The 230686-nt window shown below is 36.0% G+C and carries 242 protein-coding genes, 8 tRNA genes and 2 rRNA genes (2 of these 252 running past the window's edge); 142 read left to right on the top strand and 110 right to left on the bottom strand.

The annotated features are described in order from the left end of the window. The 4 genes from AC6EIY_RS09985 to AC6EIY_RS09970 all read right to left on the bottom strand — a co-directional run. Positions 1-2794, bottom strand: a 23S ribosomal RNA gene (locus AC6EIY_RS09985) (it extends 83 nt beyond the left edge of the window). A gap of 306 nt (positions 2795-3100) precedes the next feature. After that, positions 3101-3173, bottom strand: a tRNA-Ala gene (locus tag AC6EIY_RS09980). 9 nt (positions 3174-3182) lie between these two features. Then, positions 3183-3256: transfer RNA gene (locus tag AC6EIY_RS09975), tRNA-Ile, on the bottom strand. A 166-nt stretch (positions 3257-3422) separates the two neighbouring features. Beyond that, positions 3423-4907, bottom strand: a 16S ribosomal RNA gene (locus AC6EIY_RS09970). The 16S and 23S rRNA genes sit together here with 2 tRNA genes alongside, the layout of an rRNA operon. A 638-nt stretch (positions 4908-5545) precedes the next feature. Here AC6EIY_RS09970 and AC6EIY_RS09965 point away from each other — a divergent pair. Next, on the top strand, positions 5546-6988 hold the full coding sequence (locus AC6EIY_RS09965) for a glycoside hydrolase 100 family protein (protein WP_498506738.1): 1443 nt from the start codon (positions 5546-5548) through the stop codon (positions 6986-6988). A gap of 6 nt (positions 6989-6994) precedes the next feature. Here the strand turns inward: AC6EIY_RS09965 and petD are convergent, their stop codons facing one another. Both petD and petB read right to left on the bottom strand, forming a co-directional pair. Then, complete coding sequence (gene petD, locus AC6EIY_RS09960) at positions 6995-7477, bottom strand: cytochrome b6-f complex subunit IV (protein WP_413682969.1); 483 nt, start codon at positions 7475-7477, stop codon at positions 6995-6997. Between the two features lie 48 nt (positions 7478-7525). Next, positions 7526-8182, bottom strand: a complete 657-nt coding sequence (petB, locus tag AC6EIY_RS09955; protein ID WP_413389834.1) for a cytochrome b6 — start codon at positions 8180-8182, stop codon at positions 7526-7528. Between the two features lie 69 nt (positions 8183-8251). Here petB and ctpZ point away from each other — a divergent pair, with 69 nt between their 5' ends. The 6 genes from ctpZ to AC6EIY_RS09925 all read left to right on the top strand — a co-directional run bounded on the left by ctpZ (position 8252) and on the right by AC6EIY_RS09925 (position 13000). Next, positions 8252-9553 (top strand): carboxyl-terminal processing protease CtpZ, encoded by a 1302-nt coding sequence (gene ctpZ, locus AC6EIY_RS09950; RefSeq protein WP_498506737.1) that lies wholly within the window; start codon positions 8252-8254, stop codon positions 9551-9553. An 11-nt stretch (positions 9554-9564) separates the two neighbouring features. Then, positions 9565-10824 carry an HD domain-containing protein gene (locus AC6EIY_RS09945; RefSeq protein WP_498506736.1) on the top strand — a complete coding sequence of 420 codons (1260 nt, stop codon included), beginning with the start codon at positions 9565-9567 and terminating at the stop codon, positions 10822-10824. Between the two features lie 2 nt (positions 10825-10826). After that, positions 10827-11474, top strand: a complete 648-nt coding sequence (locus tag AC6EIY_RS09940; RefSeq protein ID WP_498506735.1) for a septum site-determining protein MinC — start codon at positions 10827-10829, stop codon at positions 11472-11474. Between the two features lie 164 nt (positions 11475-11638). Beyond that, positions 11639-12454 (top strand): septum site-determining protein MinD, encoded by an 816-nt coding sequence (minD, locus tag AC6EIY_RS09935; protein WP_498506734.1) that lies wholly within the window; start codon positions 11639-11641, stop codon positions 12452-12454. Positions 12455-12458: 4 nt separating this feature from the next. Further along, positions 12459-12797 carry a cell division topological specificity factor MinE gene (gene minE, locus AC6EIY_RS09930; RefSeq protein ID WP_498506733.1) on the top strand — a complete coding sequence of 113 codons (339 nt, stop codon included), beginning with the start codon at positions 12459-12461 and terminating at the stop codon, positions 12795-12797. Between the two features lie 131 nt (positions 12798-12928). Further along, a tRNA-Thr gene (locus AC6EIY_RS09925) sits at positions 12929-13000 on the top strand. A 185-nt stretch (positions 13001-13185) separates the two neighbouring features. Here the strand turns inward: AC6EIY_RS09925 and AC6EIY_RS09920 are convergent. From AC6EIY_RS09920 to psbM, 4 genes are all read right to left on the bottom strand, one after another. After that, positions 13186-13767 (bottom strand): L-threonylcarbamoyladenylate synthase, encoded by a 582-nt coding sequence (locus tag AC6EIY_RS09920; protein ID WP_498506732.1) that lies wholly within the window; start codon positions 13765-13767, stop codon positions 13186-13188. A gap of 2 nt (positions 13768-13769) precedes the next feature. Continuing rightward, positions 13770-14591 carry a peptide chain release factor N(5)-glutamine methyltransferase gene (gene prmC / locus AC6EIY_RS09915; protein WP_498508220.1) on the bottom strand — a complete coding sequence of 274 codons (822 nt, stop codon included), beginning with the start codon at positions 14589-14591 and terminating at the stop codon, positions 13770-13772. Between the two features lie 51 nt (positions 14592-14642). Next, on the bottom strand, positions 14643-15089 hold the full coding sequence (locus AC6EIY_RS09910; protein WP_498506731.1) for an acyl-CoA thioesterase: 447 nt from the start codon (positions 15087-15089) through the stop codon (positions 14643-14645). 131 nt (positions 15090-15220) lie between these two features. Then, positions 15221-15379: a photosystem II reaction center protein PsbM gene (psbM, locus tag AC6EIY_RS09905; protein WP_269609630.1), complete on the bottom strand. Its 159-nt coding sequence runs from the start codon at positions 15377-15379 to the stop codon at positions 15221-15223. A gap of 470 nt (positions 15380-15849) precedes the next feature. Between psbM and psbB the strand changes: the two genes are divergently transcribed. The 12 genes from psbB to AC6EIY_RS09845 all read left to right on the top strand — a co-directional run bounded on the left by psbB (position 15850) and on the right by AC6EIY_RS09845 (position 25158). After that, entirely contained in the window at positions 15850-17373 is a 1524-nt protein-coding gene (gene psbB / locus AC6EIY_RS09900; protein WP_498506730.1) for a photosystem II chlorophyll-binding protein CP47, read from the top strand. A 38-nt stretch (positions 17374-17411) separates the two neighbouring features. Then, positions 17412-17507 (top strand): photosystem II reaction center protein T, encoded by a 96-nt coding sequence (locus AC6EIY_RS09895; protein ID WP_011294325.1) that lies wholly within the window; start codon positions 17412-17414, stop codon positions 17505-17507. Between the two features lie 188 nt (positions 17508-17695). After that, positions 17696-18175: a transcriptional regulator NrdR gene (gene nrdR, locus AC6EIY_RS09890; RefSeq protein ID WP_498506729.1), complete on the top strand. Its 480-nt coding sequence runs from the start codon at positions 17696-17698 to the stop codon at positions 18173-18175. A gap of 103 nt (positions 18176-18278) precedes the next feature. Further along, complete coding sequence (locus AC6EIY_RS09885; protein ID WP_498506728.1) at positions 18279-19388, top strand: 30S ribosomal protein S1; 1110 nt, start codon at positions 18279-18281, stop codon at positions 19386-19388. A gap of 18 nt (positions 19389-19406) precedes the next feature. Beyond that, complete coding sequence (locus AC6EIY_RS09880) at positions 19407-20195, top strand: HAD family hydrolase (RefSeq protein ID WP_498506727.1); 789 nt, start codon at positions 19407-19409, stop codon at positions 20193-20195. A 23-nt stretch (positions 20196-20218) separates the two neighbouring features. After that, the gene (metK, locus tag AC6EIY_RS09875) at positions 20219-21448 is read left to right on the top strand and encodes a methionine adenosyltransferase (RefSeq protein WP_498506726.1); all 1230 of its coding nucleotides are present in this window, start codon (positions 20219-20221) and stop codon (positions 21446-21448) included. 22 nt (positions 21449-21470) lie between these two features. Then, positions 21471-22727: an FGGY-family carbohydrate kinase gene (locus AC6EIY_RS09870; RefSeq protein ID WP_498506725.1), complete on the top strand. Its 1257-nt coding sequence runs from the start codon at positions 21471-21473 to the stop codon at positions 22725-22727. Positions 22728-22799: 72 nt separating this feature from the next. Then, positions 22800-23066, top strand: coding sequence for a DUF2470 domain-containing protein (locus AC6EIY_RS09865; protein WP_498506724.1), 267 nt, complete (start codon positions 22800-22802; stop codon positions 23064-23066). Between the two features lie 140 nt (positions 23067-23206). Further along, positions 23207-23282 (top strand) — tRNA-Phe (locus AC6EIY_RS09860). Positions 23283-23934: 652 nt separating this feature from the next. Beyond that, positions 23935-24045, top strand: coding sequence for a hypothetical protein (locus tag AC6EIY_RS09855; RefSeq protein WP_498506723.1), 111 nt, complete (start codon positions 23935-23937; stop codon positions 24043-24045). A gap of 300 nt (positions 24046-24345) precedes the next feature. Beyond that, positions 24346-24534, top strand: a complete 189-nt coding sequence (locus AC6EIY_RS09850; protein ID WP_498462189.1) for a photosystem I reaction center subunit XII — start codon at positions 24346-24348, stop codon at positions 24532-24534. A 393-nt stretch (positions 24535-24927) separates the two neighbouring features. Further along, a complete protein-coding gene (locus AC6EIY_RS09845) occupies positions 24928-25158 on the top strand; it encodes a hypothetical protein (RefSeq protein WP_498506722.1) in 231 nt (76 codons plus the stop codon). Between the two features lie 65 nt (positions 25159-25223). Here the strand turns inward: AC6EIY_RS09845 and AC6EIY_RS09840 are convergent, their stop codons facing one another. Then, complete coding sequence (locus AC6EIY_RS09840) at positions 25224-26168, bottom strand: UDP-glucuronic acid decarboxylase family protein (protein ID WP_498506721.1); 945 nt, start codon at positions 26166-26168, stop codon at positions 25224-25226. Positions 26169-26369: 201 nt separating this feature from the next. Between AC6EIY_RS09840 and AC6EIY_RS09835 the strand changes: the two genes are divergently transcribed. The 4 genes from AC6EIY_RS09835 to AC6EIY_RS09820 all read left to right on the top strand — a co-directional run bounded on the left by AC6EIY_RS09835 (position 26370) and on the right by AC6EIY_RS09820 (position 29071). Next, positions 26370-26996, top strand: coding sequence for a TVP38/TMEM64 family protein (locus AC6EIY_RS09835; RefSeq protein ID WP_498508218.1), 627 nt, complete (start codon positions 26370-26372; stop codon positions 26994-26996). Positions 26997-27092: 96 nt separating this feature from the next. After that, positions 27093-27902: a phycobilisome rod-core linker polypeptide gene (locus AC6EIY_RS09830; protein ID WP_498506720.1), complete on the top strand. Its 810-nt coding sequence runs from the start codon at positions 27093-27095 to the stop codon at positions 27900-27902. A 20-nt stretch (positions 27903-27922) separates the two neighbouring features. Beyond that, the gene (locus AC6EIY_RS09825; protein WP_498506719.1) at positions 27923-28456 is read left to right on the top strand and encodes a phycobiliprotein lyase; all 534 of its coding nucleotides are present in this window, start codon (positions 27923-27925) and stop codon (positions 28454-28456) included. Between the two features lie 15 nt (positions 28457-28471). Beyond that, positions 28472-29071 carry a chromophore lyase CpcT/CpeT gene (locus tag AC6EIY_RS09820; RefSeq protein WP_498506718.1) on the top strand — a complete coding sequence of 200 codons (600 nt, stop codon included), beginning with the start codon at positions 28472-28474 and terminating at the stop codon, positions 29069-29071. A 33-nt stretch (positions 29072-29104) separates the two neighbouring features. Here AC6EIY_RS09820 and AC6EIY_RS09815 read toward each other — a convergent pair whose 3' ends face one another. Further along, positions 29105-30409: a HEAT repeat domain-containing protein gene (locus tag AC6EIY_RS09815; protein WP_498506717.1), complete on the bottom strand. Its 1305-nt coding sequence runs from the start codon at positions 30407-30409 to the stop codon at positions 29105-29107. A gap of 176 nt (positions 30410-30585) precedes the next feature. On the opposite strand from AC6EIY_RS09815, the gene AC6EIY_RS09810 reads away from it, so the two are divergent. Continuing rightward, positions 30586-31437, top strand: a complete 852-nt coding sequence (locus tag AC6EIY_RS09810; protein ID WP_498506716.1) for a HEAT repeat domain-containing protein — start codon at positions 30586-30588, stop codon at positions 31435-31437. A gap of 25 nt (positions 31438-31462) precedes the next feature. Here AC6EIY_RS09810 and AC6EIY_RS09805 read toward each other — a convergent pair whose 3' ends face one another. The 3 genes from AC6EIY_RS09805 to cpeB form a co-directional block, all read right to left on the bottom strand. Next, positions 31463-32059 (bottom strand): glycosyltransferase, encoded by a 597-nt coding sequence (locus AC6EIY_RS09805; protein ID WP_498506715.1) that lies wholly within the window; start codon positions 32057-32059, stop codon positions 31463-31465. Between the two features lie 59 nt (positions 32060-32118). Continuing rightward, positions 32119-32586, bottom strand: a complete 468-nt coding sequence (cpeA, locus tag AC6EIY_RS09800) for a C-phycoerythrin subunit alpha (RefSeq protein ID WP_498506714.1) — start codon at positions 32584-32586, stop codon at positions 32119-32121. A gap of 61 nt (positions 32587-32647) precedes the next feature. After that, a complete protein-coding gene (gene cpeB / locus AC6EIY_RS09795) occupies positions 32648-33196 on the bottom strand; it encodes a phycoerythrin subunit beta (protein ID WP_498506713.1) in 549 nt (182 codons plus the stop codon). A gap of 231 nt (positions 33197-33427) precedes the next feature. On the opposite strand from cpeB, the gene AC6EIY_RS09790 reads away from it, so the two are divergent. The 3 genes from AC6EIY_RS09790 (at position 33428) to AC6EIY_RS09780 (ending at position 37459) form a co-directional block, all read left to right on the top strand. Beyond that, positions 33428-33652 (top strand): DUF8630 family protein, encoded by a 225-nt coding sequence (locus tag AC6EIY_RS09790; RefSeq protein ID WP_498506712.1) that lies wholly within the window; start codon positions 33428-33430, stop codon positions 33650-33652. A gap of 89 nt (positions 33653-33741) precedes the next feature. Then, positions 33742-36159 (top strand): UvrD-helicase domain-containing protein, encoded by a 2418-nt coding sequence (locus tag AC6EIY_RS09785; RefSeq protein WP_498506711.1) that lies wholly within the window; start codon positions 33742-33744, stop codon positions 36157-36159. Between the two features lie 43 nt (positions 36160-36202). After that, positions 36203-37459 (top strand): tRNA nucleotidyltransferase/poly(A) polymerase family protein, encoded by a 1257-nt coding sequence (locus tag AC6EIY_RS09780; RefSeq protein WP_498506710.1) that lies wholly within the window; start codon positions 36203-36205, stop codon positions 37457-37459. Between the two features lie 15 nt (positions 37460-37474). Here AC6EIY_RS09780 and selD read toward each other — a convergent pair whose 3' ends face one another. Continuing rightward, positions 37475-39655, bottom strand: coding sequence for a selenide, water dikinase SelD (selD, locus tag AC6EIY_RS09775; protein WP_498506709.1), 2181 nt, complete (start codon positions 39653-39655; stop codon positions 37475-37477). Here selD and mtnP point away from each other — a divergent pair. Next, on the top strand, positions 39641-40573 hold the full coding sequence (mtnP, locus tag AC6EIY_RS09770; protein ID WP_498506708.1) for an S-methyl-5'-thioadenosine phosphorylase: 933 nt from the start codon (positions 39641-39643) through the stop codon (positions 40571-40573). The genes selD and mtnP overlap by 15 nt on opposite strands. A 70-nt stretch (positions 40574-40643) precedes the next feature. On the opposite strand, the gene AC6EIY_RS09765 is transcribed toward mtnP, so the two are convergent. The 5 genes from AC6EIY_RS09765 to AC6EIY_RS09745 all read right to left on the bottom strand — a co-directional run bounded on the left by AC6EIY_RS09765 (position 40644) and on the right by AC6EIY_RS09745 (position 42727). Continuing rightward, entirely contained in the window at positions 40644-40841 is a 198-nt protein-coding gene (locus AC6EIY_RS09765) for a photosystem II reaction center protein J (protein ID WP_498462173.1), read from the bottom strand. 11 nt (positions 40842-40852) lie between these two features. Next, on the bottom strand, positions 40853-40972 hold the full coding sequence (gene psbL / locus AC6EIY_RS09760; protein WP_011294297.1) for a photosystem II reaction center protein PsbL: 120 nt from the start codon (positions 40970-40972) through the stop codon (positions 40853-40855). A 29-nt stretch (positions 40973-41001) separates the two neighbouring features. Next, complete coding sequence (psbE, locus tag AC6EIY_RS09755; protein WP_011294296.1) at positions 41002-41250, bottom strand: cytochrome b559 subunit alpha; 249 nt, start codon at positions 41248-41250, stop codon at positions 41002-41004. Between the two features lie 107 nt (positions 41251-41357). Then, positions 41358-42374, bottom strand: a complete 1017-nt coding sequence (locus tag AC6EIY_RS09750; protein ID WP_498506707.1) for a photosynthesis system II assembly factor Ycf48 — start codon at positions 42372-42374, stop codon at positions 41358-41360. Beyond that, positions 42371-42727, bottom strand: a complete 357-nt coding sequence (locus tag AC6EIY_RS09745; RefSeq protein WP_498508216.1) for a rubredoxin — start codon at positions 42725-42727, stop codon at positions 42371-42373. The genes AC6EIY_RS09750 and AC6EIY_RS09745 overlap by 4 nt, the downstream gene beginning before the upstream one ends. A gap of 153 nt (positions 42728-42880) precedes the next feature. Here AC6EIY_RS09745 and AC6EIY_RS09740 point away from each other — a divergent pair, with 153 nt between their 5' ends. Genes AC6EIY_RS09740 through AC6EIY_RS09730 form a run of 3 tightly spaced genes read left to right on the top strand, consistent with a single transcriptional unit; the run spans position 42881 to position 44522 of the window. Beyond that, on the top strand, positions 42881-43243 hold the full coding sequence (locus tag AC6EIY_RS09740) for an NAD(P)H-quinone oxidoreductase subunit 3 (RefSeq protein WP_011294293.1): 363 nt from the start codon (positions 42881-42883) through the stop codon (positions 43241-43243). After that, complete coding sequence (gene nuoB, locus AC6EIY_RS09735; RefSeq protein ID WP_498506706.1) at positions 43234-43983, top strand: NADH-quinone oxidoreductase subunit NuoB; 750 nt, start codon at positions 43234-43236, stop codon at positions 43981-43983. Before AC6EIY_RS09740 ends, nuoB begins: the two co-directional genes overlap by 10 nt. Positions 43984-44000: 17 nt before the next feature. Then, on the top strand, positions 44001-44522 hold the full coding sequence (locus AC6EIY_RS09730; RefSeq protein ID WP_498506705.1) for an NAD(P)H-quinone oxidoreductase subunit J: 522 nt from the start codon (positions 44001-44003) through the stop codon (positions 44520-44522). A 1-nt stretch (position 44523) separates the two neighbouring features. Here the strand turns inward: AC6EIY_RS09730 and AC6EIY_RS09725 are convergent, their stop codons facing one another. Beyond that, on the bottom strand, positions 44524-45921 hold the full coding sequence (locus AC6EIY_RS09725) for a gluconeogenesis factor YvcK family protein (protein WP_498506704.1): 1398 nt from the start codon (positions 45919-45921) through the stop codon (positions 44524-44526). Positions 45922-46048: 127 nt separating this feature from the next. Between AC6EIY_RS09725 and AC6EIY_RS09720 the strand changes: the two genes are divergently transcribed. Further along, positions 46049-46834: an ABC transporter ATP-binding protein gene (locus tag AC6EIY_RS09720; protein ID WP_498506703.1), complete on the top strand. Its 786-nt coding sequence runs from the start codon at positions 46049-46051 to the stop codon at positions 46832-46834. A 4-nt stretch (positions 46835-46838) separates the two neighbouring features. Further along, a complete protein-coding gene (locus tag AC6EIY_RS09715) occupies positions 46839-47684 on the top strand; it encodes an MlaD family protein (RefSeq protein ID WP_498506702.1) in 846 nt (281 codons plus the stop codon). An 11-nt stretch (positions 47685-47695) separates the two neighbouring features. Here AC6EIY_RS09715 and bchD read toward each other — a convergent pair whose 3' ends face one another. Further along, positions 47696-49846 carry a magnesium chelatase ATPase subunit D gene (gene bchD / locus AC6EIY_RS09710; protein WP_498508214.1) on the bottom strand — a complete coding sequence of 717 codons (2151 nt, stop codon included), beginning with the start codon at positions 49844-49846 and terminating at the stop codon, positions 47696-47698. Positions 49847-49893: 47 nt separating this feature from the next. On the opposite strand from bchD, the gene folK reads away from it, so the two are divergent. From folK to AC6EIY_RS09695, 3 genes are all read left to right on the top strand, one after another. Continuing rightward, the gene (gene folK / locus AC6EIY_RS09705) at positions 49894-50475 is read left to right on the top strand and encodes a 2-amino-4-hydroxy-6-hydroxymethyldihydropteridine diphosphokinase (RefSeq protein WP_498506701.1); all 582 of its coding nucleotides are present in this window, start codon (positions 49894-49896) and stop codon (positions 50473-50475) included. A 68-nt stretch (positions 50476-50543) separates the two neighbouring features. Continuing rightward, positions 50544-51104: an NUDIX hydrolase gene (locus AC6EIY_RS09700; protein WP_498506700.1), complete on the top strand. Its 561-nt coding sequence runs from the start codon at positions 50544-50546 to the stop codon at positions 51102-51104. Further along, a complete protein-coding gene (locus AC6EIY_RS09695) occupies positions 51101-52582 on the top strand; it encodes a cryptochrome/photolyase family protein (protein WP_498506699.1) in 1482 nt (493 codons plus the stop codon). The genes AC6EIY_RS09700 and AC6EIY_RS09695 overlap by 4 nt, the downstream gene beginning before the upstream one ends. 1 nt (position 52583) lies before the next feature. Here the strand turns inward: AC6EIY_RS09695 and AC6EIY_RS09690 are convergent, their stop codons facing one another. Beyond that, positions 52584-53753 (bottom strand): DegT/DnrJ/EryC1/StrS family aminotransferase, encoded by a 1170-nt coding sequence (locus AC6EIY_RS09690; RefSeq protein WP_498506698.1) that lies wholly within the window; start codon positions 53751-53753, stop codon positions 52584-52586. A 52-nt stretch (positions 53754-53805) separates the two neighbouring features. Next, positions 53806-54426: a thioredoxin family protein gene (locus AC6EIY_RS09685; protein WP_498506697.1), complete on the bottom strand. Its 621-nt coding sequence runs from the start codon at positions 54424-54426 to the stop codon at positions 53806-53808. 119 nt (positions 54427-54545) lie between these two features. Between AC6EIY_RS09685 and fabI the strand changes: the two genes are divergently transcribed. The 3 genes from fabI (at position 54546) to AC6EIY_RS09670 (ending at position 57553) form a co-directional block, all read left to right on the top strand. After that, the gene (gene fabI, locus AC6EIY_RS09680) at positions 54546-55328 is read left to right on the top strand and encodes an enoyl-ACP reductase FabI (RefSeq protein WP_498506696.1); all 783 of its coding nucleotides are present in this window, start codon (positions 54546-54548) and stop codon (positions 55326-55328) included. A gap of 30 nt (positions 55329-55358) precedes the next feature. Then, positions 55359-55970: an imidazoleglycerol-phosphate dehydratase HisB gene (hisB, locus tag AC6EIY_RS09675; RefSeq protein ID WP_498506695.1), complete on the top strand. Its 612-nt coding sequence runs from the start codon at positions 55359-55361 to the stop codon at positions 55968-55970. Between the two features lie 89 nt (positions 55971-56059). After that, positions 56060-57553, top strand: a complete 1494-nt coding sequence (locus AC6EIY_RS09670; protein WP_498506694.1) for a carotenoid oxygenase family protein — start codon at positions 56060-56062, stop codon at positions 57551-57553. Between the two features lie 40 nt (positions 57554-57593). Here the strand turns inward: AC6EIY_RS09670 and rdgB are convergent, their stop codons facing one another. Next, positions 57594-58172, bottom strand: a complete 579-nt coding sequence (gene rdgB / locus AC6EIY_RS09665; protein ID WP_498506693.1) for an RdgB/HAM1 family non-canonical purine NTP pyrophosphatase — start codon at positions 58170-58172, stop codon at positions 57594-57596. Next, positions 58165-59625 (bottom strand): phosphoglucomutase/phosphomannomutase family protein, encoded by a 1461-nt coding sequence (locus AC6EIY_RS09660; RefSeq protein ID WP_498506692.1) that lies wholly within the window; start codon positions 59623-59625, stop codon positions 58165-58167. Before AC6EIY_RS09660 ends, rdgB begins: the two co-directional genes overlap by 8 nt. Before the next feature lie 51 nt (positions 59626-59676). Here AC6EIY_RS09660 and AC6EIY_RS09655 point away from each other — a divergent pair, with 51 nt between their 5' ends. Continuing rightward, the gene (locus AC6EIY_RS09655; RefSeq protein ID WP_498506691.1) at positions 59677-61131 is read left to right on the top strand and encodes a TM0106 family RecB-like putative nuclease; all 1455 of its coding nucleotides are present in this window, start codon (positions 59677-59679) and stop codon (positions 61129-61131) included. A 15-nt stretch (positions 61132-61146) separates the two neighbouring features. Here AC6EIY_RS09655 and ygfZ read toward each other — a convergent pair whose 3' ends face one another. Both ygfZ and pyrE read right to left on the bottom strand, forming a co-directional pair. Continuing rightward, positions 61147-61995, bottom strand: a complete 849-nt coding sequence (gene ygfZ, locus AC6EIY_RS09650) for a CAF17-like 4Fe-4S cluster assembly/insertion protein YgfZ (RefSeq protein ID WP_498506690.1) — start codon at positions 61993-61995, stop codon at positions 61147-61149. Continuing rightward, a complete protein-coding gene (gene pyrE / locus AC6EIY_RS09645) occupies positions 61995-62573 on the bottom strand; it encodes an orotate phosphoribosyltransferase (RefSeq protein WP_498508212.1) in 579 nt (192 codons plus the stop codon). The genes ygfZ and pyrE overlap by 1 nt, the downstream gene beginning before the upstream one ends. Before the next feature lie 110 nt (positions 62574-62683). Here pyrE and AC6EIY_RS09640 point away from each other — a divergent pair. The 3 genes from AC6EIY_RS09640 (at position 62684) to AC6EIY_RS09630 (ending at position 65081) form a co-directional block, all read left to right on the top strand. After that, positions 62684-62756 (top strand) — tRNA-Ile (locus tag AC6EIY_RS09640). A gap of 13 nt (positions 62757-62769) precedes the next feature. Next, positions 62770-64038 (top strand): hemolysin family protein, encoded by a 1269-nt coding sequence (locus AC6EIY_RS09635; protein WP_498506689.1) that lies wholly within the window; start codon positions 62770-62772, stop codon positions 64036-64038. Between the two features lie 20 nt (positions 64039-64058). Then, a complete protein-coding gene (locus AC6EIY_RS09630) occupies positions 64059-65081 on the top strand; it encodes a Gfo/Idh/MocA family oxidoreductase (protein ID WP_498506688.1) in 1023 nt (340 codons plus the stop codon). Between the two features lie 126 nt (positions 65082-65207). Here AC6EIY_RS09630 and AC6EIY_RS09625 read toward each other — a convergent pair whose 3' ends face one another. Together AC6EIY_RS09625 and tgt are read right to left on the bottom strand one after the other, a co-directional pair. Then, positions 65208-65351 (bottom strand): photosystem II reaction center protein K, encoded by a 144-nt coding sequence (locus tag AC6EIY_RS09625; protein WP_269604438.1) that lies wholly within the window; start codon positions 65349-65351, stop codon positions 65208-65210. A gap of 34 nt (positions 65352-65385) precedes the next feature. Then, on the bottom strand, positions 65386-66516 hold the full coding sequence (tgt, locus tag AC6EIY_RS09620) for a tRNA guanosine(34) transglycosylase Tgt (protein ID WP_498506687.1): 1131 nt from the start codon (positions 66514-66516) through the stop codon (positions 65386-65388). A gap of 133 nt (positions 66517-66649) precedes the next feature. On the opposite strand from tgt, the gene AC6EIY_RS09615 reads away from it, so the two are divergent. Beyond that, positions 66650-67372: an adenosylcobinamide-GDP ribazoletransferase gene (locus AC6EIY_RS09615; RefSeq protein WP_498506686.1), complete on the top strand. Its 723-nt coding sequence runs from the start codon at positions 66650-66652 to the stop codon at positions 67370-67372. On the opposite strand, the gene AC6EIY_RS09610 is transcribed toward AC6EIY_RS09615, so the two are convergent. Next, the gene (locus AC6EIY_RS09610) at positions 67353-68474 is read right to left on the bottom strand and encodes a sensor histidine kinase (protein ID WP_498506685.1); all 1122 of its coding nucleotides are present in this window, start codon (positions 68472-68474) and stop codon (positions 67353-67355) included. The genes AC6EIY_RS09615 and AC6EIY_RS09610 overlap by 20 nt on opposite strands. A 307-nt stretch (positions 68475-68781) precedes the next feature. On the opposite strand from AC6EIY_RS09610, the gene AC6EIY_RS09605 reads away from it, so the two are divergent. Continuing rightward, positions 68782-69150, top strand: coding sequence for a DUF3155 domain-containing protein (locus AC6EIY_RS09605; protein WP_498462148.1), 369 nt, complete (start codon positions 68782-68784; stop codon positions 69148-69150). On the opposite strand, the gene AC6EIY_RS09600 is transcribed toward AC6EIY_RS09605, so the two are convergent. Next, positions 69147-69752: an alpha/beta hydrolase gene (locus AC6EIY_RS09600; protein ID WP_498506684.1), complete on the bottom strand. Its 606-nt coding sequence runs from the start codon at positions 69750-69752 to the stop codon at positions 69147-69149. The genes AC6EIY_RS09605 and AC6EIY_RS09600 overlap by 4 nt on opposite strands. 64 nt (positions 69753-69816) lie before the next feature. Between AC6EIY_RS09600 and purH the strand changes: the two genes are divergently transcribed. Continuing rightward, positions 69817-71373: a bifunctional phosphoribosylaminoimidazolecarboxamide formyltransferase/IMP cyclohydrolase gene (gene purH / locus AC6EIY_RS09595; protein WP_498506683.1), complete on the top strand. Its 1557-nt coding sequence runs from the start codon at positions 69817-69819 to the stop codon at positions 71371-71373. A 61-nt stretch (positions 71374-71434) separates the two neighbouring features. Here purH and AC6EIY_RS09590 read toward each other — a convergent pair whose 3' ends face one another. The 4 genes from AC6EIY_RS09590 to sfsA form a co-directional block, all read right to left on the bottom strand. Continuing rightward, on the bottom strand, positions 71435-71968 hold the full coding sequence (locus tag AC6EIY_RS09590) for a DoxX family protein (protein WP_498506682.1): 534 nt from the start codon (positions 71966-71968) through the stop codon (positions 71435-71437). A 62-nt stretch (positions 71969-72030) separates the two neighbouring features. Beyond that, a complete protein-coding gene (locus AC6EIY_RS09585; protein ID WP_498506681.1) occupies positions 72031-73236 on the bottom strand; it encodes a 4-hydroxy-3-methylbut-2-enyl diphosphate reductase in 1206 nt (401 codons plus the stop codon). 119 nt (positions 73237-73355) lie between these two features. Continuing rightward, on the bottom strand, positions 73356-74852 hold the full coding sequence (locus tag AC6EIY_RS09580) for an ammonium transporter (RefSeq protein ID WP_498506680.1): 1497 nt from the start codon (positions 74850-74852) through the stop codon (positions 73356-73358). Positions 74853-75133: 281 nt separating this feature from the next. Further along, on the bottom strand, positions 75134-75895 hold the full coding sequence (gene sfsA, locus AC6EIY_RS09575; RefSeq protein ID WP_498506679.1) for a DNA/RNA nuclease SfsA: 762 nt from the start codon (positions 75893-75895) through the stop codon (positions 75134-75136). 72 nt (positions 75896-75967) lie between these two features. On the opposite strand from sfsA, the gene murJ reads away from it, so the two are divergent. After that, positions 75968-77575, top strand: a complete 1608-nt coding sequence (gene murJ / locus AC6EIY_RS09570; protein ID WP_498506678.1) for a murein biosynthesis integral membrane protein MurJ — start codon at positions 75968-75970, stop codon at positions 77573-77575. On the opposite strand, the gene AC6EIY_RS09565 is transcribed toward murJ, so the two are convergent. Beyond that, the gene (locus AC6EIY_RS09565) at positions 77562-77810 is read right to left on the bottom strand and encodes a cytochrome-c oxidase (protein WP_498506677.1); all 249 of its coding nucleotides are present in this window, start codon (positions 77808-77810) and stop codon (positions 77562-77564) included. The genes murJ and AC6EIY_RS09565 overlap by 14 nt on opposite strands. A gap of 40 nt (positions 77811-77850) precedes the next feature. After that, on the bottom strand, positions 77851-78147 hold the full coding sequence (locus AC6EIY_RS09560; protein ID WP_498506676.1) for a DUF3181 family protein: 297 nt from the start codon (positions 78145-78147) through the stop codon (positions 77851-77853). 184 nt (positions 78148-78331) lie between these two features. Between AC6EIY_RS09560 and AC6EIY_RS09555 the strand changes: the two genes are divergently transcribed. The 5 genes from AC6EIY_RS09555 to AC6EIY_RS09535 all read left to right on the top strand — a co-directional run bounded on the left by AC6EIY_RS09555 (position 78332) and on the right by AC6EIY_RS09535 (position 83121). After that, positions 78332-78405 (top strand) — tRNA-Arg (locus tag AC6EIY_RS09555). Positions 78406-78528: 123 nt separating this feature from the next. After that, entirely contained in the window at positions 78529-79764 is a 1236-nt protein-coding gene (gene glyA / locus AC6EIY_RS09550) for a serine hydroxymethyltransferase (RefSeq protein ID WP_498508210.1), read from the top strand. Beyond that, on the top strand, positions 79751-81043 hold the full coding sequence (locus AC6EIY_RS09545; protein WP_498506675.1) for a competence/damage-inducible protein A: 1293 nt from the start codon (positions 79751-79753) through the stop codon (positions 81041-81043). The genes glyA and AC6EIY_RS09545 overlap by 14 nt, the downstream gene beginning before the upstream one ends. Before the next feature lie 23 nt (positions 81044-81066). Beyond that, on the top strand, positions 81067-82470 hold the full coding sequence (leuC, locus tag AC6EIY_RS09540; protein ID WP_498506674.1) for a 3-isopropylmalate dehydratase large subunit: 1404 nt from the start codon (positions 81067-81069) through the stop codon (positions 82468-82470). Between the two features lie 30 nt (positions 82471-82500). Continuing rightward, positions 82501-83121 (top strand): 3-isopropylmalate dehydratase small subunit, encoded by a 621-nt coding sequence (locus AC6EIY_RS09535; RefSeq protein WP_498506673.1) that lies wholly within the window; start codon positions 82501-82503, stop codon positions 83119-83121. Here AC6EIY_RS09535 and AC6EIY_RS09530 read toward each other — a convergent pair. Both AC6EIY_RS09530 and AC6EIY_RS09525 read right to left on the bottom strand, forming a co-directional pair. Beyond that, positions 83118-85103 (bottom strand): DUF3769 domain-containing protein, encoded by a 1986-nt coding sequence (locus tag AC6EIY_RS09530; RefSeq protein ID WP_498506672.1) that lies wholly within the window; start codon positions 85101-85103, stop codon positions 83118-83120. The two genes, AC6EIY_RS09535 and AC6EIY_RS09530, sit on opposite strands and share 4 nt — an antisense overlap. An 81-nt stretch (positions 85104-85184) precedes the next feature. Further along, positions 85185-85313: a photosystem II reaction center protein I gene (locus AC6EIY_RS09525; protein WP_011294252.1), complete on the bottom strand. Its 129-nt coding sequence runs from the start codon at positions 85311-85313 to the stop codon at positions 85185-85187. A gap of 415 nt (positions 85314-85728) precedes the next feature. Here AC6EIY_RS09525 and psbH point away from each other — a divergent pair, with 415 nt between their 5' ends. The 4 genes from psbH (at position 85729) to AC6EIY_RS09505 (ending at position 87118) form a co-directional block, all read left to right on the top strand. Then, positions 85729-85926 (top strand): photosystem II reaction center phosphoprotein PsbH, encoded by a 198-nt coding sequence (gene psbH, locus AC6EIY_RS09520; RefSeq protein WP_110859863.1) that lies wholly within the window; start codon positions 85729-85731, stop codon positions 85924-85926. A 33-nt stretch (positions 85927-85959) separates the two neighbouring features. Beyond that, positions 85960-86175, top strand: coding sequence for a TatA/E family twin arginine-targeting protein translocase (locus tag AC6EIY_RS09515; protein WP_413389751.1), 216 nt, complete (start codon positions 85960-85962; stop codon positions 86173-86175). Between the two features lie 63 nt (positions 86176-86238). Then, positions 86239-86850 (top strand): aminoacyl-tRNA hydrolase, encoded by a 612-nt coding sequence (gene pth, locus AC6EIY_RS09510; protein ID WP_498506671.1) that lies wholly within the window; start codon positions 86239-86241, stop codon positions 86848-86850. A 10-nt stretch (positions 86851-86860) separates the two neighbouring features. Continuing rightward, positions 86861-87118 (top strand): DUF3146 family protein, encoded by a 258-nt coding sequence (locus AC6EIY_RS09505; protein WP_498506670.1) that lies wholly within the window; start codon positions 86861-86863, stop codon positions 87116-87118. Here the strand turns inward: AC6EIY_RS09505 and AC6EIY_RS09500 are convergent. Genes AC6EIY_RS09500 through ntcA form a run of 3 tightly spaced genes read right to left on the bottom strand, consistent with a single transcriptional unit; the run spans position 87102 to position 89205 of the window. Beyond that, positions 87102-87539, bottom strand: coding sequence for a RuvC family protein (locus tag AC6EIY_RS09500; protein ID WP_498506669.1), 438 nt, complete (start codon positions 87537-87539; stop codon positions 87102-87104). The genes AC6EIY_RS09505 and AC6EIY_RS09500 overlap by 17 nt on opposite strands. After that, positions 87540-88466 carry a DUF3084 domain-containing protein gene (locus AC6EIY_RS09495; protein ID WP_498506668.1) on the bottom strand — a complete coding sequence of 309 codons (927 nt, stop codon included), beginning with the start codon at positions 88464-88466 and terminating at the stop codon, positions 87540-87542. 58 nt (positions 88467-88524) lie between these two features. Beyond that, positions 88525-89205 carry a global nitrogen regulator NtcA gene (ntcA, locus tag AC6EIY_RS09490; protein WP_498508209.1) on the bottom strand — a complete coding sequence of 227 codons (681 nt, stop codon included), beginning with the start codon at positions 89203-89205 and terminating at the stop codon, positions 88525-88527. Positions 89206-89568: 363 nt separating this feature from the next. On the opposite strand from ntcA, the gene AC6EIY_RS09485 reads away from it, so the two are divergent. The 3 genes from AC6EIY_RS09485 to thyX are packed head-to-tail and all read left to right on the top strand — an operon-like array spanning position 89569 to position 91400. Then, positions 89569-90165, top strand: coding sequence for a cob(I)yrinic acid a,c-diamide adenosyltransferase (locus tag AC6EIY_RS09485; protein WP_498506667.1), 597 nt, complete (start codon positions 89569-89571; stop codon positions 90163-90165). Next, on the top strand, positions 90166-90759 hold the full coding sequence (gene dcd / locus AC6EIY_RS09480) for a dCTP deaminase (protein WP_498506666.1): 594 nt from the start codon (positions 90166-90168) through the stop codon (positions 90757-90759). It abuts the gene before it with no gap. 2 nt (positions 90760-90761) lie between these two features. Continuing rightward, positions 90762-91400 carry an FAD-dependent thymidylate synthase gene (thyX, locus tag AC6EIY_RS09475; protein WP_498506665.1) on the top strand — a complete coding sequence of 213 codons (639 nt, stop codon included), beginning with the start codon at positions 90762-90764 and terminating at the stop codon, positions 91398-91400. Here the strand turns inward: thyX and AC6EIY_RS09470 are convergent. Together AC6EIY_RS09470 and trmB are read right to left on the bottom strand one after the other, a co-directional pair. Then, entirely contained in the window at positions 91397-91972 is a 576-nt protein-coding gene (locus AC6EIY_RS09470; protein ID WP_498506664.1) for a thioredoxin domain-containing protein, read from the bottom strand. The two genes, thyX and AC6EIY_RS09470, sit on opposite strands and share 4 nt — an antisense overlap. 82 nt (positions 91973-92054) lie before the next feature. Then, a complete protein-coding gene (trmB, locus tag AC6EIY_RS09465) occupies positions 92055-92699 on the bottom strand; it encodes a tRNA (guanosine(46)-N7)-methyltransferase TrmB (protein ID WP_498506663.1) in 645 nt (214 codons plus the stop codon). 227 nt (positions 92700-92926) lie between these two features. On the opposite strand from trmB, the gene AC6EIY_RS09460 reads away from it, so the two are divergent. After that, the gene (locus tag AC6EIY_RS09460) at positions 92927-93556 is read left to right on the top strand and encodes a DUF3177 family protein (RefSeq protein ID WP_498506662.1); all 630 of its coding nucleotides are present in this window, start codon (positions 92927-92929) and stop codon (positions 93554-93556) included. 18 nt (positions 93557-93574) lie between these two features. Here the strand turns inward: AC6EIY_RS09460 and ileS are convergent, their stop codons facing one another. Both ileS and AC6EIY_RS09450 read right to left on the bottom strand, forming a co-directional pair. Then, positions 93575-96478, bottom strand: coding sequence for an isoleucine--tRNA ligase (gene ileS / locus AC6EIY_RS09455; RefSeq protein ID WP_498506661.1), 2904 nt, complete (start codon positions 96476-96478; stop codon positions 93575-93577). Positions 96479-96529: 51 nt separating this feature from the next. Beyond that, positions 96530-97048, bottom strand: coding sequence for a hypothetical protein (locus AC6EIY_RS09450; protein ID WP_498506660.1), 519 nt, complete (start codon positions 97046-97048; stop codon positions 96530-96532). Positions 97049-97250: 202 nt separating this feature from the next. Between AC6EIY_RS09450 and AC6EIY_RS09445 the strand changes: the two genes are divergently transcribed. Continuing rightward, a tRNA-Leu gene (locus AC6EIY_RS09445) sits at positions 97251-97332 on the top strand. A 48-nt stretch (positions 97333-97380) separates the two neighbouring features. Then, entirely contained in the window at positions 97381-98415 is a 1035-nt protein-coding gene (gene crtR, locus AC6EIY_RS09440; RefSeq protein WP_498506659.1) for a beta-carotene hydroxylase, read from the top strand. 9 nt (positions 98416-98424) lie between these two features. Here the strand turns inward: crtR and gatC are convergent, their stop codons facing one another. Beyond that, positions 98425-98712: an Asp-tRNA(Asn)/Glu-tRNA(Gln) amidotransferase subunit GatC gene (gatC, locus tag AC6EIY_RS09435; protein WP_498506658.1), complete on the bottom strand. Its 288-nt coding sequence runs from the start codon at positions 98710-98712 to the stop codon at positions 98425-98427. A gap of 252 nt (positions 98713-98964) precedes the next feature. On the opposite strand from gatC, the gene AC6EIY_RS09430 reads away from it, so the two are divergent. After that, the gene (locus AC6EIY_RS09430) at positions 98965-99534 is read left to right on the top strand and encodes a DNA-3-methyladenine glycosylase (protein WP_498506657.1); all 570 of its coding nucleotides are present in this window, start codon (positions 98965-98967) and stop codon (positions 99532-99534) included. Further along, on the top strand, positions 99531-100550 hold the full coding sequence (locus AC6EIY_RS09425) for an aspartate carbamoyltransferase catalytic subunit (protein WP_498506656.1): 1020 nt from the start codon (positions 99531-99533) through the stop codon (positions 100548-100550). Before AC6EIY_RS09430 ends, AC6EIY_RS09425 begins: the two co-directional genes overlap by 4 nt. Positions 100551-100556: 6 nt before the next feature. Here the strand turns inward: AC6EIY_RS09425 and AC6EIY_RS09420 are convergent, their stop codons facing one another. Next, positions 100557-100898, bottom strand: coding sequence for a DUF565 domain-containing protein (locus AC6EIY_RS09420; RefSeq protein WP_498506655.1), 342 nt, complete (start codon positions 100896-100898; stop codon positions 100557-100559). 203 nt (positions 100899-101101) lie between these two features. Here AC6EIY_RS09420 and coaBC point away from each other — a divergent pair, with 203 nt between their 5' ends. From coaBC to AC6EIY_RS09395, 5 genes are all read left to right on the top strand, one after another. After that, complete coding sequence (gene coaBC / locus AC6EIY_RS09415; protein WP_498506654.1) at positions 101102-102358, top strand: bifunctional phosphopantothenoylcysteine decarboxylase/phosphopantothenate--cysteine ligase CoaBC; 1257 nt, start codon at positions 101102-101104, stop codon at positions 102356-102358. Between the two features lie 226 nt (positions 102359-102584). Further along, positions 102585-103388, top strand: coding sequence for a photosystem II manganese-stabilizing polypeptide (locus AC6EIY_RS09410; protein WP_498506653.1), 804 nt, complete (start codon positions 102585-102587; stop codon positions 103386-103388). Positions 103389-103519: 131 nt separating this feature from the next. Beyond that, positions 103520-104692 (top strand): sulfate adenylyltransferase, encoded by a 1173-nt coding sequence (sat, locus tag AC6EIY_RS09405; protein WP_498506652.1) that lies wholly within the window; start codon positions 103520-103522, stop codon positions 104690-104692. Positions 104693-104735: 43 nt separating this feature from the next. Beyond that, entirely contained in the window at positions 104736-106583 is a 1848-nt protein-coding gene (ftsH, locus tag AC6EIY_RS09400) for an ATP-dependent zinc metalloprotease FtsH (RefSeq protein ID WP_498506651.1), read from the top strand. Positions 106584-106603: 20 nt separating this feature from the next. Next, positions 106604-107245, top strand: coding sequence for a bifunctional 4-hydroxy-2-oxoglutarate aldolase/2-dehydro-3-deoxy-phosphogluconate aldolase (locus tag AC6EIY_RS09395; protein WP_498506650.1), 642 nt, complete (start codon positions 106604-106606; stop codon positions 107243-107245). A gap of 17 nt (positions 107246-107262) precedes the next feature. On the opposite strand, the gene aroC is transcribed toward AC6EIY_RS09395, so the two are convergent. Continuing rightward, the gene (gene aroC, locus AC6EIY_RS09390; RefSeq protein ID WP_498506649.1) at positions 107263-108363 is read right to left on the bottom strand and encodes a chorismate synthase; all 1101 of its coding nucleotides are present in this window, start codon (positions 108361-108363) and stop codon (positions 107263-107265) included. Between the two features lie 129 nt (positions 108364-108492). Further along, on the bottom strand, positions 108493-109575 hold the full coding sequence (gene psbA / locus AC6EIY_RS09385) for a photosystem II q(b) protein (RefSeq protein WP_011294225.1): 1083 nt from the start codon (positions 109573-109575) through the stop codon (positions 108493-108495). 198 nt (positions 109576-109773) lie between these two features. Here psbA and AC6EIY_RS09380 point away from each other — a divergent pair, with 198 nt between their 5' ends. Beyond that, entirely contained in the window at positions 109774-109908 is a 135-nt protein-coding gene (locus AC6EIY_RS09380; RefSeq protein ID WP_498506648.1) for a YWSERL motif small protein, read from the top strand. Here AC6EIY_RS09380 and AC6EIY_RS09375 read toward each other — a convergent pair. Further along, a complete protein-coding gene (locus AC6EIY_RS09375) occupies positions 109899-110816 on the bottom strand; it encodes an aspartoacylase (protein ID WP_498508207.1) in 918 nt (305 codons plus the stop codon). The genes AC6EIY_RS09380 and AC6EIY_RS09375 overlap by 10 nt on opposite strands. Before the next feature lie 43 nt (positions 110817-110859). On the opposite strand from AC6EIY_RS09375, the gene AC6EIY_RS09370 reads away from it, so the two are divergent. The 3 genes from AC6EIY_RS09370 to AC6EIY_RS09360 all read left to right on the top strand — a co-directional run bounded on the left by AC6EIY_RS09370 (position 110860) and on the right by AC6EIY_RS09360 (position 112892). After that, positions 110860-111834, top strand: a complete 975-nt coding sequence (locus tag AC6EIY_RS09370) for a glutathione S-transferase family protein (protein ID WP_498506647.1) — start codon at positions 110860-110862, stop codon at positions 111832-111834. 9 nt (positions 111835-111843) lie between these two features. Continuing rightward, entirely contained in the window at positions 111844-112503 is a 660-nt protein-coding gene (locus AC6EIY_RS09365) for a DUF2301 domain-containing membrane protein (protein WP_498506646.1), read from the top strand. 170 nt (positions 112504-112673) lie between these two features. After that, positions 112674-112892, top strand: a complete 219-nt coding sequence (locus AC6EIY_RS09360) for a CP12 domain-containing protein (protein WP_498462105.1) — start codon at positions 112674-112676, stop codon at positions 112890-112892. Between the two features lie 63 nt (positions 112893-112955). Here AC6EIY_RS09360 and AC6EIY_RS09355 read toward each other — a convergent pair whose 3' ends face one another. The 6 genes from AC6EIY_RS09355 to AC6EIY_RS09330 form a co-directional block, all read right to left on the bottom strand. Beyond that, positions 112956-113138, bottom strand: a complete 183-nt coding sequence (locus AC6EIY_RS09355; protein WP_413389723.1) for a hypothetical protein — start codon at positions 113136-113138, stop codon at positions 112956-112958. Positions 113139-113215: 77 nt separating this feature from the next. Then, complete coding sequence (gene cgtA, locus AC6EIY_RS09350) at positions 113216-114205, bottom strand: Obg family GTPase CgtA (RefSeq protein WP_498506645.1); 990 nt, start codon at positions 114203-114205, stop codon at positions 113216-113218. A gap of 98 nt (positions 114206-114303) precedes the next feature. Then, positions 114304-116721, bottom strand: a complete 2418-nt coding sequence (locus AC6EIY_RS09345; protein WP_498506644.1) for an endonuclease MutS2 — start codon at positions 116719-116721, stop codon at positions 114304-114306. 12 nt (positions 116722-116733) lie between these two features. Further along, positions 116734-117138 (bottom strand): VOC family protein, encoded by a 405-nt coding sequence (locus AC6EIY_RS09340; protein WP_498506643.1) that lies wholly within the window; start codon positions 117136-117138, stop codon positions 116734-116736. Between the two features lie 47 nt (positions 117139-117185). Continuing rightward, positions 117186-118187: a porphobilinogen synthase gene (gene hemB, locus AC6EIY_RS09335; RefSeq protein ID WP_498506642.1), complete on the bottom strand. Its 1002-nt coding sequence runs from the start codon at positions 118185-118187 to the stop codon at positions 117186-117188. A gap of 49 nt (positions 118188-118236) precedes the next feature. Further along, the gene (locus AC6EIY_RS09330) at positions 118237-119172 is read right to left on the bottom strand and encodes a DnaJ C-terminal domain-containing protein (protein WP_498506641.1); all 936 of its coding nucleotides are present in this window, start codon (positions 119170-119172) and stop codon (positions 118237-118239) included. A 142-nt stretch (positions 119173-119314) separates the two neighbouring features. On the opposite strand from AC6EIY_RS09330, the gene AC6EIY_RS09325 reads away from it, so the two are divergent. Genes AC6EIY_RS09325 through AC6EIY_RS09315 form a run of 3 tightly spaced genes read left to right on the top strand, consistent with a single transcriptional unit; the run spans position 119315 to position 122318 of the window. Next, positions 119315-120982: a SulP family inorganic anion transporter gene (locus AC6EIY_RS09325; protein WP_498508205.1), complete on the top strand. Its 1668-nt coding sequence runs from the start codon at positions 119315-119317 to the stop codon at positions 120980-120982. Positions 120983-121031: 49 nt separating this feature from the next. Next, positions 121032-122027 carry a sodium-dependent bicarbonate transport family permease gene (locus tag AC6EIY_RS09320; protein WP_498506640.1) on the top strand — a complete coding sequence of 332 codons (996 nt, stop codon included), beginning with the start codon at positions 121032-121034 and terminating at the stop codon, positions 122025-122027. Between the two features lie 9 nt (positions 122028-122036). Continuing rightward, complete coding sequence (locus AC6EIY_RS09315) at positions 122037-122318, top strand: P-II family nitrogen regulator (protein ID WP_498506639.1); 282 nt, start codon at positions 122037-122039, stop codon at positions 122316-122318. A gap of 23 nt (positions 122319-122341) precedes the next feature. Here the strand turns inward: AC6EIY_RS09315 and AC6EIY_RS09310 are convergent, their stop codons facing one another. Further along, positions 122342-123298 (bottom strand): NAD(P)/FAD-dependent oxidoreductase, encoded by a 957-nt coding sequence (locus tag AC6EIY_RS09310; RefSeq protein ID WP_498506638.1) that lies wholly within the window; start codon positions 123296-123298, stop codon positions 122342-122344. A 267-nt stretch (positions 123299-123565) separates the two neighbouring features. Between AC6EIY_RS09310 and AC6EIY_RS09305 the strand changes: the two genes are divergently transcribed. Both AC6EIY_RS09305 and AC6EIY_RS09300 read left to right on the top strand, forming a co-directional pair. Further along, positions 123566-123877, top strand: coding sequence for a hypothetical protein (locus AC6EIY_RS09305; protein WP_498506637.1), 312 nt, complete (start codon positions 123566-123568; stop codon positions 123875-123877). Positions 123878-123927: 50 nt separating this feature from the next. Then, positions 123928-125553, top strand: coding sequence for an ABC1 kinase family protein (locus AC6EIY_RS09300; protein WP_498508203.1), 1626 nt, complete (start codon positions 123928-123930; stop codon positions 125551-125553). A 6-nt stretch (positions 125554-125559) separates the two neighbouring features. Here AC6EIY_RS09300 and eno read toward each other — a convergent pair whose 3' ends face one another. Then, positions 125560-126861 carry a phosphopyruvate hydratase gene (gene eno / locus AC6EIY_RS09295; RefSeq protein ID WP_498506636.1) on the bottom strand — a complete coding sequence of 434 codons (1302 nt, stop codon included), beginning with the start codon at positions 126859-126861 and terminating at the stop codon, positions 125560-125562. Positions 126862-127046: 185 nt separating this feature from the next. On the opposite strand from eno, the gene AC6EIY_RS09290 reads away from it, so the two are divergent. From AC6EIY_RS09290 to AC6EIY_RS09245, 10 genes are all read left to right on the top strand, one after another. Beyond that, the gene (locus AC6EIY_RS09290; protein WP_498506635.1) at positions 127047-129812 is read left to right on the top strand and encodes an ATP-dependent Clp protease ATP-binding subunit; all 2766 of its coding nucleotides are present in this window, start codon (positions 127047-127049) and stop codon (positions 129810-129812) included. 74 nt (positions 129813-129886) lie between these two features. Next, positions 129887-130129, top strand: a complete 243-nt coding sequence (gene secE / locus AC6EIY_RS09285; protein ID WP_498506634.1) for a preprotein translocase subunit SecE — start codon at positions 129887-129889, stop codon at positions 130127-130129. Between the two features lie 102 nt (positions 130130-130231). Beyond that, positions 130232-130840: a transcription termination/antitermination protein NusG gene (gene nusG, locus AC6EIY_RS09280; RefSeq protein WP_498508202.1), complete on the top strand. Its 609-nt coding sequence runs from the start codon at positions 130232-130234 to the stop codon at positions 130838-130840. 102 nt (positions 130841-130942) lie between these two features. Next, complete coding sequence (rplK, locus tag AC6EIY_RS09275) at positions 130943-131368, top strand: 50S ribosomal protein L11 (RefSeq protein WP_269604350.1); 426 nt, start codon at positions 130943-130945, stop codon at positions 131366-131368. Between the two features lie 69 nt (positions 131369-131437). Beyond that, on the top strand, positions 131438-132145 hold the full coding sequence (gene rplA / locus AC6EIY_RS09270) for a 50S ribosomal protein L1 (RefSeq protein ID WP_498506633.1): 708 nt from the start codon (positions 131438-131440) through the stop codon (positions 132143-132145). 221 nt (positions 132146-132366) lie between these two features. Then, complete coding sequence (rplJ, locus tag AC6EIY_RS09265; RefSeq protein ID WP_269609500.1) at positions 132367-132894, top strand: 50S ribosomal protein L10; 528 nt, start codon at positions 132367-132369, stop codon at positions 132892-132894. Between the two features lie 52 nt (positions 132895-132946). Next, positions 132947-133342, top strand: coding sequence for a 50S ribosomal protein L7/L12 (gene rplL / locus AC6EIY_RS09260; RefSeq protein ID WP_498506632.1), 396 nt, complete (start codon positions 132947-132949; stop codon positions 133340-133342). Positions 133343-133409: 67 nt separating this feature from the next. Further along, on the top strand, positions 133410-133895 hold the full coding sequence (gene rnhA / locus AC6EIY_RS09255; RefSeq protein WP_498506631.1) for a ribonuclease HI: 486 nt from the start codon (positions 133410-133412) through the stop codon (positions 133893-133895). After that, positions 133882-135039 (top strand): quinone-dependent dihydroorotate dehydrogenase, encoded by a 1158-nt coding sequence (locus AC6EIY_RS09250; RefSeq protein WP_498506630.1) that lies wholly within the window; start codon positions 133882-133884, stop codon positions 135037-135039. Before rnhA ends, AC6EIY_RS09250 begins: the two co-directional genes overlap by 14 nt. 63 nt (positions 135040-135102) lie before the next feature. Continuing rightward, positions 135103-136185: a pyridoxal phosphate-dependent aminotransferase gene (locus AC6EIY_RS09245; protein WP_498508201.1), complete on the top strand. Its 1083-nt coding sequence runs from the start codon at positions 135103-135105 to the stop codon at positions 136183-136185. Here AC6EIY_RS09245 and AC6EIY_RS09240 read toward each other — a convergent pair. Further along, entirely contained in the window at positions 136178-137236 is a 1059-nt protein-coding gene (locus tag AC6EIY_RS09240; RefSeq protein ID WP_498506629.1) for a UDP-N-acetylglucosamine--N-acetylmuramyl-(pentapeptide) pyrophosphoryl-undecaprenol N-acetylglucosamine transferase, read from the bottom strand. The genes AC6EIY_RS09245 and AC6EIY_RS09240 overlap by 8 nt on opposite strands. A gap of 109 nt (positions 137237-137345) precedes the next feature. Here AC6EIY_RS09240 and AC6EIY_RS09235 point away from each other — a divergent pair, with 109 nt between their 5' ends. After that, on the top strand, positions 137346-138011 hold the full coding sequence (locus AC6EIY_RS09235; RefSeq protein ID WP_498506628.1) for a DUF8623 domain-containing protein: 666 nt from the start codon (positions 137346-137348) through the stop codon (positions 138009-138011). A gap of 38 nt (positions 138012-138049) precedes the next feature. On the opposite strand, the gene AC6EIY_RS09230 is transcribed toward AC6EIY_RS09235, so the two are convergent. After that, positions 138050-139255: a phosphoglycerate kinase gene (locus AC6EIY_RS09230; protein ID WP_498506627.1), complete on the bottom strand. Its 1206-nt coding sequence runs from the start codon at positions 139253-139255 to the stop codon at positions 138050-138052. A gap of 476 nt (positions 139256-139731) precedes the next feature. Between AC6EIY_RS09230 and ylqF the strand changes: the two genes are divergently transcribed. Next, entirely contained in the window at positions 139732-140595 is an 864-nt protein-coding gene (ylqF, locus tag AC6EIY_RS09225) for a ribosome biogenesis GTPase YlqF (RefSeq protein ID WP_498506626.1), read from the top strand. Then, positions 140595-141575: an RluA family pseudouridine synthase gene (locus tag AC6EIY_RS09220; RefSeq protein WP_498506625.1), complete on the top strand. Its 981-nt coding sequence runs from the start codon at positions 140595-140597 to the stop codon at positions 141573-141575. Before ylqF ends, AC6EIY_RS09220 begins: the two co-directional genes overlap by 1 nt. Here the strand turns inward: AC6EIY_RS09220 and AC6EIY_RS09215 are convergent. After that, entirely contained in the window at positions 141559-143163 is a 1605-nt protein-coding gene (locus AC6EIY_RS09215) for an ABC transporter ATP-binding protein (RefSeq protein ID WP_498506624.1), read from the bottom strand. The two genes, AC6EIY_RS09220 and AC6EIY_RS09215, sit on opposite strands and share 17 nt — an antisense overlap. Positions 143164-143218: 55 nt before the next feature. On the opposite strand from AC6EIY_RS09215, the gene AC6EIY_RS09210 reads away from it, so the two are divergent. Further along, positions 143219-145555 carry a RelA/SpoT family protein gene (locus AC6EIY_RS09210; protein ID WP_498506623.1) on the top strand — a complete coding sequence of 779 codons (2337 nt, stop codon included), beginning with the start codon at positions 143219-143221 and terminating at the stop codon, positions 145553-145555. 53 nt (positions 145556-145608) lie between these two features. Here AC6EIY_RS09210 and AC6EIY_RS09205 read toward each other — a convergent pair whose 3' ends face one another. Continuing rightward, positions 145609-146064, bottom strand: coding sequence for a DUF2062 domain-containing protein (locus tag AC6EIY_RS09205; protein WP_498506622.1), 456 nt, complete (start codon positions 146062-146064; stop codon positions 145609-145611). 72 nt (positions 146065-146136) lie between these two features. On the opposite strand from AC6EIY_RS09205, the gene mnmE reads away from it, so the two are divergent. The 4 genes from mnmE (at position 146137) to AC6EIY_RS09185 (ending at position 151712) form a co-directional block, all read left to right on the top strand. Further along, on the top strand, positions 146137-147531 hold the full coding sequence (gene mnmE / locus AC6EIY_RS09200) for a tRNA uridine-5-carboxymethylaminomethyl(34) synthesis GTPase MnmE (RefSeq protein WP_498506621.1): 1395 nt from the start codon (positions 146137-146139) through the stop codon (positions 147529-147531). Between the two features lie 302 nt (positions 147532-147833). Then, positions 147834-148697, top strand: a complete 864-nt coding sequence (gene nadC / locus AC6EIY_RS09195) for a carboxylating nicotinate-nucleotide diphosphorylase (RefSeq protein ID WP_498506620.1) — start codon at positions 147834-147836, stop codon at positions 148695-148697. A 76-nt stretch (positions 148698-148773) separates the two neighbouring features. Next, positions 148774-150597 carry an arginine--tRNA ligase gene (argS, locus tag AC6EIY_RS09190; protein ID WP_498506619.1) on the top strand — a complete coding sequence of 608 codons (1824 nt, stop codon included), beginning with the start codon at positions 148774-148776 and terminating at the stop codon, positions 150595-150597. Beyond that, on the top strand, positions 150597-151712 hold the full coding sequence (locus tag AC6EIY_RS09185; protein ID WP_498506618.1) for a pyridoxal phosphate-dependent aminotransferase: 1116 nt from the start codon (positions 150597-150599) through the stop codon (positions 151710-151712). Before argS ends, AC6EIY_RS09185 begins: the two co-directional genes overlap by 1 nt. 39 nt (positions 151713-151751) lie before the next feature. Here AC6EIY_RS09185 and AC6EIY_RS09180 read toward each other — a convergent pair whose 3' ends face one another. The 5 genes from AC6EIY_RS09180 to prfB form a co-directional block, all read right to left on the bottom strand. Next, positions 151752-152348, bottom strand: a complete 597-nt coding sequence (locus AC6EIY_RS09180) for an anthranilate synthase component II (RefSeq protein WP_498506617.1) — start codon at positions 152346-152348, stop codon at positions 151752-151754. Positions 152349-152361: 13 nt separating this feature from the next. Continuing rightward, positions 152362-152820: a diacylglycerol kinase family protein gene (locus AC6EIY_RS09175; RefSeq protein WP_498506616.1), complete on the bottom strand. Its 459-nt coding sequence runs from the start codon at positions 152818-152820 to the stop codon at positions 152362-152364. A 68-nt stretch (positions 152821-152888) separates the two neighbouring features. After that, positions 152889-153440 carry an rRNA maturation RNase YbeY gene (gene ybeY / locus AC6EIY_RS09170; protein WP_498506615.1) on the bottom strand — a complete coding sequence of 184 codons (552 nt, stop codon included), beginning with the start codon at positions 153438-153440 and terminating at the stop codon, positions 152889-152891. Positions 153441-153444: 4 nt separating this feature from the next. Next, entirely contained in the window at positions 153445-153636 is a 192-nt protein-coding gene (locus AC6EIY_RS09165; RefSeq protein WP_011294182.1) for a DUF3285 domain-containing protein, read from the bottom strand. A gap of 11 nt (positions 153637-153647) precedes the next feature. Further along, a protein-coding gene (gene prfB / locus AC6EIY_RS09160; protein ID WP_498508200.1) for a peptide chain release factor 2 occupies positions 153648-154758 on the bottom strand; the annotation gives its coding sequence in 2 pieces (ribosomal slippage) (positions 153648-154682 and positions 154684-154758; 1110 coding nt in all). Positions 154759-154816: 58 nt separating this feature from the next. Here prfB and grxC point away from each other — a divergent pair. Together grxC and gshB are read left to right on the top strand one after the other, a co-directional pair. Further along, positions 154817-155107, top strand: a complete 291-nt coding sequence (gene grxC / locus AC6EIY_RS09155; RefSeq protein WP_498506614.1) for a glutaredoxin 3 — start codon at positions 154817-154819, stop codon at positions 155105-155107. Positions 155108-155110: 3 nt separating this feature from the next. Further along, entirely contained in the window at positions 155111-156040 is a 930-nt protein-coding gene (gene gshB, locus AC6EIY_RS09150) for a glutathione synthase (RefSeq protein ID WP_498506613.1), read from the top strand. On the opposite strand, the gene AC6EIY_RS09145 is transcribed toward gshB, so the two are convergent. Continuing rightward, positions 156018-157418 (bottom strand): isochorismate synthase, encoded by a 1401-nt coding sequence (locus tag AC6EIY_RS09145; protein WP_498506612.1) that lies wholly within the window; start codon positions 157416-157418, stop codon positions 156018-156020. The genes gshB and AC6EIY_RS09145 overlap by 23 nt on opposite strands. A 99-nt stretch (positions 157419-157517) precedes the next feature. Between AC6EIY_RS09145 and menA the strand changes: the two genes are divergently transcribed. From menA to AC6EIY_RS09130, 3 genes are read left to right on the top strand one after another with little or no spacing between them, the layout of a single operon-like run. Then, positions 157518-158441 (top strand): 2-carboxy-1,4-naphthoquinone phytyltransferase, encoded by a 924-nt coding sequence (gene menA, locus AC6EIY_RS09140; protein ID WP_498506611.1) that lies wholly within the window; start codon positions 157518-157520, stop codon positions 158439-158441. Between the two features lie 19 nt (positions 158442-158460). Beyond that, on the top strand, positions 158461-159432 hold the full coding sequence (locus AC6EIY_RS09135; RefSeq protein ID WP_498506610.1) for an o-succinylbenzoate synthase: 972 nt from the start codon (positions 158461-158463) through the stop codon (positions 159430-159432). After that, positions 159429-160664, top strand: coding sequence for an AMP-binding protein (locus AC6EIY_RS09130; RefSeq protein WP_498506609.1), 1236 nt, complete (start codon positions 159429-159431; stop codon positions 160662-160664). Before AC6EIY_RS09135 ends, AC6EIY_RS09130 begins: the two co-directional genes overlap by 4 nt. Here the strand turns inward: AC6EIY_RS09130 and AC6EIY_RS09125 are convergent. After that, positions 160661-161113: an acyl-CoA thioesterase gene (locus tag AC6EIY_RS09125; RefSeq protein ID WP_498506608.1), complete on the bottom strand. Its 453-nt coding sequence runs from the start codon at positions 161111-161113 to the stop codon at positions 160661-160663. The genes AC6EIY_RS09130 and AC6EIY_RS09125 overlap by 4 nt on opposite strands. Positions 161114-161118: 5 nt before the next feature. Continuing rightward, positions 161119-162303, bottom strand: a complete 1185-nt coding sequence (locus AC6EIY_RS09120) for an NAD(P)H-quinone oxidoreductase subunit H (protein ID WP_498506607.1) — start codon at positions 162301-162303, stop codon at positions 161119-161121. Between the two features lie 41 nt (positions 162304-162344). On the opposite strand from AC6EIY_RS09120, the gene rsmH reads away from it, so the two are divergent. Continuing rightward, positions 162345-163259 carry a 16S rRNA (cytosine(1402)-N(4))-methyltransferase RsmH gene (gene rsmH, locus AC6EIY_RS09115; RefSeq protein ID WP_498506606.1) on the top strand — a complete coding sequence of 305 codons (915 nt, stop codon included), beginning with the start codon at positions 162345-162347 and terminating at the stop codon, positions 163257-163259. Between the two features lie 7 nt (positions 163260-163266). On the opposite strand, the gene AC6EIY_RS09110 is transcribed toward rsmH, so the two are convergent. Beyond that, positions 163267-164415, bottom strand: a complete 1149-nt coding sequence (locus tag AC6EIY_RS09110) for a cysteine desulfurase family protein (protein WP_498506605.1) — start codon at positions 164413-164415, stop codon at positions 163267-163269. Positions 164416-164492: 77 nt separating this feature from the next. Here AC6EIY_RS09110 and AC6EIY_RS09105 point away from each other — a divergent pair, with 77 nt between their 5' ends. Next, complete coding sequence (locus AC6EIY_RS09105; protein ID WP_498506604.1) at positions 164493-165221, top strand: response regulator transcription factor; 729 nt, start codon at positions 164493-164495, stop codon at positions 165219-165221. A 28-nt stretch (positions 165222-165249) separates the two neighbouring features. Here AC6EIY_RS09105 and bchM read toward each other — a convergent pair whose 3' ends face one another. Then, positions 165250-165954 (bottom strand): magnesium protoporphyrin IX methyltransferase, encoded by a 705-nt coding sequence (gene bchM, locus AC6EIY_RS09100; protein WP_498506603.1) that lies wholly within the window; start codon positions 165952-165954, stop codon positions 165250-165252. Between the two features lie 349 nt (positions 165955-166303). On the opposite strand from bchM, the gene purE reads away from it, so the two are divergent. Beyond that, positions 166304-166840 carry a 5-(carboxyamino)imidazole ribonucleotide mutase gene (gene purE / locus AC6EIY_RS09095; RefSeq protein ID WP_498506602.1) on the top strand — a complete coding sequence of 179 codons (537 nt, stop codon included), beginning with the start codon at positions 166304-166306 and terminating at the stop codon, positions 166838-166840. A 23-nt stretch (positions 166841-166863) separates the two neighbouring features. Here purE and cysC read toward each other — a convergent pair whose 3' ends face one another. Both cysC and AC6EIY_RS09085 read right to left on the bottom strand, forming a co-directional pair. Further along, on the bottom strand, positions 166864-167502 hold the full coding sequence (gene cysC, locus AC6EIY_RS09090) for an adenylyl-sulfate kinase (RefSeq protein ID WP_498506601.1): 639 nt from the start codon (positions 167500-167502) through the stop codon (positions 166864-166866). A 52-nt stretch (positions 167503-167554) separates the two neighbouring features. Further along, positions 167555-167878: a translation initiation factor gene (locus AC6EIY_RS09085; RefSeq protein WP_498506600.1), complete on the bottom strand. Its 324-nt coding sequence runs from the start codon at positions 167876-167878 to the stop codon at positions 167555-167557. 39 nt (positions 167879-167917) lie between these two features. Here AC6EIY_RS09085 and trpB point away from each other — a divergent pair, with 39 nt between their 5' ends. Continuing rightward, positions 167918-169171 carry a tryptophan synthase subunit beta gene (trpB, locus tag AC6EIY_RS09080; protein WP_498506599.1) on the top strand — a complete coding sequence of 418 codons (1254 nt, stop codon included), beginning with the start codon at positions 167918-167920 and terminating at the stop codon, positions 169169-169171. A gap of 13 nt (positions 169172-169184) precedes the next feature. Here the strand turns inward: trpB and AC6EIY_RS09075 are convergent, their stop codons facing one another. Then, positions 169185-169541, bottom strand: coding sequence for a rhodanese-like domain-containing protein (locus tag AC6EIY_RS09075; protein WP_498506598.1), 357 nt, complete (start codon positions 169539-169541; stop codon positions 169185-169187). A gap of 77 nt (positions 169542-169618) precedes the next feature. Here AC6EIY_RS09075 and AC6EIY_RS09070 point away from each other — a divergent pair, with 77 nt between their 5' ends. The 9 genes from AC6EIY_RS09070 to AC6EIY_RS09030 all read left to right on the top strand — a co-directional run bounded on the left by AC6EIY_RS09070 (position 169619) and on the right by AC6EIY_RS09030 (position 177054). Further along, on the top strand, positions 169619-171205 hold the full coding sequence (locus tag AC6EIY_RS09070) for a DUF3352 domain-containing protein (RefSeq protein ID WP_498506597.1): 1587 nt from the start codon (positions 169619-169621) through the stop codon (positions 171203-171205). 144 nt (positions 171206-171349) lie between these two features. Beyond that, on the top strand, positions 171350-172477 hold the full coding sequence (locus tag AC6EIY_RS09065; protein ID WP_498506596.1) for a citrate synthase: 1128 nt from the start codon (positions 171350-171352) through the stop codon (positions 172475-172477). 74 nt (positions 172478-172551) lie between these two features. Then, entirely contained in the window at positions 172552-173670 is a 1119-nt protein-coding gene (gene nuoH, locus AC6EIY_RS09060; protein WP_498506595.1) for an NADH-quinone oxidoreductase subunit NuoH, read from the top strand. 109 nt (positions 173671-173779) lie between these two features. Beyond that, positions 173780-174433, top strand: coding sequence for an NAD(P)H-quinone oxidoreductase subunit I (gene ndhI, locus AC6EIY_RS09055; RefSeq protein ID WP_498506594.1), 654 nt, complete (start codon positions 173780-173782; stop codon positions 174431-174433). Continuing rightward, positions 174433-175035, top strand: coding sequence for an NADH-quinone oxidoreductase subunit J (locus AC6EIY_RS09050; RefSeq protein WP_498506593.1), 603 nt, complete (start codon positions 174433-174435; stop codon positions 175033-175035). Before ndhI ends, AC6EIY_RS09050 begins: the two co-directional genes overlap by 1 nt. 31 nt (positions 175036-175066) lie before the next feature. Next, entirely contained in the window at positions 175067-175396 is a 330-nt protein-coding gene (gene nuoK, locus AC6EIY_RS09045) for an NADH-quinone oxidoreductase subunit NuoK (protein ID WP_498462047.1), read from the top strand. A gap of 9 nt (positions 175397-175405) precedes the next feature. Beyond that, a complete protein-coding gene (locus AC6EIY_RS09040; RefSeq protein ID WP_498506592.1) occupies positions 175406-176311 on the top strand; it encodes an NAD(+) kinase in 906 nt (301 codons plus the stop codon). A 6-nt stretch (positions 176312-176317) separates the two neighbouring features. Then, positions 176318-176818 carry a CYTH domain-containing protein gene (locus tag AC6EIY_RS09035; protein ID WP_498506591.1) on the top strand — a complete coding sequence of 167 codons (501 nt, stop codon included), beginning with the start codon at positions 176318-176320 and terminating at the stop codon, positions 176816-176818. 86 nt (positions 176819-176904) lie between these two features. Then, the gene (locus AC6EIY_RS09030) at positions 176905-177054 is read left to right on the top strand and encodes a hypothetical protein (RefSeq protein ID WP_498506590.1); all 150 of its coding nucleotides are present in this window, start codon (positions 176905-176907) and stop codon (positions 177052-177054) included. A 5-nt stretch (positions 177055-177059) separates the two neighbouring features. Here AC6EIY_RS09030 and pedR read toward each other — a convergent pair whose 3' ends face one another. Further along, on the bottom strand, positions 177060-177332 hold the full coding sequence (gene pedR, locus AC6EIY_RS09025) for a photosynthetic electron transport-dependent transcriptional regulator PedR (RefSeq protein WP_498462044.1): 273 nt from the start codon (positions 177330-177332) through the stop codon (positions 177060-177062). Positions 177333-177416: 84 nt separating this feature from the next. Here pedR and AC6EIY_RS09020 point away from each other — a divergent pair, with 84 nt between their 5' ends. Continuing rightward, a complete protein-coding gene (locus AC6EIY_RS09020) occupies positions 177417-178298 on the top strand; it encodes a methylenetetrahydrofolate reductase (RefSeq protein WP_498506589.1) in 882 nt (293 codons plus the stop codon). Here AC6EIY_RS09020 and AC6EIY_RS09015 read toward each other — a convergent pair. The 5 genes from AC6EIY_RS09015 to AC6EIY_RS08995 all read right to left on the bottom strand — a co-directional run bounded on the left by AC6EIY_RS09015 (position 178291) and on the right by AC6EIY_RS08995 (position 185020). Then, positions 178291-179469, bottom strand: coding sequence for a sugar phosphate nucleotidyltransferase (locus AC6EIY_RS09015; RefSeq protein ID WP_498506588.1), 1179 nt, complete (start codon positions 179467-179469; stop codon positions 178291-178293). The genes AC6EIY_RS09020 and AC6EIY_RS09015 overlap by 8 nt on opposite strands. Positions 179470-179525: 56 nt before the next feature. Further along, a complete protein-coding gene (locus AC6EIY_RS09010) occupies positions 179526-180419 on the bottom strand; it encodes a segregation/condensation protein A (protein ID WP_498506587.1) in 894 nt (297 codons plus the stop codon). A 68-nt stretch (positions 180420-180487) separates the two neighbouring features. Then, positions 180488-182104 carry an NAD(P)H-quinone oxidoreductase subunit 4 gene (locus tag AC6EIY_RS09005; protein ID WP_498508198.1) on the bottom strand — a complete coding sequence of 539 codons (1617 nt, stop codon included), beginning with the start codon at positions 182102-182104 and terminating at the stop codon, positions 180488-180490. Positions 182105-182241: 137 nt separating this feature from the next. Next, on the bottom strand, positions 182242-184248 hold the full coding sequence (locus AC6EIY_RS09000) for an NAD(P)H-quinone oxidoreductase subunit 5 (RefSeq protein ID WP_498506586.1): 2007 nt from the start codon (positions 184246-184248) through the stop codon (positions 182242-182244). A gap of 25 nt (positions 184249-184273) precedes the next feature. Next, complete coding sequence (locus tag AC6EIY_RS08995; protein ID WP_498506585.1) at positions 184274-185020, bottom strand: NnrU family protein; 747 nt, start codon at positions 185018-185020, stop codon at positions 184274-184276. A gap of 109 nt (positions 185021-185129) precedes the next feature. On the opposite strand from AC6EIY_RS08995, the gene AC6EIY_RS08990 reads away from it, so the two are divergent. Further along, positions 185130-186080 (top strand): LysR family transcriptional regulator, encoded by a 951-nt coding sequence (locus tag AC6EIY_RS08990; protein WP_498506584.1) that lies wholly within the window; start codon positions 185130-185132, stop codon positions 186078-186080. On the opposite strand, the gene AC6EIY_RS08985 is transcribed toward AC6EIY_RS08990, so the two are convergent. Further along, a complete protein-coding gene (locus tag AC6EIY_RS08985; RefSeq protein WP_498506583.1) occupies positions 186077-186733 on the bottom strand; it encodes a DUF3172 domain-containing protein in 657 nt (218 codons plus the stop codon). The two genes, AC6EIY_RS08990 and AC6EIY_RS08985, sit on opposite strands and share 4 nt — an antisense overlap. After that, positions 186730-187077, bottom strand: coding sequence for an NAD(P)H-quinone oxidoreductase subunit M (gene ndhM, locus AC6EIY_RS08980; RefSeq protein WP_498506582.1), 348 nt, complete (start codon positions 187075-187077; stop codon positions 186730-186732). The genes AC6EIY_RS08985 and ndhM overlap by 4 nt, the downstream gene beginning before the upstream one ends. A gap of 104 nt (positions 187078-187181) precedes the next feature. Here ndhM and pds point away from each other — a divergent pair, with 104 nt between their 5' ends. Both pds and AC6EIY_RS08970 read left to right on the top strand, forming a co-directional pair. Continuing rightward, complete coding sequence (gene pds / locus AC6EIY_RS08975) at positions 187182-188558, top strand: 15-cis-phytoene desaturase (RefSeq protein WP_498506581.1); 1377 nt, start codon at positions 187182-187184, stop codon at positions 188556-188558. Positions 188559-188650: 92 nt separating this feature from the next. Continuing rightward, positions 188651-189589, top strand: coding sequence for a phytoene synthase (locus AC6EIY_RS08970; protein WP_498506580.1), 939 nt, complete (start codon positions 188651-188653; stop codon positions 189587-189589). Positions 189590-189593: 4 nt separating this feature from the next. Here AC6EIY_RS08970 and AC6EIY_RS08965 read toward each other — a convergent pair whose 3' ends face one another. Together AC6EIY_RS08965 and AC6EIY_RS08960 are read right to left on the bottom strand one after the other, a co-directional pair. After that, on the bottom strand, positions 189594-190025 hold the full coding sequence (locus AC6EIY_RS08965; protein WP_498506579.1) for an RNA recognition motif domain-containing protein: 432 nt from the start codon (positions 190023-190025) through the stop codon (positions 189594-189596). Positions 190026-190090: 65 nt separating this feature from the next. Then, positions 190091-191284 carry a tRNA nucleotidyltransferase/poly(A) polymerase-related protein gene (locus tag AC6EIY_RS08960; RefSeq protein WP_498506578.1) on the bottom strand — a complete coding sequence of 398 codons (1194 nt, stop codon included), beginning with the start codon at positions 191282-191284 and terminating at the stop codon, positions 190091-190093. A 29-nt stretch (positions 191285-191313) separates the two neighbouring features. Between AC6EIY_RS08960 and AC6EIY_RS08955 the strand changes: the two genes are divergently transcribed. Both AC6EIY_RS08955 and tsaB read left to right on the top strand, forming a co-directional pair. Further along, a complete protein-coding gene (locus AC6EIY_RS08955) occupies positions 191314-191565 on the top strand; it encodes a Ycf34 family protein (RefSeq protein WP_498506577.1) in 252 nt (83 codons plus the stop codon). A 17-nt stretch (positions 191566-191582) separates the two neighbouring features. Next, a complete protein-coding gene (gene tsaB / locus AC6EIY_RS08950) occupies positions 191583-192242 on the top strand; it encodes a tRNA (adenosine(37)-N6)-threonylcarbamoyltransferase complex dimerization subunit type 1 TsaB (protein ID WP_498506576.1) in 660 nt (219 codons plus the stop codon). Between the two features lie 48 nt (positions 192243-192290). Here the strand turns inward: tsaB and AC6EIY_RS08945 are convergent, their stop codons facing one another. From AC6EIY_RS08945 to rpaB, 5 genes are read right to left on the bottom strand one after another with little or no spacing between them, the layout of a single operon-like run. Next, positions 192291-192923, bottom strand: a complete 633-nt coding sequence (locus AC6EIY_RS08945; RefSeq protein ID WP_498508197.1) for a lysophospholipid acyltransferase family protein — start codon at positions 192921-192923, stop codon at positions 192291-192293. Between the two features lie 50 nt (positions 192924-192973). Further along, complete coding sequence (gene fabD, locus AC6EIY_RS08940; protein WP_498506575.1) at positions 192974-193870, bottom strand: ACP S-malonyltransferase; 897 nt, start codon at positions 193868-193870, stop codon at positions 192974-192976. 27 nt (positions 193871-193897) lie between these two features. Further along, positions 193898-194914, bottom strand: a complete 1017-nt coding sequence (locus AC6EIY_RS08935; RefSeq protein ID WP_498506574.1) for a beta-ketoacyl-ACP synthase III — start codon at positions 194912-194914, stop codon at positions 193898-193900. A gap of 53 nt (positions 194915-194967) precedes the next feature. Further along, a complete protein-coding gene (gene plsX / locus AC6EIY_RS08930) occupies positions 194968-196296 on the bottom strand; it encodes a phosphate acyltransferase PlsX (protein WP_498506573.1) in 1329 nt (442 codons plus the stop codon). Between the two features lie 4 nt (positions 196297-196300). Beyond that, positions 196301-197047, bottom strand: coding sequence for a response regulator transcription factor RpaB (gene rpaB / locus AC6EIY_RS08925; RefSeq protein ID WP_011294133.1), 747 nt, complete (start codon positions 197045-197047; stop codon positions 196301-196303). Positions 197048-197153: 106 nt separating this feature from the next. On the opposite strand from rpaB, the gene radA reads away from it, so the two are divergent. Beyond that, positions 197154-198533, top strand: a complete 1380-nt coding sequence (gene radA / locus AC6EIY_RS08920) for a DNA repair protein RadA (RefSeq protein WP_498506572.1) — start codon at positions 197154-197156, stop codon at positions 198531-198533. A 17-nt stretch (positions 198534-198550) separates the two neighbouring features. On the opposite strand, the gene AC6EIY_RS08915 is transcribed toward radA, so the two are convergent. Then, positions 198551-199072 (bottom strand): photosystem I assembly protein Ycf3, encoded by a 522-nt coding sequence (locus AC6EIY_RS08915; protein WP_498462024.1) that lies wholly within the window; start codon positions 199070-199072, stop codon positions 198551-198553. A gap of 160 nt (positions 199073-199232) precedes the next feature. On the opposite strand from AC6EIY_RS08915, the gene AC6EIY_RS08910 reads away from it, so the two are divergent. The 3 genes from AC6EIY_RS08910 to AC6EIY_RS08900 are packed head-to-tail and all read left to right on the top strand — an operon-like array spanning position 199233 to position 203156. Beyond that, entirely contained in the window at positions 199233-201563 is a 2331-nt protein-coding gene (locus tag AC6EIY_RS08910; RefSeq protein ID WP_498506571.1) for a heavy metal translocating P-type ATPase, read from the top strand. Further along, on the top strand, positions 201560-202195 hold the full coding sequence (gene tmk / locus AC6EIY_RS08905; RefSeq protein WP_498506570.1) for a dTMP kinase: 636 nt from the start codon (positions 201560-201562) through the stop codon (positions 202193-202195). Before AC6EIY_RS08910 ends, tmk begins: the two co-directional genes overlap by 4 nt. 1 nt (position 202196) lies before the next feature. Then, complete coding sequence (locus tag AC6EIY_RS08900) at positions 202197-203156, top strand: DNA polymerase III subunit delta' (protein WP_498506569.1); 960 nt, start codon at positions 202197-202199, stop codon at positions 203154-203156. Here the strand turns inward: AC6EIY_RS08900 and AC6EIY_RS08895 are convergent. From AC6EIY_RS08895 to AC6EIY_RS08875, 5 genes are all read right to left on the bottom strand, one after another. Beyond that, positions 203153-203950 carry a response regulator transcription factor gene (locus AC6EIY_RS08895; protein ID WP_498506568.1) on the bottom strand — a complete coding sequence of 266 codons (798 nt, stop codon included), beginning with the start codon at positions 203948-203950 and terminating at the stop codon, positions 203153-203155. The genes AC6EIY_RS08900 and AC6EIY_RS08895 overlap by 4 nt on opposite strands. Positions 203951-204315: 365 nt before the next feature. Continuing rightward, positions 204316-204387 (bottom strand) — tRNA-Asn (locus AC6EIY_RS08890). Between the two features lie 29 nt (positions 204388-204416). After that, positions 204417-205103 carry an ABC transporter ATP-binding protein gene (locus AC6EIY_RS08885; RefSeq protein ID WP_498508196.1) on the bottom strand — a complete coding sequence of 229 codons (687 nt, stop codon included), beginning with the start codon at positions 205101-205103 and terminating at the stop codon, positions 204417-204419. 18 nt (positions 205104-205121) lie between these two features. After that, positions 205122-205382: a UPF0367 protein family gene (locus AC6EIY_RS08880; RefSeq protein ID WP_498506567.1), complete on the bottom strand. Its 261-nt coding sequence runs from the start codon at positions 205380-205382 to the stop codon at positions 205122-205124. Between the two features lie 83 nt (positions 205383-205465). Further along, positions 205466-207031 carry an ArnT family glycosyltransferase gene (locus tag AC6EIY_RS08875; RefSeq protein WP_498506566.1) on the bottom strand — a complete coding sequence of 522 codons (1566 nt, stop codon included), beginning with the start codon at positions 207029-207031 and terminating at the stop codon, positions 205466-205468. A 143-nt stretch (positions 207032-207174) separates the two neighbouring features. On the opposite strand from AC6EIY_RS08875, the gene cysK reads away from it, so the two are divergent. Further along, a complete protein-coding gene (gene cysK, locus AC6EIY_RS08870; RefSeq protein ID WP_498506565.1) occupies positions 207175-208143 on the top strand; it encodes a cysteine synthase A in 969 nt (322 codons plus the stop codon). Then, positions 208130-208819, top strand: coding sequence for a J domain-containing protein (locus AC6EIY_RS08865; protein WP_498506564.1), 690 nt, complete (start codon positions 208130-208132; stop codon positions 208817-208819). The genes cysK and AC6EIY_RS08865 overlap by 14 nt, the downstream gene beginning before the upstream one ends. Before the next feature lie 17 nt (positions 208820-208836). On the opposite strand, the gene AC6EIY_RS08860 is transcribed toward AC6EIY_RS08865, so the two are convergent. Continuing rightward, positions 208837-209103: an NAD(P)H-quinone oxidoreductase subunit O gene (locus AC6EIY_RS08860; RefSeq protein ID WP_498506563.1), complete on the bottom strand. Its 267-nt coding sequence runs from the start codon at positions 209101-209103 to the stop codon at positions 208837-208839. Positions 209104-209291: 188 nt separating this feature from the next. Between AC6EIY_RS08860 and AC6EIY_RS08855 the strand changes: the two genes are divergently transcribed. Then, positions 209292-210221, top strand: a complete 930-nt coding sequence (locus AC6EIY_RS08855) for a TIGR01777 family oxidoreductase (protein ID WP_498506562.1) — start codon at positions 209292-209294, stop codon at positions 210219-210221. 28 nt (positions 210222-210249) lie between these two features. Here the strand turns inward: AC6EIY_RS08855 and AC6EIY_RS08850 are convergent, their stop codons facing one another. Next, a complete protein-coding gene (locus AC6EIY_RS08850; RefSeq protein WP_498506561.1) occupies positions 210250-210669 on the bottom strand; it encodes a tetratricopeptide repeat protein in 420 nt (139 codons plus the stop codon). A 29-nt stretch (positions 210670-210698) separates the two neighbouring features. Next, positions 210699-211088 carry a HesB/IscA family protein gene (locus AC6EIY_RS08845; protein ID WP_498506560.1) on the bottom strand — a complete coding sequence of 130 codons (390 nt, stop codon included), beginning with the start codon at positions 211086-211088 and terminating at the stop codon, positions 210699-210701. A gap of 105 nt (positions 211089-211193) precedes the next feature. On the opposite strand from AC6EIY_RS08845, the gene zds reads away from it, so the two are divergent. Further along, the gene (gene zds / locus AC6EIY_RS08840; protein WP_498506559.1) at positions 211194-212654 is read left to right on the top strand and encodes a 9,9'-di-cis-zeta-carotene desaturase; all 1461 of its coding nucleotides are present in this window, start codon (positions 211194-211196) and stop codon (positions 212652-212654) included. 3 nt (positions 212655-212657) lie between these two features. Further along, positions 212658-213110 (top strand): SRPBCC family protein, encoded by a 453-nt coding sequence (locus AC6EIY_RS08835; protein WP_498506558.1) that lies wholly within the window; start codon positions 212658-212660, stop codon positions 213108-213110. 2 nt (positions 213111-213112) lie between these two features. On the opposite strand, the gene AC6EIY_RS08830 is transcribed toward AC6EIY_RS08835, so the two are convergent. From AC6EIY_RS08830 to AC6EIY_RS08815, 4 genes are all read right to left on the bottom strand, one after another. Beyond that, positions 213113-213898 (bottom strand): uroporphyrinogen-III synthase, encoded by a 786-nt coding sequence (locus AC6EIY_RS08830; protein ID WP_498506557.1) that lies wholly within the window; start codon positions 213896-213898, stop codon positions 213113-213115. Between the two features lie 100 nt (positions 213899-213998). Beyond that, positions 213999-215633: a glycoside hydrolase family 3 N-terminal domain-containing protein gene (locus tag AC6EIY_RS08825; RefSeq protein ID WP_498506556.1), complete on the bottom strand. Its 1635-nt coding sequence runs from the start codon at positions 215631-215633 to the stop codon at positions 213999-214001. 17 nt (positions 215634-215650) lie between these two features. Beyond that, positions 215651-216034, bottom strand: a complete 384-nt coding sequence (rbfA, locus tag AC6EIY_RS08820) for a 30S ribosome-binding factor RbfA (protein ID WP_498506555.1) — start codon at positions 216032-216034, stop codon at positions 215651-215653. A gap of 2 nt (positions 216035-216036) precedes the next feature. Next, on the bottom strand, positions 216037-216243 hold the full coding sequence (locus tag AC6EIY_RS08815; protein ID WP_498506554.1) for a DUF751 family protein: 207 nt from the start codon (positions 216241-216243) through the stop codon (positions 216037-216039). Between the two features lie 61 nt (positions 216244-216304). Here AC6EIY_RS08815 and AC6EIY_RS08810 point away from each other — a divergent pair, with 61 nt between their 5' ends. Next, on the top strand, positions 216305-217024 hold the full coding sequence (locus AC6EIY_RS08810) for a glutathione S-transferase family protein (protein ID WP_498506553.1): 720 nt from the start codon (positions 216305-216307) through the stop codon (positions 217022-217024). On the opposite strand, the gene AC6EIY_RS08805 is transcribed toward AC6EIY_RS08810, so the two are convergent. Continuing rightward, positions 217011-217718 carry a DUF6816 family protein gene (locus AC6EIY_RS08805; protein ID WP_498506552.1) on the bottom strand — a complete coding sequence of 236 codons (708 nt, stop codon included), beginning with the start codon at positions 217716-217718 and terminating at the stop codon, positions 217011-217013. The genes AC6EIY_RS08810 and AC6EIY_RS08805 overlap by 14 nt on opposite strands. A gap of 22 nt (positions 217719-217740) precedes the next feature. Between AC6EIY_RS08805 and AC6EIY_RS08800 the strand changes: the two genes are divergently transcribed. Beyond that, on the top strand, positions 217741-218004 hold the full coding sequence (locus AC6EIY_RS08800; RefSeq protein ID WP_498506551.1) for a CRR7 family NDH-1 assembly protein: 264 nt from the start codon (positions 217741-217743) through the stop codon (positions 218002-218004). On the opposite strand, the gene AC6EIY_RS08795 is transcribed toward AC6EIY_RS08800, so the two are convergent. Next, the gene (locus AC6EIY_RS08795; protein ID WP_498506550.1) at positions 217958-218554 is read right to left on the bottom strand and encodes a shikimate kinase; all 597 of its coding nucleotides are present in this window, start codon (positions 218552-218554) and stop codon (positions 217958-217960) included. The two genes, AC6EIY_RS08800 and AC6EIY_RS08795, sit on opposite strands and share 47 nt — an antisense overlap. Positions 218555-218606: 52 nt before the next feature. Between AC6EIY_RS08795 and AC6EIY_RS08790 the strand changes: the two genes are divergently transcribed. The 7 genes from AC6EIY_RS08790 to AC6EIY_RS08760 all read left to right on the top strand — a co-directional run bounded on the left by AC6EIY_RS08790 (position 218607) and on the right by AC6EIY_RS08760 (position 223472). Continuing rightward, on the top strand, positions 218607-219533 hold the full coding sequence (locus AC6EIY_RS08790) for a 6-pyruvoyl trahydropterin synthase family protein (RefSeq protein WP_498506549.1): 927 nt from the start codon (positions 218607-218609) through the stop codon (positions 219531-219533). Beyond that, positions 219534-220211 carry a RibD family protein gene (locus tag AC6EIY_RS08785; RefSeq protein WP_498506548.1) on the top strand — a complete coding sequence of 226 codons (678 nt, stop codon included), beginning with the start codon at positions 219534-219536 and terminating at the stop codon, positions 220209-220211. 22 nt (positions 220212-220233) lie between these two features. After that, the gene (locus tag AC6EIY_RS08780) at positions 220234-221415 is read left to right on the top strand and encodes a GNAT family N-acetyltransferase (RefSeq protein ID WP_498508195.1); all 1182 of its coding nucleotides are present in this window, start codon (positions 220234-220236) and stop codon (positions 221413-221415) included. 31 nt (positions 221416-221446) lie between these two features. Continuing rightward, a complete protein-coding gene (locus AC6EIY_RS08775; RefSeq protein WP_498506547.1) occupies positions 221447-221713 on the top strand; it encodes a hypothetical protein in 267 nt (88 codons plus the stop codon). A 76-nt stretch (positions 221714-221789) separates the two neighbouring features. After that, positions 221790-222191 (top strand): DUF4346 domain-containing protein, encoded by a 402-nt coding sequence (locus AC6EIY_RS08770; RefSeq protein ID WP_498506546.1) that lies wholly within the window; start codon positions 221790-221792, stop codon positions 222189-222191. Between the two features lie 62 nt (positions 222192-222253). After that, positions 222254-222346: a cytochrome b6-f complex subunit PetL gene (gene petL, locus AC6EIY_RS08765; RefSeq protein ID WP_011294102.1), complete on the top strand. Its 93-nt coding sequence runs from the start codon at positions 222254-222256 to the stop codon at positions 222344-222346. A gap of 184 nt (positions 222347-222530) precedes the next feature. Continuing rightward, positions 222531-223472, top strand: coding sequence for a vitamin K epoxide reductase family protein (locus tag AC6EIY_RS08760; RefSeq protein ID WP_498506545.1), 942 nt, complete (start codon positions 222531-222533; stop codon positions 223470-223472). On the opposite strand, the gene nadB is transcribed toward AC6EIY_RS08760, so the two are convergent. Both nadB and AC6EIY_RS08750 read right to left on the bottom strand, forming a co-directional pair. Further along, positions 223459-225159, bottom strand: coding sequence for an L-aspartate oxidase (nadB, locus tag AC6EIY_RS08755; protein ID WP_498506544.1), 1701 nt, complete (start codon positions 225157-225159; stop codon positions 223459-223461). The two genes, AC6EIY_RS08760 and nadB, sit on opposite strands and share 14 nt — an antisense overlap. A gap of 13 nt (positions 225160-225172) precedes the next feature. Further along, positions 225173-225811 (bottom strand): DUF3120 domain-containing protein, encoded by a 639-nt coding sequence (locus AC6EIY_RS08750; protein ID WP_498506543.1) that lies wholly within the window; start codon positions 225809-225811, stop codon positions 225173-225175. Between the two features lie 411 nt (positions 225812-226222). Between AC6EIY_RS08750 and AC6EIY_RS08745 the strand changes: the two genes are divergently transcribed. The 4 genes from AC6EIY_RS08745 to AC6EIY_RS08730 form a co-directional block, all read left to right on the top strand. Next, positions 226223-227572 carry a TIGR03279 family radical SAM protein gene (locus AC6EIY_RS08745; protein WP_498506542.1) on the top strand — a complete coding sequence of 450 codons (1350 nt, stop codon included), beginning with the start codon at positions 226223-226225 and terminating at the stop codon, positions 227570-227572. A gap of 37 nt (positions 227573-227609) precedes the next feature. Continuing rightward, complete coding sequence (locus AC6EIY_RS08740) at positions 227610-229187, top strand: TolC family protein (RefSeq protein WP_498506541.1); 1578 nt, start codon at positions 227610-227612, stop codon at positions 229185-229187. 17 nt (positions 229188-229204) lie between these two features. Further along, complete coding sequence (locus tag AC6EIY_RS08735) at positions 229205-230023, top strand: inositol monophosphatase family protein (protein WP_498506540.1); 819 nt, start codon at positions 229205-229207, stop codon at positions 230021-230023. A 151-nt stretch (positions 230024-230174) separates the two neighbouring features. Then, on the top strand, positions 230175-230686 hold the 5' portion of the coding sequence (locus tag AC6EIY_RS08730; protein WP_498506539.1) for a YihY/virulence factor BrkB family protein. The gene runs 397 nt beyond the window's last position; 512 of the gene's 909 nt are visible here — the first part of the coding sequence; it begins with the start codon at positions 230175-230177; its stop codon lies beyond the right edge, outside the window.

The following is a 230686-nucleotide window of genomic DNA, read 5'->3' as shown; positions in this document are numbered from 1 at the left end:
CCCGTGATCTTACTGGTTTAAACCATGGGAATACTCATCTTGAGGTGGGCTTCCCACTTAGATGCTTTCAGCGGTTATCCACTCCGCACATGGCTACCCAGCGTTTACCGTTGGCACGATAACTGGTACACCAGAGGTGCGTTCCTCCCGGTCCTCTCGTACTAGGGAGAAATCCTCTCAATATTCCTGCGCATACACCGGATATGGACCGAACTGTCTCACGACGTTCTGAACCCAGCTCGCGTACCGCTTTAATGGGCGAACAGCCCAACCCTTGGGACCGACTTCAGCCCCAGGTTGCGATGAGCCGACATCGAGGTGCCAAACCTCCCCGTCGATGTGAACTCTTGGGGGAGATCAGCCTGTTATCCCTAGAGTAACTTTTATCCGTTGAGCGACGGCCCTTCCACTCAGAACCGTCGGATCACTAAAACCGACTTTCGTCCCTGTTCGACTTGTAGGTCTCACAGTCAAGCTTCCTTCTGCTTTTGCACTCGACGACTGATTTCCAACCAGCCTGAGGAAACCTTTGTGCGCCTCCGTTACCTTTTAGGAGGCGACCGCCCCAGTCAAACTGCCCAGCAGATACTGTCCGTTTCCCGGATAACGGGTAAACGTTAGATCTCTAGCTCTGAAAGAGTGGTATCTCACCGTTGACTCAGTAGCACCCAAAAGCACTACATCAATGTCTCCCACCTATCCTGCGCATTCAGAGCCCGAGAACAATACCAACCTGCAGTAAAGCTTCATAGGGTCTTTCTGTCCGGGTGTATGTAGTCCGCATCTTCACAGACAATTCTATTTCGCCGAGCCTCTCTCCGAGACAGCGCCCAGATCGTTACACCTTTCGTGCGGGTCGGAACTTACCCGACAAGGAATTTCGCTACCTTAGGACCGTTATAGTTACGGCCGCCGTTCACCGGGGCTTCAGTCACCAGCTTCGCTTACGCTAACCAGCTTCCTTAACCTTCCGGCACTGGGCAGGTGTCAGCCCCCATACATCGTCTTGCGACTTAGCGGAGACCTGTGTTTTTGGTAAACAGTCGCCTGGGCCTCTTCACTGCGACCAGCTTGCGCTGGCATCCCTTCTCCCGAAGTTACGGGACCATTTTGCCGAGTTCCTTAGAGAGAGTTATCTCGCGCCCCTCGGTATTCTCTACCACCCCACCTGTGTCGGTTTCGGGTACTGGCAGTTATGCCTTAACGGGTATAGGGATTTTCTTGGAAGCATGACATCACCAACTTCGCTGCCGTGGCAGCTCGTACTCACGCCTTAGCTCAGAACGTTTTCTCCGTTCCTCAAAGCCTCGAACGCTTGAACCAGTAACCAACATCTGGATTGGCTAGCCTTCTCCGTCCCCCTTCCCAAAACATAACTGGTACAGGAATGTTGACCTGTTATCCATCGACTACGCCTTTCGGCCTGACCTTAGGACCAGACTAACCCTCCGCGGACGAGCCTGCCGGAGGAACCCTTAGGGTTTCGGGGCATGGGATTCTCACCCATGTTTTCGCTACTCAAGCCGACATTCTCACTTCTATGCAGTCCACGCCCGCTTACGCTAACGCTTCACCCCACATAGAACGCTCCCCTACCATTTATAAATAAATCCGCAGCTTCGGTACAACACTTAGCCCCGTTCATTTTCGGCGCAGGATCGCTCGACCAGTGGGCTATTACGCACTCCTTTGAGGATGGCTGCTTCTAAGCAAACCTCCTGGTTGTCTGGGCAATCCCACCTCCTTTATCACTTAGTGTTGATTTTGGGACCTTAGCTGGCGGTCTGGGCTGTTTCCCTTTCGACTATGGAGCTTATCCCCCACAGTCTGACTGCCTAGTTACACACAGGGTATTCAGAGTTCATCACGATTTGGTACCGCTCTCGCAGCCCGCACCGAAATGGTCGCTTTACCCCCCTGCTGGAGCACTAGACGCTACGCCTCAACGTATTTCGGGGAGAACCAGCTAGCTCCTGGTTCGATTGGCATTTCACCCCTAACCACAGCTCATCCGGTGACTTTTCAACGTCAGTCGGTTGGGACCTCCACTTGGTATCACCCAAGCTTCATCCTGGCCATGGTTAGATCACCAGGGTTCGGGTCTATAAACACTGACAAAAACGCCCTATTCAGACTCGCTTTCGCTATGGCTCCACCATTTTCGGTTTAACCCGCCAGTGCCTATAAGTCGCCGGCTCATTCTTCAACAGGCACACGGTCACCCGATAAGTCGGGCTCCCATTGCTTGTAGGCTCATGGTTTCATGTTCTATTTCACTCCCCTCCCGGGGTTCTTTTCACCTTTCCCTCACGGTACTGTTTCACTATCGGTCACACAGGAGTACTTAGCCTTACGAGGTGGTCCTCGTAGATTCACACGGAATTCCACGTGCTCCGTGCTACTCGGGATACAGATAAGCCAACTCTCCTTTCGATTACGGGGCTTTCACCCTCTGTGGCACGCCATTCAAGCGTTTCTTCTAGGTTTGTTGGTCCACGTTTCTGTCCCACAACCCCGATGGTCGAAACCATCGGTTTGGGCTATTCCCCGTTCGCTCGCCGCTACTTAGGGAGTCGTTATTTACTTTCCTTTCCTCCAGCTACTAAGATGTTTCAGTTCGCTGGGTTGGCTCGTGCCAGCCTATATATTCAGCTGGCCGTTTTAAGGGTTGCCCCATTCGGAAATTCCCGGATCAAAGCGTGTATCCAGCTCCCCGAGACATATCGCAGGTAACCACGTCCTTCATCGCCTCTGTGTGCCAAGGTATCCGCCATGAGCCCTTTGTAGCTTGACCTTAATACAATCTTAAATCAATTGTGCTCAGCTATTACTCAAGAATTAAACATGTATTTTGAGAAATGATAATTCAGTTATTACACTAAAAAATCAACTCAAAATAATGCATCCATGAGATGCTTTATTCTTTCTTATCTATGCAGTTTTCAAGGTTCTACTGAATTCTCACGGAATAAATCCATGGGAGCCCAGCATATTATCAACTTTTAAATAGATGATAAGAAGCTAGGTTCTTTCAGTTAGACAATTCTAAGTCACATCTAAGAGTTCTCTCCGGAAATTTAGTTATCAGGATAGGTTTCAGTGGAGGTAAGCGGACTCGAACCGCTGACATCCTGCTTGCAAAGCAGGCGCTCTACCAACTGAGCTATACCCCCAACAACGAATGGGCCATCCTGGACTTGAACCAGGGACCTCACCCTTATCAGGGGTGCGCTCTAACCACCTGAGCTAATGGCCCAGGAGAAACCTTTGTTGGGTGTGACCTAGACAAGTTTAGGAACTGAAATCAAAGAATTAAATATAAAATAATCCAGTAATCTGAGGTACCGATCGACCTTAAGGTGACAGGATTGCGGCCTAAGAATAAATCACTTAGACATCACAATCTATTAATTGTCTCCCTGTTAGGAGGTGATCCAGCCGCACCTTCCGGTACGGCTACCTTGTTACGACTTCACCCCAGTCATCAGCCCCACCTTCGGCGTCCTTCTCCACAAGGGTTAAAGTAACGACTTCGGGCGTGGCCAACTTCCATGGTGTGACGGGCGGTGTGTACAAGGCCCGGGAACGTATTCACCGCAGTATGCTGACCTGCGATTACTAGCGATTCCTACTTCACGTAGGCGAGTTGCAGCCTACGATCTGAACTGAGCCACGGTTTATGGGATTTGCTAGCTCTCGCGAGTTTGCTGCCCTTTGTCCGTAGCATTGTAGTACGTGTGTAGCCCAGGACGTAAGGGGCATGATGACTTGACGTCATCCACACCTTCCTCCGGTTTATCACCGGCGGTCTTTCTAGAGTGCCCAACTAAATGCTGGCAACTAAAAACGTGGGTTGCGCTCGTTGCGGGACTTAACCCAACATCTCACGACACGAGCTGACGACAGCCATGCACCACCTGTCACTGCGTTCCCGAAGGCACCCTCTAATTTCTTAAAGGTTCGCAGGATGTCAAGCCCTGGTAAGGTTCTTCGCGTTGCATCGAATTAAACCACATACTCCACCGCTTGTGCGGGCCCCCGTCAATTCCTTTGAGTTTCACACTTGCGTGCGTACTCCCCAGGCGGAACACTTAACGCGTTAGCTACGACACCGAAGGGGTCGATTCCCCCGACACCTAGTGTTCATCGTTTACGGCCAGGACTACAGGGGTATCTAATCCCTTTCGCTCCCCTGGCTTTCGTCCATGAGCGTCAGTAATGGCCCAGCAGAGCGCCTTCGCCACTGGTGTTCTTCCCGATATCTACGCATTTCACCGCTACACCGGGAATTCCCTCTGCCCCTACCATACTCAAGCCAATCAGTTTCCACTGCCATGATGGAGTTAAGCTCCACGCTTTAACAGCAGACTTGAAAGGCCGCCTGCGGACGCTTTACGCCCAATAATTCCGGATAACGCTTGCCACTCCCGTATTACCGCGGCTGCTGGCACGGAATTAGCCGTGGCTTATTCCTCAAGTACCGTCATATCTTCTTCCTTGAGAAAAGAGGTTTACAGCCCAGAGGCCTTCGTCCCTCACGCGGCGTTGCTCCGTCAGGCTTTCGCCCATTGCGGAAAATTCCCCACTGCTGCCTCCCGTAGGAGTCTGGGCCGTGTCTCAGTCCCAGTGTGGCTGATCATCCTCTCAGACCAGCTACTGATCGAAGCCTTGGTGAGCCATTACCTCACCAACAAGCTAATCAGACGCGGGCTCATCCTCAGGCGAAATTCATTTCACCTCTCGGCATATGGGGTATTAGCGGTCGTTTCCAACCGTTATCCCCCTCCTGAGGGCAGATTCCCACGCGTTACTCACCCGTCCGCCACTAACCCGAAGGTTCGTTCGACTTGCATGTGTTAAGCACGCCGCCAGCGTTCATCCTGAGCCAGGATCAAACTCTCCGTTGTAGTCAGGCCCTATTGTAAAAATTAATTTTACTCAGTCTGATTTGCTTCTCCCACAAAAACAGCACTGGCGTACTATTTGTGATTGTTGCCACCTTATTTTCATAAGGGTTCTAAAGAGTGCACTTAGTTTTATCTTCGTGACTTTCCCGGATCTCAGATCCGTCGTTGCTTTCTCTTGTAGCCAAATAAATCGATTCGAGCCGTGAAACTCAAATTGAAAATTGCCACAAAATTATGCAACTAATTTCTTTTTGACGGGACCTCACACCTCTATCGCAATACATCCGATTCAATATGAACCAGACGCGATAAAAGCGTCAGTTCCTAAACTTTTTAAGTTGTCTAGGTTCTGTCTTGACCAAAATAGCCAAAACATTTTTCGATCTTTCGACCGTTTTTCAGCTTACAGCACAGAAGGGTTTAGTCTTCAAATGTTGTAAAACTCCCACTTAACTAAAAAACTTTCGTAATTCTTGCCAAATGAGTACGCTCAAGATTAACTTTTGCGCAGAAAAATATTGTAGACCCTAGAAGTACTTACATGCAACAAAGTTGCAAATGAAATGTTTTACCTCTTACTATGAATTACAAATGAGTAAGCCATAACTAGCTTTTAGCGATGGCAAGAGATTATCTTAATGCCCGCACGTTTTAGCCAACAGCATAAAAGGGTACGTCCCAATTCAAATGAAGATAAAGTTGTTGCAAGAGCTAAGGAACATTTTGAAAAAACTTTAATTGAAATTTCTGGAGATATTGCAGGAAGTGTTGCGGCCTTGGAGCATCCAACAAAAAATGATGCCCTCAATTACGGAGAGATCTTTTTAAGGGATAACGTCCCCGTCATGATCTATCTTTTAACGCAAAAACGATTCGACATAGTCAAGAAGTTCTTGACAGTAAGTCTAAATTTGCAAAGTACTACTTATCAAACTCGAGGCGTTTTCCCAACAAGCTTTGTTGAAGAAAAAGGGAAATTAATAGCAGATTATGGGCAGAGATCAATAGGAAGAATCACCTCTGCAGATGCCAGCTTATGGTGGCCAATACTTTGCTGGCTATATGTAAGAAAAAGTGGCGATCAAAGTTTCGGGACAAGTCAACAGGTTCAAAGAGGTATTCAACTTCTTCTTGATTTAGTTCTTCATCCAACTTTTGAAGGCAATCCAGTTTTATTCGTCCCAGATTGCTCATTCATGATCGATCGACCTATGGATGTTTGGGGAGCTCCTCTTGAAGTGGAGGTTTTGTTGCATGCATGTCTAAAAAGTTGCATTCAACTAATGGAATTAAGTAGGAAACATCAAAAAAGTCGATTACTTGATCAAAGACTTGTTTTAACAAATCAATGGGTTCATGATCTTCGCCAATTTCTTTTGAAGCATTATTGGGTTACAAGCAAAACAATGCAAGTCCTAAGGAGAAGACCAACCGAGCAATATGGCGAAGATCAACATCAAAATGAATTTAATGTACAGCCACAAGTAGTCCCTTCATGGCTTCAAGATTGGCTTGAGAATAGGGGTGGATACCTTATTGGGAATATAAGAACTGGTAGACCAGATTTTCGTTTTTACAGCTTGGGGAATTCCTTAGCATGTATGTTCGGAGTATTAACTGCACCACAGCAGAGAGCATTATTTCGTCTGGTATTACACAACCGTGAACACCTTATGGCACAAATGCCAATGAGGATTTGTCATCCACCAATGGACATAGAGGAATGGCAAAACAAAACCGGTTCAGACCCCAAAAACTGGCCATGGAGTTATCACAATGGAGGCCATTGGCCTAGCCTCCTATGGTTTTTTGGCGCCTCCATATTGCTTCATGAAAAACGTTACCCAAAAGCAGATGTTTTACTCATGGGACAAATGAGAGCTCTTGTCGAGGAATGTTATTGGAGTCAATTAAATCAACTACCTAGACAAAAATGGGCGGAGTATTTCGATGGGCCAACAGGCACATGGGTTGGCCAGCAATCAAGGACTTATCAAACTTGGACTATTGTTGGATTTTTGTTAATGCATCATTTATTGAGAGCTGAACCCGATGACGTATTGATGCTTGATTTAGATTAAAAAATTCTAAAACAAACCTAGAGTCAAAGATTTATCAATAGGTAAACATGCTCCTATGCCTAGATACATTGTCAAAACTGTCCCAAATAGAAACAATGACATTGCAACTGGTCTTCTAAAAGGATTGGCAAATTTATTGATATTTTCAATAAAAGGCAGAATCATCAAGCCCAAAGGTATTAATGTTTGAAGGGCGATACCAAGTAATTTATTAGGGACTACTCGTAGAATTTGAAAGACTGGATACAAGTACCACTCAGGGAGAATCTCTAATGGAGTTGCAAAAGGATTAGCTTTGTCTCCTAGAAATGCAGGATCAAGAACTGCCAAGCCAACTACACAAGCTATGGTTCCAAGTATAACTACTGGAAAAATGTACAAAAGATCATTGGGCCAAGCTGGTTCTCCGTAATAATTATGACCCATCCCTTTAGCAAGCTTCGCTCTTAACTTCGTATCTGATAAGTCAGGCTTTTTAAGAGTTGACATGATTTAGGAAAATTTTGATTTAGAGATTAAAAATTATTATTTTTTTTACTATAAAGGACCGGAAATACCCTGTTTCCTAATCATAAGAAAATGCATGAGCATAAAAACTGCTAGTAGCCAGGGCATAACAAAGGTATGAAGGCTATAAAACCTTGTCAAAGTCGTCTGACCAACACTTTCACCACCTCTTAGCAGTTCAACCATGAAGTCCCCAATAACAGGTATGGCGGCTGGAACACCAGAAACAATTTTCACAGCCCAATAACCAACTTGATCCCAAGGCAATGAATATCCAGTAACACCAAAAGCAACTGTTATAACTGCCATAACCACACCAGTAATCCATGTCAGTTCTCTTGGCCTTTTGAAACCTCCAGTCAAATAAACACGAAAAACATGCAGAATAAGCATCAGTACCATCATTGAGGCACTCCAGCGATGCACTGATCTAATCAACCAACCAAAACTTACGTCTGTCATCAAATAGCTCACTGAGCTATAAGCTTCAGTTACTGTGGGTTTGTAATAAAAGGTCATCGCGAATCCAGTCGCGAACTGAATCAAAAAACAAACCAGTGTTATCCCACCAAGGCAATAAAAAATGTTGACATGTGGAGGTACGTATTTTGAAGTGACATCATCAGCTATGTCCTGAATCTCAAGACGTTCCTGAAACCAGTCATAAACCGGTGAAGAATTCGCCATCCAATTATGATTAGTGTTTCCAAATATCTTACTCGATGTGCTCCTTGGTCGCCGCAAAAGATCAATCCAATGTTTTCATCTGTTAAATCTTTGACTAAATCACTGCAAAGAATTTTTGCATTTTTAATTAGTTTCGGAATTTTTTTTCAAGTTTTAATAAAACCAGCTTTTGCTCTGAATGATGGACAACTGCTTGTTATTGAAGCCTGGAATTTAGTAAATGAGGGTTATCTAGCACCTAATAAATTTGATGAAATTAAATGGAAGAAACTTCGTCAAAAAGCCCTTGAAAAACCAATAAACAATTCTCAGCAAGCCTATGCAGCAATAGAAGCAATGCTTCTTCCTCTTGGTGACCCTTACACGCGCCTATTGAGGCCTGATGATTACGAAGCAATGAAAAAAAGCAACATAGGTAGTGAAATCAATGGTGTTGGGCTTCAATTAGGAGCGAGAAAAGAGGATGGTGAAATAGTTGTCATTTCTCCGCTTGAAGGCTCTCCCTCCGCGGACGCAGGCATTACGAGTGGAACAATCTTAAAAAAAGTTAATGGGCAATCTCCAAAGCAACTGGGACTTGAAGCAACGGCAGCAAAATTGCGAGGGCAAACCGGAACTCAAGTAATTGTTGAATTAGAGCAACCTGACAATGAAATCAAAGAGATTTCTTTAGAAAGAAGAAGTGTTGATTTAAGACCAGTTAGAACCAAAAGGATAAGAAATGAATCTCATACATTTGGTTACTTAAGAATTACACAATTTAGCGAGGGAGTGCCTGAGCAAGTCAAAGAAGCACTGGAGGAGCTGACATTTAAAGAAATAGACGGACTAATTTTGGATTTGAGAAACAACTCCGGAGGTCTTGTAAGTTCTGGTCTTGCCGTTGCAGATGATTTCCTCAGCGATATGCCTATTGTTGAAACAAAGAAGAGAGATGCAATAAACGATCCGATCGGCTCTGGGATAGAAACCCTTTATGACGGACCTATGGTTACGCTTGTAAATGAGGGTACAGCAAGTGCTAGTGAAATTCTCGCTGGAGCCTTACAAGATAATAAGAGATCTGAGCTTATAGGCAGTAAAACTTTTGGCAAAGGCCTAATACAATCTTTGAGTAATCTCAGTGATGGTAGTGGTTTGGCGGTAACAGTTGCCAGCTATTTAACTCCAAGCGGAAGAGACATACAAAATCTTGGAATAGATCCTGATCGACTCTTGGAGATGCCTGAGCCCCTTAACCCGGGCTCTGATGAAGACAGGTGGCTTTCAGATGCTGAGCTGATCATGCAAGCTGCTTTGGACAAAGAAGAAGTCTCAGAGAAATTATCAAAAGAAATTCAAGAAAAAGAAGAACAAATAACTAGCGAATAAATCTAGCAAGCATGCCAATAAGAACTTATTACGATCCTCTACATCAATCCATTTCATTAAACAGCTCAATCCCTGAAGAAAAAATGGTGATGGAATTAATAGATTCCTCCCCCTTTCAAAGGTTGAGAAGAATTAAACAACTAGGTCCTGCTTATTTAACATTTCATGGTGCAGAATCAAGCAGGTTCACTCATTCTATTGGAGTATTTCACATAGCAAGAAGAGCAATAAATCATTTGTCTGAATTTAATTCTAAACTAAAAGAGCACAAATTCATTCTCTACGGTGCAGCTCTTTTACATGATCTAGGTCACGGACCACTAAGTCATACAAGTGAGGAAATATTTAAAATCAAGCATGAAACATGGACGGCAAAATTAATAAATTCAAATCAAGAAATTGCCATGATACTTAATAAATATGGGAAAGGAAATGCAAAAGCAATTTCAGATTTAATCCAATCAAGAAAAGGATCAGAAAAATCAATAATTGCCTTAATAAGTAGTCAGCTTGATTGTGATAGGCTCGACTACCTAATGAGAGACAGTTATACAACAGGAGCCAGATATGGTCAGATAGATATTGATCGAATAATCTCAGCAATGATAATTGCACCAGATGGAGATTTAGCAATTCAGCCTAAAGGTTTAATGGCAGTTGAGCATTATTTAGTAATAAGAAATCTAATGTACAGGAGCGTATATAATCATAGATTAAACGAGGTTTGCAATTGGTTACTGGAACAAATCATAAAAACAGCAAAAAAGATTGGTCCTAAAAAACTATGGGCTGATGAAAACATGTCTGAATGGTTATGGAATCATGAAAAAATGAGTCTAGAATGTTTTTTATCTAATGATGACATAGTCACTGGTTATCATATCAATAAATGGCAAGAATCTGATTCGGATAATCTATCTAATCTCTGCAAACGTTTTATAAATAGAAATTTATTAAAAGCATTAAATATATCCTCTTTCTCTTTAGAGACAAGGCTAGAAGCTCTTGCAAAAGCTAGAACATTAACAGAAAAATATTGTATTGAACCAGATATTTCATGTGGATTACGAGAGCAAATAGTTAAAAGCTATCATCCTTATAAACATGGTCTTCGTCTATGGGATGGAGAGAACCTACAGGCACTAGAGAAAGCATCACCATTAGTTGAAAGATTAATTGAGCCTAACCAATCTTCATGGTTAATTTATCCAAAGGAAATAGAAAGTGACTTAAAAATAGAAATAGAAAAGCTCAAAATCAAACATAATTAAAAATGAACTCAAAACCTCAAAAAATTATTATCGATATCAAAGATAGTAAATATTCAGATTGGATAATATGTTTAAAAAATAAATTAAAAATCCTGAATTCAAGAACGATCGAGATCGATTGTAAAAGTCTAGATCTTTCATGTAAAAATATAATGGAAGTAAACGCAATTGCTAATTACTTTAATTGTAAGATAATTGGTTTTTGTTCAACATCACCAAAAACAATAGTAAGCTCTCAATCACTTGGTTACAATTCTCAATTCATTCTTGACAATAATTCAAATTTACCCTTAGAGAAAAATAAAAAAATTTTAACTTTTTCAAAAACAACCTTTCATCAAGGAACTGTCAGGTCAGGGGAATATATTGAAAGCCCTGGGGATTTATTAATACTTGGAGATGTTAATCCGGGGGCAAAAGTTAGTGCAGAGGGAAATATTATTATTTGGGGAAGGCTTCTTGGAATTGCCCATGCAGGCAGCGAAGGGAACTCTAAAGCAACTATTTCCGCACTTCACCTCAGACCTGTTCAACTAAGAATAGCTAAAAAAGTTGCTAGAGGGCCCAAGGGAAAGCCTCAAATTGGTCTCGCAGAACAAGCAAGAATATATGCAGAAGAAATTATAATCACCCCTCTCGAGACAACATAGTTCAATAAATCAAAGTAACTAAAACTTTCAAGCAAAAACAAGAGAAAATCCCTACTTAAAACCTAAGAGATGTCTTCAAAAGCAAACCCAATGCTCCCGATCTCACAATAAAGCTTTTTTCTTCATCAAAATCGAACTAAAGTTTGACGAATTCAAGGAGGTCCGTGGCGACAGATACGCGCGTCATTCTTATTTGCTCAGGTAAAGGTGGGGTCGGCAAGACAACCCTTACAGCGAATCTCGGAATTTCACTAGCAAGGCAGGGTCTAAGAACTGCTGTTTTAGATGCAGACTTTGGTCTGAGAAATTTGGATTTATTATTAGGTCTTGAGAATCGAATTGTTTATACCGCACAAGAAGTTTTAGAGGAGGAATGCAGACTTGATCAGGCCTTAGTGAAGCACAAACAAGAATCAAACCTATCTTTACTGCCAGCAGGAAATCCAAGAATGCTTGATTGGTTAAAACCCGAAGATATGAAGCGCATAGTCGAGATGCTAAAGGAACAGTTCAACTACGTTTTAATAGACTGCCCGGCAGGAGTTGAAGATGGATTTAAAAATGCCATGGCTGCTTCTCAAGAAGCAATTATAGTTACCAATCCTGAGGTTTCAGCGGTAAGAGATGCAGACAGAGTAATTGGCTTGCTTAATACAAATGCTATTAAACCAGTCCAATTAGTTCTTAATAGAGTTAGGCCAAAGATGATGGCGAACCAAGAAATGCTTTCTATCGATGATGTGACTGATATTTTAGCCTTACCTTTGCTTGGCCTCGTACTTGAAGATGAACAGGTAATTGTCAGCACCAACAGAGGGGAGCCTCTAACTTTAAATAGCCTTAATTCACCAGCAGCAAAATGTTATTTAAATATTGCCAAGAGATTACAAGGAGAAGATATTCCACTTATTGATCCCGCAGAGGAAAATTCGGGAATTGGGGCGAAATTTAGAAGACTAATGCAAACAAAAATTTTCTAAAGCAATGGCAATGACACTTAGAGACATTATCAACAAACTACTACGTAGACAGCCTGCGAGCGCAAGCACAGCCAGAGAAAGGTTGCAACTTGTTTTAGCTCATGATCGATCCGATCTCAGCGCAGAGCTCTTAGATCAAATGAGGAAAGAAATACTAGAGGTGGTAGCCAAATATGTAGAGATAGATGTGGATGAGGGTGCAGTCAGTCTTGAAACAGAAGATCGCATGACCGCACTAGTTGCAAATCTCCCAATAAAAAGAACTATGACTGGTCAAATTAAACTTAAAGAGACCATGAATCAGTCAGAAGAAAATTCTCAAGAAACTGAAGAGACAGATTAAAGTCCCTAACCAATTAAAAGATGCCTCTAATCTTTTGGCTTAGAAAAAAAAGATCTTTAAAAAATTATTTTCAACAAATTTCCTTTATGGAGCAACTTTTAGTTTCCTTTCTTAGGTAAGATGTAAAGAATGCCGGCTTAGCTCAGCGGTAGAGCAGCGCTTTTGTAAAGCGAAGGTCATCAGTTCAAATCTGTTAGCCGGCATTCGAAAATTCTAGAGAGAAAATCTATTTAGCTTTACCACTGATAATCCAGATCAAAAGAGAAGCAAGAAAAAGATTTAAAAATTTTAATTGAAAAATCCACTCAAGACTCATTATGGGGTACTTTAATAGCCACCAAAAAAAAGACTGCAGAAGTAAAACTGTTGCCAGCAAATAAAGCATTGGTTACTTGTTATTCAAAATGACCGAGCCAGACCTCAACAAATACCATTTACCTTCTCTCCATTCAACAACTGTGCTTGCTATCCCAGAAGACTTTGGCCAAGGAACAGGAGCAAGTCTCGGAATTCCAGGGAATTGAATCGAAGCTTCCAATGCATCTTTAACAGGAGGTTGTCCAGAAATATTTGCACTTGTAGTAGCTAGAGGACCAGTTTGCAATAGCAAATCTCTTGCAAGTTTTAGAGCTGGGATTCTTAGACCTAAAGAATTAGAATTAGAATTCAAATTCTTAGAGAAACTGCCTATCGTTGGAAGGACAATTGTTAACGCTCCGGGCCAATAATTTTTTGCCAATTTCAAGCCGTCTTCGATAGCTGAAGGTTTAACAAACTCAAACAAATCATCCAAGCATCCTCCCATCAATATCAGCGGCTTATTTGAGGGCCTTTTCTTGATAGTCCATATTTTCTCGGAGAATTGAGGGTAAGCAGAAAGTGCTGGCAAAGTATCTGTAGGGAATAGAGCCAAAGATCCTTTTTTTAACTTCGAGGCCAAGTCAGAAATTTCAAATTGATCAGTGCTCATTTTTATTTTTTGCGACAAGAAGCATATCTCTTAATACCACTTAAATCTTTTTCAAAAGAGACTTCTTCCATTCCAATATTCTTCATAAAATTAATTATCTTTTCACTTTGATCATAATGATGTTCAATAATTAACCAACCTCCTTTAGCAAGACCATTTAATGCTCCAAGAATTATTTTTTTTGACGCATTCATTCCATCCTCTCCACCATCCAAAGCGATAAGTGGCTCATGATTTTTCACAATTGGCTCTAACTCTTTAATTAATTTTGAGGGTATGTAAGGAGGATTACTTAAAACCAAATCAAAACATCCCCACCATTTTTCTAAAGGTTCCCACCAATCCCCCAAAGAAAAACTCACATTCGAATTAGGAGCTATAGTTTTTAAATTTCTTTCTGCCAGATCTAAGGCATCTTTACTAATATCAGAGGCATGTCCATTCCAACTGGGAAGAGCTTTAGCTAAAGATACCGCAAGAGGTCCGGAACCTGTTCCCAGGTCAGCCCACCTACCAGAATTCATATCAGACACTTTTTTCAAAGCAAAATCAATCAAAAATTCTGTTTCTTGCCTAGGGATAAGAGCACAGGTTGAAACCTCTAACTCAAAATCTCTCCAGGGACACTTTGAAATCAAATATTGAAGTGGAGTTTGATCTCTTAAATGAGCTTTCCAAAGAACTTCTAATTCTTCAATTGAGATTTCTAGAGAAATAAAATTCTCGGGATTCAAAATTATTTTTTGTAATTGACTCCAAGAAACTCCTGCTGCGATATCTAAAAGCCAATCAAAATCTACTTTTCTACCTCCTTTGAGCATCATTTTTCTTCTCCAATGAAGAAAAGTATTACCAGAAACAGAATTAACCACCATTTAAATTTTAGGACCATCTTCTAGAAGTAAAAAAATTTTCTTAATTTCAGGAGGAACTTGTCTTACTAATTTTATTGAATCTTTTTCTTTCCTGACCAGAACTAATTCTATCAATGCTTCTGCTCCAATATCACCATTTACTTTTAAAAACAAAGTTTTACACTTAAGTTTTATTTTATTTACAAGATTAAATTGACTTTTCAATAATATTTTCTCACCATGTGTAAAAGATATTTTATATTTAATCTGAGCTGAAATCACAGGTATTTCATATCCTTTTTTAGATAATGTTGAATATGTTATCCCAATTTTATTTAAAGCATCAATTCTCCCCTCTTCAAGGAAGTTGAAGTAAGACCCATGCCACATAACTCCGGCATGATCAGTGTGCTGAGGAAGAATTGTTTTAGTTAAATTCCACTCTTTTTTTTTTATAAATTTATTCAAAAGCAAACATTATCTACTAAGCGTGTAGTTAAATAAAAAATTTTTACAGCAATAACTCATAAGCAAAGCTCAACAATTATTTGGATCTCAAGCAATTACCCGAGATCATTCGTTAAAAAAAAATTTCTCGATTACTTTTTAGGTTCAGGGCTCAATCTACCTTTACTTGAATCTGAATAAAAGCTTGATTTCTCACCTTCGCTGGTGGAGACAAATAAACCAATGAGAAAGATGGTTGGCACGCCAACAAATAAAAGACTTGCGGCAAATCCAAAACTAGTGGTTTCCATAACCGAGGTTTTTACTCAGAACAATTTTACTCAAACAGACTATATATCCCTTCAGCAATAAAACTGAGATTTGGATCAAAGAGATGGCGATTTTGTAATTTGCCGAAAAATTTTGTTTTAAAAACCTCCAGATAAATATTTTTGGGATTAGTAAGGAGGTCTAAAAAAATTTTTTCAGGTGTATTTGATCTAAAAATTTCAGTTTTTTGAAATTGGGTTGATACAAAAACGGCTTAAAATTACAAAATCACTTTAAATTTGAAAATTTCTTTTTTTTCTTTTCTTTTCACTTTTTTCTAGTCTATAACTGGATACTCACCAATATAAGCGACTGAAAACCTGCAAGATTCCATCCAATAGTGTCAAAAGTCATTTCAGGTATCTACATCCTGTGCATTAACTCAAGCAATACCATTTACGATCATGCGAGTCTTGCTGCATTAAGCAGCTTCGTTATACGAACCTGACCCATGGGATTGCCCTGGTATCGGGTGCACACAGTCGTCATCAACGACCCTGGCCGCCTCTTGGCCGTGCACCTCATGCATACTGCTTTGTTAGCCGGCTGGGCCGGCTCAATGGCCTTATATGAATTGGCCATTTTTGATCCTTCTGATCCAGTACTTAATCCAATGTGGCGCCAAGGCATGTATGTCATGCCCTTTATGGCCCGCCTAGGAATTACAGGAAGCTGGAACGGATGGGATATAACCGGTGCAACCGGAGTAGACCCCGGCTTTTGGAGCTTCGAAGGGGTTGCTGCAGCTCATATAGTTTTCAGTGGTCTTTTGATGCTTGCTGCCGTATGGCACTGGACATACTGGGACCTTGAATTATGGGAAGATTCACGCACTGGTGAACCCGCTTTAGATCTTCCAAGAATATTTGGAATTCATCTTTTCCTAGCTGGCTTAACATGCTTTGGTTTTGGGGCATTTCATTGCTCAACCGTTGGCATATGGGTTTCTGATCCATATGGATTAACCGGACATGTAGAAAAAGTCGCTCCAGTCTGGGGTGCAGAGGGATTTAATCCATTCAATGCCGGAGGAATTGTCGCTAATCACATTGGGGCAGGACTTTTAGGAATAATTGGTGGAATATTCCATATCACAAACAGACCTGGTGAAAGGCTTTATAGAGCTTTAAAGCTTGGAAGTTTAGAAGGAGTTCTTGCAAGTGCTCTTGCAGCTGTTCTTTTTGTATCCTTCGTAGTTGCTGGAACCATGTGGTATGGATCAGCTACAACTCCTGTCGAATTATTTGGTCCTACCAGATATCAATGGGACTCTGGGTATTTCAAAACTGAAATCAACCGTAGAGTTCAAGATTCTATGAATGATGGGGCTTCAAAAGCCGAGGCTTACGAATCTATTCCTGAGCAACTTGCTTTCTATGACTATGTCGGAAATAGTCCTGCTAAAGGCGGTCTATTTAGAGTTGGAGCAATGGTTAATGGCGATGGAGTGCCAAGTGGATGGCAAGGTCACATCTCATTTACAGATAGCGAAGGTAATGACTTAGAAGTTAGAAGAATACCAAATTTCTTTGAAAACTTCCCTGTCATTCTTGAAGACAAGGATGGAAACGTTAAAGCTGACATCCCTTTCCGTAGGGCAGAAGCTAAGTATTCCATTGAGCAAACAGGAGTTAAAGCTACTGTTTATGGTGGTGAATTAAATGGACAAACATTTACTGATCCAGTAGTTGTTAAGCGTCTAGCCAGAAAGGCTCAACTTGGAGAAGCCTTCAAGTTTGACAGAGATCGTTACAAGTCTGACGGTGTTTTCAGAAGCTCTCCAAGAGCATGGTTCACCTATGCACACTTGTGCTTTGGCTTGTTATTCCTCTTTGGTCACTGGTGGCACGCTGCAAGGACTCTCTTCGGCGACAGATTCTCAGGTATCGATCCAGAGCTAGGCGATCAAGTTGAGTTTGGTCTCTTCAAAAAACTTGGAGACGATTCAACACGCCGAATCCCTGGTCGGGCCTAAGTCAGGATTCTTTACCCCCCTTTTTACCGAGAACTTAGATGGAAGCTTTCTCCTACGTGCTAATACTCACTTTGGCACTTGTAACCTTGTTCTTTGCTGTCGCATTTCGCGATCCTCCAAAGTACGACAAGTAAAACACAATAAAAAAAGCCCTGACTTAACGTCAGGGCTTTTTTTATTGTCTAACTTACAGATCAAAAGTTATTTTGATTTAATCTTTAAAACATACATTTTTCCAAATAAAAAGTATGTTTATTTATTTTGCCCCTTCTCAGGAGCCAAATAAATGTTTAAAGTTAGTTAAATTATTTAAAAGGGCTGCATGCAGTGCCCATCTTGTCAAAACACAGACAGCCGAGTTCTTGAATCTCGTTCAGCTGATTCTGGAAGAAGTGTAAGAAGAAGAAGGGAGTGCTTAAATTGCGACTTCCGATTTACTACTTATGAGAGAGTAGAAACAATACCAATCACTGTTTTAAAAAAAAGCGGCGCAAAAGAACTATTTAATCGAAGTAAAATAATTAATGGTTTAAACAGAGCATGTGAAAAAACACTTATAAATGCATCGAAAATTGAATTTATTGTTGACGAAATAGAATTAGAACTCCATAGAGGTGTTCGCAAAGAGGTTAAAACAATCGATATTGGAGAAATGGTTCTTACACATTTAAAAGATATCAATGAAGTTGCCTACATAAGATTTGCCTCTGTTTACAGAAAATTTGATGGAATAAATGATTTCATGAAAACCCTTGAATCACTAAAACCAATAAAAAAAGAACAATTGGCATCAGTCATTTAACTAGAAAGACCTATCAATAAAGTAGAATTTAATTTCAATTTGGTCGGCGGGCCATTTTGTATTTCTATCGCACTGTCCTAAAAAGGCAGACCGCCATTCAAGCATGTCAGAAAATCCAGCAGGTAAAGCTCAAGAAACAAATCCTGAAAAAGAAACATCAATAACTGAAGAAAGCACTACAAATTCGTTAAGTACAGAATTTGAAGAAAATTCCACTAATCAGTTAAAAGAAGAAGAAATTCCTAAAGACATTCCATCTGCTGACGACTCTTCAAGCAGAGTTACTAAGAGTGATCTTGAAAGCGCAGGTTTCACCCTTGATGAATTTGCATCTTTACTAAGCAAATATGACTACAACTTTAAACCTGGCGACATAGTTAATGGAACTGTGTTTGCTCTTGAATCCAAAGGAGCAATGATTGACATTGGCGCCAAAACAGCTGCTTTTATGCCAATGCAAGAAGTATCCATTAATAGGGTAGAAGGGCTGAGTGATGTTTTGCAGCCAACAGAAATTAGAGAATTTTTTATAATGACTGAAGAGAATGAAGATGGCCAATTATCTTTATCGATTAGAAGAATTGAATATCAACGAGCTTGGGAAAGAGTTAGACAATTACAGAAAGAAGATGCCACAATTTACTCAGAGGTTTTTGCTACTAATAGAGGCGGGGCTCTCGTTCGAGTTGAAGGTCTTAGAGGATTTATTCCAGGATCACATATTAGTACTAGAAAAGCCAAAGAAGAGCTAGTAGCAGACTTCCTACCATTAAAATTTTTAGAAGTTGATGAAGAGAGAAATAGGCTTGTTTTAAGTCATCGAAGGGCCTTGGTTGAGAGAAAAATGAATCGCCTTGAAGTTGGAGAAGTTGTTGTAGGAGCAGTAAGAGGAATCAAACCCTATGGTGCATTTATTGATATCGGAGGTGTAAGTGGACTTCTACATATCTCTGAAATAAGTCATGAGCATATTGAAACTCCTCACTCAGTATTGAATGTTAATGATCAAATGAAAGTAATGATAATAGATCTAGACGCTGAAAGAGGCCGAATTTCCCTTTCCACAAAAGCACTTGAGCCAGAACCTGGAGATATGCTGACAGATCCTCAGAAAGTTTTTGATAAAGCGGAAGAGATGGCAGCAAGATACAAACAAATGCTTCTTGAGCAAGCGGAAGAAGGAGAAGATCCTATTGCAGTAATGACTATTTGATTATTTACATTTATTGAGATGGCAGAACTTTTTATAAGAAATAACTCTATTGGTTTAATTAAAGGAATAATATTTGACAAGGATGGAACTTTATCAAATAGTGAAAAATGCTTACTAGAATTAGCCAAAACCAGAATAGAATTTGCAGCTAAAAAATTTAGAGAATTAAAGATAAATAATCTTAGAATTACTTTATTAAAAAGGTTACTTAAATCAGTTTATGGATTAAAAAAACAAGCTCTTTCTGCCAATGCAAGTCTTGCCATTGCATCTAAAGAGAATAATATTTTATCTACTGCAACAATTTTTACATTGTTTGGTTTTGATTGGTTTAAGTCACTTTCCATAAGTGAAGAAATCTTCGATGAAGTAGATATTTTCCTTTCTACTAATAGATCGAGAATGAAAAAGCATAGAACTTTAATTTCAGGAGCATTTGATCTATTAGTTTCTCTAAGAAAAAAAAAAGTGAGTATTGCATTAATGACAAATGATACTCAAAAAGGAATTGAAGAATTTATCATCAGCAACAAATTAGAGGGTATCTTTGATTATTTCTGGAGTGCAGAGAATAAACCTTCCAAACCCAAACCAGAAGCAGTTATAGAACTTTGCAAAAAAATGAACTTAAAACCATCTGAATTTGCCCTTATTTCAGATGCAGATACTGATTTAAAAATGGCCAAAAAAGCTGATATTCCAGTAGTAATAGGCTTCACAGGGGGCTGGGAAAACCCCCCGATCCTTACTGAAACAAGATTTCTCATAAAAAGCTTGAATGAATTAACGATTCATTCAAGCTACTAAAATAATTAAGATTGATATTTCAAATGAGTAGATACGTTTTCACATCTGAATCTGTGACTGAAGGGCATCCAGACAAAATCTGTGATCAAGTTAGTGACGCAGTTTTAGATGCATGCTTAAGTGCAGATCCAACCAGCAGAGTCGCCTGTGAAGCAGTTGTTAATACTGGGTTATGCTTAATAACTGGAGAAATAACGTCTAAAGCAGAAGTAGATTTCAATAAGCTTGTGAGAGAAGTAATCAAAAAAATAGGATATGAGAGTTCTAGTGCTGGGGGATTTGATGCGAATAGTTGCGCAGTCCTTGTAGCACTTGATCAGCAATCATCTGATATTGCTCAAGGAGTAGATGAAGCAGATGATCATTCAACTGATCCGCTAGATCAAGTTGGTGCTGGAGATCAAGGAATTATGTTTGGATTTGCGTGCGACGAGACTCCTGAGTTAATGCCATTACCAATCAGTCTTGCTCATCGTTTAGCTAGGCGTCTTGCATTTGTAAGGCATCAAAAAATAATTGATTATCTATTACCTGATGGGAAAACCCAAGTAAGTGTCTCTTATGAAAACGGAGTACCTACGTCTATAGACACAATATTGATTTCTACCCAGCATCAAGCTGAAGTCGATGGATTAACTCTTGAAAAAGAAGTTCAGGAGAGAATTTCAAAAGACCTATGGAAATTTGTTATTGAGCCTGCTACTGAAGACCTACCTCTAAAACCCTCTCAAGATTCAACTCGTTTTCTTGTTAATCCAACTGGGAAGTTTGTGATTGGAGGTCCACAAGGCGACGCAGGTCTAACTGGAAGAAAAATAATTGTTGACACCTATGGTGGCTATGCTCGACATGGAGGAGGTGCTTTCTCAGGGAAAGATCCTACAAAGGTTGATAGATCTGCAGCTTATGCAGCAAGATTTGTTGCGAAGGCATTAGTTGCAGCAAATCTTGCAAAAAAAGTTGAAGTTCAATTAAGTTATGCAATAGGAGTTGCTAAACCGATCTCAATACTTGTGGATTCATTTGGGACAGGGAAGATTTCAGACAATGAACTAACGAAACTTGTACAAGATCAATTTGATCTAAGGCCAGGCGCAATTATTAAAACTTTCAATCTTCAAAACCTACCAAGTATTAGAGGTGGAAGTTTTTATCGAGATACTGCTGCCTATGGTCATTTTGGCAGAACTGATATTCTTCTTCCATGGGAGGACGTATCTAAAAAAGCCAAAGAATTGATAAGTCATATATGAAACAAATTGAAATTAAATTTCAATGCTGATCAAATCGCTTGTACTTGGCATAGACCTTGGTACAACAGGCTTAAGAATAGCAATAATTAACACTAAGAATCAAATATTGTACACCTCAGCAATGCCATACTCTACAGGTATAGAGATATGTGAAGACTGGATATATTGCCTAAAAAAACTAATTCAAGAAGTTCCTAAAGATCTAAAAGAAAAATTAGTTTCATGTTCTGTAGCAGGAACATCTGGAACACTCTTAGCATGTAGAAATAATGGGATTCCAATTGGGAAGGCTTTACCCTATTTCTTATCCTGTTCAGAATATAAAAATGAAATTCACAATCTCTTTTTAAAAGAATGTGCCGGCTCCAGCTTAAGTGGAAGTGTTGGAAGAGCATTAAGGCTTTTAGCCGTACATGGTGACGAAATCATCTTGAGACACCAAGCAGATTGGCTTAGTGGATGGCTTTTAAATAATTGGGAGTATGGAGAAGAAGGTAACAACATTAGAATGGGTTGGGAAGTAGTAAATAATTCATGGCCAGAAAAATTCAAAAATTTAAGATGGCTAAAATGTCTACCTAAAATAATTCCTTCAGGTCAATTAATGGGAACTATATGCAATAAAAAAGCAGATGAATTAAATTTACCTAAAAATCTAAAAGTAATAGCAGGAACCACAGATTCAAATGCAGGAGTTTTAGCAACATGTCCTAATAAAAATGATGGGATTACAATACTTGGAAGTACAATAGTTATTAAGAAGTTTGTCAAAAAGCCCCTTGCAGGGAAAGGAATATCAAATCATAAAATATTAGGCACTTGGCTTTCAGGAGGGGCCTCTAATGCAGGCGGTGCAATCCTACTTGATTTTTTTAATCTGGAATATATTAAAGAATTAAGCAAGCAAATTAATCCTTATAAATCAACAGGGATAGATCTTCTTCCATTATCAAAAAAAGGAGAGAGGTTCCCCATCGATGATCCAAATTTACAACCTAAACTTGAACCAAGGCCAGTTAGTGATTCTCTTTACCTTCATGCATTATTAGAGGGATTAGCAAAAATTGAAGCTAGAGGGTGGCAAAAACTTCATGAAATAGGCGCTGATCTACCAAGGCAAATAATTACTATTGGAGGAGGTGCAAAAAATATTACTTGGAAAAAAATTAGAGAAAAAGAAATAGGTATCCCAATAAAGATTTGCAATAGGCCACCTGCTGCAGGAGTGGCTAGTATTGCATTACAAGCCATCTCATCATCAAATAATAAAACTCTATAAAATTTCTAATATGTTTTCACTGCAACCTCACTATCTTATTCATTAATTCTTAAATCAATTATCAAAAAACCTATGAATTCTGAACCCATTACCAAATCTTCGAGTAAAAGAATATGCAATCATATGAACAAAGATCACCAAGATGCCGTCAATGCCTATGCAAAACATTACGGGAAAATAGAAACTTTTAGATCAGCAAAAATGATAAGCCTAAGCGCAGAATCAATTGAACTAAAAATTGATGATCTAACCATAAACATCCAATTTGATCATGTTCTTCAAGACTGCTCAGATGCTCATAAAACATTAGTAAGGATGATTAAAGACATCCCTACTTAGACATGAAAATCTCTTTCCCATACCATTTAAATTCATCATCATTTCAAAATTACTTTTAAAGGGGGGGAAAGAAAATTAATGAGATTTCGATTTGTTTTTCAATAAGGTACTGACGAATTGGTAGATTATTAGAGTAATAGGCCGGGATAGCTCAGTTGGTAGAGCAGGCGACTGAAAATCGCCGTGTCCCCAGTTCAAATCTGGGTCCTGGCACCATCTAAAATTGGAATTTTTGGATACCCAAAGCACCTAATTAGGTGCTTTTTTAGTCTCTATATCAACACTTTTATGGTTTTCATATAAATACAAAAAACTATTCAAGGATCTTAAAAACCAATGCATTTTTGCCAACTGAAAGGTGTTTTCTTCCTCTCATAAGTCTTATTTCTAGCCCACTGCACTCCCAAGTTCTTACAGAAGGCATTTCTAATGATTTTCTTCAAAGTGCTTTTAGCCTCTTGCAAAAACATGCCAATCTTCAAACCAACCTGTTAAGACTTCATCCTTAGGGTATTCAAATACCTTCAAACTTATTAGCTGAGCTCTTCTTCCGTGGTAGGAAGAAAACACTCGCGACTGGTATTCATAAGGCCTACTCAAAAAGAGATCTTTTTGTTATTGAAAAAACTTTTGAGTTATTGGCGTAGACAAAACAGTATCTTTATATTAATTAGACTTGTCTTGCCAGCGGCAAAGAAGCTAGGGAGTGAGAAAAATATTTTTCGTCTCTTCTTTTAGGAATAATCCTCTGCAGGGATCAATTACATGAACCAACCAATAAGAAAAGCATTGCCAAATCCAAAAGGATGGTTAGTTGCGCAAACTAGAGATTTTTTTCTGTTTTTTTATTCGTGATCCGAAGTCTGTAATGTTTTCTCCGACAGTTTTCACTCAGCTTTGGTGTGGCACTAAAAAAGGAATTCCAACAAAATTAAAAAACAAGATTCAATTGGATTACGAAGGTGAACATGAGACTTAGAGAGAACTGCTATCGAATTATTGGAGATTAATTGAATACCAAATCAATAATGCTTGTTCTTGAATTTTTTTAAAATATAGATAGTTCCAACAAATCCTACTAGAGGGACTAAAAGACAAAGCCTTTTTCTCTTCTAAACGAGTAACCAATAATCTTGGATTTAAGCCTTGATCAAACCAAGTTTAAGTTCTTTGAAAACCCTAAAAAAATTCAAGAACAGCTTAAATATTACAAAATCGCATGAGAGTTGAACCTGGAAGCTAAAAAAATAAAAGATCATTTCTATATTGCGTTAGCATTATGGAAATTAGGAGTAAAGAGATGATGAACCTTTTACTTGGAGTTCAAAGCACTTTTGATTTATCAAAAGTTGATTTCTCATCAGGGCTCGGAATCAATTCACCTGATCTTGCTGGAATATCGTTTTTAATGGTAATTTTTGCTGGAGTTCTAGCTTTGAGGCTTGGAACAACTCTCAGAGATAATTAATTCCCAACACTGATAAGAATCAAAAGACAACCCTTATACCTAAACAGATAATTTGAGTGAATAAAAAATTTTTTTCAAGTGAAAACACTGATTATCTACTTCGATTTTCTTCGAAGGCAGTTAACGATCACGATAAAGATCACAATCAATAAAACTAAAATATCGTTTACATCTGGCAAAATCAACATCTGACGCTAGACCACATCCTAAACAACAAATATTAATTATGTTGGGTTTGAAATCATTTATCCGCAAATTTTTTAATATGCTTATTTATCTAAGAACTAATCCAAACTAGGGGTTATCAAATCAATTAAACAATGATTACATAAATCAATAATCTTACCTATTTTTAATATTCTTATTAAGTAGTATAAATCTTATCCTGCCATTATGAATTTAGAAGCTTCTAATGAAAATTCATATAATAATGCTGACAGCTTTGCAATGGCATTTGATGCAGCATGGAAAGGTTGTGACTTAGAAAAAAATAATGATTTAAATATAGAAGATAAAATAAAAATAACTTTTGAAAAAATTAAAACACATCCTTTCCTAATTGAAAATCCAGAACAATCAAAGAATTTAGCTCTATTCAGGATAAAGTTGTTAGGCCTCTCATAAGTTTTAATTCATAAAGACAGTTTAATTGATATATAAGAGAAAATAGTTGCTTAATTATTTACTTTTTATAAATTTAATTTTCCCCGAAAATATTGTCTTGTAATTTTTAATCCTTCCTTAAATATTATTTTAGGTTGCCAATTTAATTCTTTTCGTGCAAGATCAATTGAAGGTTTTCTTCTAAAAGGATCATCTTCAACTTCATTTAAAAACTTTAAGTTTACTTTTTTTACAGAATCACTTCTTATAAGATTAGCTATTTCTAATACCGAAATTTCTTCTGGATTCCCTAAATTCATAGGACCTAAACTTGAAGAATTCATGAACAGAATCAAACCATCAATCAAATCATCAATAAAACAAAAGCTTCGTGTTTGATGACCATTCCCATAAATAGTCAAGTCCTCTCCATGTATAGATTGAACTAATAAATTACTAATAAGTCTTCCATCACTTAATAACATTCTAGGTCCATAAGTATTAAATATTCGTGCAATTCTTATATCTATATGATGCATTCTCACATAGTCGTAACATAACGATTCTGCGACCCGCTTACCCTCATTGTAGCAACTTCGAACTCCTATAGGATTAACATTACCATTATAATTTTCTGGTTGAGGATGTATTTCGGGATTTCCATAAACTTCACTAGTACTAGCAAATAATATTCTAGCTCCAACTCTTCTCGCCAATTCAAGCATATTGTATGTTCCAAGAAAATTAGTTTTAGCTGTTTTAATTGGGTTAAATTGATAATGAATTGGAGAAGCTGGACAAGCTAAATGCCAAATCCGATCAACATCAAGTGTGATTGGCTCAGCAACATCATGATGTATAAACTCAAAAGATCGATCTCCAATCCAATATTCAATATTTTCTTTACTCCCAGTAAAAAAATTATCCAAACATATAACTTTTTCTCCAGATATCATTAAACGATCAACCAAATGAGACCCCACAAAGCCAGCACCTCCAGTAATCAAGTTTCTTAAAGGAATTGTGGCCATCAAATTTCAAACTTTAATAATTTGTTTGGTATCTTGCAAAAATTCATTAAATCGATATTTTATAAGTCACGTAAATGTTTATGGATTAACTTAAATAAATACATTTTAAATAGGATAATTAAATTAGAAATCTTTTAAAAGCTTATCCTCTATAGCCAGGAGTTCAATTTGAAAAAAGAAAAATTAAAGAAAACCCTTCTCATTGCATTATTCGCAAGTGCTTTCATTTTACTAGTCTTCTTGATTCAGACCTATGGAATTGAACCATTAAGAAGTGTCGTAAAAGAAATGGGCATTTGGGCACCTCTTGGAATTCTTATACTTCGAGGAATAAGTGTTATCCTTCCAGCATTGCCGAGTTCTGTTTATTCACTTTTGGCTGGATCATTGCTTGGTTTTAAAACAGGCTATTTAACTATTTTCATATCAGACCTAATTTTTTGTCAGTTAGCATTTTTTATAGCTCGGAATTTTGGGCGTTCTCCTGTTCGGAAATTAGTTGGGGTAAAAGCCATGAAAAGAATTGAGGGTTTCAATCAAAATCAACTAGAAGGAAATTTCTTTCTAATGACTGGACTCCTAATGACTGGACTTTTTGATTTTTTAAGCTACGCACTAGGGATAGGGGGAACACGTTGGAGAATTTTCACCCCTGCCTTAATAATTAGTTTATTGATAAGTGATTCAATTATTGTTGCTGTTGGAGCAGGTGTAAGCCAGGGCGCAGGTTTAATGCTTGGGGGAGCTTTACTTGGAATGTTTGCACTAGCAACGATAACTGGTTTCAACAAAAATAGAGTCTCAGAAACTCAACAGAAAAGTCAATGAATTCGAAACAAGTACTAAATATTTAGATAACTAAAAAGAACAAATTTATATTTATTCTCTTTATATTGTTAAAATTGCTCAGTACTCCATATTGATATGTCAAGCATTCCATTTAAAGCGCTCAAAATAGGAGGGGAAGTTATCAATAAAAATCCAGTAAAGTATAATAAAAGCAGAATATCAGGAAGTAAAAAAACATTATATGGTTTACATATAAGAGGTGTATCTATGCCAGGTGAAAAAGAAAAATTCACAACCACATCTAAAACCAAACCAGAACAATTCGAAAACTTAATATATAATAGGGTTATGAGCAGTTATAGAAGAGAAAAGATTGAAAGTTATAAGTATAATATAATAACTAAAGAAAGAGCAGAAATAAATAAGCTTCAAATCAATGAATTTGTTCCTAATGATGATGACGCATTACTTGTAGCAACAAATGCTTTATATAAAAACATTTTTGGGAACTTATCTTTAATGCAATCGGAGCGACCAATTGATATTGAAAGGAAACTAAGGAATGGTGATATCACAGTAAGAGAATTTACAAGAAGAATTTGTAAATCAACTATTTATAAGAATTTCTACTTTGATAATATTAGCCAATATAAATCTATCCAGCTAAGATACAAGCATATCCTCGGTAGGCCCATCAAAAGTCAAATAGAAGTGACTAAAAGTTCTAATATTATAAATAAACTAGGGTTTGAAGCTCATATTGATTTTCTAATAGATTCTGATGAATACAATGATGTTTTCGGTGAAGATATAGTTCCATATATTAGGTCATGGAATTCTCCAGTTGGCTTTAAAACAAAAAGTTTTCTCGAAACCTCTTCCATAACACAAGCTTTTGCAACAAGTGATATTTTGAAATCATTTAATTATCTAAAACTAAATTAACAACTATTCAAATGAATTAGATGAATATTGAAGAATTTTTCTTAAAGAGTGTTGGAGAATGGAACTCAATGAGAAGCGGACATTCATTAGCATTTCAAGAGTTTGAAGAAATAAGAAGCAGAGTAAAAATTATTCCTGTTAAAAGTAACGATTCTAGAGTTAGAGAATTATTACAAGATGATCTAGCAAATGCTAATCAAATAAATCAAGCATTTCTAATTAATTGGGAGGCAAAAAGTGAATGGGGAGAAGAGAATCAAAAAGAAAATATGTCTGGCGAAAGTATACTCATTCCAATAGAGGTTTCTAGAAGAGAAGGGAGAATAATCAGAAGCGTTGGATATACTGAAGAAATACAATTAACATCATTATATAAATTTCTTGATGATGGAACGCTAATTATTCATTCAAACTATAATCATATATGTACAGAAGAAAGAATATGGTTTGTCTCCAATAATTTAAGAAGTAGATCTTCTGTTACAAGAGCAATAAATTCATCAGCCGTCTTGCAAACATCTTATGCATCCGAAATTCGCTTTACGAAAAAATAAACTATATACTACAAGATGAAAAACAAACATATATTAGAATTTGCAAAAATAATTTCAGGTATATTTAGTAATAAGGAACAAGCTTTAGCGAATCCAAGAAATTTTGCACATATTCAAATACATTTTCGACCATTATTTTTAAAAACTTATAAATGTTTTTCGTTTTATTCAGAGCAAAGGTATCAACATGATATATGGAATCCATATAGACAGTGTATAAATAAATTATCCCAAGAAAAAGAAGTTTTTATTTTAAGTAATCATAAAATTGAAGATAAAGAAAGATTGGCTGGAGGTGCACTAGATATGTCTATTTTAGAAAAAATATCTAAGTATAAATTATATACAAAGCCTGGATGTTCTATGCATTTTAGAGAAACTAAACCCGGTAATTATGAAGGAAATATAGAACCTGGTAGGAGTTGCCATATACAACACGAAAAAGGAATAACTTATGTAAAAAGTAATATTATATTAAATAAAAACTCTCTTATTTCTGAAGATTCTGGATACGAAATAGAGACTAATAAGAAAATTTGGGGTTCAAATTTTGGCCCATTAATATTTAAAAAAATTGCCAATTTTGATCATTTTATTGATAAGAATTGGAGTTAAATCTTAATCATCATATTTCCCTAAAGAAATTAACTAAGACATAATTTCTTTAGCCTTTAACCTGACGAATCGATGATTATCACTCAAAAATAATTTAACCAATCTCTTTTTAATATTAATTTGCTTATTTTGCAAGACAAGCAACGCTGCATATCTATTCTTCCAATATGGAGTACGACTCTCATCTGCATATTCATCTATATTATTATAGAATTTATTCTCATTTATACATCCCAAAACTTCAATGGCTGAAGATTTAAACTTCATATAATTAGGCCATCTATCTGATAATAAAAATTCAACTTTTTCTAAAATCCTCTTATCATATAATTTCTTATCTAATAGTAGTTTGTATGCATTTATAAAGAAATAGATTGCTCCATAATCTGACTTAGCTCTATCCCAATTATTATTTAGATAATACAAAACTTCGTCTGAAGGAAATTTACCTAATTCTTTCATTGATTGATAACATCTATTAAAGTCTGTATGAAAAAGTTGCTCTATCAAAAAAATTAGATTTTTTTCAAAATCATCAATCTCTAAAGTATTTATATCTTCTGGATTATCAATAATGACTGAGTCAAGAGATTGAATCAAGTTTATATCTTTCCAATATACTATTTCATTAATCCAAAGAGAATCTATTGCCTTTAATTTAAATGATGGAGAAATTGGAGCATTAACTAAATAAGGTAAAACAGATAAATGACCAGCATTTATAATATCCTGAACTGCACAATGTCTATCATTTTGATTAGATAGTCTCAAGAAATCCTTTAGAACATCAAGTTTATCATCCTCACCAGCAAGTTTAATCAATGCCGCGATAGAAGCTCCTTTAATTCCATTCGAAGACTGCTTTTCAATTGATAATGATCTAATCTTAGCAATTTCTTGTCTAACTCCTAAACTAGTTAATGTTTGGATTACTACTCTTTTATTATTAAATTGTTTATATAGTATTGAACAAATCTTTTTAATGATATGAATATCATTACATTTAAGTTTACCTAATGACCAAACAGCACTCTCAACTAGGTAATCATCATCATTATTTAGAAAACTTGCAATGACTGGTATCGCTTTTTTACTGCCAAATACAGCAAGTACCTCTATTGCTTTTCTTTTTGCTATCTTATATTCAAGTTCCTCATGGTCATATTTAATAAAATCAAGAAGTACAATTTCTGATTCTTCACATGGGTAATTGGTTAAGTGGAAAACTGCCTTATAATAATCTGCTAAGATTTTAACTTCTGAAATTGGTCTACTAAGAATATTGATAGCATCTCTTTTATTGATTTTGGGTAGATTATTAAATGGATTGGATTGCACTTTGAATATTCAGAAATCTGTATTTAGTAAATCGTCTTAAATTACTATTTTAGCATAAAATTTATGCTAAAATAGTACGATATTATTCATAAAAATACAAGTAATGAGATTAAATGATACTCATTAATCTCATTATATAATGTGGTTTGAATTTGATAAAAAAGATGGATAATCACATGAAAAGTAAAACGAAAAATGAAGAAGAAAAAGTAGAGCATAAAGGAGGCAAGCACAACATAAATATTAAGAAAAAATCAAATAAAAACGAAATCAACGTGTTAATAAATGGGCTTGGTGATGAAAATGGTTTAGTTAGAAGAAGTAACGCACAAGCATTAGCTCAAATTGGTTCATCAGCTTTACCTGAGTTGATTAATGCTCTTCTGAATAGTGAAAATGTTATTCAGAGAAGAGCAGCAGCAAAGACTTTAAAGTTAGTTGAAGATCCAACAGCTTTACCTCATTTAATAAAAGCACTTACCAATGATTCAGATTCTGTAGTGCAATTTTCAGCAGCTGGTGCCATTGCAATTTTTGGCGAGGCCGCTGTACATCATCTAATCATTGTCTTAGAGAGTCAAGAACATACAGAAATTCAATATGGTCTTGCAGCATGGTGTTTAGAATTTATTGGAGCGAAAGCACCAAATGCAATAAAAAAAGCAGCCAAATCAAAAAATACTAAGGTTAAATCAGCTGCAATTTCAGCACTTGAAGAGCATATTAGACAGTCGCAAGATCAAGAAGCAATCAAGTTGGTAGAAACTGCTATTAGTGATAATGCTGAAAATGTTCAGATTGAAGCTATTAAATTAGTTGGTAAACTATATAGAATAGAAACTTTAATTCCTACATTAATATCAAAATTAAAAAATAACAGTCCAGATATACGGAAAGCTTCAATATTGACTATGATGCAACTTAATATTAATGAAGCCATAAACCCACTCAAAGAACTTCTTAAGCTTGAACAAGATAAAAATGTTAGATCAATAATTAAATTAGCTATAAAAAAAATCGATGCCTAAAAAAACCAAGAGATAATCTAGGATATTAAATTATTTTATCTCTTAAAATCTCGTCTTTTATCATTGGATCAATAGTTTTATCACTTAATAATTCATCAAATAAATCATCAACAGTCTGATCTTTCATTTCTAAAAGAGCACTAATAGAAGCTTTGGCTCTTAATAAGTCTTTATCTCTACAAGTTTTAATCAAAATATTTCTACCAGTTTTACCTAATTGCCTCAAAAGAGAAATAACAGTCAATATTATTTCAGGTTTGTCATCTTTAAGTGCTAATTCAACTACTAACATTTCTTCGGGAGATAATTCTTCTAAATTAAAATTAACTACAACCTTTATCATCGTTTTCAGGCAACTAACTTTAACCGTTGGATTTTTAGTATCTATATATAATGAATTGATCGACTTTAATATTTTTTCTCCAAAGCATCCCAAAGCTAATATTGATTTTCTTCTTATAAATACATCTTCTTCCTTCAGATTAGCTAGGAGATTATTTATAAATTTAACTTCAAATTCTTTTTTTAAGATCAAAAATGCTTGGGAATTAATATTTGGATTTGGATGCAAGAAATCTTGATAAAGTTCAATATATTTATTTAAATCTAAATAATTAACCATACCTAATTTTAAACCATTAGTTAAAATCTATAAAAAATATGTTGATTAACCTAATTTTTTTACGCAAGTGCGTTTATCAAATAATCCAATAATCCTTTAAATTCTGTTTCGGCCTGCTGACTCATAACATCATTGATTTTAATTTCATCTCGGATAAAAATAAATGCTTCTACGTATGCTGCAGTTGGTAATAGCTGGATACGAATAATTTCTCTCATGCCTGATATTCCCCATTCATCTAAAGGACCAGTACCACCAGTTACCAAGCAATAATTAATAAGACGCAAATAATGATGAATATCTCTTACACATTTATCTTTATTAGCTTGCTCATATGAACCATTTTGATATACAGCATCAACCGCCAGATTCGTAAACTTATCAATACAAGAAGCAAGTTTTTCTGCAGCCTCTAAACGAGTTTGGGCCCTATCAAAAGAACCTTTCACAGACTCAAAATCACTCATACTAGGAAATCTTCCTGCTGCATCAGCTGCGCTAACAACGGTTGTAACTGCAGATTTCATAATGACTTAATAAGAATTAGTTTGAAGTGCTTTGGGAGGAATTTAAATCCAAGTTGACTAGTCAACTTAAAGCCTCTATTACAAGATCAAAATAGGATGCCGCCTCCGCCGCAATATCTTGACATTGTGCTCCTGAGCCAGAATTAATTCCTTTAAACATTTTTCGTCCTGTATTTGTCTCAGTCATAATTGCAACTGTCGCAATCTTCATTATTTCAACTGCTCTGATAGCATTAGACGTTGGGACTCCAAGAGCCAAATAAGTTTCTTTTAAACCATTTAGACATCTATCTTCAAGAACAGAAGGATCGCCTGCGAGAAGTGCATAGCTAACATATCTCAAAATAATTTCTCCATCCCTTAAACAAGCTGCCATTCGACGTGTTGGATAACAATGTCCCCCTGGCTGAGTAAGTCCAGTATTTTCACAAACCATTCCTGCTACTGCATCTGCAGCTATGCAAGAAACGTTTTGAGTTATCGCAAGGGTTGCATCAATTCTTTTATTTGCTTCTGCAACGTACTTTCTTAAATCTGCAAGATCTTCACTTCCAATTGCTGCACCCTTGGCGTCAGCACTTACAACTGTTCTAGAGAAAGCATCAAGCATCTTTTGACTACCTAGCCTCTGTAAGTAAAAAATCGATCCAGTAAGGACTTAAATAAGTCATCACTTAATTCAACCTAAGACTTACCGTCAAATTTCACTCAAAGAGACCTTATAACGCAATGCTTCTTAACTGTATCAAAGATTTTTTGCTAAAATTGTCCATGAAGTTATCTCAAAAAGCGTATATGTACAGGGGATATTACTAATTTGAGCTATTGTTGATATAAAAAAATGCGAAGTCCTACAGAAGAAGAGTTAGAAGAATCGATTAAAGCACTAACCGAGTACAAAAATCGTTTAGAGAAAGAAGTGGTAACTATTTCAAATAAACTAAAAATGCCTCAAAAAAAAATCAACACAATCATCGACTCGCATTCAGAGCTTAATCAAATAAAAATAATACTTTCCAAGCTAAATAAACAAAAAGATAATTTAGCTTCTAGCTTGATCTCATAAATTTATTTAAATTACATAATTTATATAAAAATGGTCTCTATTAATATCTCAAAAACCAAATTCAAAACAATTTATTTTCAGTCTATAAAATGAAAGAATCAAACAATAATTTTTTAAATGGATTAAATCAGGCTCAGTCTCAAGCAGTTGATCATGTTCATGGGCCATTATTAGTTATAGCAGGAGCAGGAAGCGGCAAAACCAGAGCTCTTACTCATCGTATCGCACATTTAATTATTGAATATAATGTTGATCCAAGCTCTATTCTTGCAGTAACTTTTACCAATAAAGCTGCAAGAGAAATGAAAGATAGGCTTGAATTACTTTTAGCAAAAAGATTAGCAAATATCAGTCATGGCAAGCCATGGACTGCTTTACAAGTAGCAGAACAAAGACAAATTCGTAATCGTATATATCGTGAAATCAGCCGTGAATTATGGATAGGAACTTTTCACGCTTTATTTGCAAGGTTATTACGCTTTGACATTGACAAATTCAAAGATCCTGAAGGATTGACATGGACTAGACAATTTTCAATATACGATGAAACAGACGCACAAAGTCTGATTAAAGAAATAGTTACACAAGACCTACAATTAGACCCTAAAAGATTTGAGCCCAAGAGAGTCCGTTGGGCAATTAGTAACGCCAAAAATCAATGCTTGCTGCCTGATGATTTATTAAAGATTCAAGAGGGTCAAAGAGGCAAATTAGTTGCTGAAACTTATAGACTTTATAGGAAAGCTTTAGCCGCTAATAATGCATTAGATTTTGATGATCTACTATTAATACCTGTTCAATTACTACAGCAAAATGAGAAGATAAGAACTTATTGGCATAATCGTTTCAAACATGTTTTAGTCGATGAATATCAAGATACGAATTGGACACAATACGAATTAATTAAACAATTGGTTACCAATGGCAAAGATCCATCTTCTTTTAAAGATTGGAATAATCGATCAGTTTTTGTTGTTGGCGATGCAGATCAAAGTATTTATAGCTTTAGAGCTGCCGACTTTCGAATATTGATGGGATTTCAAGAGGACTTTGGAAAGGAAAACCTAAAAAATACAAATAATACAACTCTCGTAAAACTTGAAGAAAATTATCGGTCTACTTCTACCATCCTCGAGGCCGCCAATTCATTAATTTCCAACAATAAAGAAAGAATAGATAAAGTTCTTAGAGCAACAAGGGGAGAAGGCGAGCCTATTAAATTGACAAGATGTGACGATGAGATAGCAGAGGCAGAGGCAGTTATTCATAGGCTAAGAATTTTAGATGCCTCCAATCCAGAATTGAATTGGGGAGATATGGCTATTCTTTATAGAACTAATGCTCAATCAAGAGCAATTGAGGACTCATTAGTACGCTGGAGTATTCCATATATTGTGGTTGGAGGATTACGTTTTTATGATCGCAGAGAAATTAAAGATCTATTAGCTTATTTAAGGCTTTTAATTAATCCATCTGACAGTGTCAGTCTTCTGAGAGTTCTAAACGTTCCTAAAAGAGGGATTGGTAAAACAACAGTTCAAAGATTAAGTGATGCTGCTAGTCAATTAAAGATTCCTCTTTGGGAAGTTGTAAATGACCCCGAAGCTGTCAGATCTCTTGCTGGAAGATCTGCCAAAGGTCTTTTGAATTTTAGTGAGCTTATCAATGAATTACAAAGTCATCTTCTTTCTTCTAGCCCTGCCGAATTAGTTCAATTGGTTTTAGAAAAAAGTGGCTACTTGAGTGAATTAATTGCGACAGGAACAGATGAAGCAGAAGAAAGAAGACGCAATCTTCAAGAATTAGTTAATGCCGCTCTGCAGTATCAGGAAGAAAGTGAAGATGCAAATTTAGAGGGTTTTTTATCAACTGCCGCTTTATCGAGCGATGCAGATAATAAAGACACTGCTCAAAATCGAGTCACATTAATGACTCTTCACAGCAGTAAAGGCTTGGAATTTCCTGTTGTTTGTCTAGTGGGAATGGAGCAAGGCTTATTCCCAAGCTATAGATCACTTGATGATCCATCTTTACTAGAGGAAGAAAGGCGACTTTGTTACGTAGGACTTACAAGAGCGAAAGAAAAACTATTTCTTTTTCATGCATCTGAGAGAAGAATGTGGGGTGGAATGAGAGAACCTGCTATCGCATCTATTTTCCTTTCCGAGATACCAGAAGAGCTTGTAAAAGGTGATATTCCATTGTCTGGTGGAGCTACCTTGAGAAGAGAAAAAAATCTAGATAGGCTGACAAGAATTGATCGACCAAGTAATAAAAAAAGTTTTCCTAATAAAGCTGAAAATGCAGTAAGAAAAACATACTCAGGTCCCGCACCAGGGAAGAGATGGACAGTTAATGATAGAGTTGAACATTCTTCATTTGGAGAAGGGAAAATAACCCATGTTTTTGGTTCAGGAGAAAAAATTTCACTCGCTATAAAATTCTCAGGAATGGGACCAAAAATATTAGACCCAAGGCTAGCTCCTTTAAAATTAATAGATGAGTAATTTTCAATCTTAAAAATGCTTATTAAATAAAATCATATTTCTCATGGAATTATTTGATAAATATATAATTGAAAAAGAGATAAAAGAATTACCCAGTGGTATTCTAACTATTCTTTTAGATGCAGCTAACTCAGCTGACATAAAATGTATTGCAATAGTTGGTGGAGTTGTAAGAGACTTAATAACAAAAGCAAAAAATAAAGATTATAAAATAATCTTCAATGATCTAGATTTAATTATTGAAGGGGAAACATCAAGATATGTAAAAGAATTGCAAAAAGTTCTTGGAGCAGCAAGAGTTAAAGTTATTCGCAATAACACAACTTATAAAACCTCAGAAGTAATAATTGATAGCTTAAAAGTTGATATAGCATCTGCTCGTGAAGAAACTTATCCCATACCTGGAGAAAATCCAAAAGTCAAATTATCAACAATCAAAAAAGATCTAATAAGAAGAGATTTTGATATAAATGCAATGGCAATTGAACTCAAAGATAATAAACTAATAGATTTATTTTCAGGATCAGATGCAATTGAGAATAAGAAGATGGATTTTTTGCATGAAGCTAGTGTTCTAGAAGACCCAACTAGAATTATTAGAGCTTCTCGCTATTCTGCAAAATTAAATTTTAATCTATCAAATCAAGCCATAAAGCAAATAAAAGATACAATAAATCTTTGGTCATGGAATTGGCATATTGGAGATAATAGTGATCTAGCCCCTTCAGCATTATCAATAAGGTTGAAAATGGAGCTAGAGCTGCTGCTAGAAAGTAAAGATTGGAAGAATGCATTAAAAAACCTACAAGCTTTTGAAGGGCTAAAATTAGTAGACTCAAAATTACAGAACGATCAGAGAATTATTGAAAAAATTTTCATTGCAAAGAAGTCAAAGATAGAACCCTTAACAGCATTAGTTTATGAATCTAAAGATCCTATCTATTTAGCAAGAAGATTACACTTAAATCAACAACAAAGAGAAATAATAGAAGGAGCCTCTCGATTAAATAAATATCTAAAAAACATAACAGTTAATCAATTATATAAAAATTGGTCACCATCGAAGTGGACAACAACCCTAGAGGAAATAAATGCTAATGAATCATCTTTCATACTTGAAATATGCAGAGGGAATCCACTAAAAGAATATTTAAAATCTTGGCTATATAACTGGAAAAATATAGATTCTCCAATAAAAGGAGATGAATTACTAGCTAAAGGTTGGAAGCCCGGTCCAGAAATAGGAATAGAAATAAAAAGGCAAAGAATGAAATTAATTGATGAAACAATTATTTCTTAAAGATTTAATAAGTATTTATTCAGAAATGAATCCTATCCTAATCCAAGGTCCTTGCTTTATAAGTTTTTCTGAATAAATAGATGGGCAACTAACAACCAAAGGGCCACAAGTTTGTGGGTCTATTAAAATTTTTAACATGGCAATATGAAACGATTTATCAGATTTAAATTCTTGAGATATGAGCTCAAATCTTAAATTTTTATCTCCTTCAATATTTTTTAAAAAAATTTCGTTTGCAGGTGATAAAGTACTTTCAAATCCTTTATCTAAAAGTTCTTTCACACCATCATAAACCGGTATATGATCGAGCTCAAGAATGATTTTCAATGGTGTTAAATTCATTTTTAATTGATCTTTATTTGTAGATTCCAACATCTCAGATAAATGACCTAGCAAACCAAAACCAGTTATGTCAGTACATGCATTAATTATTCTTAAGTGTGGATTTATATTTGTTAATTGATTAATATAATTTATAATGTCATGCTGACTTTTATTCATCTCTTGTAAAACAGAATCAATCACATAAGGCTTTACTTGACCATTCATAAATGCAGAAAATACTATTCCAGTGCCTAAAGATCGACTAATTAGAATGTGATCTCCTTTTTTCATTCCACCCTTAGGCCAAAAATATTTTTTATCCTCAATAATTCCATTTACAGTTAATGAGCTTTCAATTCCTAAAGCGAAAGGCTCTTCCAACATTTTTCTTGATTCTAATGTATGCCCCCCTATCAGTTTTGCGCCCTGAATAGTTAAAGCAGAATTAATACCTTCCAATACTTGATATAACAATTCTTTTTGCAAATTATTAGGTAAGGATGGCAAATTCACAACTGATTGTGCAGAGATAACAGCCCCTCCACATGCCCAAATATCAGAACAAGAATGAAAAGCTAAAAGCCTCCCATTTAGCCATGGATCACTAATTAAAGAGGGAAAACCATCTACACTTTGTATCAAGGTCTGACTAGAAGAGAGTTTTGCTATATCAATAGAGTCATCTGTTGAAGGTTCCATTAAATCTAATTTTTTCAACGCTGAAATTAATGGATTAAAAGCTAGTTTTGCTGCACATCCTCTACATTTAATCATCTCTTCATCAGCAAACATTGCTGAATCTCTATCTTTAATAAGATAAAACTTAGAGACAAATTCTTTATCAATTGATTCTTTCAATCTTGATAGGAAACCAAAAGGACCAATGATCAATTCACCCCAGGATATAAAAGCTTTGGATTCCATATTTATAAAATTGGTATCTAAAAGTTGTATCGCTTTTCTTTGAGGTTTCCATTCCTTAAGTTTTAGACCTTTACTCATAGACTCTAAATTTTTTGCCAGTGGTTTTGATGAACGTACTGCCCATACTCCAGAGGCAGGCCGGGGGTGATCCTTAATCACTCCACAATCTCCTACTGCAAATAACTCTGGATAATTAAAAACTTGAAGAGTTTTTTTTGTTAATATCCTCCCATCTTTATCTATAGGCAAACCACTATCTTTAATCCAGTCAAATGATTTATTACCTGTACATATTAATTTGGGATAATAAATAGATGGATTCTTTTCTGTGATCTCAATCTTTAAATCTTTTAATTTTTTAAATAGATTTTTACTAAGTCCTCTTCGTGATTTAACTTTTAATATAATTGACCTTGTAGGCCATCTTTTTCTTAGAGAAAAAGCTAATTCAACCCCAGCGAATCCGCTCCCAATAATTACAAATGGTTTTGCTGAAGAATTATCCTTATGGATATCTTGATCTAAAATGAATTTATAAGATTCAGAAAAAGGTTTAATTGGAACAGCTAAACCTTCATCTCCTTCCGTTAGAAATTCAGATTTTAAGTTAGTTTTTGATCCTATATTAAAAGACAATAAAGAATATTCAATTTCTGGGCGTCCTGCTAAAAGTAATTTTTTTTTCTTAGAGTCAATCCCCTCAATTTCAGCCATCACAAATGAAACTCCTGCTTTTGCAGCAAGGTTCCTTAAATCAATTAATATTTCATCAATCTTATATTTACCTGCTAAGACACCTGGAAACATCCCAGAATAAATTGTAGTACTTGCTTTATTGACTAAAGTAATCATTCCAGCAGGCTTCAATTTTGGATTCATTGCCCATCTGCGCAAAACAAGGGCATGAGTATGACCACCACCAGCTAGAACGAGATGATCACTGAACATGATTTTTTGAATATTTCTGGGACACAATCAGATGCCTATGATTTCAAAAAAGCAAGATTAGGAATTATTGGCGGAAGCGGACTATACAGGATAGAAAATCTAAAAAATATAGTCGAATTAAGCTTAGACACTCCCTATGGAAAACCTTCTGATAAGTTACTAATAGGCAATCTTTTTGGAATAGAGATTGTTTTTCTGGCTCGCCATGGAGAAAAACATACTTTAAATCCAAGTGAAATCCCATATAAAGCGAACATCTGGGCTATGCGCTCATTAAATGTTAGATGGTTAATATCTGCATCAGCTGTGGGATCATTAAAAGAAGATATCAAACCTTGCGACATAGTTATTCCTGATCAATTTATTGATCGAACTCATCAAAGACCATTGACTTTTTTCAATAATGGAGCTGTAGCTCATGTAAGCATGGCAAATCCTTTTTGCGAAATTCTTTCTCAAATACTTTCGCAAGAAATAGAAAAACTTTTAACCAAAGAAAAAAAAATGCACATTGGAGGAACATATCTTGCTATGGAAGGACCAGCATTTTCAACAAGAGCAGAATCAAATTTATATCGAGACTGGGGATGCTCAATAATAGGTATGACAAACCATACAGAAGCTAGGCTGGCAAAAGAGGCAGAAATTGCTTACTCAAGCCTGTCCATGGTTACTGATTATGATTGCTGGAATCAAAATGCCGAAAATGTATCCGTTGAAATGGTCATTGAAAATCTTATGGAAAATGCAAATTTTGCAAAATCAATAATCTCTGCTGCCGCTAAAAGAATCTCATCATTAAGACCTTCAAGCTCTTCTCATAATGCATTAAAAAATGCGTTAGTTACTCCAAAAGAGCACGTACCAAATAAAACTAAAGGCAAGATCAAATTATTCACAGATAAATATTGGAATTAAAAAACCAACCGACAATAATTGTCAGTTGGTTCTTGGGTTATTTTCGAAAATGGTATTTTTCTAGTTAAAACTAACCAGCGTTACCTATACCAGTATATGAACCGTAAAAGAAAATACCAAGAACAAAAATAACAGCTGTTCCACCTGCAGTAGCTACTAACCATAAAGGAAGTGCTCCCTCTGTCCACCTTCTTTCCCAGGAGACTGCAGGTGTACCATTTGGTAGACGATCTCCTGCTCGTCCATCAGGTCCTTTTAATTTGCTCATGATAAAGAGTTTTAGTTAAAGAAGTAACTGGAAAAAAGAATTCCCATTACAAAAACAAGTAAGAGTCCAAGATAAAGACTTGTTCGGTTTAATTCAACCGGAACTTTATTTGGATTTGGATTGACTTGCATGGATAATAAAGCAATCAGATGAAATTTGGTTATTTCAGACGCGTGTCAAGTTCAGCCTTGGAATCAAAGCGCTGAACAACAACAGGAGCTTTGCTTTCTCCAGCCTGAAAATACGTATCTGGTCTAGGAGTTCCAAAAGCGTCGTAGGCAAGCCCAGAAGACACAAATAGGAATCCTGCTACGAAGATCGCAGGAAGTGCCACTGCATGGATGATCCAATAGCGGACACTTGTAATGATCTCAAAAAACGGGCGTTCCCCGGTAGAGCCGGCAGCCATAGCCTCACTTAATCAGCTCAGTGATCTTATCAAGCGAAATCAAAAGAAACGAACTGTGTTGCAAGGTGGTTACACAGAGTCACGGAAATCATCAAAAATTAATGATTTCACCCCTGCCATCGCAATAAATTGCCCCTTTCGCCGAATACAAAACCCTTCAGACTGTCACTACTAGAATCGTCCATAAACAAAATTCTAATGAAATTTGTTGGAACAAATTCACCAACAGGATCTTTTTCCCAAGTTTGTCCATCATCATTGCTCACTAATAAAGTCCCACTCCCTCCAGCGGCCCAAATGGAATTAGATGGATCCCAAGCAAGATCTTGATAGTTATAACCGTTCACGATTGGGATGATGGGCTTTGACCAGGCGTCGACATCATCAGAGTTTGCATTAAATCTGATTTCAGCACCCCTAGAAAGCATCCATAAATCCCCATTTGGCTGCTCACCAACACTTTGAACTCTCTTACTACTTGCTCTTTGATGAGGACTCCATGTTGTCTCGCCTGGATTTAGAACTGAAAAAAAGTTACCAAGGCTACTAACACTTAAATAACCACCGCTGTTTGTGCGTCTTAATTCTCTTACTCCTCCCGAGCCAGAGGTATCAACAACTATTGCTTCCCAATTTGTACCTGCATCAGTTGTTTTATAGATTGCTCCAGCTGTAGTTGCCAACTCAGCAGAATCAGTATCAATTGTTGTTATCAAATATGGATCTCCTGGCAACTTATTTCCCAAATTGAGACGAGTCCAATTTTTCCCTCCATCAGTTGTATGAAGAATCAAACCTGGTTGACCTGCAATCCATCCTTCTTGGCCCTTAAAATCAACGCTAATCAGACGAAAATTACCTTCGCTTGGAATATCCAAATTTCGTTCTTTCCAGGTAATTCCTCCATCATTTGTCTCAAGAATCAACCTGTTAGTACCAACTAAAAAACCATTCTTATCATCTACAAAGTCAACATCTAATGGGTTTGCTTCAGTATTGAGATCAACAAGTGACCAAGGACTTGACGAGCCCATTGAAGCATTACTAACGGTACAACTACTAAGAGCTATTCCAACTATGAAGACAAGAGTCAAGTTGATGACATTTGAAAACAGACGTTTCATTTCAAAGAATAAAGAGAGAGAAAACAGGCAGCGGCTAAAGCCAGGCTTCCAAAAATAAGAACGTTTTTCTGGCCTGAAGGAAGTTTATTAAATCCAAAGCCATAAGTAAGGTTTTCTTCAAATCCACTAGGCTTTGATTTTGGTCCAATATCCTTATATCCACCAAATCCTACTCGACAGACTGGACATCTAAACTTGTTTCTATCTATCTCTAGAAATGCCGTTCCTGGTTCAATATTTAGCTTTTTTATACCTTCATCGGGGTCATAAATAAAACCGCAGCTCATGCACTCAAAGCGATTTAATTTTGGATCAAATTCCTTAGTTGAGCTTTTTGGTTCAAATGAAATAATTTGATCTTGTTTTTCATTAGAATTTAGATCTTCAAAAGGATTTGATTTTGTTTTTGTGTCTTGACTCACAGTTTTCACTTTCACATATGACAACTCTATGGCACAAATCCATAAAATGACTGTCAGAATGATATTGAAATCAGTAATTCATTCATGTTTTCCCTTCAGGGTTATGAGTATTTCTTAGGATTTCTTCTGATTTCAGGAGCCGTTCCCATTCTTGCTCTTACAACAAATAAGCTAATAGCGCCAAAAAGCAAAGCTGGAGAGAGACAACTTACATATGAATCAGGCATGGAGCCCATTGGAGGTGCATGGATTCAATTTAATATTCGTTACTACATGTTTGCACTTGTTTTCGTTATATTCGATGTTGAGACAGTGTTCCTTTACCCATGGGCAGTTGCATTTCACAAACTTGGGTTATTAGCATTTATAGAAGCACTTGTTTTTATCACAATATTGGTTGTGGCATTAGCATATGCATGGAGAAAAGGTGCCCTTGAATGGAGTTAAATCCCTTGAATAAATCTCCTTCTTCCGAAGCAGTAAGAAATCTTAGAGAAGCTTCCTGTGGGCCTGTAGGAACTCCTGCAGTAACTAACGACCTGAGCGAAAACATAATCCTTACTAGCCTTGAAGATCTTCACAATTGGGCAAGATTAAGCAGTCTATGGCCGTTACTTTATGGCACCGCTTGTTGTTTTATCGAATTCGCAGCTCTAATTGGATCCAGATTTGATTTTGACAGATTTGGATTGGTCCCAAGAAGTTCTCCTAGGCAAGCTGATCTTCTAATAGTTGCCGGCACTGTCACAATGAAAATGGCACCAGCTCTTGTAAGGCTCTATGAGCAAATGCCAGATCCAAAATACGTAATTGCCATGGGAGCTTGTACTATTACAGGTGGGATGTTCAGCGCAGATTCAACTACAGCAGTTAGAGGTGTTGATAAGCTAATCCCAGTTGACCTTTATCTTCCTGGGTGTCCTCCAAGACCAGAAGCAATATTCGATGCCGTCATCAAATTAAGAAAAAAAGTTGCAAACGAATCAATTTCTGAGAGATCGAAAATTACTCAAACTCATAGGTATTTAACCATTCCCCATAAGATGAGGAGATGCGAGCCCAAAGTAAACGGGAGCTACCTCAGTGCAAAAACACAATTGATTGCGTTAAACCCCTCTCTATCTGAGGAATTTAATCAATCTTTAAAAGAGGTTCAAAAAATATCTGAAGAACTTTCAAGTAATTAAACTCCTCCTAAATAAACATGACGAATGATTCAAAAATAGTAGTTGAAGAAAAAAACTCTGGCCCCATAAGTGAATGGCTTTCCAAGAATGGATTTGAGAACATTCCTCTCGACAATGATCACCTAGGCGTTGAAGTTATAAAAATCATTCCAACCAATCTCCTAGCAACAGTTGAAGCATTAAAAACTGAAGGATTTAATTACCTCCAATGTCAAGGTGGATATGACGAGGGACCTGGTTTAAACATAGTCTGTTTCTATAATTTAATAGAAATAAGTGAATTTAAAAAAGATATTTCTCCTCGAGAAGTAAGGCTAAAAGTATTTCTTAATCGTGATGGGGATATGACTGTCCCAAGTTTGTATAGTCTTTTCAGAGGGGCCGATTGGCAAGAAAGAGAAACATTTGATATGTATGGTGTTAATTTCAAAGGCCACCCTCATCCAAAAAGACTTTTAATGCCCGAAGACTGGAAAGGTTGGCCCCTAAGAAAAGACTATGTTCAGCCAGATTTTTATGAAATGCAAGATGCGTACTGATTTATTCTCTTTTTTTGTATATTCTATAAAATCGCATTATTGCTAAAGCAAGACTTCTTGGATCATGCCTCAAAGTTGGATTAATCTTTGAAGCGTGAAGAGAGGCTAGATAAACCTTATAGCCTCTAGATGCAAGATCGATCTTATTGCATTTGACTGGTTCAGACCCTTTTGATTTGTAGTAATCAATCAGTGGAGAAGGTTCTAATTTATCTTGAGCAAGGATTGAACTAAATATTTTCCTTGTAATTCCAATGGATGCCAATTGAGCTTCCATCGCCCTTACATGACCTGAGACATCAAGTCCATCAGTTTCACCTGGTTGAGTCATTAAATTACATATATAAAGTTTTGGAGCTTTGCTTTTCTCTATCGCTTCGACTATTTCAGGAACAAGCAAGTTAGGGAGGATAGATGTGTACAAACTTCCTGGGCCTATCAAAATGATTTCAGCATTTCTTATCGCTTCCAAAGCTCTAGGCAAAGCTGGGGGTCGAGCTGGATAACAACCAATTCTCATTATTGGTGCGCCTGCTTTCCCAATAGCCGATTCACCATCTATTCGGTCACCATTTTCAAGTTCAGCCCACAATTGAACATCTACATTAGTTGCCGGTACAACTTGACCCTGAACAGCCAGAACTTTACTTGAGGCGGTAATTGCTGTCTCTAAACTTCCAGTTATTGCAGTTAAGGCAGAAAGGAAAAGATTTCCAAAACTATGTCCCTTAAGTCCACTCCCAGCAGGGAAACGATACTGAAAAAGACCTGTTATTAGTGGCTCTTCAGTTGCTAAAGCTGCCAAACAATTTCTAATGTCGCCAGGAGGCTGAACTCCAAGCTCTCTCCTAAGAACTCCACTACTTCCTCCATCATCTGCAACAGTAACTATTGCTGTGATTCGACTGCTATATCTTTTTAAACCTTTTAATAATGAAGATAAACCTGTTCCTCCTCCAATAGCAACAATATTCGGACCTCTATTTAATTTTTGTTTAGCTCTTAATGCATCAACTAAAAAAGTATCTTTCTTGGAACCTAAAGCCTGCTTGATAGATTCAAAACTTCTTCCTTGTCCCCAAATCAACAGAAATATCCCTATCAAAAAGACTATTGGTCCAGAAATATTTCTAGGGATGAAAGTTGTTATGAATCCTAAAAACCAAAAAAGCATTTCTACAACCCAATAAATTGGACGCAGATCAGCCCATATTGCCGCTCCAATCAAAGCAATTAACAAGCCAAAACCAGATGTGATCATCCACCTCTTAACTACCAGACCTGGCAATAGCCATCTAATAGCTCTTTTAAAGCGCTTGTAAAGTTGAAAAGACAAACTAGCGAAAAAAGTTTTACGCAAAGTAGATCTTTTAAAATTTCTTTTTCTTCTTTTTTTCAATGGATTTAAGTTAGAGAAGATTTCAACAAAGAGACCTAAATAATTAATTCACATAAACTCTAATTAAGCTTCACAATTTACGTATCTCATACAAAATGAGATACGTAAACAAGCATTAGGAGAGAGTGTGTCAAAAAACACTCAAGTAATGTTGATGAAAAATCTCAGTGTGGAGCTGGGATCAAAGAAAGTTCTCAATAAGGTTAATCTTGCCATGAGTGCTGGTGAGAGGCTTGCAATTGTTGGTCCATCCGGCTCAGGCAAATCAACAATACTTCGTTTATTAGCTGGATTACTCTTACCTTCCGGCGGAAGCCTTCATATATCCGGCATTGAGCAAAATTATTTAAGGCTAGATCAAAATACCCCCCCTGATGTGAGATTAGTTTTCCAAAACCCAGCTTTGTTAGCATCTTTAACTGTTAGAGAAAACGTGGGGTTTTTGCTTGAAAAACAACAAATTTTTTCCAAAGAGATTATTAACCAAAAAGTCATAAATTGTTTACAGAAAGTAGGCTTATATGATGTGGCAGAAAAATTTCCCAATCAACTCAGTGGGGGAATGCAAAAAAGAGTAAGTTTTGCCCGTGCCTTAATTAGTGACTCCAAAAAAGGGAAAGGCTCAATTCCACTTCTACTATATGACGAACCAACTGCTGGTCTAGATCCAATAGCTTGTACTCGTATTGAAGATCTAATTATTAAAACAACTGATGCTGCTGATGGCTGTTCAATCGTAGTTAGTCACGTTTCAAGTACAATTGAGAGAACGGCTAATAGAGTTATCTTGCTTTACGATGGGAAGTTTAAATGGGACGGATCTATAGATCAATTTAAACAAAGTGAAAACTCCTATGTAAAACAATTTCGCACAGGCAATCTTCAAGGACCAATGCAACCTGAGGACTTTTAAATTTATGCGGAGAAGTTTACGAGATGCACTTGTTGGATTTTCACTATTAGGTGGATTGGTTATCTTTTCAGGAGCAATGCTTTGGTTAAGAGATTTTCGTTTAGGCTCTAAAACATGGGAAATATCTGCGAGCTTTAAAGATGCAAGTGGTCTTGCCAAGATGTCTCCAGTTACTTATCGAGGAATCATTGTTGGTTCTGTTCAAAAGATAAATTTCACCCCAAATACTGTTGACACTAAAATTAAATTAAACAGTGATAATCTGATTTTACCAAAACCCGTAATAGCTAAAATAGTTACAAGCTCTATGCTTGGCGGAGATGCACAATTATCATTAGTTTCATTGGGCAAGTCATTAAATAGAAAAGAAGTAATTACAGTCAAAAAAGATTGTCCTAATAAAAGAATTTTATGTTCTGGAGACAAGATTAAAGGTATAAAAATGACAAGCATATCTAGTTTAACGGAGGGTATAAATGGAATAATTGATGAAGCAGATAGACAATCAATCGTCAATAAAATATCGGAATCTATTCAACAATTTGATAGAACCCAAGCCAACCTTGATGAACTTGTTTTATTATCTAAATCAGAACTTCTAAGAGCAAAACCTATCATTTCTGAATTAACAAAAGCTTCTATTCATTTAAATAATATTCTTGAAAGTCTCGACAATCCGAAGACCCTTAAAGATATTCAGGAGCTTGCCGCAACATCTACTTCACTAACAAAGAAAATTGATCAAATGAGTTCAGACATGGGAAATATTATGGGAGACAAAGAACTTTTAGATGCTTTAAAAAGAGTGACTATAGGTTTGGGTAAATTATTTGATGATATATATCCTTAAAAAAACGAGTTTCAGGTGACGCTATTAATTGCATCCATTGCAATTGAAGCAATAGCTTTATCACTTGCCTTGGGTAATTGAACATATTTACCACCAGATGCCTCAGCCAAATCTTTTCCCATACCGCTTGCAATAAACTTTCTTTCTGTATCAATAACAAGCAACTTAATGCCAAGTGCTCGATAGCGAGAAGCAACATCAAGAACTTCTTGCTTCAAGTCAGGAGGTTCTTCTCCCTCAAGAATAGGTTGACCTAATGAAGTACTTAATGGAACATTTCCTCTTCCATCAGTAATCGCGACGACGACGACTTGGCCGAGATCTCCTGTTGCTAAAGCATTTGCTCCTACTCGTGCCGCTTGAGTCAATCCATGTGCAAGCGGAGAACCTCCCCCACATGGCATTGCCTCAAGTCTTCTTTTTGCAGCAGTGATTGATCTTGTAGGAGGAAGCAAAACTTCTGCTTGATCTCCTCTGAAAGGAATAAGAGAAACCTCATCTCTATTTTCATAAGCTTCAGTTAGCAAACGAATAACAGCTCCCTTGGCACTTTGCATTCTATTTAGAGCCATTGAACCACTTGCATCAACCAAGAAAATAACTAATGCACCAGCCTTGCGCTGTAGTAATTTTGCACGCAAATCACCCTCTTCAACAATAACTTTTCTCTTAGGTTCTCTTTCTCTTCTAGCTTTTTGGTAAGGAGCTGCAGCTCTTAAAGTTGCATCTACAGCAATCCTTCTTACAGGACCTCTTGGAAGAATTGGTTTAACATATCTACCTCGGTTATCACTTAAAACAGCTGATCGACTTCCACTATTTCCACTCTTTGATTTGGCAGATGAAAAAAGCAACAAATCAGGATCAACAGCACATGCTTCAGGATCAAGCATAAATTCTTCAGGGATGGGAGGGGAAGACTCTTCATCTTGCTCTTCCTCTTGATCTTCTTCTTGATCTTCTTGTTGATCATTATTGTCCTCCGAATCTTCTGGAGGCGGCGGCGGCGTCTGATCTTCTGGCGCTGGGGGCTCCATTTCCTCTTCTGAGGGCATCTGCATTGCCCTTGGAGCAATTACAAGTCTTACTGCCGCCTTTAGATCTTCTGCGTCAACTAAATCTCTCCCGCATAAAGCAGCATGAGCCTTTGCAACTCTCACTGCATACAGCTCTGACCTATGACCTTCCACGCCTCCACGAATAGCCTCAACAACTAAGTATTCAATTTGATCCTCACTGATTTGAACATCTGGAAGCCATTGCCTTGCTAAAAGTAATTGCGTTGATAGAGATTCTGTATCTTCAGCCCATTTCTTAGAAAAAGCTTCGCTCGACTGCCCATGAGAAATAGCAGACTGGGTTATTTCAACTCTTTGTTCATTTGTAATTAATTGATCTGCAGACAGCACAATTGCAAATCTGTCCAAAAGATGATCCCGCAATGCCCCTTCTTCAGGATTGTAAGTAGCAATCAATAGAGGTCGACATGGGTGACTTAAACTCAATCCTTCTCGTTCAACTTTATTTTCTCCTGCCCCAACCGAAGCCAAAAGAAGATTAACAATGCCATCATCCAATAAATTCAATTCATCTATGTACAAAACTCCTCTGTGAGCTTCAGCTAGCAGCCCGGGCTGAAATACTGGTGTTCCACTTGACAACGAAGCAGCAACATCCACAGCACCAACAAGCCTATCTTCGGTTACTCCCAAGGGAACCTGAATAAAAGGAGCAGGCACAACTTTTTTAGGGAGATTTTCTATGTCATTAGTATTTTCAAGATTGCCAATATTTTTCGTAAATAGCTTTTTAGTCAAATCATCCCACTCCCCTGAAAAAGAAGGATCTAAATTTCTACCCGCTGGATAAATAAATGAATCATCATCACCTCCAATATTGGTTAATTTTTCTAAATCAATTATTTCTATAGGAGGAAGAAGTGCGTGCAACCCTCTTGCTAAAACCGATTTACCAGTGCCACGACCACCTGCAATGATCACACCTCCCAACCCGGGATCAACAGCTGCAAGCATCAAAGCAAGCTTTAAAGTTCCATGACCTGTAATTGCAGCCAAAGGGAAAGAACGATTAGCTCTATCCATGACAGCTATGTCTTTTTTAACCGAAGACATATTGTTGTTTTTCAATTCGCTGGGAACCATAGGGTTGGATAAATCAAGCAAATTTTTAAAAGTCTTTTAATATTCGCATGACTTATGCAAAACAAAAACCAGAATTGAAACTCGTCATCTCAATAGGCGCTAATATCCCTGGCATTCTTGGAGATCCCATAAATACAATCGTTGCCATAAGGCCGCAAATAGAAAAAAGCATACTTGAGTGGAATGTTGATTTAAATTATCCAAAAAATCACTCTCAAAATATTGATAAGTCTTTATCTTTTCAATGGGCGCCGCTGTTTGAGACTGAGCCTCTCGGGGTTCAAATTAACCAACCTAAATTTATTAATACTGTACTAGTTGTAGAAGGGAAGGGATTCGCCAGCGTTAAGCCAAACGAAAAAGCAGCTATCTGTTTAATGAAGAAATTTTTAGAATTAGAAAAAGTCGCAGGCAGGAAAAGAGGAAACACACAATCATTACGGGGGCCAAGATCTTTAGATATTGACTTCATTTCTTGGGGAGAACTGCAGGTAGATACCAAAACTCTGATTTTGCCACATCCAAGATTAAGTGAAAGAAACTTTGTTTTAATTCCCCTTACAGAAGTTTTATCAAAAGCTCAAGGGAAACCAACAAGAATACATTCTGAAAACATATGGCCTGAATAAGACTCGTAACAAAAATCACCAACCTTTTTTCAAAAAATCAGTCATCCTATTACTAATAAAAAAAATGCATGTCTATTCCAGGACCTGAACCATCAAAAATTATTGAGACAAAGGCTTGTCTTGATGCAAAAAAAATTCGTTTTGAAATTAATAAATTTCTTTTACCTAATTCAATGGAGGGCGAATTTGGAGTCATTCGTCATCCTGGAGCTGCATTGGCAGTCCCAATAACAGATTCTGGAGAAGTCGTTATTCTTCGTCAATACAGATTTGCTTGCTCAAGAAGAATTCTTGAATTTCCAGCTGGAACATTAGAAGCTGGTGAAAGTCCTCTTGAATCAATTAAAAGAGAAGTCCAAGAAGAAAGTGGTTACTCTGCTAAAAGATGGGACAATCTTGGAGAAATGCTTCCATGCCCAGGATATTCAGACGAAACAATTCATCTTTTTCTTGCAAGAGAATTAACTAAACTTGACCAGAAGCCAGAGGGCGATGCAGATGAAGATATTGAAGTATTAAAAATTGCACCCGAAAAGTTAAATGAAATCATTGCAAGTGGAGAAGAATCACTGGATGGTAAAACTATTACTGCATGGTTCAGAGCAAGCCAAATCTTGAATAAAAAATGACAAAGTATCGATCAATATTTTGGCATAGAAGAGATTTAAGAATTGAAGACAATATAGGTCTATTTGAAGCAAATAGAAATTCAAAAAGTCTCATAGGATTATATATTTTAGATCCTAATCTTTTAAATCTCAATAAAACCACATCTGAGGCTAAAAATTGGTTTTTGTGCGAAAGTCTTTTAGAGCTTCAAAAAAATTGGATAAAGAGAGGAAGCCAATTATTAATATTGAATGGAGATCCTATTAAATTAATTTCTAAATTAGCTGATTTAATAAAAGCTGAATGTATTTACTGGAACGAAAATATTGAGCCCTATGAAATCAATAGAGACAAAATAATCACAGAGCAGCTTAAAAAAGATAAAAGAAAAGTATATACATTTTTAGATCAATTAATTGTTGATCCAATTAATATAAAAACAAACAATCAAGAACCTTATAAAGTATATGGACCTTTTTATCGTAAATGGATTGATATAATCAGTAAGACAAATATAACCAATAAAAATTCAATAGATATCTCAATAATATCTGAGAAAATTCAAGGTCTAGATGATAAAGAATTATCACTCATTAAAAACTCAGATTTAAACTATTGCATAACAAAAGAAAGCAAGCCTATTTATGATTTACTTTCTTTCAATAGATTCAAGGATACCAATCTTTGTCCTTGTAAACCAGGCGAGTCTGAATCAATAAAGCAATTAAACTTTTTCATAAATTCAGGAATTATAAATTCATATAATGAAGCAAGAGATATTCCATCATTAGAATCAACTTCTAATCTAAGTGCTGCTTTAAGTCTAGGGACAATAAGTTGCAGGGCAGTATGGAACGGGGCTCAACAATCAAAAAATCTAGCGACAAACCAATATCAAATAAATTCGATTGATACATGGATAAAGGAACTTGCTTGGAGAGAGTTTTATCAAAATGCTCTTATTAATTTCCCAGAGCTTGAGAAAGGTCCATATAGAGAAAAATGGCTAAATTTTCCATGGCAAAATAACTCTGATTGGTTTGAAGCTTGGGGAAATGGATTAACTGGTATCCCAATAATTGATGCTTCAATGAGACAACTTAAGTATTCTGGATGGATGCATAATCGTTGCAGAATGATTGTTGCTTCTTTTCTAGTAAAAGATCTTTTAATTGATTGGAGATGGGGAGAACTTTTCTTTATGAAAAGCTTGGTTGATGGTGACTTGGCATCAAACAATGGAGGTTGGCAATGGAGTGCTAGCAGTGGAATGGATCCAAAACCTATGAGAATATTTAATCCATCGAGACAAGCTTCGAAATTCGACGAGAATGGTAATTATATCCGAAAATGGATTCCGGAGTTATCACACATTTCGACGCCTAATTTACTTTCAGGTGAAATAATTTCTGCAGAGAGAAATGGCTATCCAAAACCTATAGTAAACCATAAAAATCAAACATCAATTTTCAAAGAATTATATTCGAGTATTAAGTAAATTATTTTTTAAAAATTTCCTTTATTTTATCAATTACATATGATTGCTCAATAGATTTCAACTCGGGGAAAATAGGTAAACTAATTACCTGACTACATACTTTTTCAGTAATAGGTAGAGACCCTTCCTTATACCCTAACTCTTTATATGCAGGTTGGAGATGTATCGGTATTGGGTAATAAATTATTGTATTTACGCCAAGCCTTTGAAGTTCATTTTTAAATAGATCTCTACTAAGATTAGAGAAAACATCCTTGGAAGTAAATTTTAAATTTTCAACAAAAGATTTATCCATTATTCTTATTGCAAATTGATTCCAAGAATGACTAGAATTATTGTTAAAAGTAAAAGATGGTAATTTAATTGAATCTATAGTTGATAACGTATTTATATAATTAATTGCTATTACTTTTCTTTGCTCAATCCATTTATTTAATCGAGCTAACTTAACATTTAAGATTGCAGCTTGTAATGAGTCGAGTCTGCTATTGTATCCAATTCTTGTATGAAAATATCTCTTTGGCATGCCATGAATAGTTAATTCCCTAATTATTTTTGCCAAATCATAATCATCAGTAGTTATGGCTCCTCCATCTCCTGCTGCACCTAAGTTTTTAGTAGGGAAAAAACTAAAACAACCCACATCCCCATAACTTCCTACGGGTTTACCTCGCCAAAGAGCACCAGCTGCTTGCGCACAATCTTCTATAACCTTTAGATTATTTCGTTCTGCAATTGCAATTATTTTATCCATATCCAGTGGATGACCAAACAAATGCACAGGTAAAATAGCTTTTGTTTTTGGAGTTATTGCTTCTTCTATTAAATCCAAATCCATAAGATAATTTTCAGGATCAATATCTACAAAAACCGGCCTAGCTCCTACACTTGTAATTGCTTCTGCAGTAGCAAAAAAACTAAATGATGAGGTGATCACCTCATCACCTTGTCCAATATTTAATGACCTTAACGCAAGAATTAATGCATCAGTTCCACTATTGCAACTAACTGAGTAAGAGGTTTCTATAGCCAAGGCAAAAGCTTTTTCGAAGGAAGTTACCTCTTCTCCTCCGATATATTTTCCGCTTCTAAAAACCTTTATTAAAGCTTCTTCAATCTCTTCTCCAATTTCAGAAATTTGAGCTTCAAGGCTAAAAGGAGGTATTTGCATAACTATTTAAATTAAGTTGCAAGAATGAACAATCAAAAAGAAGCTCATTAATTCATCCAAACCACTCAGGCTCCATTCCAGGATGCCATTTGATGTTGCAACCAATAGAAGGTTTTTGATGAGATGAAATATCTTCTCCCTTTAGTAATGATTTGAGTGCTAAACGAATATCATCACCAGAAACAGGTATTTCATTGCCGGGACGACTTTCGTCCATTTGTCCCCTGTATTTCAACGTTAAGCCTCCATCTGAAGAAGGCCAAAAAATATAAAAATCAGGCGTGCATGCGGCTTTAAGCGCCTTTGCTAATTTTTGATCAGAATCGAATAAATATGGAAACTTCCATCCCAGACGATTAGCTTGAGAAGCAAGTAATTCTGGCGCGTCTTGCGGGTGTGTTTTTACGCTGTTGCTAGAAATAGCCAAAAATTGAACGTCATTACCAAAAGAATTGAATAACTTTGTGATTCCACTTTCTACATGTTTAACAAATGGACAATGAGCGCATATGACCATCAAAAACAATGGTCTTTTTGTTAATTCAAAACTACTGATATGAGTAAGACCTTTTAAAGAGTCATTCGGAGCAAGGTTTACGCCTGAAACCACATCTAAATCAAAAGCAGGCAACTGAGTTCCTAATGGAAGCATTGTTGAAGCAGTTCGAACCATGATTCTTATACTTTTGGGGGTTAAAGGATTACAGAACTTTTAACTATATATTCATTTAACTATGAGTCTTAGCCCTAAATAAGGGACAATTAGTAATACTAACCAAATGAGTCCGAAAGATGCTTCTCGATCTTAGTGGCAAAAAAATCCTTGTTACCGGAATAGCAAACAACAGATCAATTGCCTGGGGCATTGCACAACAGTTAAAAGCAGCTGGAGCTGAACTAGGAATCACATACTTGCCCGATGATAAAGGTAGATTTGAAGCGAAAGTAAAAGAACTTACTTCTCCTTTAGATCCAAGCCTGTTTTTACCACTTAATGTGCAAAACTCCTCTCAAATTGAGGAAGTTTTTGAAGCCATTAAAAATCAATGGGGACAGCTTGATGGACTAGTTCATTGTCTAGCGTTTGCAGGAAAAGAAGAATTAGTAGGTAATTACAGTGCGACTTCTTCAGAGGGCTTCTCCAGAGCCTTAGAAATTAGCGCTTACTCACTCGCCCCATTATGTAAAAATGCAAAACCTCTCTTCAGTAAAGGTGCAGGCGTAGTCACTTTGACGTATTTAGGAGCAGAAAGAGCGATTCCCAATTACAACGTAATGGGAGTTGCCAAAGCAGCTTTGGAGGCATCCGTTAGATATCTTTCTGAAGAGCTTGGTCCTGAAAATCAGGTTCGAGTAAATGCTATTAGTGCTGGGCCAATAAGAACCTTAGCGAGTTCAGCAATAGGAGGAATTCTGGACATGATTCATAACGTCGAAGAAAAAGCTCCCCTAAGAAGAACCGTTACTCAAATCGAGGTTGGTAATACCGCTGCTTTCTTGCTTAGCGATCTTTCGAGTGGTATATCAGGACAAACTGTTTATGTTGACGCAGGTTATTGCATAAATGGAATGTAATTCTAAGCCAACTCAAATTGCTAATCAAAGATGAAAAAAACTAGAGCAGGCGAGATTAGTAGGAAGACTAAGGAAACTGACGTTTTGGTGAAGATTGATCTTGATGGTTCTGGAGTATGCAGTGCAAATACCGGGGTTGGTTTTCTAGACCATATGATCCAACAATTATCTAGTCATGGATTATTTGATATTGAAGTAAGAGCTAATGGAGATACTCACATAGACGATCATCACAGCAATGAAGATGTGGGGATTGCTATTGGACAAGCTTTGTCAAAAGCATTAGGTGATCGAGTTGGAATAAAGCGCTTTGGTCATTTTTTAGCTCCACTTGATGAAGCTCTTATTCAGGTTGTGGTTGATTGTTCCGGTCGGCCACATTTAAGTTTTGATTTAGATATTCCTTCTCAAAAAGTTGGCACTTACGATACTGAGTTGGTTAAAGAATTTTTCGGTGCTGTTGTTAGTAATGGTGGTTTAACTCTCCACATCAAACAACTCGCCGGAAATAATACTCACCACATAATTGAGGCTACTTTTAAATCTTTTGCAAGAGCTCTTCGCATGGCTACTGAAATTGACCCGAGAAGATCAAGTCAAATTCCAAGCAGTAAAGGAGTTCTGGAACAAGCTGGTCAATAAAAACTACATATTTTAATAAATCCTTTTGACCTTTAGCTCGCAAAAATAAGAAGTTTAAGCGAAAATTATGTTTCAATCAAATCAAAATAGTGGCAGTTAGTTATTTAAAAAGAGAATCATCACCACAGCAAACAAGCTTCAGCAAAGAAGATTGGTCAAGTGCATATTGCAATGTTGACAAAGAATTAGATCAGGCTGAACTCAAACTGGTAAAAGGATCTATTCCTGAACAAATTTCTGGTACCTTTTATCGAAATGGACCAGGCAGATTAGAAAGAGGCGGGAGGTGGGTCCATCATCCATTTGATGGAGATGGTATGATTGCTGCCTTCAAATTTGAAAATGGGAAAATAAGCCTGACAAATCGTTTTATTCGTACAAAGGAGTGGACAGAAGAAGAAAAATCCCAGAAATTTCTATATAGAGGTGTATTTGGAACTCAAAAAGAAGGCGGGGTATTAGCTAATGCTTTTGATGTAAGGCTAAAAAATATTGCTAATACTCACGTAGTAAAACTTGGAGATAATTTACTAGCTTTATGGGAAGCCTCCAGTCCATATTCACTTAATCCAAACACACTGGAGACCAATGGTCTATCTGATTTAAATGGAGTTTTAAAAAAAGGTGAGGCATTTAGTGCTCATCCTCGATTTGACCCAGGCCATCATAAAAGTCAAAGAATGGTCACTTTTGGGGTATCTACGGGTCCTAAAAGCACAATCAGATTGATGGAATTTTCCACAGAGGGTGAAAATATTGGCTCTCTTTTAAGTGATAGAAAAGATTCATTTAATGGATTTGCGTTCTTGCATGATTTCGCCATAACTCCAAACTGGGCAATATTCCTGCAAAATGCTATTAGTTTTAATCCTCTCCCGTTCCTACTTGGACAAAAAGGAGCCGCACAATGTTTAGCTTCCAAACCCGATGGGACCCCAAAATTTTTACTAATTCCAAGGGATTCTGGCAAATTTGCTGGTCAACCTCCAAAATCTGTTGATGCCCCTAAGGGTTTTGTTTTTCATCATCTAAATGCGTGGGAAGACAATGAAAAAATCAATATTGAAAGTATTTTTTATGATGATTTTCCTAGCATTGGACCTGAGGATAATTTTAGAGAAATTGATTTTGATCTTTTACCAGAAGGAATTTTGAAAAGAAGTGAAATCAATCCAATAGAAAATACATTTACCTGTTCAACCATAAGCAATCAATGTTGTGAATTTGCAATGGTCAATCCTCATTTTGAAGGACAAAAGGCACGCTTTAGTTGGATGGCAACTGCCGAGCAAAAGGAAGGCAATGGGCCACTCCAAGCTATAAAAAAAATTGATTTAATAGACAATAAAGAGATTAGTTGGAGTGCTGCTCCTAGAGGTTTTGTAAGTGAGCCAATATTTATTCCTTCCAAAGAATCAAGATCAGAAGAAGACAATGGATGGGTAATTGTATTGGTCTGGAATAGCATCAGATCTGGAACTGATTTAATAATTCTTGATTCTAAAGATCTTAGTGAAAAAGCTATTCTTGAAGTTCCTATTTCAATCCCTCATGGATTACACGGAAGCTGGGTTGAAAACTAGTAAGAACAAGATTTTTACAGCACTAAATCTACTTATTTATTCAATTTAATAGCTTTTTCAATTCTGGTATGAGTAATTTGAATGCATTCCCCCTATGCCCAATCTCCTTCTTTTTTTCGTGATCCATTTCCGCATAAGTTTCACCTAATCCAGAAACTTCAAAAATCGGATCATATCCAAAACCATTTTCCCCTTTCGGGGAAAGAGTTATTAAACCTTCGCAGAAGCCTGAAACTTCTATCATCGCTTTACCCCCACTAGCTATACATAATGCACATTCAAATTTAGCTTTTCTATTTTGAAAAGGTTTTAGCTCTGCTAATAGTTTTTCAATTCTTTCCTCATCTGAATTTGCGTACCTAGAAGAATAAATCCCTGGAGCCCCTTCAAGAGACTCAACACTTAACCCTGAGTCGTCAGCAAGAGCCATATTACCTGTTACCTCACTAACAGCAATCGCCTTGATTCTTGCATTTTCCATAAATGTACTTCCTGTTTCCTCAATTTCAAATCCAACAGGTTGAGTCATTAAATTAAATGGAAAATCGTCCAAAAGTTTTTTAAATTCTGCGATTTTACCTTGATTGCCACTAGCAATTACTAGAGGGAGCTTATCCAAAACTATTGTCTATAAGTTGCTTTGCATAATACAAAGTTGAATTCACTTCTGTGCTGGATGGAGCTTCACAATAAATCCTTAAAAGAGGCTCTGTTCCAGAGAAGCGGAACATAAGCCAATGACTTTTATCAAGTACAAGTTTTATTCCATCAGTTGAAATAACCTCTAAAACTGATTTATGACCTATTGAAGATGGAGTTTTCTGTTTCAAAAAATTTTCCAAGTCCCTTCTCATTTTCATATTTTTGAGAGTTAAATCAATACGTTCAAAATGACTCTCGCCAAAACGAGCATGAAGAGAATCTATTTTCTCACCCAAGCATTTACTATCAGCAACTATTGACTCCATCAAAAGCAAAGCAGTAAACAAAGCATCACGTTCTGGCAAATGATGTCCAAATCCAACCCCCCCTGACTCCTCTCCACCAATAAGAACTTCTCTCGAAAGCATTTCTTCAGCAATATATTTAAATCCGACTGGCTTCTCGAGCACTTCTCTCCCCAAGTCCTCCGCAACAAATCGCATCAAGTCAGAGCCACTTACAGTTTTAACGACACAACCTGGCATATTTTTGAATCTTGCTAGATGCTCTATCAAAACAGGCATTAACAACTGTGTATTGCAATATCTACCTTTTTCATCTATCGCCGCAATTCGATCTCCATCTCCATCAAAAACTATGCCCATTGATAACTTACCCTCTCTGAACGAGTCCTTAACTTCTTTTATTAATTCAGATAAATAAGCTTTCATAGGTTCTGGTGGATTCCCGCCAAAACAAGGATCTCTGTTTGTTCTCAATTCATAAATAAGCTCATCACCATCAGAGCCAAATAATTCAGACATGCAGCCCGCAGCAGATCCATGCATTGGATCAACAAATATTTTCACACCCAATTTTCTCAAGCCATTAGCAATCAAAGGCATGTCAAATTTCTGACTAATCCCCAATAGATGTTGTTTTCGAAAATCAACTCTCTCTGTTGCGTCTTCAATTGGAATTGATATCCCTCCCGCGTCTAATCTTTTTTTAACGGAGTCGGTGAAAGAGCTATCAACTGATCCTCCAAAAGGACCTTTTATTTTTAAACCCAACCATTCGCATGGGTTATGACTTGCTGTAATAACAAGTGCACCAAGTGCATTTTCTTCAACTATTCCCCAACTACAAGAGGGAGTTGGCAGAGCAGAACAAGACAACAAAGGTATTAAATCTACTCCTCTAACTGCAGATGCAACCGCCTCAGCCAGCTCCTCTGCGAGGAAACGTCGATCATAACCAATAATTATTTTATTATTTTTTTTCTCCTTCGTATAAGCAAGCTCTTGAGCTGCTGCTGCTGAAACTTTAAGTAATCTTTCCAAAGTAAAATCAACGCCTAATATTCCCCTCCATCCATCTGTTCCGAAAGAAATGTCATCTTGAGTGAGATTCAACTTTTTCTTTTTCATCTTTATGTTGGCAAACTTTGTTCTTAAAGAAATTCAGATTAATCTCTAAGTATGAAATGTAATAAATCCAAACCAATTAATGATCACCTTTTAAGGAATTGGATTCGATGCAGAAGAAAAGCGTGGCTCGAAATTTATGGTGATAAACAAAAAAAGTTGTGGACCGCTCACAGCACACTTCAATTAAATCATCAAATCGACTGCTTTCATAAACTCTCACAAAAAAGTCATGGGATAGGAATTCAAGCTTGCAAAGAGGGGAAAAATATCGCCTATGGAGTCAGACTTAAATATCCGTTTATTAAAAATAGAATTATCACAGGAAACTTACCGATTTTAAAGAAGACATCAGGAGAAAGTATTTGGGGAAATTTTTCGTACCAACCTGTTTTAGCTAGGCAAGGTAAAAAAATCACTCGAGAGCATAGATTAATATTTGCAATGCAAGGCTTATTAATAAATAATTTACAAAAATTTCAAGTCAAAAAAGGATTAATCTTACACAAAGAACATAACATTGTTAAGGTCGAGAAGATAAGATTAAGTGAAAATATGAATAAAGAATTAATCGATTCATTGTTAAATCTAGAGAAAGATATCGAATCAAAAACTCCTCCACCAATAACTTCTAATAGAAAAAAATGTACAATATGCTCTTGGAGAAAAGATTGTGATGCCATATCAAACAAAGAAGGAAGTCTTAGTGAAGTTAGCGGAATTGGAGCAAAAAGAGAACTTTTATTAAACAAAATTGGCATCAAAAACATAGATGATTTAGCAAGAATTAAGCATTACAAACTAAAGGAAAAGCTTGAAAGATTTGGCACACAGCATGGTGATATTTCTAAAGAAATTATTTTACAATCGCAATCTAAAATGAGAAACAAGGCAATCAAACTAAATCCTGAAATAACACTCAGTAATTTAAAGAAAGCAAAAGGTTTATACATTTATGATATTGAGTCTGACCCAGATGTTAAACATGACTTTTTGCATGGATTTATTCGATTTCCAAAAAATATTAACAACGAAATCAGCCTAGTAAAAACTAAATATTCACCATTACTTAATCTTGAAAAAACCAATGAAAGTTTTCTCTGGAAAAGAATAAATAAAAAGTTAAGTCTTAATAAAGACTATCCTATTATTCATTATGGTGAAACAGAACAAATAGCTTTGCTAAAGCTTGCCTTAAATCAAGGCGCAAGTCCTCAAGAAATTGAAGTATTAAAAAAAAGATTTATTGACATACATTTATTAGTTAGAAAATGCTGGTGCCTTCCAGTAAGAAACTATGGCCTTAAATCAATAGCAGAACTAATAGGATTCAAATGGGAGCAATCCAATACTGATGGAGCTAGAGCTCTTTTATGGTGGAGACAATGGAAAAAATCGCGAAAACAACATAATAATTACTCTAAAAATCTAAATTCAATATTCAAATATAATCGTGATGATTGCATTGCTACTTTAATGATTGCAAAGTGGTTAATAGATCATGATTGAGAATATCGAAATAGATCAAAAAGGATTTGTAAAAGAGATTGTTTTTTTTATAGTTATAGAGTCACCATTTTCAGAGAAACAAACATCCTTATCAATTAAATTATTTTTAATTAAAGCAAGTCCATTAAAGAAATTATCATCAACTCTAACTGAAGAAGTAACAAATCCTATACTTTTCTTTAATCCTTCATCTTTATTAGTGCTAAAAAACTTTTTACCAATATCAAACTCATTAGATTCTCCATAAGCTTCCCAATAACGTAGTTGATATTTTAGAAATTTAGATCTAAATACTCTTGCCATTGCCTCTTGACCTAGATAGCAGCCTTTATCAAGACTTATAGTATCTGCTAATCCCAATTCATAAGGATTTGTTTCTCCATTGATCTCTCTATCAAAGCTAGGTATTCCTTGTCTTATTTTCCAATTTTCCAATTCTTCTTTATTAGCTTTTATAGCGTTAGTTATTTCTCCATGAATTATTTCATTATCATCAATCCATCTAAAATTTGATTCCTTCCATGATTTATTATTATTTATTTCTTGTCTTCTTCTGATTGGATCTATAACTTCTAACTTCACTTTATCAGCTGGAAATATCACTGACTCAAATCCATCTCTTATAGAATTAACTTCACCACTAATAATAACTATCTCAGCCATATCATCTGAAAGTCGAATTTCCAATAAAGCTTTTAAAGATCCTTTAGTTGATAGCCAACAACTCATGAATATTTGGTCTAATTCTTTCTTTGCAAAAACATCTGCAGTCGTTTGACCATGCAAAAAAGCAATAGCACCCTCCCCTTTTAGAACCAATGCAGGGAATTTCTCGTCCCAAATCAATGATTTAGTTTCTGTCATTACAAGCTTTTAGCTCTTCCAACAATCTCTTTTAAAAAGAAAAGACTATTTAAATCTAAATCAGCTTTAGCCATTGCATCTGCACCACCTTCTTCTCTATCGACTATTGCTAATACTTGCTTAACAAAATAACCTTGATTTCTAAGTTGTTCAACAGCTTTCAAAGAGGAACCACCAGTAGTTACTACATCCTCTAGGACAGTAATCAGAGAACCCTTTGGAGGTAAAGGGCCTTCAAGCCATGCTCCAGTCCCATGACCTTTGGCTTCTTTCCTTACTATTAAACCGCTTAACGCAATACCTGATTGGGCTGCCAACATCACAACGCCACTAACAAGAGGGTCCGCGCCCAAAGTCAATCCAGCCACGCCACTATCATCTTGATTTATTTGTTTGAGAAATAGTGAACTTATCGACAAGAGACCTAGACCAGAGAGAGAGACCGGCTTGCAATTGACATAATGAGAACTTTTTTTCCCGGAAGCCAAAGAAAAATTTCCGAACCTATAAGCTTTTTGAGCCAATAAAGTTAAAAGAGTTTCTCTTTCGCCATCTAATGAAGGATTCAATGGGGTCATATCTTTATATGCAAGTTTAATTATTAAACATCTTGGTGGGATTAGATATATATTTACTTTAGGCAAACAAATTAACTATTATCAAAAAAAGTTTTTAGTTCTGCTTTTTTGGGGGTGTAGCAATCTGGTGAATGCAGCGAACTCATAATTCGCCTTAGGCGAGTTCGATCCTCGCCACCCCCATAGAAATTTATTGATGAGTTTATTACTTCTTTTTATATTGCTTGTAATACCTGCATTTTTCAATGCAGGTCAATTTGCTATTTTGCGACTTCGTTCAACCAAGGTTCAAAGACTGATAGATGATGGACTACCAGGATCCAATTCCATAATTCGTCTGCAGAAAAGGCTTAGAAGAACCCTATTAATAGCAGAGTTAGGAATAACTATTTCGTTAATTTCAATTGGTTGGATCTGTAAAAATTTAGCAACTCAATGGTGGGGAAATAATGCTTCAATTAACTATTTTTTAGATCTAGGACTTTTTATTACTGTTGTACTTTTGGCAACTTTTATATCAGGTCTTCTTCCAAAAGCACTTGTTCTTAATCAACCAGAGAATTCTGCTCTAAAATTATCACCTCTAATTGAAGCAGCAATAAAATGGATGTCTCCATTCCTTTCTTTGCTAGAAGGACTTGCTTTACTAATTCTTAGATTGTTTGGACTCAATACTCAATCAGAGAGTCTGACAACAGCTGCATTCTCTGCAGGAGAATTAGAAAAATTAATTGAAACTGGGGGCGTAATAGGATTAAAACCTGACGAAAGAAACATACTTGAAGGTGTATTTGCTTTAAGAGACACCCAAGTCAGAGAGGTAATGGTTCCTAGGTCAGGAATGGTTACTCTTCCGAAAGAGGTTTCCTTCACACAAATGATGGAAGAAGTTCATAAAACTCGTCACGCAAGATACTTAGTAATTGATGATTCACTCGATAATGTGCTTGGAGTTTTAGATTTAAGGCAACTTGCTGATCCAATAGCCAAAGGAGAAATGCAAGCGAACTCTTCTTTAAAGCCTTACATAAAACCAGTTATTCGTGTTTTAGAAACTTCTACTTTGGACGAATTACTACCCCTAATAAAAAATGGGAACCCACTCCTATTGGTAGTTGATGAATATGGAGGAACTGAAGGATTAATAACATCAGCAGACTTAACAGGTGAAATTGTTGGTGATGAAATTCAATTTGATAATAAAGAATCTGAGCTAAAACCCATTGATGACTTGAAAAAAATCTGGATTACTTCTGGTGAAATAGAAGTTATAGAACTAAATAGAGAGCTTAAATTAGAATTACCAGAAGCAGATGATCATTACACTCTTGCTGGATTTGTTTTAGAAAAACTCCAAGAAATTCCCAACTCAGGTGAAACGTTCGTTCATAATGAAACTATATTTGAAATTATCTCCATGAAGGGTCCAAGAATAAACAAAGTAAAAATAACCCTTCCTAAATAATAATTAATTAGAAAGTAAGCATGAAAAAAATTTCCAATATGAACGAAAATATTATGCCCGTAAAAGTTGGGGTAATTGGTATTGGAAATATGGGTTGGCATCATGCGAGAGTGCTTAGTCTTTTAAAAGATGCTGAGTTAGTAGGAGTTGCAGATTTAGACGAAGAAAGGGGGAAGCTAGCTATGGAACAATTTAATTGTAATTGGTATCAAAATTACAAGGACTTATTACATAAAGTAGAAGCTGTATGTGTTGCTGTACCTACGTTGTTTCACCATGAAGTAGGTCTAGAATGCCTAAACTCTGGCAAACACGTGTTAATTGAAAAACCGATAGCAGCCAATAAAGAAGAAGCGTCATCATTGATTAGTGCATCAAACAATGCAGAAAAGTTATTACAAGTTGGCCACATAGAGAGATTTAATCCAGCTTTTAGAGAATTAACAAAAGTAGTTGCCAATGAAGAAGTTGTAGTTCTTGAAGCCAGAAGGCATAGCCCTCATCCCGAAAGAGCAAATGATGTTTCAGTCGTGTTGGACTTAATGATTCACGATATTGATTTAGTTATTGAACTTGCAAATTCAAAAGTGATTAGGCTGGCTGCAGTTGGAGGATGTAGTGAAGATGGACCTATGGATTACGTTAACGCGACACTAGGATTTGAAAATGGGGTGATTGCAAGTCTGACTGCAAGCAAAATGAGTCACAAAAAAATCAGAAGTTTGAGCGCTCATTGCAAACAAAGTCTTATAGAAACAGATTTCCTAAACCACAATATTCACATACACAGGAAGGCCCATGAATGGTACTCAGCTGATCATGGAGAATTACTTTATAGAAACGATGGTTTTATTGAAGAAGTGAGTACAACATCAATAGAGCCATTGTATGCAGAACTGGAGCATTTCTTGCAATGCGTTAAAGGTAAAGAGAAACCTGCCGTCGGGGGGCTTCAAGCCTCTAGAGCACTGCATCTAGCTGATTTGATCGAAAAAGCAGTTTCAATGCCAAGTGAAGACATTCAGCTTGGAGAAGGAATTTAAATAAGTCAGATCAATATTCAAAAAAAAACTTTTGCCCGATGTTTTACTTCGAGCAAAAGTTTTATTTTGTTAAGAACCTTGAATTGATTACTTAAATTTTAAGAAATCAGAAGAAAAACTTCTTTGTTAACGAAAGCCAACTGCCGCTTGCCAAACAAAAACAAGCAGAAAGAAGAAAAGAGGTATTAGCGGAAGAACATCCACTGTTGGTGCAAAAGCCTGGTAAGCAACCGGAAGTTCAGCTAGTAAGTCGAGATTAATCAGTGCCATCCCTAAGAAATAATGGACGTATTAAGCACGCACGCTACCACGTATGACGCGCTTTAGAGCCACTCTGCCACGGAGCGAAATCCTCTGAAAAACAACCATCAATAATTGCTTGCCTCATAGCACCTGTAAAACGAATCAAATGCGTGAGATTATGCACGCTCAAAAGTGTAAGACCAAGTAATTCTTTGTTGCGTATTAAATGATGAATATATGCCCTTGTATATCCACTACAAGCTTCACAATTGCATGATGAATCCAATGGTCTGAAATCATCTTTAAAACGAGAATTTCTTAGATTCAATGTATCCCCATCAACTAAAGCGCTCCCATGTCTCCCCAAGCGAGTGGGAATCACACAATCAAACAGATCAACACCATTAGCTACTGCTATGGCCATTTCCCTCAAGGTTCCTATTCCCATTAAGTATCTAGGTCGATCAAGAGGTAACAACGGACAGGTTTCTCGTACAATTTTGTGTATTTGATTAATTGGTTCACCTACACTTACTCCTCCAATAGCAATTCCCGGCAAATCGAACTCTGAAACAATTTTCGCACTCATTTCCCTCAAATGAATGAAACACCCACCTTGAACTATTCCAAAAACTGCTTGATCATCTTTGTTATGAGCATCAAGACATCTCTCCAACCAGTGATGAGTCCTTTTACAAGCTTCCTCAACGTCTGATTCACTAGCAGGGTATGGAGGGCATTGATCAAAAGCCATAGCTATATCAGAGCCTAATGCCATTTGAATTTGAATAGCTTTTTCAGGAGTCAAAAAAATATGTTTACCATCTCTGGGACTTTGAAACGAAACCCCTTGATCATCAATTTTATTCAACTTTGCCAAACTAAATACTTGGAAACCTCCTGAGTCAGTAAGTATTGGCTTGCTCCAACTCATAAATTTATGTATTCCACCTGCATCTTGAACAATCTTTTCTCCAGGCTGCAGATGGAGATGAAAAGTATTTGCAAGAATCATCTCTGCTCCTGTCATCTTTAGCTGCTTAGATGAAACGCCCTTTACTGTTCCTAAAGTCCCTACTGGCATAAATCTAGGTGTGTTTACAATTCCGTTTGGGGTTTTAAAAGAACAAACACGGGCCAATGTCTTTTTACATCTGCTTTTTATTTGAAAATCAAAGAAGGGCTTTTTCAATTATTCCTAAATAATCAATTACTTAAATTAGTTATATAACTAATTTAGAACGTAAGAAACTGTTGAGGTTGTAATTCTGATTTTTAAGAACTGGCTAAGTGACCTTGCAGGTGCATGGGTTTTTTACACAATTTTGCCTCAATGCCCAATAATTAAGCCAAGCTTCAAAAGAATTACTCGTTTTGCCCCCTTAATAGGAGTTTTCATTGGCTTTTTACAATCACTTTCTTGGCTTTTACTGAATTACCTTAATTGGCCGATTACTTCTATCGCCTTGGTATCTATTGCAATTAGCATCGTCATCACTGGTGGCCTTCATATGGACGGTCTAATGGATACAGCTGATGGGATTGGAGCAGGTCCATCAAAGAAAATTGAGGCAATGAAAGATAGCAGAGTAGGTGCAATAGGTGTACAAAGTTTAGTTATCATTTTGATCCTTCAAATAGCAGCAACAATCAAACTTGGATTTTATGCTCCCTTCGCCTTCCCTTTAGCTGCCTTTTGGGGAAGATTCTCACAAATTTTTGCAATTGAAAACTATGAATACATTTCTAAGAAAGAATCCAAGTCCATGCATCATGAACACTGGAAAGGCCTTTCTAAAGAAATAACACCATCAATAATTATAATTTTTACGGGAATAATGCTTTTTCTATCTTTAACTAATTTGAACATATCTAATACTTTTTTATTGATATATTGCATATTTTCGGGTTTGATATCTTCAGCATTAATACCAAGCTTAATAAATAAATATTTAGGAGGTCATTGCGGAGACAGCTTTGGAGCAAGTTTAGTGATAACAGAGACAACTAATTTACTATTATTAAGTATCATTTTGGTTCCAAATTAATTACAAAAGCATTCCCTGATTCAGGTAAAGAGTTTTTAAATTTCTTCGGATTAACAAATAATTTCAAATCCCCACCTAATTGGAGAGCTAAATCTCTAGCAAGAGCGAGACCTATTCCACTTCCTGACATTTTCGAACCACTTGCACCTCTAAAACCTTTCTCAAAAATCTTTTCTCTTTCTTCCTCAATAATAGGGATGCCCTCATCCCAAATGCATATTCCCCCTTCAGCAACTTCAATACCTATGGATGATTTAGGAGGACTATAACGAAATGCATTTTCCAGAAGATTCGCGACTATTTCGGCAATAACCCCTTCTGAAATTGATCTTGATTCCATCCACTCTGGCCACTCTGAAGGACTAAACCATTCTCTTCCTTGCAGATTTGCTCTTGCCTTTGCTCTGTCTATCAATGGCTCTATCAAGCTTTTTATACTTATCGAAGTCTCAGTTGGCAAGAGCGGAGGCAAAAGTAATCTGTTTGATCCATCATCAGCTTGAGGTAATTTGACTTGACTTAGCTGATCAAGCGCAGAGAGGTATTTATTAACTTGCGCTTGCTCAGTCATAAGACCTTTTACAAGATTTTCATGTTCACTTTCAGGGCCTATCTTTCTCAAAAGCAGTTTTGCATAAGTCCCTAGGGCAGCTAGAGGATTCCTGAGTTGATGAACCATTAAAGATATCTGTTCCTTTTGATCATCTAATTGATCTAATAACCTTTTTCTCTCAAGCTCAGATGCGAGAGCGTTTGCCAATAAAATTGACATAGATTGCAATCGCTGATCTAAAGACTCGGGCCATTCTTCAACAGTATCAATTCTCTCAGCACGAATAACGCCTAACAATATTGAGCCTTCTTGTAACGGGTACCATCTCCTGTTAGATGAAGGCGTTCGAAGGGCAGTATCAGTTTCTACTGGCTGTAAAACTTTTTCTGACTTCGGCCACTGACCAACAACCTCCAATGTTGGGGATCCACTGTCTCCAGATCTTGCTACATAAACGACAACATGTTCAAGCTCCGGATCAGCTTGATAGTTCATCAACTGCTGTTGAACAAAATTTAAAAACCTTTCTGAATACTGCATTGAGCTCATTGTGCAATCTTAGACAAAGGAAACGAAGTATTCAAAAACTTGAAAAATTTAAAAAAAGTATTAAGATGTTAATAAAGATTTTAGATCAATTGTAAGGAGGCTATCTCAAATCTAATTCAAAAGTGAGCACTTTGAGTGACTTTGAGGCTATTGCAGAGATTGATGGGTAACCTCTGTAGTCAACTTTTGAGAATTTGGGAAAAACTTTCCGTATCAGTTTCAACTTTTTTATTCACTTTTGCTTCAGCAAGAGTGAATAAAAAAGTCTCTAACCTTCTCCCCCCCCACATACATAGCTTAGTTTTTCATGTCAAAGAAGCGTAAAAGAATTAGCAGACGCAGACTCGCAGGCCAGCGTGTTATGTCCCATGTTCCTATTTATCATTTAGGAACTGGTCAACATAAGCCTGTTACCGCAGCGAGACGCTTTATAGCCGAAGAAGGCTTATTCGCACCCGCCATATTAAATGTGCGTCGCAATGAACACACTACTGATCGCTTCTTCTGGGGAGAGAAAGGTTTGTTTAGTGCTCAATATGCTGAAGAGAATCACTTTCTTTTCCCTTCGCTAAGGGTTATTGTTGAATTTCTTGGTGAAGACAAAATTTTTGCTGGTTTAGAACTCACCGCAGATGATTGGGAAGAGATTGAAGAGTACGAATACGCTTTTGTTTAGATTAAAAATTGTTTTTTAATTGTTCTTCGGCAATGATCAATTAGATCATTGCTTATTTCATGACCTCCATCAAAAAAATATAACTCTGATTTAGCTCCATTTTTTAACAAAATATCAAAGCTTTTTTGAGAAGCTGCTTTAGGCACAACTTGATCAATGTTTCCATGGTAAAGAAAAATTGGTGGCATATCTTTTGATGGTTTCCAATCCGGATGTGGATATGAGCTAAATGCAAAAACAGCCTGAAACTTAATTCTTGTAGCAACCTCTAATGCCATTGCGCCCCCCTGGGAGAACCCCAATAAAAATGTTTTATTTAAGGGTATGCGTTTAAAGCAAAGATTATTTAGTCTCTTTTCAAGATCCAATACTGCATTTGGAACCTCTTCCCATTTGTTAGGGTATAAGGGATACCATTGCCTGCCTGATCCACTTGGATGAGGCTGAGGGGCAGAGAAAGAAACTATTTCAAAACGATCTTTTAACCCTTCGGTTAAAAATTTGCCGACTGACAACAAATCATGTGCATCTGCTCCCCAACCATGCAGTAAAACGAGTCTATTTGTTGCGGATTCAGAATTTAAGGAGAGAAGTTCAGTCATCTTGAATGCAATATCCTTATTTGATGCGTAGGTTGTCCAAGAGAATCGATTTTAAACTATAAAGATGTCACCCATAGCTCTGCTGAGTGTCTCAGACAAAACTGGTTTGATTCCATTAGCCAAAGCATTAGTTAATGAATTGGGATTCAAAATTATTTCAAGTGGAGGGACTGCAAAGTTACTTGAGAGTGAGAATCTTCCTGTAAAACGAGTAGCAGATTACACAGGGTTTCCAGAAATTCTGGGAGGAAGAGTGAAAACACTGAACCCAAAGATTCATGGTGGAATATTGGCTAGAAGAGACAAAAAATCTCATTTGGATGATTTACATAGACAAAACATAAATCCAATAGATTTGGTGGTTGTTAACTTGTATCCCTTCGAGAAAACCATTTCAAAAGAAAATGTTTTATGGGATGAAGCCATTGAGAATATTGATATTGGTGGGCCAACGCTGATTAGAGCAGCAGCAAAAAACCACCAAGATGTTCTTGTAGTAACTAATCCAAATCAATACCAGGGATTAATAGATGCATATAAATCAAAAGCCATAACTAATGAATTACGAAAAAAATATTCACAACAAGCTTTTGAGCATACAGCCATTTATGACCTCACTATAAGTAAATGGATTGCTAAAAATATCGCTTACGAAAAAGCTTCTTGGTTACAAGGCTTACCATTAAAACAAGAACTTAGGTATGGAGAGAACCCACATCAAAAAGCATCATGGTATGGAGAGCCTGAGAAAGGATGGAGTGGCTCCAATCAATTACAAGGCAAAGAATTAAGTACAAATAATCTTCTAGACCTAGAGGCTGCGTTATCTACTCTTCGTGAATTTGGATATGAAAACACTATTACGAGTGATTCATATCAAAAGGCAGCAGTGGTGATAAAGCACACAAATCCTTGTGGAGTCGCTATTGGAGATAATCCATATTTAGCACTCAAAAGAGCATTAGATTGCGATAGGATTAGCGCCTTTGGTGGAATTATTGCTATTAATTGTCCTGTCGATAAAGCTGCGGCCAAAGAGCTCGAAAATATATTTATTGAATGCGTTGTAGCTCCACATTTTGATAATAATGCAAAAGAAATACTATCAAAAAAGAAAAACCTAAGGCTCTTAGAGTTAAAAGCTGAATCTATACAAAAAGCAACTAAACACCATATTAGAAGTATACTTGGTGGTTTGTTAATTCAAGATTTAGATGAACCAAATACAGATCAAAAAGAATGGAAAATTGCTACAAAGTTAGTACCAAACCAAGAAGAAATAAATGACTTATCCTTCGCATGGAAAATTGTAAAACATGTAAGATCTAATGCTATAGCTGTTGCACATAATAAACAAAGCTTAGGGATTGGAGCAGGTCAAATGAATAGAATAGGTTCCGCAAAACTTGCCTTAGAAGCTGCCGGAAGCAAATCAAAAGGTGCGGTATTAGCTAGCGATGGTTTCTTTCCCTTCGATGATACTGTAAAAATGGCAGCTGATTACGGCATTAGTTCAATTATTCAACCTGGGGGAAGCATTAGAGACGAAGATTCAATTAAAGCTTGCGATGAATTAGGTATAAAAATGATAATAACCGGCAAAAGACATTTTCTACATTGATGTTATTTAAAGTTAAATTGTTAACTTATATCTTTAAAATCAGCTTTTAATTTAAACTCAATTATGTACCTTTTGGATAATAAGTTATTTTATTTGATTTCCTAAAAAGTGATAGTCTTCCTGGGCCAGCGCATAAGAAATAAAATGATATTGCTGCGTAAATAGCTGACAATTCAAATATGTAATTGTGATTCTCTACTACCGCAAAAGGAAATCCTTCTAAACCAGTATCTATAAAGTGGAAATACAAAGCAAATACCATTGTTGATAGAAGACCTAAGGAAGATAATCTTGCCAATACTCCAGTTGCCAAGCCTATTGGACAAACTATTTGAGTTACTGCTGCCATATAAGTCCAAATCACAGGATCGCCAGGAAGAAAACTGAAATATTTGCCAACTACAAATTCAGCGAATCCACCTGGATCATTTAATTTTTCCAAACCGTGATGAACCATCATCAAACTAAAACTAACTCTTAGAACTAATATTGATAGTTCTCCAAAAATATTTACTTCCCCTTCTGGGCTCTGTACAACGACTTCAACCTTTTGTGAATCAGGATCTTTAAGATTAGATTTGTTCGCTTGAGTCATCTTCCACTAAAAACTATTATCTATCCTACGAGAGATTGGGACAAAATTGTGTTTTTTTCTTATCAAAAATTTTCGCTTAATTTCATTAGCTTGTGAATAACATCTTCAACCACTCTGTCAGGAGTTGAAGCCCCCGAGGTAATGCCTACACTAATATTTCCCTGTTCAAGAAAGGTTGCCTCAGTTAGCAATTCACCTCCTTCTAGTGGCATATGGGTAATGGTATTAGTTTCTTCACCAATTCGCTCTGGAGTATCAATATGAAAAGAACGAATTCCACGACTTATTGCGATTTCTTGAAGATGAGTTGTATTAGAAGAATTAAATCCGCCAATTACAACCATAAGGTCTAAAGGTTCATCAACAAGAGAAAACATTGCTCCTTGCCTTTCTTCAGTAGCATCACAGATGGTATTGATAGCTAGAAAATGTTCATTCAATTGGGCAGGGCCAAATCTTTTCAACATTGTTTTCTCAAACAATCTTCCAATTTCCTCAGTTTCGCTTTTTAACATTGTGGTCTGATTAGCAACTCCAACTTTTTGCAAATCCTTATCCGGATCAAAGCCTGCTGAAGAGGCTTTTGAAAATCGATTTAAAAAATCTTCTCTATTACCTTTACCTAAAATATAATCTGCAACGTATTTCGCCTCTTCAAGGTCGAATAGCACTAGATAAGTCCCTGCAAAAGAGCTGGTAGCTAAAGTTTCTTCATGTTTATATTTGCCATGAATAATTGATGTAAAAGTATGTTTTTTATGCTTTTCAACTGTGTGCCAAACTTTTGAGACCCATGGGCAAGTCGTATCAATGATGTGACAACCTCGATCATGTAATAGTTGCATATCTTGCACCGTTGCCCCAAATGCAGGAAGAATGACAACATCTCCATCTTTAACTCCGGAAAAATCTTTAATCCCTTTCTCTTCCGCTATGAAAAGAACATTCATTTTCCTTAAATGATCATTGACAGAAGGATTATGAATGATTTCGTTAGTTATCCATATTCGTTCATTGGGATAATGTTTCCTTGTCTCGTAAGCCATGGCAACTGATCTTTCTACTCCCCAACAAAATCCAAACGCTTCTGCAAGTTTTACTTTTAATCTTCCATGCTCCAAAAGATTTCCATTTTCTCTAATCGATCCAATCAATCCACTTTGATAGGCTTCAGCAAGGGCTTGTGCTCGCTTATTTGCTGAACCAAATCCTCTTCGGTTATACCTATCTGATTTATGAAGGGTTTGCTTGAAGGCTTGAGTATCCATTTCAATTAAATAATAAAAAACAAATGGATAGAAATCTCATCACTATTAAACCACACTAAAAAAGCCCAGATATGTTCCGGGCTTTTTTAGATTAAATGTAAGACAACTAAACAAGGAAACTAGCTAGAGGCAAAGTCAGGATAAGCCTCCATTCCATGCTCTCCTATATCTAGGCCCTGTATCTCTTCTGCTTCGCTAACCCTGATACCTCCAAAGAAGCCACCAATAATTTGCCAAGCAAGCCAACATGTAACAACAGTCCAGATACCATAAGCAGCTGCACCTAGTGCTTGAATTAAGAATTGGTTAATTCCTCCTCCATTAAGAAGACCAATTCCTGCAGCACCTGGGTCCATTCCATCAACCCCCCAAAGGCCGATAACAACAGTTCCCCAAACGCCGCAAACACCGTGAACTGAGAAAGCACCAACTGGATCATCAATACCTGCCGAATCTAAGGCAGCTACTGAAATAACCACAATAATTCCACCAACTGCACCAGCAAGCCAAGATCCAGCAAAAGTCATGTTGCCGCATCCAGCAGTGATACTAACTAACCCAGCAAGAATGCCGTTTATGATCATAGTTAGATCAGGCTTACCAGAAGTAATCGTAGAGAATACAGTCGCTGCAATCGCTCCACCAGCTGCTGCCAAAGTTGTTGTTACTGCAACATAAGCAACATATTGATCCATAGCCAATTCAGAGCCTGGATTAAATCCATACCAACCTATCCAAAGGATTAGTGCTCCCAAAGTAGCGATAGCCATGTTGTGACCAGGCATGGCCTGAGCTTTGCCATCAACGAATTTACCAATACGAGGTCCGAGAAGCATCGCCCCAACAAGTCCTGCCCAACCTCCAACAGAGTGAACAATAGAAGAACCTGCGAAATCAATAAAACCAAGTTGAGATAGCCAGCCACCATTCCACTGCCAGCTCCCAGCAATTGGATAAATGAAAGCAGTCAATACTAGGGAGAAAACAACAAACTCACCAAACTTGACTCTTTCAGCTACCAGTCCAGAAACGATCGTTGCAGCGGTACCTGCAAAAGCAGCTTGAAAAAGGAAATCAACAGCTGGAACAAGTTGTGAACAATCTTCCTCAAGGCCAGCGGCACAAGCTAATGCCCCAGAAGGATCGGGGTCAACAAAAAGGCCATTAAAATAAAGCCAACCGTCAACTACCGAGCCGCCATACATTAGAGAATATCCAATAACCCAATATGCTGTAACGGCTAAAGCAAAGACAAATAAGTTTTTAGCAAGAATGTTCACCGCATTTTTTTGACGGCACATACCTGCTTCAACCATTGCAAATCCTGCGTTCATAAAAATAACGAGGATAGTTGCCACAAACAGCCAAAGGTTATCTGCCAAGAAAGAAGCGGCCTGAGCCCCAGTTAAATCACCCAGGCTCACTTCTGCACGGGCGGAAAAAGTGAACACTCCTAAACCAAGGAGTGCCAAAGGAACTGTGGCTAGCCAGGTCAATGATTGACTTCGTCTTAAGCCTCGAATACTTCTTAAAAGAAGCATTGGACCATTTAAAAGACTTGCGTCTTGAAGACGAGAATTAGTTCGCCTTGGTGGCGATTGCAAAGCAGTGGTCATAAATGATGCTTACTGCGAAGAAAAGAATGGATATTTAATCCAAAAGTTTTACATTTATGAATATGCACGCAACACCGGAACTAAAGTTGTACGTGTTGATACAGAAAAAGACTTTGATATTTAGAAAGAGTATTAACTAATACATTATCCTGATGTTCATTAAATAACTTTTGCTTCTCAAATAAAAAACAAAATAATTCAGTCACGGCCTAGATAATATAGATTACATATAAAACAGTCTAACTAAGGGTCCTAAATAATATAAATGCATTTATAAGGTTCTATTGAAACCTCCTAAAAGGCTTTACCCCCTCCCATGTGATGTGATCATTGAAGAAACCAAACGAGCATGGAATCACTTCTATCCCATTAGACAAGGCCTCTCTAAAAAGATCGCCATATTGTGGATCAGCAGAATCGGCAGGTGCAAAAATATCCATATCTGACCTGCTAATACAAGGAATTAATACTGCTCTCGATTCAGGGCAAACACCAATTAGCTCTTTCAGATGTTTTTGGCCTCTTGTAGTTACAGTATCAGGAAATAAAGCCAATGAATGATCGCACCATGTTGTGTTTTTAACCTCTATGTAAATTTTCCTATTATCTAAATTGCTGGATTTTGGCTCAAGCAATAAATCGATTCGACTTTTACCTTCAAAACCATATTTAACTTCAGGCTTGATATTGGCTATCAAACCCAATTCCTTCTCTAAGCAATTGGCTTCAATTAAATTCCTAATTAATTTATTAGGCAAAGATGTATTGATACCAACCCAGCATCTCCTCTCCTTATTATGGCTTGGTACCTCAGCTTGCTCCCAAGACCAATCTAATTTACGTTTAGGTGAAGGTGAATACTTAAGCCTGACTCGACCACCAGGCCGCAAAACCCCTCTCATTGGTCCTGTATTTGCACAATGGGCAGTTACAACTTCTCCACCATCCAACTCTATATCGGCCATAAATCTCTTATATCTCTTAATTAAAACCCCCTCTAAAAGAGGTGGAAACTCAATAATGGGTTTTCCAGTTTTTATCACTTAATTAACATCCAATAAAACAAGAACTACAAAATATTTTAAACAAAACAGCTTCTTATTTTCAAATCTAACATGTCTAAATCAATAAAAGAAATTGCCTTCGTCGTCAGTCTAGGGACTTTATTGAGCAAATTTGGAGGCATGGTAAGGCAATTAGTTATTGCTGGTGCTTTTGGAATCAGTGCTGCATATGATGCCTATAATTATGCTTACATTATACCTGGTTTTTTCTTAGTTCTTTTAGGAGGTGTTAACGGACCATTACATAACTCAATGGTTAGCCTATTAGCAGAGAAAAACAAAGTTGAGAGTAAATTATTTATCAATTCAATTAATAATATTTTGTCACTAATATTATTAATTTTAAGTTTATTTGTTTTCTTTTCCTCTGATCTATTAATTAATCTAGTCGGACCAAATTTAACCCCAGAAATAAAAGAGATCGCATCGTCACAATTAAAAATAATGTCTCCGATAATCTTCATGTCTGGATTAATAGGCATAGGATTTGGATCATTAAACGCCAAAAAAGAATTTTTAATCCCCTCTATAGCTCCATTAATATCAAGTCTATTGATTATAATTTCGATATCAATCTTTTGGATAAGCAAAGAAAACACAACCGATATATCTCAATTAGATCTAACAGGAGGAATGATTCTCGCTAAGGCAACATTAATAGGAGCTCTAACACAATATCTAATTCAAATACCCTTCTTAATTAAAAAAGGTATATTTGCAATAAGTTTTTCAATCAAATCAAAATATTCCGAAATAAAAAGAGCATGGAGAATGATTGCTCCTGCATCACTTTCTTCAGGAATGATTCAAATTAATGTATTTACTGATTTATTCTTCGCATCAAAAATAGTAGGCGCAGCGGCCGCACTAAGTTATGCAAACTTTCTAGTACAAGCTCCTCTTGGAATATTATCAAGTACAATTTTAATTCCATTATTGCCTGTTTTTGTAAGTTTAAAGGCAAGAGAAAATCATATAAAATTAATAGAAAAGATTCATCAAGGATTGACACTTTCTATGGGCTCTATGATATTTTTAGGATCTATATTTATTTCACTTTCCACTCCAATTGTTGTATTATTATATGGAAGAGGGGCATTTAATCAAAATGCAATAGACATCGTAAGTCAACTGTTAATTGCATATGGTATTGGAATGCCTTTTTATCTATCTAGAGATCTATTAGTTAGAGTTTTTTATGGCATTGAAGATGCCAAAACACCATTCAGAATTTCAACCATAGCAATATTTCTAAATTTATTTTTCGACTGGTTTTTAATAGGTGGATCAAGTCCTTGGGGTGAACTTTCACCTTTGAATCTAGGTGTAAATGGATTAGTATTATCAACTACATTTGTCAATTTTTTTGCATGTATACTTTTACTATTAAAATTAAATGAAAAATTAGAAAATTTCAATTTATCCAGAATACTCTTGGACAATCTTAAAATTATTTTAATAGGTTTTATTTGTGGAATTAGCTCATTTTTTATTTTTAAAATAATTGATTTACCTTATGGATTTTTATCTTTATTATTGAAAGTTTTAGTCTCTTCTGGAATAACTCTGACTATATTTAATTATTTAGCAACTATTTTTAAGATTGACCACATAAATTATGTAAATAAATTTTTAAAAGAAAAATTTATTCGTCTTTAAGAAAAACATCTTTTTCTGATCTAACTTTTAGAGGGATTTCCAAACAGTTCATTTCATCAGTCTTCACTCCACTTACTGAGAGAATTCTTGCTTCGATACCAAACTCTTGAAAAGCTATTTCCATCTCTTTAATTAATTCCTTCTCAACCTGAGCATCAGCATCGGTAACTTTACCTATAAGTCTCTCACCCAAACGTCCAATTCGCTGCCTTACAACATCTCTGGCATTAGTCACTTGAATTATTAACAAGAGCAATAAAGCAATTGATCAAATCTTATCTGCAATAGGGTTCTAAAATCTCTTCAAGGTCAAAAAATTGATTTGGTGGAATTAATCTTGATAATGGCAATATAGTTTTGCCTCCACCAAGTTTCACTTGAATCCCTTCAAGACCTTTTCTAGCTGCAGTATTTGCACCTTGGTCAAAGTAAGCCTGACATTCGATAGCCAAGTCCTTTGCAAGGCCAGCATCTCCTAGATAAAGGTTCCAACTTCCAACTTGAATAAACAATCTGTCAGCTACAGAGACAGCTAGCTCATTAATTTGCGATGAATCGATAGAAGTGGACATAAAAAGATAGGTTTTTTCCTATTATCAATGAGCTTAGATAGAAATTTGTTGCTTTCTCAAATTGAAAAAATTAATGAGGGAATAACTTTTTAGCTTTCACAAGCAAATTTCAATGAATTTTCAGACAAATATACAAACATTTTTTTTTTATTCTTTGGGAGTTGATCTGATATTGTTTTTTTGTGCGCCTGTAGCTCAGCGGATTAGAGCATCTGACTACGGATCAGAGGGTCGGGAGTTCGAATCTCTCCAGGCGCGTTAAAAAATATGTAAATCCTTATATAAATAGAAAATAAGAGAAAGTTTTCCCTAATTGGACTAAACATACGCTTACCATCACAACACAAATAAAAGGATAAAGTGACCATTAAATCTTCTTTGTTGGAATGTGATCCAAGTATTGCAAAACTAATAAACAATGAATTATCAAGACAAGAAACTCATTTAGAACTTATTGCAAGCGAGAATTTCGCCTCAAAGGCTGTAATGGAAGCCCAAGGATCAGTCTTGACAAATAAATACGCTGAAGGTCTCCCCAGCAAACGTTATTACGGAGGATGTGAACATATCGATGAAATTGAAAAGTTAGCAATAGAAAGAGCAAAAATTCTTTTCAGTGCCAATTGGGCAAATGTCCAACCGCACAGCGGAGCACAAGCAAACTTTGCAGTTTTCTTAAGCCTTCTAAAACCTGGTGACACAATCATGGGAATGGACCTGTCTCATGGAGGACACCTCACACATGGTTCACCTGTCAATGTCAGTGGCAAGTGGTTTGAGACATGCCACTACGAAGTTGATCAAAGGACCGAAATGCTTGACATGGATGCAATCAGAAAACAGGCAATTAAAAATCAACCTAAACTAATCATTTGTGGATTTTCGGCGTATCCACGGAAAATTGACTTCCAGGCTTTTAGATCAATAGCTGATGAGGTAAATGCTTATTTATTAGCTGATATCGCTCACATTGCAGGTTTAGTTGCAAGCGGTCTGCACCCAAACCCAGTCCCATATTGTGATGTAGTTACAACAACCACTCACAAAACTCTTAGAGGCCCAAGGGGAGGACTAATTCTCTCAAAAGATGAAGAGCTTGGGAAAAAGCTCGATAAGGCAGTATTTCCAGGTACTCAAGGAGGTCCATTGGAACACGTAATAGCAGCTAAGGCTGTGGCATTCAAAGAAGCTTCTGAATCGGAATTCAAGATCTACAGCCAAAGAGTAATCTCAAATGCACAAGTTCTTTCTAAACAACTACAAAAAAGAGGTATTTCAATTGTAAGCAAAGGTACTGACAATCATATTGTTCTTCTTGACCTTAGAAGCATTGGAATGACAGGTAAAATTGCTGATCAGTTGGTTAGTGATATCAAAATAACTGCGAACAAAAATACTGTTCCTTTTGATCCCGAGTCCCCGTTTGTTACGAGTGGACTAAGACTAGGTTCAGCAGCCCTTACAACTAGAGGTTTTGATGAACAAGCCTTTGAGGATGTAGGCAATATCATTGCCGATAGACTGCTTAACCCGCATGATGAAGACATAAAGGAACAATCAATCAAAAAAGTATCTGAGCTTTGCAACAAATTTCCTTTATATAGTGAAAACATCTAAAGAAATTAAGATAGACAAAAACAATCCATTTGGAGCAGAGATTTTATGCATTGGGAGTGAACTTCTTCTAGGAAACATTGTTAACACTAATTCTCAATGGATCGCAGAGCAATTAGCAATTTTAGGTATTCCACATTTTAGACAAACCGTTATTGGAGATAATCCTGAAAGGTTAAAAGAAGCAATACTAGAGTCATCTAATCGATCTCAACTTTTAATCACAACTGGTGGTCTTGGACCAACACCAGATGATATTACGACAAAAATAATTGCTGATTCTTTTAATACGTCCCTGGAACAAAGAGATGACATTTTAATTGAATTAAAAAACAAAATGAAGAATAAAGTTAGAAAATTGTCTAAAAGTCAGAAGAAGCAATCTTTTGTCCCCAAAGGGGCAAAAATTATAAACAATTATTCAGGCACAGCACCGGGTATAATTTGGAGTCCAAAAAAAAATTTTACAATACTTACTTTTCCTGGGGTCCCAAGTGAATTAAAAGAAATGTGGGTAAAAGAGGCTTCAAAGTGGTTAATTAGTAACAATTTCTCAAAGGAAGTTATCACTAGCAAAGTATTACATTTTGCAGGTATAAGTGAATCTCTACTAGCAGATGAAATCCCACATTTACTTAAAGCAACCAACCCTACTGTCGCAACTTATGCAAGCACAGGGGAGGTAAAGGTAAGAATCACAGCCAAAGGAGATAATATTAAAGAAAATAATAGATCTATAAAACCAATTGAAGAAGAATTAACTCAAATAACTGGATCAAAATGCTTTGGTAAAGACAATACGACTCTTGAAGAAGTCGTAATTAAATTATTACTTAGCAGAAAAGAAACAATTGCTGTTGCAGAATCATGTACCGGAGGTGGTATTGGTTCTAAACTCACAAAAATTCCTGGATCTTCAAAAATTTTTTATGGAGGCGTCATCGCATATAACAATTCAATCAAACAGAACATATTAGAAGTCCCTGAAGAAATAATTAATACCTATGGAGCAGTCTCAAAGGCAGTTGTTGAAGCAATGGCGAAAGGCGTCCAAAAAAAATTCAAAGTTAACTGGGCTATATCTGTCAGTGGTATTGCAGGGCCCACTGGTGGCAGCGAATTAAAACCAGTTGGTTTAGTAAATTTTTGTATTAAAGGTCCGAAAACCCTTATTACATGGGAAGAAAGATTCGGATCTAATAAGACAAGAGAAGATATTCAAAAATTAAGCGTTTTAAATGCTCTTGATAGATTACGTTTATCTATAATCATGGAAAATTAATTCCTAATTATTGTATTTGAAATTTGAGTTCTGGAACCCTCTACGACAAAGTTTGGAACTTCCATCAGGTAAAAGAACTGCCTGGGGGGTCAACTCAACTTTTTATTGGCCTTCATTTAATTCACGAAGTTACGAGTCCTCAAGCTTTCTCCGCTCTTGATGAAAAGAATCTTGAAGTCAAGTTTCCCAATCTCACAGTCGCAACCGTTGACCATATAGTCCCAACCTCAAATCAGCAACGTCCTTTTAGCGATCCTCTTGCAGAGGAAATGTTGGCAACTTTAGAAAAAAACTGCAAAACTCATGGGATAAAATTTCACGGAATTGGAAGTGATTCGCAAGGTGTAGTTCATGTTATGGCTCCAGAATTAGGTTTAACCCAGCCTGGCATGACAGTAGCTTGCGGAGATTCACATACCTCAACTCATGGAGCATTTGGAGCAATCGCATTTGGCATTGGAACCAGTCAAGTTCGAGATGTTTTAGCCAGTCAAAGTTTGGCAATGAATAAACTAAAAGTAAGAAGAATATGGGTAGATGGTGCATTACAAAAGGGAGTATATGCAAAAGACCTAATTCTTCATATCATTCGTCATCTTGGAGTTAAAGGAGGAGTTGGATTTGCATATGAATTCGCTGGACCTGCAATAGAAAAGCTATCAATGGAGGGGCGAATGACTATATGTAATATGGCTATTGAGGGTGGTGCGAGATGCGGTTATATCAACCCAGATGAAACTACTTTCAGATATATTAAAGGGAAAAAACACGCACCCAAAGGTGCAGAATGGGATAAAGCTGTTTCTTGGTGGAAAAGTTTAGCTAGTGATTCAAAAGCGACATTCGACGATGAGATTCAATTAGATGGATCATCAATAGAACCAACTGTTACTTGGGGTATAACACCTGGGCAAGGAATTTCAATCAAAGAAACAATTCCAAATCCTGAGTTTCTTCCACAAAATGAGCAACAAATCGCTAAAGACGCATGCAAATACATGAATCTAAAACCAGATGAACCCATTGAGGGGAAATCAATTGATGTTTGCTTCATAGGTAGCTGTACCAATGGAAGATTAAGTGATCTCCAAGAGGCCTCTAAAATTGTTAAGGGTCATTCAGTCGCTACAGGCATTCGAGCATTTGTCGTTCCTGGTTCTCAAAAAGTCGCTAGGGAGGCGAAAGAAAAAGGAATAGATAAAATATTTCTCAAAGCAGGTTTTGAATGGCGAGAACCAGGTTGCTCAATGTGTCTGGCGATGAACCCTGACAAACTTGAGGGAAGACAAATCAGCGCTAGTTCAAGTAATAGAAATTTCAAAGGAAGGCAAGGCTCTGCAAATGGGAGAACCTTGTTAATGAGCCCTGCTATGGTTGCTGCTGCTGCAATAAATGGGAAGATTACAGATGTAAGAAATTTCCTTTAAGAGTAAACCTAAGAATAAACTTATTGAAATATGAAACAAGAGTTCCCAAAAGGTGAAATCAAATCAATACAAGGCCGTAGCTTTACAATTCGAGGCGATGATATTGACACTGATAGAATCATTCCTGCAAGATTTCTCAAATGTGTAAGTTTTTCCGCCTTAGGAGAACAAGTCTTCGCGGATGATCGAAGAGAGCTAAATGGTAATCACCCATTCGATCTTGATCATAATAAAGGAGCCAATATTCTTATTGTTAATGATAATTTTGGCTGTGGTTCCAGTCGTGAGCATGCACCCCAGGCTCTTATGAGATGGGGGATAAGATTAATTATTGGGGAAAGCTTTGCTGAAATTTTCTTTGGGAATTGTCTTGCTCTCGGCATACCTTGTCTAACAGCCACAAAAGACAAAATAGTTAAATTGCAAAACCTAGTTGAAAAAACTAGAAATCAAATCTGGAATTTTAATCTTAAGAATCTATCCATTTCTAATCAAAAAGAAACATTCAAACTTAATCTTGATGAAGGCCCCTACAACATGCTTTATTCTGGCAAATGGGATGCGACCTCTCAACTACTAGATGAAGAGGAAAAAATAAATAAAACATTTAATAATCTACCCTATCTAAATAATTTCAAATTAGACGTCTAAAATACTGGTCTAACAGAATTACTAAATTTGAATCCATTTAAACGAAAATATATTCCTCCTGCATCATTATTGGGATGATAGTAAATTCCGAATTCATAAGCCCTTCTATGACATAAAAGGCCAATCTTAGTATCATAATATTCCCCATAATTCTCTGAATCATTATCAATATTTAAATTAGAACTAATATCAAAAATTATTGGTCCATACATTTGTTGCATAAAACCTATATTTAATGTTCGCAAGTCAACCGCATTATCAAACTTAAATGGACTATTTCCAGATTTAAGTTTGACACCTGGCATAACAAATAGTTTTGTATAATCAAGAAAATTTCGCTCTAACTTCCCTAATCTAATTTCAGGACCAGCACTGAGCTGTAGAAAACTCTGATCGCTAACATCTTCATATTTAAAATAAGCAGTATTAATATTAGTTCTAAAAACTAATTCAGGATTAACTAAAATAGGAGATAAAAGCATCTTTCTATTCTGATCAATGTTTTTTCTATTACTCTTCCATATTTGATATTCACTGTCTAAAGAAGCAAAAAAGCTAGTTCTCCAGAGACTATTAATTTTAGTATTTTTAAGTACTTCTGCTTCGTATTTAGCAGATCCAAATCGAATATTTAAATTTTGTTTCCCTTTAGCAGCTTCAAAAGAATAAGTCTTATCGAGAAAACCTCCATATGCTGATTTAATTTCAGTTTCTCCTATTGTTCCATTCCACGCTCTAGACCTATAAGTAGTAAAAAAATTAAAACTCGATTCATCTAGAATTGGCAATGTAAAATACTTTCTCAAAGAGGATGAATGTCTAAGACCACTAAAAATCCTTTTTGTATTTAGTGTACTCAGATCATTAACACTATCAAAATCCCAATCCTTATAACTTGCATTTACTTTTATATTCAAACCAAACATATCCGAAAATTTTACATCTTTACCTTCTTGACCTTTATCACTATCGTAACTATATGTTTTATCTAAAAAAGTTCTACCAATTAGAAACTGCGGCTGAAACTGAAGTTCTAAATTATTAGTTAGCTTTGTTTTATTACCTCTTCTTATTAATACTAATCCATCACGATCTTTACCATCAAAGATTAAACTAAGTTTTCTCTTTTTTTTCGTCCCTTTAAATATTCTTTTACCAATGGAAATTTTCGTTCTATTTTCAAGAATTAAATTGGTTTTAGAGGTTGTAATTAGTAATTCACCTTCATCGTCTTCTTCTGCTATAACGTCTATTCCCACAAAGGCAATTTGATGAGGTTCTAATGGATCATTCGTAAATACTATTCTAGTAGATTTCCAGCCACTATCATTAATAGTTATTAAATCAGATTTAAACCTCCAATTATTAATAGACCCTTTTGATTTATCTGATAAAGTAATTTTATTTTTTGGCACTTTAATATTGCCAAAAACAAATTCTATGCCATCATCATAAGTATTTTCAACTATATTATTAGAACTATTTTCATTTGTTATTTCATTTGAATTAGTATCGAGTTTTAAATCTTTCAAAACGTTTTTAATATCTAATATCCCGTATACATTTTTAATACTTCCTTCTTGCTTTAATAGATTATATTGAAATTCCCTACCTCTAAAATATTGCCTTTTTTTGCTAAATCTAATATTACCTTTAGCAATTACAACACCAGTTGATTTATTATAACTCAGCGAGTCAGACCTTAAGATCCAACCATTTATTATTGCCTTAACGTTTCCCTGGGCTATATAAATATCCTGATCGTAATCATATTGCTTATCCGAGAAAATCTTGAGAGTTAAAAAAATATTTTCTTTTTGCTCTTCTTTTAAATTTTCTAAAGGTGGTTTTTTATGAGTATTAATTGTTAAATTTTCAAGAAGATTATCTTTCCCAAAAGCAATGTCAAAAAAATAGGAGAATGTGGTAAACCCAAGGAAACCAAGGTTTACAAGAAATAAATATTTTCTCTTCGCCGCCAAATCATTTAAGCCGACGAAAAGATAATACTGAAAAAAGAAATTACAGGAGCTTGTTTAGTCCAGTAATTAGCGTGTCATTTTTTAATCCTGAGGACTTTCCAAATCCTTTCTATTGGGAGTCCTTGTTGGATCACTTGCCAAGAAACCAAATAAAAAGATCCCGACAAAGAAAAAGACGACCGTATAAACGGAAATCTTGAGGGCAAGCATGAATCCTAACCAAGTAATTAGAGGTTAAACCTATCCTATGAAGTCAATAACTCCAATGAAAAAAGCAAAGGTGTTACAGACTTTTGGAAACTGGACAAGTTTTTCAAATTCGATAAAGCCTAAAAAGTCAATCAATGCAAGGCATATAGAAAGAGAGATCAACTTTTTCCCCGTTCAAATTTCTCAAATCCTTAACTTTCCTTATTTTTTTAATTTATCTAGTTCTTTTTCTTTTTCAGCTTTTTTCAGCTTTTTTCAGCTTTTTTCAGCTTTTTTCAGCTTTTTTCAAAGCATAATTCTCAAATATCAGATTTTTTTAGGTCATTCCATCACAAGTTTCTACAGTCTCTTCTTCTTTTGGACAAGTTCTCATACAATATCTTGACTCATACAAATCTGAGCTAAGAGAACCGACATGGGACAAAAAACAGCACTTGGATCTTTGCTTAAATCCATTGGCAATTCTGGACAAGGAAAAGTTGTACCAGGATGGGGAGCAGTACCCGTAATGGCTTTTATAGGAGTTTTGCTACTAATTTTTCTAGTGATTATGCTCCAAATTTATAACCAATCACTTCTCCTACAAGGTTTCTCTGTCGACTGGAACGGCTGAATTGATTAAATTCTGAGTAGTTGAATTTCGCTCATGAATATTTTTGGGGTTGGTTTACCTGAAATAGCTGTTATTGCTGGATTAGCACTTGTTATTTTTGGTCCAAAACGTCTTCCTGAACTTGGCAGAACTATTGGTAAAACTCTCAAAGGTCTTCAAAGCGCCTCTACAGAATTTGAGCGTGAAATCAAAAACGCCATGACAGAAGAAGAGTCTTCAAATGAAGACATTTTGGAGAAAGAAAACTAATTTCTCCAAAATCAAATAAGTATATTTAACTTTTAGAATCAACAAAGATTCTAGCTACTTGATATGTTGGGCAATAACATAAAATTATTAGTTGGCTTAGGAAATCCGGGAGTTGAGTACCAGAAAACTCGACATAATGTTGGTTTCATGGTTTTAGAAGAGATTTCAAAGAAAAATAATTGCTGCTTTCGTGAAAACAAAAAATTATTTGGGAGGACTTGTGCTTATGGCTCAGGTATAGAACAAACAAGACTCTTAATGCCTAATACATTCATGAATGAAAGTGGAAAATCAGTTAGATCAGCAAAGGATTGGTTTAATTTTGAGAATCATCAATTAATAGTCCTAGTAGATGATATGGATCTACCTCTAGGGAAAATAAGAGTCCGCTCTAAGGGGAGTTCAGGAGGTCATAATGGATTGAAAAGTATTATCAAACATCTTGGTACTGCTGAGTTTAAGCGATTAAAGATTGGGATAGGACCCCCAAGCGAGATTCAACGAGACAGAAAATCTAAAACTGTATCTCATGTATTAGGTAGATTTTCAAATGAAGAATTTAAAGTGTTAAATTTGATCATTCAGGAAATTATTAGTTGTATTGATTCAATCACATCAAATAATTGGGAAAAGATAACTACTCGACTAAATTCTTACAAGCCTGAAAAATCATAACTGTTTGAGAATGAATAACAAACCATCAACTACTGCTTATCTTCAAATTCATAAGCAATGCTTTAATCAAAAAAAGGTTGAAGGAATTGTTCGTGCAGGGGATTTCGAATGGAGTTTTATTTGGGCTTTTCACAGTGGACAACTTTTTGTAGAACCACCACTTGGAAGAGCCTTAATAAAAGATGCCTTAGAACGGTATTTAGTCAAAGCAGATTACAAACTTGAATCTGGCGGAGATTACATTTTTACAGTTAGGGCCAAATTTTAATATCTAGTTTCTCGGGCCAAATCAATGAAGATTTTAAAAAATCTTCCAATAAAATCAAAGCGACAATGGCATCAAGATTTTCAGGAGGGAAAAGGATTTCTTTAGGAAGCCAACGAATAAAATAATTTGGAGGCCAAATTTCCCAATATCTAAACCTTGCTCGTAAAGTTGATCCTTTTTCATTTACATAATTTAGATCAAAAAATTTTTTTCGTTTTAATTCATTCTTTATATACTTACAATTTGTTCCATCACCAATGATTATCTTACTAATATCATAATCTTCATTCCAAAACGAAACTAAATCAGAAAATTTATTTAACGAAGTTATCCCTGCTTCAATTACTTTTCTGGACTTAATATCAGCCAACAATAAGCCACATTTTTTATTACCCGGATCTATTGATATATAAAAACTCATTTAATTCTTACTTCTAATAATTTCTTCTAAGGACTTTAGTTCTAATGATACAGAGACTTTATCTGCACTTTGATGAGTATCAACAGCTCTAGCAATTATTTGAAATTCTCCCTTTTTTTTACCAACTAGATACTTTCCTAAATTATTAATTTGATTAGCATTAATTTGCAACTCAGAACTTAACGATCCTCGTCGCCGAACCTCTGCCAAAGTTGAAGCCATTAAAAGATTAATCTTTTTACTAATAGATTCAGAGTCAGAATCAGATAAAGATATGTTTTCTAAAGCAATAACCTCTCCTTTCCTTGTAATAATTTTATTTAATGTGATCTCGGGAAATGCATAAACATAATTTTCACCTCTAAGTATATTACCTGCTGATTTAATTCTAACAACCCAACTTCTGTTATCAGATATTTTACTCTCAAGCTTTTCAATATCATCTTTACGAACTAATAATATCCTTCTATAATTAGATTGATTTATTTTTACTAAATTAAAAGCATAAAGATTAGCTTGCTGCAATAAACTTTCGATAATTTTTTTTATATCACTATTTTTATTTAATTTAATGGTCTTAGTTACTAAAGTCTGGCCACTAGTTATTACTACATTTCCACTTCTAAAAGCATATAAATTCTTTTCTAATTTTTTTAATTCTTTTTCACTATCTATAATCTTTTCTCGAATATCTTCTAATTGAAATAATCCGACTCTTAAATCCCTATCAAATAAAATCATTGTTGCGAAAGAGATAGCACTAATAATACTTCCAGTAAAAACAGTTATTAAAACAGCTGTACTTTTTGGTCTTAATTTAAAGATACTTAAACGAGCCTTCCCAACTCTAGAACCTAAGCGATCCCCTAGAGTAGAAAGTATTCCACCTAGGATTAATATTAAAAGAATTTTCAGCCAGACTGTCACAGAAAGAAAGAAGAAGTGGAATTAATCAAACCTCCTAAACCTTAGTATGTAATGGCCTTCAATTAAATCTTTTTGCTAAGGCTATTGGATCAAATATAGTTATCTTTTTCCTATCTATTGCCAATAATGATGAACTTTTTAACTCACCAAGTAGTCGTGTAATAGTTACTCTGGTCGAACCAATAGCTTCAGCAATAGCTTGGTGAGAAAGTCTTAAGTCAATTGTTACCCCTTTTTCCCCAGGTACACCAAAGTCCCTGCACAAAACCAGCAAAAAACTGGCAAGCCGAGAAGACATATCTCTGTGAGTTAATGTTTCAATCATTGTCTCAGTTTGAAGTACTCGACTTGATAGCCCTTGTAGAAGAAGCAAACCAACCGAAGCATCTTGCTCAATTGCATTCCTTACCGAAGTTGCCGGGGCCGCTACAAGTTCCACACGAGTAAATGCAACTGCATGATAAAAACGATCTGATCTATTCCCTGTCAATAAAGATAAAACTCCGAAAAGACTATTTTCTCTCAATAAAGCAACTGTAATTTCTTCACCTGTTTCATATACCCTGCTCAAGCGAACAGCACCACGCCTAATCAAATAAACCCTTTCTGCTGGATCACCAGGAAAAAAAATTGTTTTTGACCTATCTACGACTTCAGTAGAGACTCCATCTAAAGACTTAATTACGTCCAACAACGTGTTAGTTGGAGGCAGAGAATTTGATGATGAATTAACAGCCATATGGCTATTTTTTTTCTGGTTGAAACGGGTAAAGCCACGAAAAGAAGTGACCATATTTAATTGATCGTTCTGAGAACATTAATAAGTTGAGAAAAAACGATATGTAGCTATGGCGACTTTTTTCACCCTTAATCCCCATCTCAATTTCTTTCCTCGTTTAATTCTACTATTTAAAACCCGCATGCTTAAAAATAAACTTGAAAAGTATTCAAACAATTGATCTGTAGATTTAAACCCCTTCAAAGCTCCGAAGAATCTTAAAAGTTAAAAAATTTTACCTCATACACCACAGATGGTGTTCTTTGGTTGATTACAAATTTTAAAGCGCTAGATTAAATTTACGAAGTTAAGATCGAATTTGAGATGAATGCAGGATCAAGCATCAATACTCAACGAGAGGATTTGTCATTAGCCAAAGGGCCTTCTCTCAGGGCTCTTCCAGATAGAAACCCTTTACAACTAGTTAAAACACAAGGCCAATTACAAATACACACCTCTCCTTTTAGAGGTAGTTTTTCTATTGTTTTAAGCGAAGCGCTGCGATCTGCAGGCTTGGGAAGCAAAGTTTTAATATCTCAATTCTTGAAAGGCGGAGTCAATCAAGGTCCCCATGGAGCAGTAAATCTTTGTGGTCGACTGGAGTGGCTAAGACCAGCTATTGAAACTTGCTCACCTGGAGAGTTGCCAGAAGAAAATTTATCTTTTAAGAAAAAACATGAAGAGAAAGCAATTAAAGAACTATGGGGATTTTGTAAAAAACGTATAGTTGAAAAAAAGTTAGACAAAATCGTACTTGATGAAATTGGTATGGCAATTAGCCTTGGTTTTATAGAAGAAACTGATTTAATTTCTATGATCAATAACCGCCCATCATCTACAGATATTATTCTTACGGGACAATCAATTCCTCCTAAAGTGATTGAGATGGCTGATCAAATTACCGAATTACGCTGCAATTAAATGTTAAAGAACGATCGTTGGATTTCACAGCAAGCTTCTTTAGGAATGCTTGAACCATTTCAAGAAAAACTAATAAGGCATCTTGAACCTGAATCAAAAAAATCACCTGTTTTAAGCTTTGGATGCTCATCTTATGGATACGATTTGCGTCTATCCTCAAAAGAATTTTTAATTTTCAAGCATGTTCCAGGAACAGTAATGAATCCAAAAAAATTTAATCCTGCCAATCTAGAACCTACCGATTTAAAAAAAGATCAGGATGGCAAGTATTTTATTTTACCTGCTCACTCTTATGGTCTTGGAGTGGCATTAGAGAAAATGAAAGTGCCGCCAAATATTACTGTTATTTGTCTTGGTAAAAGTACTTATGCTCGCCTAGGAATAATTGTAAATACAACGCCTGCAGAAGCAAGCTGGGAAGGTCATCTAACACTTGAATTTAGTAACAGTTCTGGGGCGGACTGCAGGATTTATGCTGATGAAGGAATTTGTCAATTACTTTTCTTTGAAGGTGACCCTTGTGAGACAACTTATAGCGATAGGCAAGGCAAATATCAACATCAACAAGAAAAAGTGACCTTAGCAAAAGTTTGAATATGAGCCTTGTTCAATTAATAACTTCTACACCAGATGCTGAGAAAAACATGGCGTACATAGCCAGAGTTAGTAATCCAAAAAATCAAGATAATGAAGATTTTAGTAAATTATTGGCATATTGCATCAAAAATGAACATTGGAGCGTCTTTGAGCAAGCTTATATGACTTTACAAATAGAAACCACGAGAGGAATTGCAGCACAAATATTGAGACATCGATCATTTACTTTTCAAGAATTCTCGCAACGTTATGCAGATAGTGGAGCGCTTGGAGAAATACCCCTACCTGAATTGAGAAGGCAAGATAATAAAAATAGACAAAATTCCATTTCAGATTTATCAGAAAAAATTATAAATCAATTTAATGAAAAAATTAAACGTCAATTCAATCTAAATAAACAACTTTACGAAGAAATGCTAGAAGCAGGAATAGCAAAAGAATGTGCGAGATTTGTACTTCCGCTTGCTACACCAACTAGGATTTACATGACAGGTTCATGCCGTTCTTGGATTCATTACATAAATCTACGAACTGGCCATGGGACCCAAAAAGAACATATGGATATTGCACAAGAGTGCAAAAATATTTTTTCGCAAGAATACCCAGTAGTTTCATCAGCTTTAAATTGGCTCAATTAACCATGTTTTCTCGGAGCTTCAGTTTTAATAATGTTATTAAAACTCTCCTCCCTAGAGAAAAATTCTGATGACAAATTGCTTGAGTTTGATTCTTTAGTAAAAGATGGTAATTTTGAATTATTAATTAAAGAGATAAATATTTCATTAAGTTCATTATATTTTCTAACCCCTAATGAAAACCCCTTCATAACACCCTTATCATCAAAAAAAATCAGCTTAGGAATACCATTAACATCATATTGTTCAATCAAATCAATCCATCTAGAATTATCAACATTCAGTAAAACAATGTCGACTTTATTGTCATTTTGTTTTTTTGCATCAATCATATCTGGAGCCATCTCCTTACAAGCTTCACACCAATCTGCATAAAATTCAAAAACCGTAGGTTTTCCATTTGACAAGGCATTTTCAGGTAATAGGGAACTTTTAGCCAATCGATCAAGCATTGCATTTTCTTTAAAACCATTGCGAATAAAGAGTAAAGCAATCACTAGAGAAAAACTTAGAAAAGCTAAAAAATATTTTTGAAAATCACTAATGTCTTTGCCTTCACTAGTATTATCTTTCATAATAGATAAGAATTCCTATAGTTAATTATATATAAAATTCTTGAATTCAAAAAGCATATGATTATTTTAATTATAAATCACCTTAATTTATGAATAGAGCACTATTTCTAATATACATTGCTCTATATATTGGCAAATTCTGCTTAAGAACAAATGATTCCCTGTCTGTTATTACCTCGTAGGGATTTTTTTCAAGCCATTTGAATCCTTTCAAAACTCTTCTATCAAAATAAATACTCTCATCAATAATATTAGTCATATATTCAATTAGTTTAGATATATCGCTTTGAATGAATAGTTCACCATCCTTACTTATAGATCGTGCAATCGAATTAAGAAGACTTTTTGTTAATACTCTCCTTTTAAGATGTTTTCGTTTAAACCAAGGATCTGGGAATTGAATCGAAACTCTTTTTAATTGATTAAGATCTAAATCCAACAACCATTCATCTAAGCTAATATTCACATTGCAATATAGGAATTTTAAATTTAACAATCCCAATTGTTTTCTTTTTCTTTCAGATGAACTAACAAGGGGTTCTCTTATCTCGAGCCCTAAAAAATTCCAATTGGGATATTTTGATGCCAATTCTATTAAGAATTCTCCTTTAGCAGAACCAATATCCAAATGAATAGGATCATGAGAATTCTTGAAAAGAATAGAATTACTTGGCAGTGATAATGGTAACTGAAAAAAATGGCTTAGAGGATTTACATGCTGTCTCACAAATGAAGCCTGATATTAATAAATCAAAGTTATATTCTAGCAAGTTAACTTCAAATTCCAGATCAAAGTCTCAAGAAGATAAACTTTATTATTTATTTGCTAGTAATCGTCAATAAAAATATAGAATAAATTCGATTTCTGAGTTAGGCTTTTTCTATGAATATAGAGAAAAGTCTTTAATAATTGGGAATAAAGATGAAAAAAATAGATAAAGGCTGATAATACATATGAATGAGATTATTGTCTTGACTGAACCTCAATTCCAAATTCTAGTTTGGCTCTCATATCGTATTGCCGCCACTTTTGCATTTGGTCTGCCTTTGTTTCTCTTCATTTGGGCGAAAATTTCCAATTCAAGCTCTATTGATCGGTTGTTATCAATTTATTGGAAAGTTTCTAGTCTTTACGCAATAAATATTCTGTTTCTAAGTAGTGAGAGCCAATTAGGCATATTCATATCTCTAATCTCACCCATACTAATGATTGCTTCTATTTGGTTTTGGGTTGATCTTAATGAAGAAATTGACGAGATGTACATATATAATCCAATTTCATTAACAACAAGAATTTGGCGTTGGAGCTTATCCTTCTGGGGAATTTTAAATACTGGACTACATATCATTAGTTGGAGATGTTTAAATTCAATAAATGGAAACTATTGCGATACTTGGAGAGAAATCCCATACAATACATTTATTACAACAAAAATCGTTATAAAGTTTATCTTAGATGGTGATTGGACTACAACTTTAGCGACATTTTTTGCATATCTAGCTTTGATAATATATTTAATAGGTTTACTCCAATGGCTTGTGATCCAATTCCCCAAAAATGGACGTTTTGCGGGTAAGTTTTAGAAAATAATTAATTTATATTTAAATAGCCAAAACTACTTTTTCACATCTAGTGCAAATCTTTGGATGGTTTTGATTTTGACTCATTTCAACTTCGTAATGCCAACATCTTTCACATTTAAATCCTTTGGCTTTAGCAATATCCACTGATGCAATATCATTATCTTCACTGACTAAAACCTCAGCCCACGGCTCACCTCCAATTTGCAAAGATGAAACAAGGAACCAATCTCTCAAGATATCAACCTTGTTAGATTCACTTTCAGATAACCATTCGATAGCACCTTTAACTTTTTCATCAAAGATATCAACTCTTACTGAAGCTTCTAAAGAGGAACCTAATTCTTGATTATTTCGACAGCTTTCCAACATACGATTAATAACTGTTCTAAGTTTGCGTAATTCAGCAACATGAATATTAAGACTATTATTTCGCCACGAGTTAGGTGCTTTAGGCCATCCTCTTTGAAAAACAGAGTTTTCCTCTAAGCTATATGGAATGTTTTGCCAAATATCCTCTGCCATATGACATAAAACAGGTGCAATTAAGCCAGAAATTTTCTCAATAACCAGGGATAAAACTGTCTGACAACTTCTTCTTCTAAAGTCAGTTTTAGAGCTCACATACAACCTATCTTTTGCTATGTCTAAGTAAAAATTTGATAGCTCAACTACACAAAAATTCTGAATTGTTTGGAAAAACTTAGAGAATTCGAAATTAGAGTACGCGTCAGTTATCTCATCAATCACTTCAGCTGTTCTATTCAACATCCATTGATCTAATAATGGTAGGTTGGAAATATCAATGGAATCTTTTTTATAATCAAAATCATAGAGATTTCCTAATAGATACCGAGACGTATTTCGTACTTTGCGATAAACGTCAGAAATTTGCTTAAGTATATTTGAACCAATAGGAACATCTGCCGAGTAATCAACAGAACTAACCCAAAGCCTCAAAACATCTGCTCCATAAGCAGGATCTAATTTTTTATTTGAACCGCCATTAATTATAACTAAAGGATCAATAATATTGCCTAAGGATTTACTCATTTTCCTGCCATTCTCATCTAAAGCAAAACCATGTGTAAGGACTTTCTTGAAAGGTGCATATTCATTTACTGCTACCGAAGTCAATAAAGATGACTGAAACCAACCCCGATGTTGATCAGATCCCTCCAAATACAAATCTGCTGGATAATTTATTTTTTCTTTATTGGAAATAACAGAAGACCAACTAGAACCTGAGTCAAACCAAACATCCATAGTATCAGTGCCTTTTTGCCATCGATCTGCCTCGTTTAAATAAGACGGAGGTAACAGCTGAGAAACTTCGTATTCCCACCAAACATCTGCTCCATGAGTAGAGAATAAATCAGTTATGTGAGCAATAGTTTCTTGATTAAGTAGAATTTCTTTCCCATTTTTTTCATAAAAAACTGGTATTGGTACTCCCCAAGTCCTCTGTCTTGAAATACACCAATCTCCTCTTTCTCTAACCATGGAATGAATTCTATTTTTCCCAGATTCAGGGAGCCAAATAACATCCTCAATTGAAGAAAGTGCTTTATCCCTAAACCCTTCAACAGAAGCGAACCATTGCTCTGTAGCCCTAAAAATAGTTGGTTTCTTAGTTCTCCAATCATAAGGATACTTGTGCTCATATGGAATTTCTTTAATCAATGATCCAGTATTAATGAGATCATTGATTATTGTATTATTAGCATCTTTTAATACATTTAGGCCTTCAAATTTTCCAGCTTCTTTAGTTAAAAAACCTCTCGCATCTACAGGACAAGTAATTGGTAAATTATATTTTTTACCAGTATTAAAATCATCAACACCATGACCTGGAGCAGTATGTACTAATCCAGTTCCAGAGTCAGTAGTTATGTAATCTCCACCTAATACTACAGGACTTCTTTTATCAAATAAAGGGTGATGATATAGAATCCCATCTAATTTCGATCCATTTATTAATACTCTTTTTTTATAATTAACTCCTACGCTTTCTGAAACATCTGCCAAAAGATCATTAGCAATAATTATTAAAGATCTATCAGAGCCTTGTGCAATTACATAATCTAATTTTTGGTTAACAGATATTGCCTCATTTGCAGGAATTGTCCAAGGCGTAGTTGTCCATATAACAAGTTTAACTTCTTTTAATTGCCCTTCAGAATTAAAAAGATCGGGAGCTTGATTAGAAATTTCTTGAGTTAATATTTTTGGTATTTGATCAACTTTAAATCCCACATAAATACTTTTGCTAACATGACCACTTGGGTATTCTAATTCCGCTTCGGCCAGAGCAGTTTGAGAACTTGGACTCCAATGAACAGGTTTCAAGCCTCTATATATGTATCCTTTGAAAACCATTTCGCCAAATAACTTAATCTGGGACGCTTCAAACTTTTTGTCCAAAGTTAAATATGGTTGATCCCAATCTCCCCAGACTCCCCACCTTTTGAAACCATCCATTTGCTGAGAAACTTGCTTTTTTGCATAGGCAGCTGCTTTTTTCCTCAATTTGATAGGGGTAAGTTCCTCCCGTTGAGTTTTATCCAAACCTTGAAGAACTTTCAATTCAATAGGCAACCCATGACAATCCCATCCCGGAACATAACAAACTTTTTTACCTCTCATAGTTTGGAATTTATTAATTATGTCCTTCAATACTTTGTTAAGAGCATGGCCCATATGCAGCGTCCCATTTGCATATGGGGGGCCATCATGCAAAGTAAAAGTCTCTCCAGTGTTTTTTAAGCCTAATTCGAAATCTATTTTTTCTTCAGCCCAAAAAGCTTGTAACTCAGGTTCTCTTTGAGTTGCATTAGCCCTCATCCCAAAATTAGTATGTAGAAGATTGAGAGTGTCTTTGTATGTAGGGCGATCCTTTTTAGAATCTTTATTTACATTATTCACTTTGAGAAATATCCAGTAGTCAACATGGTTACTTTAGGCCTTTTAACCTTATCAAGAAGTCTCTTCATTTTCAGGTAATTCTTGATTTATGATCTTATTGGAACCATTTGGAACAGATTGATCAACTACTTTCTTCTTGACTTCTTCTTTCAATTCTGGATGAACCCATTTTTTTTCTTTTAAAGGTTTTTCAGATTTGTTCGTAAAGCTTGTAATAACCTTTAAAAATCCATTGATTAGTAAAGCAAAACTTTGACTGAGCTGTTTAAAAGATTCAAACCATCTTTGAAAAGATCCAATCCGCTTTATCTCTTCAGGGCTTAATTTATACCACCTATTTTCAATGATTTCTAAAATCATTTGTCCATACAAAATTGCCATAGAAATAACGAGTAAATTTATCGAACCTCTTAAAAGATCATTCTCCACTAGGAGAAATAATCCTAAAAATAAAAAAAGTCCGCCCATTAACCAATCTCTCGGCCTACTTATTTCGACAAGCATTAAAGGTAAAAACAATATCAAAAGTCCAACAAAAAGAAATAAATATCCAAAAATAGAAACAACCATATTTTTGTCAATATGAATTTGGTTTGTGGTGGGAGAAACTCCTTAAACAACTACAAATCATGCTTCATAAAAATAGAATTACCAATCTCTCGCATATCAATATAAAAATTACATTAATCTTTTTACGTTCACGAATCAAAAATAGTCTTTAAATAGCCATCAATGAGCTGCTAGAATTAACTGATTATCGGTGAGAACCTAGGCCCACCTGGCGGAATTGGTAGACGCGCTGGTTTTAGGTACCAGTGACTTTAGTCGTGGGAGTTCAAGTCTCCCGGTGGGCATTTTTTAATTAAGCTGTACAAGCTCATTTATCTACATCACATCAAGCAATGACCCAGTGCTTATCGAGGTCTGACAAAGATAAGGCAACAAAAAAACTGAAGTCATTACGAGACTGGCAAAATGAGATCCAGGACTATCTTGATCCGCCTAAGCCCATAAACGTAACTTTAGGGCTATTCATTGGTGGGTATTGTCTTGCAATAATTAGTGTTTGGCAGTGGTATCAAGGGAATTGGCCGTTACCAATACTAGTCGCATTGGCTTTTTTGGCTCTCCACATGGAAGGAACCGTTATTCATGATGCCTGTCACAATGCTGCCCACCCAAATAAATGGATCAATCAATTCATGGGGCATGGTTCGGCCATATTACTAGGTTTTAGTTTCCCAGTTTTCACAAGAGTTCATCTCGAACATCACAAATACGTTAACGACCCCAAAAACGATCCAGATCATATAGTTAGTACTTTTGGTCCTATTTGGTTAATAGCTCCAAGATTTTTTTATCATGAATATTTTTTCTTTGAACGAAAACTGTGGAGAAAATTTGAACTAATGCAATGGGGAATTGAGAGGGGAATATTTATTTGCATTGTAATTGCGGGAATTAAATATAATTTTATGAATGTTATTTATAATCTATGGTTTGGGCCAGCATTAATGGTGGGAGTAACTTTAGGAATATTTTTTGATTATCTTCCACACAGACCTTTTCAATCTAGAAATAGATGGCGAAATGCAAGAGTTTATCCAAGTAAATTAATGAATTTGTTAATAATGGGACAAAATTATCATTTAGTTCATCATTTATGGCCATCAATTCCCTGGTTTGAATATAAACCTGCTTATGAGGCTACAAAACCTCTCTTAGATCAAAAAGGGTCTCCTCAAAGAATGGGTACTTTTGAAACTAAAAAAGATAGTCTGAATTTTCTCTATGATATTTTACTTGGAATTAGAAGTCATAAAGAAAGAAGAAGTAAAATGAGGTCTTTTGCAAGAATCTTACCCAAAAATAATTGGAGAAAAAAATATATAAAATTAATTCATAAAACTCGTATAAAAACAGAAACCAAAAGGTAATTTATAAATCTAAAGTATTTTAGGCACTCTAAAAAAATCACCTTCTCTATGAGGTGCTTGATTAAGAATATCTTCCCTTGAGGAATTAACTTCAACAAAGTCATCCCTCATTGCATTAACTACTTCAACAGCTCTAGTAGTAGGGGGAATATTTTCAGTATCTATTTCTTGTAGGTGATCAACATACGAAAGTATATCTTCGAGTTGCTTTGTATAAGTTTCTATTTGATCTTCTGGCAGTTCTAAACGGGCTAACTGCGCAACCTTACGAACATCAGACGTAGAAATTTTAGTCATGTTTATGTTAGAAAATTTTCAAGATCTTTATTTAATGAAAAAGAGACCTCATTAGCAAAGATCTTAGTGATTTCGTTTAGACAATTCAGTTCATATAACATTGTGCCATCTAAATGCCTATTGTGGAATCCTAAGTTCTAGTCGATTAATAAGCAATTGGAGAAATCTATTATTAAGTGAGTAATATGAGTCAAAAGAAATAGTAAGCAAATCTCAATTCTTACAAGAGAATTCTTCTCTAGGCCATCTCATTTGGTCGCTCCGAGCTTAATTGGCTGTTTTTTAATTAAGCGTTTATCAAAGAACAACTATCTTGCTGGTGTAATTGTTGAAACTGAGGCTTATTCTCAAGAAGAAGGCTCATGCCATGGTTTCTCAGGCAGAACTCAAAGGAACGAAACCCTTTTTGGAGAACCTGGTAACTTTTACATATACCTTTCATATGGAATTAATAATTGCGTTAATATCGTTACAGGAGAGAAAAATTGGGCAAATGGTGTACTTCTTCGATCAATAGCAATAAATGGTGAAAACGAGAGAATTGCCTCTGGACCAGGATTATTAGCAAAAAGATTTGGATTAAATCGGAATTTTGACAATTTACCTTTATCACCCTCAAATAATTTTTGGTTAACGCAGGGAGTAAATTTTACAAAAACGGGAAATATTGTTCAGACCACAAGAATTGGCATATCTCAAGCTAAAGATATACCTTGGCGTTGGTACCTAAAATGTAGTAGGAGTGTTAGCAAAAGGGTTAAAGGAGATCGAATTCCTCCAAAAAATAAGTGTTGGTCACCACCTACATTTGAGGGATTATGAATAATTGGACACATAATCACATTCTTGATCTATCTACTTTTTCTTTAGAGGACTACAACACAGTTTTAGAATTAACAACCAGATTCAAAGATGTCCATAAATCAAGTTCTAGAAAACTTCCTGCACTGCAAGGAAGATTGATTACTAACTTATTTTTTGAGCCAAGTACAAGAACACGATCTAGCTTTGAACTTGCTGCAAAGAGACTATCTGCTGATGTTCAAAATTTTTCTGTATCAGCAAGTTCTTTAAGCAAAGGAGAGACTCCATTAGACACAATCCTCACATACATCTCCATGGGTGCTGATATTTTAGTAATCAGGCACGAGTCTACAAATGTGCCGGCGGAGTTAGCTAATTATTTAGATACAAATAAAATAAACACATCTATTGTTAATGCAGGAGATGGATTTCATAGTCATCCAAGTCAAGGACTTTTAGATTTATTTACACTAGCTAATTTCTTTAATCCAAGCGAACCATCCACTAAGAGTATTTTAAACAAAAAGATCACAATAGTTGGAGATATTCTTCATTCTAGAGTTGCACGATCAAACCTTTGGGCCCTTACTGCATGTGGAGCTGAAGTAACGCTTTGCGGACCTCCAAGTCTACTTCCAGAAGAATTCATTGATTTTGTTCTCAATCCTCCGCCAGGGCAAAAATTTGACCCAATCAATAAAAGAGGTTCTATTTGCATAGAAAGATCCCTAAAAGATGCCTTGAAAAATAGTGATGCTGTCATGACACTTCGATTACAGAAAGAGAGAATGAAGCAAAATATGCTGACAGATCTAGATAGTTACTATGCAAAATATGGAATAACACATGAAAGTTTAAAATGGTGTGAAAAGAAAGTTCCTGTCTTACATCCCGGACCAGTGAATAGAGGAATAGAAATAAGCAGTAAATTAGTGGAAGATAATTCAATCAATCTTATAAGCAAGCAAGTAGAGAATGGTATTCCAACAAGAATGGCCTTGTTGTATTTACTAGGGTTAAGTAAAAACAATTAATTGCATTTATAATAATTTTAATCCCTCTGAAAAAAGTCCATAAGCTATTCCGAGCCTAAACATGTCTAAGACCCATACAAGAATTTTTGGCTTTTTCAACTTTAAAAAAATAAATCTAGCTTTAATTAATATTTCCAAAAATACTAATACTATAAATGCGCCAACCGGGTCCATCAAATCAAGTACTCCATTGATCATACCAATTGAACTACCAAGGAAAAAACCTATCAAAAAAATAATTACCAACAATGAATATCTTCTCCATGGATTTGCAGCCCAATTTGCTAGCCTATCAAAAATCTTTGCAGATGATTTATATAAAACTGTTTTCTGCGTTCTTGGAGGCATATGGAAAAAAACAAAAAATTACTTTAGATTTTTCTCATTAGTAAATTCTCTAACATATACATAATAAAACAAAGATCACATAAAGCAAAAAAATTATTCAATCAAAATATAAACAATCAAATTTCCTTTAATATGAAAAATATAAATTATTTAAATTTAAAAAATATCTTTTAAAGGTCTATTTAAGATAAAATCTAAATATCATGAATAATTCAACTTTATCTGGGAAAAAAATATTAGTTGCTGTCACAGGAAGTATTGCAGCAGTAAAAGCTCCTGTTTTGGTTAGTCGTCTAGTAAAAGCTGGGGTAGAGGTCAAATGCGTCATAACGCAGAGCGCAGCTAAGTTAGTTAGTCCCCAATCTTTATCTACCTTAAGCAGAAATAAATGTTATCAAGATAAAGATCAGTGGGATGATTCTCAAACTAAGCCCTTGCATATTGCATTAGCAGAATGGGCAGAGCTCATTATTGTTGCACCCATGAGCGCCACATCTTTATCCAAATTTACTATTGGAAATGCTGATGGGCTTTTGGCGAGCATTCTTCTAGCCAGTCAATCTCAAATACTGTTTGCTGCAGCAATGAACACCTCAATGTGGGGAAATCAATCAGTAAAAAAGAATTGGAATTTCATAAAGACCATTGATCAAATTATAAGCCTCGAGCCTAGTGAAGGACTTTTAGCATGCGACAGAGTTGGTGATGGGAAAATGGCAAATTTAGATATTATTGAATTAGCCTCTGAAAGTGCATTTATTTTCAAGGCAGAGAATAAGTTTCTCACCAAAGATCTAATAGGCATAAGGTTTCTCATATCAGCTGGGCCTACCGTCGAAGATCTTGATGCTGCAAGACAATTAACAAATCGAAGCAGTGGAAAAATGGGGGTTTTGATAGCTCAAGCTGCAAAGTTAAGAGGTGCAGAAGTCGACTTAGTTCATGGCCCAATAAGGGTTCAAGAAGACCTTCTAGAGGGGCTTAATACTTACCCAGTAAGAAGTACAGCTGAAATGGGAGCAAGAATTGATGATTTGCAACCATCTGCTCAAGTTATTGTTATGGCTGCAGCAGTATCAGATTTCAAAAAAAATAATCCATGTGCGCAAAAAATTTCCAAAGATTTTTTTTTAAAGTCCCTTTTTGATGATTTAGAAATGACTGCCGACCTAATTAAAAAACAAACAAGCAAGAAATTAGAAAATCAAATTTTCCTAGGTTTTGCTGCTGAGACTGGAAATGACAATGAAATTATTGAGAAGGGAGAGAAAAAAAGAGTTTTGAAAGGTTGCGACCTTCTTATGGCCAATCCCATTGACAGATCTGGGCAGGGATTTGAGGAAAACTTCAACAGTGGTTTCTTGTTAGGTCCGAAAAAAATGGTCAAAAAATTATCATTATCGACAAAACTTTCAATATCTCATCAACTTTTAGATGAAATTCGAAATCTAAAATCATAAATTTACAGATATTTTGAGTATTTGTTTTTTTTCAATAATCAGCGTCAAAACTTATGAAACGACTGCTGCAAGGGGCTTTTCAAGGAAAATAGAGCGTTGAATACAACAAACAAAAAGCTACGGGTTGTATAGAGCTATCAAATGCTTGTGATAAGAAGTATTTGACACCTGTAATATCCCAACTGAATTAATTGGGCGGTTTCGACCGCAGTCATCTAGCCCTCTCATGCGATTTCGTCCTCTGCTGGCTTTGATGCTGGCTTTTTGTCTCACCTTTACAGCTCTCCCATCAAGCGCATCTGCAGCTTTAAAAGGGCGCGAGCAAGGCAATGCTCGTTTTGGCAATGTTGTTAATACTGGCCAAGCTGATGCTTGCACTGTTTTACCAGCGGGTTCATCGGGTTCTATCAATGCTGATGGCCAATTTAAAAGTTTATGCCTTCAGCCAACAGAAGTTTCAGTAAAACTTCCAGGTAACAAGCGAAATAAATCTGATTTTGCGATAGCAAAAATTATCAGTCCTCGCTTCAACACAAGTCTTGATGAAGTTTATGGAGATCTCTCTGGAGGTAAATTCACTGAAAAAGGTGGTATTGACTTCTCTTTAATTACAGTTCTAGCTCCAAATGGAGAGGAATTTCCTTTTGCTTTCTCTGTTAAAGAGATGGTTGCTGAATCCAAGAAAGGAAAGTCAATTGAACCTGGAGCTGAATTTTCAGGTCCAACAACAACTCCAAGCTACAGATCTGCAGACTTTCTTGATCCAAAGAGCCGTGCTAAATCAACTGGTGTTGAATATGCTCAAGCTCTCATTGCTCGTGGGGGTGATGATGAAGATCTTGCAAGAGAAAATGTTAAAGATGATCTTGGCGGTAAAGGTGAAATAACTCTTACTGTCGATAGTGTTGATGCAGATACTGAAGAATTTGGCGGCCAATTTGTTGCCATCCAACCTTCAGATAATGACCTTGGATCAAAAGATCCAGTTGATATCAAAATTAAAGGTATCTTCTATGGTCGCAAAGCCTAAAAAAACAACCATTTTAATCAAAGAAAAAGGGGGTTAAAACCCTCTTTTTTTTTGGGAAAAATTTAATCCAAACAATTTCTCAAATATGGGCCCTTTATCTGGGAGAATTTGCCGGGTTACTTCACGGGAAAATGACTAGCAAGCAAAATTCCAATAGAAATCAGGAAGGTTTGATCAAACCTTATGGTGGAGAACTTTTAAACCTTATGGCATCTGATCAAGAGGCAAAAGAGTTAAAAAAAAATTCTTTTAAAACTTTAAATTGTTCAGATAGAAATGCTTGTGATATTGAACTTCTTTTAGTAGGTGCTTTTTCACCTTTGAATGGATTCATGAGTGAAAAAAATTACAACTCAGTTGTCAAACATAATCGAATCGAATCAGGTCTGCTTTTTGGATTGCCAATTGTTATGGATACTGATAGGGAAGATATAAATCCAGGAGATTCAGTTTTACTAAATTATAATGATCAAGAACTGGCGATTTTAGAAGTAGAAGAAAAATGGACACCTGACAAAGTGATTGAGGCCCAGTTTTGCTATGGAACAACTTCTTTGGAGCATCCTGCGGTAAGAATGATCTCTATGGAGAGAAAAAAATATTATTTAGGGGGCTCTATAAAAGGTCTCGAATTACCCAGAAGAGTTTTTACTTGCCAAACCCCTGCTCAAGTAAGGGAGAAACTTCCACCTGGAGAAGATGTTGTCGCATTCCAGTGCAGAAATCCAATTCATAGAGCCCATTACGAGCTTTTCACAAGAGCCTTAGAAGCAAATAATGTCAGCCAAAATGGTGTTGTTCTTGTTCACCCAACTTGCGGACCTACTCAAGAAGATGACATCCCTGGATCAGTAAGATTTCAAACTTATGAAAAACTTGCCTCTGAGGTGAATAATCCAAAAATCAGATGGTCATACCTCCCTTATTCGATGCATATGGCTGGGCCAAGAGAGGCTCTTCAGCATATGATTATTAGAAGAAATTATGGATGCACTCATTTCATTATTGGACGAGATATGGCCGGTTGTAAGTCCTCTCTCAGCGGAAAAGATTTTTATGGTCCATATGATGCTCAGGATTTTGCAAACAAGTGCTGTGAAGAATTAGAGATGCAAACAGTTCCATCTTTAAATCTCGTTTTTACTGAGGAGGAAGGATACGTAACCGCTAATTATGCAGAAGAAAAAAGATTACACGTAAAAAAATTAAGCGGCACTCAATTCAGAAAAATGCTCAGGAGTGGGGAAGAAATTCCTGAATGGTTTGCATTTAAAAGCGTCGTTGATGTACTAAGAGCCGCATAGTTGGACCTGATCCTATTAAACTCTTGTTAGATATAGAAGAACATTGAACAAACGCTGGAGAAACATAGGCCTCTATGTCCTAATTGTTGTTGTTGTGATTTTTGTTGGAAGTGCTTTTTTCGATAAGCCAAGTCCGACTAAAGCATCTAGGACACTTAGATATAGTGACTTCATAGAAGCTGTTCAAGACAGACAGGTAAGCAGAGTGCTGATATCTCCAGACAAAGGCACAGCTCAAATTGTTGAAAGTGATGGAAACAGAGCTTTGGTTAATCTGGCTCCTGATCAAGAGTTGCTGCAACTTTTAACTGATAATGATGTTGATATTGCTGTACAACCAACTACTCAAGCAAACCCACTTCAACAAGCAGCTAGCAGCCTTATTTTCCCAATTCTTTTACTTGGAGGTCTATTTTTTCTATTTAGAAGAGCTGGCTCTGGTGGGGGTGGAAATCCAGCTATGAGTTTTGGAAAAAGTAAAGCAAGATTACAAATGGAGTCAGAGACAAAAATTACTTTTGGAGACGTTGCTGGAATTGAAGGTGCAAAGCTTGAACTTACTGAAGTAGTTGATTTTCTAAAAAATCCTGACCGCTTTACAGCTGTCGGAGCAAAAATTCCTAAAGGTGTTTTATTAGTAGGCCCTCCAGGAACAGGAAAAACTTTGCTTGCGAAGGCAGTAGCTGGTGAAGCTTCTGTCCCATTCTTTTCCATCTCAGGTTCTGAGTTCGTAGAAATGTTTGTTGGAGTTGGTGCTAGCAGAGTCAGAGATCTTTTTGAACAAGCTAAAAAGAATGCTCCTTGTATAGTTTTTATTGATGAAATAGATGCTGTAGGTCGTCAACGTGGAGCAGGCCTGGGAGGGGGTAACGATGAAAGAGAGCAGACGCTAAACCAGCTGCTAACAGAAATGGACGGATTTGAAGGTAATACAGGAATAATTATTGTTGCTGCAACCAACAGACCCGACGTGCTTGACTCTGCACTAATGCGACCTGGGAGGTTTGACAGGCAAGTAACCGTAGATCGACCTGATTACTCAGGTAGATTACAAATACTTAAAGTTCATGCAAAAAGTAAAACTCTTTCAAAGGGAGTTGACCTAGATCAGGTGGCTAGAAGAACACCTGGTTTCACTGGGGCTGATTTAGCAAATCTGTTAAATGAAGCTGCGATATTAGCTGCCAGAAGAGAATTAACTGAGGTCAGCAACGACGAAATAGGTGCTGCAATAGAGAGAATCATGGTTGGTCCAGAGAAAAAAGATACAGTAATGAGTGAGAAGCGTAAAAGGCTAGTTGCCTACCATGAAGCTGGACATGCCGTAGTTGGAGCTGTAATGCCAGATTATGACCCAGTACAAAAGATCTCAATCATTCCAAGAGGACAGGCTGGAGGTTTAACTTTTTTCACTCCCAGTGAAGAAAGAATGGAATCTGGTCTTTATTCAAGGTCTTACTTACAAAATCAGATGGCTGTTGCACTTGGAGGGAGAGTTGCAGAGGAAATTATTTACGGAGAAGATGAAGTAACTACTGGTGCTTCAAATGATCTAAAGCAAGTAGCTTCAGTTGCAAGGCAAATGATTACGAAATTTGGCATGAGTGACAAGTTAGGGCCAGTAGCTTTAGGTCGATCTCAGGGGGGCATGTTCCTTGGTAGAGACATTTCTGCGGAAAGAGATTTTTCAGAAGATACAGCTGCCACTATTGATTCAGAAGTCTCAATTCTTGTTGAAATTGCATATGAAAGGGCCAAAAAAGCTTTAAATGAAAACCGTCAGGTTCTCGAGGAGTTAACATCAATGCTTATGGAAACTGAGACCGTTGATTCTCTTGAATTCCAGGATTTATTAATTCGCCATGAAGTTAAAGTTGCAGAGTATGCTTAGTCAAAAAATATAATCAATTTTTGGAAGTCAAGCAAAATAATTTAATAAAAAGGCTTAAATTACAGCCTTTAATAGTTCTTATCAGGCTAGAAGATGAATTTTTTGACATATCAAAAAAAAGAGATAATTTATTTTTAAAAATCGAAAAACTATTTAATTATGGTATTAAAAATGTTGAGATAGGTTGGGATTCAAATGTAGAATGGGTTAATTTGATATCAGAAATAAAAAAGAATTTCAAATCAATTAATCTTGGTGCTGCATCAATTGAATCAAAAGAATCTTTAGATTCAATTCTCTCATTAGATCTAAATTATTCGATGAGTCCATTATTTAATAAAGAAATTCACCTCAAAGCCATACAAAATAATCAACTAGTTATTCCAGGAATATCAAATATTCATAATTTCAAAGAAGCTATTAATCTCGGATATAAAATTGTAAAAATTTTTCCTGCATCAACATTAGGAATTAACTTTATAAAAGAATTAAAAAAGATAAATCAAAAGGATATGTTTTTTATTGGTGCAGGTGGAATTAAAAGTAGAAACTTAAAAATATTTATAAAAAATGGATACGATGCATTAGTTATCGGAAGAGAATTACAAAATCAAACTCCTGACAAAGATCTAGAAATTTGGCTAAAAGATTATTCAGAATAGACTCTAAAAACCAATAATTAATTATTAATTTTAGATTCTGAACATTGTCCTCGATGCCTAAGCAAATGATCGGCTAAAACTATTGCAACCATTGCTTCAACCATTGGAACTGCCCTTGGCAAAACACAAGGATCATGTCTTCCTTTTGCCTTGAGAGTTACAGCATTTCCATCCTCATCAATAGTCTTTTGGCTTTTCTTAATTGTTGCTGTAGGTTTAAATCCAACCCTCAAAACTATATCTTCACCATTAGAAATTCCTCCTTGAATTCCCCCTGAGTTATTCGTAGCAGTTTTCAATTGATCAGATTCCGAAGGTACAAAAGGATCATTATGTTCACTTCCTTTCATATAAGTACCTCCAAAACCAGACCCAACCTCGAAACCTTTAGTGGCAGGCAAAGACATTAATGCCTTTGCTAAATCAGCTTCCAACTTGTCAAAGACAGGCATTCCAATACCTACTGGCGGATTGCGAACTACACATTCTATTACTCCTCCGCAGGAGTCTCCTTCTTTACCAAAAGCTTCTACTCGTTTAATCATTAAAGCTGCAGCTTTTTGATTTGGGCACCGAACAATATTTTTCTCAATCTCATCAAAAGTAACTTCATTGGGTTGAATATCAGCTTCAATATCATGAATTCTCTTCACCCAAGCAAGTATTTCCGTATTAGAAGACTTAGTGAGAAGTTGCTTTGCAACAGAACCAGCAGCGACTCTACCTATCGTCTCTCTTGCGGATGCTCGTCCTCCGCCACTTGAAGACTGAATTCCATATTTTTTTTGATAAGTAGCATCAGCGTGAGATGGCCTAAAAGCTTTTTTAATTTCAGAATAATCCTTAGGCCGATGATCTTTATTTCTAACAACCATCGCAATTGGTGTTCCTAAAGTTTTGTTCTCTAAAAGACCACTAAGAATTTCAACTTCATCACTCTCGTTTCTGGGAGTAGTGATTTTGCTTTGACCTGGTCTCCTTCTATTTAGATCATTTTGTATTTCATTGATATCAAGCTCCAACCTTGGTGGACATCCATCAATGATTACACCAACACCACCACCGTGAGATTCACCAAAAGTGCTGATATTAAAAAGTTTTCCGAAACTACTTCCCATAAATAAACCTATCTTCAAAATGCTAATCAATACTCACTAAAAAATAAACCAATAAATGAAATGCATAACTTGAAAAAAGCAAAAAAAAAGCCCTCTAAAAGAGGGCTTTGAAAAAATCAAGTTAAAGACTTAACCGATTGCAGGTGCAACAAGAGCTACAGAAGTAGACTCAGCAGCTGCTAGGTCAAGTGGGAAGTTGTGAGCATTACGCTCATGCATTACTTCCATACCAAGGTTTGCACGGTTAAGCACGTCACCCCAGGTTGGTACAACCTTGCCTGAAGTATCTACAACAGACTGGTTGAAGTTGAAGCCGTTCAAGTTGAACGCCATGGTGCAGATGCCCATAGATGTCAACCAAACACAAATTACTGGCCATGAAGCCAAGAAGAAGTGAAGGCTACGGCTGTTGTTGAAGCTTGCATATTGGAAGATCAAACGACCGAAGTAGCCATGAGCTGCAACGATGTTGTATGTCTCTTCTTCTTGTCCAAACTTGTAACCGTAGTTCTGTGAATCAAGTCCTGTGGTCTCACGGATAAGTGATGAAGTAACCAAAGAACCGTGCATTGCAGAGAACAAAGCACCACCGAACATACCTGCTACACCAGCCATATGGAATGGGTGCATCAAAATGTTGTGCTCAGCCTGGAAAACGAACATGAAGTTGAATGTTCCAGAGATTCCTAGAGGCATACCATCAGAGAATGAACCCTGACCGAATGGGTAAACAAGGAATACAGCGAAAGCTGCTGATACAGGAGCTGAGTAAGCAACACAGATCCATGGGCGCATACCCAAACGGTATGAAAGCTCCCACTGACGTCCCATGTATGCAGAGATACCAATTAGGAAGTGGAAGATTACAAGCTGGTAAGGGCCACCGTTGTAGAGCCACTCGTCAAGAGTTGCTGCTTCCCAGATTGGGTAGAAGTGAAGGCCGATAGCGTTACTTGAAGGAACAACAGCACCAGAAATGATGTTGTTTCCATACATGAATGAACCAGCAACTGGCTCACGGATACCGTCGATATCAACTGGAGGAGCAGCGATAAATGCAACGATGAAACAAGTTGTTGCCGCAAGAAGGCAAGGGATCATCAATACACCGAACCAACCGACATATATACGGTTGTTAGTGGAAGTAACCCACTCGCAGAATTGTGGCCAACCTTTGAGCAACGAAGAACGCTGCTGCTGAATGGTGGTCATGAGGACGAATGTGTATGTCCCTAATGGGACGGGTAAATAAGAGCAGGTAATTAGACTGCCAGACGTGATAATAAAGCGGAATGATGCTTTCTGTGGCCAATATGTAGGACAATTTATTAAGAGAATCAGCAAGTTGCGCCTGAAGAGCCCTTAAAATGTCTTAAGATTCTTTTAATATTTAGCCTCAGAGGTCAGCAATTGGTTCTTATAAAGTGGCTAATTAACGGTCATAGGTCTGAAGAGAGGGTTCCTTTATGTGATGCTCGTCACAGAAAATATGAATTGGAGGCTCAAGGGGCAGTTGTTTATTGGAGCGAGAGAACTTACTTTTGATGTACTAACTCTATAAATGATTGTTTCCATTCTTTTTTTACATCCCATAATTCTTTTTTGGTAAAGCTCATAGCGATATTTTTTTCCGCATAAGCTGCTTCATTGATGAAAACAGGAATATATGTTTCATCTTCGTCATACCTAATTATTTCACCATTCAACTTAAAAAATAATTCATCGTTTTTTTTTAATTCTTGCCAATCCTTCGATTGCCTAAATGAATGCACATAACCATCAATATTACCTTCTTCATCTCTAGGAAAATCAATACTTTTAATATGTCTGTGAATTATCAATTTATCAGGAAAAAAGAAATTCAAATTCTTAATTTGATGAATTTGTTCCATCAAACTTTCAAGAATTAATTTTGTCTGTGAAATAATTCTAGAATTCAATAGACCCTGACCTACAGGTCCAATTTCAACAACAAGTCCACAAGGCCAAGATTCAACTAAAAAACCTGTTTGTTTTTGATCAGATTCATGTAGATATACTGGTAAACCTAATTTATTTTGAATTAAAGAAGCCAAAGCCAAATCAGAACATCTTCTCCCATAAACAACTAGGCAACTTCCCATTGAGGCTGTGGTTGTATGAAAATCTAATGCTATTTGACAGGGGCTTTCTCCTGCCTCTCCATAAAGATTCACTAATTCATTAGCTCTGTTTCCCTCGAAATTTGAAGAATTGATACATAAAAATGATTCTTCTTTAAAACTACGATTCAAATCATTATGAATGTATCTTTTTCCTACCTTTTTAGCCTCAGGGTTTCCAATGACCGTACAAGTTTTAATCCCGTAAGTATTTATTAAAAACGGTGATTTTTTCCATTCATCAAAAAGCCAAATACCATTTATTTCATTACCATGCGTACCAGCCACTAGGAGTACTTGTAGCTGCATCATCATTCATCAACCATAGATATAAAAATAACCTTAAAAGATAGTCATGGCCATACCACCAATATTTGTAAAAGCTGCGAGAAACATATGGAGTTTTGAATGGAGAATTTTAATGAATGGTCTTGCACCATCTGATTCTAATGGAAATTACAATAGGCCTATAAATCTTCAACAACAAATTCAAATCCCGACAGAGAAGGATTTAAAGAATAGAGCATCAACTCAAATGCCAGGTTTGATTGTCGGCAAAAGTTGTCCTTGGGCACATAGAACATGGATAATTCATGAGATCAAAGGATTAAAGAAATCGATCAATCTTCATATTGCTGAAGTAGACACAGCAGGAGGAAGATGGATATTAGACCCTCCAATACAAGGATGTAAAACCCTGCAAGAGCTTTATGGGAAATGCGGAAATCATCAATCAAGACGAGCAACAGTACCAATGCTTTTCGATCCAGGCAATGAACCCGAAGCAAAATTAAGACTTATAAATAATGAAAGCGCTGAGCTTGTCGAAATATTAAATAATTGGCCTATATATGATCAAGAAATAGACCTTAATCCAAGCAAATATAAAAAACAAATTACTCACTGGCAAAATCTAATTCAAGAAAATATTAATAATGGAGTTTATAAATGTGGATTTGCTAGGAATCAAAAAGCTTATGAAAAAGCTTCTGAGAACTTGTTCTCAACTCTAAAAACTATAGAAGAAAATCTTCAATCAAGAGGTCCTTGGCTTTGTGGAAAGAATCTTTCAATTGCTGACATAAGACTTTTCCCTACCCTTATTAGATGGGAAGCAATTTATTACCCACTATTTAAATGTAGTAATAAACCAATTAAATCTTTCCCACATATAATTAAATGGAGAAAAAAATTTTTTAATATGTACAACATTAAAAAGACATGTGATGTTGATACTTGGAGAAAAGATTATTTTGGAGCTTTATTTCCTTTAAACCCAAGTAATATTATTCCTAAAGGAGAAGATATTACAACAACTATCAACAATTAATTATTAACTATGAAAGAAAAAAATTCTTACTTTACATCCTCAAATCCTATTAAAGGAGTCTATGGTGATTTCATAGTTACTTTAGATGATAAAAAAGAAGTTCTATTTTACCGATTATCAATTCTTTTCTGCGGATTATTCTTTTTAATAGGAATAGCTCAATGGTTTTTTAATGGATCTCATCAAATGTGGATTTGGCTATTGTGTATGTCATCAAGTATAGGTTTAAGTCTTAAGTGGATACATATATATCTGAGAACATTACATCAAATACTAACAATTCTCTGGTTATTGGGTTTTATTGGATTGCTGATACTTTTGTATCATTTCGGAACAACAAATCTAATGTATGGCCTCAGAGAAAATCCAAAATCGATATTACTTATAGGTCCACTTTTTGCTTCTTTAACTGGGATAGGTTTCAAAGAGTTTTTTTGTTTTAGAAGAATTGAGGCAATAGGGATAACGATTTTTATTCCAATTGCTTTACTTGGATATTTAACTGAATTAGCTAATGAAAGTTTTACTTTTGCAACGCTAGTTTTGTCTTCCTTGCTATTGATATCGATGGGAATAAGGAAATTCAACCTACCAGCAGAAGCTGACATAGGAGATAAAAGCGTTTTTGATTATTTAGAAAGCCAAAGAAAGGAAGCTAAAAGTATCTGATAGTTGAATAAATCAAATAATTATCAATTCAACAAAACCTACATATGATCTTTTTGTAGGTCTTAAGTCAGGGAATGGTGAGGAAATCCAACCAAATTTACAAACCACGTGCAATATTCCTCCGTCATAATTAATGTGTTAGTCAAACGATCCTGCTCTTACAAGACGCTATGAAAACTATTGACGAGCATATTCAAAAGGATGAATCCGAGATCCAAGAAGCCAAAGCTCAAGGGAATGAATCCAAGCTCCATCATTTAGAAGATGAACTTAATTCTCTAAAGGAATACAAGGAGCATCATCCTGAAGACAAGCATGATCCAAATGCTTTGGAACTATTCTGCGACGCCAATCCTGATGAACCAGAATGCTTGGTATACGACGATTAAATTTAAAAACAATTAATAGTAAAAGCAAAGGGGAGGCAAATACTCCCCTTTTTTTAGGTTATATCAATAATCCATATTAAAATCCGATGGGCTTCCAGTTAAAGAGCAAACAACTGCCTCCTCATTTTTCATTTGACGTACTTCAGCGATTGGTCTCCCCATTTTCTTTAGAACATTAATATCTTGATCAGTCTGGCAGCGAGCAATAATTTCTCCTTGTCCATCAAAACAACTGTAAAAATCCATAATTTTAGTAACTCTCTTTAGTTATGACCAAAAATTAACTGCAAGACAAGTAGGTATGATTCACTCATAACAATTAATTAATATCCAAGTTCGTTCCAAATAGAACTCAACAAATCATCCAGACCAAATTTCGTTACTGCAGAAATTATATGTACCTTTTTCATAGTTAGTTTCTCAATATTATTTAGAAGTTTTTTAATTTGATTCTCATTTAATAGTTCTTTTTTATTCAGAACAAAAATTCTTGGCCTAGAAATCAAACCATGACCGTACGACGTTAATTCCTCATTAATGGTTTTGAAATCATTTATCGGGTCAGCTGATGCTAAGTCAATTAAATGAAGTAAAACCTTTGTTCGTTCAATATGTCGAAGAAAATCATGCCCTAATCCAATACCTTTTGAGGCTCCAGCAATCAAACCAGGAATATCTGCAAAAACTGTTCCATCTCCTGAGGGTCTTCTTACTACTCCAAGATTAGGAATTAAAGTTGTAAATGGATAATCAGCAATCTTTGGTCTTGCAGAGGAGAGTACAGAAATCAAAGTACTTTTGCCTGCATTGGGCAAACCAATAATTCCAACTTCTGCTAATAGTTTCAATTCCAATTTCAATGACCATTCTTCACCTGCTTTCCCTTCAGTAAATTTTTCTGGAGCTCTATTGCTATTTGATAAATAACGAGCGTTCCCGAAACCTCCTTTTCCACCAAACGCGACAATAAGTTGTTGGCCTTTATGAGTTAAATCACCAAGAATAATATTTGTAGAGAGATGTCTTACCTCCGTTCCACATGGAACTTTAAGTATAGTGTCATTTCCTGATGCTCCAGTGCATTTGTTAGGGCCACCTCGTTGACCATTCTCGGCAGAAATTAATTTTTGAAATTTGAAATCCAAAAGAGTTTGTAAATTATCATCAGCCTCTAAAACAACATTTCCTCCTTGTCCTCCATCTCCTCCCGCAGGACCACCTGCTGGAACATACTTTTCTCTTCTAAAAGCAGAGATACCATCACCACCCGAACCCGCTTTGACATCAATAATAGCCTGATCAATAAATTGCATTTAGAAATATCTATAGTCAATAAACTAAATAATAATTCTTACATTCATACTTGCTAAATTAAAAAACTAAAACACTGTTTATAACTTTCACCTCAATTTCAATCAACCATCCACACAACACTACATCCAGGGCCGCCATCATGAGGTTCAGCATCGGCTACTTTTTCAATATATGAAAGTGAATCAAACCACTTCCTCAAACCTTTTTTCAGTTTCCCAGAACCAATTCCATGAATAACCCATAAAGCTCCGGAACAATTCCTCAATTTTTCTTCAATTACCCCCTCCGCTTCATGCACGCGTAAACCTCTTACATCTAAGGTATTTTTTTTAGTACGAACTAAAGATAAATTCTTTCTTACTACCCGCGAAGTTTTTACTTGCACGCTTTGATTTATTTCGGCTTTTTGACCATCAAGACTTTCTACTTCAGTCAAACTAACTTTGCTTCGAAATACACCACACAATACTGTTAATTGCATTCCATCATCTGAGAAAGAAATTATTTCACCTGCTTTACCTATAGAAGACAATCTAACTTTTTCACCAATTTTGGGAACCCAGCCCGGCAAAGGAGGGACCCGCCTATCGCTTCGATATCCCTTTTCCATTTGCCGTAATCGTCTACCAGCAATTCTTGCTGTTTCACCACTAGCATTTTGATCTCGCAAACGTTTAATCAAATGTCTAACTTCTTTTTGACCTTCTCGAATTGATGACTCCAGTTTAAACCTTCCTTGTTCATTAAACTTCTCCGTTTGTTGACGTTGTTTCTGCCAACTATCAAGTAATTCTTCATGTAATAATTCAGTTTTTGCTAATAAAGCTGCAGCATCTTCAGCTGCTGATTGCTGCCGCTCACGTTGTTTTTCTAAACCTTTAATGACTTGATTAACATTATTAACGCTTGCAGGATTAATAAACTCTTGAGCACGTTTTATCACTTCCGAATCAAGACCAAGTCTTTTTGAAATCTCAATTGCATTACTCCTACCAGGAATTCCCCATTGCAAATGAAAGGTTGGCTTTATTGTTTCACTATCAAAAGAAACCGAAGCATTTTCAAATCTTGAATCAGTATATTTTAGTGCTTTTAATTCTCCAAAATGAGTAGTAGCAAAAGTTAATCGTGCTCTATCCGCCATTGTCTTCAACAAAGCCATAGCCAAGGCTGTACCTTCAGAGGGATCAGTTCCTGCTCCAACTTCATCTAAAAGAACGAGCGTCGTACCACGGGAAGATGCTATGGCATTAAGTATTCGACTTATACGAAGAATATGTCCACTAAATGTAGATAAATTCTGCTGTAATGACTGCTCATCACCAATATCAGCAAAAACATATTTACACCAGGGTAATCTTGGCGAACCAGTACATGGTAAAAGTATTCCTGCTTTTGCCATTAAAACTGCTAGACCAATACTTTTTAACGCAACTGTTTTGCCTCCAGTATTAGGGCCTGTAATCGCAACAACTTTTAAATCAGAAGGGACATCAAAAGTAGTTGGAACTACTGTATTTTTTCTCTCATGAAAATCATTCCATACTAATAAAGGATGGCGAAAATCTTTAATATCAAAAAGTGTATTTTCCTTTTCATCAAGAATTGCTGGCACCCCGTTAAGCCATTTAGAGTAACGAGCTCGTGACAATGCAAACTCAATATGTAAAAGAATCTCTCCTAAATGAGCTATTACATCCGCATTTAACCCAACCTCCTTACTCCAATTAGCTAAAAGTCTCCTCTCTTCATTGGAGATTTCAGAATCTATTTTAGCCAAACGATTCCCTATTGATATAACAACTTGTGGCTCGACATAAATCGTATTTCCTGAAGCCGAACTATCATGAACCATTCCCTTAATCTGATCGGAAGTCCCAGCTTTAAAAGCTAAAACAGGTCTTCCATACCTCTCCGAGATAATATTGTCTTGAAGTAATCCACCATATTTCCGGATAATATCTTGAAGAATATCTTTTCTTTGAAGACGTACCGAATTCCTATGGCGTCGTAATTCAGAAAGTTTTGGACTAGCACGATCAGCAATTCTCCCACCTTCATCCAGGCCGAATTCGAGGAGTTTTTGCAAATCAGGCAACGTTGCAACATCTTTGAGCAATTCAGAGAGTCGTGGACGTGTTAATTGATCAAATATTAGTTTTCGTAATTTTCTAGCAGCTCTCAACGTGTCAGCGACTTTTAATAAATCCTCACCTATTGCAACACCACCTTTGGAGCATATCAAAAGAATATTTTCCAAATCATGAACACCCTCAAAAGATATTCCTCCATCAACAGAAATATCTAATGATCCAATTTCTAACGTTTGGGACAATAGCTCCTTGCTAATAGATATCTCTAATGGCAAATCAAAGCTTCTACATTTATTACGACCTTGTTGGGTTACCGCAAATGTAGACAAATGGCTACAAACAGTTGGCCATTCAAGTAACTCCAAAGATTCTAGAATTATTTGTGTTTTTCCTGAATTATCCTGATTTATTGGAAATTCCATTCTTCTAAAATTCTATTGATTTGTTGGAATTCCTGTTGATGGGTGATAAAGCATTTCCAACCAATTACCTTCTGTATCTTTCAAGTAAAAAGAAGAAGTTCCATCTCGATGATCATGCAAAGCACCAACCTTTACACCTTGATTTTTTAAAGATGAATGAAGGTTTTCTATTTCATTCTTATTAGTGAAATGAAATGCAAAATGTGGACCAGCCGCTTTATAGCCCGGTCCAAGCAAAGCAAGGCCATCTTTATTTTCTCCTGTTTCTAAGTAACACCAATCAGGATCATCCCAAACAAGCTTCATTCCCAAGCTCAAATAAAAACTTTTAGCCCTATCAACATCTTCAACTCTTATAGCTACATGGCCAAGCCGATGAACTTCTTCAATGTTTAATTCAGACTGTTTTTCTAGCATTACTTTTAATTGAAGATTGAAATTTTAAATAATTTTCTTAATTAACTCTATTGTTCTTTTAACCATCCTGCGGCATCACACGCATGATATGTAAGGATCAGGTTTGCTCCAGCTCTTTTGAAACTCAATAAAGTTTCTAAAACAATTGCCTTTTCATCAATCCATCCTCTTTGAGCAGCAGCTTTGATCATTGAATACTCTCCACTAACGTTATAAGCAGCAATTGGTAATTCTGATTCTTCCCTTAATCGATAAATAATATCTAAATAAGCCAAACCAGGTTTGACCATTAGGATGTCCGATCCCTCTTGTTCGTCAAGTTGAGCTTCTGTTATGGCTTCTCTAGCATTAGCTGGATCCATCTGATAGGTATTTTTATTTTTCGGGATAGGCTTATTTGATAATGATCTGGGAGCAGAATCTAAAGCTTCTCTAAAAGGGCCATAATAGGCAGATGAATATTTTGCGGTGTAGCTAATTATTCCAACATGTTCAAAACCTTCATCATCTAAGGCTTCTCTGATGGCTCCTACTCTTCCATCCATCATGTCGCTTGGTCCAATTAAATCTGCTCCCGATTGTGCTTGGACCAATGCTTGCTTACATAAATAATCAACGGTTTCATCATTCAAAATTATACCTTGACTACTAACTATTCCATCATGGCCATCGCAGGAATAAGGGTCTAAAGCGACATCAGTCATGATACTCATTTCAGGTATCTCTATTTTCAATCTTTCAATAGCCCTTGGTATTAAGCCTTTTTCATTAAAACATTCAGCTCCATCTTCTGTTTTCAGCTCATCTGGAACTTTTGGGAATAGAACGACACATCTAATTCCTAGATTCCAAGCCCGTTTAACTTCATCCACCAATCCATCCATTGACCAGCGAAATGAACCTGGCATCGCTGGTATCTCTTGAATATCTAAACCTTGATGAACAAAAAGAGGATAAATAAAGTCAGAAGCAGAAACATTGTTCTCTCTAACCATCTCTCTCAAAGAGTTTGTTCTTCGAAGGCGACGGGGCCGATAAGTAAGATCCATATTGATCAATAGAGATAACTACATAACAGATCACTACATTTTACTTCCTTTAAGTCCTCGCCTGATCAAACCAACTTGATCGGGGTTCATCTATTCGAACAGATCTAAGCTTTTCAATAAGTCTCAACTCATCATCTGTCCAGTTTTCCGGTAATTTTAATTTTAGAGTAAAGAACAAATCCCCTTGGGTATCTAAATCATGAAATCCTTGCCCTTTTAATCTAAATTCTTGCTCAGGCAAACTTCCAGAGGGAATTGATAAATATGTATCTCCTCGAGGAGAGGCAACCAAAACATTTGCTCCCAAAGCCAATTCATCTAGAGAAATAGGTAAGTCCGCATAAATATCTAAACCTTTGACTTTCCAAATTGGATGGGATTTGATAGATATTTCAATCAACAAATCTCCTCTTTTCCCTTTTCCAGGCTGTATGTTGCCCTTGTTCTTAATACGTATGATTGATCCTGTTTTAATCCCTTTTGGGATGTTCACCTCGATTCGTTCATTATTTACCAAAAGATTCTTTTGAGCTCCATTCAAAGCTTCTAAAAAACTAATCTGCAAATTAAATTCAGCATCAAGATTTAATGATTGAGCATTCATGTCTAAGGATATATTTGAGTAAATTTCTTGACCGACCTCGCTAAATTTTCCAATTAAATCACTCAAAAAATCATCAAAGTTTTTATATTCATCAAAACGCTTGTCATTTTTTTCTCTGGCAAAATCCCTAGGCTTTCCATAACTATTTTTAGACCAATAACTTAGATATTCTTCATAAGACTTTTTTTTATCCACATCAGAAAGAATTTCATAAGCTTCATTGATTTCTTTAAATTCTGATTCAGCAGCAGCATCATGTGGATGCAAATCAGGATGAAATTGTCTAGCAAGTTTTCTGAAGGCACTTTTAATTTCTTTATCGGTAGCATTTCTACTAATACCAAGTATTTTGAAATAATCCTTAAAACCTTTTAATTCCATGAAAATAAAGCTTTTTCAGTTGCTAAGGGTCAATCTTTGAATGATTTTTCCTAAATCTAGTATTTAAAAATTGAGAATGGCGAACGTAATTGAACCTTAAAGAGATAGGCTTATTCAAGTGAATTCAAGTAAGGAGAGTCGATTGGCGTTAATTAATGGCTTTCACCTGAAAAATATTAGAGGTGACGTATTAGGCGGCTTGACCGCTGCGGTTGTAGCACTACCACTAGCTTTAGCGTTTGGTAATGCGGCACTAGGCCCTGGAGGCGCTATTTACGGCCTTTACGGAGCAGTCGTAGTTGGATTTCTCGCCGCATTGTTTGGAGGAACTCCTGCTCAAGTCAGTGGTCCAACTGGGCCGATGAGCGTAACAGTTGCTGGAGTGGTTGCTAGCTTGGCGGCTGTAGGAGTACCAAGAGATTTATCTGCTGGAGAAATTCTTCCTTTAGTAATGGCTGCTGTAGTCATTGGGGGATTGTTTCAGATTTTATTTGGCCTACTAAGGCTTGGTAAATACATCACACTTGTCCCTTATTCAGTCGTTTCAGGCTTTATGTCGGGAATTGGAGTAATCATAATTACTCTCCAAATAGGACCTTTACTTGGGATATCAACTCGAGGAGGGGTATTAGAGTCTCTCTCAACTTTAGTTAATAATTTTGAACCAAATGGGGCTTCAATAGCAGTTGCAATAATGACACTTGCGATAGTATTTCTGACCCCCCGCAAAATCAGTCAATGGGTCCCCTCTCCTCTTTTATCATTATTAATAGTTACTCCTTTATCACTAATTCTTTTTGGCGATAGTTCAATAGACCGAATAGGAGCAATACCAGAGGGTGGTCTTTCTTTAAGTCTCCCAGATCCAAGTCTTGGCAATTTCTTCCCAATAATTCTTAAGGCTGGACTAGTCCTTGCTGTTCTTGGCGCTATTGACTCCCTTCTTACATCTCTTGTAGCAGATAATATCTCTCAAACCAGGCACAATTCTGATAGAGAACTCATTGGACAAGGTATTGGAAATGCAATAGCTGGTATTTTCACAGGTTTGCCAGGAGCCGGGGCAACCATGAGAACAGTAATAAATGTCAAATCTGGAGGTTCCACACCAATCTCAGGAATGGTTCATTCAGTTGTATTGCTATTTGTCCTTGTTGGTGCAGGGCCTCTAGCAGAGCAGATTCCTACAGCTCTTCTTGCAGGAATTCTAATAAAAGTTGGTTTAGACATTATTGATTGGGGATTTTTATTAAGGGCTCATCGACTTTCTCTTAAAACAGCAAGTGTGATGTATGGCGTCCTTTTGATGACAGTTTTCTGGGACTTGATATGGGCTGTACTTGTTGGTGTATTCATCGCAAATATGCTCACAATCGATTCTATTACGGAGACTCAGTTGGAGGGAATGGAAGCAGATAATCCATTTGATTCAACATCAAATAACAATGCAGCAAATTCACAACTTCCCTCAGATGAAAAAGCACTTTTAGATCGCTGTGCAGGAGAGGTAATGCTATTCAGATTAAAAGGACCACTTAGTTTTGGAGCAGCAAAAGGCATTACTGAGAGAATGATGCTTGTAAGAAACTACAAAGTTCTAATTCTTGATATTACTGATGTACCTAGGCTTGGAGTTACTGCTACTCTAGCAATAGAAGATATGGTTCAAGAAGCACTAAACAACTCAAGGAAAGCATATGTTGCTGGTGCAACAGGAAGAGTAAAAGACAGACTTGCTAAATTTGGAGTTGATGTAATTGGCACAAGAAAAGAAGCTTTAACAGCTGCAATTGACAACCTCAATGGTTGATAGTCAATAATGTATCTATCTGATTGATTGCCTTAAGAACTAACGAGAAATGGGACAAAACCTTTTCATCCAAAATGCTTTAAGTCCTCCTATACTTTTTTTCTTTTTGGGTGCAATTGCATACGCATTAAAGTCTGATTTTGAGATTCCAGCTCCACTTCCAAAATTATTTTCTTTATATCTTTTACTTGCAATAGGATTTAGAGGCGGCATTGAGCTACAACAAAGTGGCTTTGGTTTTCCAGTTCTTCCAACTGTGATAGCAGCAATATTAATGTCACTATTAATCCCTCTTATTTGTTTTGTAGTACTGAGATTTAAGTTTGATGTTTTTAATGCAGCAGCAATATCAGCTGCATATGGATCAATAAGTGCAGTGACATTTATTACTGCTGAAAGCTTTCTCGAAAGTCAAAATATACCTTTTGATGGTTTTATGGTTGCCGCTTTGGCTCTAATGGAGTCACCAGCAATAATAATTGGTCTTCTCTTAGTCAAATTTGGAGCGCCCAAAGATAGGCCCATCAAAAGAAAAATGAAATGGGTATCAATTATTCATGAGTCAATGTTAAATGGTTCTGTCTATCTATTACTCGGAAGCCTTCTCATAGGTTTTTTAACATCAGCGATTGATCCGTCTGACATAAAGAAAATGGAACCATTCACCGCTGAATTATTCTATGGCGCAGAATGTTTTTTCCTGCTTGACATGGGAATTGTTGCTGCCCAACGCCTCGCTCGCCTCAATAAGACTGGTGCCTTTCTAGTTATGTTTTCAATTTTCATGCCAATCGTGAATGCTGTACTTGGATCAGTTGTAGCCAGATTTCTTAATTTAGGTCCAGGTAATGCTCTTTTGTTTGTAGTTCTTTGTGCTAGTGCTTCATACTTAGCTGTACCAACGGCAATGAGAATGACTGTTCCTGAAGCCAGACCTAGTTATTACATTTCGACCACTCTTGGATTAACTTTTCCTTTTAACATCATCATTGGAATACCAGTATATATGGGCTTAGTAAACACAATGATTCCATCAATTGGGTAACTAAATATCATGAAAAGACTTGACTTAATTTTTAGTGAAAGAGAGTTAAATGATGTTCTATCAGCATTAGAAAAAGCTGAAGTTCCTGGCTATACCGTTATGAAACATGCAACTGGACGGGGTCCAGAAAGAATCGTCACTGAAGATATGGAATTTACAGGATTTGGGTCAAATGCACACGTAATTATTTTTTGCGAGCAAGACATAATAGATAAAATACGAGAGAATATAAAATCTGTGCTTAGTTACTATGGAGGTGTGGCCTATGTTTCAGAGGCAACGCCTCTTTAAAAAATACTTATGATTTGAATGAGTTAGGCGTGAACCCAATCAACACGAATTGATTTGCGACTATTTAAATATCTATCTATTGCCATAGCAGCAATACATCCATCCGATGCTGCAACAACAGCTTGCTTAAAAGGAGTATTTCTAATATCGCCAATCGCCCAAACCCCTTCGACTGTTGTCGACATAAAGTCATCCACCAAAACTCCCCCGTCCTCCTTAAACGCGACCTGTTCACCTAGAAAGTCAGTAATAGGCTTTGAACCACTCATATACACAAAAACTCCCTCAAGAGCTATATCTTGATTAGTGTCAATTGAACGATTTTTAACCTTAATACCTGTCACCCCAGAATCATTACCTTCAATTAGCATTAACCTCGTCTTACTCCAATGCTTCACATTTGGTTTTGATAAGAGATCTTGTGCATGATGATCTTCTGATTTTGGATCATTGGAGGTTATCCAATGAACTTTAGAGGCAAATTTTGTAAGAACATTTGCTTCTTCAATTGCCTCTTTATTAGTACCAACAACTGCGACTTCACGATCTCTATAAAAAGCTCCATCACAAGTCGCGCAGTAACTCACACCTCTTCCAAGGAATTCCGCCTCTCCTTTAAATGATGCTGGCCTTCCCATTGCACCACTAGCAACGACAAGCGCCTTTGCTTTAAAAGTTCCCTCTGGTGTGTAAATCGTTTTCCAGTCACCAGTAGCATCAATTCCAAAAACTTGAGCTCTGCGATAATCAGCCCCGTACTGAGTAGCTTGATCTCTCATCAATTTCAATAGGGCCTCTCCGCTCATTTCACTAGAAACACCTGGATAATTGGCAATTTGATGTGTTATTGCTAGCGCACCTACATCAGGATTCTTATCGAGAATTACTGTTTTCAAGTCTGCACGGGAAGTGTAAAGCGCACAACTGCAACCAGCAGGCCCACCACCAACTATGACAACATCAGTTTCAATGGTTTCCAATGGAAAATCTCTTAGTTAGGTTTTGATCTCTCGAGAAGAGAAAAGGATGTTTTGAGATCACTTGGGTTAACAGATTAAACTTTTACCCCAAATCAAATCAAATGTTTGTTTTCTTCAACTCTAATGAAAATATTCTAGGTTGAGTGATAACAAACAATCTTCTAAATAGATTTAATTGATTAAGAGCAAATCTGCATATAGCCAGTTTCAATCTGAAGACACAAAAAACCCTGAATCTTCTAAAGTGAAAGCTGATTAATTAGATCATTGAGCGACTCAGAGATACTGCTAAAAGCAGCCATAAACCGAATAGCAGCTCGGATAACGAATAAAGTGGTCCATTCTGCCCAAGAATTCACCGAACTTGCTGAGGAATTGCCACAAATACTCCAAAATGAATGGGATAGCTTTAAAGAAGAGGTTATTGAAGAATCTGAACGTTTAAGGAAAAAACCTAATTCATCAAAAGAGAAAAGTTCTAGGGAAGAATTAAGTAAAGAAGATTTAATTCAGATTAAAATAGATAATCTAAGATCAAAGGTTATTGATATCAACAAAGATATTGAGGGGAAAAATTGATATTTCTAGTTAGTCAACTTCAAAGATTTAGAAGAGCCATTAGGATTTGGATAATATTGTTAGGGTTACTTTTCTATCTATGGTTTGATTCTAAAAAGTGGACTTATTTAAATGGTTATACCGCCACAAGAAGAGATAGAAGAAATACTTTAAGAGCAAAATGGCTTACGAAAGAATTAGTTAATCTTGGATCAGCATTTATTAAATTAGGCCAACTTTTATCTGCAAGATCTGATGTTATTCCATCGGCATGGGTAAAAGAACTTACATCTTTACAAGATAGAGTTCCACCTTTTGAATTTGAAAAAGTTGAAAGTATTTTAAAAGATCAACTTGGAAATTCATATAAAAAAATTATAAGTATTGATGAAATTCCAATTGGCTCTGCATCGCTTGCTCAAGTTCATAAAGCTAGTTTAGTTGATGATAAAAATGTTATTTTCAAAGTCCAAAGACCGGATATAGAAAAGTTTTTCAGGCTTGATTTAGATGTAATGAATCAAGTCGCAAAATTAGTTCAAAGAATAAAATCCCTAAGCCGAGGTAATGACTGGATAGGGATTGCAAAGGAGTCGAAGAGAGTATTACTAAGAGAACTTGATTTTCGCATTGAAGCCCAATATGCAGCAAGATTTAAACAACAATTTATAGATGACTCAGATATTTTAATTCCAAGTGTATTTTGGGACTTAAGCACCAGTAAGGTTTTATGCTTGGAGTATTTATCAGGAATTAAGATTAATGATATTCAATCTCTCAAGAGTAATAACATTGATACTGCTTCAATTGCAAAGATTGGAGCCACAAGTTATTTAAAACAACTAGTTAATTATGGTTTTTTTCATGCAGATCCTCATCCAGGCAATTTAGCTGTTTCTTTGGGAGGTTCTCTTATTTACTATGATTTTGGGATGATGGGTTTTGTCTCTGAGCGTATTAGAGGCAGACTAAATTCAATGATCAAAGCCGCAGCGCTTAGAGATGTTAGTGGACTTGTCAAAGAGCTTCAAATTGCTGGTTTAATAGAAAAAGATATCGAAATAGGTCCAGTTAGAAGGTTAATAAGAATAATGTTAAATGAAGCTCTTACCCCCCCCTTTGATTCTCAAATTATAGATAAGCTCTCTGGGGATTTATCTGAACTAGCTTATGGGAAACCCTTTAGAATACCTATTGAGTTGATTTTTGTTTTTCGAGCGTTATCAACTTTTGAAGGAGTTGGAAGATATTTAGACCCCGAATTTAACTTAATAGCAATAGCAAAACCATTTCTTCTCCCTCTAATGACTTCAAAAAATGCAGACTCTAATGACATATTTAATGAATTGGGAAGACAAGTCACCGAAATAGGGACTAAAGCTGTTGGATTACCAAAACGCTTAGATGAAAATCTAGAGAGACTAGAGCAAGGGGACTTGCAACTGCAAGTACGAATGGGTGAATCAGATAGGCAACTCAGAAGAATGATTTATGCTCAACATTCATTAGGTAACTCTGTTCTCCTTGGCTCACTTGCAATATCCTCTGCTTTACTAGTTTCAACTAATAGACCTTTTTTATTTCTCATACCAGCATTGATTGGATTTCCCATAGCTCTGAATTGGATTAAATTAAAATTTAAGATGAGAAGCGAAAGTCGTTTAGATAGTCTCCAAGGAAGAAAAGGCTTTAAATAGTCATAATCAAATCTTAGATCTTCCTCTTGGTCCTAAGCCCACAAGTCCAGCATAAGTCGCTTGACTACCTAACTCATCCTCAATGCGAAGTAATTGATTATATTTCGCGACTCTTTCACTCCTGCTCAATGAACCTGTTTTAATTTGACCTGATTTAGTTGCTACTGACAAATCAGCAATAGTTGTATCTTCAGTTTCTCCGCTTCTATGACTTATTACAGTTGTATAATTCGATCTTGAGGCAAGCTCTATAGCTTCAAGTGTTTCAGTCAGCGAACCTATTTGATTAACCTTAATTAAAATTGAATTTGCAATATTCTCATCAATGCCTTTTTGTAAACGAAGTGTGTTGGTGACAAATAAATCATCTCCAACTAATTGCACACTTTTGCCAAGCTTTTCCGTAAGCAAGCTCCAGCCATCCCAATCATCTTCAGCCAATCCATCCTCAATAGAAATAATTGGAAATGAATTAACTAACCCAGCCAATTCCTCAACCATTTGCTCGCTGGAATAGGAATTTCCTCCATAAATATATTTTCCATCCTTATAAAACTCTGTGCTTGCAACATCCAATGCTAAAGAGATTTGCTCCCCTGGTCTAAATCCAGCATGTTCAATTGCTTGCATTAAAAGGTCACCTGCTGCTTTATTACTTTCAAGATTTGGAGCAAATCCTCCTTCATCGCCTACAGCAGTTGACAAACCTTTTTGGCTCAATAAATCTTTAAGCGTGTGAAAAACCTCAGCTCCCATTCTTAAGGCTTCTCTGAAGCTTTCAGCACCATGCGGAACCAACATAAATTCCTGAAAATCTAAATTATTTGCAGCATGTTCTCCTCCATTGATGACGTTCATCAATGGCACTGGCAATAAAGATGACATTGGTCCACCTAAATACCTGTACAAAGGTAAACCCAAACCTTTAGCTGCTGCTCTTGCTGTAGCCATGCTGACAGCGAGAATTGAATTTGCACCAAGATTTGATTTGTTCTCTGTATCGTCGAGTTGTTTCATTACAGAATCAACTGTGGATTGATCTAACGCAGAAAGGCCACATAAAGCAGGAGCAATGGTTTCTTCTATATGACCAACGGCCTTGATAACTCCTTTACCCAAATAACGTTTTCCACCATCTCTTAATTCATGAGCCTCATGGGCTCCAGTACTGGCGCCACTTGGAACAATCGAACGTCCAATAGCTCCTCCTTCTAAAAGCACTTCAGCCTCTACCGTTGGATTACCACGAGAATCCAAAACTTCTCGGGCCATAATGGTATCAATAACTAGTTCTAGAGAGTCAGCCACAAATTTAAGATGATTTTAGATCTTATGAACTACATTATTCCCATATGTTCCTGAATTGCTAATCTAGCTTGCTTTCCAAGACCTAATCAATCAAATTTGTCTTAACAAGAAATAAACGTATCGATAAAAAGGTCTTAATCAAAATTTAGAAGGCAAATGAGCAATTTCAATCAAATTAATCGAAAATGAATGGAAGTCTCACAACAGAACCAGATTCTTTTAGCGATGAAGCTTGGAGTCTTTTACTAATAGCTGAAGAATCGGCCAAAAGATGGCGCCATCAGAACTTAGATGTTGAACATCTTATTCAAGTTCTTTTTAGAAACAAAAAATTTCAAAAATACACAAATTCCCTTCCTGTAAATCATAGAGAAATAAATCAAATTTTAGATAACTTTATTGCTGAACTTCCAATAAACAACCAATCAGACTTATTTGTTGGAGAAGATTTAGAAATTCTTCTTGAAACAGCTGATGATTTTCGCTCTAGATGGGGATCTAATCAAATAGAGATATCTCATATCCTTATCGCACTTGGTAGAGACAATCGCTTAGGAGAAGATCTTTTTTATCAAGCAGGTCTGCCCAGTGAACTTCTTGAAGCAGAGTTGAGACGGCTACCAGCACCAAAATCATTTAAACAATCAAAAAGAAATACAACTCAACAAAAAGAAGATAGACCATACAAAAATTCCAGGCCGTCTGTATCTCCCCAAAAAACTTCAAAAAATACTGCCCCAGAGTCACTTGCCCCTGTCACAAATAAGGAGATCACCTCAAAAGAACAACCTTTAAAACTTCATGAAGCGCCAAGTGCATTGGATTTATACTGCAAAGACCTTACTGCCGAAGCTGAAGACGGTAAATTAGACCCCGTGATCGGCAGAGAGTCGGAAATCAAAGCAATTACAAAAGTTTTATCTAGAAGAGGCAAAAACAATCCAGTACTTATTGGAGCTCCAGGTGTGGGGAAAACAGCAGTAGCAGAATTATTAGCACAAAAAATAATAGCTAACGAAATTCCTGATTCTCTTCAAGGTTTAAGACTGATTTCACTTGATATCGTTGCACTAACAGCTGGAGCTAAATTCCGAGGGCAATTTGAAGAACGATTTAGATCATTGTTAAGTGAAATCAGCAACAGCGAAAAAGGAGTGATTCTATTTATTGATGAATTACACTCAATTGTAAGCAAAGACAGATCAAATACTGATGCGGGCAGTTTATTAAAACCATTATTAGCCAGTGGAGACTTACGTTGTATTGGTGCAACTACTCCGGACAATTATAGACGTACGATTGAAAAAGACCTAGCGCTGGACAGACGATTTCAACAAGTATCAATCAAAGAGCCAAGTCTAGATTTAAGCTTGGAGATCCTAAAAGGACTTAGAGAAAATTATGAGTCTCATCACGGAGTGACTATTACTGAAGAAGCCCTAATTACAGCTAATCGTTTATCTCATAGATATATAAGTGACAGATGCCTACCTGATAAAGCTATTGACTTAATTGACGAGGCTTCAGCTCAAGTGAAAATCGAATCTGCATCAAAACCAAAAATCATAGAAGAGAAAGAATCTCAAGTTATTGACATAGAGTCTTCAATCAAAAGTGCTAACAAAGATACAACATTAGAAACCATACATAATCTTGAAGAACAGAAAGAATTTCTACTCTGTGAACTAGCTCAGATCAAACAAAAATGGCAAGATCAAATCGAGAAATCAGCTGAATTACAAGAACTAAAAGTAAGAGCTGAAGAATTAAAAAATTTAATAAAAGAAGCGGAAATCTCCGGTGATACTGAAGAAGCAGAAAGACTTAGATATGAACAACTTTTTGAAATCAAAGAAAGCATAAAAGAAATAGAGGCTTGCATTCAAGAAGATAATGAATATGGAAATTCTTTGCTCAGAGATCAAGTTGAGCCAGAAGATATAGCTGATGTTGTCTCAAGATGGACAGGGATTCCTGTTAGCAAAGTTTTATCAGGTGAGAGACAAAAGCTTTTACAGTTAGAACAAGAATTAGAAAAAAAAGTTATCGGTCAATTAAATGCTGTTCAAGCAGTTTCAGCAGCAATTCGTAGAGCAAGAGCTGGGATGCAGGACATAAGAAGGCCTATAGGATCCTTTCTTTTTCTGGGCCCTACCGGTGTTGGGAAAACTGAACTAGCTAAATCACTGGCAAATTCATTATTTGATGAAGAGGACGCTTTATTGAGACTTGATATGAGCGAATATATGGAGAGAAATGCAGTTTCAAGGCTCTTAGGTGCACCACCAGGATACGTAGGTTATGAAGAAGGTGGGCAATTAACAGAAGCAGTTAGAAAAAGACCTTATGCAGTTTTACTCCTTGATGAGGTAGAAAAAGCTCATCCAGAGGTTTTTAATATCCTTTTACAGGTTTTAGATGATGGAAGACTCACTGATTCTCAAGGTCGAACAGTAGATTTTAGAAACACCGTTATTGTTATGACGAGCAATCTTGCTAGCCAGGCGATCTTAAATAATTCACTTCAAGTTCAAAGTGAAAGTTCAAATAAAAATATTCTTGCAGAAGAATTAGATCAAAAAATCAATGAGGCCCTAGCAAAACATTTTCGACCAGAGTTTTTGAACCGCATCGATGAAGTAATAAGATTTAGTCCACTTAAGCCTGAGAGTTTAGAACAAATTGTGCGACTTCAACTTGAAGAACTCAAGAAGCTTCTCAAGCACCAAGGTTTAGATCTTTATGTTGACGAAAACACCATTAAAACTCTTGCTGATGAAGGCTATGAACCTGAATACGGAGCTAGACCCCTAAGAAGAGTAATCCGAAAGAGATTGGAAAACCCTCTGGCAACACAAATTTTAGAGGAAGCTTTTGAAGATGCGAAAACAATAAGGGTTCAGATTAAAGATAATGAGTCAAAAAAACTTCTTTTTTTAATAGATAACTAATCCATCAAACATAAGTTAGTCTGGGCTTATAGAAATTTTTTTTTCAAAAGTACCTTCCTTTTAATCTTCCCAAAGTGACAAGTCCAACCTCTAAAGAGGATCAAGAAAAGGTAATTCCTACACAACAGGAAAAGACTGCCTTAAAAAAAAGTTTTTTATCCTCTACAATTGATGAAATGAAACTAGTTGTATGGCCCTCTCGCCAACAACTTTTCAGCGAATCTGTTGCTGTGATTTTAATGGTCACTCTATCAGCAGTATCAATAGCAGCTGTAAGCCGTTTTTATGGATGGGCATCAACTCAGATATTTCGCTGAGTTCACTCATCTAAATTTCTAAACCTCTCACAATTTTTTCCAGTGTCAGATATTGAAACCACTCCTACTAATGATTCAAAAATAATCGATAGATCAGAGAACATTAAGGATGATCAATCACATTTCCCAAACCAAACAATAAAGACAAATATTGCACGTTGGTACGCAATTCAAGTTGCCTCCAGTTGCGAAAAGAAAGTAAAAGCTACACTTGAACAAAGAGCCATCACTCTTGGTGTTAGTGACAGAATTATAGAGATAGAAATCCCTCAAACACCTGCAGTTAAGCTAAAGAAAGATGGAAGTAGGCAGACCACAGAAGAGAAGGTATTCCCTGGATATGTGCTTGTTCGTATGGTGTTAGATGAAGACACAATGATGGCGGTAAGGAGTACTCCCAATGTAATTAATTTTGTTGGTGCAGAAGACCGAAGAGCTACTGGTAAAGCTCGAGGGCATATCAAACCTCGCCCTCTTAGCAGGCAAGAGGTTAATAGAATTTTTAAAAGAGCAGCTGAAAAGAAAACTGTTGTCAAGTTGGATGTAGAAGAAGGTGATCAGATTGTTGTAACTTCAGGTCCTTTTAAAGATTTCCAAGGAGAAGTAATTGAAGTTTCTGGAGAAAGAAATAAACTAAAGGCACTATTGTCAATCTTCGGGAGAGAAACTCCTGTTGAACTTGAATTTTCTCAAATCACCAAACAAAATTGATTCTTAATTTCCTTTTGCTGTCTGGTCAGTCTAGGAGTTAAGTTTATTAGATAATTCATCTGATTAGTTTCAGGTTTTCCTCATTAGTTCAATCCTCAGCCGATGGCAAAGAAAGTAGTAGCTCTGATCAAGTTGGCCTTACAGGCTGGCAAAGCTAACCCAGCTCCTCCAGTTGGGCCTGCGCTTGGTCAACATGGGGTAAATATCATGGCGTTTTGTAAGGAATACAATTCGCGCACCCAAGACAAAGCTGGCTTTGTAATACCTGTAGAAATATCAGTTTTCGAAGATAGAAGTTTTACTTTCATAACAAAAACCCCTCCTGCTTCTGTTCTCATAACTAAAGCCGCAGGCATTGCGAAAGGTTCCGGCGAGTCAGCAAAAGGAACTGCCGGTTCGATTAGTAAAAGTCAATTGGAAGAAATTGCTAAAACAAAACTTCCAGATCTCAATTGCAGCAGCATCGAATCAGCGATGAAAGTTATTGAGGGGACAGCCAAAAACATGGGGGTTTCCATAAAGGACTAATAAAATCGTAAAATCATCCAACGTTCTCTTTAAGGGGGAGACGAAAAGTCGATTGGACCCCTATTTATTATGAAAAATTTTTCAAAAAGAATGACAACGTTACTTTCCAAAGTGGAAGAACGTACATATTCTCCCATTGAAGCCATCAAGCTAGTCAAGGAGAATGCAAATGCAAAGTTCGATGAGACTATAGAAGCTCACATAAGACTAGGCATCGATCCAAAATACACTGATCAACAACTTAGAACTACAGTTGCCTTACCAAGTGGTACTGGTCAGAACATAAGGATAGCGGTAGTTACACGCGGTGAAAAAGTTTCTGAGGCGACGAAAGCAGGTGCTGATCTCGCTGGAGAGGAAGATTTAATTGATTCAATCAACAAAGGAGAAATGGACTTCGACCTGCTAATTTCTACTCCGGATATGATGCCTAAGGTTGCAAAACTTGGAAGAGTGCTTGGGCCAAGAGGACTTATGCCTAATCCAAAAGCAGGAACAGTTACAACTGATTTAGCAGGAGCTATTAAAGAATTTAAAGCAGGAAAACTTGAATTTAGAGCAGACAAAGCAGGAATTGTGCATGTCCGATTTGGTAAAGCGAGTTTTTCGGAAGATGCTCTTCTTGAAAATTTGAAGACATTGCAACTAACAATAGATAAAAATAAACCTAGTGGAGCAAAAGGAAAATTCTGGAGAAGCTTTTTTATTACATCCACAATGGGGCCATCGGTAGAAGTAGATATCAACGAATTACAAGACTTGCAGAAAGAAAAGTGACCCTTTTTGTTGTAAATTAACCGAGTGGTTTAACCACAAGGGCATGCGCCCAGCCAGAGACAGCAGGTCTGATTCTATTAAACCTTTGTTTTAATAGAATTTATAATCCCAGCCGAGGCATACGCAGGGTTTTATCTTTTGGATTGAATCGTAAGCGGCCTCGATTCCCTAAGGGAATATGGCCGTATGTCCAGTTCTTCCCCCGATTCGATCCAATTATTATGGGCCGCACGCTGGAAAGCAAAAAACAGATCGTCGAAACGATAGAGGGTCTACTTGATAACTCTGAAATGGCTCTAGTTCTTGATTACAAGGGCTTATCCACAAAAGAGATGTCTGACTTGCGCTCAAGATTGCAAAAAAGCGATGGCGTCTGCAAGGTCACTAAAAACACCTTGATGCGTCAAGCCATAAAAGGAAAAGATTCCTGGACTGGTTTGGAGTCATTGCTTACTGGTACTAACGCCTTTGTTTTAATCAAAGGAGATGTTGGGAGTGCTGTTAAAGCTGTACAAGCATTTCAAAAGGAAACTCAAAAATCTGAGACTAAAGGAGGTCTTTTCGAAGGCAAACTTTTATCTCAAGATGAGATCAAAGCGATTGCAAAACTTCCTAGCAAGGAAGCACTTATGGCACAAATTGCTGGTGCAATGAATTCCATTACAAGCAAAATCGCTATTGGTATAAATGAGGTCCCATCTGGACTTGCAAGGTCTCTTAAACAACATTCTGAGAGCGGCGAGAGCTGATACTCCTTGTTAAACAATTTGTTTTCTACTTACTTAGTTGCTGATTTAAAACATGTCTGCAAAAACCGATGAAATCTTAGATTCATTAAAAAGCCTCTCTTTGCTTGAAGCTTCAGAGCTTGTCAAGCAAATAGAAGAAGCTTTTGGTGTATCTGCTGCCGCATCTGCTGGCGTTGTCATGGCCGCTCCAGGAGCTGCTGCTGGTGGCGATGGTGGTGAGGCTGTCGAAGAAAAAACTGAATTTGAGGTAGTTTTAGAAAGCTTTGAAGCTTCATCTAAAATCAAAGTCCTCAAAGAAGTTCGCAATGCCACAGGTTTAGGCCTTGGCGAAGCAAAAGCCCTAGTTGAAGCTGCTCCAAAAACAATCAAAGAAGGAGCGACAAAAGAAGATGCTGAGGCGCTAAAGAAAGCAATAGAGGCTGTTGGTGGGAAAGTAACTTTAAAATAAATATTGTTACTGGATAAACACCAGTTTTCTGCTTATATGAAACCGGTCTAATTAGACCGGTTTTTTTATGACAACTGAAGAAAAATTTGCGATTTCTGCAGCAACCGATGGTGCCTGTAGTGGAAATCCAGGTCCCGGTGGCTGGGGAGTATTAATTAGATTCCAAGATGGAAGCGAAGTTGAATTCGGTGGATATAGCCCTGATACAACAAATAATCGAATGGAATTGCAAGCTGCATTATTTGTCCTGGAAAAATTAAAAGAAATAAAATTTCACCCTTCGATAACCATTAAAACTGATAGCAAATATTTAATTGATGGGATGGGGAAATGGATGTCAAACTGGAAAAAGAGAGGCTGGAAAACAGCCTCGGGCAAACCAGTTCTCAATCAAGACTTATGGAAAGCTCTTGACGATCCTTCGCTACCAAAAATCAAACTTCAATATGTCAAAGGTCATAGCGGAGAAAAAGATAATGACAGAGTCGATGCTATTGCGGTAGCTTTTTCTAAAGGTCGAAAAATACAACTAAAAGATTTTGTCAAAAAATAAAAAAAGCGACTTATACAAAATTCTGCTTGGTCAGCTTCTATCTCAGGACGAGGGTGTTGATGCGGAAATACTTACCAATTCAGCTCTTAATGCAATTAAATTAGCATCATTAAATAGAAATTTTCCAATAATTTCTAACATCCTTTTAAAAGCATCGAGTGGTCTTCAAAGAAACAATTCCAGCTTAAATCAATTTGTTTTTGGCTCTCAATTTAAAAACCCTTTAGGACTTGCTGCAGGATTTGATAAGAATGGAGTAGGAGCAGGTCTTTGGAATTATTTTGGATTTGGTTTCGCCGAATTAGGAACAATTACTTGGCATCCCCAAAAAGGCAATCCAAAACCGAGACTTTTCAGAATTGCCAAAGAAAAAGCTGCACTGAATCGAATGGGATTCAATAACGAAGGAGCAGAGAATTTTTTAAAAACTTTAGAAAAGCAAAAACTCCCTGAGCCAGGAAATAGACCCTGTGTCCTAGGAATAAATTTAGGAAAGTCAAAAATCACCACGCTTGATGACGCTCCAAAAGACTATTCTCGATCCCTAACCCTTTTGGCTTCATTGTCAGACTATGCAGTAATCAATGTTAGTTCGCCAAATACCCCAGGTCTTCGTTCACTACAAGGAACAAAACAAATAAAAAAATTAATAAGAACGCTTAGAGAGGTATCGAATTGTCCACCTTTGCTTGTAAAAATTTCACCAGATCTCTCCAATGAAGCAATTGATGAAATTGCCAAAGTCGCTATGGAAAATGGAATTGATGGAATCATTGCAATCAATACAAGCTTAAATCGATTTAATTTAAAAAAACTAACAATAAAAACTGGAAATACTTTAGAGCGTGAAAGTGGAGGATTAAGTGGACTTCCCTTACAAAAAAGAGGACTTGAAGTTATGAAGATGCTTAGAAGAAGTACTAATAATGATTTACCGCTGATTGGCGTGGGTGGAATTAACTCAGCAAAAGCGGCATGGGAGAGAATTACAGCTGGAGCGTCACTAGTTCAAATTTATACTGGGTGGATATTTGAGGGGCCAAATTTAGTTCCGGATATTTTAGATGGATTAACATTGCAAATGGAAAAGCACGGATTCAAAAATATTAAAGATGCAATCGGTTCAGAAGAACCCTGGAAATAATGAGAAAAATGAATTCAGTAAATGATTATGAATGAAACTGGACATGATATTGTCTCAAATATAATGAAAATAGACTTTGATAATCATGGAGGTAATATTGAAAAAGAAGCAAGAAAGTTAGGACTTTCAACAAAAAATATCATCGATGCAAGTGCATCAATAGTACCGTTCAAATTACCAAAAAAATTAAATAATTATCTAATTAATAGTATAAAGAATGGATCTATAAAATCTTATCCAGATAGAAGTTATTTCGAAGTTAAAAATGCTATTTCAAAATGGCATAATATTGATCCTTCTATGATTTTACCTGGAAATGGAGCCTCTGAATTATTTACTTGGGCAGCAAGAGATGCAAGTTTGTATGGTCTAAGTTCTCTACCTTCGCCTGGGTTTGGAGACTATAAAAGAGCTTTAAAATGTTGGAATGCTCCCTATATTTATAACCCTTTACCCTTGTCTTGGACTAATAGAAATCCTCAATCATTTCCAATCAAACCAAAAACCCAAGTATTGTGGATCACAAATCCACACAATCCAACTGGGCAATTATGGAGTCGTGCATCTATAGAAAGTATATTAACTAATTATAAACTGGTTATTTGCGATGAAGCATTTATTTCTCTTGTACCTGGAGGTGAAAATCAATCAATAATTGACTTAACTAATAGACACAAGAACCTTATAGTAATAAGGAGTCTAACTAAATTTATAGGTATAGCCGGATTAAGGGTTGGATATGCCGTAACTAATGCAGATAGATTATTACAGTGGGAAGAGATAAGAGATCCTTGGCCTGTTAATACACTAGCTATTAATGCAACTAAAATGATAATGAAAGATTCGAAGATGCATAAAAAAAGATTAAATAAGATCCATAAGTGGGTAGAAAAAGAAGGGAAGTGGTTACATGAAAAATTATCAACCTTTTCTACTATTAAGCCTTTTCCCTCAACTACTAATTTTCAGTTAATCAAAAGTGATAATTCCATATTAAATCTTCTTGAGAATTTTAAAAAAAGAGGAATTTTATTAAGAGATTGTAGGTCATTCAAAAATTTAGGTGAGAATTGGATAAGAATAAGTTTTCAAAAAAGAACAGAAAATATTCAAATTATTAATACATTAAAAGATTATATTAACTAATCAAATTTATAATATCAAACAACTTATTTTTCGAATTAATGCAATTGTAATTATTCATATTTAATTTCATTTCACTGAGAGAATCAGAGTCTAGCAAATTAGATAAAGTATTTTTCAAAATTGCCTTTTCTGGATCATGTTGATTAACTATTACAGCACCTCCATATCTAGCCATATAAGCAGCATTTAACTCTTGATGTTGATCGGCAGAAGCTGGAAAAGGTATTAAAATTGAAGGGGTCTTAGTTGCCATTAATTCACAAATTGCACCAGATCCTGCTCTACTTATTGCAAGATCAGCATTTCGCAGTAAGGCCGATATTTCATTACTGAATTGTCTTACAACCAAATTAGCGTGCGTATTAACCTTATCTAAATTTTTATAGAAACAATCGTTGTGACCAGTCAGATGAACAACTCTACAACCTTTCTCAAGCAACCAAGGCAAGATATTCCTTACCATCTCATTCATTTTTATTGCTCCTTGACTCCCTCCCATAACCACAATCAATAAACCATCTCCGATCGGCACCCAATGAGGAAGAGATTGATCTAAAAAAAATTCTGACCTTACAGGCGTTCCAGTAAAACTTGTTTTACATCCTTGCAAATACTCTGATGCTGATGGGATGCCTAGCGCTACATGGTCACAAAATCTACCCAATAACCTAGTTACTTTCCCAGGGATAGCATTAGATTCATGCAAAATGATAGGAATGCCAGTTATTTTCGCTCCGAGAATACTTGGAGCAGATATATACCCACCAGTAGTAAATATAACGTTAATCTTTTTCTGACGGATCAGGATAGAAACTTGGATAGAAGAAAGGAGTAATTTACAAATTTCAAACATCTTTCTAAAAATATTTCCTTGTAATCCTCCAACTTTTAGCTTTATTAGATTGTATTTTTTGGGAACCAGATCAATCTCTAGCCTATTTGGCACACCTAGCCACTCAATTTTCCAAGAATTTGAGAGTGAGTCAGCGAAAGACAATGCAGGATAAATATGCCCACCTGTTCCGCTTGCAGCAATTAAAAGGCGAGGCATAAATTAAATAACCTTATTCATGAAGGCTAGGTTATATTGAGCAAAAAAGGTAGACGTGCGACATTCACTCATAGTGAAATCAATAATATTTTTTTTGCTACATCCCCTCATGATCAATTCTGCTTTAAGTAAAAACATGGAGAAGCAGTTATTAAGTAATAAATTGGAGGAAATTCTCAACCTGAAGAATGATGACTTACTAAGAGATTTATTTCTAAAAAAATCATTCGATCAATTTAATAAGCGCCACAAAGCTTTTAAAGATAAATATAAAGATGCAAAATGGTCAATTCAACAAGTTAGAAATGAAAAAGATAAGTCATTACTAAATGTCAAAATAAAATCTACAAGAGAAATTAATGATCAAATTTATAATCTCAATACTAAACAGACTGTTCAATTAGAGACCTACAACAATAAAATCAAAGGATATAAAGTTATTAAAGAAGAATCTATTTTGAATAGTCAAAATTCACCTTTAATTATAAAAATTATATCTCCAGACAAAGTTTTTACTGGTCAGAAATACGAAATAAATTTAGTCATTGAAAATCCATTAAGCAATGCATTAACTGCTAGTGGAATGATCTTACTTAAAAACGAAGATAATATTAATTTATCCAATGATATTTTTGGGATTAAGCCTAATCAATCAGGTGGTTTATTTAAATATGTTCAAGCGCCCTTAAATCCTGGCTTTCAAACTTTTTCAGCAATCATTACTCATCCTGAAGGTATTTATTCAATAACAAAAAAAATAGAAGTAGGTTTATAAAAACATACTTCTAAAAATCATAAAACCAGGTTCAAATTTTAAGCATCATCTAGAGCAGAAACTCCAGGAAGAACTTTCCCTTCCAAGAGTTCAAGACTAGCACCACCTCCAGTAGATATATGAGACATATTTTTAGCTAAACCTGCTTTCTCAACTGCTGCTACTGAATCTCCACCTCCAATAATTGTGCAGCATCCTTGGGCACTTAAATCAGCCAAAGTATTAGCTATTGAATTGGTTCCATTTGCAAATTTCTCAAATTCAAAGACACCCATCGGTCCATTCCAAATCACAGTTTTGCAATCTTTCAAGGCGTTCTGAAAAAGTTCAACTGATTCTGAACCAATATCCAATCCCATCCAGCCTTCACTAATAGAATCTATTTTTGAAACTTTACTGCTTGCATTAGGAGAAAAATTATCAGCCAATACAACATCACTTGGTAAAAGGAACTCAACTCCTTTATCTCTCGCTTTCTTCTCCAAAGCGCTTGCCAATTCTAGCTTATCTTCCTCGACAAGACTGTTACCAACAGATAATCCTCTGGCTTTGTAAAAAGTAAATATCATCCCTCCACCAACGATTATCTTGTCACATTTATCAATCAAAGATTCCAAAACACCTATTTTACTGCTTACTTTGGAACCGCCAACTATTGCAGCCAATGGTCTTTGAGGTTGATCTATCGCTCCTTGAAGGTACCTTAGTTCTTTTTCCATCAAATAGCCAGCCACACAAGGACTCAAGAACTTTGTAACTCCCTCAGTTGAAGCATGAGCACGGTGAGCGGCACCAAAAGCATCGTTTACATATACTTCTGCCAAAGAAGCTAATTCTTTAGCAAACTCTCCATCGTTTTTTTCTTCACCAGCAATAAATCGAACATTTTCCAAAAGGACAACATCGCCATTAGACATCGCATCTACTTTTGACTTAGCTTCAGCTCCTCTACAACTTTCTGTTTTTACAACTGTTTTACCAAGCAATTCACTCAGTCTTTGAGCAACAGCTGTCAAACGCATTGTTTCATTAACCTCTCCCTTTGGCCTACCAAAATGAGCAGAAAGAATAACTCTTGCACTCTTTTCAAGAAGGTCATTAATAGTTGGTAAAGCAGCACGAATTCTTGTGTCATCAGTTATCTGCCCCTCATCTCCTAATGGGACATTAAAATCAACTCTCACTAAAACACGTTTGCCGCATAAGTCTTCAGCGCCGAGACTTGACAGGGAACGCTTAGACATAATGTATAGGATTCAGAAAGGAAACTGAGTGACCATAGCTCTTGAAAGGCACCAATTGGGTAATTACTAAGACACAGAAAAAATCTACCTAAACCCCTGAGGAACCAAAAACGATATTTAAAATATCAAAAGCCTTTATAGAAAATAATTAATTACCCCTAAAACAGCTGCAGTTACTCGAGAAATAATCTTACAATGTTAAGTTTGGAAATCAATTTTTTTTAAAACACACAATATGAGAGATTTTTTTCAATGGTGTGTTATTAAATATTGTAATTCTATCAATCTAGATTGATCAATAAAATTGATTTCCCGTCAGGATATTTAGAATAAATCAATTATTATTATTAACTTATATAATCATTTCAGATGATAGGTTGAACTTAGAAATTTCAAAAACAACCAACCAAAATAGATCAAAATTAACTTTTTAAATTTCTAAATAAATCAATTTCAACCAAATTCTTTTAAATTCCGTGGACAAGCAGCTCATACAATGGTACCCAGGTCATATTGCAAAAGCAGAAAAACAATTAAAGGAACATCTGAATAAAGTTGATCTAGTTTTCGAAGTGCGAGACGCAAGGATTCCCCTCTCAACTTCTCATCCATATCTTCAAAAATGGTTAAAAGGTAAAAAGCAAATATTAGTTATTAATAGAAAAGACATGATCAATATCGATGCCCACAAAGCTTGGGATGAAAAATTAAGGTCAGAAGGGAAAGTCCCATGGTGGTGTGATGCAAAAGCTGGAACAGGCGTTCTCCAAATAAAACAAGCTGCCATTCGTGCTGGACAAGAGTTAAATCAAAGACGTCTCGATCGTGGAATGAAAAATCGTGCAATTAGAGTACTAACTCTTGGTTTCCCAAATGTTGGAAAATCTGCTCTCATTAACAGATTAGTAAAAAAAAAAGTTGTCTCTAGTTCAAGAAAACCAGGTGTAACTAGAAGTTTGAGATGGGTAAGGTTGGGACAAGATCTGGATCTATTGGATGCTCCTGGAGTTCTTCCACCGAGATTTGAAGATCAAAGTGCGGCGTTAAAGCTGGCCATATGTGATGATATCGGTCAAGCAGCATACGATACGGAACAAGTAGCCATTAACTTTATGAAACTTCTTGAGACATTAACAAACAAGCAAGAAGCCGGAATTAAGCCAATGTGTCTTCAAAATAGATATGGAATATTTGTCAATGAAGTAATTAAAGATAAATCTTTATGGCTACTTTCAGCAGCAAAACGTCACACTTCCGGAGATACTAGAAGGATGTCTCAAAGACTACTTGATGATTTTCGTAAAAATTTATTGGGAAATATTTCTCTTGAACTCCCCTAATGGATAAAGAACTCAAGCTTGAATTTGGGCAAGGCCCAGGCGAATTATTTGAGGGCAAATACCAAAAGCCTTTACCTATGAGGCTAGATAGATGGTTGGTTAGTCAAAGATCTGAACAAAGTAGAGCTCATATTCAGAAATTTATCGAAGCTGGTTTTGCAAGAGTGAACGGTAAAACTGGGAAAGCAAAAACGCCCGTTAGGCCAGGCGACGTAATTCAACTTTGGGTTCCACCACCGGAACCTCTTCCTTACTTAAAACCAGAAGACATTGATTTAGACATACTATACGAAGATGATCATTTAATAGTCATCAACAAAGCAGCAGGAATAGCAGTACATCCTGCCCCAGGTAATAAATCTGGAACTTTAGTCAATGGATTAATCAATCATTGTCCAGACTTACCTGGAATCGGAGGTAAATTAAGGCCTGGAATAGTTCATCGCTTAGATAAAGACACAACTGGGTGCATTGTCGTAGCAAAATCTCAAGAAGCTTTAGTAAAACTTCAAATTCAAATACAAAAAAGAGTGGCCGCAAGGCATTATATTGCTGTTGTACATGGAGCCATTAAAGAGACTGAGGGAATAGTTGTCGGATGTATTGGTCGACATCCAAAAGATAGAAAAAAATATGCGGTAGTTAATGAAGAATCAGGTAGATATGCTTGCACACATTGGAAGTTAATTGAAGGCCTAGGAAAATTTTCTCTTCTTAAATTCAAACTTGATACAGGTAGAACTCATCAAATTCGTGTTCACAGTGCACACATAGGTCACCCTATTCTTGGAGACCAAACTTATAGTAGATGTAAAAAATTACCCATTAATCTTAGCGGCCAAGCATTACATGCAATTGAATTAGGTTTGATACACCCAATAACACTAAAGAGGATGAAATTCACAGCTCCATTACCGCAAGATTTTGAGAGACTTTTAAAAGTATTAAAATCAAATAATAATATTATTTCGGCAATCTAGGGCAAGCCTTAACCATCTTTTGTGTCAGGTATTGTTGAGGATTATCCAACAAATTTTTACCAGAATTCTCTTCAATAATTTTTCCTTTATCAAATACCAATACCCTATGGCAAAATCCAGCTGCAACTGATAAGTCATGAGTTATAAATAACATGGACAATTTTAATTTTTCTTGTAAAGAGCGAAGCAACTCCAAAACTTCTGCTTGGATTTCTGCATCTAACATACTGACGCTTTCATCACAGATAAGTATTCTAGGGTTAAGTGCCAGCGCTCTTGCAATAACCACTCTTTGCTGTTGTCCCCCTGAAAGTTGAGAGGGTAAACGTTGTTCATACATTTCTGTGGGAGTTAAACCAACAAGGCCTAAAAGATTACGAGCTTTCTCTTTAGCTTGAGATCTACTTAACAACTTGTGGATAAGAATAGGATCTATAATTGCATCCATTACTGACATCTTAGGGTTCAAAGCAGTAGAAGGATCTTGAAAAATAATTTGAATAAATTTACGTAATTGTCTCAAAGATTTCTTATTGTAATTTGAAATATTAGATCCAAGGAAAAAAATACTTCCACCTCTTGCAGGCAATAAACCAGTCAAAGCTCTACATAGAGTGCTCTTACCACATCCTGATGGACCCACGACACCAAGAGTTTCACCTTCATAAAGAGAAAAGGTAACTTCATTAACAGCTTTAAGCCAAAAAGTATTGAAGGGCCAAAAGCCTATGTTATGCCAACATCTTAATCTATTTACTCTCAATAATACAGTCCTTTTATTCATTATTTCTCTCTCAGAGCCCTCTAATATACGCCCTGAATCAACTAACCTTTGAGCAATATGAGTTTTTGGATTAGAAATTATCTCCTTAATATTCCCAGATTCTACTATTTTCCCATAATCAAGTATTGCAATTTTATTACACCATTTATATGCCATAGATAAATCATGACTAATTAATATTAAAGCCGTACCAATTTCATCACAAAGTAAAGTCAATTCACCCATAATTTGATCAGCAACTATTGTATCCAAGCTAGTTGTAGGCTCATCAGCAATTATCAAAGGAGGTCTTAAACAAATTGCCAAAGCAATTGCCACCCGTTGTCGCATCCCTCCACTAAATTCATGCGGGAAAGAATTAAATCTCAAAGGGTCTATTCCAACTTTAGTTAGTAAGCTTTTTGCTTTTTTCACTAATTTATAAATTGGTGCAGAATTATCATGAGCCCTGAATGTATCAACCAAATGATCGCCAACAGTCATTAAAGGATTTAAACGTGATATTGGATCCTGAAATATCAATCCAACCTCTGTTCCACGAATAGTTTGCAAAGAAACCTTATCTTGATCCAAAACATTTTTCCCATTTAAAAAAATCTCACCGTTACAAATACATCCAGCAGGAAGAAGCTGCATTACAGCTTTTGCGACAGTACTTTTTCCACATCCTGATCTACCAACTAATGCAAGCCTATCTCCACGATTCATATTCAGGTCTAGTCCGTTTAATACGGACGTAGAGCTATTGGGATAGATAGCATTTAGTTTATGTATCTTTAAAACTTCTTTTGATGAATTATTCATAAAAAGGTAGCAAGAAATGTTGAGCTTGAATAAGATCAATTAAGCGCCTGTGCTGATGTCTAAAGTCACCTCTGCACGCAATTTAACCCAGACCAATGTTGTCTGTGATGAATTTTTTGATGGCAAGCCGCAACTCAGAACTCATCAGATTAAAAATATTGATGATTACGAAATTATTTTGCCAGATTGGTTAAAAAATTGCATTAGAAATATTCCACCTGGGATAGGAGCAAGTTGCCCTAGAGATTCTGAAGCTTTATTAGTTGCTGCTTTTGATCTTGCATTTCAATTACACAAAGGTCAATTCAGGAAAAGTGGTGAACCTTACATAACGCATCCAGTTGCAGTTGCAGACTTACTTAGAGAGATAGGTGCAAGCGCTAGCGTAATTGCAGCAGGTTTTTTACATGACGTCGTAGAAGATACAGATATAACCCCAGAACAACTAGAGGGGTATTTTGGGAGTGAGGTTAGATATCTAGTAGAAGGAGTTACTAAATTAGGAGGAATCCATTTTAATAATCGAACAGAAGCTCAAGCAGAAAACCTACGTAAAATGTTTCTAGCTATGGCTAGCGATATTCGAGTAGTACTAGTGAAGCTTGCAGATAGGTTACACAATATGCGTACTATTAGTTACCTAGGGAAAGAGAAACAAATTCGAATAGCGAAAGAAACAAGAGAAATTTATGCTCCACTCGCTAATCGTTTAGGGATAGGACGTTTTAAATGGGAACTGGAGGACTTAGCATTTAAACTTTTAGAGCCAGATCCCTTCCGAGAAATTCAACAACAAATAGCTAGTAAACGTAGTGAAAGAGAAGAGAGATTAAATGCAACTGTTCAATTACTAAAAGATCGCTTGAACTCTGCTGGACTTAATCAATGTGAAGTTAGTGGAAGGCCTAAGCATTTATATGGAATTTGGAGCAAAATGCAAAGGCAACAAAAAGAATTTCATGAAATTTTTGATGTTGCTGCTCTAAGAATTATTGTCTCAGATGTCGAGACATGTTATCGAGCTCTTGCTGTTGTTCATGACACATTCAGGCCAATACCTGGGCGCTTCAAAGACTATATAGGCCTCCCAAAACCAAATGGATACCAGTCTCTTCATACAGCCGTAATCGGCAAACACAGACCTATTGAAGTGCAAATCAGAACTCCAGACATGCATAGAGTTTCAGAATTTGGAATTGCCGCTCACTGGAAGTATAAAGAAGGAAGATCTCCTGCCAATCCTGACTCAGAAAAGTTTAATTGGTTGCGTCAATTAGTTGAATGGCAACAAGAAGATGGCGTAAATGATCATAATGACTATCTTGCATCAATTAAAGAAGATTTATTTGATGAAGAAGTGTTTGTTTTCACTCCAAAAGGAGATGTTTTGGGATTAAGGAATGGTTCAACAGCAATCGATTTCGCCTATCGGATTCATTCTGAAGTAGGTAACCATTGTAATGGTGCAAGAATCAATGATCGTCTGTGCGTGCTATCTACGCCTCTAGAAAATGGAGATTTTGTTGAGATCCTTACTCACAAGAGTTCCCATCCAAGCTTGGATTGGTTAAACTATGTGGCCACACCCACAGCTAGAAATCGTATCAGGCAATGGTATAAAAAAAGTCATCGTCAAGAAACAATTTTAAGAGGGAAAGAACTACTAGAACAAGAATTTGGTCGTAAAGGGATTGATAATCTACTCAAAGGTGAAGCGATCACAAAAGTTGCTGAAAGATGTAATCTAAAGTCTACGGAGGATTTGTTGGCTGCACTTGGATTTGGGGCCTTAACCCTACACCAAGTAATTAATAGGTTTAGAGAAGAGATAAAAATTCAAAACCAACTACCTGAGAATGAATTAAGTGATATCGAGATAGCAAACCAAATTGGATCACAAACAAATCAAGTTTCAAATAAAATAAAAACATCTCAAACCAAATATTCGCCCATACTTGGCCTGGAAGGACTTGACTATAGACTAGGTGGATGTTGCAGCCCTTTACCAGGAGAATCGATACTTGGAACAGTTGCACTTGGTAATCATGGGATCACTATACATCGAACTAATTGTGTCAACATACAATCAATTCCTGATAATAGAAGACTTTCAGTAAAGTGGAATAATAATACATGCATCAAAGAGAAGAAATTTCCTATTCAATTAAGAATTGAAGTTATTGATAGAGTCGGAGTGCTTAAAGATATATTAATGAGACTCTCTGATAGAGGCATTAACGTAATAGATGCCAGAGTTAAGACATCTCAAGGCAAACCAGCATGTATAGATTTGAGAGTTGAACTAGAAAGCGTTAATCAATTAGAAATTACTATCAATCAAATACGTTCGATGGTAGATGTCTTAGATATCGCCAGAACAGGAATTAATTAACATCTTAAAGAATCCGATGAATTGCAAAAAAAAAGTTTATCAAATATATAAATTTATATTTTATCAGAAAGTTTTTTGAGTAAAAAATATGAGCCGAGCCCACCAACGACTCCAGTCAAAAGGCCAATACATATCGAGCCGATTATCAATCGAGAACTTAGGTACCAACCTTGAGACCACAACTCATTTGTAGTTATATTGCTAAAATCTACTATATTTTTATCTTTATTAATTATTAGAGAGCCTATTCTATAATTAAAATAATATAGTGGCACATAAGTCAATGGGTTGCTAATCCAAGTCCCAACAGCTGCAAAAACACTATTCCCTTTGAAGATTTTTGCTAAAAATACGCCCATCAAAGTTTGCAAACCAAAGAATGGAAAACAACCACTAAATATCCCCACACCCAACCCAAGTGCTCTCTGTGAGGGAGAACCTTCCTGAGCCCAAAGCCAAGAAATAAATTTACGAATTCTTTGTATTAGATTTAGAAAGATTTTTCTCATATTTAAAAAAATCTTGGTTATAAAAAATAAAACTAGATTTGATATTAGTGAAGATTGCATGATTATTGCTTCATGAATTCGTTTTCCCCTACTGAGGATACAATTGCTGCAATTGCAACTGCCGTTTCTCCCGGCCAGGGAAGCATCGCTGTCATTAGGATCTCTGGCTCCACAGCAATTGAGATAACTAAGACTATTGTTCATATTCCTGGAAAGCATGATTGGGGAACTCACCAAGTGCTTTACGGATATGTAACCGAATTAAATCAAAAAATATATATCGATGAAGTACTCATATTAATAATGAAAGGGCCGCGAAGCTTTACAGGTGAAGATGTGGTGGAAATTCATTGCCATGGTGGAATCATTGCAGTCCAGAAGATCCTGGAAAGAGTACTTGACAATAAAAACGTTCGAAGAGCAGAGCCAGGAGAGTTTAGCCAAAGAGCGGTACTAAATGGTCGTATAAGCCTGACTCAAGCAGAATCAATTAGCGAATTAGTGTCAGCAAGAAGTCGGAAAGCTGCAGAACTAGCGATTAATGGAATTGAAGGAAATATTCAAACTACGATCCAATCAATCAGGAAAAGACTGATAGAACAACTAACTGAAATTGAAGCAAGAATAGATTTTGAGGAGGATCTTCCAAACTTAGATGAAAAAAATGTAAAAAATGAAATTCTCGCAATTAAAAAAGATCTTAGCGAACTAATTGATAATGCTCAAAGAGGATGCTGGGTTCGCACTGGCTTAAAAGTTGCATTAACCGGGAAACCTAATGTAGGGAAAAGCTCCTTAATGAATAGGCTCTGCAAGCAAGAAAAAGCGATTGTTACTGACCTACCTGGAACGACGAGAGACCTTTTGGAAAGTGAAATAGTACTAGAGGGAATACCAGTAACTTTTATTGACACAGCAGGCCTAAGAGAAACTGAAAATATCATCGAAAGAATTGGTATTTCAAGAACTAAAAAAACTTTAGTTCAAGCTGATCTCATCATATTAATCTTTGATTATTCAAAAGGATGGACTAACGATGATGAAATAATACTAAAACAGTTACCCACAAATATTCCACTCTTAATTGTTGGAAATAAATCTGATTTAAAGAAGAATTATACTTTTAACAAAGTTCGAAAAGAGCAATTAGGAAAAGAGAATCTAGTGATCATAAGTGCAAAAACCGGCAATGGAGAAGAAAATTTAATCAATTACCTATTAAAAATGTGTGGTTCTTCTCAAGCTCATGGTTTAGATATTGCTCTAAATGAAAGACAACTTGATCTTGCAAAGTTAACTATGAAATCACTAGAAAATATTGATCAGGTTTTTGATGAAAACCTCCCATGGGATTTCTGGACGATTGATTTAAGACAAGCTATTAATTATTTAGGTGAATTAACAGGTGAGGATTTAACAGAGAGTTTACTTGATAATATATTTTCAAAATTCTGTATTGGTAAGTAATCAAGCAATTTGTATGTACTAATTATTGTCGATTGTAAAAATATAATATAAGTAATAGCAAACTCCTCCAATCAATAGAGCTACCATAATATTAACACTATGAACTACATCCACTTGATCCAAGCAGTCGGTAAAATTATTAAAGCATATTGTTCGCATACCACAAAGAAAAAATTTTGAAAAATTTCTATTTTCTTTAAGATATTTCAGGCCAAGATAAGTCGATGTATTTAAAAAATAAAAACAGATATTTTTTTAAATGGTTTTAGCGTTGGTATAGTAATAAATGTATTTGATGTATTGTGGATCTTCGCTCACCAAAGCTACATAAAATATTAGACACCTGGATTGAGGAAGATCTCGGTGATGGAGATCTCACAAGATTTGTCCTCAACGACAAAAGTTCATCAGCTCATTGGGTCGCAAAAGAGGGTGGGATTTTTTGTGGAGGTGATTTAGTCAAACTAATATTTAGAAAAATTGACCCCCAAGTGGATATTCAACTTTTAATTGAGGATGGTCAGAAATTTGAAAAGAATCAGAAACTCATAGAATTAAAAGGGGCATCCTCTTCCTTAGTAACAGGAGAGCGAGTAACTCTGAATGTGGCAATGCATCTTTCTGGGATTGCTACATCGACAGCATGCTTGGTAACGACACTATCAGGATCCAATGTGAAATTAGCAGACACTCGTAAAACGACTCCAGGGCTAAGAATATTCGAAAAATATGCTTTTCGTTGCGGTGGAGGAATTAATCATAGACTTGGATTAGATGATGCTGCAATGTTAAAAGAAAATCATATTGAATGGTCTCAGGGAATTAGCGAGAGCATCAAAATCTTAAAAAATACTCTTCCATGGACAAAAAAAATAATTGTCGAAGCAGAAACTCCCTCCCAAGCAAAAGAAGCTGTGGAGGCAGGCGCTGATGGAGTTTTACTCGATGAAATGTCTATTCAAACTATAGAAAAATTAGTCCCAGAATTACGTCAACTTTCAAAAACCAGTAATTCCAAATACGTCTCACAAAACATTGTTATTGAAGTTTCTGGAATCGACCCGAATAATGTGTCAGATTATATTTACACAGGTATTGATCTAATCTCAACTAGTGCTCCAATAACTAAAAGCAAATGGATAGATTTCAGTATGCGCTTTGATTAAAAAATGAATAAAAAGTTTTCTGACAACATCCTAAAAACAAAAAAATCTAAAAAGTATCTACCTAAGCATAAACATCATGCTTGAAATATCCGCCAGATTAGAAGAAGCCCTCAATAGAGCTTTCACCAAAGTATTCCCAAAAGATGATAGAAGTTCAAAAACTTCTTCAATACTTACAGGTTCTAATTTAGTCCCCGCATCCAAGCCGGAATTTGGAGATTTTCAAATAAATTGTGCTTTAGCACTGGCAAAAGAAATAAAACAACCTCCTCGTGATATTGCACAACAAATAGCTGATCAACTACAAAAAGATAATGATTTCATTAATATATGCAATCCGCCACTCATTGCAGGTCCGGGTTTTATAAACCTATCTATAAATTCAAAAACACTCATATCGGAAATTTATTTTCGTCTAAATGATAAAAGATTAGGAGTCCCTCTAAAACAATTCAGTAGTGAAAAAATAGAAGATGAAAAAATCAATAATCGCGTGATTATTGATTTTTCCAGCCCAAATATTGCTAAAGAAATGCATGTTGGGCACTTACGTTCAACAATTATTGGAGACTCTTTAGCTCGGATTCTTGAATTCTGCGGTTATGAAGTCCTACGACTCAATCATGTGGGAGATTGGGGTACACAATTTGGCATGCTCATCACTCATCTGAAAGAGGTAGTACCAGAGGCTTTACATACACAAGATGTCGTAGAAATAAGTGATCTAGTAAATTTCTATCGTCAAGCAAAAAAAAGATTTGATGAAGATCAAATCTTTCAAAATAAATCTAGAAAAGAGGTTGTTAATTTACAAGCAGGTGATCAAGAAAGTCTAATAGCGTGGCAATTGCTCTGCAATCAATCCAGAAAAGAGTTTCAAAAGATATACGATCGACTTGATATCAAGCTGACTGAAAGAGGTGAATCCTTTTATAACAAATTTTTAATAGATGTTATTAATGATTTAAAAAATAAAAATTTATTAGTAAACGATCAAGGAGCTCAATGTATTTTCCTGGATGGAGTAGTAGGAAAAGACGGAAAACCTCAACCAATAATTATTCAAAAAAGTGACGGAGGTTTTAATTATGCAACTACTGATTTAGCAGCGATTAAATATAGATTAACTACTCCCCCGCATGGAGATGGAGCATTCCGATTGATTTATGTTACAGATGCTGGGCAAGCATCACATTTCTCTGGGGTTTTTCAAATTGCAAAGCTTGCAAATTGGATTCCTGTAGACTGTCAAATCGAGCATGTCCCCTTCGGTCTTGTTCAAGGAGAAGATGGTAAGAAGTTAAAAACTCGTTCTGGAGAAACAATTAAATTAGTAGATCTTCTTGATGAAGCAATTCAACGAGCAAGAGAAGATCTAAAAAATCGTCTTAACACTGAAAGTAGATCAGAGAATGAAAGTTTTATAGATAAAGTTTCTACGACTGTTGGGATTGCAGCCATTAAGTATGCGGATCTAAGTCAAAATAGAGTTTCTAATTACCAATTTAGTTTTGATAAGATGCTCTCTTTACAGGGGAATACAGCACCATATTTACTTTATGCATTGGTACGAATAGCAGGAATATCTCGCAAAGGCGGCGATTTAAATGTATTAGATCAAAATATTCAGTTCAATAAACCACAAGAATGGGCATTGATTCGCAAACTATTGGAACTTGATTGTATTATCGCTGAAGTCGAGAAAGAACTGCTTCCTAATCGTCTCTGCGGTTATTTATTTGAATTAAGTCAGATCTTTAACAGATTCTATGATCAAGTTCCTATTCTAAAAGCAAGTGAACCTTCAAGAACTAGTAGACTTGCATTATGCTCTATCACTGCAGAGACACTTAAACTAGGGATGAGTTTGCTAGGCATCCCTACCCTGGAAAGAATGTAATGGAAAAAGCAGAAAATTCATTTATTGATCTACCAAATCCCAGGAAAGATATCGAGGATTTACAGCCATATTCAGCACCGCTGGAAGGAAGACGAAATTTACTAAGACTAGACTTTAATGAAAACACTATTGGACCAAGCCCACTAGTACTTAGATCTCTCAGAGAAATAAGCAGAGATGAAATCTCTATTTATCCTGAATACTCGGGTTTAAAAGAAAAAGTAGTAGAAACTCTCAAGAAACAAAATTCAAGAGTTAATATAAAATCATCTGAAATTGGTATTTTTAATGGTGTAGATGCAGCAATAAATGCTATTTTTCATGCCTATGGCGACTTTGATGATGTAATGCTAACGACATCGCCTACTTTTGGATATTACACTCCTTGCGCTTTAATGAGAGGAATGAAAATCAACTCAATACCTTATAAGGGGAAAGACTTTCAATATCCATTTAATAGTATTTGCGAATTCATCACTGAAAATCATCCAAAAATTTTACTCATCTGTAACCCCAACAATCCTACCGGAACAAGGTTAAGTCCAGAAAGAATTATAGAGATCACTAAACTTTCATCTAAAACTTTAGTTGTTGTCGATGAACTTTATGAGGCGTTTACAGGTGATAGTGTTCTACCAATCGTAAATTTCCAAAAGACACCTAATCTTGTTGTATTAAGATCGCTCTCTAAAACTGCTGGTTTGGCAAGTTTAAGAATTGGGTTTGCCATTGGTCATTCTACAGTAGTTAATATAGTTAACAAAGTTACCGGTCCTTATGACGTCAATAGCTTTGCTGTGGTTGCTGCTTTTGCAGCCCTTAAAGATCAATCCTATATTGATTCGTATGTGAACGAGGTACTTGAGGCTCGTAATTGGATCAAAGATCAATTAGGCAAGTACCACGTTAAGCATCATATTGATGGAGGAAACTATTTTCTACTTTGGCCAAAATCAAACCCAAAACAAGTTGAGCAAAAGTTAAAGTCATATGGCATTCTTATTAGAAATATGGATAAGAAAAAAAATTTAAAAGGATCTATAAGAGTGAGTATTGGAACAATTGATCAGATGAAAAAATTCTGGTCAGCTTTCAAGATTGTCGATGAAGTGTAGTTTAGATCTATTTATTACGTCTGTTTAACTTAAGATAATCTAGGTAGCATCTGCTATCTCCAAGAAATTAGAGAGTAACTTATGACCAGCTTCAGTCAATACACTCTCCGGATGGAACTGTACCCCGTATATGTGAGGATAATCTTTATGAGTTATCCCCATAATCGTTTGATCCTCTAACCAGGCTATGACCTCTAAGCATTCTGGAAACCCCTCTCTCTCTGCAATTAAACTATGGTATCTAGTTGCTACTAAGGGATTAGGCAAATCTTTAAATATTCCAGTGCCACTATGCACAACATTTGATGTTTTACCATGCATTAATTCTTTAGCTCTAATTATTTTTCCACCGAACGCTTGAGTAATAGCTTGATGACCAAGACAGACACCAAGAGTTGGTATTTCAATTGACAACTCAGATAAAATATCCAAACAAACTCCAGATTGATTAGGATCTCCTGGTCCAGGAGATAACAAAATCGCATCGGGATTTAGATCTTTAATCTCACTGATCGTCAGAGCGTCATTACGTTCGACTCTTACTTCTGATGCAATTGGATGCTGAGAAGCTAATTCGCCCAAATATTGAACGAGGTTATAAGTGAAACTGTCATAATTGTCGATCACCAAAAACATAATTTTTAAGCCATTAAATTCCTAACTGTTTTAGTAATGGTGGAAATAATAATAAAACAGCAATCAGCACCGAACTAATTGAAGCTAATAAAACCGCCCCCGCTGAACAATCTTTAGCGATTTGCGCAAGAGGATGAAATCGTTTGCCAATAGCCAAATCAACAACAGATTCAATAGCTGTATTAAGCAATTCAACTATTAACACACTAGTGGCTGTAAGGGACATTATTGCTAAATCACTTTTATTAAGGCCTAGGAAAAAGCTCAAGCCAAGCGCTCCTAATGCAAAACCAACATGAATCCGAAAATTCCTCTGAGTCGAGAAAGCATATCCAATTCCTTTAGCTGCATATAAAAAGCTTGTTGGAAGATCTTTAGCGATCTTCCATGATGACCTTTTATTTGGCCTTGTTAGCGTTTTAGACCTGCTCCAAAATTCACTCTCAGATTCACTAGGAGTTTTAGGAACCATTCTTATCATCTTTTATTCCTGCTTAAAAGAATAACAGCTAGTTATTCTAGCTACAGTAGATTTGTGCTTCATTGACAGTTTATATCTATAAGTTGCTCTTGAATCAAAAGCATTTTTTCAAGGCTTTCTTCGTCAATATGGTCCCAACCCAAAAGGTGTAAAAGGCCATGAGTTGCCAGCCATTTAAGTTCTCGAAATAAATCAATTTTATTCTCTTTGGCTTGTCTAATTGCTGTTGGGACTGAAATAACTATGTCACCCAATTCAATACATTCATTACTGAGATCAAACAATGTTTCATCAATTATTGGGAATGAAAGTACATCTGTACTTTTTGATTGCCCTAGCCAGGTATGATTCAAATCAAGAATTTTCTTATCATTAGTTAATTCCAACCCCAAGCTAAATTGAGACGCATTTAGAACAATTTCCGGACACTTCAATGTTGAATTTACTTGTATGAATCTAATCCAGCTTCGTATTTCCTCAATCCATTGACTTGGATTTTTCATCAACTCCAAAGACTCACTATTCACATAGACATCTAAATCTTGAACCGGGAAGGGTGTAAAAGAAAGATCAACATCCAATTTAGAGGAGCTAGTCGAAAAAATCTCCATAAAATTATTGAGGAATATGAGGTTTCCCAAGAACAGCAACTAATAAAATAAATCCAAGGAAACCCAAAGCTGTTAACCCAAAGTGAGAAAGACTTTGACTACCTTTCCGAACCATATTTTTCATCGCAAGTTTGACAAAACTTGGAGGTGGAGTTGCTTTCTTGGTGACATCATCAGAAATAATTTTATTATTCATATCTGGTTGATTTATGTTTCTTCAATATTTTGCCTTAAAAGAGACTGAATAAAAATATCTATTTCCCCATTCATGACTGAATCTACATCTGTTGTCTCTTGTTCAGTGCGTAAGTCTTTTACCATTTGGTATGGGTGAAAAACATAATTCCTAATTTGATTACCCCATGCCGCCTCAACAATATCCCCTCGAATATCTGCAATCTCTGCAGCCCTTTGCTCCACTGCTATCACCATCAATTTTGATTTTAGTAGAGCCATTGCTTTATCTTTATTTTGAAGCTGAGATCTTTCTTGTGTACATCGAACGGCAATACCCGTAGGCACATGAAGAATCCGAACTGCAGTCTCAACTTTATTTACATTTTGTCCTCCTGCACCACCTGAACGACTTGTCGTGATTTCTAAATCTTTTTCAGGGATTTCAAGTTCAACCTCTTCATCAAGTTTAGGCATAACTTCAACTCCAGCAAAACTGGTTTGTCGCTTTCCATTTGCATTGAAAGGAGAGATTCTGACTAAACGATGGGTCCCTTTTTCATTTTGTAAAAAACCATATGCGTATACACCCTCTATTTCGATGGTGACACTTTTGATTCCCGCTTCCTCTCCCTCAGAAAGTTCATTAACAACTACTTTCATACCATTGTTCTCAGCCCACCGGGTATACATCCGAAGAAGCATTTGGGCCCAATCTTGGGCATCAGTTCCGCCAGCACCAGCATTAATTGAAAGAACTGCACCCTCCTTATCATAGGTACCACTCAAGAGACGCTCCATCTCCCAACGTTCAAGTTCTTGCTTTAATTTCTCAAGTCCATTGTGAGCCTCCGCAAGCATTTCTTCATCAGGATCTAAGTCATACAGCTCTAACGAAAGATTTGCGTCCTCAATAGCACCTCTCCATGCAATGAGTTTTTCTAACTCTGCTTTAACCTCATCAAGTTGACGCATCTGTTTTTGTGCATTTTTGGGGTCGTTCCAAAATTCAGGTTGCGATGCAACTTGCTCTAAGTCCTTTTTTCTAGCTAGCAATGCAGGTTCGTCAAAGACAATCCTGGGCTGTACCCAGGCGAGCAGTCAATAAAGAAAGGTCTCTTTTAAAATCTGTCAGGTCTTGCAAACGAGGTAATAGAATCAATACATTAAAAGCTATCAGCATATCAACCCAAAAACTATAAATGAAAAGATCAATTCACGATTCAGGCATCCCTACAGTGGAAATATACACTTGGAGATTTTGCCCATTTTGCCTACGTGCAAAAGCACTGCTCAATGAAAAAGGAGTCCAGTTCAAAGAATATTCTATTGATGGAGACAATGATGCAAGAACAAAAATGTCTGAAAGAGCAGGAGGTCGCAGAACTGTTCCACAAATTTTTATTAATGGAGAAAGTATTGGAGGTTGCGACGATCTCTACGAACTTGAGAGCAAAAACGAATTAAATCAACTGATTGGAATTGGAAATTGATTCATGCAGCAACTATTTGTTCTAGATCCAATTGAAAATATTAATCCTAACAAGGATTCATCAGCAGCACTTATGCAAGCGGCATATAGAGCCAACATAGATGTTTGGATTTGTACTCCATCGGACCTGCAAGCCCGAGGGGACGATGCATGGGTAGTTTCTAATAAAGTCAATTGTGAGCCATGGATCACTGTCCATTCATCGCAAAGCCTTCCCTTAAGAGATTTCTCATGCATTTGGATGCGCAAAGATCCACCTGTTGATGAGGCTTTTTTATATGCAACTCATTTATTAGAAGTTGCAGAAAGAGATGGTGTAAATGTAATTAATAAACCTGCATCATTGAGAGCTTGGAATGAAAAATTAGGAGCTTTAAGGTTCAGTGATTTAATGGCTCCCACTCTTGTGGCGAGTCGGGTGGAACAATTAATTACATTTGCAAAAGAGTACGGAGAAGTTGTTTTGAAGCCACTTGGGGGAAAAGGTGGGCAAGGAGTTATACGAATCGCAAAAGATGCTCCAGGCTTAGAGGCATTACTTGAACTGGTTACTTCACAAGAACATTTGCCAGTGATGATGCAACAATTTTTACCAGAAGTAATAAATGGCGATAAAAGAATACTTTTGATTAATGGAGAGCCATTAGGTGCAATTAACAGACGTCCAAAAAAAGGAGACTTTAGAAGCAACCTCGCTTTAGGCGGAAAAGCTGAGATAACTAAATTAACTCCTAAAGAAATAGAGATATGTGATCATATAAAGCCTGCTTTACAAGATGAAGGACTCTTTTTTGTTGGTATAGATGTTATTGGAGGGATGCTAAGTGAGATTAATGTTACGAGTCCAACTGGCATTAGAGAAGTAGAAAATCTAATGAATATTCCCTTAGCAGATCAAGTGATTAGTTATCTTATAAATCATTTGAACAATTAACCCTATCTAAGTTTAACAGATTTCTTAAAACTTCAAATTTCAAAGCCACCTCTTGAAGTTCCCCCTCAACAGTTGAGCCTTTTACTAAGCCAGCACCAGCAAACAATTTAAGTTCATAGCCTTTTAAATGTCCATAACGAATAGCTACCCTAAATTCTGAATTTTGATTTTTATCTATCCATCCAATTGGAGAAGCATATGTTTGACGATCAAATGGTTCCAAAGCTCGTAACCAACTCAAAGATAAACTCAAAGGCAATCCAGCAACTGCAGGAGTTGGATGAAGAGCTTGAACTAATTCAAGAGGAGATTTTTCTTTGACACACGCCTGAATTAGAGTATGCAAATGAATTAAATGACCTTGAGTAATTAATTTTGGTTGAGGAGAATAACTTGCTTTAACACCTTTTCTTAAAAGTTGTTCGACAATAGAGTTAACTACAAAATGGTGTTCTCTTAAATCTTTCGATGATGCAAGTAATTCTTTTCCATCATCACCCTTTTTTGCAGTGCCAGCTAAAGCATCGATTAGTAATTGATTATGATTGAGACTTATCAATCTCTCGGGTGATGCACCAAAAAACGACTCATCATGATTTTTTTGCCATAGGAATCGACAACTATTAGTTTGCTGCACTCTTAGACGAGCAAGTAAGTTCAGCGGATCTAATGGTTTCCTGAGTGAAAGGCGTTGTCTTGTAGCCAAAACAAGCTTATCCAAATCACCTGCATTGATTAATTCGATCCCTTTAGCCAAGGCATCTCGATATTGAGATTTCCAATCATTAGAACAACTATCGACTAAGAAATTTTGATTTACATCATAGAAAATTCGGACTGGCGATCTATTTATCTTTTCTCGAATTGACCATAATCTTTCTACTGATTCACGAACATCTGAAGGATTTAGGGCAACTGAATTCAAACGCAACCATGTCAATCCATCTTTTGCACTTAATTGCCACTTAGGCAAGACAGCCTGCAGGGAAAATTTATCATCACTTGATTTTTCATTACTCTTAATTTGATCAAAAAAAGAAAATGAAACTAGAATCTTTGATGTTGCAAATGCTGGACTTGGAGAAGTATCTACCAATCGAGTAAAAATCTCATCACTAAACCTTTGTGCATTTTCAAACCTCTTTGGTCCAGATAAATCCAAAGATTGGCAATGTCCTCCAGCAGAGATGCACAATTCGGGAGAAAGATCCCAAAGAAATCTAAACTGATGTTTTTCAGCAATTAAAGGTAATGCCCTTAAAGGGTCTGCTTGACTTACAGGAACAGAAATACTCAAGATACATTCATCAACTTTTCGTTCACTCCATTTCCGAAGAGAACTAACCAAAAGCTCACTAAAGACAGGTTCTAAATTCATATCCAATTAGAGCCTTTAAACACAAATAAACCAATACTTGAACTGCTCCCTAGTCTTAAGGAAGGAACCAAGAAAAAAACAGAACGAGCTATTTTATCAGTGAAGTCTTCTAAAACTAAAAAAAAACAGCTTTGGCAAGCCGCAATAAAGTGGCCGTTATATTCAGTCGCAATAATGCCTGTAATTTTATCTGCAGCATGGGTACTAGGGAATAGCGGCAATATTCGTCTGGGGCAATTCATAGGTTTTCTAATTGCCTCTATCTTGATTTTGCTTTGGGAGAATCTTACCAATGATCTTTTTGACGATGAAACTGGAGTTGACAAATACAAATTCCACTCCGTAGTAGCTTTAACGGGTAATAAAACCACTGTAAGTCGAGTTGCATATTTTTCTCTCTTATTAGGTTTATTTATCATATTTATCCTTGCTCTTAAAAGTAAAATAACAGTGCTGTTTTTGGTCTTAATTTGTTGTTGCCTTGGATATTTATATCAGGGACCACCATTTAGGCTGGGGTATAAGGGGTTGGGAGAACCCCTATGTTGGATTGCCTTTGGCCCGCTTGGTACAGCTGCAGCACTAATTGTTGTTTCTCCAAAATCCAATTTTCATACCATCCCCTGGGGAACAGCACTGATTGTTGGGGCAGGTCCGGCGATTGCAACAACTCTGGTTCTATTCTGTTCGCATTTTCATCAAATCAATCAAGATGCTGCTGTTGGTAAAAAATCACCCCTTGTTATTTTAGGCACTCATCGAGCGGCAGAATTTTTACCGTGGTTCGTTTGTCTAATATTTTTATTAGAATTATTACCTGTTCTACTTGGGATATGGCCAATAACGACTCTTATAAGTTTAATTAGCCTTCCTTCGGGTATAGATCTTATTAAATTAATTAAAAGACATCATAACCAACCTGAACGTATTCAAAACAGTAAGTTTTTAGCTTTACGCTTTCAGACAATTAATGGTTTAAGCTTGAGTTTAGGTTTTGCTATATCCTCATTCTTTTATAATTAATTTATGATTTTGTTGAATCATGAAATTAACAATTAATATCAAGCCATTTTCATTTCAACTAACAAGAAAGTTAATAACCTCTCGAGGAATTATTCATAGTAAGGAAGGTTTATTGTTGCAAATAAAAGACTCAGATGGAAATTGCGGATGGGGAGAAGTTTCACCTATTGAGAAAAAGGAGTTACAAAAAAGTATCAAAAGTCTTGAATTTATTGGGAGAGAAACGACAAAAGATGCAATAGAAAATTATTTATGTGAATTACCAGGAGCACTTGCTTTCGGACTAGGAACCTGCTTAGCAGATTTAGAAAATCTCACTAAAAGCAAGTTAATTTTTGAAGGTTTTGACGTCGCAAAATCAGCTTATCTTTTACCTACAGATATTGATCCATTAGAGTCAATAATTAAATATGTAGATAAATCAAATTACACGAAAACTTCTTGTACAATAAAATGGAAAGTATCTAACCTAGACAATAACATTAAGGAAGAGAAAACTTTACAAAAGATCTTAGCTATCTTACCAAATAATTTTAAACTTAGAATTGATCCAAATGGAGGTTGGAGTCGCCAAAAAGCACAAGAATGGATTAACGAACTCAAAAATGAACATCGTTTGGAATGGATTGAGCAGCCACTCCCATCAAAAGATATTGAAGGTTTATTTTCATTAGCCAATCAAATTCCAATAGCACTAGATGAATCTTTGGTTGCATTCCCATATTTACGAAAAACATGGGGAAGTTGGCAAATACGTCGCCCTGCCTTAGATGGTGATCCTAGATTACTGTTAAAAGAAATAGAACAAGAAGATAGTCAAAAAGTTATAAGTACAGCTTTTGAAACTGGTATTGGGAGAAGGTGGGTTAATCACCTCGCTGCCAGGCAACGCACAGGAGGAAATCCTTGTGCACCTGGACTTGCACCTGGATGGTGCCCCAAAGGCCCACTCTTTAACAACAATCCAGAATTAGTCTGGGAAGCCGTATGACCAAAGTTGCAGTTGTAAAATGTATTCCTGAAAAAAGCCTGAACTGTTCAAAAGAAATTTTGAAGAATTTTGAAAAGCATAACTGGGTATACCTAGCACCTCCAACAGATCAAACGAAAATCCCCACTTCTATAACGTTACCTGAAGGAGAAGGCTTAATCATTTCAAGCGGGGGGAGCATTGGTGGACCAAATCTTTGTTTACAATCAATTAAAAATCTAACTAATTCGGCTTTATCAACCGGAATGTGGTTACAGAATCATGGACTTAAGCCAAATGATTGCATCATTCTCAATTCACTACCATTACATCACATAAGTGGATTCATGCCTTGGTGGAGACATTACACGTGGCGATCTGAGTATCACTGGATTTCACCTTCTTTAATGCATCAACCACTTCAACTTAAGAAGTTTAGTGAAGCATTAACTAATAAATTTAGACGTCCATTGATTACATCCCTAGTCCCAACTCAATTATTATCTTTGATAGATAATACTGATGGTTTAATATGGCTTCAATCCCTTGCTGTGATATGGGTTGGAGGAGCATCCATCCCTGTAGAACTCGCTGAAAAAGCACGCAGAAAGTCTATTAATCTAGCTCCTTGTTATGGTGCCACCGAAACAGCTGCAATGGTGACTTGTCTTAGTCCTAAAGACTTTTTAAATGGTAGTAATAGTGTTGGATTCCCTCTAGAAGATGTTGAGATAGAAATCAACAAAAGAAATTCACTTAAAATTAAAACCAGTAGAATTGCAACTTCAAAATGGAAAAATGATAAATTCGAATCAATTACAGACTCAAATGGATGGTGGGAAGCAGGAGATTTAGCTCAATACATCACTTTCGACAATAGAAAAGCGATACAAATCTTAGGTAGAAGAGATTCAGCTATAAATTCCGGCGGTGAAACGATTTTTCCAGAAGATATCGAAATGGAATTAATGAAAATAATCTCAAAAAATCAAATCCCAATTAACGACATTTTTGTACTAGGAGTTAGTGATAAGAAATGGGGACAACGTTTAGTTGCCTTAACAAAATTCAAAGAGAAAGAAATCAACAGATTTCCAATCATCTCACTTCTGAATGATCTTATTGAGGACTGGCAACCATCCAAAAAACCATTAAATTGGTACGATTGTCCAAAACTTTCAAGAAATATAAATAAAAAATGGGAAATAAAAAAATGGCAAGATTGGATAGCTTTTAACAGACCTATTGACTAAAAATCCAAAATAGATTCATTAAGCCACAAATTTATTTGCTTAGATAATGCACATTTTTTTCTTGTAATTGGATTTATCGATACATGTTTTATATTTGTCGTACCGATTTGCTCTCCATCCTTTTTAAATTTTAATCGAAGGACAAATGAAGACTCATTTATCTTCTCTGTATTCAGTTCGATATTTATAGTATCTCCAACATAAAGTGGTTGAAAATAATTTGCTTCACAATGAACAACTGGTAAAGCCACATCTAGTTGGCTTGTATTGATTTCATTTGTAGGAAAAATATCTTTCAAAGCCATTCCATATTTTTCTAAACTTTCTTCCCAAGCTTCATGGCACCATTTGAATAATTGAAGAAAATGGACTACACCCGCCGCATCTGTCTCACCAAAACGAACGGTTCGTTGCAAAAACAACCATTCTCTAGGATCACGCTTATTCAAAAGACTTACCTATCAACAGAACCCATGATCACATCAATTGAGCCTAAGATAGCCATGATGTCAGCGACTTTGGCTCCCTTGAGTATGTGAGGAAGTATCTGCAAATTATTTGAGTCAGCTGCTCTGATTTTAAAACGCCAAGGAGTTACATCATTACAGCCTTGAATAAATACACCTATCTCTCCTTTCCCAGACTCAAGGCGTGTATATAATTCGCCATTAGGAATTTTAAAAGTAGGTGCAACTTTCTTAGCTACATATTGATAATCAAACCCGGACAAATCACCTTTTTTTCCATCAACTGTTCTTTGTGCCTCAAGATTTTCTGTTGGCCCCCCAGGAATCATCTCACAAGCTTGTCGTAATATCTTTAATGACTGTCTCATTTCTTCAATACGTACTCTATATCTAGCATAACAATCACCCTCTTTCTCCCATGCAACATCCCATTCAAAATCGTCATAGCATTCATAGTGATCTACCTTTCTCAAATCCCATGGGACACCTGCTGCGCGAAGCATTGGGCCAGAAAGACTCCAGTTAATAGCTTGCTCTTTTCCTATAACTCCTAAACCTTCTATACGTCTACGAAAAATAGGATTATTAGTAATCAATTTTTCATACTCATCAATTTTTGGACCAAACCAGTCACAAAAATCTTTGCATTTTTCTAACCACCCCCAAGGCAAATCACATGCAACGCCGCCAATGCGGAAATAATTATTGTTAATCAATCTCTGACCAGTTGCAGCCTCCCATAAATCGTAAATCATTTCTCTTTCTCTAAAAATATAAAAGAAAGGAGTTTGAGCGCCGACATCAGCCAAAAATGGGCCTAACCATAGCAAATGGTTGGCTATCCTGTTCAACTCAAGCATTATCGCTCTGATATAACTTGCTCTCTTGGGTACCTTTATATCTGCTAAACGCTCAGGGGCATTAACAACAATGGCTTCATAAAACATACCAGCCGCATAATCCATGCGACTCACGTAAGGAACAAACATAACGTTTGTTCTATTCTCAGCAATTTTCTCCATCCCTCGATGCAAGTAACCAATAACTGGTTCACAATCAACAACATCCTCTCCATCAAGGGTTACTACTAATCGCAATACACCATGCATTGATGGATGATGTGGCCCAAAGTTGACCACCATCGGCTCCGTACGCGTTTCAAGCTGCGTCATTGGGCCAAACCAAAGCAATGTTTAAATACTAGTAAAAACTTATGAAAGAAGGGCCAATTAGTTCAAGTTCTAACTTTAAACATGTCCCCGTAATGGGGAAAGAAATAATTCAATCACTTAAGGACTTACCAAGTGAATTAACAAAACAAGGATTAATTATTGATGCCACCATTGGAGGCGGGGGACACTCAGCTCAAATACTCGAAAATTTCCCGGGAATCAAAATCATTGGACTTGATCAAGACCCAATGGCTATAAAAGCAGCATCAGAGAAATTAATTAAATTCGGTAGAAGAATAGAAATAATTTCTACAAACTTCGCAGATTTTTCACATCACGAACAAGCCATTTGCGTCCTAGCGGATCTTGGAGTCAGTAGTCATCAACTTGATGAGCCTTCACGGGGATTTAGCTTTCGTCTAAATGGTCCAATAGATATGCGTATGAACCCAGAGGAGGGTTCAAGTGCAGCCGAACTTATTGAAACTCTCTCTGAGCAAGATCTAGCTGATTTAATATATGAATTAGGAGAAGAAAAACGCTCTAAACGTATTGCAAGAAAAATAAAAAATGATCTAGCAGAAAATGGGCCATACTCTGGAACCAAAGACCTTTCTTATGCAATTGCAGGATGCTTTCCACCCAAACAAAGACATGGTCGAATTCATCCCTCAACCAGAACTTTCCAGGCTTTAAGAATAGCTGTAAACAATGAATTAGTCTCTCTCGAGAGTTTACTTTTAAAAGCTCCAAACTGGTTGTTGGAGGATGGATTATTTATGGTGATGAGTTTTCATTCACTAGAAGATAGAAGAGTAAAATCGAGTTTTAAAACTGATAATAGATTAAAAACACTATCTAAAAAGCCTATGAGAGCAAGCCCTGAAGAGATAGAATTAAATCCAAGAAGTAAAAGTGCAAAGTTAAGAATTTCTGCAAAGAAATTTTTAAAATAGACTTAACTTATTGCCTAAGATTAATCACTATATTTGTAATAATTTCAATCGCCTTATTGATATCTTTCTCAGTCGTATTTCTCCCAATACTCATCCTTATTGATGCTTCAGCATCATTTTTACAAAGCCCTATCTCCTTTAGAACATGAGAAGCTTCACCATTACTGCAAGCTGAACCACTAGTACAAAAAATAAACCTTCTTAATTGACCATGCAATTGACTTCCCTTCACACCAGGGAAAGTGATATTGAGATTATGAGGCAATCTTTGATCGATAGATCCATTAACTATCAATCCAGAAATATTCTTTTTTAATCCACTCAATAATAAGTTTCTAAAAAACAAAAGTCTCTTATTCCTCCCATCCTGATCATTTTTTGTTATTTCGACTGCCTTTGCAAAGCCAACAATTAATGGGACAGGAAGCGTGCCAGATCTTAATCCAAACTCCTGTCCTCCTCCATATTGAGATGGTTCAAGAGGGAATCCTTCCCTAATCACCAAAGCCCCAATACCTTTAGGTCCATAAATTTTGTGAGCACTCAAACTCATCAGATCAATTCGAAATTTATCGGGGTCTAAATCTAAATATCCAAGGGCTTGGGCGGCATCAGTATGAAAAGCGATTCCCTTTCTCTTACAAAAAGATCCAATTTCACCAATAGGTTGCAAAACCCCTATCTCATTATTTGCAGCCATGACACTAACCAGAAAAGTATCTTTTTCAACAGCTTCAGAAAGTTGTTCAATATTGATTAAACCCTCTTTATTAGGTTGTAATTCTGACAAACGAAACCCTTCTTTTTGAAGCTGCCTAAGCGGGTCAAGGACTGCATGATGTTCTGTTGAAACAGTTATTATGTGTCCAGGTTTTCCAATCAGTTGTGCTTTAGCTCTTGCGTGTCCAACTAAACCCAAATTATTTGCTTCTGTTGCCCCACTCGTAAAAATTAATCTTTTAGGATTGACGTTCAAATAGGAAGCTATTTTTTCACGAGATACTTCTACTGCAGCTGAAGCAAAAACACCTGATCGATTATTAGTATTAGAGGGATTACCCCACAACTCGTTCCAATAGGGAGCCATCTCCTCAACAACCTTTGTACAACAAGGTGTTGAAGACTGAAAATCAAAAATCAGGTGATTATTATCCATTGATTCAATCGTTAGGCTGAATAGAATGAGAGGGATAAAGGGTAATATCCCTTCAAAAGCTCTAGAAGTTTAATTTTATGAGTGATCCCAATCCATCAACACAAGAAGTTTCTCAAACTCCAAGGATATTACTTGTCGATGACGAGCCTGGGTTAAGAACTGCTGTTCAGGCTTATCTTGAAGATGAAGGATTTCAAGTTACAACCGCTGTAGATGGAGAAGAGGGATGGGAAAAAGCTATAAAAATGATTCCTGATGTGATTATCAGTGACGTAATGATGCCTAGATGCGATGGTTATGGGCTTTTAAAAAAAATTAGAGGAGATGAAAGACTTGGAGGTACACCTGTCATTTTCCTTACTGCTAAAGGTATGACAGCTGATAGAACTCAGGGGTATCAAGCAGGTGTAGACGACTACATGCCAAAACCATTTGATCCAGATGAACTAGTTGCAAGAGTTAAGAATGTAGTTCAGCGGCAAGAACGATTATTAACTGAAGCAGCCAGATTTGCGAATGCTGATGTTGGCCAAATGGCAAAACAGATTACAGAAATAAAATCCATGCTCAGCCATGGGGATAAAAACAACCTACGCAAAGATGATTCGATTCCTAACTTCACCCCAAGAGAAGCAAGCGTTTTGCAACTAGTAGCAGAAGGTTTAATGAACAAAGAAATTGCAAGACAACTTGAGACTTCTATCCGTAATGTAGAGAAATATGTGAGTCGATTATTTATTAAAACCGGCACTTCTAGTAGAACAGAACTAGTTAGATATGCACTTGAAAATCATTTAGTTACCTAAATGTGTTTTGCAAACTAAAGATTTTAGTTCACTCAGATTTCACAAATTCTATTAACTTAGAGAAATAAAAAGGAGCTTGATTCAACTTGCTTTTGACCACTTTAAAGCCAGATTGCTTTGCAGCTTCGATAATTCCTGACTCCCTTAAGGTGTAGGCCCTAGTAGTTTTACTTGGTCCAGGGAATAGCTGACCAATACCTTTCAAAAGCGCTAGTAAAGGAGTGTAAGGAGCAAAGCTAACAATTAATCTTTCATCAGATAATTGGCAGAGATGTTTCACCATCGTCTCAGCCTCCTGTTGAGGGTAATGAATGAAAACATCTAAGCAAATAACTGTATTAAAGGAACCTTTTAAATTCTCTAAATCAGATGTTCGAAAATTCAGCTTATTGAAGTCCAAGCCTGCCTCCTTTGCCCTGCTTTTCGTCTCAGTGATCATTGCTTCAGAAATATCACTTAAATGAATTGATTTAGCACCCAATTTTGCCAATGGGATACTTAAGCTACCAACACCGCAGCCAGCATCACAGAAACTTTTATCCTTGATATTGTCGTACTCTCTCAACCAATTAATGACATCATCAACTGTTTTTTGGTGACCTATCCTTATATTTTTTTGAACTTTATTTACATCATCACTTTCGCTATATATTCGATTCCATCTATCAAATCCTGTCCCATTAAAATATTCAGTGACTTCGGCTTTTTCATTGTTCTCAATTTGCGTTGTCATTTCATCAGATAATTACCTCTTACCAATCTTACGCATCTAACTGCCAAGAGAACTTTTGATTACAAGAATTCATTCTCCATCGAAGTGAAGACTGAATTTTTTTCCAGTAAAAATTTTTGCAGTCATTGTTTTTTGACTCAATACCGTACTTGGACCAGGTGTTGCCATCAAATGGCAGAAGAAAGATCATTAATCCTATTAATTATTTTCTTCCATCAATCATGTGAAGGCAAAGTGAATCCTGCAATTTTTCATTTGGAAGTCTTTGTAAACCATTTTCCACTGTTAGCAAATGCAGGATTTCTAAATAATTGGCATTATTAAGAATGAGATTTATAAAAATTGACAATTGTCTTTAACCGAAGCTTATACATTGAAGGAAGTAGCAGTAGTGATGGGTAGTGATTCAGATCTTAAAACTCTTGAACCTGCGATTACAATTCTAGATAAATTTGGGATAACTAATGAAGTAAGGATTTTATCCGCTCATAGAACTCCCAAAAAAATGATGGATTTTGCTCAGATGGCAGAATCAAATGGTTTTAGAGTCATAATTGCGGGGGCTGGAGGGGCTGCTCATCTACCTGGAATGATCGCATCTCTTACGACCCTTCCAGTAATAGGCGTTCCAGTCAAAAGCAAGGCGCTTTCAGGGGTAGATTCTATGTATTCAATCTTGCAAATGCCCTCAGGCATCCCAGTGGCAACAGTTGCCATTGAAGGGGGCCTGAATGCTGGCCTTTTAGCTACTCAAATTTTGGCAATTAATAATACTGAATTAACAAACAAATTAAAAACCTACAGATCTGAGTTGCATGACCTTGTAATAAAAAAAGATCAAAAACTTAGAGAGATTGGAGCTGGAATGTATCTTGAAAAAATGTAATGAACGTGAAATTAATTACTAATTCAATAAGAGATTTTTGAAATAATCTTTTTATTAACAAGAAAATTAGTAACTATATCTACACATTTATCAATATCCAGATTTCCAGTGTCAATTTTCAATTCTGGAGACAGAGGGTCTTCATAAGGACTTGATATTCCAGTAAAATCCTTGATTTCTCCATTTCTTGCCTTGGCATAAAGTCCTTTTGTATCTCTTGTTTCACAAACCCCTAAATCAGCTGAACAATATATTTCTATAAAATCATCTTTTCCAACTAATGATCTTGCATTATTTCGATCAACTCTAAATGGTGATACAAATGCTGTTAATACAATTATCCCAGCATCAAGAAACAGTTTAGAAACTTCGCCAATTCTTCTAATATTTTCTTCTCTATCAAGATCAGAAAATCCTAGATCTTTGCATAAACCATGTCTAATGTTATCTCCATCTAAAACATAAGTTGAATAACAATTTTTATGTAGAGCTACATTTACTGCATTGGCTAGTGTGCTTTTCCCAGAACCAGATAGACCCGTAAACCAAAGTATTGCACTGCGATGCCCTCTTTGCTGAGATCTAGCGTCTCTATCAACTGAAGAATGGTGCCAAACTATATTGGTGGCTTTTGATAGATGTCTTTGAGAGTTTTGTTCCATGAATTCAGACTAATTGTTTACTATTCTCCATGTTGATCGACACAGTTTATTGTCAGCCTCCACTCTGTTTTGGTCTAAAACCGTTCTTGAAAAGAAAATCTTGAGCTTTTGAAATTTGATCTCCTTGTAACTCTAAAAAATCACCTTTCAAAGCTCCCCCTGTTCCGCAAGCTATTTTTAAATTCTTAAGAATTACTTTTGCCTCTACAGGATTTAATTCCAGTCCTTTAATGACAGTCACAAGTTTTCCTTTCTTTCCAGATCGAGTTCTTTCTAGACGAACTTGTCGCTTTCCTTTAGGAGTAACACTATTTTGCGTGTCATTCCCTATTGTCTTAAGAGGGTCATTAAATTCACTCCAGCCACCTTTGGACATTTTCTTACTTTTTGGCTGGTAACTATTTCTTAATTTAAGGTGACAGGTACACTCCAAACTCAATATAAAGATTCGGATTTATCTCCATTAACAAGGCCAAATGCTTTTGGTCGATTTGGTAGGTACGGGGGACAATATGTTCCTGAAACTTTAATACCTGCACTTATTGAATTAGAGCAAGCTGCTAAAGAAGCATGGAAAGATTCTTCATTCAATTCAGAATTGAATCATTTACTCAAAACTTACGTCGGAAGATCCACTCCTCTATATGAAGCTACAAGATTAACTGAATATTACAGAAAAAATACATTTAAAGGCCCACGAATTTGGCTTAAGAGAGAAGATTTAAATCACACAGGTGCTCACAAAATAAATAATGCACTTGGGCAAGCCCTTCTTGCAATACGGATGGGGAAAAAAAGAATTATTGCTGAAACTGGAGCTGGTCAGCATGGAGTTGCAACTGCGACAGTCTGCGCTCGTTTTGGATTGGAATGCATTATCTATATGGGTAAAGAAGATATGCGAAGACAAGCCTTAAACGTTTTCCGAATGCAATTGCTTGGAGCTTCAGTAAAGCCAGTAACAACTGGAACTGCAACACTAAAAGATGCAACCAGCGAAGCTATTCGAGATTGGGTAACTAATGTTGAAAATACTCACTATATTCTCGGTTCCGTTGCGGGACCACATCCATATCCAATGTTGGTCAGAGATTTTCACGCAGTTATTGGGGAAGAAACAAAGCAACAATGCACACAAGCTTTTGGGAGGTCTCCCGATGTTCTTTTAGCTTGTGTTGGTGGCGGATCGAATGCGATGGGTCTTTTCCATTCTTTTGTTGAAGACAAAAATGTGCGAATGATTGGAGTTGAAGCTGCTGGGGATGGAGTCGACACTGGTCGACATGCAGCGACCATTACCGAAGGAAGAATAGGAGTGCTTCATGGAGCCATGAGTCTCTTACTCCAAGACAAAGATGGGCAAGTTGAGGAGGCGCATTCCATTAGCGCAGGTCTCGATTATCCAGGAGTTGGACCGGAGCATAGTTATTTAAAAGAAATTGGACGTGCTGAATATGCAGCTGTTACTGACACCGAAGCCATAGAAGCTCTGCAATTAGTCAGCAAGTTGGAAGGTATTATCCCTGCACTAGAGACCGCTCATGCATTTGCCTATCTTGAAAAACTTTGTCCGACTCTCAATCATAATTCTGAAGTTGTCATTAACTGCTCTGGTAGAGGAGATAAAGACGTTAATACAGTTGCTGAAAAACTAGGATCAAAAATATAAAGTAAAAACCCTATTAATACCTTGGAATAGATTGATCAACATCAGTACTCCAAGCATCTATTCCCCCAACAAGATTCCAAACACTATTCGCTATCTCATTTTCTAAAAGCCAAATACCAAAATTTAGACTTCTCACACCAGCATGGCAGACAACGAGAACAGGCTTATTCTTCGGTAACATTGAGCCTATGTTGGCTGACCAGTTTGAAGCCTTACTCAAAGGAAGATGTAATACTGAAAATGAAAATGAAGCAATAGCTATTTCATTATCCTCCCTCACATCTACAATAAATGGTTTTTCAGAGGAATCATCTTCTAAGATTTTATTTAACTCTTTTGGAGATATATTTAAAGGAATCTTCTGTTTCATGTTTTAGATTCTAATTAAAGATTAAACTTTCAGTTGTCAAAGTTCAAAAAGTATACAAACGCTCAAATAATAAAAAAATGAAATTTCGTCTATCTCATTTTTTAATATTAGGAATAATAGTTTTATCAATTTCCATAGGGACATTGATCTGGCGAAATAGTCAGATCAATCAAAAAACACAATTCAATGAAAAACAATTTAATGCTCCAGTTTCTTCGAAATATATTCCAACTCATGCTGATCTGGTTTTTCACTGGAAAATCAATCCAGCTATACTTCCAAAGTATGTCGAGAATTATCAAGATAAAGTTAGCAAGAATATTGTTAATAAAAAAACAAGTTTTATTAGAGATTCTTTTTTTAAATTAATTAGCCTTGATTTTGAAAAAGACCTCTCAAAATTGGTAGGAGATTATGGTAGCTTTGCTGTATTTGGTTTAGATAAACAAGCTGAAAATGATTGGATTATGGTCTTATCAATAAAAGAAGATATAAATATCGAAGAAGAATTAGAATCTATATTAGGCTCGAAAAATATTGATGAGAGTATTAGACCAACCAATAAATTAAGCACTTCAAAAACAGAAATAATTTCAAAACCACTTTCTTCAAATAAATCAATTTACTTTACAAATAATAAAGATAATCTTTTAATAGCGTCCAATCCTAAAATCATTCATACGTCAATAGAAAAATTAGATCAAAATATATTAAATACAAAAAATAAGTATAAGAATATTCAATTAAAGGATAATCTTAAAGACGGGATATTATTATTGGAAATGTCTCCAAAGAAGATTTTAAATCTAATAGGTGAAGAAGAAAATTTATACCAAGCAAATGAGATTAATAGTTTAATATCTTCTATAAACTTAGATAAGTTTAAAATAGATATAGAAGGAATAATATCTTATGATATTAAAACTAAAATGCCATTCAAAGATATTAAATATAATTTAATTGATTTAAAAAAAGAATTTAAATCATCAAAAGATTTTGTAATAGTTGATAATCCTAACCAATATTTCATGAAAGATTCTAGTCATCCATATCAAAAGTTAATAGCTTCAATTATTAAAGAATCAACAACTTCCAATTATTCTAATCTTTTAAAAAATATTCTTGAAAACTCTAAAGGAAATCTGATTTGGATAAATGATAAAGACTGGTTCGTTTTGACTAAAAAATCTGATACTAGCAAAACAAAGGTAAGTGATATTCTAAAAAACGAGAAGTTTTTAAGGTCAAAAATAGATTTTAAAAACAGGACACTAGAGATTTGGTCAAAAATAAGTACAGATGAAAATGAAAAATATGAGCTAAAAGAAAATATCGAGGCAATTATTGAAGAAGATGAAGAGAGTTACATTTGGAGTCAAAACTTATCATCTATTTCAAATTTTGATAATATAAATTACTTACAAAATTACTCAGAAAATGATCAGGAATTAGATAAAATTAGTGATTTTAATGATATCCTTAAGATACATTTAGGGGAAGAAAAAACTAAGACAGTTTTAAATAATTTCTATCCATACATCTTATTTAAAACAATGCTAGGAAATAAACTAACTCCTCCTCAGAATATTGATATATCTGTTGCGGTCCCTGCAATTAATTATCCAGATTTCATTAAAGTTAAACTCAACTTAAAAATTACTTGATAAAAAGTTTAAAGTGCTATATTCAACTTACAGCTTAACTCTATATAATAAAGTTCCAACTGAAGATTATTTATTTTTTCCAATCGACCAGAAAAATTATTTTGAGGAGCTAAAGCCATAGATAACGAACAAAAGACAACTAATTTGGTTTTAAAGCCAGGCTTGGAAGGAGTTCCGGTAACCAACTCTGGGATTTGCGAAATCAACGGGACAGAAGGAAAGCTGAATTACAGAGGATATCCAATATCTGAGCTAGCCCAAAAAAGTAGTTTTCTAGAAACTGCATTTCTCTTGATATGGGGAGAACTTCCGACTGAAGATGAGCTTCAGAAATTTGAAGAGGATGTTCAAATGCATAGACGGGTGAGCTTTCGAATTAGAGATATGCTCAAGTGTTTTCCAGAATCTGGGCATCCTATGGATGCTCTGCAAGCAAGTGCTGCATCTCTTGGTCTTTTTTATTCTCGAAGAGCAATTGATGATCCAAAATATATCTACGACGCAGTAGTGAGGTTGATTGCAAAAATTCCTACTATGGTCGCTGCTTTCGAGCAAATAAGAAAGGGAGATGATCCAATTCAGCCTCAGGATGATTTACCTTATTCATCAAATTTTCTTTACATGCTCACCGAGAGAGAACCAAATCCTCTTGCAGCAAGAGTTTTCGATAGATGCTTAATTCTTCATGCCGAGCATAGTCTCAATGCGAGTACGTTTAGCGCAAGAGTAACTGCCAGCACACTAACTGATCCTTATGCTGTCGTAGCTTCTGCCGTTGGGACATTGGCCGGTCCTCTGCATGGAGGGGCAAATGAAGACGTGATAGCAATGTTAGAAGAAATTGGAATACCTGAGAAAGCATCACTATTTCTCAATAATGCAATTGAAAAAAAAAGGAAAATCATGGGCTTTGGTCACAGGGAATATCGTGTAAAAGACCCTCGAGCAACAATTTTACAAGCCTTCGCAGAGGAACTTTTCTCGGAATTTGGTAAAGATGAAATGTATGAAGTCGCTAAAACACTTGAAAAGGAGGCTATTTCAAAACTGGGACCAAAAGGTATATTCCCAAATGTTGACTTTTATTCTGGACTTGTTTATCGAAAGCTTGGTATTCCTCGAGATTTGTTTACACCAGTTTTTGCAATTTCCAGAGTTGCTGGTTGGTTGGCTCACTGGAGAGAACAACTTGGAGCAAATAGAATTTTTAGACCATCACAAATTTATGAAGGAGCAAAAATCAGAAATTGGCAGCCTCTTGAAAATAGATAATTTGAAAAATTTTTTTTTCGAATTCAAAATTAATTCAAATTACACTAACCTTGTTAATAGATTAAATATCAGAAGTGAATTCAGGTATAGACCTTGAAATGAGTTTTACACAAGGCATTCAAAACCTTGGTTTATCTCATGAATTAGCTCATCTTTTATGGATCCCTCTGCCAATGCTTCTAGTATTGGTGTCAGCCGTCATTGGTGTACTAGTAACAGTTTGGCTAGAGCGAAAAATTTCTGCAGCGGCTCAACAGAGAATCGGGCCTGAGTATGCAGGCGCGCTTGGTATTCTTCAGCCAATGGCAGACGGTTTGAAACTTTTAGTAAAAGAAGACATTATTCCAGCGAGGGCAGACAGCGTTCTTTTTACAGTTGGTCCAATATTAGTTTTGGTTCCGGTAATACTATCTTGGTTAATTGTTCCTTTTGGTCAAAATCTTTTAATTAGCAACGTAGGCATAGGGATCTTTTTGTGGATTGCCCTGAGTAGTATTCAACCTATTGGTTTATTGATGAGTGGTTACTCTTCCAATAACAAATATTCATTGCTAGGTGGACTGAGGGCTGCTGCTCAATCAATTAGTTATGAAATCCCACTAGCACTAGCGGTTTTAGCAATAGTTATGATGAGCAATTCATTGAGTACAGTTGACATAGTTGAGCAACAAAATACTGCCGGTTTTCTTAGCTGGAATATTTGGCGACAACCAGTAGGTTTTATTATTTTTTGGATCTGTGCATTAGCTGAATGCGAAAGACTACCTTTTGATTTACCTGAAGCAGAAGAAGAACTCGTAGCTGGTTATCAAACTGAGTATGCAGGTATGAAATTTGCTCTTTTTTACTTGGCTGGATATATAAATCTTGTTTTATCTGCTTTACTTGTTTCCGTTCTGTACTTAGGGGGATGGGGTTTCCCAATATCAGTTGATTGGTTTTCGTCTTTGATAGGTCTTTCAATTGACAATCCATTAGTTCAAATTATTGCTGCATCTATTGGCATTGTCATGACAATACTCAAAGCTTATTTGCTGGTTTTTTTAGCAATCTTATTGAGATGGACTACCCCAAGAGTTCGAATTGATCAATTACTTGATTTAGGATGGAAATTTCTTTTACCTATTTCATTGGTAAATTTACTTTTCACTGCTTCACTAAAATTGGCATTTCCTTTGACATTTGGGGGATAAAAGAAAAGCAACACAATCGCTCTATTTTTTAAGTAAAAGTACCTACATTTATTTAAAAAAAACTGTATAATGGTAAATGTAAATAAGGGCTGCCGGCAGCAAGGTTAATATGCTTGGTTTCCTTGAAAAAGTTGCCGACTACACTAAAGAAGCAGTTAGTGCAGCAAAATACTTAGTCGACGGACTAGGCGTTACGTTCGACCACATGCGCCGAAGGCCAGTAACGGTTCAATATCCTTACGAAAAACTAATTCCGTCTGAGCGTTACAGAGGACGGATTCATTATGAATTCGACAAGTGTATTGCTTGCGAAGTTTGCGTCAGGGTATGTCCAATCAACCTTCCAGTTGTTGATTGGGTAATGAACAAGGAAACCAAGAAAAAAGAATTGAGAAATTATTCTATTGACTTTGGTGCATGTATTTTTTGTGGAAATTGCGTTGAATATTGCCCTACCAATTGTTTGTCAATGACAGAAGAATATGAGCTGGCTGCTTTTGATAGGCATAGCCTTAATTACGATAATGTTGCACTCGGTAGACTACCAACAAGCGTAACTTCAGATCCTTCAGTTAAACCTCTTAGGGAACTAGCTTATTTGCCCGAGGGAATAATGGATCCCCATGAATTATCCGCAAATAAAAAAAGAGCAGGCAAACTCCCAGGTCAAATTATAAAAGAACTACAAGCAGAGAAATCACAAAAAGAAGATAAAAATAATTCGTCCGATATGGTTCAAAAAAATTTAAATCCTCCTAATTAATGAATATCGCTTATTCAACAGAATTAATTTGCTTTTTAATTCTCAGTGCTGTCATAGTTTCTGGAAGTTTGGCAGTTGTTTTATTAGAAAATATTGTTTACTCAGCATTTTTATTAGGCGGAGTATTTATGGCTGTAGCGGGACTATATCTGTTACTTAATGCTAGTTTTGTCGCTGCGGCTCAAATTCTTGTATATGTTGGAGCTGTGAATGTTTTAATATTATTTGCAATAATGTTAGTTAATAAGAAAGAAAAGTTAAAACCAATTTCAGGACTTAAAACCAGAAAATTGATATCAGGGGGAGTTTGCGGTGGATTATTAATTTTGTTATTGCGCGTTAGCATCACGACGAGATGGAATTTACCGGGACCAACCTCAATTGGTGAAGAAGCAACTGAAAGAATCGGTGAACATCTATTCACAGATTATTTATTACCTTTCGAACTAGCATCAATCTTATTATTAATGGCTATGATTGGTGCAATTGTATTAGCAAGAAGAGATGGCTCAATATCAAAAGATAATATAAATGGTTTCAATAATCAAAATTCCTTAATTGATAATGAAATTCCTCTTCTTTCCGAGAATAGTCTAAAATGAATCAACTATATTTATTTTATATTCAATAAATATGTTAGCAACTTCTATAGTACCAGTACCTCTCCAAGCCTATCTTATAGTTGCTGCCTTCCTATTCTGTACTGGTGTATGGGGACTAATAAATAGTAGAAATGCTGTAAGAGTTTTAATGAGTATTGAATTAATGTTAAATGCAGTGAACATAAATCTTATGAGTTTCTCATCCTACATAGACGGATCAATAATTAGAGGGCAGGTATTTTCAATTTTTGTTATTACAGTCGCAGCGGCCGAGGCTGCTGTTGGACTAGCAATACTACTTTCTTTGTATAGAAATAGAGTTACAATTGATATGGAAAGTTTCAATCTACTCAAATGGTAGATAATATTAATGACAACAAATCTGATCTGGATCTTATATAGATCAGATAGCGATACTGCTTACAAAGAAACCTTAAATTGCAAGAAAATAATTGAAGGGTTTGGGAAAAAGGTTCTATTTTCAGAGATAAGTAATGAAACCAATAATGTTAATCAATTATTTTCAAAATCAATTGATTTACCTGACATCGCTCTTGTTCTAGGAGGTGATGGAACAGTTTTAAAGGCCGCAAGATATTTATCTCCTAGAAACATACCTATTTTAAGTTTCAATGTTGGAGGCAATCTAGGCTTCTTGACACATGATCGTCATATATTAAAGCAAGCAAATTTCTGGAAACGCGTCACAAATAATAGATTTAACGTACAAAAAAGAATGATGCTTGAAGCAAATGTATTTAAAGAAAAAGACAATAATGAAAGGACACTTAAAAGATCATTTTTTGCTCTAAACGATTTTTATTTTCGATCTTGTACCGATGAAATTTTACCTACTTGCTGTCTTGAGCTTGAAATAGATGGTGAAGGTGTTGACAAATATAAAGGAGATGGACTGATCTTCTCGACTCCAACAGGCTCCACTGCTTATTCTATGGCGGCAGGAGGGCCAATAATCCACCCTTCCTTGGATGCAATAATCGTAAGCGCTATATGCCCGATGAGCCTGGCAAGTAGACCGATTGTGGTCCCTCCTGAATCTCAATTAGTTATAAAACCCATAAGAGAAAAAAAGCAAAAAATAAAGTTATGGCTAGATGGATCTGGAGGATGTCTAATTGAAGCTAACGATATGTGTTTAATAAAGAAATCGAAGCATTCAACATCAATAATTATTTTAGATGAAAATCTATCTTACTACAAGACAATCACTCAAAAACTTCATTGGGCAAGCAGCCTTAATGAAAGCAATAAATAATAAGTTATGGGGATAGAAATCGAAAGAAGATTCTTAGTTAATAGTGAAGACTGGAAGTCTAAAGTAATATTAACTCAAGATATTAGTCAAGCCTACTTAAATTCAAGTGTAGATGAATGGGCAACTCGAATAAGGATAATAAATAATAATGCAGCATACATAACTTTAAAGTCCTCTTTAAATGGATTAGTAAATAACGAGTTTGAATATTCAATTCCTATCAAAGATGCTATTGAATTAATAAAATTATCAAAATATAAAATTATTAAAACTCGATATCAGCTGAAAATAAATAATAACACTTGGGTTGTTGATCTATTTGATGGGTCAAATTCCTCTCTAAAAATAGCTGAAATTGAATTAAAGTCAGAATCCGAAAAAATCCAAGTGCCCTCGTGGTGTGGCAAGGAGATAACAGGCCTCAAATTATTAAGTAATGCATCCCTTGCAAAAATACCTATTTCAGAATTGTCATTAAAAGATCGTCTGAAAACTAAAGATGAATAGCCAAAGAGCAAACGTTATTTTAGATTGTCTTTATAATTAACGCTAGAACAACTAGCAGCCCATGCACCTACTGCAGGAGGCCTAACTTGTTTGGTCTTTATGACAAAGAGGGTATACTTCGCTTTACTTGCACTGACAAGGAAGCTTGCATTGCATATGCAAAGTTATTTAATTTATCTTCAATTGAATTTTCTTTAATGCCACTATTAGAAAATAATGAAGACGAAAAAAATTAGACCTTCTAAGAATCTGTTTCATCTGGCAATGAACAACAATTAAACCCATCCCGGCATATCTTTCCATGATCCATTGCCCAGTTTAATAAAGCCACTCTGTTTTTTGAACCTGTTTTGGTAAACATATTACTCACATGGTTGTCTACAGTTCTTTTGCTAATTGTCAGTTTTTCAGCAATCTCTTGATTGGTGAGACCATCTGCAACCAATCCAATAATCTCCATTTCCCTAGCAGAGAGTCCCATGTGGGACGAATTAGAGATCTCTCCTGTAAACATTCCCCTCACTCACAACTCATTAATTAATACTACTTAAATTAGGGCCTTTAATCACCGATAGTAATTATCTAGTAAAAAATACATGTGAAATCTAAACTGCAAATTCGACTTGAATCTGGCTTATCAGCTATTACTGCTGAAATCATGCCTCCTAGAGGAGGAGATACCGCTTCGGCCATATCAAAAGCCATCAAATTAAATGACTTTGTTCATGGGTTCAATGTTACAGATGGCAGTAGGGCAATCATGCGAATGAGTAGCCTAGCCTTGTGCAAACTGCTTTTAGAGGCAAAACTTGAACCAGTCTTGCAATTATCTTGTAGGGATAGGAATCGAATCGCATTACAAGCTGAACTACTTGGAGCGCACGCTTTAGGGATAAGAAATATCCTTTGTTTAACTGGCGATCCTGTACGGGTAGGAGACCAATCTCAAGCCAAATCAGTGCAAGACTTAAACTCAATTGAACTTATCAATCAAGTCACATCACTTAACAAAGGAATAGATCCCGTATCTGGTTTATTACCCGATGGCCAAACTAACTTATTCGCTGGAGCCGCTGCAGATCCAAATTGCAGAGGATTCGATGGTTTACGAAGAAGAATAGAACTCAAAAAAAAAGCCGGTGCTAATTTCCTTCAAACTCAAATGGTTATGGACACCAAAGTGCTTGAGAGATTTTGTAAGGAAATAACAGAGCCTATGAAAATACCTGTTTTAGCTGGGGTCTTTCTGCTCAAATCTGCTAAGAATGCTCAATTCATTAATCGTGTAGTCCCAGGAGCATGCATCCCCCAATCAATTATTTCCAGACTTGAGAGTGCATCAAACCCTCTTGATGAAGGCATATCAATTGCTGCTGAGCAAGTAAAAAGTTTCTTAGGAATTGCTCAAGGGGTTCACCTTATGGCAGTTAAAGCAGAGCAACAAATACCGATAATTTTAGAAAAAGCAAATATTAGTTAGAAGAACCAATTAGGTCAGTTCCTAATAATTCAGCCATTGCTTTTTGTTGCGGTGAAGGTTCTCCTAGGTCCTGTCTTCGCGCATCAGTTATTAACCAATCTAAAGCAGCTTCCTGTAAATCAAAATGATCACCTTCCTTACCAACACAATATCTACCAAAAACTAACTTCTCTACAAGTTGCACTCCAGGTCCAATGAGTGAATAATCAAATATTATTGAATTGTCAATTGTTGCTCCTTCACAAATACAACAACTTGGACCAATCATAGAAGGACCAATAATAGTCACACCATCTTCAATCCTTGTCATTCCACCAACATATATAGGTCCTTTAACATTTATCTTATCCCAATTAGCTGCAACATTTAAACCAGTGTAAATCCCTGGTCTTACCTGCTTACCTGGTATTTCAACCTGTCTAACATCTCCTTTAAGAACATTCCTTATTGCTCTCCAATAATCTGGAACTTTACCAATATCAACCCACTCAAAATCCATAGGCAAAGCATAAAAAGGTGCCCCCTCTTCTACTAACTTTGGGAACAAATCTGAGCCAATATCAAAAGGTTTTCCAGATGGTATATAATTGAAAATTTCTGGTTCAAATAAATATATTCCTGTATTAATAGTATCTCCTAGTGCATTATCAATAGAAGGTTTTTCTTGAAAGGCTTTAACACGATCTTCTTCATCTGTTACAACTACGCCATAACTACTTACTTGATCTTTTGAAACACGTTTAGTAATCAAACTGGCTAAGGCACCTTTCTCTTTATGTCTTTTTACAGCTTCAGACAAATCCAAATCAATTAGTGCATCTCCGCACAAGACAACAAAAGTATCATCAAAAAATTTTTGAAAATCTTGAATTTTTTTCAGCCCACCCGCTGACCCCAATGCGTCACCAATTAATTCTCCATCTTCAATACGGCCTTCAAAGCTGTATGCAATTTCAACTCCAAATCGTTGCCCATCTCGAAAATAATTTTCTATTTCTTCTGCTAAATGAGAAACGTTAACCATAACCTCAGTAAAACCATGCTCCTTAAGCAGTTCCAACAGAAACTCCATTACTGGTTTCTGAAGGATAGGAATCATTGGCTTTGGAATCACATGCGTGATCGGCTGAACTCTGGTACCTTTCCCAGCCGCCAGGATCATCGCCTTCATAAGTCGTCTAACTGAAGCGATACAAGGCCAACATAGAATGCTGCATCCAAAAAGAGCTAGGCAGCAGCCGGCGAGCCATCTGTCACGTCCAAAGATGCCAAAGGAAGTTGAGCAACCATTCCTGGTTCTAAAAGCCTCTTTAGACTTAATGGAGAAAACAAAGAATCTTTTTGATCAATCTCCACCTTGCCTTGAGAACATAAAAACAATAAAGCCCAAAAGACTCCAACTCTATCAGTATCCAAATCTTCTGAAGCTGAATTTTCACTCCACCTCTCAACTAATAATTCAAAATCAACCCAGTGCAAAGCTTGTTCCCAATCGTTAAGAAAAACTGCCAACGCTGCAGTGGTTTCAGGTAATTTTTCTCGATGAGCAAGAGATGAAACTTGAGCAATAACTTCCCTATCAGTTAATTTTCTCTGTCGTAACTTTCTACGATTATGCAACTCATCATTTTTCAAAGATTCTGCAATGGTCTCAAGCTGATTTATTAACTCTCCGAGTGTAACTGGCCTTCTAAAAGGTGGAGGGGCAACAGGCCGTCTAAATAGATGTCTTTCTGGACGAGAAGGTAATTGAAAAGTTTCATCTAGCCAACCTTGCTCCCCAAAATCAAAATCTAAATCATCTTGATCATCTACATCAACAGAGAATATTTCAGCTTCAAGGACCTCAGCCTTTAAGCCAACCAAGACAGAAGCGGCTAAAAAGGCTTCACTACTCTGAGCAAGATCAACTTCATAACTTCCACCATTTTGACTGAAATGTTCTGAAATCTTTTTTGGAATTTCAATCCGCTGTTTCAGTTGGTCAAGAAACCCATCTATAACAGGAATAACATCTACATCCCATGGATCAATATCACCTCTTTCAGCTGCATCTTGCAAAAGACGAATTGCAAGTCTCGCTCCAGAATCTGCAGTTTGACTTAAAAGATTAACTGGCAATTAAGACTAAGACTCTACAAGAAAGTTATCTCTTTGATAACAGTTATGCCAGGTCCAAGGAATGATATTCAATCTAAAAAAGGAGCTTCAATAGTCCCAATTGATAAATTAGGACTACTAATAATCGTTGATTGGTCATTTCTAATTCTCTCAACGGCCAACAAATCTCGTTTGACCAATCCATCAATAGATGAAATATAAGTATCAGTCATGATTTTTGGATACAAACCAATTCCAATAATAGGAATTAATAAACAAGCTATGATATAAATTTCTCTAGGTTCTGCATCTACCAACTTTGCTTTGGATATCAACTTCGGATTCTCTTTCCCAAAGAAAATTTCTCTGAGCATCGATAATAAATATATAGGTGTCAAAATGACTCCTATTGCAGCTAATGAAGCAATAACAATTCTAAATGGGAGTGTATAAACTTCGTCAGTTACAAAACCAACAAAGACCATTAATTCTGAGATAAATCCACTCATTCCAGGTAAAGCAAGTGAAGCGAAAGCACATGCAGTCCATAAAGCAAACATAATCCTCATGTTTTGACCAATACCCCCCATCTCATCTAATTGAAGCGTGTGTGTTCTGTCGTAAGTAGCACCAACAAGGAAAAACAAACTTGCTCCTATTAGACCGTGGCTAACCATTTGCAACATAGCTCCACTAGTTCCTAGAGAGCTAAAACTTCCAATACCTATCAAAACAAAACCCATATGACTTATGGAGCTATAAGCAATTTTTCTTTTTAGATTTCTTTGAGCAAAAGAAGTTAAAGCTGCGTAAATAATATTTACGACTCCAAGAACAATTAACAATGGTGCAAATTGAGCATGAGCATCAGGCAGCAATTGCGCATTAAATCTTAGAAGAGCATATCCACCCATTTTCAACAATATGCCTGCTAAGAGCATATGCACTGGAGCAGTGGCCTCTCCATGTGCATCTGGCAACCAAGTATGAAGAGGAACAATAGGAAGTTTGACACCAAAAGCAATTAGTAATCCTGAATAACAAAGCAGTTGAAACCCCTTACCAAAATTTTGCTGAGCCAAATGGGTATAGCCGAAATCTGGGATTCCTCCTCCTTGAAAGAAACCCATTGCAAGACCAGCAAGGAGAATAAATAACGAGCTTCCTGCCGTGTAGATAATAAATTTCGTGGCTGCATATTGCCTTTTCTTTCCGCCCCAGATTGCAAGAAATAAATACACCGGGAACAACTCCAATTCCCAAGCCAAAAAGAAAAGCAACATATCTTGGACAGCAAATACTGCTATCTGGCCGCCATCCATAGCGAGGATTAAAAAGAAAAATAATTTAGGTTTAAAGCTAACTGGCCAAGCTGCTAAAACCGCAAGAGAGGTTATGAAACTTGTAAGCAATATCAATGGCATTGACAAACCATCCGCGCCAACAGACCAAGTCAATCCAAGATTTGGAAGCCAATTAACTTTTTCATATAACTGCAAGCCTTCTTGACTCGGATCAAAACCTTTAAAGTAAGCAGCAACGGTAATTAGAAAAGTAATTAAAGCAATTATTAAGGCATACCATCGAACTTCTTTTCCTTCTCCTTTATCTGGAATAAAAGGAACGATTAAAGCTCCAACAACTGGGAAAAATATGGATAAACTTAACCATGGTAAATCGGCTTGAATTGGCTCAGGAATAAGCATTGTTCCTAGGTTCAAACTTGCATTGAAAGCGAATTCCAAGACTCGAAATTAATCACCACTTTTTGAGTTTAGAAATTATGAGATTATTAGCACCCTATAGATAGGGGATGTACACACACCTAAAAAAATTATGTAAATTATGCCCCAATAACGCCAAAAAGTGCGACCAAAGCAATCACTCCTCCAAAAACAATCAATGCGTAAAACTGAGCTCTTCCTGTTTCAAAATACTTTAGTCCTTCTCCACTACCGAGAGTCAGTAATCCAGTCAGATTAACTACTCCATCAACTACTTTTGCATCTACTTCAAGTACTTCTCTAGCTAGCTTTCTACTACCTTTTACAAAAATTTTCTCATTGATATCATCTAGATACCATTTGTTTTGGAGAAATGAATTTATTTGAGGATATTTATTAGAGAGAGAGACGCCAAGATCAAGTCGTTTAAAATAATAAGTTAAAACCGCCAACAGTATTCCTGCAGATGAGATAGCAACAGAAGCAGAAGCAAGTGGGATAAATTCTCCCCAGCTAAACTTTTCTGCAGCTTCAATAGCCTCAAGAGGATCTAACAAGTTTGCAAAAATACTGTTCCAAGGAACTCCTATAAATCCAATTAAGACAGAAGGAATTGCCAAAACTGCCAAGGGGAATGTCATAGGCCATGCAGATTCATGTATCTTGCCAACTTCATGATCTTCATGCTCATCATCTTGTTCTTTACCTGCCAGAGAGAGCAAAGCAAGCTGCATCTCTTTATTTTCACCTCGGAAGTCTCCTTCAAAAGTTAAAAAATATAGACGAAACATATAAAAAGCAGTCATTCCAGCTGTTAAAAAACCAATAAACCAAAGTATTGGAAAACTATTAAAAGCTTGACCAAGAATTTCGTCCTTACTCCAAAAACCTGCAAGAGGGGGGATACCACTAATGGCAATACAGCCAATGAAAAAGGTTATTGCCGTGATGGGCATTTTCTTACGTAAACCGCCCATTAATCTCATATCTTGAGCCAGAATTGGTTCATGACCAACCACCTCCTCCATTGCATGAATGACTGAACCTGAACCAAGGAATAACATTGCCTTAAAACATGCATGGGTAACTAAATGGAACATTCCGGCAACTGGTGCTCCACATCCCATCGCTAACATCATGTATCCAAGTTGAGAAACTGTGCTGTAAGCCAATCCTTTTTTTAAATCCATTTGTGTCAAAGCAATTGATGCCCCTAAAAAACAAGTAATTGTCCCAATAATTGCTATGAACAATCCAATAAAAGGAAACTGGCTAAATAAAGGATCAAGCCTCGCTACTAAAAAAACTCCCGCTGCAACCATTGTTGCCGCATGAATTAAAGCAGATATGGGAGTTGGGCCTTCCATTGCGTCGGGCAACCATACATGCAAAGGGAATTGTGCGGACTTTGCCATTGGTCCCATAAAAACAAGAATACATAGGATCAAAGCAGACCACATTGGCACTGTCCCAGCACTGATTGACTCTGATAAACCCTTAGCAATTCCATTAAAATCAAAACTTCCAGTTGCCCAAAAAAGACCCAAGATGCCGAGCAATAACCCGAAATCTCCTACTCTGTTAACGATAAAAGCCTTTTGAGCTGCATGCGCAGCACCATCTCTGTCGTACCAAAAACCAACAAGTAAATATGAACACATTCCAACCAATTCCCAAAATACATATATTTCAAGCAAGTTAGGACTAACTATTAACCCAAGCATAGAACTGCTAAATAAGGCTAGATAGGTAAAAAAACGAACGTACCCGGGGTCATGTGCCATATAACCATGGGAATAAATCATTACCAACAAAGCAATAGTCGTAACAAGAGCAAGCATTACTGCTGCCAAAGGATCAATCACATATCCCATTGGCAACTCAAAAGAACCTGCACTTGCCCATATGAACAAGTGTTCAACTTGAGGCTTTCCTGAAAGTTGCTCAGCCAAAACTGCATAGCTAATAAATGCAGAGGCACCTACAGAGGTTAAAAGTGTTATTGCAACGGGTTTTCGTGAACGATTAAAGAGATCGTTAAAACTAATTAATCCCAAACCAATCAAAACTGCCCCACAAAGAGGGAGGAGAGGAATTAACCAAGCAAAATCTGCAGCCGAATGCATCCAGCTAAATCATATTGAAATGATTTTAAGCAACTCTTGCTAGTAATTCAGTGAAATCAAAAGAGAGAAATCTCTCAGCTCCAACAGAAATAAATTTATGGGACCACCAGAAAAAGAACACTGCAATGAGAATGCCCATTTGAGAGGGCCTGATAAATTCTTTGATTTCTAATTTTTGTCGTCCATCCAACACAGCCAAAAATGGAACTACTGATGTTTTTTTCTTCACATCCTCAAATTCTTGTCCAAATTTGAGACTAAGTCTTCTATCACCATGCCAAATAGCAAATAAATGATGAGCAATTAATCCCAAGCAAGTGATAAGAGTAAAACTTGTGCCTATCCAAAGTAAATGCGCAAAACACCAAATAATTTGACCAATTGCCTGAGGATGGCGAGTGACTCTAATAATCCCCGTAGCATAGATTCTAACTTTGGGCCTCAAAACAGCTGGTATTTCTAAAAGATTATATGTAGCTGGATATAGGAAAAGAAAACTTATTGCACTCAAAATCCAAACCATTGGAATTAATTCGCTAACCCCCTGAAAATTCCAAAATCTAATTCCGTCGTAACGATGAGCAATAAAATAACCAACCAAAATAACTGCTGAGGGGATACTTGCAAAAGCAAAAATCAATCTCCATGCTCTTGCACCAATTAAGCCTTCTGCTCTAACCCTTAAAGCGGCGCCCCCACTATGAATAACGGCAAAACAAAACAAAAGTAATATCATCACACAACTCGAACCATGAGTATCTGAAAATGCCATTCGTCCTTTTAAAAGCCTCTCAAAAAATTATTAGATCCATACCGGATCAACAGTTGGTGTTGTTTTTCCCTACATTTTATTTTAATAACTGCCATGCAGGCCTGCCACCATGGCCGAAATTCCATTCACTCTTGACCAACTAAGAATCCTCAAAGCAATTGTTGATGAGGGAAGTTTTAAAAAAGCTGCCGACAGTCTGTTTGTTACTCAGCCAGCTGTTAGTTTGCAAGTACAAAATTTAGAAAAACAATTAGAAATTGCCATATTTGATAGAGGAGGAAGAAAAGCTCAATTAACTGAAGCTGGAAAACTTCTTCTTAACTATTGCGAAAAAATTTTAGGAGAGTGCCAAGAGACCTGCAAAGCCATTGAAGATTTGAATAACCTTAAAGGTGGCTCTCTAATTATTGGCGCCAGCCAAACTACTGGTACTTACTTGATGCCAAGAATGATTGGGCATTTCAGACAAAAATATCCAGAGGTTTCTGTTCAACTTCAAATTCATAGCACTAGAAGGACAGGATGGAGCGTTGCCAATGGCCAAATTGACATAGCTATTATTGGAGGCCAACTTCCATTAGAACTAAACGAATCATTACAAGTAATTCCTTTTGCAACTGATGAATTGGCTCTTGTTTTACCTACTAATCATCCATTCGCGAAGTCAAAAGTACTTACAAAAGAAGATTTATATAGTCTTAGATTTATAACTTTAGACAATCAATCAACGACACGAAAAGTAGTTGATCAACTTCTATCTTCCTCGGGACTAGATGTGCAAAGATTACATATTGAAATGGAATTAAATTCTCTTGAAGCGATAAAAAATGCTGTTCAATCAGATCTTGGAGCCGCTTTTCTTCCAGTAGTTTCAATTGAAAGAGAACTTTCTGGAGGAAGTATTCACAGGGCCATTGTTGCGGATCTAGAAGTAAAAAGAGAACTAAAAGTAATCACTAATCCTGGGAGATATTCATCAAGAGCTGCAGAAGCCTTCACTAATGATATTCTGCCTTTATTTGCTAGTTCATTTTCACCATTATCTAATGATGAAAGTTAAAATTGTATAGCTTCTTTATTAATACCAACAGCATCTTCTTCAGCTCCTTTTATTATAAATTTATTCTCGTTAACATCTGCTTGATAAACGCAACGAACAATTGGCTGATCACGAATAGAACCAATATAAGCAAATGTATTCATTCTCTGTTTACACTCTCTAACATCATCGTTATTTATCGCTCCTTGCTTTTGCAAAACAGTCCAATTTTCTCTTCTAATTACACAACCAGGTTGAAGAGCTGGTTGTGTAACAAAACTTGTAGAAGGATTTAAAGTCGTATACATTTCAACATCAATCACAAAAGCACTAGCCCCGTATTGCCTACAAAAGTCTGGATCTGGAACTGCCATATCGAGCTGTTGCTGACTTGCAATATTTCCCTGACCACCTGAAGTTGTGCTTGTTATTAGGCTACCAATACCAACACCAATAACCAAAACTCCAGCCAAAATAGCAACTGAGTTAGAGTTTATTTTTATTCCGCCACCACCACCAGAAGGGCCAGAGGCATCAAATCTACTTCCTCTCTGTTCGTATTGGTTTCTAAAATTCGAATCTTTTCTAGGATTAAATTTATTACCTTCTTGTCTTCTCGCAAGATCTGATCTTCTACGAGATGGGGGACGGCGATCGTAGGGACCTTGATTCATAGTAATTCTTGAGTTCGAGGTAATCCCATTGAGTAATTCATAACCCTACTATCTGGGTTATAACTGAGTTCTCCGTCTTTAAGCAACTTTCGAATAAAATCTTCTAGTAAGGATCCTATCTTTCGCAAGCTGTAATCACTCAATTCTTTATCGTCTTGAGAAGAAACCAGTTCACGAAAATAATCTTGTACCTTTCTAATGGATTGGTCTTCCCAAAGAAATTCATTATCTGGATCAATATCCAAAGTCAAATGACCATTATCTAAGATTAAATCTTCATTTTCTACTACTGCAGTAAAAATTCTTACGTGGCGTGTTGTGCACTTAATGATAGTGTCGCTCATGAATTTAAAACAACAAACCGAAATTTATACTGCAAATTTAACGACCTTACCCCTTGTTGGGTGGTCTTACTTACTAAAGTTGTTAAATACTCTTTTATTTAAGTATGCGGGTAGCAATTGCTGGAGCCGGATTAGCGGGACTTTCATGTGCAAAATACTTAGCGGATGCAGGTCATACTCCATTCGTTTATGAAGCAAGAAACGTACTTGGTGGAAAAGTTGCTGCTTGGAAAGACGAAGAAGGGGATTGGTACGAAACTGGATTGCATATATTTTTTGGGGCATATCCAAACATGCTTCAGCTTTTTAAAGAGTTAGATATTGAAGATCGTCTTCAATGGAAAAGTCATTCTATGATTTTTAACCAACCTGAAGAACCGGGCACATATAGCCGTTTTGATTTCCCTGATTTGCCTGCTCCAATAAACGGAGTCGCAGCAATTTTAAGCAACAATGACATGCTTAGCTGGCCAGAAAAAATTTCATTTGGACTGGGGCTAATACCTGCTATGTTGCGCGGCCAAAATTACGTAGAAGATTGTGATAAGTACTCTTGGACCGAATGGCTAAAAAAACAAAATATTCCCGAAAGAGTAAACGACGAAGTTTTTATCGCAATGAGTAAGGCCCTTAATTTTATAGGCCCTGATGAAATTTCCTCAACAGTACTTTTAACTGCCTTAAACCGCTTTTTACAAGAAAAAAACGGGTCTAAAATGGCATTTCTTGATGGAGCCCCACCAGAAAGACTTTGCCAACCAATGGTTGATCACATAAAAGCTTTAGGAGGCGATGTGTTTTTAAATAGCCCACTTAAAAAAATCAATGTAAAAAAAGATGGCACTGTTGAAAATTTCTTGATAGGTAGTGCTAAAGAATCTCATGGAAAAGAAATTGAAGCTGACGCATACGTCAGTGCAATGCCCGTAGATATTTTTAAAACAATTTTGCCAAGTGAGTGGGCTTCTAAAGATATCTTCAGAAAACTTGAAGGTCTGAAAGGAGTGCCAGTTATCAATATTCATCTTTGGTTCGATCGGAAACTTACCAATATTGACCACCTTTTATTTAGTAGATCCCCGCTCTTAAGCGTTTATGCAGACATGAGCATAACTTGTAAAGAGTATGAAGATCCAAATCGATCCATGCTTGAATTAGTCTTTGCGCCTGCAAAAGACTGGATCAGTCGTAAAGATGAAGAAATCATCGATGCGACAATGAAAGAATTGGCTAAACTTTTTCCTGGTCATTTCTTAGGGGAAGATAAAGCTAAATTAAGAAAATATAAAGTAATAAAAACGCCACAATCGGTCTACAAAGCAGTTCCTGGATGTCAAGATTTAAGGCCTGATCAAAAGACTCCTATTAGCAACTTTTTCTTAACGGGTGATTATACAATGCAAAAATATCTTGCTTCCATGGAAGGGGCGGTGTTAAGTGGAAAACTATGTGCAGAAAAGATCGAATCTCAACTGACATAGGTTCTTCTTAGTCTTAATGTATAAATAGCAGTTTATTTAAAATTGCTTTTCGAGAGATTAATGCAAACTAAAAAACTTACAAACTTTTAATTTTGGTGCAGCCTTCTGTGAATTTAGAGGATGCCTACGAGGCTTGCAGAAAAGAAACTGCACAATGGGCCAAGACTTTTTACCTTGGCACTATGTTGCTTCCTCCTGCCAAGCGCAGAGCAATTTGGGCCATTTATGTATGGTGCAGAAGAACTGATGAGTTGATGGATAGCACTGAAGCTCAAAAAAAATCAAAAAATGAGTTATCAGATCGACTAAATAAATGGGAATACAAAACAAAAAAGGTTTTTGCAGGTAATACTGAAGATGATCTTGATGCAGTCTTAGCGGATACTCTTCAAAAATTCCCTCAATCTATTCAGCCCTATATCGATATGATAGAAGGCCAGAGAATGGATCTAGATACAACCAGATATAAAACCTTTGAAGAACTTAAACTCTATTGTTATCGAGTCGCTGGAACGGTTGGGTTAATGACTCAAGGAGTAATAGGAATTGATGCTGCTTATACGTCCAATCCAAATAAGCCATCTCCAGATACTTCAAAAGCCGCTATTGCTTTGGGAATTGCGAATCAATTAACAAATATTCTTAGAGACGTCGGCGAAGATAGAGGAAGAGGGCGTATATATCTTCCTTTGGAGGATCTAGAAAAATTCAATTACTCAGAAGAAGATTTAATGCAAGGAAAAATCAATGAGAACTGGAAAGCTTTAATGTCTTTTCAACTAGCCAGAGCGAGAGATTGGTTCCAAAAGTCTGAAGAAGGAATAAAATGGCTTTCAATAGATGCAAGATGGCCCATATGGACATCATTAAGGCTATACAGCGGGATACTAAATTCAATTGAAAAATTAGATTATGACGTTTTCAATAATCGTGCTTATGTAAAGGGTTGGATTAAAGCAATAAATCTACCCATCTCTTATCTAATAACTATCAACGATGAAAAATATAAACTTAAAACACTAATTAAATGAATATCTACACAGGCGTTTTTTGATTAGCTAAAAGATCCTTCAATTTTGATAGTTCTCCAGCCCATCTTGGATCAGGAGCTTCTTTAATTGGTGCATCGCTATGTACAACTTTCTTAACATCTTTACGATTAGAACCTCTATTCCCATTATTAGAACCTCCTCCTCTTCTTGAGTTGCCTGAATTGGAATCTTTACGTTCAGAACGCTCAACCCTCAATTTATTCCCATTAAATTCATATCCATTTAATTTCTCAATAAGCTCATTTGCAATATTCTCATCCTTAATATTTGCGAAACCAAATCCCCTACAAGCCTTGGTATCTCTGTCGAAAACAGCTTTAAATTTGATCCCATCACCTATAGATGCCAGGAGGGATTCAAGTTCTTTAACGTTGACATTCTGGGGCAAATTACCGATGTAAAGGCGGACGCTCATTTAGAAAAAGGGGATAAAATGGCTACGGCATACGGCCGAGATGAATTTGATTTGTGTGTAGTTAATCACATAGAGGGGGAATTATCTAAGGTCCATTTACGAGCGACCTCCAAAGCCTCTTGATTTGTAAAGAATCGATTATAAGCTCTTTCCTTAGAAAGATGTCTCATAAGCTTTCCCAATAAAGGTCCATGGGGGATATTAAAGACTTTTTGAAGTAAATGCCCATCTAAAGGATAATAAGGGTGAAAGAGAGGGTCAGAGGGGTCTTTCCAGCGTTTCAACCAAACGTTTCTATGTTTTTGATTCAAAAAAAGAATGAATGATGGCAAATCCTCTTCCAAATCAAGATGAAGCTGAAACCTTTCATCCTCTGAAAGATTCTCTAAACCTAAGCAATTGGTTTTATTAACCCAAAATCTAAGGTTTTTGCATTTTTTAATTTGATTTTTACTAAATCTCAATCTTGACAAACCCTCATCACTAAGCAGAGATATCAATTTTGCTAAAGGCTCTCCAAGTAAAGGCTCTTTAGATGAATTTTCTTGTTTTTTTGTCTCAAAAGAAGAAAGCTTAACTTCATTCCAATCTCTCAATATTTCAAGTTCTAAATAAGTTTCCCAAACTCTAGGATTCCACTCTGAATTAACTATTTTTAAAATCTCCATTTTCATCCTTTCTGGCGCAACATTACTTAATTTATCTTTATTAGTTTTTAAAAACCTTTTGGTTTTTCCCTCTATCTCAAAATCCAACTCACACATTAATCGAAAACCTCTAAGAATTCTCAAAGGATCATCAATTAAGTTCTTTTCACTTATTGCAACAATTTTCTTATTTTTCAGATCATCTATTCCTCCTGTTGGGTCAAATATCTCTGGTGTTTCTCTAATCATTAACGCAATTGCATTAATTCTAAAATCACGTCTTAATAAATCATCTTCAAGAGTTGCTCCAACCTGTCCAGCAAAATCAAGAGTCCATCCATTAGAAACTAATCGAGCAATATCTCTCTTTTGATCAAGCTTTATGAAAGTAGCATTAATTTTTTTTGATAAGTTTTCACTAAATTTAATAGCCTCTGTTGGTATTACAAAATCTAACTCAGGTTTTTGACTCAATTTTTTCAACAATCCATCTCTTACAGATCCCCCCACCAAAGCACTTCCAGCAGGCAAATCGGCTATGGATATTGGCCAATTTTTTGGATTTAAATCTCCAAAAAGATCATTTGATAGTAATGTGTTCTTACTTATCAAAATGACACCTAGGTTTTATTTTTATAGCTATGTGCATCTGTGTTGATTGTGCTTGGGTAGATAGATGCAAGACCTACTTCACAGTTGAAGAGAATCACGGCGCCAAACACATTTCCAAAAATCCAGATTTTCAAGGCACTAATCCAAAAATTCATATCAATATTTTGGATATGCCTGATAGCGATATAGGAATTGAATGGGATGTAAGAGGTTGTGATAGTTTTCTATTAGACAAAGGGAAATGGAGTAGACTTCGTCCAGGAGAAGAAATACCAAAGTAACAGCTATAATAAAACCATTGCAAGATTTCCATAGCTCAAAATCAAAATATTTATTAGCTTTACACAGCTGCTCGGAATCCTTTGGCGTTGCCATTAAAGATATTAAGAATCCAGAAAATATAATAAAAAGTGAAGTATTTAATATTGGACGCTCCTTATCAAACAAATTATTTTGTTGTATAGAAAACATTCTGCCTAGAAAATTTTGGAAGCAAATAATTCGCATTTCAGTAGCAAAAGGCCCTGGAAGTTTTACAAGCACAAGATTAACTATCTCAATGGCCAGAACACTTGCTCAGCAAATAAATTGTTCATTAGATTCAATTAGTACATTTCATTTAATGGCCCAAAGACTGTATAAAGATCTTGATCAAAGTCAAATCAAAAATCCATTTTGGATAAAAGATTTTTTACCACGAAGAGGCTTTGTAGCTGGACAATATAAACTAATTAGGATTCATCAAGAATCAAATTATCATGAATTTACTGAAATAACTTCCCCTAAATTGATCATCAATGAAAAAGAAATAAATCCTTCAATTAAAGCTTCTAATAATATTGAAAAAGATATTATTTCACTTATAGATTTTTCTCAGTATTGTCAAAATTCAAAAATCAACTCTCATTGGGGAAAAACATTGCCAATTTATCCAACATCACCAATAGATAATAAATAATTTATATGTTACTATATTCTTTTATTATCAATAGGAGATAGTCTGAGCTCAATTCTTTATAATTAGACCTTTATCAAGCATTGAATTTATAGCTATTTGAATTTCTTTAGTTGTTGATGTTAGATCTTCTCTTTTCCGTGTTTTAGGGGGTTGAATTAATTCACCAACTCTTAAATGAATAGATACAAGTCTAGGGAGAAAGGATCCTTTTGGAAAAGCTCTATGACTATTGACTATCGCTACAGGAAGAATAGGGCAACACGTCCTTGAGGCAAGAAGAGCCGCTCCTGCTTTAGGATTATTAACTCTCCCATTCTCTTGTCTAGTCCCATCCAAAAACACACCAGTGGCCCAACCTTTATTTATTCGATTCGAGGCAGTTCTTAATGCCTCTCTATCCCCAGCACCCCTCTTAACTGGATAAGCCCCACAGGCTGAAATTATAGATGCCAAAATTGGTATTCTGAAAAGTTCAGACTTTGCCATAAATGCTACCGGTCTGCCTAGGGCATGGCCCAATATTGGTGGATCCAAGTGAGAACCGTGATTAGAGACAACTACAACTCCGCCGGTCTTGGGTAAATTTGAAATCCCTATTGTTTGACCTCTAAACAAAAAACGAAAAATTGGAAAAACAAAGAGATAACTGACGCAACCATAGACAAAGCTCTGTCGAGGCATTTCTTGATTGATAGTTTCAACTCCCTCAACTATTTTTGATTGTTCCAAAATCAATAGCCTAAATCACTTGCATTTGAGATTTGACTAGTCAGGACCCCTTTCATTGATCGTTTAGCAAGACCACTAAGTACATTTCCTGGTCCAATTTCAACCATTGTTGTTACTCCTTCGTTTTGCATGACATTCATAGTCTCTCTCCACCTAACCCCAGTAGTCATTTGTTTTTTCAGGCGTTCCTTCAATCTTCCACCATCTACAGTTGGAGTTGGATCAACATTACTAAGAACCGGCACCTGAGCATCTTGAAAAGTTAATTGATCAAGTTCCTCAGCAAAGCTTTGAGATGCTTCAGTCATAAATATGGAGTGAAAGGCCCCCGAAACTTGTAAAGGAATTGCTCTTTTACATTTTAAATTATCAGCCACTTTCTTCACCGCATCAGGTGAACCAGATAAAACAACTTGGGATTCACTATTATCATTAGCTATTGCTGCTCCCTCAGTTTCTCTAATTAACTCATCTAATTCATCACGGTCAAAGCCCAGAACTGCAATCATTGCACCGCCTCCTGCAGCTGCCATTAATTCAGATCTTTTCCTTAATAGCCTCAACGCTGTCTCCGCATCTAAAACATCTGCTGAATAAAGACCAACTATCTCGCCGAGACTATGACCTGCAATTATTTGGGTCTCCCTTTCTTGTCTTTTTAAATCATCAACCAATAGTGACTCAACCACAAAAAGTGCAGGTTGAGTGTTTCTAGTATCGTTTAAATCATAAATTTCTTCGTTAGGAATACTCTCACCACAACAGATTTTCCAAAGATCTCGTCCAAGAATTTGAGAAGCTAATTCAAATCTTTCTCTCGAACCAGGCAAATCTATTAACGAATTTGCCATCCCTAATTTTTGAGAGCCTTGACCAGGAAAGACCCAGGCAATAGTCATAATTTATTTGATTAATTGTTTAGCAGCCTAATAGGGACCATGCCAAAAAAACAACGCGGCTCCCCAACTCAAACCAGCACCAAATCCACTACAAGCTATTAAATCTCCTGATTTGATCCTTTGATCTCTCACTGCCTCATCAAGCATCAATGGAATAGTTGCTGCGGAGGTATTGCCATAGTGTTTCAAATTTGAGAGCACTTTTTCAGACGGTATTGAAAATCGTGAAGCTACAGCATCGAGAATTCTTTGATTAGCCTGGTGTAACAAGAGCCAATCTATACTTTCAGGCTCTATTTGATATTTATTTAAAAGTTCTCCAAGAATAATTGGAACTTCTTTCACTGCAAACTTATAAACTTCTTTCCCCTCCATTTTAATCGGTAAATATTCCCCTTTTTGATGTTTAGCTCCTTGAACTAAATCTAAAAAAATATTTGATTGAGAGAGATTTAAACAACCTCCTTTACTGCCGTCAGACCTCAAATCATATCCAATTAAACCATCTTGATTATCAGTTGTCTCAATAGCTACTGCTCCTGCTCCATCTCCAAACAAAACGCAAGTCTTTCTATCATCCCAATCTACCCATTTTGACAATTGATCTGCTCCTATAACAACCGCTCTTTTCATAGACCCAGAAGCTAAATATTGTGATGCAGTTACCAAAGCAAATAAAAAACCGCTACAAGCAGCGGTCAAATCAAAAGCGACTGCATTGGAGGCTTTCAAATTTGATTGAATTTTAGGCGCAGAGCCAAATAAGTCCTCTGGAGTAGATGTTGCAAGAATTATCAAATCAATGGTTTTTACATCCCAATTTGCCATCTTTACAGCATTAAGAGCTGCATCTGTCGCCAAATCAATCAGAGACTCATTCTCTCCAATAACTCTTCTTTCTCCAATTCCAGTTCTACTTTGAATCCATTCATCATTAGTATCTACTCTCTGGCCGATTTGATTATTATTGATTATCTTTTTAGGCGTGGCGCTTCCGCAACCCACAAAAGATATTCCTGAGTCACTGTGAGAGTTCCTAATCAAATCTAAAAAAAGCCTTCATTTCATAAGTCAATCACATGGTAGGACAGTTCCTATCAGACCTTTAAGACATCTGTTTTATTTTTATTGAGATTAGCTAAATCATCCATTACTCCATGACTTGCAGCAGAATGAACAACTCTCAAAGCACTTAAAACAGATAAAGCTTTGCTTCCACCATGACCAATCACACAAATTCCATTTATTCCTAGAAGTAACGCTCCACCATGTTCAGCATGATCTAAACGTTTCTTAATACGTTTTAAATTATTTCTTAAAAAAGCAGAACCAACTTTACCCCGTCTACCTCTAGGCAACTCAGCCCTCAAAACTCCCAAAAGAACACTCCCAACTGACTCTAAAAATTTCAGCAAAACGTTTCCTGTAAATCCATCACAAACCACAACATCAAAATCACCTGAAAGTACATCTCTTCCTTCACAATTTCCAGAAAAGCAAAAACGTTCTTCAGCACTCAAAAGTTTATAAGTTTCTAGAGAAAGATCATTCCCTTTACAAGATTCTTCTCCAATATTTAATAATCCTATTCTTGGCTTTGCTACCTGCAAAACGTCTCGACAATAAATATTTCCCAAAAGAGCAAATTGATGCAAATACGTTGGTTTGCAGTCCATATTTGCACCAACATCTAAAACTAATACTGGTTGACCAGGATCTTTTGTTGGGAATAAAGCTCCAATTGCAGGACGATCAATTCCTTTTAAACGTCCCAACTTGAATATCGCTGAGGCCATCATTGCTCCGGAGTTCCCAGCTGAATAGACACCCATAGCTTTTCCTTCTTTAACTAATTTCATTGCAATATTTATGCTCGAATCCTTTTTTTTGCGCACTGCAGTGGCTTCCTCATCCATGCCAACTGAGATACCACTGGGAATTAATTCAAAATTGCCTTTATCTAAAGCTCTCTCTAAAGATTCTTCTAAGCCAAATTCAATAGCTGCTTTTTGTACTTTCTCAATTTCACCTACAAATTTAATTTTTAATGGAAGCAATGACAAAGCTTTCAAACACCCATCAAGTATCGCTCCAGGTGCAAGATCTCCTCCCATCCCATCGACAGCTACCCAAACCCTTTCGGAATCTTGAATTTCATTTTTATCTTCTTTACTGTCTCCAACTTGAAGTCTTCTAAGAGGATCAAATACAAATGGCTCTAGTGTGCTTCTAGCCATAGATCCAGCGCTTGTAACAACAGAACCAGCATTAGAAACAACTGACCCAGCGACATTAGTTGCTGCCGTAGCTGAGCTTGTTGCAGTGTCAACAAGACTAGTAACAGCTGAATTTCGACGGTACCAAATCACCAATCGCCTAATTGCCTTAGAACGATTTAATTTATTATTTTGGTGATTTTTTTCCACTGATTTATGAGCCTTCAGGAATCATTGAATCGACAATTCTTTGAAAAAGATAACCTGTTCCTCTTGCAGTAAGAATTAGTTCCGGATTAGCTGGATCATCCTCAAGTTTTGATCTTAGTCTAGAAATATGTACATCAACCACTCTAGTATCAACATGTCTTTCAGGTGTATATCCCCAAACTTCTTTCAAAATCTCCCCTCTACTAAAAGGTTCACCTGACCGACTAACCAAAAGTTCTAAAAGACTAAATTCCATTCCTGTCAATCTAATTCGTTCATCATTTCTGTAAACCTGACGTTTATTTGTATCAATCTTTAAATTCATAACAGCAATAACACCAGAATTAGGCAGTCCTGCTATTTGTTCTTTTTCAACTCTTCTTAAAACACACCTAATCCTTGCTTCCAATTCTTTTGGGCTAAATGGTTTAACAACGTAATCATCAGCACCTAGCTCTAAACCAGTAATTCTGTCTGCAACATCTCCCAATGCTGTCAACATGACTATTGGAACATCTGATTCCTTTCTTAATTCCTGACAAACTCCATATCCATCTAATTTAGGCATCATGACATCAAGGACAACCAAATCAGGCTCGCAATTTCTGAAGAGATCTAGTGCCTCGTTTCCATCACAAGCCGTAACGACTTGATAGCCAATCATAGATAGACGAGTTTCTAGGATTCTCCTAATACTCGCCTCATCATCAGCTACGAGGATGGTTTCCTTTGAGGGACTTGTGGCCGTCATTTCTTCCTTAGTTTTGGCGGCTGTCACAAGATCTTAAGTGAAGGTTCACCAACAATAAAGATCACTATCTTTATTCAACTACAGCCAACTTCCTTTTTACAACTAAGTGTCTCGATCTGTCTCTATTTATATCTGTCAAAGTTGCGGTGCTCAAACCAGGCAATTCTTTGGCCGCTGCAACAATTGTGGAGAATGGAATTCAATAATAGAAGAAAAAATTAATCAAAAATCAGAAAAATCTATTTACACAAAGATTAATTCTCCCAAAGAGAAAGCTCCCTATCGTTCAGTGCTGATAAGTCAAACAAAAGACCAAATCATTGATCGTATTCGAAGTGGATATGATGAGCTAGACAGAGTACTAGGAGGCGGTTTAGTACCTGGATCACTTGTATTAATTGGGGGAGACCCAGGAATTGGAAAAAGCACTCTCATTTTGCAAAGTGCCACTAAAATTGCACACCATAAATCTGTTCTTTATGTGGCTGCTGAAGAATCTGCTCAACAAGTCAAACTTAGATGGAATCGAATAGAAAACTCTAAGTCCAATCTTCATTTACTTGCAGAAACGGATCTAGAATCAGTTATAAAAGAACTTAATTATTTAAAACCTGAAGTTGCAGTTATAGACAGCATTCAAGCCTTACATGATCAGAATTTATCAAGCTCACCTGGCTCAGTTGCTCAAGTTAGAGAATGTTCAGCAGCTTTACAGCAAATTGCGAAACGAGAAAACATATCTCTTTTAATCATCGGGCACGTCACTAAGGATGGCATGCTTGCCGGACCAAAAGTGCTTGAGCATCTTGTTGATGCGGTACTTACTTTTGAGGGCGATAGATTTGCTTCTCACAGACTACTGAGAGGGGTAAAAAATCGGTTTGGTGCAACTTGTGAGCTTGGTGTTTTTGAAATGCAAGCAGATGGATTATCAGAAGTATCTAATCCAAGCGAACTATTCTTAAGCAAAATCTCCGCCCCTGGCATTTCGACAATTGTCACTTGCGAGGGGACAAGACCACTAGCCATAGATATACAAGCACTTTTAAATCCCACCAGTTATGCAAGTCCCAGAAGAACTACCACGGGTATTGAGATAAACAGGCTTCATCAAATCTTGGCAGTTCTAGAAAAAAATATGAATCTCTCACTCTCAAAATATGACTGTTATTTAGCTGTTGCTGGAGGATTAGACGTAGAAGAACCAGGAGCTGATCTTGGAATAGCAGCAGCAATAGTTTCGAGTTTTAAGGATATTGAGCTTGCAGAAGGTGTGGTTTTTATAGGTGAAATAGGTCTAGCTGGGCAATTAAGATTGGTCAGACAAATGCAACAACGAATTAATGAGGTTATCAGACTTGGATATAAAACATTAATCATCCCAAATGGAATAGATACAAGTCAGATTGAATCAAATAAACAATTAAAAATATTAAAAGCATCTAATATAAATCAAGCGTTAATCTATGCTTTAAATAATATTTAATTTGGGGTTTTGTTATTTTATAAATAAACATCAACATTTCCTCTCCCTGTAGTCTTAAGCCAATTCTCTATATCTAAATATCCACCTGGATAGAGACGCACAGCCTTACTCCAAACTTCAGCTGCCTGATCAAACCAGATATCACCTTCATCTTGATTTCCATTCCTTTGAGCCATTCTGCCTCTTTTTTCATAAATTAATCCCATATTTTTCAAACAAGAGGGCTGTTTTGGATTTTGCCCTAAAGCTTTTTTATATGTATCTAGTGCCCTCTCTTCATCTCCATTACTCATGTAAATAATTGCCATGTTTTTCAATGTCTCTCCTCTATCAACTTGATTATCCTCAAGTTTTAAGCTCTCTTCGTAGTACTCAAGAGCCTCTGAATAATCTCCATCATTTTGTGCTGCTAGGCCTTTTCTGTAATACAAATAGGCCTCTTTTTCTTTAGAGGCAATTGGCATCACTTTCACTATCCCCTCAGCCATCTTCGTGAAGGCCTTATCAAGAAAATTGTCTTTGTTTTGACTTCGTGGCACGGATTGAACCAATTTCAATAGACATATTCTATCTTGCTTGGAAATAGAAAAAATGGATATATATAATGTTACTAATTTTATGTATTAATAAATTATTAAATAAATGCAACATGCTATTTATTTATTAAATTTAGAATAAGTATCAAGTATTTATATTCCCTTGAGCAACAAAAAAATTGCACAAAGCAAAAATTCAATTTTGCTTGATGTAGATGGGATGAAATGCGGAAGTTGTGTACAAGCAGTAGAAAAAATCCTTAAAAACGACCCAAATATAACTAATGCGAGCGTTAATTTAGTTACAAAAACAGCTTTTGTAGAACTTAAAGAAATTAATAATTCCTTAAATGATGTAATACGAACTCTTTCATCTAAGGGTTTTCCTGCAAAGGAAAGAGATTACCAAACGATTTCAAACAATATTGAATTAGAAAAAAATGACAATCAAAATTTATGGAATAAGTGGCGACAACTAATAATAGCTACTGCACTTCTCATTCTCTCTGGGTTGGGACATTTAGTAGAGGGGCAACAAATATCAATACCCCTAATTGGTTCATTACCTTTTCATGCAGCACTCGCGACATTTGCTTTACTTGGCCCAGGCAAGGGAATCTTAAAAGCAGGTTTCCAGGCGGCTCTGAATCTCACGCCGACTATGGATACCTTAGTTAGTCTTGGTGTGCTGAGTGCTTACTTAGCAAGTATAACTGCTTTAATATGGCCAACAGTTGGTTGGCCATGTTTTTTCAATGAACCGGTCATGCTACTTGGATTTGTTTTATTAGGGCGTTTTTTAGAAGAAAGAGCTCGAGTAAACACAGGTACAGCATTAAAAGAATTAGCCAAGTTACAGCCTGACATAGCCAATCTAGTTTTAGATAACAATGAAACCCGTGAGATAAGAATAGGTGCTCTACGGCCAGGAGAAAAAATTCAACTATTAGCAGGAGATAGAATCCCTGTTGATGGTTTAGTTGTAAAGGGTAATTCGGCAGTAGATATATCCAGTCTTACTGGTGAATCCTTACCATTAGAGGCATCACCTGGTGTCCAGCTGCCTTCTGGAAGTTTGAACTTAGAATCAACTATTATTTTAGAAGTACAAAAAATTGGTTCTGATACTGCAATAGCCAAGATTATAAGTTTAGTTGAAGAAGCCCAAGCAAGAAAAGCCCCAATTCAAGGATTAGCAGACAAGGTCGCAGGGATTTTTTGCTATGCAGTGACAACTCTTGCCTTTTTTACTTTTCTTTTTTGGTGGAGGATAGGGACAAGAATATGGCCAGAAGTTTTAGAAGTCTCTAATCAAGGTTTCATGCAAAGTCATCATTTGCATGATCATTTTATGAATACAACGCAAACACCAATTGGCCTCTCATTTCAATTGTCAATAGCCGTTTTAGTTGTTGCCTGTCCATGTGCTCTAGGTCTTGCGACCCCAACAGTCATAACTGTTGCCTCTGGGGAAGCTGCAAAAAGAGGTTGGCTTTTTAAGGGCGGAGATGTGATAGAAATGGCATCCAAAATCAGCCAGATCGTTTTTGATAAAACAGGAACACTGACAATTGGAAGACCTTTAATTGTTGGCTCATGGGAAAACCTAGATTCATCTAGGGATGAGATGCTCAAATTAGCCGCAAGCATCGAACAAGATAGTCGACACCCTCTTGCACAAGCAATCATTCAAGAAGCACATAAAAAAGAAATTAAACTAGAGAAAGTTACCTCCTCAACCACATTTGCAGGGAAAGGCTTATCAGGCAAAATTAATAATTTAGAGGGATTGATTAGAGTCGGAACGCCAGAATGGATAAGAAGTGAGGGAGTTCAATGGAATGAAATAATTGAACAACATTTTATGCATTCAAAAAGAAAAGCTCAGTCAGTAGTTGCAGTAGCTCGGGAGAATAAATTGTTAGGTTTTTTCTTGATAGATGATCAATTAAGAAAAGATGCTTTACTTTCAATTAACAAATTACGCTCAAAAGGTTTTTCATTGAGTTTATTCAGTGGTGATAGAGATTCAGCAGTGTTATCTCTAGGAAAAAAATTAGGGTTTAATTCAAAACAAATTGAATGGCAAATGTTACCTTCAGGAAAGCTTAATAAGTTAAATGAACTAAAAAATAACGGCTTAGTTGCAATGGTTGGTGATGGAATCAATGATGCTCCAGCTCTTGCTTCCGCAGACTTAGGAGTAGCAATAGGAACAGGAACTCAAATAGCTCAAGATTCTGCTGATCTTGTTTTACTCGGGGAAAATTTAGAGGCTCTACCCAATGCTTTGCAACTTTCGAGACAAGCAATGCTCAAAATAAGACAAAATCTTGCTTGGGCATTTGGATACAACTTAATTGCTTTACCAATAGCAGCAGGATTACTTCTCCCATCATCTGGCTTATTACTATCACCTCCCTTGGCAGCTTTACTTATGGCTTTGAGCTCAATAAGTGTTGTATTAAATGCCATCTCATTAAAGTCAAAATGAAAGGAAAATTTATTGTTTTTGAGGGTATTGATGGCTCTGGCAAAACCACTCAAATCAATCAATTATCAAAATGGCTTCTTGACACTGATCTGATTCCTGAAAATAATAAATTAGTTATCACTAGAGAACCAGGAGGGACTAAATTAGGAAAATACTTAAGATCAATTTTATTAGATACTTCTAAAGAATACAATCCTGATTCAATTACAGAGCTTTTACTTTATGCCGCAGATAGAGCTCAACACATCAACGAAATTATTCGTCCATCTTTAAACAAAGGGGATTGGGTAATAAGCGATAGATTTTGTGGATCCACAATTGCTTATCAAGGTTACGGAAGAAAATTAAATATTAAGTTAATCAAAGACCTAGAAATCATTGCTACTCAAGATATTTCTCCAGACATTACTTTTCTACTAGATATACCTGTGGAAGAGAGTATCAAAAGGAGAATAAATTTAAAAGATGATCGAATGGAAAAAGAAGGCAAAGAGTTTTTATTAAATGTCTCTCTTGGCTTTAGGGCTTTATGTGAAGAAAATAAATGGAAACGAATATCTGCTATGAATTCCAAAAAAGAAATTTTATCCAAGATTCAATCGGAGATAACTAAATTTTCAAAAAACAAATAAAATGAATGACTTTAAAACTATATATGGGCAAGATGTAGCAATTGAAATTTTAAAGTCCGCCATCTCTAAAAGACATATTGCGCCTGCTTATTTATTTGCTGGACCAGAGGGAGTTGGAAGAAAAAAAACTGCAAAAGTTTTTATTAATACTCTTCTTGATAAGAGTTTTGATAATGAGTCCACAAAAAGAAAAATAGAAAGTAATAATCATCCTGACTTATTATGGATAGAACCTTCTTATATAGTGCAAGGTAAAACTATTTCACAAACAAAAGCAAAGTCCGAAAATATAAGCATCAAATCGCGTCCGCAAATAAGGCTTAATCAAATTAAAGATATAATAGAATTCTTAGGGAAAAAACCATTTGGAGCTGAAAGAAGCATTGTTTTAATTGAAGATGTTGAGCGAATAAATGAGTCTGCATCAAATGCATTATTAAAAACTCTTGAAGATACAAATACAGGATTATTTATTCTTATTACTCAAAGACCAGAGAAATTATTATCAACTATAAGATCTAGGTGTCAAATAGTCCCATTTGAACGCCTAAATGATAATCACGTTAATAAAATCATTCAGCAATCAGAATTTGCACGAGAAATAGATAATATTCCAAATCAAGAAATTAAAGAACTAATCGATTTTTCATGTGGTTCTCCTGGACGATATCTAATAAACCTCCACTATTGGTTAGAAATTTCAAGTCCGTTAAGACAAAAACTAGAAATCAGATTAGATAGTCAAATTGAATTACTAATATTAGCTAAAGAAATCACAGATGAACTTAACATAGATCAGCAATTATGGTTAATTGATTTTGAACAAAATCGAATTTGGATAAAAAAACAAAACCCAAATATCATAAAAAAACTCGAAGAACTGAGAAAGCAATTAATAAATTACGTACAACCCAGACTTGCTTGGGAAGTAGCATTATTAGAAATCAATTTGATTGATTAAGCAATCACTTTTTCATCAGTATTCTCTTTAACAGTACTAGCTTCTCTAGATTGAATAATTAACGGCTGAATTTCTTTTATTTTTTCTCCAGTAGGCAATTCCAAGCAATATCCAGCACCATAGACAGTTTTAATGAATCTTGGTTTTCTAGGATCAGGTTCAAGCTTAGTTCTTAGATGTCTTACATGCACACGTATGGTTTCAATATCATCGTCAGGTTCATAACCCCAAACTTCTTTTAGAATTAATGAAGGTGCAACTGTCTGCCCATGTCTTTGCATCAGACAATGAAGCAATTCAAATTCTAGATGAGTCAAACGTACTGGTGATTCGAACCATATCGCCTCAAATCTTTCAGGAACAAGTGTGAGAGGACCGTAATTGAGTATTTCTTGCTGATTATTACTTCCCAGTGGAGCACGATTTGTCCTCCTTAATAATGCCTTGATCCTTACTTGTAATTCCTCTAAGTCAAATGGCTTTGTGATGTAATCATCTGCACCAGAATTGAAGCCAGTGACTTTATCTTTTATGCCACCCAGCGCTGTGATCATGAGGATAGGAATACCCGCTGTTCTCTCATCCCTTCTTAAACGTTGACAGAGAGTTAAACCATCAACTTTTGGAAGCATTAAATCAAGGAGAATTAGATCAGGAGCGTATTGCAAAGCAAGTGCTTGGCCCTTGATACCATCCTCAGCTTTTTGGACATCAAAACCTGTGTGCTCAAGGTGCCCTGCAACCAGATCTCTCATATCTTGATCGTCTTCAATAAGTAAAATGCAAGGCTTCATTGATAAATGACCAAGTTAAAAGTACCCGCAACAGCGATTACTAAATTTTCATATGATTCTCTCAAAATTTTGTTTTTATTGCAGAATTCGGAAAATTCGTTTTTACATACCCTAATCCTGCAAATCATATGCCATGACTTGTTTTTTTGACTTGAAAAGGAGAAAAATAAATTAACTGTCTTTAGAAAGTCTTCCGATTCCAGGGCTCTACTGTTAAGGAATTCTCAAAACTGAAAGAAAAAATGCTCATAAATAAATCTTAGAGATTTGTTTTTACCTAACAAATCAATAAATATTGATTTTTCAATTCAAAACGAGAAAGTCTAATTTTAAAGGTTAAAACAAATTTAAATTTGTTTTTTAAACTCCCCGGGCGGGATTCGAACCTGCGACCAATCGGTTAACAGCCGATCGCTCTACCGCTGAGCTACCGAGGATTGAAACATTAAGAACTTAGCCTTGCCAGCTACCTAACGGCAAGTGTTTTTAATTCTTGGAACACTTTTGAACCAGAATCCCATTTACTCATACATCCATTTTTTACTATTGCCGCCCCATCACAAAAAAATAATTCCTCCAATCGATGAGTCACCCATACTGCTGTTATTGGTTCCGTTGAGGAACTTGTCAACTTCTGCACAACTTTCAAAACTGAGTTTTGACTTTGAGGATCTAATAGCGCTGTGGGCTCATCAAGTAACAGTAAATTTGAATTGCTGACAATTGCACTAGCAAGAGCTAATCGCTGCTTTTGGCCACCACTTAAGGTATGAATTGGTCTGTCCAGCATTTCTCCTAAATCCACTTTTTCAAGAGCAGATTGAATCAAATCGAATAATTTGCTATGAGGAATGGTTTTCGGAACGCTGAGCATTAATTCACTTTTACATGTTGGCATGAGCAATTGATGATCTGGATTTTGATAAACCATTGATGGTCTAAGCGAACAGTATATTTTTCCACTTTTAGGACGAATCACCCCACTGATTAGGCGAAACAATGTACTTTTACCGCTCCCATTTTCACCCACTATCATCCATAAACCAGGTTTTACGATTGAGAAAGACAATTGATCAATAACATTGACTCCGTAGGGCCAAGAAAAAGAAACTTTATCGAATTCCAAGTGACCGGACCAAGTTGATTTCAAAATTTTAAAACCCCTATTTTCTTAATCCTGGAATGAGAATCCAGGCCTCTTACTAGAACTGCTACTGGTCTTTTCATAAATCTGAACAGCTGATATTTCATTCACAAGAACAGTAATTCTTTTATCTTCCACTTTTTCACAAGTCAATTCTAAAAGCCTTTGATTGCCTTTTTTTATCGAATCAATTACTTCAGAATAAAGTCTCTGAGCATCTCCATGCTCTTTTCTTTGAACAACCAAAGGCAGAGGACTTAATTTAATAGTAAGCTCAATGCAATACACTTTTTTTTAAAAACCTAATAACCGTTCAATTCTTACAAACAAATGCAGGAGAAGTGAAAAATATCTGAATAATAATATTTTATTTAATCATTACATGTATAAAGATCCCAATCATTAGTTTTCTTAATTAGGTTGCAATTAGTTTGATTTTTATCGTTAAAACTTTTTATTTGTTTTTGAGCATACCAATTTAAGCTTGGACGCTCGAAGCTATTTCGAATATATATTGGTTGATCAGGAAAGCTAGATAAAAATTCAGCTACTGGTCTTACATCCCAATTCTCATTTATTTCCCATAACCAAAATTCAGAGTTCACAAAAAAGAATAAAGTAATAATACTTCCGAAAATTATTCCAACAAAACCAACTTTTCTAATATTTCTTCTTGAATTAGATAATAATAATCCTCCCGTACACCAACCTAAACTTATATAAAAAATTATATTGAAGTAAACCTCTCCAAAATTCAGAATATCTAATTTAATTAATAAAGCAAAAACAATTAAACATAATCCAATCAAAGATAATGCATATGGAATCTTACTTAATAATTTTTTAGCAAAAAGGTTATCGTTACCTTTCCTTTGAATTAACCAAGAGACTGGAGGACCACATATTAAAGCGAAAGGCAGCCAAAAAGGATGCACATACCAAGGAAGTTGCATTTTTAAGGGTAAAATACTTCCTGCAATAATGATCTGAGTGCTAAAAACCCACACTCCCCAACGAGTATTGAGACTAAAGCATGCCCATAAAAAACCAATTGGCCATACAAGAATCCAAGGCCAACCTCCTTCAAGTATTTCAATTATTGGAACCAAAACTCCCAGATCACTTCCTGATCCATTTTCAAATAAAACTCTTCCTGCTCCATCTCCCCACCAGAGCCAGAAAGCTCCTGACCCGTAGGAAAAGATATTCCATAAGTGCCAAGCGAAACCGGGAATTAGTCCATAAAAGAACCAAGCCCATGAAAGATTATTAAAATATTTTTGTGATTTATATTCCCAGATTAAAGGTAATAAAGATGCAAATAGTGCAGGGATAATTACAGGAGCTTTAAGTAAAAGTATAAAACTACACGCAAACCCAGCTCCTAAAAAATTAAATTTAGCCGACTTATTGTTTTTTATAGATGATAAGCAAAACCATAAAAGTGCAATAGCACTAAGTTGCGTTCCGTCCAACATGGCCATTCGCCCATATCTAATAATTGGTAATAAAGTTAATAAAATTGCTGATGTAGTAATGCAAGCAATTCGATCTTTAGGACGCAAATTCCACTGAATCAAGGCTCCTAATGGAACAACAAATGTAGAAAAAAGTGCCGGGAAAAATCTTATACAAAATTCAGAGGGTAATATTCCAAAATTATTTTGGAAATTTCGACTAATTCCAATCGCAAAAGATATTATCCAATGCAAGCCAGGCGGTTTATTCAAATAAGGCCGATCCCAGATAGAGGGAAGCAAACGTTCTAGTCCACTTTTTTGGTTTAATTCCAATGCAACTCTTGCAACAGTTGCTTCATCGAAATCTCTTAAAGGCAAATTTCCCAAAGAGACAAATGCTATTCCACAAGCTATGGTCCAAAAAAGAAAAATCCATACAATTGGAAACCGATAGTTGTTGGATATGCTCTCGGTCAATATCAAAAAATTATTCCACCTATTTATATCTCTAAAAGACCAATAAAGCTTTTGAATAACAAATTTTCAAGCATTATTAAAAAAGACTTGAATTATTAAATAACTTCTGCCAAGAAACTGATCCCTGTTTTTAAAATCAGATCATGCCAATTGCAAATGACATAACTTCTTTAGTTGGCCAAACACCCTTGGTCAAATTGAATCGATTACCTAGTGAATTTAATTGTCAAGCTGAAATCGTAGCTAAATTAGAAAGTTTCAATCCGACAGCATCCGTAAAAGACCGCATAGCTGGCGCAATGGTCAAATCAGCGGAAGGAAAGGGCACCATCAAACCTGGCCATACTGTACTTATTGAACCAACTAGCGGAAATACAGGAATTGCCTTGGCTATGGTTGCAGCAGCAAAGGGTTATCGTCTCATACTGACAATGCCTGACACAATGAGTACTGAGAGACGCTCAATGTTGAGAGCATTTGGAGCAGAACTTCAACTAACTCCCGGCAAAGAAGGAATTCAAGGAGCTATTCAGTTGGCAAAGGAATTAGTGGCTTCCATACCTAATGCCTATTTACTTCAGCAATTCGATAATTTGTCCAATCCTGATATTCATGAAAAAACTACCGCCGAAGAAATTTGGGAAGATTGCGAAGGCAAGCTTGACGGATTGATTGCTGGAGTGGGAACAGGAGGAACAATCACAGGTTGTGCCCGATTCTTAAAACAAAAAAATCCGAAAATAAAGGTTTTTGCTGTTGAACCTTCATCAAGCCCTGTTCTCTCAGGGGGAAAGCCTGGATCTCATGCAATACAAGGCATTGGTGCTGGTTTCATCCCAAATGTGTTGGATATGAATCAAATTGATGAAGTGATAAAAATCAATGACAATGAGGCAATGGACATAGGAAGAAGACTTGCCAAGGAAGAAGGATTGCTTAGTGGTGTCAGCAGTGGTGCTGCAGTAGCCGCAGCTTTAAAGCTAGGGAATAAACCTGAATTTACGAACAAGCGCTTAGTTGTGATCCTGCCTAGTTTTGGAGAAAGATATCTGTCAACCACTATGTTTACTTCCATCCCCGCAAACCCAGTAAAAGGGAATGAGTACCTCTAAAAAAAGAAAGAAGCATTTAAGAATGAACAAAGACCCATATCAAATATTAAAAGTTCATCCCAGCGCAAAACTAGAAGAGATAAAAAAAGCATATAGAAAACTTGTTAAAATACATCATCCCGATAAAGGGGGTGATTCAGCAGTAATGCTCGAAGTCAACTCAGCATGGGAAATATTAAAGAGAAAACACAAAGATCTTCATTTAAATAAAATTAATAATTCAAAAGTTTACAAAAAAAATGAACACAAAAGAGAAACTAATAATTACTCTAAATCTGAAGATATAAAAAAATGGTTTCAGAATATATACCTACCTATTGATAAATTATTAGGGCAAATAATCAATCCTTTAGGTTCAAAAATAAAAGATTTGTCAGCTGATCCTTATGATCAGATATTAATGGATTCTTTCTGCCTTTATCTTGAAGAAAGTAAAAACAAAATTACTAAGATTAAAAAAATTTATACATCTTTAGCATGCCCCTCAATTATAAGGGATTTCAGTTTAGATCTCTATCATTGCTTATCACATGTCGAGGATGGTCTAAATGAATTAGAACGCTATACCATGGGTTATGTAGACAATTACCTCCATGATGGGAAAGCAATGATTGCTATTGCTAAGAAAAAAAAGAAATTTTTACAAAGCAATAAAAAAGAATGGATTATTTTATAGTTTCAATATTTATTCATTTATTTGTATGAGACCAAATGATCAGAATTTATCCAAACATCAGGGACTGGTCTGCTCCACCTGACTTGACAATAATCACCTTTAATCAACAATACTTCTCCAGGTCCTTGAAAAATATATTCAGGTAATTCAGTATCACTGGCTTCAGATTCTAAGCTACTAGAATATTTTTCACGCTCAACTTTTACGAGATCTCCTTTTCTGAGTTTCTTCTTTATCTTTGAAGGTGATTGTGAATCATCTACTTTTCCGGTTTGTTCAGACATGTTCAATAATAATAAAAAATACTAACGACTTAATTCGACTAATCAAATGAAGAATAGCAGTTAAAGCAAAATGATAAAAATCATGTCATTAATTAATTGCAAATTCCTTAACGCAAATATTCTTTAACGATAAACACCATAAGTTAATCAAAATCCCTCTAAGCTGATCAAATCTGATTAGAGAAATCATGAAATTACTACTTACTGGATGCACTGGTTTTATCGGAAGAGAATTAATTCCTCTACTAATTAGAGAAGGACATAACCTCACAGTCATATCTAGGCAACCCAAAGCAAAGCTAAAAGCCATAGCTAAAGATCAAAGCATAAATGTCATACAAATGAATCCATCTGAGTCCTCGTCTTGGGATAAAGAAGAAATTCAGACTTGCCTTAAAAGCTGCGAAGGCGTGATCAATCTCGCTGGCGAACCTATAGCTGAAAAAAGATGGACAAGCGATCACTGTAAAGAAATTACTAATAGTCGTGTAGAAACAACAAAAAATCTGATTAAAAACCTCCGAAATCTTAGAAAGCCCCCAAAATTCCTCATTAATGCATCGGCAGTTGGTTTTTATGGCTCACATCCTCAAACTGAATTCAATGAAGACAATATTCAAGGTAAAGATTTTCTAGCAAATCTCTGCAAAGAATGGGAATCTAGTGCCAAAAGCAAACCAAGATCGACTCGCCTTCTAATTGTAAGAATTGGCATCGTATTAGCCAAAGATGGCGGAGCACTAGGAAAAATGCTTCCTATTTTTAGAGCAGGTCTTGGAGGTCCTATAGGAGATGGAAAACAATGGATGAGCTGGATACACAGAACAGATCTTTGTAATCTTATTAACGAAAGTGTGAAGAATTCTGCTTGGTCTGGGGTTGTCAATGGGGTTGCACCAAATCCTGTCCGAATGAATGAATTCTCTAATTTACTTGGTCAAGCACTTGGCAGACCAAGTCTACTCGCAGTACCAGGGCCGATATTGAAGTTAATTTTAGGAGATGGCGCTCGTGTAGTTTTAGAGGGACAAAATGTCAAACCTCAAAGGTTGAAAAAACTCAAATTTAAATTCAGTTTCCCCACAATCAATGAAGCTTTTAAAGCAATATTAGCTTAAAAATTATTTGATTAAATCTAATTAGGAATCAAAGATCTAACCAACTTTTGATTTTAAGTAATGTTTTCCAATTAGGTTTCCGTAAAAGACCATCTTCAAATGATTCTTTTAATTCTTTTTCTAATTCAGGAAGAACGAACATAGCCCTTTTCACATAATCAATATGATCTCTAACTCCTTTAGAATTAGTCTCTAACAATGCAAGACTTAAATTTATTCTTGACTGAGGATCTTGGCCGTTAAGTTTCACTGCATATCGCGCAGACCGCAAGGCTTCCTGAGGCGAATCACATAACAACTGCAGCCAAGACAAGCATGTCCATGCAGCAGCATTATTTGGAGTAGTAGAGGTTATTTTCTGAAAATCTTCAATCAATTCATCAGCTGGTGATCCAGCCTTATAGCGATTTAGGGCCTCTTCAAAAAGACTTTCCTCTGATTGATCCATTTTTAATTTTTAAATTCTTTTAGGTAAAGTTAAACTGCAAAGGAACTTCCACAGCCACAAGTTTGTGATGCATTGGGATTAGTAAAGTTAAAGCCTCCACCAATTAAATCTGTACTGAAATCTAACTGCATGCCATAAATATACAAAAGACTCTTGGGATCACAAATCACTTTAAAAGAGCTGCCACCTACTAAATATTCATAAACTTCATCATCTTTTTGAATATCATCAGCGGACACAAAGTCCATTGTGTAACTCATACCACTGCATCCTCCTGAACGTACTCCAACTCTCAATAGTTTCCCTGAACCTTGTTCTTTGCAAAGTCTAGCCAACTGATCCAATGCAGTAGTGGTGATCAGTACTCCCTTGCCATCTTGAGCTTTATGAGTTTCGGGCGGTGCGTTTGATTCAGTCATTGTTTTTTCTCAACTTTAATAACACTCTATTAATTATATTCGATTTTAAAAGTGCCAAAAACGAGTTTTTATTCATAGAGTTAGTGTATCCATCTAATTAAACGAGTGAAAATCGCAATAATAGGTGCAGGTTTGGCAGGATTGACTGCTGCAGTTGACCTTGTTGATGAAGGACATGAGGTCGACCTATATGAAGCAAAACCATTTATTGGAGGTAAAGTTGGAAGCTGGGAAGATTCCGATGGCAATCATATAGAGATGGGCTTGCATGTGTTTTTTTTCAACTATGCCAATCTTTTTACCTTAATGAGAAAAGTAGGGGCATTTGAAAATCTTTTACCAAAAGACCACACTCACCTTTTTGTTAACAAGGGCGGTGACATCAAGTCACTTGATTTTCGATTTTTCGCAGGAGCTCCTTTTAACGGTTTAAAAGCCTTCTTCACTACACCTCAATTAAATTGGATTGACAAACTGAGAAATGCTCTTGCTCTTGGGACAAGTCCAATTGTGAGAGGGCTTATTGACTATGAAGGGGCGATGAAAACAATACGCTCATTAGATTCCATAAGCTTTAAACAATGGTTTCTAAACCATGGAGGAAGCTTGAATAGCATCGAAAGGATGTGGAATCCCATTGCATATGCTCTGGGATTCATTGATTGCGAAGCTATTTCAGCAAGATGCATGCTTACCATCTTTATGATGTTCGCTTCAAAAACAGAGGCATCCAAGCTCAACCTATTGAAGGGCTCACCACATAAATGGCTCACGAAGCCAATACTCGATTACATTGAACAAAGAGGCGGAAAACTTCACTTAGAGAATATTGTTAAAGAAATTCATTCAGAGGATTCCGACCAACCATCCGTGACTGGATTAACTCTTCAAACTCCAGATGGTGAAAAACAAATTCAAGCAGACAAATATTTAGCTGCTTGCGATGTATCTGGTATTAAAAGAATAATTCCTAGATCATGGAGACGTTTTAAAGAGTTTGATTCACTTTTCAATCTTGATGCGGTGCCAGTCGCAACAGTACAACTTAGATACGATGGCTGGGTAACAGAGATTAATAATAAAAAAGCTCAAATAAATCTAAAAAGTCCATCTGGTTTAGACAATTTGCTATATACAGCCGATGCTGATTTTAGTTGTTTTGCTGATTTAGCCCTATCAAGCCCAGAAGACTATAAAAAAGATGGTCAGGGCTCACTACTTCAATGTGTCTTAACGCCTGGAGATCCCTGGATTACCAAGCCCTCAGATGAAATTGTAAAACATACTGATCTTCAGGTAAGGACTCTTTTCCCTTCTTCCAAAGGCTTGAAGCTTTTATGGAGCAATGTGGTCAAAGTTTCTCATTCTCTCTACAGAGAGGCACCTGGAATGGATCCATATAGACCAGATCAAAAAACCTCTTTTAGTAATTTCTTCTTAGCAGGCAGTTACACAAAACAGGATTACATTGACTCTATGGAAGGAGCAACAATGAGTGGTCATCTTGCTGCTTCAGCAATGCTCTCCAAGCCTGTTTCACTTGCAAAAAATTCTTCGGTTGCTTAACAAATGGGAAAGTGGCTTGATCACACAGTGATAAGTGAAATTCATGCTCCAGTTGAAATTGTCTGGAAGTTTTGGAGTGATTTAGATTCGATGCCTTTGTGGATGACTTGGATTGAATCGGTTAAGACAGTGGATGAAAAAACCTCGACACTTCCTGATTTAACAGAGTGGACACTTGCAGCTAATGGCTTTCGTTTTAAATGGAAAGCTCAAATCACTGAAAGAGTAGAAGCAGAGAAATTGGAATGGAAATCGGTTGGTGGTTTGCCTACCAAGGGTTCAGTACGTTTTTACAATGAAGAGAGTAATACAACTGTGGTTAAATTAAAAATATCTTATGAATTACCTCAAGTGTTAGCAAATCTAATGAAAGCAAATATTCTTAGAGGAATGGTTACAAAAGAATTACAAAAAAATCTTGATAGTTTCAAAGATCTTGTCGAAAAATCTGCATAAATTTAATTAAATTGTAGTTCCAAGCAAGCTTTTAATAAACCATCTAGATCATGTGGTGAAGCCTCGTTATCAGGTTCTCTAATAAGGTTTTTACAGCTAATAGTTGTTTGGGGGCCAATCGAAACAAGTTTAGTCCTTTCGATTAATGTCAACCAATTTTCACCAAAGTATTTTTTAAATAAGTTGACAGTATTTTTTACTGTTTTACCACTAGTAAAAGCAATAATATCTATTTCTCCACTATTCAAAGCCTCTATAGTCTTTTGAGGCATATCTTTAGGACAAGAAGATTCATAAGCAGCTACTTCAGTCACCTCTGCTCCTTTTAATTTAAAAGAATCAGATAATATTGATCTTCCTCCGGTTTGTACTCTCGGAATGAATAGTTTTAAACCTTTTTGATTTTGAGGGAAATATTCAACCAAGCTATCTGCGACAAAACTAGGAGGCACAAAACTAATCTTTGCATCAATATCTGATAACAAAGAAGCTGTTTTTTTACCGACAGCAGCAATTTGAATAGTCTTGGAAATTTTCGATAAAGATAATCCTATTACTTTCAGTCTATCTTCAACATTTCTAACACCATTTGCGCTAGAAAAAATAATCCAGTCAAAAGTAGCAATTTCCTTTAAAGCATCATCTAAAGGAGCCCAGTCGTCTGGAGGTCCAATCACTAATGAAGGAAGATCGAATACCTCAGCTCCATTTTCTTGAAAGATCTTACGAGCCTCTGAAGTCTGTTCTTGGGCACGAGTAATAATTATCTTCTTGTCAGTTAAAGCCATTTCTATGAGCTTCTTTCTAGGAAGTCTAAAGAATCACTATGCAATTATTTAAACATTTATAAGGCTTTTCTTGAGTACTAGATCATCTATTAAACAATTTTCAATCAGTAAATTTTTCACCTGATGTTTCATCAACTTCCTTTTGAACTGTTTTTGATTGCAAAATACGACTTAAAATTTGAGTTTGTGCTTCCTCTATTTGACTAGGACTATAAGCCAAAGGGGTCAATTCATGAATAGTTTTCTTTATTTTATCATACAAATATGGACATCCATATATAATAATTCCTGATAATCTTTCCTCAATTTCTAAATTTTTTATAGCGTCTATCCAATGATCATTATGATATTCTGATCCTACAAATGGTTTACCTCTTACAAAAAGCTGAATAAGGATTTTACTATTACGAAATTGCCCTAATTCTAAAAACCTTTTATTACTATCTTGCCATGGACTGATGCCTAGTGGATGTACAATTAAATTTCTAAAGCCTACTGCCTTAGGTAAATTTAATGCAGGCAAAAATTTATTAGATACTTGATCAAAATTATCAATTTGTATTAGATTAATATCATCAACTTTAGCCTTTATAGTACTTTTTCCTCTGACAAAAATTGATTTTGTTATTATAGAATTACTAAATCTATAAGCATTAACTAAAAATTTATTCTTAACATCCTCATGCCTTAATTCTTTTTCTCCTGAATCATTTTCATTCCCAATCAAATCAAGTTGTTTTTTTCTTCTTTCTCTAGATATATTTAACCTTTCTAAAGAAATTTTTTCTGAATAAAAAGCATCAGTTAGAGAATCAATTGCCTCATCAATATCTTTTGGCATCATAATCAAATCAATTCCTGCTTCAAAAGCCATAACTGCAGATATACCACTACTATATTTTTTTGATATTGCATTCATAACCAAGGCATCGCTGACAACTAAACCATCATATTTTAATTTAATACGTAACAGATCAGTAACCAATCTTTTTGAAAGTGTTGCAGGATAAATAGGATCAATTTTTGACAAAAGCAAATGCCCGATCATGATACTGTTGACTCCTTGATTGATTAAAGATCTAAAGGGAATTAACTCAAATTTCTCTAATTCAGATAAGTCATTCTGAATTTCTGGAAGATCCAAGTGAGAGTCAATTTCGGAATTGCCATGCCCAGGGAAATGTTTTGCGCAAGTAAGTATTTGTGTTTTAGAAACACCCCTATAAAAAGCACAAGTTAAACTTTTGACTGGTTCAGTTTCTTCTCCCCAAGCTCTTAGATTTATAACCGGGTTATTTGAATTGTTATTAATATCGCAGACTGGTGCTAATAGCCAATTTAAACCAATATATTTTGCTTCTTTACCAGTAAAATAGCCGATTTTCTCAGCAATAGAAATTGCTAAATTATGATCTTTTTTATAAATCTGAGCGATACCCATTGGAGGAATAAACTTTGTTCCTCCATAAAATCGTTGGCCAACACCTTCCTCAATGTCAGCACATAAGAGAAGAGGTTTGCCCGACCATTTTTTTAAAACATTGCAACGAATTTCTAATTCTTTTACAGTTCCTCCTAAAAAAATAACTCCACCAACACCTTCTTCTAAAAGTCTCTTAAGACTTGAATTAGATTTTTCTAAGTTGGGATATAAACGTTGCGAATCAAGATTATATCCACTTGCTCTTACTATAAATAATTCAGCAACTTGTCTTCTAAGATCAGATCTATTCATCAAAAATATTTATTACTCTATAACTCTTTACTTATATCTTTACTTTTACGTTCAAGTTCTAATGAATTGAGAAGATCTAAAACTGCCGGACCTTTTGTCATACCTTGATCAATCTTAAAAACAAGCTCAGGAGATCGTCTCATTTGAAGCCTTCTAGCAAGCTCAGCACGAATAAATCTCTTTGCTTCCTCTAAACCCACTAGCACCTCAGCTTTTTTTTTCTCTTCACCAAAAAGGCTTACAAAAATTTTTGCATGCTGTAAGTCACCTGAAACCTCAACAGAGGTAATGGTAACCATAGCTTGATGAATTCTTTCATCTCTAACTCCATTAACCAAAAGTTCACTAACTTCTCTTTTGAGTAAAGCTGCTAATTTTTCTACTCTTCTTGAATTGGCCATGTCTAAGTAATTGGTACAGGGAAAGCCATAGCCTTTAATAAAAAAATTATTGTCAGAAGTGCACTCACAAACGCACCAACAAGAGCAATCGCTGTGATCGGATTACGACCTCGTTTAATTAAGGGAGAAATCGCAGAAGTGAAAACCCCCAAAACTATTGTGATGAGATACTTAGGATATCTAGAAACATTAGAAAAAAACTCACCCATTTTTTCACCAACAAAAGACTGAATTAATAGCTACTCTGCTAACCATTTGTAGGAAATTAAAATGTTGGAACTTCATCAATTTAGGCACTCTCCTTATTGCTTGAAAGTAAGAATGGCTTTGGCTGCAAAAAAGCTTGAATATCGAACCGTTGAAATAACTCCAGCCATAGGTCAAATAGATATCTTTCAAAAAACAGGACAAAAAAAATTACCCGTGCTTTTTGATAAAGAAACAGCAATCCATGAATCAAGTTCAATAATACGATACTTAGAGAAAATTGAAACAGAACCAAAATTAATTCCAGAGAGTCTAAAAGAAGCTTCTCAGGCCCAGATTATTGAGAATTGGGCAGATACAACTTTGGCAAAATCTATAAAAATTGTCTTTTTGGAAGAGCTTGCGAAGAATCCGACATTGATTTCCTCTTTATTCGCCAACGAAATCTCGGATTCGATTCAAAAATTTCTTTTTAATATTCCTACAAAGATTGCTAATCAGATTTCTGGATTAATAAACCAGAAAGAGAAAGAATGTCTTAAACAAAATCTTCAATATTTATCAAATTTAATTGATCAAGAAAACTTTCTGATTGGGAAAAAGCTTTCTGTTGCTGATATTTCTGTAGCATCACACCTATCACTTCTAAAATTCCCAAGTTCATCTGGAGAAATTCTAAAAGGCAAAGGCTGTTCTTTATATATAAACGATCCAAGTCTTCAAAATCTTTTTAACTGGAGAGACTTAATTGAAGATCATTTACCAACAACTAATCATGATTAGTCTTTCTAAGTATTAATTTAGATTTCTCTGTTTTAATCGGCAAAGAAATAATATTTTGTCCAGGTTGGTTGTAAATTGCCTGAAATTGTTCTCCACAGATATTAAAATCACTTGTAGTTATCTCATTGTTTTTGTTAGATACACATTTTTTAAACTCAGTTAATGTCTCTACCTGGCTAACCCTGCTAAGTTCTGGTGTATGCAAAATTTGTAAAATCAATTCATCAGTAATAAAAATATTTTTATCTATTTTTTCTTGAAGCCTTCCTATGATCTTTGTCTCTAAATACCTATCTTCAGTTAATTTGGCAAACTGGCGATTAGGTGATTTAGGATCATTCTTTACTGATAAAAAACCACCAATCTTTGTGCTCAATGCATAAGATTTAGTGTTGTATTCACGGTCAGCAATTACATTACCCGAGTTATTTTGAATGAATTTAGCTGAGTGAACAACAGGTTCTTGATTCTTATCACTTACTATCTCACTAGTAACATCCCATACCCCTTCAAACCAAGCAGGGTAAATTAAATCATCTTTTAATCTTGGGCGCTTAATAGAAGAAGGGAAGCGCCAATCAGGCCAAATTAATTTACGTTCAGAAAGCTTATATGATTGAAAATTATTTTTCTCCAGAATAGTTTCAGCATGAGTAGAACCTGTGTAAGTAAAAAGAATTACAATAGAAATCAAAAAAAAGAAGAATTTCAGTCTCATGTCTGATCCGCTAATAAGAGAAATGGATAATTATGTAGTTTTGGTTCCAGGCGAAAGTGAGCAAATCCTGGATAAAGAAGAAACTCTTTTATGGATTCAATCTTGGTTAAATAAATTCGATTCATTACCATTAGATCTTGCATGTAAGTATTCCATAGCAGAAGCTGCTCAACATTTGCTTGATACAGCTTGCGACCTTGAAATCAAAACAGGTTTTACAATTCAGTGGTATGCCGTTCGGCTTGATTCTCCGGGTCAATAAGAATGCTTGGCAAATGTTCAGCAATCATAGTTGCGACCTCATACGAAGATTGATCCTCAACTTCTATTCTCAAATCTGATTCTAAATATATTGGTTTTCTGGATTCATAAATCTGAATAAAATTTTTTGCCAAATCATTCCCAGTTAGTAATGGGCGTTTCTTTTTATCATTTTCTAATCTTTTTAGTGAACGTTTTAAATCAAGATCTAACCAAATAACTATTCCTTGATGAAGAATGCCCCAGTTTTCAGGAAATGTAACTAAACCACCTCCAGTAGCAATTACAAGAGAATGATGTTGACTAATTTCTTTTAAAACTTTTTTTTCAACATCCCTAAAGACTTTCTCTCCATCTTTTTCAAAAATAGATGAAATAGACTGCTTAGAAGCTTTTTCTATAACATCATCAGTATCAACAAAAGCATAATTGATCATTTTGGCTAGAGCTGGTCCCGTTTCACTTTTGCCAGAGCCCATCATTCCTATTAAAAATATATTTCGACCACCTAACTTTTCTTTAAGAGTTTTAGGGGGTGATTTGAAGGACATAAAGACAGAAGTAACTAAAAGTTATTAGGATGTGTTTTGATGTGAAAAATTTATGGAATCAATCACATCTAATTTTCCCCATGGAGAGGGGAGAAGCTGTGTAATTACAAGACGTGCATGCTTTAGCGCAAGCCACCTATATAGGCTTCCTGAATTATCTGATGATGATAATTCAGCTTTGTTTGGACCATGCTCAATAGCTCCTGGCCACGGACACAATTACGAGTTAATCGTAACCATGGAAGGGGATCTTAATAAATATGGCATGGTCTTAAACCTTTCTGATGTAAAACATGCCATAAAAAAAGAGGTAACAAGTCAGCTTGACTTTCGTTTTTTAAATGACACATGGCCAGAGTTTGACCTTTCTAAACCCGAAGGTTGCCTTCCCACAACTGAAAGTTTAGTTCGTATTATATGGAAGCGCCTTCAATCTCACTTACCACTAAAATCTCTTCGTCTTTACGAAAACCCAAAACTTTGGGCTGATTATCAAGGAAATGCTATGGATGCTTATTTAACAGTTCAAACACACTTTTCAGCTGCTCATCGCTTAGCCAGAGAAGATCTACCTCAAACCGAAAACGAAAAAATTTTCGGAAAATGTGCTAGGCCTAATGGACATGGTCACAATTATTTAGTGGATATAACTGTCAAAGGAAAGATTAATCCTAGAACCGGAATGATATGTGATTTATCTGCATTAAATAGTTTAATTAATGATTTGGTTGTAGAGCCCTTTGATCATACCTTTTTAAATAAAGATATTCCTTATTTTGCGAATTGTGTTCCTACAGCTGAAAATATTGCATTGCATATTTCAGATAAATTAACAAATCCAATCAATGCGATTGGGGCAAATTTGTATAAAATAAAACTGCAAGAGAGTCCTAATAATGCAGCTGAGGTTTATGCAAAGGTACCTGAATCAAAGATCGATACTAAAGACTCAAAGAATCAGATTGGTTTGTTGAGATAGTTGAAAAATAATTGGGTTAAATTAGTTTTAGCTTCTAGTATTGATGGCCGAATAGCATATCCTGAGGGAGGGAAAACACAATTAGGTCAGTCTGGTGATCGTTTGGTTTTAGAAGAATCACTTGCTTGGTCAGATGGGATTTTAATGGGAGGGCAAACTCTTAGAGATCATCAATCAATTTGTGTCATTAAAAATAAAAACTTATTAAAGCAAAGAACTTCAGAAGGTAAGAATGAACAGCCAATTGCTCTTATAGCTAGCAATCAAATAGATTTTCCAGCTAATTGGCTTTTTTTTAAACAACCACTTCAAAAATGGTTAATCCAAAAGCGAGATAAGAAAAATGAGATTATGCTTCCTAATGGATTCAATAAAAAAATAAATTTAAAACTCACATGGCGTGATTGTCTTGATGATTTATATCAAAAAGGAATTGCGAAAATTGTATTACTAGGAGGGGCAAATCTTATTTCAGCTTTTCTTTTAGAGGATCTAATAGATGAATTACAAATTACTATTACTCCTGATCTTTTAGGAGGGAGATACTGCTGGGTTTCATCTGACTTAAGAAACTTAAATACAATCATGAATAAAAAAAATAACTGGATTCTAAAAGAGAGTAAAAAGCTTGGTAATAATGAATTACTTATCAGATATTTTAGAAATAATTTATCTTGAATATAGATTTAATATAAAAGAAATGAATAATATCAAAATTAAATGGCATGCATCAATCCAAGAAATTCCTAAAATTGTCTGGAATAATTTCTTAAAAGAAAATTCAAGTCCTTTTTATAAGTGGGATTGGTTAAATGCATTAGAAAAATCAAAAAGTGTTAGTACAAAATATGGATGGCAACCATTATTTCTCTCTGCATGGAGTGAAAATAATTTAATTGCATGTGCACCTCTATATCTTAAATCTCATAGTTATGGAGAATTTATTTTTGATAATCCCTTTGTTCAATTAGCTCAAGACATGGGACTCAAATATTATCCAAAACTAATAGGAATGAGTCCATTAAGTCCAATAGAGGGTTATCGCTTTCTTTTTGCAGAAGGAGTTGATAATATAGATCTCACAAATATATTAATCTCTGAAATAGATAGATTTGCCAAACAAAATAACATTTTAAGTTGTAATTTTTTATATGTAGACCCTAAATGGATGAAAATAGCTGAATCTCTAAATTGCGCTAAATGGATCAATCAACAAAGTTTATTAAAATTGAATGACGAAAATAGTTTTTCTGATTTTTTAAAAAAGTTTAATTCTAATCAACGTAGAAATATTAAGAGAGAAAGAGAAAGCATAAAAAAATGTGGAGTAAAAGTTGAGCCTCTTAGTGGATCACAAATAAATGAAATAAATTTAAAAAAAATGCATTATTTTTATGAGCTTCATTGTTCAAGATGGGGAGTATGGGGGAGTAAATACCTCACTGAATCATTTTTCACTGAACTTACATCAACAGATCTCAAAGAAAATATTGTTTTATTTGAAGCAAAAAAAGTAGGAATTGATAAAACTATTGGAATGTCATTATGTGTAAAAAACGAAAATATGCTTTGGGGTAGATATTGGGGTTCAGAAGAAAATATAGAAAATTTACATTTTGAAGTTTGTTACTACTCCCCAATTGAGTGGGCCATAGCAAATCAAATCAAATATTTTGATCCTGGAGCGGGCGGGAGTCACAAAAAACGAAGAGGTTTTATTTCTAAACCCAATGCAAGTCTTCATAGATGGTACAACTCACCTATGGATTCATTAATTAGAGAATGGCTTCCAAAAGCCAATAAATTAATGATTGATCAAATAAACGCTACAAACAATGAAGTACCTTTTAAGTTTGAAGAGCCAAAGCTATCAAATACATAGTAACTTCAGACAAATTACAGACTTAATCTTAATGACAGACAACAATTTACTAGATTCTCCTGATACAGATAAATCGCTTTCCTCCGAGAAAGATAAAGTTGAGCCTAATGAAGACAAACCTTTCTTTGCTAAAGGGATTTTTAGTTACAAAGATAAAGGTACTAAAGGTGTTATTACTCTCTTTGGCTACGAACTAACAGCACCAGCAGGACTAAAAAATCCAGGCGTTGTTTATTTATCTTTTATTTTTGTAAATCTAATTATATTTTTAATCTTAAAAAGCTTTATTTCAGGATAAATTTTTGAAGGAAAAGCTAAAAATTTAATAATAAAAGATTACTTCTTTATCTTTTTTTAATTTGCAAATCAAAGAAATGAAAAATCCAGATCTTCAAGAAGACTTAATCAACTCAATAAAGCTATTAGACGATAAATTATCCAAGCGACAAATAAAGCTTGACCCAAATGGTTATTTCTTAATAAAAATTGAACCAAAAACAAATGAGTTAATACTTGAACATTATTTAAATGATATTGATCAAAAAGGCCGGGCTATTGATCCAGAGTCAGGTGAGACAATTGAATGTAAAACAAAAAGTAGAAATCAACCGAGCAATATTTATAGAGGAAAGAGTGCCAAGCAGTTAGGTATTCAAATCTCCGAGGGTCATGGTCCATTCCCCATCAGTCATTTAGATCATGCCATTTACATTGGTCGTGAATTACAACGAGCAGAGCAATGCCTGATAAATGGGAAACAATATATTCAAGATTAAAATTAATAAATTCAAAAGATAAGGCACTGATGTTCTAATATTAGTTGAGAAATTCAAATCAAATGGGAATTCTATTTTACTTAGTTTTTGTTGGTGCAGGTCTTTCCGCAGCATTCTTGATTCAAAAAGCCCTCAAAGCTATTAAATTAATCTGAATCAATAAATCCCTCTTATTAGTACTTGAAAATTAAAGCAGTTTATATTTAATACCCAGTCAAATTTTTAAATGGTTTTAAAAATATAAAGAACATTCAAAAAGATTTAGATTATTCAGCCTTTAAATGAATTACTCTTTAAAATAAATAAATAAATAACCTTATCTATTCATAATCAACCTGCATGGGATCCTCAAGATTAAAAAGTCGACGACGCCAAGATTTGGGTTCAAAGTGGGCTAGAGTCAGCATAGCCATATTATCAACCGTAGGAGTTATTGATACAGGATCAATAACATTGAACAAATGGGGATTAATAGGAAATTTAAACTGTCCAGGTGGATTAGGGGGGTGCGATAAAGTTTTAAATAGCCCTTGGGGAAATTTGTTTCAAGCAAATAATTATTCTATTCCATTATCTTTAATGGGTTTAATCAGTTATTTTTTAATATTATTAATGGCAATATTTCCATTAATGCCGATTCTAAAAAATCAAAAAAATATTATCTCAAAAATTGCATGGTGGGGATCTTTTTACATATCTACATCGACTTTTATTTTTAGTTTAATCTTAATATCAATTATGATATTTAAAATTAAAGCTTTCTGTTTTTTCTGTCTTCTTTCTTGTCTTATATCAGTTTCACTTCTATTATTAAACGTGCTGGGAGGCGGATGGGAAGATTATGGAAAGTTATTTTTCAGGGGTTTTATTATGTCAGTAGCAGTTCTTTTAGCAGGCCTAGTTTGGTCATCATCAGTTGATCCATCTACCCAGGAAGTATCAAATAATTTCCAAGGTACCCCACCTGCGGTAATCGCGAAAAGTTCTCCTGAAAAAATAAAACTCGCTGAACATCTTACAAAAGAAGGAGCAGTGATGTACAACGCATATTGGTGTCCACATTGTCATGATCAAAAAGAAATGTTTGGGAAAGAAGCTTCGGAAAAATTAAATTTAGTTGAATGTGCAAAAGATGGTTTCAATAACCAAAGAGAACTTTGCGAGGCTAAAGGTATAACAGGTTTTCCTTCTTGGGAAATTAATGGCTCAATTGATTCAGGAGTGAAAAGCCTTAAAGAATTAGCCGAACTAAGTAATTACAAGAACACTAAAGATTTTTAGATATAACATTAATCTCGCTAACCGGTCTTGTATGAATATTCTTTCCTTTTACTTGACGGGTATGACATTTCCAAAAAGGAACTGAATTAGGGTAATCATCTCTAAAATGCCCTCCTCTACTCTCTTTACGAAATAAGCAAGCCTCCAACATAAGCGAGCTAGACTTTTGTCGATTACTTAAATCGAGAAGCAAGTTAAGATCTCTCCTAGAAATTTCATCAAATACATAAATTTCATCTTTTGACTGCGAAAAAACTGAATTTAATAAAGGCTCGTTTAAGAGATTTTCATGATCCCGTTTAACTTTTGAAAGAGCGGCAAACATTCCTTTTTGCGATCGATCCACTCCAGCTTCTCGCCAACATAATTGTCTGAGTTTTTCGATTTCTTTTGTTAAATATTTAGTTCCATCATTTCTGGAAAAGCGAAGATTTTCTTTCTTAAAGCTTGCATTACTTATTGATATAACTGGAGTTTCAAAATCATTTAATTCGATATTTCTCATTTGATTTGCAAAAACCAAACATTCCATTAATGAATTGCTTGCAAGTCTATTTGCACCATGAAGTCCTGTACAAGCCACTTCACCTATCGCAAAAAGTCCTTTAATATTAGTTTGTGCCTTCAAGTTTGTAGCGACACCGCCCATCCAATAATGAGCAGATGGAGCAACGGGAATTACTGCTTTTAAAGGCTCCAGGCCAAGTTCTCTACACCTTTGAAAAATAGAAGGAAAGCGTGCTTCTATATCCTCAACATCAATAGATTGCACATCGAGACCAATGTGATCAACTTTTTGCTTTTGCATAGCTTTAAACAATGCCCTGCTGACTTGATCCCTTGATGCAAGATCTTTTCCTTCAAGATGGTCGACAGGGCTCTTCCCGAATGAGTCCACTAAAACCGCACCCTCTCCCCTTAATGCCTCTGAAATTAAAAACGAAGGCGCATCATTCAATTTCAGAGCAGTGGGATGAAACTGAAAAAATTCGAGATCTTCTATTAGAGCTCCAGCCCTCCACGCCAAAGCAATACCCTCACCTGCTGCTTGAGTTGGATTTGTTGTATTAGCAAATAAATGGCCACCGCCACCAGTAGCTAAAACAACTGCCTTTGATTTGATCCAACGTAAAGCTGGTCCATCTAAAACTTGTACCCCTAAACACCTTCCCTTCTCAACCCAAATCTGAGTAACTCTTATTCCTCTTTGATGCAAAACATTCTCTTTTTGTTCAACTTGCTCATTAAGGACATCAACCAATGCCTTTCCAGTTCTATCTTTGACATGAAGTACTCTTCTATGAGTGTGAGCAGCCTCAAGAGTTGTAGATAATTTTCCCGAGGTTCTATCAAATTCCATGCCTAGTTTCAAAAGTCTATCTACTAACCTCGGAGCACTTTCAACAAACATTTGAACTGCTTCAGGATCACAAAGACCTGCCCCGGCTTTCATTGTGTCCAATGCATGAACATCCACGCTATCTTCAATTCGAGTAACAGCAGCCATTCCGCCTTGTGCCCATCTACTTGAAGAGCGTTTACTAGTATTGCGATTTAACAGTAAGGTTTTCAAATTTGATGGCAATTCAAGAGAAGACATTAAACCCGCAGCGCCTGCTCCAATAACAATCACATCCCAATTAGTTGAGTAAATATCATTTTTATTAAATCCAGTATTTAAGTTCATAAAGTATTAATTTTCAGATCAATCCACTCAATTGAGGCTGAATTAATGTAGTTGCAAAAAATAATCCATCAACCCATAAGGTTGTTGTCAAAGCCGCACTAGATACAAGCCAAGCATCGGAAGATAATTGCTCACTTTTTGATTTTTGATTCATCCAATTTGCAATCAAAATTATTAAAAGTGCTGCGACTAAAATTGCAAATAGAGAAAAAGGTTCCAATAATTGTTCCGCCGTGAAACTCAACATTTTGGAGGCTTCTGAAAAAGGTGCGTCAACAACTTCGGGCCAAGCCTTCATGACACCTGTCAAAACAATCATCACATCTGTAAAAGCAGTGCCTAGTAATGATGCCAAATAGAAACTAGCTCCTATTTCCCATCGAGTCTTTAAAAGACTTATTGCTATTGGCAAAGCTATTGATTCAACAGGTAAATGCCACACAGGATGAGCTCTTAACCACCCCCAAAAGAGACATCCTCCTAACCAGCTCCAACTCACACCAACCATTAACGAACCTACAGAGGACCATCTATTACTACAAAATTTGAGTAAATAAAATCCAAGAAAAAATATGAGGAAACTAAATAAAAAAGCTGAAAAAGGAAACACATGAACCCATGGAGCCTGAACAAAAACAGGCAGGACAACCATTGTGCTAGCCCAAAACTGCAATGTCCTTGACTTTGAGAGATAGGGCGTTTCTTTATTTATGGGCTTAGTGGGTTTGTTTGAGTAAATCAGAATTAATAAAACTGAGTTGGTTTTCAGCTCAACCTTCTATGAATTTAGCTTCAAGTCGATACCCAAACCAAAATGTCTTCAGAATACAAATTAGAAAGTTAAAAGAAAAATTCAGAAAACCATTTTTTATTTTAATGATCTCAATGCTTTTCAAGGCCACTTTTCTTAATCATTAGAAAAAGAGATGATTCAAAAAAGTTTCTAGAGTACTTTTTGTTAAAAATTTACTTATATTAAAAATAAATTAATTTTCAAGATCAATTAATTTTTTTCACACTACCCGAAAACTATAAAAGTGATTTCTCTTGTTTAGGAGCATAAATGAACACAGTAATGGTAAATAAAAACAAAATAAAACCTGCTGTTGTTTCCTCTGTCGAGGAGGGTTCAATAGGAGAGGAGCTTGGATTTGAAGCGGGAGATCAACTAATTAGTATTAATGGTGTAAAACCAAGAGACCTTATTGATTACAAATTTCTCATCGCCGAAGAAAATGTTCAACTAAAAATATTAGATGACAAGGGAATAACACATACAATTGATATTGAAAAAGATTATGACGATGGGTTAGGACTTGCTTTTACTGAGGCTTTATTTGATGGATTAAAACAATGTAATAACCAATGTCCATTTTGTTTTATTGACCAACAGCCTTTAGGGAAAAGGAAAAGCCTATACCTTAAAGATGATGACTACAGGCTAAGTTTTTTGTATGGCTCTTACTTAACACTTACAAATCTTTCCGAGCAAGACTGGTTAAGAATTGATCAACAAAGACTTACTCCTTTGTTTGTCTCAGTGCATGCAACAGAACCTTCTTTAAGGTCGAAATTACTTAGGAATCCTAAAGCTATTGAACTTTTAGATCAGTTGGCTTGGTTCTCAGAAAAGAGAATACAAATTCATGCTCAAATTGTTGTTTGCCCTGAATTAAATGACGGGAAAGCTCTAACAAAAACCATTAATGATCTATTTAGTTTTGCACAAGGAGATTTTCCGGTAGTCCTTTCGGCAGCAATAGTTCCAGTTGGGTTAACAAGATTTCGACCAAGTAATGATGGGCTAATACCTGTGAATTCTGATTGTGCAACAAAAGTCATCAATCAAATTGAGCCAATGCAAAAGCAATTTTACAAATCAACGGGCTCCCGTTTTGCCTGGTTATCTGATGAATGGTATTTAATAGCGAAGAAACCCTTACCTAAGCTCAATTCTTATGAAGATTTACCTCAAAAAGAGAATGGAGTAGGAAGTATTCGCAGTTTTCTTAAAGCAATGGATGAAGCGACAAGAAATCTTCCCATAAAAATTCATGAAAAGAGAACATGCAGCTGGGTTGTTGGCAAACTAGTTGAAAATGAATTACGGAAATCTTGTAAAAGACTCAATAAAATAAATAATTTCACACTGCATCTTTACGGAATTCCAAGTCCCTATTGGGGTCAAGAACAAATAGTGACAGGACTTCTAACTGGTCTAGATCTGTTAAAAGGCCTGCAAGGAAAAGAATTAGGTGATGAATTACTTCTGCCGTCAGTCATGCTAAAGCAAGGGGAAAAAATCTTTCTTGATGACATGACTCTTCAAGAGCTCTCTTCGTCACTTAATGTATCTATAAGAATTGTCCATGATGCAGACGACATCGTGAACAAAGCACTTTGTAAAGCATAATTGCTTTATTGAATCCATCTCAGTTTTTCTTATAACTATGAGGAGAGTGAAGAGAAAATTCCTAATCTTTGCCGGTTTATTTATATCTGGGATAAATCCTTTATGGGCAACAAGTTCGCAAAAAATAGTTTCTAAGATAAGGTTTCAAGAAGAATTAAGTAAAAATCAAAGCCAAAAAATACAAGGTTTATTACATGAATTAAATTCACCTGAAGATCTTTTTAGGCCCTCTAGACCACGTGAAGTATTAGTAAAAACCTATAAAAATGTAAATCTCAATCAGTTAGAAACTATTCTCATAAATAATAATCGAACTATAAAAGTTTACTTAGAAAAAGTTGATCAAGCAAAATCAATATTAAAAAGTTCGTTGTCCTCCTGGTACCCAACATTAAGCCTAACAGCGAATGGCCTTCCCCAATACTTTTCCTCTAATAATTACAATGAGTCAAATTTAATAAAAGACACCACTAGTAAACAATGGAGCTCATCTATTAATGCGCAAATTAAATGGGATTTAATTAATCCTGCAAGAGTTCCCGAAATAGCCTCGGCCAGAGATAGTTTTGAAAAGTCAAAATACACCTACTCTATAATTCTAAGAGATTTAAAATTAGAAGCTAAAAAGCGCTACTTTAATCTTCAAAAGACAAATGAAGAAATAAAAGTTGCAAAGAAATCTATTGAATCATCTACACTTGGATTAAGAGATGCAGAGATTAGATTTGAATCTGGTATTGGTACAAAATTAGAAGTTCTGGAAGCTAAAACACAATTAGCCAGAGATCAACAATTATTAAACATTAAATCAGGAGACCAAAAAATTGGTCAAAGATCTCTTGCTGAAATACTTAATTTTCCAGAGGATGTCACACCTTTGATTGGTTCAAAAACCCAAGTATTAGGTGTATGGGACTTATCATTAGAGGATAGTATTATTGCAGCTTATGATGCACGTGAAGAACTTGATAGTATCCTTTTAGATATTTCAATCAACAATAGCAATGCCAACGCTGCTTTAGCTGCTGGCCAACCAAAATTAAGCTTAGTAAATACATTTACCTCTTCATTTGCAAAAGGTGAGTTAAATCAAGTTTCTCCCAACACTAGTAATAAATCATCTAATCTTTCGAATACCATTGGGCTCAATGCTACATGGTTTATTTTTGATGGTGGTAATTCAAAATCTTTATACAAATACAATAAAAGCAAAGCTAAAGAAGCAAAGCTAAATTTTGCTTTACAAAGAGCTCAAATCAGAAAAGAAGTTGAAGAAGTTTTCTTCAAATTAGAATCAGCCAAACTAAATATATCTGCTTCTTATGTAGAAGTTTTATCTGCAAGAGAGTCTCTAAGACTTGCCAAGCTTAGGTACAAATCAGGTATTACGACACAGCGCGAAGTTGTAAATAACCAAAGAGATTTAACCGATTCCGAGGTTCGTTATATTATTTCTGTAACTAGCTATAACACTTTATTAGCTGATTTAAGTAGGCAAACTGGTTTAGATAACATCAAACCATGTGATATCAAAGTCAATCAAGAAAATTATAGAGATTTAGACAATAAATCAAATCTCTACGAATCGAACTTAATTCCTTTATGTCAGCTATAGCTTTTAACTGAATAACAATGACTCAAAACCCAATATCTAAACCTCTGAGCAATGCTCAACTAATTTCAATTCATCAACTGGTTGATGAGGTGGGAATACGCCAGCTTCAAGATTTTGGTCAAATCAACTCTGACATAAAACCCGATGGAACACTGATTACAGAGTGTGATAGGTGGAGTGATAAAACAATAGTTCAAGGTCTAGCAAAAATTGCTCCAGGTGAGGGCGTCCTTAGTGAAGAAGGCAAGAAGTCAATTCCTAGTTCAAATGAATATTGGGTAGTTGATCCACTTGATGGCACAACTAATTTTGCAGCAGGCATACCATACTGGGCAATATCCATAGCGCGTTTCACCAATGGGGAACCTGAGACTGCTTTTCTTGACATACCAGCTCTAAAAAAAAGAATTTTTGCCATAAGAGGGAAAGGAGTTTGGCTCAATAAAAAACAACTGAAGCAAGAGTCTCGTTTCAAAAAAAATAGTGACTGCATTTCTCTTTGTAGCCGCTCCATTAAAGTTTTACAAATGAAACCAGAACAGTCTTTCCCAGGGAAAATCAGATTACTGGGAGTTTCAAGTTTAAATATGACTAGTGTTGCTGTAGGTCAAACAATTGCTGCTTTGGAGGCAACACCAAAAATCTGGGATATTGCGGCTGCGTGGTTAATTCTCGAGGAACTTAATTGTCTAATCAATTGGTTGGAAACCAATCCAAAAGATATTAGCTCTGGTACAGATCTTACTTCTGTGAATTTCCCATTACTAACAGCATCATCTAAAGATCAATTGAGCAAGATGCTCCCCTGGGCTACAGCATTAATTCAAGATAGTTAATGCAATGCAACCTTTTTATATTTCAATCAGTAATAAAATATCTACCACTAAAACAATTTATGATTTTAAATCTACCGATTCAACCAAGAAAAATCTCCTCCCTACCAGGTAGCGTAATAGTAAACATAAACTCTCTAAAACCAAAGTGGTCTTGAACTACAGTCAAAAAACAAGATGGTTTTTTAGTAGCCTCTGGAAAGCTTATGAAAGATGGTCTAAATGTGATTGTGTCGATTTAAGCGCAGCATTTGCTTACTACACTCTGCAGTCATTTTTTCCAATATTACTGATATCTCTATCAGTTGCTTCATGGTTTTTAGGAAAACAGCAAGGCTTAGATCAACAAATTATTGCTTTGGCTGCTCAAGTTTTACCTCCATCAGTTGTTGGTCTAGTTGATTCAACTTTAGTAAAATTAGTTAATCAAGGATTTGGCGCTGGAATACTTGGCGCAATGTTCTTAATGATCACTGCAGGCAATGCGTATCTAACATTACAAAGAGGAGCAGATAGATTATGGGAGGACGTTCTACCAGTTAAATCAAAACCTGATCCACTCAAAATTCAAGCATTTAGATTTATCCGAAACCGAATAGAAGCTTTTTTTGTGGTTCTCTTGGTCGGTTTTTTAATGGTGATAGATCAAATCAGTGCAAATATTCG

This window comes from Prochlorococcus sp. MIT2304 (assembly GCF_059772405.1).
The sequence above is the reverse complement of the archived record's forward strand: the minus strand, read 5'-3'. Positions and strand labels throughout refer to the sequence as shown.

Bases quoted from the DNA above. Each gene is read 5' to 3' on its own strand.
- AC6EIY_RS09885 (WP_498506728.1), top strand. From the start codon at position 18,279: ATGTCAGAAAATCCAGCAGGTAAAGCTCAAGAAACAAATCCTGAAAAA.
- AC6EIY_RS09635 (WP_498506689.1), top strand. From the start codon at position 62,770: ATGAGTTTATTACTTCTTTTTATATTGCTTGTAATACCTGCATTTTTC.
- AC6EIY_RS09730 (WP_498506705.1), top strand. From the start codon at position 44,001: ATGACGAATGATTCAAAAATAGTAGTTGAAGAAAAAAACTCTGGCCCC.
- cpeA (WP_498506714.1), bottom strand. From the start codon at position 32,586: ATGAAATCTGCAGTTACAACCGTTGTTAGCGCAGCTGATGCAGCAGGA.
- nuoB (WP_498506706.1), top strand. From the start codon at position 43,234: ATGGAGTTAAATCCCTTGAATAAATCTCCTTCTTCCGAAGCAGTAAGA.
- AC6EIY_RS08955 (WP_498506577.1), top strand. From the start codon at position 191,314: ATGTGCATCTGTGTTGATTGTGCTTGGGTAGATAGATGCAAGACCTAC.
- AC6EIY_RS09040 (WP_498506592.1), top strand. From the start codon at position 175,406: ATGACAACAAATCTGATCTGGATCTTATATAGATCAGATAGCGATACT.
- AC6EIY_RS08810 (WP_498506553.1), top strand. From the start codon at position 216,305: ATGTTGGAACTTCATCAATTTAGGCACTCTCCTTATTGCTTGAAAGTA.
- AC6EIY_RS08780 (WP_498508195.1), top strand. From the start codon at position 220,234: ATGAATAATATCAAAATTAAATGGCATGCATCAATCCAAGAAATTCCT.
- AC6EIY_RS09580 (WP_498506680.1), bottom strand. From the start codon at position 74,852: ATGACCACTGCTTTGCAATCGCCACCAAGGCGAACTAATTCTCGTCTT.
- AC6EIY_RS08790 (WP_498506549.1), top strand. From the start codon at position 218,607: ATGGAATCAATCACATCTAATTTTCCCCATGGAGAGGGGAGAAGCTGT.
- dcd (WP_498506666.1), top strand. From the start codon at position 90,166: ATGTTAAAGAACGATCGTTGGATTTCACAGCAAGCTTCTTTAGGAATG.
- rplK (WP_269604350.1), top strand. From the start codon at position 130,943: ATGGCAAAGAAAGTAGTAGCTCTGATCAAGTTGGCCTTACAGGCTGGC.
- AC6EIY_RS09780 (WP_498506710.1), top strand. From the start codon at position 36,203: ATGGAATTATTTGATAAATATATAATTGAAAAAGAGATAAAAGAATTA.
- selD (WP_498506709.1), bottom strand. From the start codon at position 39,655: ATGTTCAGTGATCATCTCGTTCTAGCTGGTGGTGGTCATACTCATGCC.
- AC6EIY_RS08845 (WP_498506560.1), bottom strand. From the start codon at position 211,088: ATGACTGAATCAAACGCACCGCCCGAAACTCATAAAGCTCAAGATGGC.
- AC6EIY_RS09870 (WP_498506725.1), top strand. From the start codon at position 21,471: ATGCTGATCAAATCGCTTGTACTTGGCATAGACCTTGGTACAACAGGC.
- AC6EIY_RS09460 (WP_498506662.1), top strand. From the start codon at position 92,927: ATGAATGAGATTATTGTCTTGACTGAACCTCAATTCCAAATTCTAGTT.
- nadB (WP_498506544.1), bottom strand. From the start codon at position 225,159: ATGAACTTAAATACTGGATTTAATAAAAATGATATTTACTCAACTAAT.
- thyX (WP_498506665.1), top strand. From the start codon at position 90,762: ATGAGCCTTGTTCAATTAATAACTTCTACACCAGATGCTGAGAAAAAC.
- cysC (WP_498506601.1), bottom strand. From the start codon at position 167,502: ATGGAACAAAACTCTCAAAGACATCTATCAAAAGCCACCAATATAGTT.
- AC6EIY_RS09850 (WP_498462189.1), top strand. From the start codon at position 24,346: ATGGAAATTAGGAGTAAAGAGATGATGAACCTTTTACTTGGAGTTCAA.
- AC6EIY_RS09660 (WP_498506692.1), bottom strand. From the start codon at position 59,625: ATGAAAAAGAAAAAGTTGAATCTCACTCAAGATGACATTTCTTTCGGA.
- AC6EIY_RS08850 (WP_498506561.1), bottom strand. From the start codon at position 210,669: ATGGATCAATCAGAGGAAAGTCTTTTTGAAGAGGCCCTAAATCGCTAT.
- AC6EIY_RS09690 (WP_498506698.1), bottom strand. From the start codon at position 53,753: ATGCAAATACCTCCTTTTAGCCTTGAAGCTCAAATTTCTGAAATTGGA.
- AC6EIY_RS09000 (WP_498506586.1), bottom strand. From the start codon at position 184,248: ATGCATTCGGCTGCAGATTTTGCTTGGTTAATTCCTCTCCTCCCTCTT.
- AC6EIY_RS09210 (WP_498506623.1), top strand. From the start codon at position 143,219: ATGTCTAAAGTCACCTCTGCACGCAATTTAACCCAGACCAATGTTGTC.
- AC6EIY_RS09370 (WP_498506647.1), top strand. From the start codon at position 110,860: ATGGCCATACCACCAATATTTGTAAAAGCTGCGAGAAACATATGGAGT.
- AC6EIY_RS09340 (WP_498506643.1), bottom strand. From the start codon at position 117,138: ATGCTAGAAAAACAGTCTGAATTAAACATTGAAGAAGTTCATCGGCTT.
- AC6EIY_RS08835 (WP_498506558.1), top strand. From the start codon at position 212,658: ATGGGAAAGTGGCTTGATCACACAGTGATAAGTGAAATTCATGCTCCA.
- AC6EIY_RS09830 (WP_498506720.1), top strand. From the start codon at position 27,093: ATGTCAAGCATTCCATTTAAAGCGCTCAAAATAGGAGGGGAAGTTATC.
- AC6EIY_RS08990 (WP_498506584.1), top strand. From the start codon at position 185,130: ATGGCCGAAATTCCATTCACTCTTGACCAACTAAGAATCCTCAAAGCA.
- AC6EIY_RS09605 (WP_498462148.1), top strand. From the start codon at position 68,782: ATGTCAAAGAAGCGTAAAAGAATTAGCAGACGCAGACTCGCAGGCCAG.
- nrdR (WP_498506729.1), top strand. From the start codon at position 17,696: ATGCAGTGCCCATCTTGTCAAAACACAGACAGCCGAGTTCTTGAATCT.
- AC6EIY_RS09920 (WP_498506732.1), bottom strand. From the start codon at position 13,767: ATGAGCACTGATCAATTTGAAATTTCTGACTTGGCCTCGAAGTTAAAA.
- AC6EIY_RS09625 (WP_269604438.1), bottom strand. From the start codon at position 65,351: ATGGCACTGATTAATCTCGACTTACTAGCTGAACTTCCGGTTGCTTAC.
- AC6EIY_RS09345 (WP_498506644.1), bottom strand. From the start codon at position 116,721: ATGGAATTTCCAATAAATCAGGATAATTCAGGAAAAACACAAATAATT.
- AC6EIY_RS09185 (WP_498506618.1), top strand. From the start codon at position 150,597: ATGGAAAAAGCAGAAAATTCATTTATTGATCTACCAAATCCCAGGAAA.
- gatC (WP_498506658.1), bottom strand. From the start codon at position 98,712: ATGACTAAAATTTCTACGTCTGATGTTCGTAAGGTTGCGCAGTTAGCC.
- AC6EIY_RS09535 (WP_498506673.1), top strand. From the start codon at position 82,501: ATGAAACAAGAGTTCCCAAAAGGTGAAATCAAATCAATACAAGGCCGT.
- AC6EIY_RS09130 (WP_498506609.1), top strand. From the start codon at position 159,429: ATGACCAAAGTTGCAGTTGTAAAATGTATTCCTGAAAAAAGCCTGAAC.
- psbE (WP_011294296.1), bottom strand. From the start codon at position 41,250: ATGGCTGCCGGCTCTACCGGGGAACGCCCGTTTTTTGAGATCATTACA.
- aroC (WP_498506649.1), bottom strand. From the start codon at position 108,363: ATGGGAAGTAGTTTCGGAAAACTTTTTAATATCAGCACTTTTGGTGAA.
- AC6EIY_RS09230 (WP_498506627.1), bottom strand. From the start codon at position 139,255: ATGTCTAAGCGTTCCCTGTCAAGTCTCGGCGCTGAAGACTTATGCGGC.
- psbM (WP_269609630.1), bottom strand. From the start codon at position 15,379: ATGGAAACCACTAGTTTTGGATTTGCCGCAAGTCTTTTATTTGTTGGC.
- AC6EIY_RS09145 (WP_498506612.1), bottom strand. From the start codon at position 157,418: ATGAATTTAGAACCTGTCTTTAGTGAGCTTTTGGTTAGTTCTCTTCGG.
- ntcA (WP_498508209.1), bottom strand. From the start codon at position 89,205: ATGGCTGTTAATTCATCATCAAATTCTCTGCCTCCAACTAACACGTTG.
- AC6EIY_RS09855 (WP_498506723.1), top strand. From the start codon at position 23,935: ATGTTTTCTCCGACAGTTTTCACTCAGCTTTGGTGTGGCACTAAAAAA.
- cgtA (WP_498506645.1), bottom strand. From the start codon at position 114,205: ATGCAATTTATTGATCAGGCTATTATTGATGTCAAAGCGGGTTCGGGT.
- AC6EIY_RS08770 (WP_498506546.1), top strand. From the start codon at position 221,790: ATGAAAAATCCAGATCTTCAAGAAGACTTAATCAACTCAATAAAGCTA.
- AC6EIY_RS08735 (WP_498506540.1), top strand. From the start codon at position 229,205: ATGACTCAAAACCCAATATCTAAACCTCTGAGCAATGCTCAACTAATT.
- hisB (WP_498506695.1), top strand. From the start codon at position 55,359: ATGAAAAAAACTAGAGCAGGCGAGATTAGTAGGAAGACTAAGGAAACT.
- fabI (WP_498506696.1), top strand. From the start codon at position 54,546: ATGCTTCTCGATCTTAGTGGCAAAAAAATCCTTGTTACCGGAATAGCA.
- prmC (WP_498508220.1), bottom strand. From the start codon at position 14,591: ATGATGCTCAAAGGAGGTAGAAAAGTAGATTTTGATTGGCTTTTAGAT.
- AC6EIY_RS09715 (WP_498506702.1), top strand. From the start codon at position 46,839: ATGCGGAGAAGTTTACGAGATGCACTTGTTGGATTTTCACTATTAGGT.
- pds (WP_498506581.1), top strand. From the start codon at position 187,182: ATGCGGGTAGCAATTGCTGGAGCCGGATTAGCGGGACTTTCATGTGCA.
- AC6EIY_RS09880 (WP_498506727.1), top strand. From the start codon at position 19,407: ATGGCAGAACTTTTTATAAGAAATAACTCTATTGGTTTAATTAAAGGA.
- AC6EIY_RS08800 (WP_498506551.1), top strand. From the start codon at position 217,741: ATGTCTGATCCGCTAATAAGAGAAATGGATAATTATGTAGTTTTGGTT.
- AC6EIY_RS09895 (WP_011294325.1), top strand. From the start codon at position 17,412: ATGGAAGCTTTCTCCTACGTGCTAATACTCACTTTGGCACTTGTAACC.
- sat (WP_498506652.1), top strand. From the start codon at position 103,520: ATGACTAGCAAGCAAAATTCCAATAGAAATCAGGAAGGTTTGATCAAA.
- rsmH (WP_498506606.1), top strand. From the start codon at position 162,345: ATGAAAGAAGGGCCAATTAGTTCAAGTTCTAACTTTAAACATGTCCCC.
- AC6EIY_RS09470 (WP_498506664.1), bottom strand. From the start codon at position 91,972: ATGAAAGATAATACTAGTGAAGGCAAAGACATTAGTGATTTTCAAAAA.
- AC6EIY_RS09845 (WP_498506722.1), top strand. From the start codon at position 24,928: ATGAATTTAGAAGCTTCTAATGAAAATTCATATAATAATGCTGACAGC.
- bchD (WP_498508214.1), bottom strand. From the start codon at position 49,846: ATGGTTCCCAGCGAATTGAAAAACAACAATATGTCTTCGGTTAAAAAA.
- AC6EIY_RS09450 (WP_498506660.1), bottom strand. From the start codon at position 97,048: ATGGTTGTTTCTATTTTTGGATATTTATTTCTTTTTGTTGGACTTTTG.
- AC6EIY_RS09220 (WP_498506625.1), top strand. From the start codon at position 140,595: ATGGATAAAGAACTCAAGCTTGAATTTGGGCAAGGCCCAGGCGAATTA.
- AC6EIY_RS09365 (WP_498506646.1), top strand. From the start codon at position 111,844: ATGAAAGAAAAAAATTCTTACTTTACATCCTCAAATCCTATTAAAGGA.
- ygfZ (WP_498506690.1), bottom strand. From the start codon at position 61,995: ATGACAGAAACTAAATCATTGATTTGGGACGAGAAATTCCCTGCATTG.
- AC6EIY_RS09035 (WP_498506591.1), top strand. From the start codon at position 176,318: ATGGGGATAGAAATCGAAAGAAGATTCTTAGTTAATAGTGAAGACTGG.
- AC6EIY_RS08750 (WP_498506543.1), bottom strand. From the start codon at position 225,811: ATGGTTGTCCTGCCTGTTTTTGTTCAGGCTCCATGGGTTCATGTGTTT.
- AC6EIY_RS09600 (WP_498506684.1), bottom strand. From the start codon at position 69,752: ATGACTGAACTTCTCTCCTTAAATTCTGAATCCGCAACAAATAGACTC.
- purH (WP_498506683.1), top strand. From the start codon at position 69,817: ATGTCACCCATAGCTCTGCTGAGTGTCTCAGACAAAACTGGTTTGATT.
- AC6EIY_RS09110 (WP_498506605.1), bottom strand. From the start codon at position 164,415: ATGGATAATAATCACCTGATTTTTGATTTTCAGTCTTCAACACCTTGT.
- AC6EIY_RS09050 (WP_498506593.1), top strand. From the start codon at position 174,433: ATGAATATCGCTTATTCAACAGAATTAATTTGCTTTTTAATTCTCAGT.
- AC6EIY_RS09585 (WP_498506681.1), bottom strand. From the start codon at position 73,236: ATGGATACTCAAGCCTTCAAGCAAACCCTTCATAAATCAGATAGGTAT.
- ctpZ (WP_498506737.1), top strand. From the start codon at position 8,252: ATGTTTTCATCTGTTAAATCTTTGACTAAATCACTGCAAAGAATTTTT.
- AC6EIY_RS08740 (WP_498506541.1), top strand. From the start codon at position 227,610: ATGAGGAGAGTGAAGAGAAAATTCCTAATCTTTGCCGGTTTATTTATA.
- AC6EIY_RS09505 (WP_498506670.1), top strand. From the start codon at position 86,861: ATGAATAACAAACCATCAACTACTGCTTATCTTCAAATTCATAAGCAA.
- AC6EIY_RS09865 (WP_498506724.1), top strand. From the start codon at position 22,800: ATGAATTCTGAACCCATTACCAAATCTTCGAGTAAAAGAATATGCAAT.
- AC6EIY_RS08860 (WP_498506563.1), bottom strand. From the start codon at position 209,103: ATGTCTGAACAAACCGGAAAAGTAGATGATTCACAATCACCTTCAAAG.
- AC6EIY_RS09235 (WP_498506628.1), top strand. From the start codon at position 137,346: ATGATCAATTCTGCTTTAAGTAAAAACATGGAGAAGCAGTTATTAAGT.
- AC6EIY_RS09245 (WP_498508201.1), top strand. From the start codon at position 135,103: ATGAAAATAGACTTTGATAATCATGGAGGTAATATTGAAAAAGAAGCA.
- AC6EIY_RS09420 (WP_498506655.1), bottom strand. From the start codon at position 100,898: ATGCCTCCAAGAACGCAGAAAACAGTTTTATATAAATCATCTGCAAAG.
- AC6EIY_RS08865 (WP_498506564.1), top strand. From the start codon at position 208,130: ATGAGTACCTCTAAAAAAAGAAAGAAGCATTTAAGAATGAACAAAGAC.
- cpeB (WP_498506713.1), bottom strand. From the start codon at position 33,196: ATGCTTGATGCTTTCTCTAGAACAGTTGTAAGTGCTGACGCCAAGGGT.
- AC6EIY_RS09825 (WP_498506719.1), top strand. From the start codon at position 27,923: ATGAATATTGAAGAATTTTTCTTAAAGAGTGTTGGAGAATGGAACTCA.
- AC6EIY_RS08945 (WP_498508197.1), bottom strand. From the start codon at position 192,923: ATGCCTCGACAGAGCTTTGTCTATGGTTGCGTCAGTTATCTCTTTGTT.
- AC6EIY_RS09410 (WP_498506653.1), top strand. From the start codon at position 102,585: ATGCGATTTCGTCCTCTGCTGGCTTTGATGCTGGCTTTTTGTCTCACC.
- AC6EIY_RS09005 (WP_498508198.1), bottom strand. From the start codon at position 182,104: ATGCTTATTCCTGAGCCAATTCAAGCCGATTTACCATGGTTAAGTTTA.
- pedR (WP_498462044.1), bottom strand. From the start codon at position 177,332: ATGTTTACAGGAGAGATCTCTAATTCGTCCCACATGGGACTCTCTGCT.
- hemB (WP_498506642.1), bottom strand. From the start codon at position 118,187: ATGGATCTTACTTATCGGCCCCGTCGCCTTCGAAGAACAAACTCTTTG.
- AC6EIY_RS09590 (WP_498506682.1), bottom strand. From the start codon at position 71,968: ATGACTCAAGCGAACAAATCTAATCTTAAAGATCCTGATTCACAAAAG.
- folK (WP_498506701.1), top strand. From the start codon at position 49,894: ATGACTTATGCAAAACAAAAACCAGAATTGAAACTCGTCATCTCAATA.
- ndhI (WP_498506594.1), top strand. From the start codon at position 173,780: ATGCTTGGTTTCCTTGAAAAAGTTGCCGACTACACTAAAGAAGCAGTT.
- AC6EIY_RS09810 (WP_498506716.1), top strand. From the start codon at position 30,586: ATGAAAAGTAAAACGAAAAATGAAGAAGAAAAAGTAGAGCATAAAGGA.
- psbB (WP_498506730.1), top strand. From the start codon at position 15,850: ATGGGATTGCCCTGGTATCGGGTGCACACAGTCGTCATCAACGACCCT.
- AC6EIY_RS09695 (WP_498506699.1), top strand. From the start codon at position 51,101: ATGACAAAGTATCGATCAATATTTTGGCATAGAAGAGATTTAAGAATT.
- AC6EIY_RS09205 (WP_498506622.1), bottom strand. From the start codon at position 146,064: ATGAGAAAAATCTTTCTAAATCTAATACAAAGAATTCGTAAATTTATT.
- AC6EIY_RS08825 (WP_498506556.1), bottom strand. From the start codon at position 215,633: ATGAATAGATCTGATCTTAGAAGACAAGTTGCTGAATTATTTATAGTA.
- AC6EIY_RS08900 (WP_498506569.1), top strand. From the start codon at position 202,197: ATGAATGACTTTAAAACTATATATGGGCAAGATGTAGCAATTGAAATT.
- fabD (WP_498506575.1), bottom strand. From the start codon at position 193,870: ATGACTATTGCCTGGGTCTTTCCTGGTCAAGGCTCTCAAAAATTAGGG.
- AC6EIY_RS09940 (WP_498506735.1), top strand. From the start codon at position 10,827: ATGAACTCAAAACCTCAAAAAATTATTATCGATATCAAAGATAGTAAA.
- AC6EIY_RS09425 (WP_498506656.1), top strand. From the start codon at position 99,531: ATGAATAATTGGACACATAATCACATTCTTGATCTATCTACTTTTTCT.
- AC6EIY_RS09785 (WP_498506711.1), top strand. From the start codon at position 33,742: ATGAAAGAATCAAACAATAATTTTTTAAATGGATTAAATCAGGCTCAG.
- ndhM (WP_498506582.1), bottom strand. From the start codon at position 187,077: ATGAGCGACACTATCATTAAGTGCACAACACGCCACGTAAGAATTTTT.
- AC6EIY_RS09015 (WP_498506588.1), bottom strand. From the start codon at position 179,469: ATGAAGGCGATGATCCTGGCGGCTGGGAAAGGTACCAGAGTTCAGCCG.
- AC6EIY_RS09965 (WP_498506738.1), top strand. From the start codon at position 5,546: ATGCCCGCACGTTTTAGCCAACAGCATAAAAGGGTACGTCCCAATTCA.
- AC6EIY_RS08995 (WP_498506585.1), bottom strand. From the start codon at position 185,020: ATGGCATTTTCAGATACTCATGGTTCGAGTTGTGTGATGATATTACTT.
- AC6EIY_RS09655 (WP_498506691.1), top strand. From the start codon at position 59,677: ATGAAATGTAATAAATCCAAACCAATTAATGATCACCTTTTAAGGAAT.
- AC6EIY_RS09330 (WP_498506641.1), bottom strand. From the start codon at position 119,172: ATGGAATTAAAAGGTTTTAAGGATTATTTCAAAATACTTGGTATTAGT.
- gshB (WP_498506613.1), top strand. From the start codon at position 155,111: ATGCAGCAACTATTTGTTCTAGATCCAATTGAAAATATTAATCCTAAC.
- metK (WP_498506726.1), top strand. From the start codon at position 20,219: ATGAGTAGATACGTTTTCACATCTGAATCTGTGACTGAAGGGCATCCA.
- AC6EIY_RS09320 (WP_498506640.1), top strand. From the start codon at position 121,032: ATGGGACAAAACCTTTTCATCCAAAATGCTTTAAGTCCTCCTATACTT.
- petL (WP_011294102.1), top strand. From the start codon at position 222,254: ATGGGAATTCTATTTTACTTAGTTTTTGTTGGTGCAGGTCTTTCCGCA.
- tmk (WP_498506570.1), top strand. From the start codon at position 201,560: ATGAAAGGAAAATTTATTGTTTTTGAGGGTATTGATGGCTCTGGCAAA.
- argS (WP_498506619.1), top strand. From the start codon at position 148,774: ATGCTTGAAATATCCGCCAGATTAGAAGAAGCCCTCAATAGAGCTTTC.
- coaBC (WP_498506654.1), top strand. From the start codon at position 101,102: ATGAATAATTCAACTTTATCTGGGAAAAAAATATTAGTTGCTGTCACA.
- AC6EIY_RS09165 (WP_011294182.1), bottom strand. From the start codon at position 153,636: ATGAATAATAAAATTATTTCTGATGATGTCACCAAGAAAGCAACTCCA.
- AC6EIY_RS09515 (WP_413389751.1), top strand. From the start codon at position 85,960: ATGAATATTTTTGGGGTTGGTTTACCTGAAATAGCTGTTATTGCTGGA.
- psbA (WP_011294225.1), bottom strand. From the start codon at position 109,575: ATGACCACCATTCAGCAGCAGCGTTCTTCGTTGCTCAAAGGTTGGCCA.
- minE (WP_498506733.1), top strand. From the start codon at position 12,459: ATGGCAATGACACTTAGAGACATTATCAACAAACTACTACGTAGACAG.
- rplJ (WP_269609500.1), top strand. From the start codon at position 132,367: ATGGGCCGCACGCTGGAAAGCAAAAAACAGATCGTCGAAACGATAGAG.
- rplL (WP_498506632.1), top strand. From the start codon at position 132,947: ATGTCTGCAAAAACCGATGAAATCTTAGATTCATTAAAAAGCCTCTCT.
- grxC (WP_498506614.1), top strand. From the start codon at position 154,817: ATGAAAAGATCAATTCACGATTCAGGCATCCCTACAGTGGAAATATAC.
- AC6EIY_RS09740 (WP_011294293.1), top strand. From the start codon at position 42,881: ATGTTTTCCCTTCAGGGTTATGAGTATTTCTTAGGATTTCTTCTGATT.
- AC6EIY_RS09105 (WP_498506604.1), top strand. From the start codon at position 164,493: ATGAGTGATCCCAATCCATCAACACAAGAAGTTTCTCAAACTCCAAGG.
- AC6EIY_RS09610 (WP_498506685.1), bottom strand. From the start codon at position 68,474: ATGAGCTCAATGCAGTATTCAGAAAGGTTTTTAAATTTTGTTCAACAG.
- AC6EIY_RS08795 (WP_498506550.1), bottom strand. From the start codon at position 218,554: ATGTCCTTCAAATCACCCCCTAAAACTCTTAAAGAAAAGTTAGGTGGT.
- AC6EIY_RS09075 (WP_498506598.1), bottom strand. From the start codon at position 169,541: ATGAAACAGAAGATTCCTTTAAATATATCTCCAAAAGAGTTAAATAAA.
- AC6EIY_RS08895 (WP_498506568.1), bottom strand. From the start codon at position 203,950: ATGAAGCCTTGCATTTTACTTATTGAAGACGATCAAGATATGAGAGAT.
- AC6EIY_RS08815 (WP_498506554.1), bottom strand. From the start codon at position 216,243: ATGGGTGAGTTTTTTTCTAATGTTTCTAGATATCCTAAGTATCTCATC.
- AC6EIY_RS09500 (WP_498506669.1), bottom strand. From the start codon at position 87,539: ATGAGTTTTTATATATCAATAGATCCGGGTAATAAAAAATGTGGCTTA.
- AC6EIY_RS09315 (WP_498506639.1), top strand. From the start codon at position 122,037: ATGAAAAGACTTGACTTAATTTTTAGTGAAAGAGAGTTAAATGATGTT.
- AC6EIY_RS08830 (WP_498506557.1), bottom strand. From the start codon at position 213,898: ATGGCTTTAACTGACAAGAAGATAATTATTACTCGTGCCCAAGAACAG.
- AC6EIY_RS08855 (WP_498506562.1), top strand. From the start codon at position 209,292: ATGAAATTACTACTTACTGGATGCACTGGTTTTATCGGAAGAGAATTA.
- pyrE (WP_498508212.1), bottom strand. From the start codon at position 62,573: ATGACCCCATTGAATCCTTCATTAGATGGCGAAAGAGAAACTCTTTTA.
- AC6EIY_RS09175 (WP_498506616.1), bottom strand. From the start codon at position 152,820: ATGGTTCCTAAAACTCCTAGTGAATCTGAGAGTGAATTTTGGAGCAGG.
- AC6EIY_RS08760 (WP_498506545.1), top strand. From the start codon at position 222,531: ATGGGATCCTCAAGATTAAAAAGTCGACGACGCCAAGATTTGGGTTCA.
- AC6EIY_RS08745 (WP_498506542.1), top strand. From the start codon at position 226,223: ATGAACACAGTAATGGTAAATAAAAACAAAATAAAACCTGCTGTTGTT.
- rpaB (WP_011294133.1), bottom strand. From the start codon at position 197,047: ATGACGGCCACAAGTCCCTCAAAGGAAACCATCCTCGTAGCTGATGAT.
- cysK (WP_498506565.1), top strand. From the start codon at position 207,175: ATGCCAATTGCAAATGACATAACTTCTTTAGTTGGCCAAACACCCTTG.
- petB (WP_413389834.1), bottom strand. From the start codon at position 8,182: ATGGCGAATTCTTCACCGGTTTATGACTGGTTTCAGGAACGTCTTGAG.
- AC6EIY_RS09120 (WP_498506607.1), bottom strand. From the start codon at position 162,303: ATGACGCAGCTTGAAACGCGTACGGAGCCGATGGTGGTCAACTTTGGG.
- AC6EIY_RS09765 (WP_498462173.1), bottom strand. From the start codon at position 40,841: ATGAGCAAATTAAAAGGACCTGATGGACGAGCAGGAGATCGTCTACCA.
- crtR (WP_498506659.1), top strand. From the start codon at position 97,381: ATGACCCAGTGCTTATCGAGGTCTGACAAAGATAAGGCAACAAAAAAA.
- AC6EIY_RS09700 (WP_498506700.1), top strand. From the start codon at position 50,544: ATGTCTATTCCAGGACCTGAACCATCAAAAATTATTGAGACAAAGGCT.
- AC6EIY_RS09820 (WP_498506718.1), top strand. From the start codon at position 28,472: ATGAAAAACAAACATATATTAGAATTTGCAAAAATAATTTCAGGTATA.
- AC6EIY_RS09630 (WP_498506688.1), top strand. From the start codon at position 64,059: ATGAAAAAAATTTCCAATATGAACGAAAATATTATGCCCGTAAAAGTT.
- AC6EIY_RS09135 (WP_498506610.1), top strand. From the start codon at position 158,461: ATGAAATTAACAATTAATATCAAGCCATTTTCATTTCAACTAACAAGA.
- mnmE (WP_498506621.1), top strand. From the start codon at position 146,137: ATGAATTCGTTTTCCCCTACTGAGGATACAATTGCTGCAATTGCAACT.
- bchM (WP_498506603.1), bottom strand. From the start codon at position 165,954: ATGACAACGCAAATTGAGAACAATGAAAAAGCCGAAGTCACTGAATAT.
- AC6EIY_RS08965 (WP_498506579.1), bottom strand. From the start codon at position 190,025: ATGAGCGTCCGCCTTTACATCGGTAATTTGCCCCAGAATGTCAACGTT.
- AC6EIY_RS09355 (WP_413389723.1), bottom strand. From the start codon at position 113,138: ATGGATTTTTACAGTTGTTTTGATGGACAAGGAGAAATTATTGCTCGC.
- AC6EIY_RS09360 (WP_498462105.1), top strand. From the start codon at position 112,674: ATGAAAACTATTGACGAGCATATTCAAAAGGATGAATCCGAGATCCAA.
- rplA (WP_498506633.1), top strand. From the start codon at position 131,438: ATGAAAAATTTTTCAAAAAGAATGACAACGTTACTTTCCAAAGTGGAA.
- AC6EIY_RS09790 (WP_498506712.1), top strand. From the start codon at position 33,428: ATGCGAAGTCCTACAGAAGAAGAGTTAGAAGAATCGATTAAAGCACTA.
- AC6EIY_RS09180 (WP_498506617.1), bottom strand. From the start codon at position 152,348: ATGTTTTTGGTGATCGACAATTATGACAGTTTCACTTATAACCTCGTT.
- AC6EIY_RS09085 (WP_498506600.1), bottom strand. From the start codon at position 167,878: ATGTCCAAAGGTGGCTGGAGTGAATTTAATGACCCTCTTAAGACAATA.
- AC6EIY_RS09525 (WP_011294252.1), bottom strand. From the start codon at position 85,313: ATGCTTGCCCTCAAGATTTCCGTTTATACGGTCGTCTTTTTCTTTGTC.
- AC6EIY_RS09805 (WP_498506715.1), bottom strand. From the start codon at position 32,059: ATGGTTAATTATTTAGATTTAAATAAATATATTGAACTTTATCAAGAT.
- AC6EIY_RS09375 (WP_498508207.1), bottom strand. From the start codon at position 110,816: ATGATGCAGCTACAAGTACTCCTAGTGGCTGGTACGCATGGTAATGAA.
- AC6EIY_RS09560 (WP_498506676.1), bottom strand. From the start codon at position 78,147: ATGTCCACTTCTATCGATTCATCGCAAATTAATGAGCTAGCTGTCTCT.
- AC6EIY_RS09945 (WP_498506736.1), top strand. From the start codon at position 9,565: ATGCCAATAAGAACTTATTACGATCCTCTACATCAATCCATTTCATTA.
- pth (WP_498506671.1), top strand. From the start codon at position 86,239: ATGTTGGGCAATAACATAAAATTATTAGTTGGCTTAGGAAATCCGGGA.
- rbfA (WP_498506555.1), bottom strand. From the start codon at position 216,034: ATGGCCAATTCAAGAAGAGTAGAAAAATTAGCAGCTTTACTCAAAAGA.
- psbH (WP_110859863.1), top strand. From the start codon at position 85,729: ATGGGACAAAAAACAGCACTTGGATCTTTGCTTAAATCCATTGGCAAT.
- nuoK (WP_498462047.1), top strand. From the start codon at position 175,067: ATGTTAGCAACTTCTATAGTACCAGTACCTCTCCAAGCCTATCTTATA.
- AC6EIY_RS08775 (WP_498506547.1), top strand. From the start codon at position 221,447: ATGACAGACAACAATTTACTAGATTCTCCTGATACAGATAAATCGCTT.
- ybeY (WP_498506615.1), bottom strand. From the start codon at position 153,440: ATGGAGATTTTTTCGACTAGCTCCTCTAAATTGGATGTTGATCTTTCT.
- petD (WP_413682969.1), bottom strand. From the start codon at position 7,477: ATGTCAACTCTTAAAAAGCCTGACTTATCAGATACGAAGTTAAGAGCG.
- AC6EIY_RS09485 (WP_498506667.1), top strand. From the start codon at position 89,569: ATGAATGCAGGATCAAGCATCAATACTCAACGAGAGGATTTGTCATTA.
- AC6EIY_RS09685 (WP_498506697.1), bottom strand. From the start codon at position 54,426: ATGGTTCGAACTGCTTCAACAATGCTTCCATTAGGAACTCAGTTGCCT.
- AC6EIY_RS09240 (WP_498506629.1), bottom strand. From the start codon at position 137,236: ATGCCTCGCCTTTTAATTGCTGCAAGCGGAACAGGTGGGCATATTTAT.
- AC6EIY_RS08985 (WP_498506583.1), bottom strand. From the start codon at position 186,733: ATGAATCAAGGTCCCTACGATCGCCGTCCCCCATCTCGTAGAAGATCA.
- psbL (WP_011294297.1), bottom strand. From the start codon at position 40,972: ATGCAAGTCAATCCAAATCCAAATAAAGTTCCGGTTGAATTAAACCGA.
- murJ (WP_498506678.1), top strand. From the start codon at position 75,968: ATGTCTAAATCAATAAAAGAAATTGCCTTCGTCGTCAGTCTAGGGACT.
- AC6EIY_RS09070 (WP_498506597.1), top strand. From the start codon at position 169,619: ATGAAATTTCGTCTATCTCATTTTTTAATATTAGGAATAATAGTTTTA.
- AC6EIY_RS09215 (WP_498506624.1), bottom strand. From the start codon at position 143,163: ATGAATAATTCATCAAAAGAAGTTTTAAAGATACATAAACTAAATGCT.
- AC6EIY_RS09840 (WP_498506721.1), bottom strand. From the start codon at position 26,168: ATGGCCACAATTCCTTTAAGAAACTTGATTACTGGAGGTGCTGGCTTT.
- AC6EIY_RS09750 (WP_498506707.1), bottom strand. From the start codon at position 42,374: ATGAAACGTCTGTTTTCAAATGTCATCAACTTGACTCTTGTCTTCATA.
- mtnP (WP_498506708.1), top strand. From the start codon at position 39,641: ATGATCACTGAACATGATTTTTTGAATATTTCTGGGACACAATCAGAT.
- AC6EIY_RS09290 (WP_498506635.1), top strand. From the start codon at position 127,047: ATGAATGGAAGTCTCACAACAGAACCAGATTCTTTTAGCGATGAAGCT.
- rnhA (WP_498506631.1), top strand. From the start codon at position 133,410: ATGACAACTGAAGAAAAATTTGCGATTTCTGCAGCAACCGATGGTGCC.